Here is a 228,698-nt window from a genome sequence, read left to right on the forward strand (position 1 = left end):
TGCGAACGCTATACCGAGGCTCGCGACCAAGATGAGCCGCGCTGGGTGCGGTACAACCATTTGGCCGAAGCCCTGGCCGTGTCCCTGAAGCTTGTTTTTGACAGCGAAGGCCCTGGATGGCGGGTCGATCCGCGCGAGCAAGACGCTTTGCGACAGGAAGCGCGCCGGGTGCGCAGTTTCTACCTGTTTTTCGTGCTGAACCAGTTGCAAAAAGTCTACAAACAGCAACCCGACCAATGCGCGGAATATCGCGAAGCGAGGCAATGCTTCGTGCAGGACGATTTCGTAGGTAGCAGCAGACATGCGGCATCCACCGCAGCCGAGCGCCTGCTGGAAGTGCTGCAATTCGCCAATCCGGCCGATGGCCGGGTGCAGACAGGATCGCTTGTCGTTGCCAGGCCGCGCCGCGCCGTTCGGCGTGACGGCCGATGGCACATTGCTTTTGAGGTTCCCAATCGCAGCGTCCGCCCGCTGGTTGACCAGAAGTATGCCCCGCCGATCGATTGGGGTCAGCGTTGGAAAAAGGCTGTCGCTGAAAGCGGAGACCGGGCCCACATTTCCGGCCCGCTCATGCTCCTCGGCCTGCGCGACGGCGATCAGCAGCAGGAATACTGGCCGGCCAGTGCGAGAGGTTTCATGTCAGTGAACTCCGCCGACAAGACCACGCGTTTCACGATCTACCATGTGCGCAAGCTGCTCGACCTTTTCATGCCATTGGGCCCCAGGATTACCGATGCTGACGATCCGCAATGGATCGGTTCGGGCGGTTCGAATTCGATCATGGTCTACGGCGGCGATGAAGGTACGCTGCGTATTGCCCGCAGCGGAAAAGGCATCCTGATCGAAATGTTCCGTGAGCTCGCCCGGTTGCGGCGGGTCGCCGTCACGGGCTGGGGCGATGCACCAAGGCCTTCGGATGAATGGTTTGAACTGGAGGCCAAGGCTAACGACTTCGTTGTGTCGTTCTACTCACGATCAGACTTGCCGCCAAAGACTCCCCGGCAGGCGATGTTCATTCCCGTTTGGGACGACGAAATCGGCAACTTCAGGATGCGCACCAACCATCCAGACCGTGCCATACCGGCCGATGATCCGCGCGCCTTGCGCACCTTCAACAGCCTGTTCAAAAAAGCATTCTTCGACGAGACGCCAATCTACGATTTCGATTTTGACTGGGCCATGCGGAAGGAAGCGGGCGGGCAATCGGCATCCTAGTGGAGGCGGGCCTGCTGCAAATCGTCCTCAGAGCCTCTCGGTTCTGAGGCTATTATCAACGCGCCTCAATGCAGGGGCTAACGTTAGCGGTGGTGAAGTTATGCTGGCACGCGCGTTTCCCCGAGATTCGTCAAATTTTTCTTCGGAGCTGAGAATTTCTTGGGTTTTCGAGTGAAAGTCGACAGTCCGCTGTCGGCCCATCAACCGACATCACTGACGTCAAGCGAGCTCTATCGAAGGAAGTCTCATTATTGCTATTGCGAATTAATCGCAGAAAGGTTAGGCAGCGGCAAATCTCAAGGGAGCTTTGAATGTACCGCTATCTGGCCGGCGCGCTTGCGCTGGCACCGCTTTCGCCCGCCTTTGCCCAAACCACCGATCCTGCAAGAGCGACATCTTCCGACACAGATGGTGAGGATACGATTGTCGTCACCGCCGCTCGAACGCAGCTCCCAGCCAGCGCGCTACCATTGACCGTAGACATTATCGATCGCGAAGCGCTTGAAAGGCAGGTCCTAGTTTCTGGCTCGACGGTCGACGCAGTCTCCGCGCTGTTGCCGTCTTTTTCTCCGACGCGGGAGAAGCTGTCCGGTTCGGGGGAAAGTCTGCGTGGCCGTGCGCCGCTTTACGCGATCAACAGCATTCCACAGTCTACGCCTGTCCGAGATGGTTCGCGCGACGGCTACACGATTGACCCGTTCTTCATTGATCGCGTTGAGGTCATTTACGGTTCGAATGCACTTCAGGGGATCGGAGCGACAGGTGGCGTGGTGAACCAGATAACAGTCGGCGCTCCCCGCAAAGACGGTATCTCCTTCCGTACCCTCTCGCAGGTTACACTTCCCGATGGCTTCGATGGCGAAGGTATTGGCGCGAAAACAGGCGCGTTTGTCGGCTATCGTGCCGGACCGCTCGACGCCAGCTTTGGTGCCACGCTCGAGAAACGTGGAGCGTTCTTCGATGGCTCGGGAAATCGCATCGGGGTCGATGGCACACAGGGCGAGATTCAGGACAGCGACAGCTGGTCAGTCTTCGGTCGCCTCGGCTACGATCTCGCTAACGGTGCCCGTTTTGAGGTTGTCGCAAACAGGTTCGAACTCGAAGGCAATGCCAATTATGTTTCCGTTTCCGGCGATCGCTCGGCCAACCTTCCATCGACCAGTGAACGTGGCGAAACGCCGGGTGCGCCGCCCTCGAACACTGCCGAGCTTGTTTCTGCATCATTGACCGATCCCGACCTCGCCGGCGGCACCTTCGTGTTGCAGGGCTTCTATAGCCGCACCAGCGACGTCTTCGGTGGCGGGGTATTCGGGACATTTCAGGATCCAGCCATCGATCCCAGCGGCACCCTCTTCGATCAATCGGCCAACCGGTCGCGCAAACTCGGCGCGAAGGTAAGCTACGAACGTGCACTTCCGGGTTTTGAAGACCTAGTCCTGACAGCCGGTTTTGATGCGCTCTTTGACCGAACGGCACAGTCTCTCGTGCAAACCGACCGCGTTTGGGTGCCACAGAGTGATTTTCGGAGCCTGGCTCCCTTCCTTCAGGGCAATCTGGCCTTGGCTGATGGACTAGTGCGTCTGGCAGGCGGTCTTCGTTACGAGAATGTCGAACTCAATGTCGGTGATTTCACGACGCTCGCCAGCTACGGATCCGTGGATGTCGAAGGTGGCTCACCATCGTTCGACGATGTGCTCTTGAATGGCGGTGTTATCATCGAGCCAGTCGATGGACTCCGGGCCTACGGAAGTTACGCCGAAGGTTTCACCATTGCCGATGTCGGCCGCATCCTGCGAGGGATAACCCAGCCGGGCGTCGACGTCGACGCCTTCCTTTCCCTTGAGCCGGTGGTTTCGAACAACCGCGAGTTGGGACTCGAATGGGACGAGGGCGCCCTGAAGGCTTCGGCCAGTTACTTCTGGTCGTCGAGCGACTTCGGTTCGCTACTCGTCCTGCGCAACGATGTATTCGAAGTCGAGCGTCAGCCGATCGAGATCGAAGGCTTCGAAGCAAGTCTTGCATGGCAGACGCCGATTAGCGGCCTTTCCCTGAGCGGGGGCTACGCGACGCTTGAGGGGCAAACGGATGCGGACGCCGATGGCCTCGTCGACGAAGATCTCGACGGCGCGAACATGTCGCCCCACCGGGTGAGTTTGGCAGCCGATTACACCTCGGGACGCTTTAGCGCTCGGGCGCAGGCGCGTATGTATCTCGAGCGCGAGTTCAACGACGCTTCGACGGCTACCGATTTCGAAGGCTATACGCTGCTCGATGCATTCGTTTCGTATCGTGCGGACTTCGGAGAAATCTCGCTGGCCGCCCAGAACCTGACCGACGAATTCTACGTCACCTACGACAGCGATACGGTCCGGGTAACCGACAACAGCCGCTTCTACTCCGGTCGCGGGCGAACCTTGACCTTGAGCCTACGCAGCGAATTCTGATGCGGCTGCTGTCGCTTCTGCATCGCTGGACAGGCGGCCTGGTCGGCTTGGTTCTGGCTGTGATCGGCCTGTCCGGAACCGTTCTCCTGTGGGAAGACAGCTGGATCCTGCTGGACGGTGCCAACGACGCACCGGCCAGCAGCCCTACCGAACTGGGCAGGGCGATTGAAGTTGCCATTGAAACCGCGCCAGGCCTGTCCCGCGTTACCTTCGCCGGCGAAGAGATTGGATTACACCAGGCGATCTATTCCGACGGGAGCGGTGCGTACATCGCACAAGATGGGACCGTTATCGATCGCTGGTCAGGGAACTGGGAGCGACCGGAACTGTGGTTGTTCGACCTGCATCACTACCTACTGATGGGAGAAGTAGGAAAAACCATAACCGGAGTTTTGGGGCTGCTGATGTTGGCGTTTACTATCACCGGGGCGATCCTGTGGTGGCGTACCAGAAAGACGTTCCGACTCCGCCTATGGCCGGCGCGCTACACCGCTAGCGCAATCGTAAGGCATCATCGCGATCTGGGCGTGGTCACATCGCCTTTGCTGCTCATCGTCGCTGCCACTGGCACGATGATGGTGTTCCCGGCGATCTCTTCCGTGTTGCTCTTACCGATTGCGACTTCCGATGCCAAACGCGAGCTCCCGACTGACCTCGCATCAGGCAGCGAAAATACTGATTGGGCCGTTGTCATGGCCAACGCTCAATCGGCTTATCCTTCGGCCGCCGCCCGTCGATTGATGATGCCTGCAGCGCCTGGCGAACCGATTGCCATCCGTTTCCGGCAGGACTTCGAATGGACGCCGAACGGTCGAAGCTATGCATGGGTCGCGCCAGAGAGTGGAGCAATCGTTGCCAAAGATGATCCGGCGATGGGCAACACGGCTTCTGCAGTTGTCGAGAAATTCTACCCGATACACGCGGCGAAGGTTGGTGGTTTCCTTTGGCGAATTGCAATGACCTTCGCAGGCTTGGCTCTGGTGCTCCTCGGTCTCTTCGCGAGCTGGTCTTTCTGGATCGGTAAATTCACCAGTCGCTCGCCGAATGCCCTGAGCCCAAAGACGGCGAATTAGGTCGACCCGAAGCTCTGCAACTCCGATGTCCGCTTTGGGCATTTCTGGAGCCAATTCCGGTCAGTCCGATAACGGCCCAAATTCTGACATGAAAAAGGCGGTCCGTCCCAATTGGGACGGACCGCCCACCGAGCGACCTCGACCTGTCAGGAGGGGTCAGGCAGCCTGCTCGGCAATCTCGTCAGTCGCGTCGTCGCTGACCGTTTCGTCGGCTTCGTCATCAATCGACGCATCTTCCTCGAGATCGGCTAGAACGTCAGCATTGATGAACCGCATGATTGCCGGAACCCAGGCCTGCGCCCGTTCCTTGACATCGGGCTCGCCGATAAAGTTGCCGGAGAATATACGTTCGGCAGCGCTCGCCAGTTCGGCTTTCTTCGATGCAGCATAGCGACTGACCAGCTCCGGACCACCGGCCGCATCGAGCGCTTCGAGCGTGCGAGCCTTGGCCACCCGGTCGAAGTAATTCGCCGCCGTGGGACGCCACCAATGCGCGGTCTCGATTTCGAGGAGCGAGCCGAGCGCCTCGTGCATCGGCACCGAGCGCTCGCCTTCGCAGGCAAGGCTGGCAACAATCGTGCGCGAGACGACATGGCCGAGCCAAGCCGAACGCGCCTCGTCGGACAGCGCCCGGAACCTGGCGAACCGCTCGACGTCGCTTGTCCCAGCACGCCAGCTTTCATCGAGCGAACCGGCGAACTCCGCCAGAGCAGCACTTGCTGGTGCATCCTTGGCCTCGAACCCGTTGACCGGGCCGGATGCAACCGAACCGACCAGCGTCGAGGCCTTCTTGGCGCGCCAGTCATGGCCATCAGCATCGGCAAGCGTGAAGACCATGAAATCGAGCGCCAGTGCCGGATCGTTGGCGAGATGGATCGCCAGGATGTCGCGGCGCTGCATAGCGAGCTCATCGAGCAAGCGCTGCGACAACGTGCTGCCCTTAGGCTTCGCCGCGCCGCATTCCTCGACGGCCTCGACCACGCCTTCGTCGGCGATGACCTCGGTCTCGGTATAGAACTGCGGGACCAGGGTCGGCTCGCCATTGCGCGAGAGGACGAGGAAGGCGCCAGCTTCGGCCTTCAGCTCGTCAGCGAGTACCGGCGGCCGGTCATTGAGTGCGCGCATGGCGCGGTCAATCACCACGAGCTCCTGTTCGGCCTTGGCGACCTCGTCCTCGTCGCTGTTGTCGTCTTCGAGCACCGCGGCGACGCGGTCGTAGTCAGCCTCGAGTTCGCCGAGTTCCTGTGTTTCCTGTTCGGTCATCGGCGCAGGCTCGCAGGGCAGACGGCTCAGACCTTCAACAAGGTCATGGCTGACATAGGTGCCAAGGGTCGGGCGCACCCAGGCAAGGCCATATTCGATCGCGGCCTTTCCTGCGGCTTCTTCCATGGCCTTGTGCGCGAGATCCTCGAGCAGCGCGACATCGATCCAGCTTTCACTGGCGTCATCGTCGAACAGTTCGCGTTCGATCCGGCCGCCTGCGGCGAGGTAGGCATCGCGTCCGACGAGCACGGCTCGCGGATCCGAACCGCGCACCGTGGCATCAAGCACCATGCGGCGGATCGTGTCGGGCGTGCTCTGGTACCAGGCGTCCTGCAGTTCGGCATAGACATGCGCCTGGCGCTCGACATCTGAGATCGCGCCGTAGGCCTTGGCCATGTCGAGCGTGATCGTGCCTTCGGCGAGCGCTTCGAAGACGCAGGGCGCGAGACTTGCCAGGCGCAGACGTCCATCGACGAAACGGACGGTGAGGCCGAAGCGGCGCGCCACGTCTTCGGTGGTAGCCCCTGCCTCGATGATGGAAGCGAAGGCCTGCGCCTCGTCAGCCGGATTCATCGCGAGACGCTGGAAGTTCTCGGCAAGGCTGGCTTCGCGCACCTCGCTTTCCTCGCCTTCGATGACGAGGCAGGTAACTTCATGGCTTTCGGACAAGGTGCCCTCTTCAGCCAGCGCCTGTAGCGCGGCGAGACGGCGACCGCCGGCCTCGACCTCGAACTTGCCGCGCTTTCCTTTGCGCACGACGAGGTTTTGCAGCAGGCCGCGCGCGGCGATGTCTGCCCGCAGCTGGAGGTCGGCCAGCACGTCGCTCGACTTGCGAACGTTGCGCGGGCTCGGGACGAGCTTCTTCAAAGAAATCGACTGGATCATGGGTGTTCTCCTGATGGAATGAAGGCGCAGGTGAGGATCACGAGGCCCACAAGCCCACAGGGCTCCCTCCACTCTCATTCTGAGATTGGGGTCTGCCCGAGGGATCAGGCGGCGAGCGCGGGGAGGACCGACGAGGCTTTCGACGCCGGGACGAACAGGCGCGTGCGGTAGCGGATGATCTCGGTGAAGCAGCCCTTGTTCTTGTACCAGTCGAGCCGATCGGGGGAGAAGCCGATCAGTTCAAGGCGCTGTTCGCCGCCGACCAGCGAGCGCTTCACGGTAAGTGGATCGTGGCTCGCAAGGCCCAGCGGTTTGCCGCTTGTGAGGACGAGGTCGCCGATCTGGTCAGGTGCTGGTCCGCCGACCCCGGTCAGCCCGAAGGTCTCGGCGATTGCTGCGAGATCGATATCGAGGACTTCGCGGCCGATGATCGACTGGCCGTTTTCGGCCACGAGACGGGTAACGCGAACATGATCGCCAGGCAGGCGCTTCCAGACCGGAAGCAGCAGTCCGGTCGCGAGATGGACGCGCTCGGTCACCGGTGAAGCGGCGGCCTCCTCTTCCTCAGTAACCCAGGCGCTGGTGAACGCGGTGACGCCCACTTCTTCCCAGTGGCTCTCTGCGAGTGCTTCCAGTGTCCAGTTCGCGGATTTGAGCGGTCGCAGCAGACGCCGGCGTTCGATCACTGCCCCGTCGTCGGCGATGAGGCGTCGGGCTGGAACCGACAGCGCGACCTTGCCCGAGCGCGCATTGCGCAAGGGGATCGCGTGTGGGCTACCGATTTCGTGCATTCGTACGAGGCGCTGCAATCGCAGAGGCCGAAGGTGCCTGACCACCTCGAGCGAGACGAGGCGGGTTTCTGCTCCGGTCACGGGGTCGGTTCGCAGGAGTTCATCGGCCATGACCGTGAAGCGATCGACCCTGACAGTTTCCAGTCCCTGGTCGAGCGTCCCGGCCTCGCGCGCGGCTTCGATCCGCGCTTCGACGAGGCCGAGATACTCATCGAAGATCGCGTTCTGGAGCGCGATCGGCAGGGCGAGTATGCGGTTGAGCCAGCGCTGGATTGTCGGGAGATTATCGGTCAGCCCGCCATCGGGGTTTTCGAGCCGGAGGCCCGTGCGCTCCACGAAGTTCCCGAAGCTCGTGGCTTCGAGCTTGCCGTCATAGAGGAGCTGGAACCAGCGGCTGAGCGCGTCGCGCGCATAGTGGCTTTCGAGATTGTCGGCCGGGTCGAACAGGTTCTGTCCGCCGGTCTGGCGCTGGCCGCGCGTAAGCGCGCCCAGTGCATCGAGCCTGCGCGCAATGGTTGAGATGAAGCGACGCTCACCCTTCACGTCGGTCGTCACCGGCCGGAACAGCGGAGCCGAGGCCTGGTTGGTGCGGTTGGTACGGCCAAGACCCTGGATGGCGTTGTCGGCGCGCCAGCCCGGCTCGAGCAGGAAATGAACCCGGCGCTGCTGGTTTCTGCAGCCAAGGTCGGCATGGTAGGAACGCCCCGTGCCGCCGGCATCCGAGAAGACCAGGATGCGCTTGGTCCCTTCCATGAAGCTTTGCGCTTCGGCAACATTGGCACTCGGGCTACGCCGTTCGAGGCGTTGCTGACCATCGCGTCCCATCACCAACCTGCGGGTCCGGCCCGTAACCTCGGCGACGGCCTCGGTTCCGAAGTGCTCGATGATCGCGTCGAGCGCGGTAGCAATGGGCGGCAGCGCGCATAGCTGTTCGATCAACGTGTCGCGCGCCGCCACGGCGCGCGGGCAAAAGACGGGATTGCCCTCCCCGTCACTCATCGCCTCGGAGCGAAGATTGCCGTCCTCGTCGGCGAAGACCTGCATCAATCGTACCGGGAAGCTCTTGGAAAGGTAGTCGATGACATATTCTTTGCAGTCGCAGTTTATGTCGAGCGTCGCAGCCGGAGGCGCGGGATTGCGTCGGTTCGTCATGATTTTACTCCAGATAATTGTGCGGTTGGGGCAGCGTGGCCGAAGGCTATGCCCGCTTGCGGACGTCGTTGAGCATGGCGATCAGAGTGTCTGACGGCGGCTTGAAGCGTCCAGGGCTGATTTCCGGCCCGCCATGCGCAGCCAAAATCCGCAGCTTCTCCTCTGAATCGGCGCGCAGATATGTTTCGGTGCTCTGGATGCTGGCATGTCCAAGCCATAGTGCGACCTTGCGAATATCGCCTGTCGCTGCGAGCGTGTGCATCGCGCAGGAATGACGGCTGCTTCTTTGCTGCCGCGTTGACATGTTTGGCGAGACGGAATGCGAAGCCATCGCGGGTGATGGGCTGCCCGTTCGCGTTGAGAAATACCTCGGCGACCTCAGTCTCAGGACGGATGACAAGCCATGCGCGGAGTGCGGACTGGGTCTCTTTCCATAGCGGCAAGACCCGCTCGCGACGGCCTTTACCCATGATGTGGACCGTCGAGAGCGATCGATCCGGGAAATCGCGCAGTTGCAGCGACACGAGTTCCGATACCCGAAGCCCCGCTGCATAGGTCAAGTGCAGCATAGCGCGATCGCGCGTACCGAGCCGTGTCCGAGGATCGGGCGCGTCGAGTAATGCCTTGATCTCGGCCCGGTCGAGATAATCGATCAGCGTCTTGTTTGCCTTCTTGCTGGGGATCGATCGAACCCGAAGCGCCTGGTCAAGACACGCCGGAACCCGATACTCGATGTACCGGAAGAAGGATCTGATCGCAGCGAGCCTGCCATTGCGGGTCCGCACACAGCTGCCGCGCTCGACCTCGACATGGCCGAGAAAGGCCATGATCATGTCGGTGCCGAAATCCTCGATCTCGAGATCGGTCGGTCGACGCTTCAGCCGATCGGATGCGAACCGGACCAGCAGGACGAAGCAGTTGGCATAGGTCTTCACCGTATGCGGGCTTACGGCGCGTTCCCGCGGCAGATGTTCGCGCAGGAAGGCTGTGAGATGGGGAGCAAGCGCCGTCATGCCGCTTCTCCCAGATACAGATCCTCGCTCGCGGCAGCGATGTCGCGCAGCAGCACTGGCGTGGCTTCGAGATACCAGTAGGTGTTGGCGACCGAGGTGTGACCGAGATAGACACTGAGCGCGGCCATGTGATGCGTCACGGCGTCCCGGTCCGGCGAGCAGGACTCGAGCGAGCGTACGGCGAAGGTATGCCGCAAATCGTGAAGCCGCATACCTGCAGTCCCGGTTGGTCCACGATATCCGAGCTGTCGCGCCAGCCTGACGAACACGACGTGGGCGCGGACCTTATGGGGTGCTCTTCCCCGGATCGTCACGAACAGATCGTTGCCCGTGGCACCGAGCCTTGCCCGGGTTGCGAGATAGGCCTCGAGAGCCTGACGGATTGATGGCTGCAAGGCGATTAGGCGCTGCTTGCCGAACTTGCCGTCGCGGACGATCAGACCGTCTTCGACCAGATCGTCGCACTGTAGTGCTAGAGCTTCGGAAATCCTCAGACCGGTCGCCGCCAGCAGACCGAACAGGTAATGATAGGTGAAGGGACTGATCATGCCCTTGGGCGGAAGATCGAGCGCCGCCTTCATGATCGCCCGGACCTGTTCCGGTTGGATGATGTGCGGCGTTGGTCGCGGACGCTTCCCCCGGCCAAACACACCGGCGGGCGGAACCTGGTTGGCTGGATCCTCGGCATGGGCAAACAAGCAGAAGTTGCGCACGAAAGTGAAGCCGGTCCGCGCGGTGTTCTGCGAAGTCGTCGCTCGGCACCAGTCGTAGATGCGGTCGATACGGGTGTGGCTGTCTCCGAAGCCAGTCGCGTAGGTGCCGAACTTGCGAAGCAGGCGCTCCTGCTCGAAAAATTTGCGACCGAGGCTGCGATGCAAAGCGACGTACCGCGAAATCTGTGCGTTTATCATGACAGGTCTCCGGGCCAGGGTTGTGCGATCTTCAAGAGCATCGGCAGATCGGTCTTGGCGTAAATGGCGGTGGTCTCGGGCGAGCTGTGGCGCAGGATGGTCCCGATGGACTCCAGGCCTGCACCAGAGCGCAGCATGTTGGTTGCAAGCGAATGCCGGAATATGTGCGATCCGGTCGGCAGACCTTCGATCCCGCCGCGCTCGAGTGTGCGTGCAACGATGCCGGCGATCTCGGCTGACGAACTGAATGGCCGGAACGGGGCTTGCGAACGCAAGAACAGGTGCGCTTCGATGGCCGTCGGGCGGGCCGCAGCAAGATATGCCAGGATCGCGTCGCCAACACCCTGTGGCAATGGCAAACGATCCGGTCGACGCGTCTTGCCCTTGACCTTCAGATGGCCGGATCGCCAATCGATATCGTCGAGACGCATATCCCGAATATCTCCTGCTCGCAGGCCAAGTCTGGCAAGCAGGAGAATGATCGCCTTATCCCGAACTTCCACCGGCCGACCTGTCGGGCAGGCTGCAATGATCCTCTCGATCGTTGCCGGGTCGATGTAGCGCGGCAATGCCGAAAGCCGGTATCTCCGTACGGAAGGCATTGCGTGCAGCAGCGCTGGGCGGCATTGGCCTCGGCCAATAAGAAACCGAAGATAGCTCCTCATGATCGTGGCGAGCAGCGAAGCCGATCCCGGGATCTCTTTGCTGCGACGCTCGAACGCATCTCGCAGAGTGGCAGCATCCCATTGTGCCGGCGCGCCGAGCATGGGCATCAGCCGCTCAATCTCTGCCCGGTATCGCCGGATCGTCTCGTCGGTCACGCCTCGATCCTGCCTGAGCCAACCGACATATGCCGCGACCTGCGGATCTTCGACCACCTTCACCGCGACCGGAGCGATGGCGCGCCGATCACGAAGAAACTCAACGAAGTGCCGTGTGCAACGCCGCCGTCGCTTCCTGCCGGAAGTGGTCAGCTTGCCGCGCTTGCGGAAAACCGGGCACCGACAATCGTGATCGGCATACTGTTTGGTGACCGTGTCATCGACATCGGTCCATGGACATCGCGATACCCGCAGCCAGGCCGCGAAGTGCTCCGCCTCTGAACGGTAGGCTCGCGCCACCCCCTTCGCGAGTTGGAGGCCATCGATCATATGCGAATAGTCAGCAAGATGACGCCCGAGATCGTAAATCCCATCGGCTACGTCGATGTAACCCTGGTCTTCGAGAAACCGGACAAAGCGCCTGACACGCGCCGCAAGATCGGCCTTGTAGGCTGTCGCTTGCGCTGAATACCTTGGGCACCGGCATCGATGCTGCTCAAAACGGCGCACGATGCGATCATCAACCGTCCCGAGCGCAATCCCGCGTAGTCCCAGCCAACACAGAAAATGGCGGATCGCTGCGCTGTACAGGACCGCACAGGCGGTTCCCTCTTCAACCGACAGAGAGGAGAGGAATGCACTGAATAGGGCGTTAGTACTGGGCGGCTCTCCAACCCTGCTTGGTGCAGGCTGAAACGACACAAATGATCTTGTTGGCATGGTGGTTCCTTCGACATGTTGAGGTCGAAGGACCGGTAATTATCTGGAGTAAAATCATGACGAACCGACGCAATCCCGCGCCTCCGGCTGCGACGCTCGACATAAACTGCGACTGCAAAGAATATGTCTAATGCTGAGCTCAGCATTAGACGTATTCACGCGGGGACAGATCGATATCGAGCGCTTCGCGCTCTTCCACGGTAAGGTCGGCAAGGCGTCGGTCGAGCATGGCCTCGGCGGTCGAGACCAGCTGCACGACAACCGAATGCTCTTCGCCAAGCGCTACTTCCATCGCGGGGATCAGGCTCGGCAATTTCATCGAGAGCAGGAGCTGGGCAAAGAAGCGCTGCTTGGTGCCTTCGAAGATCGACAGCGCCGCAGCCTTGGCATTGCGATTGAGCGTATCGCCGCTGTCCTCGTCGACCACGCGGGTTGCTTCGAGCGCAGCTTCGAGGTTGCGGTGAATGATCGCCCAGGCATCAGCATAGGCATCGTAGGCTCGGACCTGCGCTTCGGTCAGGCTGTGTTCGAGGATTTCGTACTCGACCCCTGCAAAGGACAGCGCACGGGCAAGGTAGAGTCCTTGGGCCTTGAGGTCGCGGGCGACGAGCTCCATCGCCGCGACGCCGCCAGCGCGGATCTCGGTCATGAACGCCTCGTGGGTCGGGAATGCGGTCTCGGGTCCCCACAGACCAAGCCGGGAGGTGTAGCCGAGGTTGGCGATATCCGAGGCGCCGGTGGCCGAAGCATAAAGCACGCGGGCGCGCGGGAGATGGTTCTGCAGCCTGAGGCCCGCCATCCCTTGTTCGGAGCCCTTGACCTTGCCGCGGGTTGAAGAGCCCCCGAGCGCATTAGCCATCGCATGGGCTTCGTCGAAAGCGATCACGCCGTCGAAATCCTCGCCCGCCCAGGCAAGGATCTGGTCGAGCCGCGTATCCTCGGCGCGGCCCGAGCGCAGCGTCGGATAGGTGACGAAGAGAATACCTTCGGACATCGTTACGGGCTGGCCGAGTTTCCAGCGCGAGAGCGGCTGGAGATCGAGCGACAGCCCGCCAAGCGCTTCCCAGTCGCGGCGTGCATCTTCGAGCAGCGCCTCGTTCTTGGTGATCCAGACATGTCGGCGCTCGCCTGCGAGCCAGCGATCCATGATGACCGCGGCGATCTGCCGTCCTTTGCCCGCTCCGGTTCCGTCGCCGAGGAAGAAGCCTTGGCGGTAGGAGTGTCCGTCCTCGGAGAGTTCCAGCGAGGTGCCTTCCTGGCTCACCTTGAACTGACCCGGAAGATCGCGCGCAAATGCCTGGGTAGCATAGACCAGTGTCTCGCATTGCGCTTCGGACAGCAGGCCATCGGCCTGCCAACATGCGGGAATGCGCGGGCAAACATCGGGCTGCGGTGCCGCGACCGAACCCATGGCGACCGATTCCACGAGCGGGGTGGGATGGACCGGAGCATCTTCGAAGGCGATGCGGCTGGGCCGGTAAGGCAGGTAGATGCCTGCCTGTTCGGGCACAGGCGCGGGGTCGGCGAGGACCGAATAGGCAAGGTCGATCGCATTCGCCGTGGCTGCTGGTGTCGCGGCGAACGGCGCCACCGGCCGAACCGGCGCGCTTTGGGCCGAGGTCTTGCCAACGAGGCGCACTGGCTTGCCGAGCGGCAGGCGATGGATGTTGGCGGAGGTCTGTACGCGTGGCGGAAGCGCAGTGATAAGCTCGTGGAGCGAGATGAGGTCGGCAGTATCTCCGGTGATCGCAGGCGAGGACGCAGTCGGCGTCTTGTCGAACACAACCAGGCGAACAGCGATCCCCGTCCCTGTCCGGCGGAACATCTGCTGCAGGCGAACATCGAGGAGCAGCGATGCTTCGTCCTGTTCCTTGGCGAAGGCGGAGGCGTCGAAGCCTTCAGGCATAATGGCGACGATCCTCGCCCGATTAGCAGCGGCCCGGATTGCACCGCGTAGGTGACGCATAGCGGTCTCACCGTCCTTGCCGCGTTCCTGGCTTCGGGCGAACGGCGGGTTCATCAGCACGACCGAAGGAACAGGGCCGCGAATCAGGTCGGCGATTAGTTCCCCGTCATGCGCGGTAATCGCGGCCGAAGGGAAGATGTGACCCAAGCTGTCTCGTCTCACAGGATCTATCTCGTTGAGGACCAACAAGGCGTTCCGAACGTTGCCCCACAGCGCAAGGGCACCATTGCCTGCGGACGGATCGAGTAGGGTGTCTTGCGCAGAGACAGCTGCGGCCTTCGCCATCAGCCAGGCCAGCATCGGCGGGGTCGAGAACTGCTGCAATTCGACCTGTGCTTCGCTGCGCACATGCCGCGGCGGCAAGGCAGCTTCGAGCCAGTCGAAGCGCGCTTCTGCTTCATGAACGTTGCTCGCCAGATCGATGCGCGAAGCTTCACGAAGCCAGAGCAGTGCGCCGATCTCGACCGCGTTGTTGTAGACGTCGATGGTCCAGGCGCTTCCCCAATCCATGACGCCGGTTTCCTCGGCGAACAGGTCGGAAATGTCGGCACGGGTTAGATGGCGTCCCGAGGCAAGAAGCGCGGCAATCCTGGCGCCAACAGTGTAAGCCGATGGCACTGTCGGCAACTGCTCGCCGGCGGGAAACAGGTCTGATTGAAACATGGCAATTCGTCCTCCTGATGAAGGCATCGGGACACGCCCTCTGCCGGATCAGGAATTCGAGAAGCCCTCTCTCCTCTACGGCGCCGCCTTGCGGCGTAGCCATGCTGTGAGTTCATCGTTCCAGTCGGTGTCGCGTGAGGATGGTTTGCGAATGTGGATCGTCCGTCCATCGCGGGCATACGCGGCCAGGCCACGCGACCCAGCCAGCTCGCCGCCCGCATCGTGATCGACGAAGAGGTGGAGTTCGGTCACGCTCTCGGGCACGCTGACGAGGCCGAAGCGCTCATTGCCCAGGGTCGCCCAGACGGGAATGCCGGTGAGAGCATAGGCCGACATCGCGCTCTCGATTCCCTCAGCAAGGCCGAGCTTGCCGGAAGCCGGAGCGAAGAGGCGGACAGCAGCTTCGCCGAGCGCGCCGAGCGCGCGCTTCGGTTTGTCGAAGTCGGCCTTGGAGTTGCCCGAAAGGAATGTGCGATGGATGGCGATCGGCCCCTCGTCGAGACTGACCGCCGCAATCATGGCCGGCAAAAAGCGGGTGCTTCCCTTTGGACCAAGCGGCGTTCGTGGATGGAAGCGCAGCGCCGGAGATGCCGCGAGGATGCCGCGGCTTTCAAGATATGCCTTTGCCGGACTGGCACGCAGTGGCTGTGCATCGCGCCAGATCCTCAGCGCTGCCGCCGAGGGTTTGCGCGTTCTGGTCTGCTCGGGACCTTCGGTAGTCGCAGAAGCTGAAAAAAGCGCCGGTGCCTCGAAACCTTCACGCGCCAGAGCAGCCAGCACGCTCTGCTGATCGCATCCCGCAAAACAGTGGAAGAGGATGGCATGTCGACCGAGCGACACACTCAGGGACGGCGTGCGGTCATCATGCGCAGGGCAGCAGGCCATGCCCTTTGTGTCGGACCATTTGCCCCCTCGCGATTCGCAAATGCGACGGGCGGTCTCGGCAAGCGACCGGTTGGGATGAGTTTGGACAGACAGGGACATGCGAGCTCCTCAGCATGCAAAGTGGCCCCCTCATCAGCGTTCCTCTCTTCTCCCGAAGGCAGGCATTCGCGGCTTTCCTACAGGCACATGTTCTTTTTATGTTCTCTTTCGATTCGAATCAATGGAGCACCACTCGAGATGACCCGCCTCAATCGTCGGACCGCGCTAGCGGTCGCCTGTCTGGGGATGATCGCGACCTCCTCCCAGCAAGTTCGCGCCCAGGATTTCACCTTGTTCGAGCACGCGATCGTTCCGCCGAAGACGGACCAGCAGCCGGCAAGGGAATATCTTCCTGCAATCTACCAGGCCGAGCCAGCAAACGTATCCTACCGGGAAGGCTTGTATATGGCGGCGATAGCCGAGGCTGAGCGCCGTTACGGGCTTCCGACCAACCTGCTTCGTGCTCTTATCTGGGCTGAGTCCCGCTTCAATCCGATGGCTGTTAGTCCAGCCGGTGCTGCCGGGCTGGCTCAGCTTATGCCGGCCACGGCGAGAGAACTGGGCGTCCGGAACCGTCATGACCCTCTTGCATCGATCAACGGTGGCGCCAGGTACCTTCGCGATATGTTGGACCGGTTCGACGCAGTCCACCTGGCCTTGGCTGCTTACAATGCTGGCCCAGGTGCCGTCTCCCGATCACGCGGCATTCCCAACAATGGTGAAACGCCGCAATATGTCCGGTCTGTGTTGGGACGTTGGCAAGCAATTGGTACTTACAATTGACGAAACCACCTGATTTCCGGCTATTGTCTGAAATCATGTGCCGGAATGAAGACGGACAACGCCAGTGAATGAGACCCCCGGTGAGCCGTTCGACTTTCGCATGGCGTTGAAGGCACAGAAGCGCCGGAAGCTAAGAAAGGAGATCGCGTTGGGTTTGGGAGCATTCGCGATCGTATTCGCTGGAGGGATGCTGGCACTCACCTGGCAAGTCCATGATGCCAGCCTTGCTAACGACGATCAGCAGCCTCAGGCTTTATTCCAGCAAGCGAGCTCCCCACAATTCGACATCTGCGGATCCATCCGGCGCACATGCGTCGTGGATGGAGATACTTTCTGGCTCGATGGCGTGAAGATCCGCATTGCCGACATCGACACTCCCGAGATCAGCCAGCCACGTTGCGACTATGAATACCAACTCGGCATGCGCGCGACGCATCGCCTTGTCGAACTGCTCAATGGCGGACCCTTTGAACTCAGAACCATCGGTAGCAGAGATGAGGATCAGTACGGCCGTAAACTGCGGGTCGTAACGCGCGGCGGCCGCTCGCTCGGCGATCAGCTGGTCAGCGAAGGGCTGGCGCGGACCTGGACCGGGAGACGCGAACCATGGTGTTGAACCGCGACCAGGAATTGTGGGCCGTCGCGCTCTGGGTCGAAAAGAACCATGGCGAAGAGGGAACCGCGTATATCGCGCAGCAAATCCAGCGGCTATCCAACGAAGGGGACGAGGCAGGCATAGCAACTTGGAAAACTGTTGCTGAGCGCTTCGATCAGCTTGGCTGGCAAAGCTCGACGAACTGAGGCTCGGCACAATGCGGAATTGGCTTCGAATCTGGGGCATCAGAATTGAGTTCGCCTTGCTGGCGTCAGTGTCCGTGGTGGGGCTGATCTTGAGCATTCAGTCCTGCACTGGCTGAGAAGAAATTCGTTCTTCCGATCAACCCTTCGCAAATTTTCCCATGATGACCTTTCCTCCTGTCCGGAGCTCATCGAGGTAGTCGCTCCACCATTGAGCCATGCGCACGCGCTCTTCCCAATGTTTGCCGCGATGGTAGATGCCACGCACAACATTGCTGTCGCCATGTGCCAGGGCACGCTCGATCGCATCGGGATTCCAAAGGCCCGACTCGTTCAGGAATGTCGATGCTGTCGCCCGGAGTCCATGCGCGGTGACTTCTTCCTTCGAATATCCCATGCGACGAAATGCGGCATTGAGCGTGTTTTCACTCATGGGACGCTTGGAGCTGCGCGCAGACGGGAAGACATATCCTTCGCGGCCGAGCATCTCGGCCAGGTCTGTGAGATAACCTCTAACTTGCTTGGACAGCGGGACGGCATGCGCTCGGCGCGCTTTCATTTTACCGGCAGGGATCTTCCAGACCCCATCGACCAGGTCGATCTCATGCCATTCGGCGTGGCGGAGTTCGCCGGGACGTACGAACACATGCGGCGCGATCTGCAAAGCAAACTTGGTCACCATGTAGCCAGTGAAGTCGTCGATTGCGCGCAGCAGCCCGCCTAGCTCGGTGGGCTCGAGGATTGCTGCATAATGCGTGGCTCTCGGCGTTACGAGAGCGCCCTTCAGCATACTGGTCGGATCGGATTTGCAGCGGGTGGTAGCGACACCGTAACGAAACACGCGGCCTGCGAACGAGCGGCATTTCTTCGCAGTCTCGTGCTTACCAGTGGCTTCCAGTCGTTTCAGAGGAGCCAGGACTTCGAACGGCTCGATCTCGTGGATGGGTCGGTTACCGATGGCAGGCGCAAGCTTGTCGAGGAAATAATTGGCCTTGACGATCGTGCCATCGGCGCGGCCATTCTGGACCATCATCTGCTCGATATATTCACGCGCGACTGCCTCGAACGTCTGTGCAGAAAGGAACTCGGCGCGGATTTTCCGCTTCCGCTTCTCAAAGGCCGGGTCGCCCCCAGAAGCAACAGCTCGTCGTGCCTCGTAGGCTGCGTCTCGGGCTTGCTTGAGGCTGATGTCAGGATAGCTGCCGATGCAGAGCTTCTTTTGCGCACCACCGATCCGGTATCGGAATCGCCAAAGCTTGCTGCCGGTCGGCGTGACCTCGACATATAGGCCGCGCTCATCGGTTACCTTGTACGGTTTGTCCTTGGGCTTGAGAGCGCGGAGGCGAGTATCTGTCAGCGGCATGTGGGGGCCTTTTCATCTGGGCCTTTGCGAAACGGCCTCAAAAGGCCCACAAAAGTGTCTGGAACCCCCGAGAACAGGCGGGACGATCCGGAACGATCCAAGGGCCAAATCCCTAGGATTTCTGCGGGTTTTATAGATTATTTGGGAGAACGTGAGAAGAACAAATGGTGCCCAGAAGAGGACTCGAACCTCCATGCCCTTGCGAGCGCCGCCGCCACCTGAAGACTGTGCGTCTACCAATTCCGCCACTTGGGAGCTGCGGATCAGGAGTCCGCACTCGTGGTAGGCGCGGGCCACTAGAAAAGGGGTGCGGGGCTTGTCGACGCTATTCGCATGCTTCTTATGCGCGGAACGCTTGCGGGCGCTGGCCGGTTGTGGCTAGGGGCGCACCCGACGATTCCTCCCTTGATTATCGAGACGATTCAGATGGCAAAAAGCGGCGCATTGAACGGCAAGACGGTGGCCCTGATGGGCGGCACCGGCTTTCTCGGCAACTACGTGGCCCAGGCGCTGCTGTCGCGCGGGGCGCGCCTCAGGATCTGCGGCCGCAACCCGCAGGCAGCCTTCAAGCTGAAGCCGCTCGCCAATCTCGGACAGCTGCAGTTTGCTAGGATGGATGCAACCGACCGCCGCAGTGTCGAGCAATGCATCAAAGGCGCCGATGCCGTGGTGAATCTCGTCGGCAGCTTCGACGGCGACCTTGCCAGGCTAATGGGCGAGGCCCCCGGCTGGATGGCCGAGGCCGCCAAGAAGACCGGCGCGATGAGCTTCGTGCATGTCAGCGCCATCGCGGCCGAGCCGGAGGAAGACTGGTCCAACGAATATGCCAGCGCCAAGCATATGGGCGAGCGCCGGGTGACCGAGGCGTTCAAGAACGCGACCATCGTCCGTCCCTCGATCATCTTCGGCAAGGACGACAATTTCCTCAATATGTTCGGCGAGCTGATTTCCAAGCTGCCGGTCCTGCCCGTTTTCGGTCCCGAGGCCGAACTGCAGCTCGTCTATGTCGACGATGTCGCCGAAGCGATCGCGCAGAGCGTGGAGAACCCCGGCAAGCATGGCGGCAAGACCTACGAGCTTGGTGGCCCCGAAAAGCTCTCTATGATAGAGATCAACCGGCGTATCGCGGACGCACAGCGCCGCAAACGCACCTTCCTTCCGATGCCCGATGGCGTCTCCGCGACCTTCGCCGCGCTCCCCGGCACGCCGATGGGCAGCGACCAGTGGGACCTCCTGAAGCAGGGCAATGTCGCGAGCGGCGACTATCCCGGATTCGAGAAGTTCGGAATCGAGCCCAAGCCGCTCGGCCTGTTCCTCGACAAGTGGATGACGCGCTTCCGCAAGCACGGACGCTTCGCCGAGCGGCTTAGCGCCTGATACGTGCTCGCTAGAGTGGTTCGACGATCAGTACGGCCCCGTCGCTGCCGCTGATCCGCACGCGGTCGCCCACCGCCGCTTCGCAGCCCTTGGCGAGCCATTCGCTGTCGCCATGCTTCACCCGGCCCGTTCCGCCGTTGATGGGCGAGACGACGGTGGCGATCTCGCCAGCCAGCCGCATGCCGCGCCGGTTCATCTTCGGGTCGGCTTCGAGGATGGGGTTGCTGCGGAAGTAGTTGCGACCGATGAAGACCGCGACGATCGAGAGGATCGCGAACACCGTCACCTGCAGGGGGATGGCCCCGGGCATAAGGAAGGCGACGATGCCGGTCAGCAGCGCTGCGCCAGCCAGCCACATCAGGAAGAACCCGGGCACGAGGATTTCGGCACCCGCCAGGAACAGGCCGAGTGCCAGCCACACCCAGAAAGGGTCGAGCGAGTTCCACCACTCCATCACTGGCCTCCCATGCCGCCGCTACGCGGTACGCTGGGCGTGGCGCTGCGCGGCTGCGGACGCGGCGCGGGGTTGGGCGAGCGCGGCGGCTGCGGCCCCCGCGGAGGCGTACCGCCGTCCGAACTGTCGTCGGCAATACCCTTGACCAGTTCGCTGATACCGCCGAGCGAACCGATGAGCTGCGTCGCTTCGACCGGGAAAAGGATCGTCTTGGCGTTGGGGCTGGTGGCGAATTTGCCCACCGCCTTGGTGTATTCCTGCGCCACGAAGTAGTTGAGCGCCTGCCCGCCCGAACCGGCGATGGCTTCGTTCACCACTTGGGTCGCCTTGGCTTCGGCTTCGGCCTCGCGTTCGCGGGCCTCGGCATCACGGAAGGCGGATTCGCGGCGGCCTTCCGCCTCGAGGATGGCCGACTGCTTTTCACCTTCGGCGCGCAGGATCTTCGATGCACGGTCGCCCTCGGCCTCGAGGATCTCGGCGCGCTTCAGGCGCTCGGCCTTCATCTGGCGCGCCATGGCTTCGGAGATATCCATCGGCGGACGGATGTCCTTGATCTCGACGCGGGTGATCTTGACGCCCCACGGCGAGGTCGCGTGGTCGACGACCGAGAGCAGGCGCGCGTTTATCTCGTCACGCTTTGACAACGTTTCGTCGAGGTCCATAGAGCCCATGACCGTCCTGAGGTTGGTCGTGGTGAGCGCCATGATCGCGTTATAGAGGTTCGACACCTCGTAAGCGGCCTTGCCTGCGTCCAGCACCTGGAAGAAAACGACCGCATCGGTGCCGACCATGGCGTTGTCGGCTGTGATGATTTCCTGGCCTGGAATGTCGAGCACCTGCTCCATCATGTTCACCTTCTGCCCGACACGGTCGATGAAGGGAATAATCACATGCAGGCCAGGCTCGGCCGCGAGGGTGAACTTGCCCAGGCGCTCGATCGTGTAGACGTAGCCCTGTTTGACCACGCGCACACCCATCGCAAGAAACACCACCGCCAGACCGACGATGGCGACCAGAAACCCGAGCATATCCATTGCTAACCCCCGAAAACAATCCCGTCAGGCAAATGCTAGCGCGGGATGTGTTAACGGGGAAGCAAAACCGGTGTGCTTTTTCTATCGCGGGTCCGATTTTTTTACAGCGCTTCGGAATAGGTCGCGAGCAAACGCGTCCAAGCCTTCTCCGCTGCCTCGCGGTCATAGGCGGGACTGTCGGGGACGCACCAGCCGTGGTCACCGGCGTAGACTTCTATTTTTGCCGACGCGCCGACATCGGCGGCGGCTTCGCGCAGTTCGATCTTGGCCTGTGGCGCTTCGGCGTCGTCATCCTGCGCGATGGCGATGAGGTAATGCACGTCATCCTGCAGCATGCGATGCGGGCTGTGTTCGCCGTCGCGCACGAGGCCTCCGCCGTGGAAGCTGCAGGCTGCGCCGATGCGGTCTTCCGCCGCCGCGCTCCAGATCGTGAACGGGCCGCCCATGCAATAGCCCTGCGTGCCGATCCGCGCGCTTTGGTCGACCGCGCCTTGCGTCGCGAGCCAGGCGGCTGCGGACTTGGCATCGGCGCCGATAGCATCCGCATCCAGCTTTTCGCGCCAGGGGCGGACTTTCTGGAAGCCGCTTTTGGCAGCGAAGGTCGCGAAATCGGCGAATTGCTCGCCCGAAACGTCGCGGTAATATGGGTTCATCAGCAAGACGGCGTATCCCGAAGCGGCAAGCCTTCGGGCCATCTGGCGTTTGGAATCGCGAATGCCGGCAATATCGGGCCAGAAAATAACCGCAGGGTGCTTACCGCTCTCGGGATGAAAGAATTCGCCATCCATCGTGCCGGAGAAGGTCGAGAAGCTGACGTTTTGCCCGGCGATGGTCGTGCCTGCCGGATCGGGTTCGCCCATTTCGACGGGGGCACAGGCAGCAGCGGCTCCGGCCAAGGCGCCCGCGCCGAAGGTCCGGCGGCTCAGCGTCTGGCGTGCCCATCGTTCGAGATGCGTTTGATCGCACATGCAATTCTCTCCACTCGCCCGTCCGCCCCTACCCCTAGCAAGCTCGCGTGGATGGACAAGGGGGCGAAGGCGTTGCAGACTGCAACCCAGTCCGGTGGGACATGCGAGGGAGAGAGGCATGGGTTTTCGGGGGACCGGATCGATAAGGGCTGTGGCACTTGCCGCAACATTGCTGCTCGCCGCGTGTGGGAGCACGGGTGAGGAGATGCCCGAAGGCGGCATCGATGCCATGCGGCTGGTCAACGCCGACCAGGACAGCGCCAACTGGATCAGCCACGGGCGGACCTATTCCGAGCAACGCTTTTCTCCGCTCGACCAGGTGAACCGCGAGACCGTTTCCCGCCTCGGCCTGACATGGTTTGCCGACATGGACACCGCGCGCGGGCAGGAGGCGACGCCGCTGGTGATGGACGGCAAGCTCTATGTCACGAGCGCTTGGAGCAAGGTCTTTGCCTTCGACGCGGCCACGGGCGAGGCGCTGTGGAGCTACGATCCGCAGGTGCCCGGCGAAACGGGCGTGAAAGCCTGCTGCGACGTGGTGAACCGCGGCCTTGCCGCATGGGGCGATACGCTCTTCCTCGGCACGCTCGACGGGCGCCTAGTCGCGCTCGACCGGGACACAGGCGCGGTCGAATGGGAGAAGGTCACCGTCGACCAGTCGAAAAGCTACACCATCACCGGCGCGCCGCGCGTGATCGACGGCAAGGTGCTAATCGGCAACGGCGGGGCCGAGTTCGGCGTGCGCGGCTATATCGCCGCCTATGACGCGGCCAGCGGCGACGAGCTCTGGCGCTTCTACACCGTGCCGGGCGACGAGGGCGAGGACGCGCCCGAATACCTCAAGACAGCGGCCGAGACCTGGAGCGGCGATGTCCTGACGTCCGAAAGCGGCATCGGCGGTGGCGGCACGGTCTGGGATTCGATGGCCTACGATCCCGAACTCGACCTCCTCTATTTCGGGGTGGGCAATGGTTCGCCATGGAACCGCGCCTACCGCAGCCCGGGAGCCAACGGCACAGGCGAAGGCGACAACCTCTACCTTTCCAGCATCGTGGCCATCCGCCCCGACACAGGCGAATATGTCTGGCATTACCAGACCACGCCGGGCGAAACCTGGGACTACACCGCCACGCAGCACATCATCCTCGCCGACATGGAGATCGACGGGCGGACAAGGCAGGTGCTGATGCAGGCGCCCAAGAACGGCTATTTCTACGTGCTCGACCGCGCGACGGGCGAGTTCCTTTCCGCCAAGCCCTACATCCCGCTCAACTGGTCGACCGGCATGAGCGAAGACGGGCGCCCGCAGATGAACCCGGAAACGCGGATCGACGTGACCGGGAGCGCCGCGCTGGTCATGCCCGGCCCGCTCGGCGGCCATAATTGGCACCCGATGGCGTACCATCCGGGCGAAAACCTCGTCTACATTCCCGCCTTCGAAGCCGCGATGCTCTATGCGCCCGAAGCGAACTGGAAGCCCGACCGTGCGCGCGGGTTCAACGTCGGCTTCGACCTTGGCGCGGGCGACCTGCCGCCCGATCTTGGCATCCGCCGCGAGGTACAGGGCACGATCAAGGGCAAGCTCGTCGCATGGGATCCGGTCGCGCAAGAGCCACGCTGGGAGGTCGAACATCCCGGGCCGTGGAACGGGGGGCTTCTGGCCACCGGCGGCGGCCTCGTTTTCCAAGGCAATTCGGGCAGCGAGTTCAGCGCCTACGACGCGACCAACGGCAGCAAGCTGTGGAGCTTCCCTGCCCAGACCGGCATCGTCGCCCCGCCCGTGACCTACACCGTCGATGGCGAGCAATATGTTGCCGTTCTGGCCGGGTGGGGCGGCGCCTTCGCGCTTTCTGTCGACGGTGAGCTGATCGACAACATGCGCCCGGTGCGCAACATCAGCCGCCTGCTCGTCTTCAAGCTTGGAGGCTCGGCGGGGCTGCCAGCCGAGCCCGATTTCGCCCTTGCCCCGCTCGACCCGCCGCCGCTGCACGCCAGCGCGGCGACCGTCGAACTGGGACGGCAGAAATACGCGCGCTATTGCGCAGTCTGCCACGCGCCCGGCGCGGTCGGATCGACCGAACTGCCCGATTTGCGCCGCTCGGGCGCGCTGGAAAATCCGGCGGCATGGCTGCAGATAGTCCATGGCGGCGCGCTGAAGGACAACGGCATGGCGGGCTTCTCGCAGTCGCTTTCCGAAGAGGAAGTCGAGGCGATCCGCGCCTATGTCATCAAGCGCGCCAACGAGGACAAGGCGATGGAGGCGGAGCGCGCCAAGACGCGTCTCTTGCAGCGCTAATCAGCTGCGGAAGACGACTGTGCGCTGGCCGTTGAGGAGCACGCGCTCCTCGAGGTGAAGGCGCACGGCTTCGGCCAGCACGCGGCTTTCGATCTCGCGTCCCTTGCGGACCAGTTCGTCCGGGCTGTCCGCATGGCTGATCGGCTCGACCGCCTGATCGATGATAGGGCCTTCGTCGAGATCGGTGGTGACGTAATGCGGGCTTGCGCCGATCATCTTCACCCCGCGTTCGTAGGCCTCGTGATAGGGCTTGGCGCCCTTGAAGCCGGGCAGGAAAGAGTGGTGGATGTTGATGCACCGTCCGGCGAGAAACTCGGCCTGCTCATCGGACAGGACCTGCATGTAACGGACCAAGACTACGATTTCAGCGCCCGTCTCCTCCATCAGCTCGCGCAGCTTCGCCTCCTGCTCCGGCTTCGTCTCGCGCGTCACGGGAAGATGATGGAAAGGCAGGTCGGCCAGCAGCGTGTGGGTAATCGCCTCGCGCGGATGGTTGCAGACGATTGCGACCGGCTCCATCGGCATTTCGCCGATCCGCCAGCGATAGATGAGGTCGGCGAGGCAGTGGTCGAACTTCGACACCATGATCAGCACCTTGCGCGGTCGGTCGCGCTGGGCGATCTTGCCTTTCATGTCGAAGGTCTTCGCAAGCTTAGAAAAGCCGCGATAGATCGCTTCCACCGCGTGTCTCCCGGATCGAATTCTACCCGCATGAAGAAGCGGTCGCTCGCCCGGTCGTTGAATTGCTGCGCCTCGAGGATGTTGCCGCCCGCCTTGAACAGCCGGCCCGTCACATTGGCGGTGAGCCCCGGCTGGTCGGGGCAGGACATGGTGAGGATCAGGTGCTCGGACATGGCCCTACCTGTACTGCAACCGGCCGCGCCACAAGCCTTCGGCGGATCGAACACTTGGAAGGTCCCCTTAGCCCTCAACCTCGAAAATGACTTCGTGCATCCCGGTTTCGCGCAGGGCCGCGTCGATCAGGCGGCGGTCGGACACCGACAGCTTTCCTTCGCAGCCGACTACATGGACGATCGGTTCGCGCAGCGAGAACCCGCCGCCGCGCACGACCTGGCGGATGGCCCGCACCAGCGTATCCTCGAGATGGCGCGGGTGCGCGACCAGCGCGTCTTCGGACGAAAAGGGGAATTCGGCGCGCTGGTCGACGAAACTGTCGCTGCTGCGGTGCGTCACCTGCACCCGGTCGCGATAGATCGCGACATCGAGGTCGAGACGCCGAATGTCCACGTCACCGGCGCGTGAGCGCTTCCTCGCTCTGGACCATCAGCTTTTGCATGATGTCCGCCACCGGCTCTTCCGCCTTGAGCATGCCGACCGACTGGCCGGCCATCAGCCTGCCGTTCTCGACATCGCCATCGATCACGGCGCGGCGCAAGGCGCCGGCCCAGTACTGTTCGATCTGGAGCTGTGCTTCTTCCATGGCGATTTCCTCGCGGTCCAGAACGCCCGTAACCTCGATCTGTTTCCGGGTAAATTCCTCGGTGCCGTTGTTCTTGAGCGCGCGGACCGGGATTACCGGCAGGCGCGGGTCGACCTGCACGCTGGCAATCGCATCGCGCGCGTTGGCGCGGAAGAAGGCCTTCTTGAAATTTTCATGCGCGATACTCTCGGCGGCGCAGGCAAAGCGCGTGCCGAGCTGGACGCTCGCCGGGCTCATTTCGAGATAGCCTGCGATTGCGTTGCCGTGTCCCATACCGCCCGCCACGAAGATCAGGTGATTCTCGGAGAGTTCGGGCAGCATTTCCTGCGCCAGAACGCTGGTTGAGACCGGGCCGATATGCCCGCCCGCTTCCATACCCTCGATCACCAGCGCGTCGGCGCCCGAGCGCAGCAGCTTCTTGGCGAGCGCCAGCGTGGGCGCGAAATAGATGACCTTGGCCGGATTCTCGCCGCCCTTGATGGCTTCCACGCTACCCGTGGGCGGGATGCCGCCGGCGAGCACCACGTGGCTGACGCAGCCTTGTCGCAAACCGCGATCAGGTCGAACAGCTGCGGGTGCATGGTGATCAGATTCACGCCGAAGGGCTTGTTAGTCAGCTTTTGCGTCTCGGCAACCTCCGTTTCGAGAAGCTCGGGCGTCAAAGCCCCGCAGGCGATCACTCCGAAGCCGCCGACGTTGCAAATGGCGGAAACGAGGTTTCGCTCGGACACCCAGCTCATCGCACCGCACAGGATCGCGTGTATTGCGAGCCGAGGAAGTCTGCGCCGCGCTGCATCAGGCGGTCGGTCTTGGGCTAGGTGGTCATGCGTACGGCGCTTAGGGCCAGCCTGCCGCTACGGCAAGCAGGACCGATCCCGGCGCTGCGCGAAATCGCTATGCAAGCCAGCGATTTCAGATAGCTGTCGGCGGGAAATGCCAGCTTTGCTGCCCGATTCGCTTGCCGCCTTTCACCCGCAAATCGGGTTGGCTCTGCTCATCAGCCTGTTCGTCGGCTTCATGCACGAGCGCTTGCCACCGGTGGTCCTGGCCGCAGTGGGCGGGCTCGCCATGTACCTGCTCGGTTTCCTTTCGACCGACGAACTGCTTGGCGTCTTTTCCAACAGCGCGCCGATCACCATCGCCGCCATGTTCGTGCTGTCGGGCGCGCTTTTGCGGACCGGCACGCTCGAGGAGATCTCGGGCTGGATCATCCGGCGCACCCGGCGCAAGCCGCGGCTCGCGGTTGCCGAAATCGGAATCGGGACCATGGCGGCCTCGGCTTTCATGAACAACACGCCAGTCGTGCTGGTGATGATCCCCATCGTGAAGCGCTTGTCCAAGGCGCTGGGCATTGCGGCGACGAAACTGCTGATCCCGCTTTCTTACCTCACCATTCTCGGCGGCACGCTGACGCTGATCGGCACATCGACCAACCTGCTGGTGGACGGCGTGGCGCAGGAAAAGGGCCTTGCGCCTTTCGGGATGTTCGAGATCACCGGAGTGGGACTTGCGGCTGCAGCGGCCGGCCTTCTCTATCTCGCGCTGCTCGGTCCGCGGCTGCTACCCGAACGGCCTCCCCGCGCGCTGGACGAGGAAGAAACCGAGAGCGATGTCTACCTCTCCCACCTCGTCGTGATGCAGACGAGCCCCTTGGTGGGCCAGGCGATCGGCAATATCGCGCTTTCTCGCAGGCCGGGTGTGCGCATCATGGGCGTCAAACGCGGCGGCACCATCGCACGCAGCGACATTCACAAGCACGAACTTGCCGCCGGCGACCAATTGGTGGTCAGCGCCAGCCCCGCCGAGCTCGCGTCCCTAGCCGAGGCCTTCGACTTTCGCACCGGCCTCACCGGGGTTGGCGGCGGGGTGGAGACGGCGGGACCGGGAAGGCCGCGCGACCTTGCGCTGGTGGAGGCTGTCATCTCCTCCTCGCACCCCGTGATCGGACGGCGCCTTGCGGAAATACCCATGCTGTCCAAGCTGAAGGTGCGCGTGCTCGGCCTTTCCCGCCCCCGCCATATCGCCGGGCCCGAACTTGCCGAAGTGCGGGTCCGCGCAGGCGACCGGTTGCTGATTGCGGCCGGAACCGATGCCGCACAGGCGCTCAATTCCAACGCCGGTCTGGGAACGGTCAGCCAAGCACCCACCAAGGCCTTCCGCCGCCGCCGGGCGCCTTTGGCAATCGGTGCGCTGGTGGGCGTGGTCGTGCTCGCGGCGGTCTTCAACCTCCCGATCCAGGCGCTGGCGCTGGTCGGCGCAGGCTTCGTGCTGCTGACCCGCTGCCTTGAGCCGGAGGAAGCGTGGAGCGCCATCGACGGTAACACGCTGGTGCTGATCTTCGGCATGCTGGCTTTCGGTGTCGGGCTCGATAACGCCGGCACGGTCGAACTGCTGGTCGACTGGGCGCGGCCCGCGTTCGCCGACGCATCCCCGCTGCTGATGCTGCTGGCGGTCTACGCGCTGGCCAGCATCCTGACCGAGAGCGTAACCAACAACGCGGTCGCCGTAATCCTCACGCCGATCGCGATCGGGCTGGCGCAGGTGACCGGCGCCGACCCGCGCGAGTTGGTGGTGGCGGTGATGTTCGGTGCCAGCGCGAGCTTCGCCACGCCGATCGGCTACCAGACCAACACGCTGGTCTATGGCTCGGCCAATTACCGTTTCGCCGACTTCCTGAAAATCGGTTTGCCGATGAACATCGTGGTGGGTCTCGCGACCTGCGTCGCCATCGACAGCTTCTTCGGCTAGTCGCCGTAGCCGATCCGGACCTTGTGCGCGGCGTCGCGGGCCTTGCGGCGCGCTTCGTCGGTGTCGCCCGCCGTCGCCAGCGCCACGCCCATGCGGCGATAGGGGCGGCTCGTCGGCTTGGCGAAGATACGCAAGTCCGTGCCCGGTTCGGCCAGCGCCTCGGCGAGGCCTTCATAGGAAAGCTCCGCGCTGTCCCGCTCGGCGAGGATGACCGCGCTGGCTGAGGGACGGGCGCGCAACTCGGCGGGAACGGGAAGGCCGAGCACCGCGCGAGCGTGCAGGTCGAATTCGGTCAGGTTCTGGCTCACCAGCGTGACCATGCCGGTGTCGTGCGGTCGCGGCGAAAGTTCAGAGAAGATCACCTCTTCGCCCTTCACGAAGAATTCGACCCCGAACAGGCCGTATCCGCCAAGGTCGTCGACAACCTTGCGCGCCATGTCCTGCGCCTTGGCGATAGCCGTGTCGGTCATCGCGGTCGGCTGCCAGCTTTCCTGATAATCGCCGCGTTCCTGCCGGTGGCCGATAGGCGGGCAGAAAGTGACGCTGCCATTGTGGCGCACGGTCAGCAGCGTGATCTCGTAATCGAAATCGACGAACTGTTCGACGATGACGCGCTGGCGGTCGCCGCGCATGTTGGCGCAGGCATAGTCCCACGCCTCTTCCAGCTTCGCTTCCTCGCGCACCGTGCTCTGGCCCTTGCCGCTTGACGACATGACCGGCTTGATAACGCAGGGAAAGCCGGTGTGCTCGGCCGCCGCGCGCACCTCGTCGAGGTTCTTGGCGTAGCGGTATTTCGACGTCACTAGCCCCAGCTCGTTCGCCGCAAGGTCGCGGATCGCATCGCGGTTCATGGTGAGCTGCGCCGCGCGGGCCGAAGGTACGACGGTGAAGCCTTCTTCCTCCAGCTCGGCCAGCACCGAGGTACGGATCGCCTCGATTTCGGGGACGATGTAATCGGGCCGGTGCGCCTCGACCGCTTCGCGCAGCCGCTCGCCATCGAGCATCGAGAAGACCTCGCGCGCATCCGCCAGCTGCATCGCCGGCGCGTGGTCGTAGCTGTCGCAGGCCACGACATAAGCGCCCAGCCGCTTGGCAGAGATCACGAATTCGCGCCCCAGTTCGCCCGAACCCAGCAGCAGGATTTTCGCAGTGAAGCCCATCATCTTTTCCCTATAACCAGCCCGCATCCTTGAGCGTTTGTACGTTTGCCCGGCTGACCGGCGCCTCCAGGCCATTCGCCAGCACCAGCCGGACATTGCGCCCTTCGCGCCGTATGTCATCGACCGCGCCGCGCGCCACCCACCAGCTGCGATGCACCTGAAGCCCCTCGACTGCCTCCAGTTCCTCTACCGCATCGCGCAGGCGCAGCAGCACCAGCTCCGATCCGAGCGCCGTGTGCGCGCGGACATAATGGTCTTCCATTTCCAGCGCGAGCAAGTCAGTTCCAAGCGCGGGAGGGAGGCGCTCGATAAAGCGGGCGACGGGTTCGGGTTCAACCTCGTCCTCCGTCGCGCTTTCGCGACTATCAGTCGGAGGCCTCCGGTCGAGAACGTGGAACAGGACGGTTACGGCGGCACCGACCACCAGGACGTTGAGATAATGCGCCAGCGCTGTTTCCGCGCTTGGTGCGGAAAGGGGGCCGTACAGCCCGTTCAGCGACCACACGATCGTCGCCATGGGCACGGTCGCCACTAGCACGCCAGCAATCCACAGGCCGGCGCGTGGCAGGTCCAGCAGGCGATGGAACCTGTCGACCAGCACGCCGAGCGGCGCGTAGACCGCATACCCTGTGTAGGCTAGGCCCAGCCACACGGCGAGACGCGTGGCAAGCGGTTGTTCGAAGCTGCCGAAGGGGCCGACGATGGCCATCAGCACGCCGAGGACGGTCATCACCGAAAGGTCCACCGCGAGCTTGCGCGCGAGCGTACGTTTCCGGCCTGCGTCCCCTGTCATCATGCGGCCGGTTTGCCTCCCCATTCGCGCTTCGTAAAGTGGCAAAAGGCCGGATTTTCGTGCTTTTGGCGAAATAATCAGCCCGCCAGCGAAGCGCGCGTTGCGCGCGAACGGCAGGGCGGCAGAACGGGTCTCACCAGTTCCAAGTGGAGACCGTTTTCATGACCACCCTTGCCATCCAGACCCGCCCGAGCGCCATAACCAGCCATGGCTTCGACCTCTCGCCTCCGGTTCGCATATTCCTGAGCGTCGCCTGCTTCACCCTGAGCTTCTTCGCGCTGATTGCACTGTCGCGCGCAGCCTTTGGCCTGGTGCCCGACCTCCGCCACTACGACAAGCTGCCGGTCTGGATCCATGTCGCGAGCGTGCTGCCCGCCATCCCGCTGGGAGGCTATTTGCTGCTCGCCCGCAAGGGCACCCGGCGGCACAAGCAGCTAGGCAAGCTGTGGCTGGTGCTGATGCTGTCAACGGCGACTTCGGCCATCCTCATCACTTCGGGCGGCGGGTACAGCCCGATCCACCTGCTGATCCCCGCGACCTTTCACGCTGCATGGAAAACCGTCGCGACGGCGCGCCGCGGCGACATTGCGGGGCACAAGAAGCACCTCGTCATCACCTATATAGCTGCTCTGCTGGTCCCGGGCCTTATCGCCTTCGCAATCCCGGGACGGCTGATGAACCAGCTGGTCTTCGGTTAAGCCGCCTCGTCCGCCGCATCTAGTCCGTAAGCCGTGTGCAGCACGCGCACCGCGAGTTCGGTCTCGTCCTCGTCGATCATCACGCTGACCTTAATTTCGGACGTCGTGATGGCCTGGATGTTGATCCCGCGGTCGGCCAGCGCCTGGAACATGGTCGCCGCGACGCCCGCGTGGCTTTTCATGCCGACACCCACGACACTGATCTTGGCGATCTTGCTGTCGGTGATGAGGCGGTTGTAGCCGATGTCGTCGCGCTTGTCCTCGAGCAGTGCCTGCGCGCGGGCGAGGTCGGCCTGCGGCACGGTGAAGGTCACGTCGGTCTCGCCCTTGTCGCGGCCGACGTTCTGGATGATCATGTCGACATTGATGCTGGCCTTGGCGAGCGGCTCGAAGATATGCGCCACCGCGCCCGGCTTGTCGGGCACGCGGGTCAGGATCACCTTCGCTTCGTTCTTGTCATGCGCGATGCCGGTTACGTGCTGGCGTTCCACGAGGCCCTTCTCCACCAATTCGTTCATTTCCTCTTCCGACACGATCATCGTGCCCGGAAGCTCGTCTGCGGGGACAGCGTCGTCGCCCACGAAGCTGGAGAGGACCTGCACGCGCACGCCCTCCTTCATGGCGAGGCCGACGCTGCGGGTCTGCAGCACCTTGGCCCCCACGCTCGCCAGCTCGAGCATTTCCTCATAGGTCACCGCCTTCAGCTTGCGCGCCTTGGCGACGATCCGCGGGTCGGTCGTGTAGACGCCGTCGACGTCGGTGTAGATGTCGCAGCGGTCGGCACCCACCGCCGCGGCCACAGCCACGGCCGAGGTGTCCGAACCGCCGCGGCCCATGGTCGTGATGCGCCCCTCGTCCGACACGCCCTGAAAGCCGGGGATGACGGCGATCTCGCCCTCTGCCATCGACTTTCCCAGCGCTTCGCCATCGATGCTGTCGACGCGCGCCTTGGCGTGCGCTTCGATCGTGCGGACCGGAAGTTGCCAGCCGAGCCAACTGCGCGCTTTCGCGCCCAGCGATTGCAGGGTCAGCGCAAGAAGGCCCGAGGTGACCTGCTCGCCGCTCGCCACAACGACATCGTATTCGGCGGGGTCGTAGAGCGCGTTCGCCTCGCGGCAGAAATTGACCAGCCGGTCGGTCTCGCCCGCCATCGCGCTGACGACGACCGCGACCTCGTTGCCGCCTGCCGTCTGCTTGCGCACGATATTGGCGACGCGGCGAATGCGTTCGGTCCCCGCCATGGAGGTGCCGCCGAATTTCATCACGATACGGGCCAAGCGGGGAAGTCTCCGTGCTGGAATGCCTGAGGCTAGGCTGCTAGCCACGCGCAATGAGCGATGCAACCACGAGCCGTCAAAGCAATACTTACACCGGCCAAACGATCCGGCCAGACGAGGCCGCGCATTTCGGCAGGCTGGCGGCCGACTGGTGGGACCCGAAGGGCTCCAGCGCCATGCTGCACAAGCTCAACCCGGTGCGCCTTTCCTTCCTGCGCGATGCGATCGACCTGCACTGGGCGGGCGATGTGCGCGATGCGAAGCCGCTCGCAGGGAAGACCGCGCTCGATGTCGGTTGCGGCGCGGGGCTCCTGTGCGAACCGCTGGCTCGGCTTGGTGCCGATGTGACCGGCGTGGATGCCGCGCCCGAGAACACCGCCGCCGCCGCGATCCACGCGGAGCGCTCCGGCCTCGACATCCGCTACATGGCGGGCGAACTGGCCGCGCAGGACATCGGCACATTCGACCTCGTCACCGCGATGGAGGTGATCGAGCATGTCGCCGACAAGCAGGCTTTCGCGAGCGAACTTGCCGCGCGGCTTGCGCCCGGTGGCCTGATGGTCCTTTCCACCCCCAACCGCACCGTCCGCAGCCGCGCGCTGATGATCGGGGCGGCCGAGGGCTTCGGGCTGATCCCAAAGGGCACGCACCACTGGGACGACTTCATCACGCCCGAGGAACTGGGCGAGCTTCTCGAGGCAGCGGGACTTTCGATGGGAGAGCCCAAGGGTATCGCCTTCTCGCTGATGAAGGGGCTGCATCTTTCAGGCGATCTCTCGCTCAACTACATCGTCACTGCGCGAGCGCGTTGACCGCGATTGCCGGATCGTCGGTGAAGATACCGTCGAGCCCCGCAGCTTTTGCCACCAGCACCAGCGACGCCAGATTGCCGGTCGCCGCTTCGCCGCCGTCGGTGCGGAAGGCGGGCGGCAAGTAGGCGTTCTCCTTGCGCAGGGTCCAGCCATGGACCTGCAAGCCGGCCGCTTTTGCTGCCTCGATCACGCCGGTCGAACCGCCGTCCGCCGCCAGCAGCAAGCGCAGGTCCGCGCCGATCGCATCGGCATAGCCCGCCACTTCGGCAAGACCGCTTGGGGCAAGCATGTCCTCATAGCGCAGCCCCGGCTCGTCCGCCGGACCGCCCTCGGTCGCGGCAAGCAGGACGAGCCGCACATCGACCAGCCGGTCGAGCCGCTTGAGCGGAGCGACCTCGAAGCTTTGCACGAAAACAGCGTCTTCGGCGTCGTCGAGATCCGCCTCGCGCAGCGCGGTGACAAGCAGGTCGACGCTGTCGATGCCCGCTTCCTGCAGCAGAAAGGTCGGATGCTTGAGTTCAGGATAAAGGCCGATGCTCCGACCCGTCTCTGCCTGCTTGGCGCGCACCAGCTGCACGATCTCGGCAAAGGTCGGGATGGCGTAGAGCCCGTCGAAGCGGGCGTTGGAGGGGCGCAGGCCGGGCAGGCGCTCTTTCGCGCGCAGGGTGCGCAGTTCGGCGAGGGTGAAGTCCTCGGCGAACCAGCCGCTGACCAACCGCCCGTCGATCGTCTTTGACCGCCGGCGATCGGCAAACTCCTCATGGAAAGCCACATCGGTCGTATCGGAAAGCTCGTTCTCGTGCCGTGCCACCAGCACGAGGTCCTTCGTGACCACCAGGTCGGGCTCGACATAGTCCGCCCCCTGGTCGATTGCGCGTTCGTAAGCGACCAGCGTATGCTCGGGCCGCTCCCCGCTCGCGCCGCGATGGGCGATGACCAGCATGCCGCCATCCGTTGCACGCTCCTGCGCAGCCAGCGGCGGCGTGACAAGCAGGGCTAGGGCGGCAAGCAGCCGGATCAGCATAACGCGCTTTTCCAGGCCGCTTCGTCGAACCCGACGTGGATACCGCCAGCGTACTCCACAACAGGGCGCTTGATCATGCTGGGATGCTCCACCATCAACGCGATTGCCTTGGCTTGGTCGATAACCGTCTTTTCGGCATCGGACAGTTTGCGGAAGGTCGTCCCGCGCTTGTTGAGCAGGACTTCCCACCCGGCTTCATCGGCCCAGTTCGCCAGCCGCTCGGCATCGGCGCCCTCCTTCTTGTAGTCGTGGAACGTGTAGTCGATGGCCTGCGCCTCGAGCCACTTCCTCGCCTTCTTGACGGTGTCGCAATTGGGGATGCCGTAGAGGTGGATGGTCATGCTTCCCTTCCTACAGGGTGGAACAGATGGAACACGGTCCTGAGCGAAAAGGCTTCGGACCTGAAAACTCGCCTGCAACCGGCCCATTCGAGCGATTTGCCAGCGGTTCGGCTACCTGACTAACGCGGGCGCGGCGCGTAGGAAAGGTGCGCGTCGGCGATGGCCACGGCCAATGCATCGGCGGCGTCGGCCCCGGCGATTTTCACGCCCGGCAGCAGCACCTTGAGCATGGCCTGGACTTGGGTCTTGTCCGCCCCACCCGTGCCGACCACGGCCTTCTTCACCAGCCGTGCCGCGTGTTCGTTCACGTCCAGCCCCGCCGCGCCGCACGCTGCCAGAACCGCGCCGCGCGCCTGCGCCAGCTTGAGAGTCGACTGCGGGTTCTTGTTGACGAAGACTTCTTCGGCCGCCGCTCTGTCGGGCCGGTGCTCGGCAATCACGGCTTCCAAAGCGGTTTGTAAATGCGACAGGCGGCGCGCCATCGGCGCCTTGGCGTCGGTCGGCACCTGCCCGTTGGCGATATGCGCGATGCGCGAACCCTCGGCCCGGATCACGCCCCAGCCGGTGCAGCTGAGCGAGGGGTCGAGACCGAGGATGATCATCGGGCGACGCCGCTCATCCGAGCCCGACCAGCCAGCCGAGCCGCCACGCGATGGCCAGCAGGAACGCGCCGCCGAGCACGATTGCCAGAGCCCATTCGCGTAGCTTCAACGCCTGTCACGCCTCAGGCGCTGACCTTGTCCATGACCTCGTCGGAGATTTCGTAATTGCCCCAGACGGTCTGGACGTCGTCATCGTCTTCCAGCGCGTCGATCAGCTTGATCAGCGTGCCGGCGCCCTTCTCGTCCATGTCGACGGTGAGGTTGGGCTTCCACGCGAGCTTGACGTTTTCCGCCTCGCCCAGCGCCTTTTCCAGATCGCCCGCGACCTGGTGGAGATCGTCGGCCGCGGTCCAGATCGTGTGACCGTCCTCGCTGCTTTCGATGTCTTCCGCGCCCGCCTCCATCGCGGCTTCGAGGACCTTGTCCTCGTCGCCTGCGCTTGCCGGATATTCGATCAGGCCGAGACGTTCGAAACCGTGCTGCACGCTGCCTTCGGTGCCAAGGTTGCCGCCGTTCTTGCTGAAGGCGGTGCGCACGGCGGTGGCGGTGCGGTTGCGGTTGTCGGTAAGCGCTTCGACGATGATCGCGCTGCCGCCGGGGCCGTAACCTTCGTAACGCACTTCCTCGTAATTCTCGGCATCCGAGGCGGAGGCCTTGTCGATCGCGCGCTGGATGTTGTCCTTAGGCATCGACTGGCTCTTCGCCGCGTTGACGGCAAGGCGCAGGCGCGGGTTCATGTCCGGATCGGGCATGCCCATCTTCGCCGCCACGGTGATTTCGCGGCTCAATTTGGAGAAGAGGTTGGAACGCTTCTTGTCCTGCGCACCCTTGCGGTGCATGATGTTTTTGAACTTGGAATGGCCTGCCATGGTCTCTTTTGCCGCTTGTCTGGTGAAATGGATTGCTGCTGCCCTTAGCCGCTTCGCCCCTGCCCGCACAAGCCTCGGCGGCTGTGCATCATATGTGAATCCGCGCATTCAAAGCGTGTTCATGGCCAAGGGCTTAGACCCGTGATCATTCGCTGGCAGAATGCCTTGGGGAAATGGCACGCGGCGACAATACCCGACTTTTCGTGTAACAGGGTTTCGCAAGACTAGCGGTGCCGATGCACGATGTGAAAGGACCCGAGCTATGACTACCCGTACCAGGGGTTGGGGGCACACTCTCAAGCTGGCCTCCGTTCCGATGATCCTCGCAGGCCTTGCCGCCTGCGCCACGCCGTTCAAGGCCGATGTCTCGCGCTTCCAGACGCAGTTGCCCGCGCCCGAGGGCGAGAGCTTCTACGTCGTCGCCGAGGATCCGAGTCTGGCCGGCGGTCTCGAATTCTCGCAATATGCGGACCATGTCGAAGCGCAGATGGCGCGCCTCGGCTATGTCCAGGCCCCGTCGGCCGAAGACGCGACCCTGCTGGTCCGTTTCGACTACGGCGTTGACAACGGCCGCGAACGCGTTCGCACCACCGGGTTCCACGACCCGTTCTATTCGCCCTGGCGCGGCTATTACGGGGGCTTCGGCTATCGCCGTGCACCCTTCTATCGCCCGGCCTTCTACCGCACGCGCGACGGACGCCTGGTGCGCACCCGCTACCGCTCGAGCGCGTGGGGCTACGGTTTCTACGACCCGTGGTTCGGTGGCCCGGAAGTGCGCAGCTACACCGTCTACACCAGCGGCATCGACATGAAGATCGATCGCGCCGGTACGGGTGAGCGGTTATTCGAGGGCAAGGCGCAGGCCCTGTCGACCTCGAACCGCCTGCAGTACCTCGTGCCGAACCTGGTCGAGGCCATGTTCACCGATTTCCCGGGCAATTCGGGCGAGACGGTGCGCATCTCGGTCAAGCCGGAAGACGAGAATACGGTTCGCCGGATCGACTGATCGCGGCGCAACAAGATCGCTCCCCCGGACGGGAGCAACCGAGGAGGGCGACCATGGATCGGGTCGCCCTTTTTCATGCCCGATCCACTCGCCAGCGGAGGTTCGCGATCACGAGCGCCGAGGCGAAGACAGCGCCTTCGAGCATGGCGGTGCCGAATTGGGAGATCATGTAGAACCCGTCTTCGCGGAACAACGATGCCACACCCGCCATGTCGAGGCGAGATAGCGGGAATTCCTCCTCAAGCATCACCAGCGTCGAGCCGTAGAACCGACCGCCCCAGAATGCCGTCAGCCCTGCCACGAGCGCTCCGACAGCGCTTGCCAGAAGACCCGCCGCAAAGCGGTCGAGGTCGAGCTGCAAGGCCAGCACCAGCGCGCAACTTGCGGCAACGCCCAGCGCCAGTCCTTCGAACATACCGGTCACCGGAGGAGGGGTCGCGCCGGTGAGCGCCTGTAGCCCGTACACGGCCAGCGCCGAACCGAGGCCGCCGATTACGACGCCTCCGGCCCCACCTCCGGCTACCAGCGCCCAGCCACTCCGGATGCGCCATGACGCAGTGAGCGCCATCCCCGCTCCGATACCCGCGCCACCGAGGACGGCCAGAGCGATGGTCAGCAGAAGGATGGTCACGAAGCCGCCAGCACTGCCGTCGGTCCCCAAGATCCCGTAGAAAAACCCTCCGAGGATGCCTGCCGCAAGGCCGCCGAGCGTCGTAGCGCCCGCCAATCGGGCAGCATGCGATTGCGAGGGGGCGTGCGGTGGAGGCGAAGCCGGAGGGGCGTCGTCCAACTCCGCAATGAACCGATAGCCGTGCTTCGGCACGGTCTCGATATAGCGGGGGGCCGATGCCTCGTCGCCGAGCGCGCGGCGCAGGGTGCGGATGGCCTGAGTCAGTGCCTCGTCGGTCACGGGAATGCCGCGCCAGACATCGTCCATGAACCGCGTCTTGGAGATCAGCTCTCCGGGATGGGTCGCAAGCAGCACAAGCGCATCGAAATAGCGGCTCCCCAGCTCGACAGCCTCGCCGCCACGCAGCAGGCGCCGTCCGTGCAGGTCGAGCGTAAAGTCGCCGAAGCGCACGAGGCCGGTGGTTTCTCCCATCGGCTGCTGGTTAGGCGATGATGCGGCAGTGAGGAAGGGTTTCAGCCATTGCTCAGGAATTGCTCATGCCGCTCACGAGGGTGGTGGCTAGGTCAGGGGGCATCGCAACAGCCAGCACAAGGACACGACATGACCCGTTCAAGCACGCAAAGGATCAACGGATGGCGGATCGCCGGTTGGGGCGCTTTGCTCGCCCTCCTCGCCCTGCCCGCCATCGCGATGCAGTTCACACCCGACGTCGATTGGACTGGCAGCGACTTTCTGTTCGCTGCCATCCTCCTCGGCCTGTTGGGCGCAGGTATCGAGCTGGCGGTTCGAAGCGCACGCAACACGCCGCAGCGCCTCGGCATTGCGCTTGCAGTCCTCGGCGGTTTCCTGACCCTGTGGAGCAACGCAGCGGTCGGCATAATCGGTAGCGAGAGCGAGCCGACCAACCTGTTGTTTTTTGCGATGGTGGTCTTGGCGGTCGTCGCGAGCCTTGCCCTCAGGTTGCAGCCGGCTGGCATGCGGTGGTTGATGGCTGCTCTAAGTGCGGGTCAGTTCGTCGTCGGGATCGTGGCCGGTCTTTGGACGATGCCCGGACACGCCGTGGAGTGGGGCGTGCTGGCGTTCTTCGCGTTGATTTGGGGGGCATCCGCCGGCGCGTTTCACCGCGCCCGCCGACTCGTGGATAACTAGAAGCTCAGGCTAGCAATTCAGGCCAGCTTCGCGTGGCCGCCGGTCGAGCCGAAGCCGCCTTCGCCGCGGGTCGTTTCGTCGAGCTCGTCGACTTCCTGAAAAGCTGCCTGCGTAACGGGAGCGAGCACGAGCTGCGCCACGCGGTCGCCGCGGGCGATGGCGAAATCGTCGGCGCCGTGGTTGATCAGGATGACTTTCAACTCGCCGCGATAGTCGCTGTCGATCGTGCCCGGCGTGTTGGGCACGGAGATGCCGTGCTTCAATGCGAGGCCCGAACGCGGGCGGACCTGGAATTCATAACCATGCGGAATGGCCATGGCGAGGCCCGTGGCGACCGCATGGCGCTGGCCCGGCCTTAAAGTCACGCTTTCGGCGGAAAGAACATCCATGCCCGCCGCACCCTCGGTCGCATAGGCGGGCAGGTCGAGCCCGTGGCCATGCGGCAGGCGCTTGATCTGAACACCGACAGGATCAGTCACGCGGATCGACTTCCGGCTCGGCGAGCGCTTCGGCGGCGCGGCGGACGAGTTCGCGGGCGACCTCTTCCTTTGGCATTTCGGCCAAGCTTTCGACCCCACCCGAGGTGACGATGTGGACCTGGTTGAGGTCCCCGCCCATCACGCTCTCGCCTTCGGCACCGGCCACGTTGTTGGCGATGATCCAGTCCGCACCCTTGCGCTTGCGCTTGGACTTGGCGTTCTCGACCACGTTCTCGGTCTCGGCAGCAAAGCCGATGAGGAGGTGCGGACGCTTGCGCCCGGCGGCGACGGCAGCAAGGATATCGGGATTCTCGGCGAGGATGAGCGCCGGCGGGGCAGAGCCACGCTTCTTCATCTTCTCGGCGGCGACATGGCGGCTCTTCCAGTCGGCCACGGCGGCGACCATGAAGGCAGCGTCGGCGGGCAGCGCGTTGCGCACTTCCTCGGCCATGTCGTCGGCGGTTTCGACGTCGATACGGTCGACACCGACCGGCGTAGGCAAATGGACCGGCCCCGCGACCAGCGTTACGCGGGCACCGGCAGCAGCAGCCATGGCGGCAATCGCGAAGCCCTGCTTCCCGCTCGAGCGGTTGGCGATGTAGCGCACCGGGTCGATCGGCTCGCGCGTCGGGCCAGCGGTGACGAGCACGTGCTTGCCGTAGAGCGGGCGGTGTTCGGGATCTTCGTCGAAGATCGCCTGGCCATGAAGCGGATCGGCGGCGAGCGCCTGTTCCGGCTCGAGAGCTTCCATCTCTTCGGGGATCGGCTGCGCCTTGGCGCGCGTGTCCTGATTGCCGACCTGGTCGTTGATCGCTTTGGCATCGGTCGGCGGAGCGGCCGCCGCGCCGCCCTTCTTGGCGAGCAGCGGGCTGTTCATGTCGACTTCGAAGGGGCCGTCCTCGACCGGCTCTTCCTCGAAGTCCATCTCGACGTCCTCGAGCTCTTCCGCGTCGAAATCCTCTTCGATTTCCTGCTGGCTGCGCTTGGCGGTGGAGCGCGGGATGATCGCGTTGAGCAGGCTGCCGAGGCCGGAACCGGAGGAGAGATCCTCTTCCTCGCCGTCGACCTCCTCGAAATCCTCGTCCTCAAGGTCCTCTTCCTCGAGCACCTGCACGTCCTCGGCGGCGGCCTTCTTGGCGACCGGCGGGGCGAGCTGCGGCGCGGGCGCAGCCAGCTCGGGAAGGTCGATATCGAGATCGAGCGTCTCGGCGATCATCTGCAGGATGGCAGCCGGCTCGGGCAGGCGACCGGGGCCGAATTCGCCGCAGGCCATCGCGCCCTCGTCCGGGTCCATCACGGTGACACCGGCCTGGCGCAACCAGTCGGCGTTGCGCTGGGTGGCCGAATGCTCCCACATGCGCACATTCATGGCAGGCACGGTGACGACCGGCTTGTCGGTCGCGAGGATCAGCGTGGTGGCGAGATCGTCGGCAATGCCGGCGGCCATCTTGGCGAGGATATCCGCCGTCGCCGGGCACACGACCACGAGGTCCGCCTGCCGCGAAAGCTGGATATGGCCCATCTCGACCTCGTCCTTGAGATCGAACAGCGAGGTGTAGACCTTGTTTTCGCTAAGCGCGGCGAGTGCCATCGGCGTGACGAACTGCTGCCCGCCCTCGGTCAGGACGCAGGTCACGTCGCCGCCCGCCTTGCGGATCAGGCGCACGAGCTCGCAGCTCTTGTAAGCGGCGATACCGCCCCCGATCACGAGTAGGATCTTCGGCCCGCTCACGCCGGCCTTCCCGCTGTTGTCGTGGTGCGCAGCATGCGCCGCGCGGACCGGCTGGTGAATTCCCATAGCGTCATCGATGCGCTTGCTAGCGCCCCCTGTCCGTCATTGCCAGCGCGCAAAAGCGCACCTTTCAAGTGCAGCCTTGCCAGCCTATGGTGAAGAAATCGGTAACGACGGGGGAATTCGACATGCATTTCATTCTTGTGGGGCTGCTAGCGCTGGGAGCGCTGCTGAACCTGTTCCTGGGCCTGAGCTTCTTCTTCGACCCCGCAACGGCTGGTGCCGATTTCGGCCTCCAGTCGCCGAACGAGCAGGGCCTGTCCTCGATGCGCGCCGATTTCACCGCCTTCTTCCTCGTTGCGGCATTCTGCGAAGGATGGGCGGCATGGAAGCGCCGGGGCGATATATTGTGGCCCGCACTGATGCTGTTCGTCATCGCCTTTACCGGGCGGCTGGTGAACCTGATCGTGGTTGGCGATTACGAGCTTTGGTACGGTCCGATGGCGGTCGAGGCGCTGCACATCATCGTGATGGTGCTGGCCATCAAGACCTTCCCAGGCGGAAAAGTCAGCCCAGCAAACCCTGCGTAGACGCAGCCCAGACGGCTAGCCCGCCAAGGCCCATCGCGGCGAGATAGCCGAGCCAGCCACGGCGTTCGCGCTTGGGCGCGCCCGGGCCGAATTCGATCGGTATCTCGGGCAGCGGCGGCGGTTCGGGTGCGCCTCCCTTGGGCGGGAAGCGGTCCTCGATCCTTCGCACGAGGTCGGGGATGCGCAGCAGCGTCTCGGTGTCCTCGCGGATACGGTCGGCAATCGCGGCTTCCGGCCCCAGCTCGTCGCGGATCCAGCTGCGCACATAAGGGGCGGACACATCCCACATGTTGATGCTGGGATTGAGCTGGGTGGCGATGCCTTCGACCATCACCATTGTCTTTTGCAGCAACAGCAGGTGCGGCTGCGTCTGCATGTCGAAATCGCGCGTGATCGCGAACAGCCCGTCGAGCATCTGGCCGACCGACAATTCACTCACCGGCTTGCCGCGCATCGGCTCGCCCACCGCCCTCAGCGCCGTCGCGAACTCGTCGACATTGTGATAGCTCGGGACGTATTGCGCCTCGAAATGGATTTCGGCGACGCGGCGGTAATTGCCCGTCGTCAGGCCGTAGAGGATTTCCGCCAGCCACATGCGCGCCTGCCGGTCGATCCGGCCCATGATGCCGAAATCGATGGCCGCGATGGTGCCGTCCGCTTTCACGAACAGGTTCCCCTGGTGCATATCGGCGTGGAAGAACCCGGCGGCGATGGCCTGCTTCAGGAAGGCGAGCACGAGGCGGCTCGCCAGTTCGTCCATGTCATGGCCTGCAGCAATCAGCGCTTCGGTGTTGCTGATCTTGATGCCGTCGATCCAGTCGATGGTCATCACCCGGCCATTGGTGCGGTCCCAGTCGATCTGCGGAATTTCGTATTTTTCTGTGCCGACCATATGCTCGGCAAGTTCCGACGCGCTGGCGGCTTCGCGGCGCAGGTCGAGCTCGCGATTGGTCCAGCGCTTGAAATTGGCGATGGTGAGGCGCGGGCGCAGGCGCGCAGCCTCTCCGCCGAAGCTTTCGAGATGGGCGGCCGCCCATTCGTAAGTGTCGATATCGCGGGCGAATTGCTCGCGCACGCCGGGGCGCAGGACCTTGACGGCAACAGTCTTGCCTTCGGTCGTGACCGCGCGGTGGACCTGCGCAATGGAGGCAGCGCCTACCGGGACCGGGTCGAATTCGGCCCAGAGGTTTTCCAGCGGCTGCTCGAAACTCGCCTCGATGCTCGCCTTGATCTGCTCGAAGGGGACCGGGGGAAGATTGTCCTGCAGGCTCAGGAGATTGTGGGCCGCCTCCTCGCCCACGAGGTCGGGCCGCGTCGCCAGCGTCTGGCCGAGCTTGATAGCAGCAGGTCCGATTTCGCGGAACGCACCGGCATAGTCCGGCTCTTTCGGCTGCACCGTGCCGAAGCGGGCGATACGGGCAAGGCGCTTGACCGGCGGCGGCGTGTTGGGGTCGCGCTCGATCCCGCGCAGCGCGCCGTGCCTCGCCAGCGTGCGGCCCCATTTCAGGAGCCGGAAGATATGCGTTGCGGGGCGTGCCACCGGTTAGACTTTCCACCCCGAATGGATGTTGACCGCGCCGCCGAGGATTTTCTCGACCCGCGTGTTTTCGAAGCCCGCGTCGCGGATCATCGTTTCGAATTCGGGCGGCTTGGGGAAGCGGCGGATCGATTCGGCGAGGTAGCGATAGCTTTGCTCGTCATTCGCGATGGCCTTGCCGATCTTGGGCATGAGCTGGTGCGAATAGAGATCGTAGACCTCCTTGAAGCCGGGCCAGTCCGTCTGGCTGAACTCCATGCAGTAGAACCGCCCGCCGAATTTGAGCACGCGGTGCGCCTCGCGCAGGGCCTTGTCGATGAAGGTCACGTTCCGGATGCCGAAGACGATGGTGTAAGCATCGAAAGTGCGGCTGGAGAAAGTCAGTTCCTCGGCGTTCTGGCGGGACCATACCAGCCCGTCGATCCCGCGCTCCATTGCGCGTTCGATACCGACGTCGAGCATGTCCTGGTTGATGTCGGACACGGTAACGCTCGCGCCCTTTTCGGCCATGCGGAAGGCGATGTCGCCCGTGCCGCCGGCCATGTCGAGGATCTGCTCGCCCGGCTGCGGCTTCACGCGGCGGACGAAGCGGTCCTTCCACAGCCGATGCATCCCGCCGCTCATCGCGTCGTTCATGATGTCGTATTTGGCCGCGACATTGGAAAAGACCTCGCCCACGCGGCCGGTCTTTTCACTCGCATCGATGTCTTCGTAGCCGAAGGAAACGGTGTCACTCATGGGGAGAGGCCTTAGGGGGAATTGAGCGGGGCGCAAAGGGTGTTAGAGGGGATTTCATGCCAGAGCTTCCCGAAGTCGAAACAACGGTGCGCGGCCTTGCGCGGTTCCTTCAAGGCGAGACGATCACGCGGGTCACGGTCAACCGCCCCGATATGCGCCGCCCCTTCCCGCCCGATCTGGTGCAGGCGTTGACGGGCGCGAGTGTGACGCATCTCTCGCGCCGGGCGAAATACGGCCTCATCCACACCAGTCGCGACCACGCGATGGTGTTCCACCTCGGCATGAGCGGGCGCTGGCGGATCGACCCGGCTGAGGATGAAAAGCACGACCATCTGGTGATCGAAACCGCGGGCCACCGCTTCGCGCTCAACGACCCGCGCCGCTTCGGCTCGGTCGATTTGATGACGAGCGGCGAGCTGGTGACATGGAAACCCTTCGCCGCGCTGGGGCCCGAGCCGCTGGGTGACGACCTCACCCCCGAGCACCTGCGCGAGGCGACGCGCGGGCGCAAGCAGGCGATCAAGCTGCTGTTGCTCGACCAGAGCATCGTTGCAGGCTTAGGCAATATCTACGTGTGCGAGGCGCTGTGGCATGCGGGCATTCATCCGCGAAAGGCAGGCGGCAAGGTGACCATGCCGCAGCTTCGCCGGCTCGTCCCCGCGATCAAGGACGTGCTGGAGCGATCCATTCGCGACGGCGGCAGCACCCTACGCGATTTCGCCCAGCCCGACGGAAACCTGGGCTATTTCGCCACCCGCTTCCACGTCTACGGCCGCGAGGGCGAGCCCTGCCACCACGAGGACGGCGGCACGATCCGCCGCATCGTGCAGGGCGGGCGCAGCACGTGGTTCTGCCCGGTTTGTCAGAGGTAGAACTAATCCGGTTTACGCTCATTCTTTGCGAGCGTATGCGGTCAAACTCAGAGCGCGCGAGCGACGGTCTCCCGGAAAGTCGAGGCGCTCGATCTCCTCCTTTATCGTCCAAGGCTCATTGAAGTCGGAGATCACTTCCGATCCGACAATTCGCATGTCCTCAGCCCGATCTTCGGCGATCTCACCATCGAAAACAAAGCGAAGTCGAATTTCGAATTCTTCCCAGTCGCACGTAACCGACCGCAAGTTAGGTGGAACCACGCCGAGAAGCGCTCGCTGCACCGACAAAAGCAAGCGCCGACGGATTTCGGACCCGCTCAACGCACGATGCCAGTTAGGGCTGCTGGATGTGTCACCTTCTGTGCACCTCACAAATCCAGCGAAGCGTATTCCCGGGGCGGGGGCAGCCCGTCCATCTTCTCAGCTAGCAGCGGGCGGAAGCTGGGGCGGCTTTTCATGACCATGTACCAGCCCTGCGCCTGCTCGTGCCCACGCCAGTCGACCGCGCCGAGGTAATCCACCACCGAGAGATGCGCCGCGCAGGTGAGGTCGGCAAGGCTCAGCTGCGGCCCCGCGAGCCATTGCCGCGTGTCGACCAACCAGTCGATATAGTCCAAGTGGCCGTGCAGCATCCGGCCCATGCTCCGCAGCACCTGCCCGTCGGGCGGCTGCTTGGTGATCAGCCGCTTCTTCATCTTCTCGTGCAGCGCAGGCTCGGTCACGTCGGCGTAGAAATTCTCGTCGAACAGCGTGGTCAACCGGCGGATTTCCGCGCGCTGCATCGCGTTGCCCGAAATCATCGGGTTACGCTCCACCGTCTCTTCCATGAATTCGCAGATCGCCTGGCTGTCGCACAGCGTCACGCGGCGCGCAGGGTCGTGCAGCACCGGCGTCTTGCCCGCAGGGTTGAGTTGCCAGAAGGCGTCACGCCCGTCCCACGGGTTCTCGCGCACCAGCTCGTAGGCCACCGACTTCTCGCCGAGGAGAAGGCGCAGTTTCCGGCTGAAGGGACACAAGGGGAATTGGTGGAGCTGCCACATGCTGGCCCACCCCATGCCTCACCCGCGCGGCAAAATCCACATCATCGCGCTCTATTGGCGCAAGAAAATCGCTGCCGGGGTCAATCCGCCTGCGGCGCGGTTTCCTTCATGCGCTGCGCCATCTCGCGGCCCATCTGCCTTAGCGCGGGCATCATGGTGTCGAAGGCTTCGGCCATCGAGCCCATCGTGTCGAGCGCGCGCGGCAGGGTCTTCTCGATTTCTTCGGGCACGCGGCTGGAACCCGGCGCGAGCGACCGCAGGGTGGCGTCGGGATCGACTTGCGGCGCGTCCTCACCCGCGATCGCGCTCATCGAGTCCACCATCGGGGCGAGCGGCATGTCGAGCAGCACTTCGGTCATCGTGCGCAGCATGAGCGCCATCTGGCGCTGCTGCTCGGGGTCCTTCATCTTCTCGGCCATGCCGGAGAGCGGCGCGTCCGGTTCGGCCAGCGCAAGGGGCGCATCGCTCTCGGCGTCCTGCGCGAGCAGGGGAGCGGGCGCGAGCACGGCGGCGCCGGCAAAAGCGGTGAAAAGGAATTTACGCATTGGTCTACCCCGAATGGTTTCGGCTATCGGTACGCAATACCGAGGCGCCACTGAAACAGGGCTGAACGAGGATCAGACGCCCGATGCGTCAAGCAGCAGCAGGCACGCGGGCATGACGTCGCCAATCGCGTCCTCGTCCCATAACCGCTGCGCTTCGGCCGAAACCAGCGCTTGGATGCCATCGCGGTCGAGGCCCAGCTCGTCCATCAGGCGCGCGCCCGCTCGCACGAAGAATTCCTTTCCGCGCTCGTTGAGCGGAGGGTACTGCAAAGCAACCTCATCGCCATTCGCCTGGCCATGCGCGACGATACCAAACGCCGCCGAACACCGTAATGTTGCCGCTTGCTGCGCATTGAGTTCGGGCCTTTCAGTCTCGAAACCCATTACCGGCGGCACGACACGCGTATCTTGGCCGCTGGCAGAAGCGGCCATGGTGATCACCGGAAACGCAAGAAGGTATTTGAGCATGCATTCGTCCCTAGCCGAGCCTGCCTGAACCGCAAGCAACTTGCCCCTGCACACTCGCTTCCCTACGCCAAGCGCGAAGAGGAGATTCGTTTTAAATGAAGACCAGAGCCGCCGTCGCCTTCGAAGCCAAGAAACCGCTGGAGGTCGTCGAACTCGATCTCGAAGGTCCGAAAGAGGGCGAGGTGCTGGTCGAAATCAAGGCGACAGGCATCTGCCACACCGACGCCTATACGCTCGACGGGCTGGACAGCGAGGGGCTGTTCCCCAGCGTTCTGGGCCATGAAGGCGCAGGGATCGTGCGCGAGGTCGGCAAGGGCGTGACTTCGGTCAAGCCGGGCGACCATGTCATCCCGCTCTACACCCCCGAATGCCGCCAGTGCAAAATGTGCCTCTCGGGCAAGACGAACCTGTGCAGCGCGATCCGCGAAACGCAAGGCAAGGGCCTGATGCCTGATGGGACCACCCGGTTCAGTTACCAGGGCAAGCCGATCTACCATTACATGGGCTGCTCGACGTTCTCCAACTTCACCGTTCTTCCCGAAATCGCGGTCGCCAAGATCCGGGAGGACGCGCCGTTCCACACCAGCTGCTATATCGGCTGCGGCGTGACGACGGGCGTCGGCGCGGTGGTGAACACGGCGCAGGTCAAGCCGGGCGACAATGTGGTGGTCTTCGGCCTTGGCGGGATCGGCCTCAACGTGATTCAGGGCGCGCGCATGGCGGGCGCGGACCGGATCGTGGGCGTCGACATCAATCCCGACAAGAAGAGCTATGCGACACATTTCGGCATGACCGACTTCATCAACCCCAAGAACGAGAAGGATGTCGTCGCCACCATCGTCGAGATGCTCGACGGCGGGGCGGATTACAGCTTCGACTGCACCGGCAACACCGATGTGATGCGCCAGGCGCTCGAATGCTGTCACAAGGGCTGGGGCACGTCGATCATCATCGGCGTGGCGGAAGCGGGCAAGACCATCGAGACGCGTCCCTTCCAGCTGGTGACGGGCCGCAACTGGCGCGGCACGGCCTTCGGCGGAGCCAAGGGCCGCACCGACGTGCCCAAGATCGTCGACTGGTACATGGACGGCAAGATCCAGATCGACCCGATGATCACCCACGTCCTGAAGCTCGAAGAGATCAACAAGGGCTTCGACCTGATGCATGCGGGCGAGAGCATCCGCTCGGTCGTGGTGTTCGACTGATGCCGCAAAAGGTGAACCTGGCCGAGAAGTTCGGCGCATTCACCGAGCATTGGGCGCCGCGCATCGTCGCGCGCTACGAAGGGCACGAGGTCCGCATCGCCAAGCTTGACGGCGCGTTCGACTGGCACAGCCACACCCATGACGAGCTCTTCCTGTGCGTCGACGGCGAGCTCGACATCGAGTTCCGGGACCGGACCGAAACGCTCAACCAGGGCGACCTGCTGCTGATTGCGGCGGGCGAGGAACACAGGCCGGTGGCGCGCAAGGGCGAGGTGCAGGTCCTGCTGCTCGACCCGGCAGGTGCGCCAAATACCGGCGACGAGACAACCGCGACCGTGGCGGTCGAGGCATAAGGAGAGAGAATGATGTTCAGCCATGTCATGCTGGGGGCCGACGATATCGAGGCCTCGAAGAAGTTCTACGACGCCTGCTTCAAGGCGCTGGGCGGGCGCGAGGGCCAGATCGATCCCAAGGGCCGCGTGATCTACATGCACAACGGCGGGATTTTCCTGCTGACCAAGCCGATCGACGGGCAGCCCGCGAGCTGCGGCAACGGCTCGACCATCGGCTTTGCCGCCTCGAGCGAGGAAATGGCCGATGCCTGGCACAAGGCCGGCAGCGAAAACGGCGGCACCGAGATCGAAGACCCGCCGGGCCTGCGCGAAGGCGCCGGCATGAAGCTTTACCTTGCTTATCTGCGAGATCCGGCCGGCAACAAGGTCTGCGCGATGCACCGTCCGGGCTGAGCCTTGACGAAGCGCGGCGAAGCGGGATTGCGGGCGGACCTGAAAGCCCTCGCAATCCCCTTCGAGCATCACGAGCACGAGGCCGTCTTCACCGTGGAGGAAAGCCGCGGGGTGAAAGAGGCGATCCCCGGCGCGCACACGAAGAATCTGTTCCTCAAAGATGTGGGCGGCGTTTTCTGGCTGGTCACCGTGCCGGCCGAAATGGGCGTCGACCTCAAGGCCCTGCCCGAGGCTATCGGCTGCAAGCGGGTGAGCTTCGGCAAGCCCCACGACATGGAACGCCTGCTCGGCCTGACACCGGGGTCGGTCACGCCGCTGGGGGCAATCCACGCCGAGCCGGGGAATATCACCGTGGTCCTGGACCGCAGCCTCGCCGAAGCGGACCGGATCAACGTCCATCCGCTTCGTAACACCGCGACCATCGGCCTCTCCGGCGCGGACACCTTGCGGCTGATCGAGCATTGGGGTCATGCGCCCGTAATCGCAGACATACCCGCCCAAGACTGATCAGCTGGAAACCGCATGACGCTCGACTACCTTTCGCAGAACAAGGCTTTTGGAGGCGACCAGTTCGTCCTCTCGCACCAGTCGGAGGCGACGGGGACAGAGATGACCTTCTCGGTCTATGTCCCGCCGCACGAAGCGGGCGCGAAGCTGCCGGTGCTGTGGTATCTTTCGGGCCTCACCTGCACGCACGCCAATGTCACCGAGAAGGGCGAATACCGCGCGGCTTGCGCCGATCATGGCGTAATCTTCGTCGCGCCCGACACCTCCCCGCGGGGCGAAACCGTGCCCGACGCAGACGACGAATACGACTTCGGCAAGGGCGCGGGTTTTTATGTCGACGCGACGCAAGAACCGTGGGCGCAGCACTACCGCATGCGCAGCTATATCGAGGACGAACTGCCCGCGCTGATCGAAACGAATTTCCCCGCCGACATGGCACGGCAAGGCATCACCGGCCATTCGATGGGCGGCCATGGCGCACTCACCATTGCCCTGCGGAATCCCGAACGCTTCCGCTCGGTCAGCGCCTTCGCCCCCATCGTCGCACCGAGCAGGGTGCCTTGGGGCGAGAAAGCGCTGTCACATTATCTGGGAGAGGACCGCGAAGCCTGGGGCCAATACGATGCAGTCGCGCTAATCGAAGGCGGCGCGCGGGTGGACCACCTGCTGGTCGACCAGGGCACGGCGGACAATTTTCTCGAAGAACAGCTGAAGACCGGCCTCCTGTCGGTCGCCTGCGCCAAGGCCGGCATCCCTGCAGAAATCCGGATGCAGGAGGGTTACGACCACTCCTATTACTTCATCTCGACCTTCATGGCCGAGCATGTGGCGTGGCATGGGGCGCGGTTGGGCTAAAGCGCCAGCCATTCCTCCGCGACGTCGGCCTGGCCCGGTTCGAAGCTCCGAATTTCAATTCCGGGAAGCAGGGCCCCCTCGATCTCGGCGACCTTGCGGATCCAGCTTGCCTCGCTGACGACGGCGCATTTTTCAAACTTGCCGAGCAGGCCGAAAAGCCTGGGCAGGCGCCTCAGCTCGACGGCAAGCGCGCCCAGCGTCGGCATATGGAAATCGCCGATCCGGTAGAGCATGCGTCCGTTGCTGATGCCCTCGGACTTGGCAATCAGCTCATCGAGCGCCGTGCGCATGATGTCGGCATCGAGTTCTCCGTCGAGTTCGATGTCGAGCCGCCCGGGCTTCGGCTGGGTTATGGCGAGCATGGGTCCGGCCTCCTCTAGCGCTACTTATAGCACGAAAGGCCCGACTTCGCCTCACCCGTGCGCCGCGATGAATTCCTCCACCACCGGGGCAATCTTGCCGCGCCATTTGCTGCCATTGAAGATGCCGTAATGCCCGGCGCCCTCGGCCATGTAGTAGCGCTTTTTCGACGCATCGAGGTTCGGCGTCAGCTCCAGCGCGGCGCGCGTCTGGCCCAGCCCTGAGATGTCGTCGCGCTCGCCTTCGATGGCGAGGAGGGCCGTTTCCGTGATGTCGCCGAGGTCGATGCGCTTGCCGCGATGCATGAAGGTGCCGTTGGGGATGGAGTGGTCCTGGAACACCTCCTGCACGGTCTGCAGGTAGAATTCTGCGGTCATGTCGCAGACGCTGCGGTACTCGTCGTAGAAATCCTTGGTCGCCTGCGCCGATGCCTCGTCGCCAGCGGTGAGGTGTTTGAACATCTCGTAATGGCTCTGCATGTGATTGCCGAGGTTCATGCTCATGAAGCCGGCGAGCTGCATGAAGCCGGGATAGACCCGCCGCCCGGCGCCGCGATACTGCATCGGCACGGTGGCGATGACGTTGTGGCGGAACCACTCGATCGGGCGGTCCATGGCGAGATCGTTGACGCTGGTGGGCGAGCAGCGCGTGTCGATCGGGCCGCCCATCATGGTCAGCGTCTTCGGTGCGCATTCGTGGTTGTCGCGGTTCATGATCGCGGTCGCGGCGAAGACCGGCACGCTGGGCTGGCAGACCGCCATGACATGCCCCCCGGGCCCGATATGCTCTAGGAACCCGATCACGTAGTCCATGTAGTCGTCGAGGTCGAAATGCCCCTCGTGCAGCGGCACGTTGCGAGCGTCGGCCCAGTCGGTGACGTAGACGGTGTAATTCTCGAGCATCCGCTCGACCGTGCCGCGCAGGAGCGTGGCGTAGTGGCCGCTCATCGGCGCCACGATCAGGAGGCGCGGCGCGTCTTCGGGCAGACCCTCGCGGCGGAAGCGCTTGAGGTCGCCGAAGGGCCTGTTGACCACGGTCGCCTCGACCACGGGATGGTGTATGCCGCCTGCCTCGACCGTCTCGATGCCCCAGGCGGGCTTGCCATAGGTCGCCGTGGCGTGGGCGAAAACGTCGAGCGCGCTGGCGGCCACCGGGCCCATCCCCATATAGCCGAACGGCAGCGCCGGATTGGACAGCATTTCGGCCCCGATCGAGGCCCAGGTGCTGGCGCTCGACAGCCAGCTGCGTTGCAATTCGTAGGCGTGATACAGCATTCAAAGCGTCCCCTGCGACCCGCCTGTTGTGTTTCTGGCTACGGGCTTTGCTCAAGTGGAAAAGAGAGCGAGTGTGCCGTGCCAAACCTCATTGTGCAATGCACAAACGGGGTAAAAGTGCCGCTAAGGTCCCTCGCCTGTGGATTTTGCCCGGTGGATTTTGGGCTCGCGCCGCACTAGGTGAGCGGTAATGGACGAGACGGGCAGTATTCCCAAACCGAAGCGGGGCATCTTCCGCCGCAAGGGCGAGCGCGAGAAGCGCAGCCTCAAGCCGCTGCGCATGGTCTTCGACGAATTGCGCAAATATCCCGGCCATGTCGGGCTCGCGGTCGTCGCGCTGGTCATTACCGCGATGTCCACGCTCTCGATCCCCTATTTCCTGCGCTACGCCGTCGATGAAGGCATGGGCGGCGACGGATCGCAGCTCGCCTTCTGGTTCCGGATCCTGCTGATGATCGTGACCGTGCTCGCGTTTGGCACGGCGATGCGGTTCTATTTCGTCAGCTGGCTGGGCGAGCGCGTGGTGGCCGATGTGCGCAAGCGCGTGCAGGCGAATCTGCTGCGGCTCGCCCCCGGTTTCTTCGAGATCAACAGCCCCAAGGAAATCTCCAGCCGGATGACCTCGGACACGGCGATCATCGAGACCACCGTGGGCACCACCGTCTCGGTCGCCCTGCGGAACCTCCTCGTCGCCATCGGCGGGACCGCCTACCTGTTCTACCTCATCCCCGGCCTGACCGTGGGCATGCTGCTGATCATCCCGGCGATCGTCATTCCGATCACGCTTTTCGGAAGGCGCCTGCGCACCGTCAGCCGCACCAGCCAGGACCGCGTGGCCGACATCGGGGCGAGCGTGACCGAAGTGCTGTCGGCGATGAAGATCGTGCAGGGCTTCAACCAGGAGGGCCGCGAAGAGGCCCGCTTCGGCGACACGGTCGAGCGAACTTTCAGCGTCGCCAAGCGCCGCATCGCGCTGCGCGCCGCGCTCACCGCCTGCATCATCCTGTTCGTCTTCGGCGGGATCACCGTTCTCGTATGGCGCGGCGCGGAAGCCGCCAGCGAGGGCAGCATCACCTATGGCACAATCATCTCCTTCGTGTTTACCGCCGCGCTTGTGGCCGGCGCGTTCGGCGCGCTGACCGAGGTTTATGGCGACCTGCTGCGCGCCGCCGGTGCGGCCAGCCGCCTGTCGGAATTGCTGGATGAGCAACCCGAAATCGCGTCTCCGGCCAAGCCGCAAGCCCTGCCCGGCCCGCCGCGCGGCAGCCTCTCCTTCCGCAACGTGACCTTCCGCTATCCGACGCGGCTGGAAGTGCCGGCGCTCACAGATTTTACGCTCGAGGTGGAACCGGGCGAGACGGTGGCCATCGTCGGCCCCTCGGGCGCAGGCAAATCCACCATCTTCCAGCTGGCCGAGCGGTTCTACGACCCGCAGGCGGGCACGATCCGCCTCGACGGTATTCCGCTGACCAAGGCGGATCCTGCCGAGGTGCGCAAGCGGATAGCCTTCGTTCCGCAGGAAGGCGTGCTCTTCTCCGCCAGCGCGCGCGACAATCTGCGCTACGGCAATTGGGATGCGAGCGAAGAGGATATCTGGGCCGCCGCCCGCGCCGCCAACGCCGCCGAGTTCCTCGAGAACCTGCCGCAGGGTCTCGACACCTATCTTGGCGAGAACGGCACCCAGCTATCGGGCGGCCAGCGTCAGCGCGTGGCAATTGCCCGCGCGCTTTTGCGCGACGCCCCGATCCTCCTGCTCGACGAGGCAACCAGCGCGCTCGACGCCGAAAGCGAACGGCTGGTGCAGGGCGCCCTCGACCGGCTGATGGAGAACCGTACCACGCTGGTCATCGCCCACCGCCTCGCCACCGTGCGCGCGGCGGACCGGATCGTGGTGATGGAGGATGGCCAGCTGCTCGAACAGGGTACGCACGACCAGTTGGCGGGTAACGGCGGCCTCTATGCGCGCCTTGCCCAGCTGCAATTCGGCCACGCGCCTGCCTGATTCCCTCGATAAAGCCCGGTTGCGGTCCGACGAACGGAGTCTGTCGCTCCTTCATCCTGCTATCCAAACTCCATGCGGTCGTATGGGCACGGGGGAGTGCCGGCGGCCAGCAAAGACCGGGAGTATCCATATGAACACCAAGATTTTCGCACTCGGTGCCTCGGCGTTGGCCCTCGCGCTGAGCGCGCCCGCCTTCGCGGACGACGCCGCCACTGAAGAAGTGCCCACGCCCACCATGAGCTTCGGCGAATGGGGTTTCGATCCCACCACACTTTCGACCGACGTCGATCCGGGCGACGACTTTTTCGCCTACGCGAACCAGAAATGGCTGGATGCCAATCCGCTGCCGGCCGAATTCAGCCGCTTCGGCGCCTTCAACCTGCTGCGCGAAAAGTCGACCGCGGACGTGAAGGCGTTGGTCGACCGGCTCACCTCCAAGGATCCGGCCACGCTGAGCGCGGACGAGAAGCGCATCGTCGAGGCCTATAACACCTATCTCGACACCGCCGCGATCGAATCCGCCGGGCTCGCGCCCGCTCAGCCCCACCTCGACGCGATCAAGGGCGCCGATACGCTCGCCGCGCTGGCGGAAGTCTGGGGCACGCCGGGCTATTCCTCACCGCTCTATGCCTATGTCGAAGTCGATGCGAAGGAGCCGACCCGCTATTCGGTGCACGCCGGATCGGGCGGCCTCGGTCTGCCCGATCGCGACTACTACCTCGACCAAAGCGAAAAGGGTAAGGACATCCAGGCGAAGTATCGCGACTACCTCGCCTTCCTGCTCGGCGAAGCGGGCTATGCCGATGCCTCCGGCATGGCGGAGAAGGTCTACGACTTCGAGGATTCGCTGGCCCGCAAGGTCGCCTGGGACCGTGCCACGCGCCGCAACGACGATCTCACCTACAACGCGCTGACGCCCGAAGAGCTGAACGCGAAGGCCGGAGGCTTCCCGCTTGCAGCCATGCTGACCGCCAGCGGCTTCGAGGATATCGACCGCTTCATCGTCACCGACCTGCCGCCCAGCCCCGAGCGCGCCGAGGAACTCGGCCTCGATGCCGAAACGCTGGCCAAGATCGGCGGCGGCATGCCCGCCGCAATGCAACTGATCCTGGACACGCCGATGGACGTGTTGCAGGCGTGGACCGCCAAGGGCTTCCTGTCCTCCAACGCCGCGGTCCTTCCCAAGCGTTTCGATGACGCCCAGTTCGCCTTCTACGGCACCACGCTCAACGGGACGCCCGAACAGCGCCCGCGCTGGAAACGGGCGATCGGCGAGACCGAGGGCCTGCTCGGCGAACTTCTCGGCAAATCCTATGTCGCCGAATACTTCCCACCCGAGAACAAGGCCGCGATGGACGAACTGGTCGCGAATTTGCGCAAGGCCATGGCGCAGTCGATCGACGGGCTCGACTGGATGGGTGAAGCGACCAAGGAACAGGCCGTCGCCAAGCTCGACGCCTTCGACCCCAAGATCGGCTATCGCGAAAATCTCGAAACCTACGAGGGTCTCGCGATTGCCTCCGGCGCCCCCATCGCCAACCGCATGGCGGCGGCCGAATGGGGCTGGCAGGACATGCTGTCCAAGCTGGGCGGACCGATCGACCGGACCGAGTGGTACATGCTGCCGCAGACAGTCAACGCCTATTACAACCCGACCAAGAACGAGATCGTCTTCCCCGCAGCGATCCTGCAGCAGCCCTTCTTCGGCATCAGCGCCGACCCGGCCGTGAACTATGGCGGTATCGGCGGTGTCATAGGCCATGAAATGGGCCATGGGTTCGACGATCAGGGTTCGAAGTCGGACGGTACGGGCGCGCTGCGCAACTGGTGGACCGACGCCGACCGAAAGGCGTTCGACAAGCTGGGCGATGCGCTGGTCGAGCAGTACAACAGCTACTGCCCACTCGATGATGGCGAAACCTGCGTCAACGGCCGCCTTACGCTGGGCGAGAACATCGGCGACCTCGGCGGCCTCAGCCTTGCCTATCGCGCCTACAAGCTCTCGCTGAACGGTAAGGAAGACAAGGTTATCGACGGCCTGACCGGCGACCAGCGCTTCTTTCTTGCCTGGGCGCAGGTGTGGCGTTCGCAGCAGCGCGAAGCGGCCGCCCGCCAGCGCCTGACCACCGATCCGCACAGCCCGGAAGAATTCCGCGTGAATGGCATCGTGCGGAACATGGACGCCTGGTACGACGCGTTCGGCGTCACCTCCGACGACGACCTCTACCTGCCGCCGGAAGAGCGGATTACCATCTGGTAAAACAATCTCCACGAGAGAGGAGAGAACCCCGTCGGCCTCACGGTCGGCGGGGTTTTTGTTTGACTTGAAAGCGGCCTGTGCCATCGCTCGCCGCCATGACCTTCCTCCAAGAACTCCTCGTGGCGATCGTCCAGGGCATCACCGAATTCCTGCCGATATCCTCCTCGGGCCACCTCATCCTTATTCCGAAGCTGACCGACTTCCCCGACCAGGGGCCGCTGATCGACGTGGCGGTGCATGTCGGCTCGCTGCTCGCGATCATCCTGTATTTCAGGAAGGACGTGATCGGGCTTGCCCGCGGCGGTTTCGCCAGCGTGGGGCTGGGCAAAGACGACGAGCAGCGCCGCCTGTTCTGGTTCATCGCCATCGGCACGATTCCCGCCGTGCTCGCCGGCCTGTTCATCAAGCTGGGCGGCTATCTGGAAGGGTTCCGTTCCACCGACCTCGTCGCGATCAACCTGATCGTGTTCGGCATCCTTCTGGGCCTCGCCGACAGGTTCGGCAAGCAGACCAAGGCCTATGAGGACATGAGCCTGAAGGACGCGATCCTCGTCGGCATCGCGCAGGCCATGGCGCTGATTCCGGGCACCAGCCGCTCGGGCGCGACGATGACGGCGGCCCGTGCGCTCGGCTATGGGCGGGTCGAATCGGCGCGCTTTTCCTTCCTGCTGGCGATCCCGGCGGTGTTCGGGGCGGGCCTTCTCGCCGCCTTCGACCTGTCGGAAGCAACTGCGCAAATGCAGCAGGATGCCTTTGTATCGGGCGTGCTGACCTTCTTCACCGCGCTCGCCACGATGATGTTCCTGATGAACTTCCTCAAGAAGGCCTCGATGCTAGTTTTCGTGATCTATCGGGTCATCTTGGGAGCGGCACTGCTCATCCTGCTTTAAGGCGCATTTTCGCCGTGACGCCGCCTTATTCGCGTCACATTCGCGGAACCAAAAACCCCCGCCGCGGTTTGTTTGGGCAAGTACCAATCGCGAGGAACCCGAAATGGGCCTGATTATCCTGATCGTTACCGGTGCCCTCTTGGGCTGGCTGGCGACGATCGCCCTTCAGATCGAGGACGGCCGCAGCATTCGGCGTAATGTCGTGGTCGGTGTCATCGGTTCGCTTGGCGTGGGGCTGGCCACTTCGGGTGGCGTCTTCCTTGGCGCGATCCGCGGGACCACGCTCCTTTATGCGATGCTCGGCGCTATCGTGCTGATTGGTCTCTACAATGTGACTCAGCGTAAGGCCTTGCCTTAATTCCGCCACGCATTATCCATTCAAATCAGGGAACGGGTCTAGGAGCCCGACTTCCCGCAACCAAGGGGAAATACACATGAAGTTCACCAAAGCTACGCTCGTCGCATCAGCAGCAGCCATGAGCCTGGGTCTCGCCGCGTGCGACAGCGCTGCCGAAAACGAAGCGGAAGACAACATCGAGCAGATGGAAGATGACCGTGATGCCATGGTCAACGACATGGAAGCTTCGGGCGAAATCACCGACGAACAGGCAGACGCCATGGACGACGAGACTGATGCCATGGAAGAAAACATGGAAGACCAGGTCGACGAGACCATGTAAGGTCAACCGTTCTGACGAAATACTGACGGGCGCCGGAGCAATCCGGCGCCCGTTTCGATAGTTTATACCGGTTTGGCGCCGGATCCCCGCCCGCCGCGCAGCGTGTATTCCAGCGTGCCGCGATTAACTACATAGTCGACATCGATGACGGCGGTGTTGGCATAGGTAAATCCGGGGCCGAGGCTGCGGTAGAGCTTGTCGAAATCGCGCTCCACGGTCTGGCGGAAGAGATCCTCGAAGCTGGGAATGACGAAATAGGTCGGCTGCAGGTCGCTGATCACGTAATCGGTGCGCATGACTCGGTCGACATTGAGCATGATGCGGTTGGGGCTTTCCGCCTCCACCGAATAGACCACTTCCGTCGGCCCGGAGAGGATGCCCGCCCCATAGGCGCGGATATCGCCGGGCTTTTCCTCGATCAGGCCGAATTCGACCGTGTACCAGTAGAGCGAGCCCAGCGCCTTCAAGCGGTTGTAGCGCATCGCCTTCCAGCCGGCCTTGCCGTATTCCTGCATGTAATCGGCATAGACCGGGTCGGTCAGCATCGGCACGTGGCCGAAGACATCGTGGAAAACGTCAGGTTCCTGAATGTAGTCGAAGGTCTCGCGCGTGCGGATGAAATTGCCCGCCGGGAAACGGCGGTTGGCGAGGTGCCAGAAGAACACGTGATCGGGGATCAGCATGGGCACGGGCACCACGCTCCAGCCAGTGAGCTTGTCGAGCTCTTCCGAAAGCTTGCCGAATTCGGGCACGCCGCCGCGCCCCAAGTCGAGCTTTTCGGTGCCTTCCATGAAAGCGGTCGCCGCACGCCCTGGCAGCATTTCCATCTGGCGTTTGAACAGGTCGTTCCAGATCGCGTCGTCTTCGCTGTCGTAGACGGCCTGCTTGGGCTCCAGCCAGTCGTCGCCGACATGATCGGGCTTTTTCAGCGGGGCAGTGAAGACATCCGCCGGCATTTCGGGCAAGCGGGTAAAGTCGTGGGCGGGTTCTGCAAGAGTAGCCATGACCGGCTATTTAGGCGATTTGTCCGGCGCTTACAAATGGGGAGATGCACGCGATGAAACGCAAGCAATACGAAGCCGCTCTCGAACCCATGCGCGAGGAGCTGGTCGCGATGGCGCGCTGGGCGCGGGTGACGGGCCAGCGGATCGTGGTAATCTTCGAAGGGCGCGATACGGCGGGCAAGGGCGGCGCGATCCGCGCGGTCTCCGAAAAGCTCAATCCGCGCCAATGCCATGTCGTCGCGCTGGGCAAACCGACCGAGGACGAACAGGGCCAGTGGTATTTTCAGCGCTACGTCCCGCATTTGCCCACGACAGGCGAGATCGCCCTGTTCGACCGCAGCTGGTATAACCGCGCGGGCGTCGAGAAAGTGATGGGGTTCGCCAGCGACGAACAAGTCGAGCAGTTTCTCGACCAGGTCCCGACGTTCGAGAAGATGCTCGTCGATGACGGTATACTCCTGTTCAAATACTGGCTCGGCGCCGACCAGGACAAGCAGGAGGAACGGCTGCGCGAGCGGCTGGAGGATCCTCTGAAGCGCTGGAAGCTCTCCCCCATCGATCTCTCCGCGCGCGACAAATACGATGCCTACACCAAGGCGCGTGAGGAAATGCTGGAGCGTACGCACACCGGATGGGCACCGTGGACGCTGGTCGATTTCAACGACCAGAAGCGCGGGCGGCTAACGCTGGTGCGCGACCTGCTCGGCCGGCTGCCTGACACCCAGTGCGATCCGGCCGAACTGGACTTTCCCGATCTCGACCACAAACCGCTGGTCGAGACTTACGGCGTGCTCAAGCCAATTGCGGATTACCCGAAAGACTAGGCCGCGCGTTCGAACACGGCGGCCATGCCCTGTCCGCCGCCGATGCACATGGTCTCGAGCCCGTACCGCACTTCGCGCCGCTGCATCTCGTGCGCCATGTCGGCAAGGATGCGAATGCCGGTCGCGCCGATGGGATGGCCGAGCGATATGCCCGAGCCGTTGACGTTAACGATGTCGCGGCGGCTGTCGTCTTCGGCGAACCCCCAGCCCTTCATCACGGCCAGCGCCTGCGGTGCGAAGGCTTCGTTCAATTCAATGAGGCCGATGTCGTCCCAGCCGAGGCCGTTCTTCGCGAACAATCGCTCGACTGCGGGGACCGGGCCGATGCCCATGCGGCTGGGATCGCAGCCCGCCGCGCTCCACGAATGGAACCACAGGATGGGTTCGAGGCCCAGTTCCTCCACCTTGTCCTCGGCGACAACGAGGCAGGCCGCTGCCGCATCGTTCTGCTGGCTGGCATTTCCGGCGGTGACGATGGCGTCCGGATCGCGCTTGCCGTCAATGGGGCGTAGCTTCGAAAGGCTCTCCATGTCGGCATCCTCGCGAAAGCCCTCGTCCTTGGCGAAGACCACCGGATCCCCCCGGCGCTGGGGAATTTCGACCGGGACGAGCTGCTCGTCGAATTTGCCCTCTTCCCACGCCTTCGCTGCATTCTGGTGCGAGCGAACAGCAAATTCGTCGGAAGCCTCGCGGCTGATGGCGTAATCCTTGGCGAGGTTCTCCGCCGTTTCGATCATGCCGGTGATCACCCCGAAGCGCTCGATCGGCTGGCTCATCAGGCGGCCGCGCGTGAGGCGGTCCCACAGCACCATGTCGCCCAGCCGGGCGCCATGGCGGGCCTTGGTGGTGTAGTGCTCGACATTGGACATGCTTTCGACACCGCCCGCCAGCACGCAGTCAGCGACGCCGGTCTGGACCATCATCGCCGCCGTGGCGACCGCCTGCAGGCCCGAGCCGCAACGCCGGTCAAGCTGGAAGCCCGGCACTTCGATGGGATAGCCTGCGGCGAGCCAGCTCCAGCGCCCGATGGCCGGCGCTTCCCCGCTGCCATAGCCTTGGCTGAAGACCACATCGTCGACGCGCATCGGATCGACGCCCGAACGCTCGACCAGCGCCTTGATGATGACCGCGCCGAGCTCTCCCGCTTCGAGCGGTGCGAGGCTGCCGAGAAACTTGCCGACAGGCGTGCGGAGCGGCTTGCAGATGGAGACGCGGCGGAGTTCGGTCATTTTTCAATCCTCAATAACATCCGTTCATTCTGAGCTTGTCGGGCCGAAGGCGCCCGAAGGGCAACCATAGTCCGGGCTTTTCTCAAAGTGGCTGGCCTTCGACAGGCTCAGGCCGAACGGAGGTTGGGTCTATTTGTCGGATAAACTGGCAATATCCCTATCCACCAAATCGCCGATCGCGCCCGAAGACAAGCCGAGGCGTTCAGCAAGAACTTCCTCCGTATGCTGCCCGAGATAAGGCGCAGGCTCCGGGCCAGTGGCCTCACGCCCCGGGATATTGGCGAAGCTGCGGGTCGCCGGATATTCGAACCCCGAAGGGTTCTTGGCGCTGCGCGTGAAAAGCGGGTTGTTTCCCACCAGCGCCGGATCGTTGGCTGCCTCGTGCATGGTGCGGTAGCGCTCGAAGGTGCAGCCTTCCGCCGCCATGCGCGCTTCGAGCGCCTTCCAGTCGTGGCTCGACGCCACGTTCTGGAAGATGGCGAACAGCGCGTGGCGATGCTTGAAGCGCGGGTCGTCACCATCGGTGAAGCGCACCCCTTCCTGCGATTCCAGCCGGGCGATGGGCTGCTCCACACCGAAAGCGTCGACGAGGCCTTTCCATTGTTTCGCCGTGAGAGCGGCCACCATGAAGCGCACCCCGTCCTTGGTGCGGAAATCGCGTCCGAACGCGCCCCAGATCGCGTTGCCGAGCCGCTCACGATCCCCGCCGCGATAGAGCATTTCGGCCATCGCCCCGCTGTTGGCGACCGTGCCGATGGCGACATCGCCCAGCGGCACGCGCAGTTCGCTGCCCTCGCCCGTTTGATCGCGGTGGCGGATCGCGGCGATGAGCGCGAAAGCGCAATAGGCGCCGGTGATAAAGTCCCATGCGGGCAGGACTTGGTTGACCGGCGGGGCGGTCGCGTCGTCCCAGTCCTCCGGCCCGCACATCAGCGGATAGCCGCTGGCCGCGTTGACGGTGAAGTCCATCGCCTGGCGTCCGTCGTGCCAGCCCATGATCCGCACGCTGACAAGGTCGTGGCAGTTCGCCGCCACCGCTTCGTGCGAGAGGAAGCTCTTTTCCGGCAGGTTCGTGATGAGGTTGCCGGTCTTGGCCGACAGTGCGACCAGCAGCTCGCGCCCTTCACCACTGCGCAAATCCAGCGCGACCGATTTCTTGGCCCGGTTGAGGTTCTCCCAGCTTAAACTGCGACCCTCTTTCGTCAGCATGTAACGGTCGTAATCGAGACCGCCTTCCTTGTGATCGACGCGGATCACCTCCGCGCCCATCTGCGCGCAGTAGAGGCCAGCCGTGGGCGAGGCGACGAAGCTGGACGCTTCGATGATGCTCAGGTCATCGAGGAGCTTATACACCCCTCAGACACCCGCCGCGTGTTCGCGCAGCATCCGCTTGGCGATCTGCAGTTGCAGGATCTGCGTCGTGCCTTCGTAGATGCGGTAGATGCGCGCATCGCGGAAGAAACGCTCCGCATCGTATTCGGCGAGATAGCCCGCGCCGCCATAGATCTGCACCACGCGGTCGACCACGCGGCCGCACATTTCGGACGCGAAGACCTTGAAGGCGGCGGCGTGCTTGACCGTATCCTCGCCCCGATCGACGCGCGCGGTCACGTCGGCCATCATCGCCTCGGCGGCGTAGATCTCGGTCCAGCTTTCCGCGAGCATCTGCTGGATCAGCTGGAAATTGGCGATGGGTTCGCCGAAGGCCTGCCGCTCGGTCGCGTATTTGGTCGCGCTGTCGAGCGCGCGGCGCGCATAGCCCGCGCTTGCCGCGCCGACCGATATGCGGCCGTTGTCGAGGCTCATCATGGCGAAGCGAAAGCCCTGCCCCGTCTCGCCGCCGAGCAACGCCTCGCTCGGCACATGTACATCGTCGAGCATGACGTCGGAGATATGGCTGCCCGACTGGCCCATCTTCTTGTCCGGGCTACCGGTCGACACACCCGGCGTGTCCATCGGCACGATGAAGGCGCTGACATGGGCGTTCTTGGGGAGCGCGTCCTTTTCGGTGCGCGCCATGATCAGCGCGACATCCGCGTGGGGCGCGTTGGTGATGTAGCGCTTGGTGCCGTTGAGGATCCAGCCGTTGCCGTCCGGATCGGGCCGCGCCATGGTCTGCATCGCGGCGCTGTCGCTGCCGCTGCCCGGTTCGGTGAGGCCGAAGCAGGCGATCTCGCCGCCTGCAATGCGCGGCCACCACTCGGCCTTCTGCGCCTCGGTCCCGCCGTTCTTGATCGCGGAATTGAACATGCCGACGTTGATCGAGAAGATCGAACGATAGGCGGGCGCGGCATAGGCCATGGTCTGCACGACCTTGGCGTACTGCGTGATGTTGAGCCCCGCGCCGCCGTAGTCTTCCGGCACGGTCAGGCCGAAAAGCCCCATGTCCTTCATCTCGGCAAGGATGTCGTCGGGGACCTTGTCTTCCTCGATCACCTGCTTCTCTGCAGGGATCAGCCGTTCGCGGACATAGCGCTCGAGCTGGTCGAGAAACTGGTCGAAAGTGTCCCGGTCCATTCCGGGATTGGGCGTGCTCACTCGGTCTCTCCCCCTTGCGGTGTCGGCTCTGTTTCGGGCGCTGTTGTCTCGTCTGGCAGACGCTGCTCGTCGAGCATGGAGGCGGCGTCCTCCAGCGCCTCCGCCTCTTCCTGCGTCACGGCACCGGGATCGGCACCTTCGGTCGAGGAATTGCAGGCGGCGAGGACAAAAGCCGGGGCCAGCGTGGACAGCAGGACGAGTCGCTTCATGGCGCGATGCTATCTCCCAGAAGGGGTTGCGACAAAGCCGCTACGGAAAAGGGCGGGCGGAGCGCCAACTCCTGCCCGCCCCTGATGTCTCGGGTCCGCTTATTCGGGCGGATCTTCGCCCATCGCGTCCATCGCCGCTTCGGCGGTGGCGGCGGCGCTGTCGCCGGCAGCTTCGACCGAGGCGGCTTCGGCAGCGCTGGGCGCAGTTTCGACCGGCTCGATCGCGGCCGCCGGATCGGCGACCGGTTCTTCCTCGACCGGGGCCATCGCTTCGTCAGCGGCGACTTCGACGGTCTCGGCTTCGGCTTCGGTCGAAGCGTCGTCCGCGCTGCCACAGGCGGCAAGGGCGAGGCTGGTGGCTGCAACGGCAGCGATACGGAACTTCATTGATGTCTCCTTGAAAAAAACTCTGTACCGCGGTGGTTAATCGCTTGTTCGCCACTTCGCCAAGGGAAAATGCGAAGCCAGCGGTTGCGCGCGGCGCGCCGTGTGGCAACAGGGGCGAATGGTCGCCAGTATGGAAAACGCCCGCGAGGCCCTGCGCGCCACCTTCGGCTTCGACGATTTCCGTGGACGGCAGGCCGAGGTGGTCGAACGCACGCTGGCGAGGCAATCGAGTCTTGCCGTGATGCCGACGGGCGCGGGCAAGTCGCTGACCTACCAGCTTCCGGCCACGATGCTGCAAGGATGCTGTATCGTCATTAGCCCGCTCATCGCGCTGATGCACGACCAGTTGAGGAGCGCGCGGGTAAACGGCATTCGCGCCGCCACCCTGACCAGCGCCGATGCCGACTGGCGCGAGACGCAGGACGCCTATCGCGCGGGCAAACTCGACCTGCTCTATGTCGCGCCCGAACGTGCGAGCCAGCCGGCTTTCCGCGATTTCCTCGCCTTCTCGCCGATTGCGCTGTTCGCCGTGGACGAGGCGCATTGCGTGTCCGAATGGGGCCATGATTTCCGGCCCGACTACCGGATGCTGCGCCCGCTGATGGATGCCTTCCCCGACGTCCCGCGCCTTGCGTTGACCGCGACGGCGGACCGGCAAACGCGCGGCGACGTGCTCGCGCAGCTGGGCATTCCGGAGGAGGGCCTGGTGCTGGCGGGCTTCGACAGGCCCAACATCCGCTACGCCATCCGCCACCGCGACAATCCGGTGCGCCAGATCGCGAACCTCATGGCGGAGCGCCCGGGGCCTGGCATCGTCTACGCCCAGACCCGCCGCAAGGTGGAGGACCTCGCCGAAAAGCTGGCGCGCGAGACGGGCCGCACGGTGCTGCCCTATCACGCCGGCCTCGATCCCGAGACGCGCGCCGCCAACCAGGCCGCCTTCGTTGCGAGCGAGGACATGGTGATCGTCGCCACCGTCGCGTTCGGCATGGGCATCGACAAGCCCGACGTGCGCTTCGTCGCCCATGTCGGTGTGCCCAAGTCGATCGAGGCCTATTATCAGGAAACCGGCCGCGCGGGCCGCGACGGCGATCCCTCCGCTGCCACGATGTTCTGGGGCGCGGGCGATTTCGCCACTGCCCGCGCGCGACTGGCCGAGGTGGACGGAGACCGCCGCGGTGCCGAGCGCGCTCGGCTCGATGCGCTGGCAGGGCTCGTCGAGACCCCGCAATGCCGCCGCGCCGTTCTCCTCCGCCATTTTGGTGAGGATCCGCCCGAGACCTGCGGCAATTGCGACAATTGCCTCGACGCGCCCGATGTCACCGAAGTGACCGAACTGGCGCGCAAGCTGCTGTCCGCCGTCTATCGCACCGGCCAGAGCTTTGGCATGGGCCACTTGCAGAAGGTCCTCACCGGCACCGAAGACGAGCGCGTGCGCCAGCGAGGGCATGACCGGCTGAGCGTCTACGGCATCGTCGAAGGCGAGGAGGCGCGCCTGCTCCAGCCGCTCGGCCGAGCGTTGCAGGCGCGCGGCGATCTCGTCCCGACCGAACACGGCGGGCTGGCGCTGGGCGGCAGCGCACGCGAGATCCTCAAAGGCGAGCGCGAAGTGGCTATCGTCGTCCCGCCCAAGCGCCAGCGGCGGGGCAGACGCGGCGGCGACGAGGCCAACCCCGTCGGCGATCCGCTGTTCGAAGCCTTGCGCGAACTGCGGCGCGAGCTCGCCAGCGAGGCGCAGGTCCCGCCCTATGTCGTCTTCCACGACAGCACCCTGCGAGAAATGGCCGCGAGCCGCCCCGCGAGCATGGACGCCATGAGCCGCGTCGGCGGGGTCGGCGGCAAGAAGCTAGAAGCCTATGGCGCGCGCTTCCTGCGCTGCATCGCGGAGAACTGAGGCTCGGGCGCGGCGGCCCTACTCCTTGCCGAACTCGATGGTGGCGACAGGCCGCGTGTTGCCGCTCTGGTTGCGATCCGGCCCGCGCTGGAACGTAACGTCGACATCGACCAGCGCCGCTTCGGCCGAACTCCTGGCGAAGCCGCGCCACATTCGCACCAGCACATGGCCCGCGCCGTTGGGATTGATGCGGTCCGCCCGGAAACCGTTCGCGCGCACTTCGTAAGTGCCTTCCTGCGCCACCCGGTCGAGATATTCCTCCGGCCCGAAGCCTTGCGTCATGTCGTTCGAGATCGTCCCGCCGCCACTGCTCAGCCGGTTGCTGTACATCACCCGTTCGCCATTGGGCTCGTCCACCCACAAGTCGATATCGGCGTCGGGCGCAGTCCATTCGATCACCACGCGCATGTCGGTGTCGAGCAGCGCCACCAACTCTTCTTCGAGGACCCAGCTGCGACCGCGCGCCTCGATCAGTGGGATGAGCGCGTTAGCCTCCATCAGGGCAATGACCTCGATCCCGTCATAAGCCCCCTCGAAAGGCTTGAGCGCTACCTCGGTGAGCAGGGCGAAGGCGCGTTCGAGATCTGCCAGCCCGGCCTGCCCCTCGGTCGCCTGCCCACGCGCCGCCAAGGCCAGAGCCAGCTGCCGCTTTGGCTGCGGGCGATGCGGCGCCCGTGCCGCGTAGCGTTCGAGCAGCGCGATGGCGCGGTCGTACTGCCCGTCGCGTTCGAGCCGGAACGCGACGATCTGGAGCGTCTCGTCATTGGCATCGGGCGTGTCGAGCGCCGACAGGCTCAGCGCCGTCGCGGTTTGCGTGTCGCCTTTCAGGCGAAACCACTCGGCCGTGTCGAGATAGAAGGCGGGCAGCGCGCCGTATTCCGCCTCCAGCCGGTCCAGTTCGGCAAGCGGGTCCTGCGCCTTGTCGAGCAAGGTGAAATAGGGCTGGTCGGACAGCTGGCCTGCCATGGTGAGCGTGCTCTGCCGCTCGGCAGGCATCTCTTCGGCCGCTTGCACCGGCACCGCGGCCGGTGTGTCGAGGAAGCTGTTGCGGCTAATGCGCGCGCCCGTGACCACGATGGCCGATCCGGAATCCTCCATCGCCTCTGCGGCGACGGCTGCGGGCGGCGGCGGAGGGGGCGGCGGCGGGGCCGAAGTCGGCGGTGGTAGCGGGGCACCCTGCGCAGCTTCCTCGTTTGCGCTGCCCTGGTCGCCGCCGGAAGCCGGGGCGGACGCGCGCGCGGTAAAGGTCGTGTTCCACCATTCGACGCGGTCTTTCCATCGGATACGCACGGCGCTTCGATGACCCGCCGCGCGTTGCTTCTGGTCCGCGACATGCGCGTCGAGCTGCTGGCGATACTCGGCCTGCCACTCGGCCCCGAAGGCCTCGGGCGCAGCGATTTCGGCCTCGATATACTGGTCGGGGCTTTCCAGTACGAGAAAGGCGAGCCCCGATCCTGCGACCTTGTAACGGCGTGCCATGGCGAGCTTCTGCTCGTGCAGTTCGGGCCGCATGGCGAGGGCGGCGACCTGCTGCTGCGCCCAGAGCGCGGCCGGGCCGTCCGAGGCAACCGCCTCACCGCGCGGGCGGACGATGCGGCGCGTGGCACTTGTTCCGTCGCCGCTCCGATAGGTCACGTCCCAGAAACCGGACGCGCCGGCGGGGGCGATCAGCGTTAGCTCCCCTGCCGCGGCGGCAAGCTGGCGAAAGGATACTTCTTCGCCCCTGTCGCAGCGCAGAGCCGTGATCGAAGCCATCCCTTGCGCAAGGCGAGAGGCCAGCTGGTCTGCATTCTCGCGCGTCAACCGCACCACTTCTCCACCGGAGACGGCGGCAAGCGCATCGAGTCGCGCGCTGTCTGCGCTGCGCGAGGAGGAGACCAGCGCGGTCGGGCAATCGGGCGTGAAGGGACTGGCGAAATCGACCGTGGCCTCGCCATCGGTGAATAACAGGCACTGGCTCGTCTGCTCCAGTTCGAGATCGGCCAGACCGGCAAAGGAGGTCGCGCCGCGATAGGTCTGCGCCTCCAGAGCCTCGCGCAGCGCGCCTGCGTCGGTGATTGAGGTGTCGACCGGCTGGTCGGAGGCGAAGCTTACGATATCGATGGCAGCCGGGCGGGTCCGTTCGACCAGCGCTTCGATCATCGCGATTTCCTGTTCGAGCAAATCGTCGCGCCCCGAGAGCGAGCGGTCCCAGTAGATCCGCAAGCGCCCTTCCGGCGGGATGGCCAATGTTTCGGGTAGCTCGTCCAGCGTCAGCGCGAGGAAGGTCTCGCCCGTTTCGTGCTCGGCAAGCACCGCGTCCGCATGGCGGCCGGCGGCGATGTAGAACCCCTCGTCGAGGCGGAAGCCCTGCCGCTCGATCCGCGCGGTGTAACTGTTGCCCTCACGCCGGAAACGAAAGCTGTCGCCGTCGAACCGGGCCTCAGGCGCGTGCGCATAGCCGGCCGCCTCGATCCGCACGGTCGCCTGCCCGACCTCCTGCGTGGCGAGCAGCGGCAAGTGAAGCCCGCGTTCGGGATCGAGCGCGGTCGCGAAGCTGAGGCGGAAGCGCCGCGGCTTGCCCCTTGTCAGCGGATAGATGCGGGTATCGAACCGGTTGCCGGTGACTTCGGCAAGACCGGGATCGCTCCGCCCGCGCACCTCGTCCTCATAGACCTCGCGCGCCCGGGTCTATTCGAGCAGCGAGCCGGGGATCATCCGGCCATCGACCGACAGCGCGTATCCCGTCACGACCGCGCCCTCGGGCAAAAGCAGCGACAAGCGCGCCTCGTCTTCCTGCCGATTGTCGGTCGCCAATTCCAGTTCGAGCGTAACCTCCGCCGTCGGCCCCGCGCGGCGCACCGCCATGTCCATCGAGGCGATGCGAATGCGGCGGGTGTCAGCTACCTCGCCCGAATCGATACCGCCCTGATACGCCGTGAGCAGCGGATTGGCCTGCTGCTGCGACAGGGCCGGTTGCGCGGCCAAGAGCGCCGCTCCTGCCAGCCAGAATATACGCTTCCCCATGCACGACCCCCTTCGCAATCAAGTACTTAAGCCTAGTGGGCGAGCACGATGCGACAAGCCGCAACCGAACTCGCTTGACGGCAGCGCTCTGCGATATAAATATGATATCATAGTTATATTGCAGGGGGATCGATCGATGTCTGTAGAATTGACCGGAATGAAGACCAGCCGCGAAAGCGCGGCGGCCAGCTACAGCGGCTATGTCATGCTGCTTATCCTCGTGATCGTGGTGGCGGCACTCGCCTTCGTGCTCCCCGGCATGGCGCCCGTCGATGGCGCGACCAAGGCGATGAAACTCGGCTTCGTCGGAATGCTCGTGGTGTCCCTCATCGGCGTGCTTATCCTCGCCTCCGGCTTCTTCATGATCCAGCCGAACCAGGCGGCGGTGATCACGCTGTTCGGCGAATATCGCGGGTCGGAGCGTACCGAGGGCCTGCGCTGGGTGTGGCCGTGGATGGGCAAGAACAAGATCTCCGCCCGTGCGCACAACATCCATTCCGACCGCGTGAAGATCAACGATTTGCGCGGGAACCCGATCGAGATCGCCTGCAACGTGGTCTGGCGCGTGCGCGACACGGCGCAGGCCAGCTTCGACGTCGACGATTACAAGGAGTTCGTGAACATCCAGATCGAGGCGGGCCTTCGCACGGTGGGTTCGCGCCACCCCTACGACGATTTCGAGGGTGAGGAAGTAACGCTCCGCGAAAGCGCCGACGTCGTCAATCGCGAGCTGCTCGAGGAACTCAACGACAGGCTGAAGGCGGCAGGTGTCGTGGTCGACGAGGCCGGTCTCACCCACCTTGCCTATGCCAGCGAAATCGCCAGCGCCATGCTCAAGCGCCAGCAGGCCGATGCCATCATCGCGGCGCGCGCCAAGATCGTTCTGGGCGCCGTCGGCATGGTCGAGGACGCGCTGACCAAGCTGTCGCAGGACGGTATCGTCGAGATGGACGACGAACGCCGCGCCGCCATGGTTTCGAACCTGATGGTCGTATTGTGCGGCGAAAAGGACGCGCATCCGGTGGTGAACGCCGGATCGCTCTACTGAGCCGGAGCTCGCGCGGGATTATCCCATGCCGCAGAAAAAAGCCTTCGCCTTGCGTCTCGACCCGGCCGTCCACGCCGCGGTCGAGCGCCTGGCAGCGGACGAGTTGCGCAGCGCCAACGCCCAGATCGAAATGCTCCTGCGCGAAGCGCTGAAGGCACGCGGGATCGCGGTGAAGCACACCCCCGCACCGCGCCGCGGCCGACCGCCGAGCTCCGACTAGTCCGGTCTGCGCCGGAACGCTCCGCGCCCCCTGCCCGTTTAGCGGAAAAGGAGCATGACATGGCAGGCGGTTGGGCGCGCGATGGCGCCGTTCAGGACCAGATCGACGATACGGTCAGCGACGCGGTGAGCGCCGCGCGGGCGCGGATGCCCAAGGGCGAGAGCGCGAGATATTGCGACGAATGCGGCGAGGATATTCCCGAACGCCGACGCGAGGCGCTCCCCGGCGTGCGCACCTGCGTCCAGTGCCAGTCGGGCCGCGACGCCGCCACGCGCCAATCGGGTATCAACCGCCGCGGCAGCAAGGACAGCCAGTTGCGCTGAGGCGCGGCTCGGTCCAAGGCGCTTTCCCATGAGTTCACCCTTCATCTGGCTCCAGCACGCCCTGCCGCACCACGCCGTCTCGCGCGGGGCGGGCAAGATCGCCTCTTCCGAGGTGCCCTTCATCAAGAACACGCTCATCCGCCGTTTCATCGCGGCCTATAACGTGGACATGAGCGAGGCTGCGCGCGGGGTGGAAGAGTTCAGGAGCTTCAACGACTTCTTCACCCGCGAGCTGAGCCCCGGCATGCGCCCGCTGGCAGACAGCGCCACGCACATCCTCAGCCCCGCCGATGGCGCGGTGAGCCAGATCGGCAAGATCGAAGACGACCGCATCTTCCAGGCCAAGGGTCGGCATTTTACCGCGAGCCAGTTGCTCGGCGGTGATGCTGAGGCGGCCAAACGCTTCGAAGGCGGCAGTTTTGCCACCATCTACCTTTCTCCGCGCGACTATCACCGCGTCCACATGCCCGCCGCCGGATCGCTGCGCAGCACGACCTATGTGCCAGGCGAGCTATTCTCGGTGAACCAGGTGACGGCGGAGAATGTCGACGGTCTCTTCGCCCGCAACGAGAGGCTCTCCTGCCTCTTCGACGGGCCCGATGGCCTGTTCGCGAGCGTCATGGTCGGCGCGATGATCGTGGCAGGGATCGAGACCGTGTGGAACGGTCTCGTCGAAACACACAACCCCAGGCTGGTGCGCGAGGAGTTCTCCGCGGACAATCACGCCTTCAAGGCGGGCGACGAAATGGGCCGCTTCATCCTCGGCTCGACCGTGGTGCTGCTGTTCGAACCCGGCAGGGTCGAATGGGATGCAAGCCTCAAGGCCGGCGAAGCCGTCCGCATGGGACAGGCGATCGGCAAGCGGCTTCAGCCGAAGGCAGGGGCGTAAGTCACGGTCCCGCTGGGCGCATCGCCGTCCAGCACCAGCCTCTGGAAATACTCCGCCGCCGGGCCGGGATAGGCGAGCTTCGGGTCGTGCTCGAAGCCGAAGCGCGCGTAATAGGCCGGTTCGCCCAGCAGCACGATGCCGCGCGCGCCCTGGTTGCGCATGTCGGCGATGGCGCGCTGCATCAGGCGCAGCCCCACGCCTTCGCACTGGGAGGACGGGAGCACGCTGATCGGGCTGAGGCCGAACCAGCCTGTCGTCCCGTCCGAAATCGTCACCGGAGAGACTGCGACATGGCCGACGATCCGCTCGCCATCCTCGGCTACCAGCGAAAGCGCCAGATCGCCCTCGGCGCGCAGGCGGTCGACAATGGCGACCTCGCTCCCGTCGCTGTGCTCGACCTCGGCAAAGGCGGCTTCGGTGACGACCGCGATCTCGGCGTGGTCGGCGGGGTTTTCCGGGCGGATGGTCAGCGCGCTCATGGCAGAATGTGCCCCGCCCGGTCGCGCTTGGTGGCGAGATAGCGGGCGTTGTGCGGATTGTCGGGCAGCGAATGGGACACGCGTTCGGAGACGTGCACGCCCTCGGCAACGAGCGCCTCGACCTTGGCGGGGTTATTGGTCATCAGGCGGATATCCTTCACTACCAAAAGGTCGAGCATGCGCGCGGCGGTAGGAAAATCGCGCGCCTCGTCGGGCAGGCCGAGCCGCGTGTTCGCATCGACCGTGTCAAAGCCCTGGTCCTGCAATCGATAGGCGCGCAGCTTGTTCACGAGGCCGATGCCGCGCCCTTCCTGCCGCATGTAGAGCAGGACGCCCCAGCCGCCCCTGCCTGCTTCTTCCGCCATCGCGCGCAGCGCCGCGTCAAGCTGCGGGCCGCAATCGCATTTGAGGCTGCCGAGGATGTCGCCGGTGAGGCATTCGGAATGCAGCCGCACCAGCGGGGCGAGTTCGGCGCGCTGCTCGCCGATCACCAGTGCAACATGTTCGCGCGTGTCGTCGGGGCTGCGGAAGGCGACGATGCGCGCGTCCTCCGCGGCGGCGACAGGCAGCTTAGCGCGCGTGGCGATGCGCAGGCGCTGCGGGTCGGTGAAGGCGTCCACGTCGCTCGCGGCAAGGTGCGCGGCCTCGCCTGCCCCCTGCGGATCGACGAGAAAGGCGGGCAGGATGCCGGCAATCCGCGCCAGTTCGAGCGCGGCGCGCGCTTGTGCCTCCCATTCGAGCGCCAGCGCCTTGAAGGGACCCTTGAGCGGGCTTTGCAGATCGAGCGCGGGATCGGCCACCGCCAGCGCGGCAGGCAGGTCGAAGGCGTCCGCCCCGCGCATCAGCACGGGTGTGCGCGGCACGGCGGCTTCGCGCTGGTTGGCGAGTTTCAGCGTGGCGGCGCGGGTGGCCGAGAGCAGCATCGCCTCGCCCGATACATCGGAGAAAGCGGTCTCGACCGGCTGCAACAAAGGCGCGCCCTCGATCGCCAGCGGCCAGCCGTGACGCAGCGCGTCCACCGCAAGCGCCGCCCGGCGGGATGGAGAGGGCGCGGGCTCGCTCAGATGTCGAACTCCGTCACCAGCGGCACGTGGTCAGAGGGCTTTTCCCAGTCGCGGGCGTATTCATGGACCGAGTGCCCGCTCGCCTGCTTCGCCAGTTCGGGGCTCGCCCACATGTGGTCGAGACGGCGTCCGCGATCGTTCGCTTTCCAGTCCTTCGCGCGGTAGCTCCACCAGCTGTAATAGCGTTCGGGCGCCTTGATGTGCTCGCGCCCGATATCGGCCCAGCCATGCGCGTCCATGAAGCGCTGCAGGCTCTCGACCTCGATCGGCGTGTGGCTGACGACCTTCAGCAATTGCTTGTGGTTCCATACGTCGCTTTCAAGCGGCGCAATATTGAAATCGCCCACGATCAGCGTCGGGCGGTCGACCGCATCGGCCCAACGAGTCATACGTTCGAGGAAGTCGAGCTTCTGCCCGAATTTCACGTTGATCTCGCGGTCGGGCTCGTCGCCGCCGGCAGGAACATAGACGTTCTCGACGATCATGCCGTCATGTTCCGGCAATTCTACCCCCACATGGCGTGCCTCGCCATTGTCCTGCCAGTCGTGGCGCGAAAACTCGCGGATCGGCACGCGGCTGACCGTGGCGACGCCGTGATAGCCCTTCTGGCCATGCACCGCGATATGCTCGTATCCGAGCGCCTTGAACGCCTCGTAGGGGAACTGGTGCTCCTGGCACTTTATCTCCTGCAGGCAGAGCACGTCAGGCGCGGTCTCCTTCAGAAAGCGCTCGACGATGGGCATGCGGAGGCGGACGGAATTGATATTCCAGGTAGCGACAGAAACCATGGCGCGGGAGATAGGGCGCGCGGGCGCGGGGGTCCACCCGCAACCCACAACAAAAAACCCTCGAGCCGGGGGCATTGGCTCGAGGGTTCCTTGTGAGCGTTCGTCACGCTTGGACGAAGGGGCTTGTCGGGCGGGACAATCAACAGGGGGGAAATTGCCGCCCACCGCTTCGATGCCTCTATTTTTACGCCCATTTAAATTGCTGCTCAATGAACATTCGGCCTCGGCGAATCGCAATCGCGAAACGCTTCGTCGCCGAGCCGTTTATCCCGGACGACGAGATGAACGGCGCGGGTCACGGAAGGTGAACGCGCTGTCGGCCACCGACACGCCGTAACGGTTGTTCGAAAGGCGCACGGTGGTGCGGTGATTCTGCGAATCGAGCGCCACCCAATGGGTCAGCCTGAGACCGCCCGGCGCCGAGGCGTCGCGGGCGAAAATCAGCGTGATCACGCCGAATTCCGGACGCTTGGGATCGCGCACCTCGATGCTGACCACATCGCTGTGGCTGGTCGGCACGAGGCGACCGTATTTCTTGACGTCGCGGCTGGGGTCGACAAGCGCGCCGAGCGGCGAGTTCTTGATCGGCCAGCGCTGGACCTGGTTCACCTCGTAGTCGATCATATACATCGACTTACCGTTCGAGACGACGAGGAGCGGCACGCCCTTTTCGTATTCGAAACGGATCTTGCCGGGGCGCTTCAACGTCATGACGCCCGAGACGGCTTGGCCGTTGCGGTCGGTCTGGACAAAATTGGCGCGCATGGTCGAAATACCGCGCAGGGCCTCGACCGCCTGGTCGAGATCGCCGGTGGCCGCTTCGACGGGGGCGGGGGCTGCGTAGAAAGACGCAGGGACGCCCACGGCCAGCGCAAGAGCGAGGGCCGAGGCAACGGGTCGATTCTTGAAGAGAGACAAGGTGTTCATGCTCCGTGGTGTACAGTCGGAGCATTGAACTGTCACTGAACTAAAGGCGTTCCCGCCGTTCAGCTTGGTTGGCGCCGGAACGAGCCGGCGCCCGGCCAGATCACTTGATCTTGGCTTCCTTGAATTCGACGTGCTTGCGCGCCACCGGGTCGTACTTCTTGAAGACGAACTTTTCCGTGTGGTTACGCGGATTCTTCTTCGTCACGTAGTAAAAGCCCGTGTCGGCGGTCGAGACGAGCTTGATCTTGACGGTTGCGGGCTTCGCCATGGCGTGTTCCTAAAGATCTTTCTGATGGGCCGGACCCGGTAGCGGGCGTGACCGAAATAATAAGGGCGGCGCGAGCTGCACCGCCGTGTGGCGCGCCCATTGGGTGATTCACGGGGAAAAGTCAAGCGCGAGGAGCGCCGCAAAGCTACCAATCGACCTTGCCCCGGGTCGCCTTAACCTCGCCGCGCGCTTTCTTGGCCTTCAGGCGCTTCACCTTGCCCACGCGATTGACCCGGCTTTTCTTGCGTTTCTTCGGCGGTCTCAGCGCCTCGCCCAGCAGCGCAACCAGCCGTTCGCGCGCCGCTTCGCGATTCTGTTCCTGCGTGCGGTACTCGTTGGCGGTGAGCACGATCTCGCCCGCCTTGGTGAACTTGCTGCCCGCGATGTCCTTCAGCCGTTCAAAGGCATCGGGAGGCATTCCGAGCTGGAACACGTCGACGCGCAACTGCACGGCGGTGGCGACCTTGTTGACGTTCTGCCCGCCCGGGCCGGAGGAGGCGATGAATTTCTCCTCGGCAATCTCCAGCGCCCGGTCGGCTATCCTACCCAATTCGGCCTACCCATCCGAAAAACCGAGCGCCGCAAAATCGCGCGGCAGCGGCGCGGCGGCCTCGATGGCGGGCTTGCTCTCGCGCGGGACCATCAGCCCGGCGGCGTGAAGCATGGTGCGCGGCGCCCCCTTACCTGTCCCGTAAACCGGGTCGCCGAGCAGCGGGAGGCCGAGGCCGGCCTCGCAATGGATGCGAATCTGGTGGGTGCGGCCCGTTTCGGGCCGGAATTCGAGCAGCGCCTTGCCGTCATGCTCCATCAGCTTGCGCCAGTGCGTGACCGAGGGCTTGCCCTTCTTCGCCGCGATCATGCGCCAGCCCTTGCCCGCGCTGCTGATCTTGGAGAGCGACAGCGCGATCGTGCCTTCCTCGCCGTCCGGAATGCCCGCAAGCACGCCGAGATAGCGCTTTTCGACCAGCCGGTCCTCGAAGGCTTTGGCAAAGCGTTTCAGCGCCTTGGGATTGCGCGCCAGCAGCAGGCAGCCGCTGGTGTCGGTGTCGAGCCGGTGCACGGCGGCGGGCGGGCGCTGGAAGCCCAGCTTCAACTGTTCGAAATGGTCTTCGAGGCAGGGGCCGCCGCGCTTGGGGCGATCGACCGAAAGGCCGGCGGGCTTGTCGATGACGAGCGCTTCGCCGTCTTCGAAGATAATGGGAATGTCGGTCATGCAGTCTTCAATTTAGCGCGCACCAGCTGGCGCAGCGCGTTTCCGAGGAAGAAACCGTCCTCGAGATCGGCAATGGTGAGTTCGGCCTCGCGCGCCTTGCCCTCGTCGAGAAGCGACTGGCGATACACGCCGGGCAAAAGGCCGAGCGTGGCGGGCGGAGTGAGCAATAGGCCATCGCGCTCCACAAAGATACTGGTCACGCAGCCTTCGGTGAGGAGGCCATCCTCGCGCACGAAGAGCGCCTCTTGCGCCCCGGCGCGATGGGCGACGCGCTGGCCGTCTTCGTAAAAGCCGCGGTTGCTGGTCTTATGGCGCAGCCGCCAGTCGCCCGGATCGACCGGGAGCGGGAGGATGATACACTGCGCCGGCTCGCCCCAGGCCTCGGGCATCGGTCCGGCTTCCAGCGCCACCGCGCCGCAGCGGCTGGCGAGTAGGCGCACGCGGCTGGGCCCTTCGAGGACGAAGCAGCACGCGTGCATCTGGTTGCGCGCCTCGTGCCGGTCGAAGCTGAATCCCAATTCGGCGGCGCTCTGTTTCATCCGCGCCAGATGGCGTTCGAGCAGCGGGATGCCTTCCTCGGGGGTAAAGCGCATTGTCTCGATGAGGTCGAATTGCGCCGCGCGGTGTTCGGCCGAGCTGGTGTTGGCAAAGGAGCCTTTCAGCAGCGCCTCGCGCCATTCGGTGCGCGGCTCGCTGTCGGCGACAATCGCGCCGCCGACGCCGAGCACAGCCTTGCCGCGCGCGTTCTCAATCTCGGTCAGGCGCAGCGTGCGGATCGCGACGTTGAAGGCCGCATCGCCATCCGCGCCAATCCGCCCGATCGCCCCGCAATAGGGCCCGCGCGGTTCTCCTTCGACCTCGTCGATCAGCTCCATCGCGCGGATCTTCGGCGCGCCGGTGATCGACCCGCAGGGAAAGAGCGCGCGCACGAGCTCGGTCGCGCCCAGCCCCGCGCGCAGCTGCGCCCCCACCACGCTCACCATCTGGTGGACGGTGGGGTAACTTTCGATCGCGAAGGGTTCATCCACCCGCACACTGCCCGCCTCGGCCACGCGGGCCAAATCGTTGCGCATGAGGTCGACGATCATGAGGTTTTCGGCCTTGTCCTTGACCGATCCGGCCAGTGCCTCGGCCAGCGCCTTGTCTTGGACCTCGTCGGCCGAACGCGGCCGCGTGCCCTTCATCGGCTTGGCCTTGGCCTCGCGTCCTTTCAGCGACACGAACAGTTCGGGCGAAAGGCTCAGGAGCCAGTGCGAGCCGTCGAAGATCGCCCCGCCATAGCCCGCCTGCGCCGCCGGTCGCAGCGCCGCGTAGAGACCGAGCGGGTCGCCGGTGAAATTGCCTGCCAAAGGGAAGGTCAAATTCGCTTGGTAGATATCGCCCGCGCGGATCGCCTCCTGCAGGCGCTCGAACGCCATTTCGTAGCCGCCGGGCGAAAGCTGCGGTTCGAGCGGGCCGACGCTGCCAGGCCCCTGCGCTCTCGCCGATAGCCATGCGGGCACGTCCTTTGCAGCAATCCGCTCCGGCGCATCGAACAGGCCGAGCCAGACCAGCGGCCCAGCCCCGCCCGTCTTCGCGTCCGCCAGCGCGGCGAGCCGGTCCTCCAGCGCAAGGCCGGCCTCGTAAGCGATGTAGCCGGCTAGCTCCCCTCCTTGCGTGCGCGCTGCTTCGGCCGCTTCGAGCGCGCCGCGCACATCTTCGGGCCTATGCGCGACGAAGACCTGCTTCGGATTTTCATAGAACAGCGCATCGGCCGCGCCGCTGCTGCGCGCATCGTCCAGCAAAACGAAGGGAGGTGTGCCCGCCATTGGCCCCAAGCATTTACAGCCCTTGTGGCTCAAGTCGAGCGATTGCTTGACCTTGGACCGCGTGACAGTCCAGATCGCAGCTCGATTAGGGCACACTAAAGACACGGGACGGGCGACGCATGAGCACAATATTCCTCGGGCTGGGAGCGGATGGCGAGAACCAGCATTTGCGGCTGGACCAGGCCAATCGCCACGGGCTGATCGCGGGCGCGACCGGCACCGGCAAGACGGTCACCCTGCAGGGCCTTGCGGAGAGCTTTTCAGCCAACGGCGTGCCCGTCTTCGTCGCCGATGTGAAGGGTGATCTTGCCGGCATTTCCATGGCCGGATCGCCGCAATTCAAGCATGCCGACAAGCTGGAGGGGCGTGCAAAGGAACTGGGCATGGAAGACTATGCCTATGCCGACAACGCGGCCGTTTTCTGGGACCTGTATGGCGAGAAAGGCTTCCCGATCCGCACCACGATTTCGGAAATGGGGCCCCTGCTGCTCGCCCGGCTGCTGGGCCTCAACGATACCCAGGAAGGCGTGCTCAACATCGTCTTCCGTTATGCCGACGAGAACAATCTCCTGCTCCTCGACCTCGGCGATCTGCAGGCCATGCTGACCTTCGCCTATGAGAACGCCAAGGACCTCTCGGGCAAATACGGCAATGTCTCGAAGGCGAGCGTCGGCGCGATCCAGCGGCAGCTGCTGAGTTTCGAAAGCCAGGGCGCGGACATGTTCTTCGGCGAGCCCGCGCTGGAGATTGACGATTTCCTTAGCGTGGACGAACAAGGGCGCGGCATAATCAACGTGCTCGCCGCCGACAGGCTGATGCGCAGCCCCAAGCTTTATGCGACCTTCCTGCTCTGGCTGCTCGCCGAACTGTTCGAGACGCTGCCCGAGGTGGGCGATCCGGACAAACCGAAGCTAGTGTTCTTCTTCGACGAGGCGCACCTCCTCTTCGACGAGGCGCCCGAGGCGCTGGAAGACAAGGTTGAACAAGTTGTACGCCTGATCCGCTCCAAGGGTGTGGGCGTTTTCTTCGTGACGCAGAACCCGATCGACATTCCCGAGAAGATCGCCGGCCAGCTTGGAAACCGGGTCCAGCACGCGCTGCGCGCCTTCACCCCGCGCGACCAGCGGGCCATTCGGGCGGCGGCGGAAACCTTCCGCATCAATCCCGATCTCGATGTCGAGGAGGCGATCACCCAGCTCAAGGTCGGCGAGGCTCTGGTCTCCACGCTCGACGAGGACGGCGCGCCCGGCGTGGTGCAGCGCACGCTGATCAAGCCGCCGCATTCGCGCCTTGGCCCGGTGACCGAGAAGGAGCTCAAGATCATCAATTCGGTGAGTGATCTGGATGGCAAGTATGACGAGGCCATCGACCGCGAGAGCGCGGAAGAGGTGCTCGCCGCCAAGACCGCCGATGCCGCCGCCACCGCAGCCGAGGTGGAGGAAAAGGGCCGCGAGGAAGTGGCCAGGCGCGAACGCAAGACGCCGAGCATGTGGACCAAGGCGGGCAAGGCCGCGGCCAAGGCTGCTGCCGGGTCGATGACCTCGGTCGCGGTGGCCGCCGTGCTGGGCAAGAAATCGCGCGCCGATCCGGTCCGCACCGGGCTCAATGCCTTCGTGCGCAATATCGTGGGCGGGTTGATGCGCTAGAGCGGGAGACGCAGTTCCGCGACGAGCCCGCCTTCGGGGCGGTTGGCGAGGACGAGCGAGCCGCCATGCTGTTCGGCTACCGCACGAGCAAGCGTGAGGCCGAGCCCCGCTCCGCCGGTCGCGCGGTTGCGGCTGGCCTCGCCGCGGGTGAAGGGCTCCATCATGTCGGCAATGCGGTGTTCTGGGATGCCGGGGCCGGTGTCCTCGACGCGCAGGACCGCTTCCTGCCCTTCCGTCGCGACGACCACCCGCGCATCGCCGCCATAGCGCAGCGCGTTGGAGACGAGGTTGCGCAAGCCGCGCTTGAGCCAGGTCAGGTGAACCGGCGCCACTACGCGCGCGGCCTCCAGCGCGACGCTATCGCCGGTGTCCTCGAATTCCTCGACCACCCCGGCGGCCAGCGCGGCAAGGTCGGTGCGCTCGGGCGACGCATCGGACTTGCCCACGCGGGCGAGCGCGAGGATCTCGTCGAGCGTCAGCGTGATGTCCTCAATACTGTCGACCATCCGGGCGCGGGCCACTTCGTCGGCCACACCCTCGACCCGCACACGCAACGCGGCCAGCGGTGTCTTGAGATCGTGCCCGATCGCGCCGAGCATGACGTCCTTCTCGTCGAGCATGGCACCGATCCGCGCTTCCATCGCGTTATGCGCCGCGATCAGCCGCCGCACGTCCTCGGGTCCGGCCTCCTCCATGGGGCGACCCTTGCCGGGATTGCGCGTGAAGTCCTCGGTCTGGCGAGTAAGCTGGGCGAGCGGACCGGTGATGCGGCGCAGGACCAGCCACAGCACGAAGGACAGGAGCAGCGTCAGCAAGGCCGCGCGCAGCAGCGGGAAAACGGGTCCGAAATGCTCGTGCGGGCGATAGACTGGCGCGCGAACCACGTCCCAGCCGTCACCTTGGCGGACACCGGCAATCGCGATCGTGCGCGGCAGGTCGCGCTCGGTCAGGCCGCGCCTGCGTGCGAGGCGCTCGAGGAAACGCTGGGCCACGGGATCATTGGCGACCGACCGTTCGACGAGCCTGATGTTCTCGAATTCGTGCCCGTTGTCGCGAAGCGTTTCGGCGAGGCGCTGCTGAAGTTCGGGTAGTGGACGATCGCCCGCAAGCGTCGCGAAGCTTTCGGCGCGGGTGAAGTCGGTCCCAGCGAAGCGCCGTCCGCCGCGCCGTGGGCCCCGTCTCGATTCCCGCCGCGACTCGTCGAGGGCGGGGTGCGGACCGGGCTGCAATTCCACAGTGAGCGGCCCCGCCTGGCGGACCCGTTGGGAGGCGACGAGGCGCAGGCTGAGCGTGTTGACGAGCGCCGTTTCGACGCGCTGCTTTTCAATCCGCCAGCCGAGATAGCCGTTGACACCCTGCACCAAGAACAGCGTCAGCGCGATCGCAAGCGTGACCTGGCCAAGCAGGCTTTTGGGGAGGAAGCGCCTCATGCTTCGTCTGTGGGCACGCGCGTGACATCGGCGCCGAAACGGTAGCCACCGCCGCGCACGGTCTGGATGAAGTGCGGGTCACGGCTGTCCGCCTCAATCTTGCGGCGCAGGCGGCTGACCTGGTTGTCGACCGCACGGTCGAAAAGTTGCGCCTCGCGGCCCTGCACCATGTCGAGCAACCGGTCGCGGTCGAGCACCTGCCGAGGATGGTCGCAAAAGGCGCGCAGCATGCGGAATTCGGCGGTCGAGATCGGCACCAAAGCGCCCTCGGGATCGGTCAGGCGGCGTTTGAGCGGGTCGAGCGTCCAGCCCTCGAAACGATAGGCCATGTCCTCCGCCGGGGCTTCGGGCGCACGGTCGGCCCGGCGCAGGACCGAGCGGATGCGCGCGACCAATTCGCGCGGTTCGAAGGGCTTGGTGACATAGTCATCGGCGCCGATCTCCAGCCCGATGATGCGGTCCATCGCCTCGCCTTTTGCGGTGAGGAGGATGACGGGCAGGTGCCGCGTCTCGACGAGGTGGCGGCAGAGAGAGAGGCCGTCCTCGCCCGGCATCATGATGTCGAGCAGGACGAGATCGGGCGCCTCGGATCCGAGCAGGCTGCGCGCCGCCGCCGCGCTCTCGGCCTCGCGCACGACGAACCCCTGGCCGGTGAGATACTCGGCCAGGGGTTCGCGCAGGCTCGGCTCGTCGTCGACGAGGACGAGGGTGGTGGGCGCGGTGTCGTTCATCGCGTCGCCGCGCCTACCGTTGCCGGGTCGCAAGGCAAGCGGCTTACTGGCCGCGCGCTTCGCGCTGCGCACGTATCTCGGCGCGCATTTGCTTGTGGCGGGCTTGCATTTCGGCCGTGGTCACCATGCCGTCGCCATCGGTGTCGGTCTTGGCGAACTGCTGGGCAACCGCTGCGTCGAACTCGGCGCGGGTTACGGCCTGGTCACCATCGGCATCTGCGTAGCGGAGCATGTGCATGCCGCCGCCGCGATGCCCGCGCTTGCCGCCGCGGCGACCTTCATGGCCGCGGCGGCCGCGATCGCCGCGCGCTTCGTGCATAGCCTGCATTTCGTCCTGGCTGAGGCCGCCGGAATTGTCGGTATCGGCGTTTGCGAGGCGCTCTGCCATGCGGGCTTCGCGCTGTTCGGCGCGCGCCTCGCGGCGTTCATCGCGGCGTTCCATGCTCGCTTCGCGCATGGCCTTCATCTCGGCCTGCGTGACTTCGCCATCGCCATCCGCATCGGCCTTGGCGAACATCGCCATGTGACGCGCGCCGCGGTCTTCGGCATTGACGACGCCATCGCCGTTGACGTCCATCTTCGTGAACATCTCGGCGGCGTGGGCGGTCATTTCCGTTGCGGTAATCACGCCGTCGCCATCGGCGTCGGGCGAATGCTTGCCGCCGTGGTTGTGCGCGAGGGCAACGGTGCCCGTCAGCGCCAGCGCGGCGGCGGAAAGGGTAAGGGCGGTCTTTTTCATCTCGGTATCTCCATGTGATCTGGAGAGCTGCGACGGTCCGTCGGGAGGGAGGGGGAAAACAGGATCGTCCCGCCGCAACTCATGAAACCGGTTCTACCGATCCCGTGTCGCAGCTTTATGCCGAAAACGCGGGGAATTGTAACGGATTGTCGCAAAGCGGGCGAACCGTTCATCCGCGTGCAAAGCTAGCGCGGGCGGTGCTGCGTCCCCTCGCCCGCCGTGACGAAGATTGCCGTCGCGCGGCTCGGGACATCGGCGATATGCCAGACGCCGGGCGGGTTGATTGCGTATTCACCGGCTGTCAGCGTGACGCTTTCGCGCCGGCCATCGGGAAATACCTGGTGGAGGAGCATCTCGCCCTCGGTGCAGATCACCAGTTCGTCGCCCAGTGGGTGCATCTCCCATGCCGGCCAGTCTTCCTCGAAAGTGTGCTGGCTGACCAGACGCCCCTCGCGCCCATCGGCCGCGTGCCGCGCGCCATAGGCTTCGTACCATTCCATTCCATCGAAGGGAGGCTGGGGTACGGCGGTCGCGCCGAGCCCCAGATGGACGAAGCTATCGGAAAGACGGCGCGGGCCGGTCACGAGAGGCAGCCCGGCATCAGTCCACCTTTTCCATCAGGAAGGCGTTGAGCTTGTTGCCATCGGGATCGCGGAAATAGGCCGCGTAGAACAGCACGCCGTTCGCATCCGGTTCGCCGCGGGGGCCAGGTGCGCCTTCGTCGCTCCCGCCATTGGCTAGCGCGATATCGTAGATCCGCTGGACCTGTTCGCGATCCTTCGCCTCGAGCGCGACCATCACTCCGTTGCCGACCGTCGCCGCATTGCCGTCGAACGGCTTGGTGAGGCCGATACCCGCCCCCCCGCTTGGCTCGCCCCAGGCGATAAATTCGTCGAATTCCATCATCCGGCCCACGCCCAGTTCGCCGCAGACGGCATCGTAGAATTTGGCCGACCGCTCGCGGTCGTTGGTGCCCAGTGTAACGTATCCGATCATGCGCCTTACTCCTTGAAAACGACTCGCGACCGAAAGAACATTACGTGAACAACGTAGCTCCTACAAGGGGCGGCACGCGTGCTCGAGCCAGGCGAGGTCTTCGCCTTCGAGCTGCGGCGCGAGGATTTCGTGGGTCTTCGCGTGATAGGTGTTCCACCACTCAATCTCGCGAGCCGTCAGGAGGTCCTTGTCGACCAGCCTGCGGTCGAGCGGGACGTGGGTGAGCGTTTCAAAGGTGAGGTACTTGCCCTCGCTGCCCTCGATCTTGGCGTCGACCACCAGCACGAGGTTCTCGATCCGGATGCCGAATTCGCCCGGCTTGTAATAGCCCGGCTCGTTCGAAAGGATCATGCCTTCGCGCAGCGGAGTCTCGGTTCCGGGGAATGCGCCGCCGGGCTTGGAAATGCGCTGCGGGCCTTCGTGGACGGAGAGATAGCTGCCGACGCCGTGGCCGGTGCCGTGGCCATAGTCCACGCCTGCCTGCCACAGGTGCATCCGCGCCAGGGCGTCGAGCGCACCGCCGCTGGTCTTGTCGGGGAAGCGGGCGAGGTCGAGCTCGATATGGCCCTTCAGTACCCGCGTGTTGCGGTCGATCATTTCGGCCGTCGGCTCGCCCGGCCCGACCCAGACGGTGCGGGTGATGTCGGTCGTGCCGTCTGGATACTGGCCACCCGAATCGCACAGATAGATGCTGGAGGGCGGGATCGGGATGTTGCTGTCCTCGTCCACCTTGTAATGCGGCAGCGCGGCATGGCCGGCGGCGGCGCTGATGGTGTCGAAGCTGGTGTCCTTCATGTCCGGGCTGAGACCGCGGAATTCGCGCAGCTTGGCCGCCGCGGTCAGTTCGTCGACCGTGCCGGAATGAGCGTTCTCCTCGATCCAGCGGAGGTATTTGACCACGGCCGCCCCGTCACGCGCCTGCGCATCGCGGTGGCCCTGCTGTTCGGCCGGGTTCTTGATCGCCTTGGGCAGGACTGCCGGATCGGCATCGCGCACGACCGTTGCCCCGCCCTGTTCGAGCGCGTGGAAGATGCCTGCCACCGCGTGCTCGGGATCGACCGCGATGGTCTTGCCCTTGAGATCCGCCAGCGCAGGTTCGAACTCGGCACGGTCGCGCACGCGCACGGCGTTGCCGAAATGCTTGGTGAGTTCGGGCGTGACCTTTTCCTGCGCGATGAAAAGCTCCGCCGTGCCGTCCGCATGGGCGAGCACGTAGGAGAGCGCGACAGGCGTGTTGTCGACGTCCTTGCCGCGCATGTTCAGCACCCATGCCACCGAATCGAGCGCGGTGATGACAGTGGCGTCATAGCCTTCCTGCTTCAGCCAGTCGGCGATCTCGGCGCGCTTGTCGGCGCTGGAGCGACCGGCGAATTTGTCGTCATGCGGCACGGCCTCGGCCAGCGAGGGTTGCGGACGGTCCGCCCAGACCGCGTCGATGGGATTGCCGTCGACCGGCACCAGTTCGATGCCCTTCTTGGCGAACAGCCTGGTCGCTTCCTCGGCCCAATCGACGCCGTGCAGCCATGCGTCGTAACCGATCTTCGCGCCCTTGGGCGCATGCTCGGCCAGCCACTTGGCGGGCGAGGTCGCGGGCACATCCTCATAGTAGAAAAGCTTGCCGTCAACCTGCTCGCGCACCTGCACGGTGTAGCGGCCATCGGTGAACATCGCCGCCTTGTCCTTCAACACCGCCGCGCTGCCCGCGCTGCCGCCGAAACCGGTCAGCCAGTTCAGGCGCTGGGCGTATGAGCCGACATATTCGCTCATGTGCTCGTCGGAAATGGGGATGACGAAGCCGTCGAGGCCGCGGTTGCCGAGTTCGGTGCGCAGGGCGTCGAGACGGGCTTCATGGGTCTGCATAAGCATGGGCGGAAAATCCTTTCATCGGGGCCGCTCGGCATTTGGGCGATGCGGCGCTTGCCGGGACGCCGGGTCCCGCATAATCACCCTTCCCCAATAGGAGCTTGCGGCCGCTCTTTCCAGCTTTGTGCCGCCCAAGAAGGGATCGCCCGTGACTTTCATTCGACTGGCCGCATGCCTATCTGCCGCATCGCTGGCGCTTGGCGCGCCTCTCCACGCCCAGGAAAACGAAGGGACATCCGTGACTGCACCGACCTCGCCGCCGACCGCCGAGAAGCGCGACTATTCCTATTCGCACCACGGAATCTCGATCGCCGATCCCTATCACTGGATGAAGGACCAGAGCTATCCGACCATCGACGATGAGGACGTGCTCGAGCACCTGAAGGCCGAGAACGCCTGGTTCGAAGCGCGCATGGAGCCGCAGCAGGCGCTGGTCGACGAGCTCTACGAAGAGATGAAGGCGCGGGTGAAGCAGGACGATTCCACTGTCCCGCAGAAGGATGGCGACTGGCTCTACTGGTCCGAATTCGAAGAGGGCAAGGAATACCGCAAATATTACCGCAAGCCTGTTGCAGGCGGAGAAGCGCAGCTGATCCTCGACGAGAACGAGCTCGCCGAGGGGCATGAGTATTTCCGCCTCGGCGCATTCTCCGTGTCGAAAAACGGGCGGTACCTCGCCTATTCCAGCGACACCAATGGGTCCGAGCGTTTCACAGCGCGGTTCAAGGATCTCGAGACGGGCGAAATGTTGCCCGACGAGATTCCCGGCACGCTGACCGGCCTCACCTGGGTGATGGACGACAAGGCGGTGGTCTACGGCCTCGCCAACGAGCAATGGCGCGTCCACGATGCGACGTTGCACGTCCTTGGCACACCTGTGGCCGAGGATGTCGAACTTTATCGCGAGACCGAAAACGACGGCTTCCGCGTCGGCGCAGGCCTCTCGGCGCAGGAAGACTGGCTCGTCATCGCGGTCGGCGACAGCGAAACGAGCGAAGTGCGCCTCGTGCGCGCCGACGATCCGACCGGCGAGCAGATCCTCGTCGCCACCCGCCAGACTGGACGCGAATACGATGTCGATCTGCGCGACGGCACGCTCTACATCCATACCAACGACAATCACCTGAACTTCCGTCTCGCCACGGCGAGCCTCGACAAACCGGGCGAATGGACCACGCTGATCGCCGGATCGGACGAATTCTACCTCTCCGATTTCGAGCTGTTCAAGGATTTCTACGTCACCGAAGGCCGCCTGCGCGGATTGGACCAGATCCAGCTGCGCAGCTACGCCGATCCCAATCTCGTGAAGCCCGTTGCCTTCACCGAAGCTAGCTTTTCGACCGGTCTTGCGAGCAATCCCGAATACGACACGCAGAAACTGCGTCTGGCCTATGAGAGCATGGTCACGCCAAATTCCGTTTATGACTACCATGTGGGAAGCGGCGAACTGGAATTGCTCAAGCAGCAGGAAATCCCGAGCGGCTACGACGCGAACCGCTACACGGTCGAACGTATCGAGATTGCCGCGCGCGACGGGACCATGGTCCCCGTCTCGATCGTGAGCCGCAAGGACCGCAAACAGGGCGGCCCGCTGCATCTCTACGCCTACGGCGCCTACGGTTTTGCCTATCCGCCGAATTTCTCGACCACGCGCCTCAGCCTCGTCGATCGCGGCTTCGCTTTCGCCATCGCCCATATCCGCGGCGGCGACGATCTGGGCCGCAACTGGTATCTGCAGGGCAAGCTCAACGAGCGCACCAACACCTTCAACGATTTCGTCGATGTCGCGAAGGGCCTGATTGCCAAGGGCTACACCGAGCAGGGCAAGATCAGCGCCAGCGGCGGGTCTGCCGGCGGCGAGTTGATGGGCGTCGTGCTCAACACCAATTCCGAACTCTGGGGCGCGGTGGTGGCGCACGTGCCCTTCGTCGACGTGCTTAACACGATGCTCGACAAGGACCTGCCGCTCACCCCGGGCGAGTGGCCGGAATGGGGCAACCCGATCGAGAGCAAGCAGGCTTTCGCCTATATCCTCTCCTACAGCCCCTACGACCAGGTGGTGGCGCAGGATTATCCGCCAATGCTGGTAACCGCCGGCCTCAACGATCCGCGCGTAACCTATTGGGAACCCGCAAAGTGGGTCGCCAAACTGCGCGAGCTGAAGACCGACGACCATGAGTTGCTGCTCAAGACAAACATGGGCGCAGGCCATGGCGGCAAGTCCGGCCGCTTCGCCTCGATCTACGAAGTCGCCGAGGAATATGCCTTCATTCTGTGGCAGATGGGCCTGACCGAGTGAGCGCACGCTTTACGCAAGAATTCACTGCGCTGCCCGAGCACATCGACGAGCTCGGGCACGTCAACAACACGGTCTGGGTCCGCTGGATCCAGGACCTTGCCACCGCGCATTGGGCGGACACGGCGCGGCCCGAAGATGCGGAGCAATTCTTCTGGGTCGTGTCCCGCCACGAGATCGATTATCGCGGCAATGTCTCCGAGGGCGAGACGGTCAGCGGCGAGACATGGATCGAAGGGGAGCCGCGCGGCGCCACCTCGATCCGGCGGGTCGATTTTAGCAACCAGGCAGGCAAAGTGATCGTTTCGGCGGCCACGACCTGGGCCATGCTCAACCGGGAAAGCCAGCGGCTGGTCCGCGTGCGCGAGGACGTGCTCGCGCCGTTTCGGGACTGACCGTCGCCCTCAGGCCGCGACGCGTTGGATCGACGAAGCCGGTTTGATCGGGTCGTCGAATTTGCCGAAATGGGCCTGGTTCCGCCCGGCGCATTTGGCGGCGTAGAGGAGGTGATCGGCCCGCGCGTAGAGCGTCGGGAAGTCGATCAGCTGGCCATCTTCCGTCTCGCTGAAATCGACGAAGCCCATGCTTGCCGTCACCGGACGCTGCAATTCGTCGACCTCTGCCATGATGCGCGCGGTCATGGCCTTGCGGCGAACATCCGCATGACCGGCCACATCGTCGCCGCGCAGCAAGAGAATGAACTCCTCGCCTCCGATGCGGAAGGCGGCAAGGTCGGCGTCGTCCCCGGGACTAAGCGCCCAAGCCGCACTGCGGATGACACGGTCGCCCACCGGATGGCCGTAAATATCGTTGATCGACTTGAAATGATCGAGGTCGACCACGGCCATGGCGTGGAAGCCCTGCCGCACCAGTTCGGGATAATGCGCCTCGAGGGCGCGGCGATTGCGCAATCCAGTCAGTTCGTCGAGCTCGCTAAGCATTTCGAGATCACGCGCCGCGCTGACGGCGCGGTCGCGTTCGCGGCGGATCATCATGAAGCGGTCCGCCACGGCCAGCGCGGTCGCTACCACTTCGAAGAGAAGCGCGAAGTTCTGCGGCCATGTTTCGTCGAAGGCCAGCAGCGATTCGAACAAGTAGACATTGATAGTCTGCGCCAGCACGATGAGGAAGAGCGGCGCGATTCCGTAGAAGAGATAGGGCGCCACACGGCTTCCTTGCCTGCGCGCGGTATGGAGCAGGAAGAAGTAGGCTGCGAAGATGCAAACCAGCACGCCGAAATAATAATGGTCGATCCACAGGTCGAACCATTCCATCTTGAACGTCGTAACGAGCCCGTTCGCCAGCGTGGCGGCGGACAACACCAGTAACCAGCGGCGGTAGCGACGCGGCAACCGTCCGTCTTCGATGAAGTGGTAGGCAAATAGGAACGTCGCCGCGATCATCACGTCAAGGCTGAGATAGGTGATGTTGAGTTCGGTCATGTATGAGACTGGCAGCAACATCGGCAGCAGCCCGGATACGGCCGCGGTCTGTACGACCGCCATCAGGCAGAAGAGTGCGTGGAACAGCGGGAAGGGTTCGCGCAACGCCTTGTAGTAGACGAGGTCGAAAATTACCGGGGCCAGCAGCAACCCGCACAGGATCGCGGCGAAGATGTGGAGATAGCCCGCTACAGGCGGCACCTTCGCCTTATGGGACAGCTTCGCGGCGACAAAGCTTTCCGGAAACCACCCGCCCTCGTGAATGAAGACCACTGCCTTCGTTTGGGCGGCAAGATCGGGCAATTCGACCATAGCCTTGAGGCTTGATGCGCCGAGCTTTAGCTCATCGAAGGCAAACTCGCGCGAGATCGTGCTGCCATCGACCCCCTCCAACAGCACGACAAGCCGCTTGAACTCGTAGCGGTCGAAATTGGCAAAACGCGGGTCGGCCGCCGTTCCGGTTGCCCCTGTGAGATCGTGCCGAATGATGTGGCGTTCGGCGTCCCAGTCGAATTCGGCCCCTTCGCAGGTCCACTTGGAGGGGTCCTGCGCCGCGTCCTTGTAAGACACGCTCGAAGTCACCGAAATGTGGCAAACCGATCCGGGCGCGAAACTTGCGTTTGGTTGCACCTGAGCTTGGACCCGATTGGGGACAAGCGAAAGCATCGCGCAAAGCACGATCAGGGTCGCAGCGCGCCAGATGGCGAACCGCGACACGAGATTGCTGACCCGTCCCATCGGACGCGACAATAGCGCCTAAAACGTAAAAGGCCCGTTAAAATTCATCCCGCCCGAAAACGGCGGGATTCAGCCGTTCAGCACGTCGGAAACCGGGCGATAGTCATAACCCAGTTCGCGCGCGACCGCTTCGTAGGTCACTTCGCCCCGATGGACATTGAGTCCTTCGGCCAAATGCGGGTCCGCGTCCAGCGCGTCCTTCCATCCCATGCGCGCGATGCGCAGCGCGTGAGGCAGGGTCACGTTGTTGAGCGCATAGGTACTGGTGCGCGCCACGGCGCCCGGCATGTTGGCGACGCAGTAATGCACGATGTCGTCGACCACATAGGTCGGCTCGGCGTGGGTGGTCGGACGCGAGGTCTCGAAGCAGCCGCCCTGGTCGATCGCGACGTCGACGAGCACGGCGCCGGTCTGCATGTCCCTGAGCATCTCACGCGTGACGAGCTTGGGCGCCGACGCACCCGGGATCAGCACCGCGCCGATCACGAGATCCGCGCCGCACACGGCATCATAGAGGTTCGCCTGGTTCGAGAAGCGCGTCGAGGCGCGGCTCTCGAAATGCGTGCCGACCTTTTCCAGCACTTCGGGATCACGGTCGAGGATGGTCACATCCGCGCCCAGCCCGGCGGCCATCTGGGCCGCGTTGAAACCGACGACACCGCCGCCGATCACCACGACCTTGCCCGGCATCACGCCCGGTACGCCGCCAAGCAGCACACCGCGGCCGCCATGCGCCTTTTCGAGCGCGGTCGCACCCGCCTGCACGCTCATGCGTCCTGCTACCTGGCTCATGGGCTTGAGCAGCGGCAGCTGGCCGCGCGGGCCGGTGACGGTCTCGTAAGCGATTGCCGTCACGCCGCTCTCGACGAGGTCCTTGGTCTGCGGGGCATCGGGTGCAAGGTGGAGGTAGGTGTAGAGGATCTGGCCTTCGCGCAACTTCTTGCGCTCGACTTCCTGCGGTTCCTTGACCTTCACCACCATCGCGCATTCGGCGAAAATCTCGTCCGGCGTATCGACGATTTTCGCGCCGGCCGCGACATACTGGTCGTCGGTCGCGTCGATGCCGCTTCCGGCCTGCGTTTCGATCCAGACCTCGTTGCCCTGGCTGATCAGTTCCTTCGCGCTCTCCGGCGTGAGGCCGACGCGATATTCGTGGTTCTTGATTTCCTTAGGGCAACCGATGCGCATGATGCGTAACTCCTTCTCTGGGGAAGGCCGTTACAAGTGAAACTTTTAGCTCGCAAGCACTGCAGGCCCATGCGCAAGCTTATTGCGGCAGACTGGCCCAGCCGATCACGATCCGATCTCCGCCGGCGCTCTCGACTTGCGAAATCGCTACTCCCGCTGCCTGAAGACGCGCTGCGAGAGCGGCTGTCGGCTCTTCCGGGCCGCGCAAGACCATTGGCAGGCCGATTCGCCGGGCCGCCCATGTCACAGTTGCTTCGGCCGCCTGGCCGGCTGCGTCCGGACCTTCCTCGTCCAGCGTGATCGCGGGAAGCGGTTGTGCTGGCGGGCGAAGGGCCACGGTCCAGCCGGGCGTCTTGCCGGCGACACGGCGTTCCAGTTCGCGATAGCCTTCGAGCGAGAGGCCCGGCAACGGCGTCGCATCGGCCGAGAGGCGGCGGGTGTCGCGGTCGAGCATGACATCGCCGCGTTCCACGCCTGCGGCCATGGCCATGCGCTGCACCATGTTGGCAATCTGCCGCTCGGTAGCCGCGGCTTGTTCGGCGGCACGGGCGCGCGCGAGCTCGGCCTGCTCCGCCGCTCCCGGATCGGCGCCGACGCGGAATTGCTCGACGCTAACCGTTACGTCGCGTCCCAGCCGCTCGCGGAGGGCGCGGGTGAGGTCGGCATTGGCCTCGGTGTCGAAATCGGGCGTGAACACGGTCGCTGTGATCGCCAGCGGTTCGCTGTCCCAGTCGATCGCCTGTTCGCTGATCCGCGCGCGCTCGCCGAATTCGGACTGGATGACGTTTTTCACGATACGCTGCGAATTCGATTCCCAAGCGATCTGGCGCAGCGAGAGACCGAGCGGGATCGCCAGAGCGATGAAGATGAAGAAGATGCCGACGTTCTGGAACCAGCCCTGTCTGCTGGAAAGCGTGGTGCGGAAGCCGTACAGGCGCGCCATGACCGTTGCGGTCAGCGCGATGGTCAGGAAGTTGGTGAAGAAAAGGCCTAAGGCGCCAAAGAAGACGGTCCAATTAAACGTGGCAAGGCCGAAGCCAACGACGGCCAGCGGCGGCATAAGGGCGGTTGCGATGGCGACGCCCACAATACTCCCCTCACGTCCGCGGATCATGGCGTAGGAACCGGCGATGGAGGAAAAGAGCGCGACCATCAGGTCGAACAGGTTCGGCCGCGTGCGCGCCGCGATTTCCTCGGTCACCGTCTGGAGCGGGGATACGAGTACGATAAGCGCGGCAAACAGCACGGCGGCCACGCTGCCCAGCGCGAGCGACTTGACGCTGATCTTGAGCCACTTCTGCTTGCCGGTCGCGAGTGCAAAGCCGACGCCGAGGATCGGGCTCATCAGCGGCGACAGGAGCATGGCCCCGATCACGACTGCCGGAGAGGACAGCAGCAGGCCGAGGATCGCAATCCCCGCCGACATCATGATCATCAAGATGTAGCGGGGTGTCGTGGGACACTCGGTTGCGATCTTGGCGACGACCTCCCTGTGATCGACCCCAGCTCGCACGTTATCGCGCCAGTAGCGGCGGAAAGGTGCAATTGCTCTGCCAATAGGCGAGAAGACCCAGCGCGCGGCGCGTTCGGCCTCTTCATCGGGGGGAAGGGTGGCGGTGCTTGCGTTCATGGCGCTCCCCTAGATGGGATTGCCGTCCTGGTCGCGGTATATTTCGCGGCGGCCCACATGGTTCGCAGGACCGACGAGGCCCTCGCTTTCCATGCGCTCGATCCACTTGGCGGCGGTGTTGTAGCCCACGCCCATCTGGCGCTGGAGCCAGCTTCCGCTCGCCTTCTGGTTCTCGATCACGATCTGGCAGGCCTGGCGGTACTTGCGCTCTTCGGGATTATCGGAGGCGGTGAACTCGTCCTCGAAATTGAAGCCGCCGTCTTCGGGTTCCTCCGTCACAGCGTCGACGTAATCGGGCTTGCCCTGTTCGCGCCAGTGATCGGCCACGCGCTCGACTTCCTCGTCGGCCACGAAGGGGCCGTGGACGCGGACCATGGCGCCGGTGTTCGGCTTGTAGAGCATGTCGCCCTTGCCCAGCAGCTGCTCGGCGCCCTGCTCGCCGAGAATCGTGCGGCTGTCGATGCGGCTCGTCACCTTAAAGCTGATGCGGGTGGGCAGGTTGGCCTTAATGACGCCGGTGATGACGTCGACCGAGGGGCGCTGCGTCGCCATGATCAGGTGAATGCCCGCGGCACGGCTCTTTTGCGACAGGCGCTGAATCAGAACCTCGATTTCCTTGCCGACGGTGACCATGAGGTCGGCCAGTTCATCGACGATCAGGACGATGAGCGGCAGCGGTTCGTAATCGAGCTGCTCTTCCTCGTACAATTCCTCGCCGGTCTCAGGGTCGAAGCCGGTCTGAACGCGGCGGCCGAGTGGTTTGCCCTTCTCGATCGCCTTTTTCACCTTCTCGTTGAAGCCCGCGATATTACGCGAGTTCACGCTCGACATCATGCGATAGCGCTTCTCCATCTCCTCGACCGCCCATTTCAGGGCGCGGACCGACTTGGCCGGTTCGGTCACCACGGGGCTGAGGAGATGCGGGATGTCGTCGTAGGTTTTCAGCTCGAGAACCTTGGGATCGATCAGGATCAGGCGGCACTCGTCCGGCGTGAAACGGTAGAGCAGCGACAACAGGATCGCGTTGAGGCCGACCGACTTGCCCGAACCGGTCGTACCGGCGACGAGCAAATGCGGCATGGCGGCCAGGTCGGCGATGATTGGCTCGCCCGCGATGTCCTTGCCGAGGATCATTGGCAGGCTGCCGCCATGGTCGACGAAGGCGCTGGAGGTCGCCAATTCCTTGTAACTGACCATCTGGCGATCGGCGTTGGGCAATTCGATGCCGATCACGGTCTTGCCGGGGATGGGCGAGACGCGCGCGCTGATCGCGCTCATGTTGCGGGCGATGTCTTCGGCAAGGCCAACCACACGGCTAGCCTTGATCCCGGGTGCGGGTTCCAGCTCGTACATGGTAACGACGGGGCCCGCGCGCACGGCGGTGATCTCGCCCTTCACGTTGAAATCGTCGAGCACGTTTTCGAGCAGGCGCGCGTTGCGTTCGAGCGCGATCTTGTCGAGCTTGGCCGCCTTCTGCTCGGGTTGGTCGTCAAGCAGGTCGGTGCTGGGCAGCTGGAAATTGGCGAACATGTCGCGTTGCTTGGCCTTGGCCGGGCTGGAGCGCACGGGCGCTGCCACCGGGTCGGCAATCTCGGGCGACCGACGCGCGGTGCGTGCAGGCGCGTCCTCGTCCTCGTCGTCTTCGGGCAGGGCGCGCTTGGCGCGCTTCTGCTTCTTGGGCGCTAGCGGTAGGTCGATGTCGGACAGCTGCGGTCGGCGTTTGAGTATCTCGGGAAACGTGAAGAACTGCGCCCAGTCGAGCGCGAAGACCTTGGTCACCAGCGCCAGCCCACCGCCGAGCGCGACAAGGCCGAGCGCGGCGATGATCCAGCCGGAGAAGTCGCCGCCAAAACGCGTCGCCACCGCCTCGACCCCGCCTGCGCCGAGCAGCCCGGCGGTTCCTCCGCCTCCAGCAGGAAAAGGCCCAGGGCTGCCAGCGAACAACAGGGATATTACTGTCCCGAGGAGGAGCATTGCCAACAACAGAAACGCGAACGGGCGCCACCATTTGCCGGGAGTTTCCTCTTCGTCCGGATCCTCGACGCCGGTCCAGAGTCGCCGCGCAGAAATCCAGAGCAATGGGAGCAGAAGCAGCGCGGGCAAGCCGAACCAGAGATAGGCCTGGTCCGAAATCCACGCACCGCTCGCCCCCATCCAATTGGAAATGTCGGTCCCGGCTGCGGCGGTCGAAGCGCTGGGGTCGGTCTGCGTATAGCTGGCCAGAGCGAGCGCGAGGAACAGCATGAGTGCAAAGAGCGCCCCAGCCCCCGCCATATGCGTCGCGCGCCGCAGCGAGCGGCGGAAAGCCGCCCGCCAATCGGGTTTGGCGCCTGCGCGCGTGGCCATTCGATAATTCCCTTCTACCGTCTTGAGGCCAGTATGAATCCTCGGGGAGTCTGCCGTCAAGCGACCTTCGTCGAAGCGAGTCCGTCGATCGCGCCCCAGCGGGGCCAGTCGAGTTCGTCTGCGCGGGCGCGGTTCATGCCGCCCAACGCGATCACAGGAACCGGCGATTGCTGCGCGAGGACACGGAAGCCCATGACACCGAGCATAGGCGCACCCGGATGCGAACGGGTGGGGAAGACCGGTGAGAGGAAGATACCGTCGGCTCCGGCGGCGAGCGCGGTGTCGATCTCGTCGCCGTTGTGGCCGGTTGCGAGTTTCAGCCCTGCACCCCAGCATTCCGGTGGTCCGTAGTGGCCATCCGCGCCCCAGTCGCCCGCTCCGGAAAGGATCACCACTTGATTGCAGGCGCGTGCAATGGCGGCCAGCGCCTCGAACCGTTCGCGCCGTGCGGCTTCGGACAGATGGTAGTGCCGGAAGACGAAGCCCGAACCCTGCGGCAGGTTGCGCAAGGCACTCTCCAGTCCCGCATCGTTGCGGTCGTCGGAGAGCAGCCACAGCAGGGGAAGGGTCTGGCGATTGGTCACGCTTGCGCTATAGCGCGCCGCCATGGAAAAGGCAGGCTCTCCGCTCGAACAGGTCCGCAGCTCTATCGCGCAGGCGTGCAATCGCGCCCGCCGCGATCCCGGTGACATTACGCTGGTGGCCATAAGTAAACGCCACACGGCCGCGACGATCGAACCCCTCCTGATCGAGGGCCACCGCCATTTCGGCGAGAACCGCGTGCAGGAAGCGGCGGAAAAATGGCCGGCGCTGCGCGAAGCCCATCCTGCAGTGCAGCTTCATCTCGTTGGCCAGCTGCAATCGAACAAGGCCGAGGAAGCCGCCGCGCTGTTCGATGTCATCCATTCGCTCGACCGGCCGAGCCTCGTGAAGGCCTTGGCCAAGGCCTTCGACAAGACCGGCCGCCTCGTGCCGTGTTTCGTGCAGGTCGATGTCGGCGACGAACCGCAGAAAGGCGGTTGCCCGGTGGGCGACCTGCCCGCCTTGCTCACGCAGGCACGCGATGCCGATATTCCACTGGCCGGACTGATGTGCCTGCCGCCTGCCGATATCGAACCGGCACCCTTCTTCGCTTTCCTCGACAAGCTTGCCCGCGATCACGGCCTCGAAGGTCGGAGTATGGGCATGAGCGGCGATTACGAGACCGCGATCATGCTGGGTGCGACGCATATCCGTGTCGGCACCGCGCTGTTCGGCGAACGTCCCGCCTGAACGCCACAGCCTTCAATCTGCTGACAGATCGCACAAAAAAGGGGCGCCCGAAGGCGCCCCTTATCTTTGTGCGCTGATGCGCGCGATCAGAACTCGGCGCGCACGGTGACGCCGTAAGTCCGCGGCTCGGCGAGGAAGGCCGAATAGGTCTGCTGCGGCGCGATGAAGGGCGTGTTGAAGGCCACCTGCGTGTAGTCGGTATCGAAGGCGTTCTGCACCCAGCCTTCAATGGCGAAACGATCGGCGATGTTGGTAAGGCCGATGCGGCCGTTCACGACCACGAAGCTGTCCTGTTCCTTGCCGTAGAGAAGGTCCGAACCGGTGTTGTAATCCCCGGTCATGCGGGCGTTGACGAACAGCAGGCCCTTCATGCCCGACCCGCCGATGTTCGGCGTCCAGGTAAAGGACGTTGTGCCGACCCAGGCCGGCGCGTTCGACAGATTGTCGCCTGGCAGCAGGCGCAGCGCCGGATCGAGCGGATCGCCCTGATCGCTGCCGACGAGATCGTCGGCATAACGCGTGTTGGCATGGGTGACACCCAGCGTCATGTTGACGTTTCGGGTCGGGCTCAGCGAAGCTTCGAACTCGAAGCCTTCAGAGACCACGCCTGGCGTTACATCGCCTGCATCGCAGGCGCCGGTGGTGGCGCTCGCATCGCGGTCGAGGTCATTCAGATCCGTACCGCAGCCGTTGATGTTTTGCACCAGGAAGACCGAACCGTTGAAGGTGTTCAACTGGAAATTGCTGAACTCCTGCCGGAACGCGGTCAGGCCGAGGCTCCACTGGCGGTTCGAATACTTCATGCCGATTTCGTAGGCGTCGACGGTTTCCTCATCGAACTGCAGCGATGCAGGGTCGATGTTGGCGACGTTGAAGGTCACCGGATTGCCCAGCGCCGAACGGTCGAGGTTGAAACCGCCCGCCTTGTAGCCGCGCGAGTAGGAGGTGTAGACCATCAGGTCATCGACCGGCTTCCAGCTAAGGATGGCCGTGCCGGTGAACTCGTCCTCGTCACGGCTGTCGGCAATCGTAACTCCGTCGAGTTCTGCGGTCGAGTTGCCCTGGCATGACAGCGCGATGATGCCGCCCGCCAGACCCGCCAGCGGCGTGGCCAGCAGGTCGCCAACGAGCGCCCGGTTGGTCGGACAGATCGTGTTGTCGTTCGAGAAGCTCGCATCGAAATCCTTGGTTTCGCTGGTGTAGCGAAGGCCCAGGGTGAGATCGAGGCGATCGGTGAGATGGACAATATTGTGCGTGAAAACCGCGAAGTTTTCGCTCGTCTGATTGTATTGGTCGCCCGTGCCTCCAACGTCGCTCACCATGGCGAGATTGTCGAGGCCTGCGAGGATCAGCGGCGTGGCTGGGCCGAACGCCGGATCGCCGACGGTCCCGTCGAGAAACGCGCGGGCCGGGCCAAGGCAATCGTCCGCACCAGGCGCGAGGAGCGCCGGGTTCACGGCAATGACGAGACGGCAATTCACGAAGCGTCCGTAATCCTCGCCGAAGCGCAGATTGTCACGGGTTTCGAGCTTCTCATTGGCGTAGTAGGCGCCGACGAGCCAGTCGAGGCGATCACCGAACGCTTCGCCGTTGAGGCGCAGTTCCTGCGTGAAGGTCTTGAACTCACGCGCGCCCGCATCATCGCCCGGCGCGCGGTAGAGGATGTCCACCTGCGTGTAGTCGGTGTCCGAAGCCTGCGTGTTGAAATACTCGCGATATCCCGTGATCGAGGTCAGGTTTGCACCGCCCAGATCCCAGTTCAGTTCGCCCGAGACACCGTAATCCTCGGTTTCACCGGCATAGCTGCGGCCTTGGGTGACATAGATGTCGCGATCATAGGTCGACTGGGTGAAAGCGCGCGGATCCTGGCCAAGGCCAAGCAGCACGTTGACGATGGGATTGCCGGTGCTGGCCAGCGCTGGCGAGCCCGTCTCGGGCCGTGCGAAGGGATCGAAGCCGGGCGACACACGCGCAAGCGGAGCCACCTCGGGCTGGACGAAGGTCGCGGCGCAGCACGCCTCATCCTTCTTCGAATAATCGCCGACAAGACGGAAGCTGATATCATCGTTCGGCTCGAACAGGGCCTGTGCGCGCACGAGATAGCGGTCGCGGTTGTTGACGTCGGTGTCGTTGACGACATCGTTGTAGAAACCGTCACGCTGGAACCAGACGCCATCGATACGCGCAGCGACAGTATCGCCCAACGGCGCGTTTACACCGCCTTCGATGCGCAAGGCGTCGAAATTGCCATAGGTAAAGTCGGCATATCCGCCGAAATCAAATTCCGGTTCCGCGGTATAGATCGAGATCATCCCGGCAGAGGAGTTACGGCCCCCCAGCGTACCCTGCGGGCCGCGCAGGATTTCGATGCGTTCAAGCGGGCCAAGCTCGCTCAGCGCGTTACCCGAACGCGAGCGGTAGACGCCGTCGACGAAGACCGCGACCGAGCTTTCGAGGCCGGGGTTGTCGCCAACCGTACCAATGCCGCGAATACGGGCCGAGCCGTTGGCTTCGTTGCCGGTCGAGGAGACGAGCAGCGATGGCGCGACCTGGTTCAGTTCGCGAATGTCGCTGGTGCCGGAGTTCTCGAGGGTTTCGGAGGAAACGGCCGAGATTGCGACCGGCACGTCGGCCAGGTTCTGCGCGCGGCCCTGCGCGGTCACGACGATGACCGGCGTAGTATCGTCGACATCGGCGTTGTCGACCATGTCGCCTTCATCAGCGACTTCTTGGGCCATGGCGGCCTGCGGAAGCATGGTGAAACCGGCGCCGAGAATGGCAAGCGTGCGCAACGAAAGCGTAGTTTTCCTCATGGGAAACCCTCTCCTCTGATTAACTCTCTCGAACGATTCGATTCCGGAATTGCGGTCAGGACGCAACAATCTTCCTACAAATGTATGCTAAGCGTCTTCCAACCGTGCCTGCATTGCATCACCTGCCGCATCGATCAGGCGCGCTTCGAGGCGGTCCTGTCGCTCGCCTCCGGCCAGCTTCCCGCCCGTAAGATCGGTCACGTAGAAGGTGTCGACCGCGCGTTCGCCGTAGTGGGTGATATGGGCGGAATGGACGACCAGCCGGCTTTCGAACAGAACCCGCGCAAGGCGGTTTAGTAGCGCCGGACGGTCGCGTGCGTTCACTTCGATCACTGTGAAGCGGTTGGAGGCTTTGTTGTCGAACAGCACGCGCGGGCTGACATCGAACGCCTTGGAACGGCTGTGCGGCAAGGGCCGCTGGGCCAGCTTCGGGGTTAGGTCGATGCGGTTGGCCAGCGCATCGGCAATGCTTTTCTTGAGCCGCTCCAATTGCTGCTCTTCGCGGAAGGGAGCGCCATGCGGGTCCTGCACGAGGAAGTTGTCGAGCGCCCAGCCGGTGCGTGAAGTGTGGATGCGCGCGTCTATGATATTGCCGCCGGCCAGATGGATGCCGCCCGCGATGCGGTAGAAAAGGCCGGGGTGATCCGAGGCGATGACCGTGACCAGCGTTGCCCCGCGCGCTTCGTAATATTCGCAGTGGACCGAGAGCTCGTGGCCCTTCTCTCGCGCGGAGGCGTAGTGCGCAAGGTTCAGCGCGATGATGTCGACCGGCTCGGCAATCCAGTAGGCGTCGCCGAAGCTTGCGCCGTGTTCCTCCACCAGCGGAGCCTTCTCGCCGAGGAGGTCCGCCACCTGCGCACGCTTGGCCGCGACCTTTTCCTTGCGACCATGCCGCACATGGCCAAGCCGCAGCCGCTCGGACGACACATCGTAAAGCTCGCCCAGCAGTTGCCCCTTCCAGCTGTTCCACGTGCCCGGCCCGACCGCGCGAATGTCCACGGCGGTGAGGATGGCAAGATGGCGCAGGCGCTCGAGCCCCTGCACCTGTCCGACGTAATCCTCGATTGTCTTTGGATCGGTGAGGTCGCGCTTCTGCGCGGTGTGGCTCATCAGCAGGTGATTGAGCACCAGCCAGGCGACGAGATCGGTCTCGCTTTCGGTAAGGCCGAAGCGGGGGCACAGTTCGTATGCGATCTCCGCCCCGAGCACCGAGTGATCGCCGCCGCGCCCTTTGGCGATATCGTGGAGCAGCGCCGCGACATAGGCGACCCTGCGCGAATTCACCTTGTGGATCAGCCGGGTCGCACGCGGATGGTCGTCCTTCAGCTCGCCCTTCTCGATCTTGTTGAGCAGGCCGATGGCGCGGATGGTGTGCTCGTCCACCGTATAATGGTGGTACATGTCGAACTGCATCTGCGCGTTGACCTTGCCGAAATCGGGCACGAAGCGGCCAAAGACGCCCGTCTCGTTCATCCAGCGCAGGACCATTTCGGGATCGTTGCGGCCGCACAGCAGGTCGAGGAAGAGCGCGTTCGCCCGCGCATCCTCGCGCACCTTGCTGTCGATCAGCTTCGCATCGCGCGCGGCCTGTCGCATGGTCTCGGGATGGATTTCCAGTTCCTTGCTCTCGGCGATTTGGAAAATCTCGACGAGGCGTACCGGATCCTTGGCGAACCAGTCGTCCGAAGGCGCAGCGATCCGTCCCCCGAAGACGCGGTAGCCCTTCACCATGCGCGGCTTTGGGCGGAAGCCAGCGAAAAACCCGCTGCGGGCCGAGCGCTGGGCGAGATCGTCCTCGATATGGGCAAGGAAGACCCCGGTCAGGCTGCCGACCCGCTTCGCCTGCAGGAAATAGAACTGCATGAAGCGTTCGACCGCGCTCTTGCCCGGCCGTTCGGCAAAATTCATCCGCTCGGCAACCTGGCGCTGCAGGTCGAAGGTGAGCCGGTCCTCAGCGCGTCCCGTCATGATGTGCATGTGGCAACGCACGGCGAGAAGAAAGCGTTCGGCGCGGCGGAAGTTGCGGTATTCGGCCTCGGTCATCAGCCCCGCGCCGACCAGTTCCGACGCGCTGGAAACGCGGTGGATGAACTTGCCGATCCAGTAGAGCGTCTGCAGGTCGCGCAGCCCGCCCTTGCCGTCTTTCACATTGGGTTCCACGACATAGCGGCTGTCGCCCATCCGCTTGTGGCGGATGTTCCGCTCTTCCAGCTTCTGCGTGAGGAAAGCGCGCTCGTTCCCCTTCACGACCTCGAGCGTGTAGCGGCGCTCGCCCTCCTCGTAGAGATCGCGGTCGCCCCAGACATAACGCCCTTCGAGCAGCGCGGTGCGAATGGTGAGATCGTCCTTCGCCAGCCGGATCGCCTCGTCCAGCGTGCGGGTGGAATGGCCGACCTTGAGGCCGAGGTCCCACATCAAATAGAGCATCGCCTCGACCACCTGCTCGCACCAGGCGTTGCGGCGTTCGCCGACGAGGAAGGCGATGTCGACATCCGAATGCGGCGCCATCTCGGCGCGCCCGTATCCGCCCACCGCCATCACGGCCAGCCGCTCGCCTGCGCTGCGGTTGGCGTTGGGGTAAGTGTGATGCGTCACATATTCATGGATGACGCGCACCAACTGGTCGACGAGGAAGGAATAGCCGCCCGCCACCGCGTGGCCGGCCGAGGGTCGCGCCTCCAGCCGCCGCTCCATTTCGGCGCGGCCGCTTTCGAGCGCGGCCTTGAGCAGGTCGACGACGCCTTGGCGCGAATTGCCGCCCTGATCCTCGACCAGCGCCTCGATCTGCGAGGCCATCTCGCGTCGGTCGAAGATCGCGCGCTGGTCGGGGATTACGGGCTCGGTCAAGCGGCCTTGATGCTTTCTGCGTAGGTCGCCTTCACGCTGCGCTTGTCGACCTTCTGCGTGCCGAGGCGCGGCAGGTGGTCGCTGGCGCGCCACAGGTGCGCAGGCACCTTGAAGGCGGCGATATGTTCGCGCAGGAACTCGGTCAGTTCCTCCGGGCTCAGGTCCTTCCCTTCATGGGTGAAATAGACCGCTGCCGGGATTTCGCCGAGCCGCTCGTCGGGAACGCCGAAGACGCTGCATTCGGCGACAGCAGGATGCGCGTAAATCGCTTCCTCCACCTCGATGCAGGAGATGTTCTCGCCGCCGCGGATGATGATGTCCTTCTTGCGATCGACGATGAAAAGATAATCGTCCTCGTCCAGATAGCCGATGTCGCCGGTGCGGAAATAGGCATCTTCCGTATAGGCAGCGTCGGTCGCTTCCTCGTTCTTCCAGTAACCGAGAAAATTGGCGACCGAGCGGATGCAGACTTCGCCCACTTCGCCTGTGGCAAGCTTGTTGCCGTCATCGTCGAGGATGGCCATGTCGACCAGCGGCCTCGACGGCATGCCAGTAGAGCCGGGCTTGTTGATGTAATTCTCGTTGAGATTGCCGCAACCGACCGCGTTCGTTTCGGTCAGGCCATAGCCCAGCAGCGGGAAGCCATCGGGGAAAGCCTCCTTGATCTTGGTCACATGCTCGGGCGGGCGCGGCGCGCCGCCGGCGGCGAAGCTCTTGCACTGCGACAGGTCGAACTGGTCGCGTTCGGGATGAGTCGCCATTTCGTAGCTCATCAGCGGGACGCCGACGAAATAGGTGATCTTTTCCTCGTCGAGGAGGCGCAGCGCCTCGCGCGCGTCCCACTTCGGCATCAGCACCAGCTTGCGGCCCAGCGCGAAGCTCTGGAGGAACAGCGGCACTTCCCCGGTCACGTGGAACAGCGGCACGGCGACCAGCGCGGACGGCTGCACCGTGGGCGCTTCGCCGCGCGCGGTCAGGATCTGCAGGATCATGGCGGTCTGCGCGACGTAGTTCATCGTGCCGGAGACCACGCCGAGATGATCGGAATAGGCGCCCTTGGGATTGCCGGTCGAACCCGAGGTATAAAGGATGGTGGCGAGATCTTCAGGACCGATCGCGCCGAGCATCTTCATCGCCGTGTCGCCCGGTTCCCAGATTTCGGCGAGCCCTTCGGAGGGAACGCCGTGGTCGAAGACGACGACCTTTGACTGGATGTCCTGCCCTTCGAAACGCTTGGCGCGCTGCGGGTCGGCCAGGACCAGCGAACATTCGCACAGGTCGATGCCGTAGGCCATTTCCTCGCCGGTCCACCAGCCGTTCAGCAGTGTCGCGCAGCCGCCGGCCATCAGCGTGCCCATATAGGCGAGGATCCAGTTGACCGAATTGCGCGCGGCGATGCCGACGCGGTCGCCCTTCTTAAGGCCATGCTTGGTCACCAGCCCGTGCGCCACGCAGGTCGCGGCGGCATAGACTTCGCCGAAGGTCATGCGCAGATCGCCATCGACGAGGAAGACCGCGTCCTTCTTTTCCGGATCGTTGCAGAAGTGGGCGAAATAATGCGCCAGGCTGGGTGGGGCGTTCTTGAAGGAAGGCATTTCGACCCCGCGGCGCGTCGTGGGGACGGTTTCGAACATCTGTCCGGGAGCCGTAACGGCGGCAGTGAAACGCTGGATGTCCTTGTCGAGTTCGGTCGGCATGGTGGTGTCAGGTCCTCTCCATTGTGCGTGCGCGGGCAAATCCGCAGCTCCCGGCAAATACCGGTGAGGGATGCGAGACAGGCTTTCCCCAAAAGGCCTGCTATGCCAAAAGCCGCCCCGAAACGGGTCGCGCCGATGCGGCTTTCGACATGTCTCTAAGGGGATAAGACCTTGCTGTCACTACTGGCCGCCACTGCGGCTGCTTCGGAACCGATCCAGTGGGCGGAGCTGGGCCTGCGACCCTATCTGTTCGAGATCGGCAGCTTCCAGCTGCGCTACTATTCGCTCGCATACCTCCTCGGCATCCTCTTCGCCTATTGGCACCTGTCGAGAATGATCAAGTCGCCCGGCGCCCCGCTGGCGCAGCGCCATGCGGACGATCTGTTCTTCTATTGCACACTCGGCGTGATCTTGGGCGGCCGGCTCGGCTATGCTGCTTTCTACCAGCCCGAACTTTTCGGAGGCATGGAGCTGTTCCAGCTGTGGAACGGCGGCATGAGCTTCCACGGCGGCGTGATCGGTGTTCTGGTTGCGATCAGCTGGGTTGCCTGGCGCGGCGGCCTCAACTGGCTGCGCGTGTGCGATTACATCGCGGTCAACGTGCCGATCGGCTACATGCTCGGCCGGATCGCCAATTTCATCAACGGCGAACTCTACGGCCGCCCGGTCGAAGGCGACGTGCCTTGGGCGATGGTCTTCCCCGGCGGCGGCGAACTCGCACGCCATCCGAGCCAGCTCTACCAGGCGGGTCTTGAAGGCCTGCTCCTTGGCGTGCTGCTGATCGCGCTCTTCTGGAAGACCCGTGCACGCTACCGCGCCGGCCTCCTCGTCGGCATATTCACCGTCGGCATGGGGCTGGGCCGTTTCGTCAACGAGTTCTTCCGCGAACCCGACGCGCATCTAGCCTATGTCGTCGCGGAAACCGGCCTCAGCCGCGGCCAGTGGCTCAGCCTGCCGATGATCGCGGTGGGCGTTGCGGTGATGATCTACGCGCTGATGAAGCCGCCTGTCGGGGGCAAGAAGGCGCCGTCGAAGCCGCTGGCGGCATGAGCGGGGGCGGGGCGAACACCGACCTCGCCGCCAGCTTCCGGCGCCTGATCGAGCGGCACGGGCCCATGCCAGTGTCGCGCTACATGGGCGAAAGCAACGCGCGCTATTACACCAGCCGCGATCCACTGGGTGCGGGCGGGGACTTCACCACCGCGCCCGAGATCAGCCAGATGTTCGGCGAGATGGTGGGCCTGTGGCTGGCGGACCTGTGGAGCCGCTCGGGCCATCCGCAAGCCATCTACGCCGAGCTTGGCCCCGGTCGCGGCACGCTGGCACGCGACGCGCTGCGGGCTATGGCGAGCCAGGGACTGCGCCCGCCTGTCCACCTCGTCGAAGGGTCTGCCGCGCTGCGCGAGGTCCAGGCCGATGCTCTGGCGGGGGCGCAGTTTCACGAGAGCATCGACACGCTCCCCGACGACCGTCCGCTGTACATAGTCGCCAACGAATTCCTCGACGCGCTGCCGATCCGCCAGCTGGTGATGACGACACGCGGCTGGCGCGAACGCTTGGTCGCTCTCGACGGCGATAGGTTCGTCTTCGCGGCCGGGCCAAACCCGATGGACGACGCTGTGCTCGAAGAGCGCCGCGCCCAAGATGTCGGCACGGTTATCGAAACCTGCCCCGGCGCCGCTGCGGTAATCGAGGACCTTGCCCGCAGGATCGACCGTCAGGGCGGCGCGGCGCTGTTCATCGACTATGGCTATCTCGAATCCCGGACGGGAGAAACACTGCAAGCCGTAAAGGCGCATGGAAAGGTCGGCGTGTTCGATGCGCCGGGGGAAATGGACCTGACCGCTCTGGTCGATTTTGCCGAGCTTGCGCAGATCGCCCGGCAGGAGGGTCTGGCGGTGGAGACCGCGACACAAGGCGCCTGGCTCGACGCCATGGGTCTTGGCCTGCGCGCCAAAGCGCTGAGCGAGCGGAGCCCCGCCCATGCAGAAGAAATCGCGCGCGCCTGCAACCGGCTTGCCGGAACCGGCGAAATGGGCGAATTGTTCAAGGTCATGGCGATCACGCCCGGGCAGGCTCCGCGCGGCGCGGGCTTCGGCTGAGGTTCATCGGGCGCGCGCCACACACGTATCCCGGCGCCTCCCGCCTACGGAGACTATTGAGATGAAGAAGTCCGTCCTCGCCTTTGCCGCCCTCTTGCTCGCATCGCCCTTGCTCGCGGCGCAGCCGGTCGAAGGGCGCTGGGTGACCGAAGAGCGCGATGCGGTCATCACCATTGGCGATTGCGGTAAATCTCTGTGCGGACGGATTACGAAATTCCTCGTCGCCCCGCCGCAGGGCGTGAACCAGCGCGACGTCAACAATCGCAACGCCAGCCTGCGGAACCGCAAGCTGCTCGGCATGCCGGTGCTGACCGGGTTGACCGAGGATGGCGATGAATGGCGCGGCCAGATCTACGATCCGAAGAGCGGCAAGACCTACCGCTCGATCATCCGCCGCCTGAACGCCTCGACGCTCCAAGTGAAGGGCTGCCTCGGCCCCTTCTGCCAGACCCAGACCTGGAAGCGCGCGCGCTGACCTAGAGCCCCGCGCGCTCCGCCAGCCGCCGCGCCGCTTCGTCGAAGGAAAGCTTGTCCTCCTCGCGATCAACCGAATAATTCGCCTCGCGCATCGCCTCGACATCGATGGCATCGACCAAAGGGGTGAGCGCGTCCACCAGCGCCGCGTCACGACCAGCCTCGGGGCTCAGCAACAGCACGGCGTCGTAATTGGGAAAAGCCCCGCGCGGATCCTTAAGGATGACCAGCCGGTCGGCCTCGATCCTTCCGTCGGATGTATAGGCCCCGATGACATCGGCCTCGCCCGATTGCAGCGCGTTGTACATGAAGGTCGGCGAGAAATTGCGCTTCTCGGCAAAGCGCAGGCCATAGGCATCGCGCACCGCAATCCATTCGGGACGCTCGAAGAATTCGGGATCGCCTCCGATTGTCATCGCCTGACCTCGCGCCGCGAGATCGGCGATGCTTTCGAATTGTCCTGAAGTCGCGACCTCCTGCCTCATGGCGAGGCCATAGGCGTTCTCGAAGCCGAGCCGCCCGAGCATTTTGATCCCCGTGTTCTCGGTTTCCCATTGCTCGATCGCGGCGTACATCTCGTCGCGCGCAAGAGTATCCTCGCGCTTCATCTGGTTGGTCCAGATCGTGCCCGTATAGTCGACATAGACGTCGATCTCGCCGCTCGCCGCTGCGCTGTGCGCAACCGCCGACCCCAGCCCGTCGCGATATTCGACCGCAAAGCCTTCCGCTTCGAGCCGCTGCCCGATCAGGCGTGCGAGGATATATTGCTCGGAAAAGCCCTTGGCCCCGATGACCACCCGGTCCTCGTCCTCGCCTCCGCCGAACTGCGCGAACAACGCCCCGCCGACGCCCAGCGCGACTGTCATTAGCCCGCCGATGACAAGGACGCGCCGCCGCTCGCGAAATCCGCGCTCGATCGTGCCGAGCAGCGTATCGGCCAGCAGCGCAAGACTCGCGCTGGCGATGCAACCTGCCAGCACCAGCACCCAGTTCTGCGTCTGTAGCCCGGCAAAGATCGGATCACCGAGGCTTTTCTGTCCGATAGTGGTGGCGAGTGTGGCCGCACCGATGGTCCAGACGGCGGCGGTGCGGATGCCTGCCATGATGTAAGGCGCGGCAAGGGGCGCCTCGACCAACAGCAAGCGCTGGCGGAAGCTCATCCCCACGCCCTCGGCCGCCTCGTTCACGCCGGGATCGAGATTGGCTTGCGCAGTGACCGCGTTTCTGAGGATCGGCAACAGCGCATAGAGTGCCAGCGCGAGTAGGGCGGGAAGGAATCCGAGCGTGGGCAGCCATTCGCCGAAAACCGCGCGCAGGCTCAGCAGGATCGGGAAGAACAGCGCGAGTAGGGCCAGCGCTGGGATGGTTTGTACGAGGCTGGCAAAGGTGAGCGCGGCCCGCGCGACCTTCTCCGAGCGGCTCGCCCAGACCGCGAGCGGCAGCGCCACCGCGATGCCAAGCGCGATGGCCGCCGCCGAGAGCAGCACATGAGCGGCCAGCTGGTCCCCGAGCCCCATGAGCGCGTCCCACAGTCCGTTCATCGGGAAAGCTCCGCCAGCCGCTGAGCCTGGTGACGCGGCACAGTGACCAGCGCCTGCGCCACCTCGCCACCCTTACCGGCCACCAGCGCTGCGGGCGTTTCGTCAGCCACGATCTGGCCCGCATCCATCACAAGAACGCGGTCGGCGAGCAGCAACGCCTCGGCCATGTCGTGGGTGACCATCACCGTGGTGAGGCCCAGTTCCTCGTGGAGCGCCCGCACGCGCTCGCCCAAGGCGTCTCGCGTTACCGGGTCGAGCGCACCGAAGGGCTCGTCCATCAGGAGAAGGTGCGGGTCAGCTGCAAGCGCGCGCGCCACGCCGACGCGCTGGCGCTGGCCGCCCGAAAGAGCGTCGGGCATGCGCATAGCAAGATCCGGATCGAGTTCTACCAGCCGCAGCAATTCCTCGATGCGCGAAGACGCGAGGCGTTCGCCCGCCAGCCGGGGGCCGATCGCGATATTCTCCGCCACGCTCATATGCGGAAAGAGGCCGATCGACTGGAAGACGTAACCGATCCGCCGACGCAGGGCGGGTAATGGCAGCGCGGCGACATCCTCGCCTTCGAACAGCACTTCGCCCGCGGAAGGATCGATCAGGCGGTTGACGGTCTTCAGCAGCGTCGACTTGCCCGAGCCCGAAGCGCCGACCAGCGCCACGAATTGCCCACGCGGAATTTCGAGCGCGACATGCTCCAGTGCACGAGTGTCGCCATAATGCTTGGCGACATCGCGAAAGGAAAGGGCGGGCGCGTCCTGCGCAGTCACTCCTGTGCGTCGCCCTCTTCGTCCGGAATCGCCTCGTAGGTCACCCGCTCCAGTTCGATCCTGCGTCCACCGGGGTCAGTGGCGATCATCAGGCCGTCCTTGATCCGGCCAGGCTGCCAGCACCGTTCGACACCGTCATCTTCGCCCGGATTGAAGCACAGCTGCTTGCCCTCGGGTCCGTCGGCGTAGCTCCACTGGCCGGTCTGCCACGGATCGCCGTTGCGCAGGTCCCGATAGATCCCGTCGCCATCGAACTGGGTGACGTAGCGCGCGCCATCCTCCGCCCGCGCCATCCAGGCGGTCTCGGCGAAACTGTCGGGCGCGGGGCGGCCGTCCGGGGTTGGCGAAGACTGTTCGTCGGGGCCTGCCGTCTCGCCCCCATCCTGCGCCTCTTCCTCCTGCGGCGCGCAGGCGGCGGCAAGGGTCAGGGCCAGCGCAAGACAGGGCAGGCGATACATCACTAGGCGTCTCCGGTTGATCCGATCGGGCGAACCCTAGCGAGGCTGTATCGCGATGGCGACCCCTGCCCCGCGGATGCGCTCAGCCGACGATGTTCTTGCGCGGGAAGACGATCCGGACGTCGAGACCGTCATCGGAGAAACTCCGCTCGAACGAACCGCCGAGCTGGCTTTCCACGGCTAGGCGCAGCAGGCGCGAACCGAAGCCCTCGCGCTCGCTGTTGCTGTCGACGCCGCAGGCGACGGCGCGCTCTTCCCAAGTGATGCAAACCGTTCCCTCGCCCTCGCATTCGTCCTCGACCGAGACGACGACCTTGCCCTCGGCGCAGGACAGCGCGCCGTATTTCGCCGCGTTGGTTGCCAGTTCGTGGAAGATGAGGGCCAGCGGGGTGGCGGCGCGTTCGCCGATTGGCACGCCCGGGCCGGAAATCTCAAACCGCCCGCCGCCCTGCTTGTCGTAAGGGGCGAGCAGGTCGTCAAGCAGGCCAGAAAGCGTTTCCCCGCGCTTGCCTTCATGGGGGCGGACATAGTCGTGTGCGGCGCCCAGCGCGCGGATCGTTTCGCTCAGCTCCATGGCGAAATCCGCGACCTCTTCGCGCCCGCGGGCACGGATCGCGATCAGGCCGGATACGACCGCGAAGATGTTCTTGATCCGGTGCGACAGTTCGCGGGCCAGGAGGTCACGCGATTCCGACAGGCGGTGGGTCTTGTCGATATCCACGACCGTGCCGAACCAGTGAGTCGCCTGATCGCCCACCTTGGTCGGCACGGCACGCGACTGGACCCAGCGATAGCTGCCGTCCGCGCGGCGGATGCGCCACTCGTCCTCGAAATATGTGCCCTCGTCCAGCGCCCTGCCGAACTTGGCCACCGCGCCCTCCCAGTCTTCGGGATGGATCGCGGCCTCCCAATCTGCGGTCTTCTGCGGGGCTTGAAGGCCTGTCACTTCGGCCCAGCGGGCGTTGATATAGGTGAAGTTGCCCTGCTCGTCGCCCCGCCAGGCGATGCCGGGCACGCTGTCGATCATGCGGCGCAGGTCGCGCTCGCGCTCCTCGACGGCGCGGGTGGCGCTTTCGCCGAGGCGGGCCTGCGACAGGCGGCGCATCACCGATTTGGCGAGCACGGCAAGTCCGTCGCGCTCGAGTTCGGTCAGCCCCTCGCGCGGCTCGGTATCGATCACACACAGCGCGCCCAGCGGAGCGCCCTCGGTCGAAACGAGGGGATAGCCTGCGTAGAATCGGACATGGGGAGAGCCGGTGACCAGCGCGTTCTCGGCAAAGCGCGGATCCTGCGTCGCATCGGGGATCACCATCGGCTCCGCTCCGAGCATGGCGTGGGCGCAGAAGCTTACATTGCGGGGCGTGCCATCGGCCTCGATGCCGGTGCGCGCGAGAAACGCCTGCCGGTCCTTCTCCACGATCGAGACCATCGCCATCGGTGCGCCGAACAGCTTTGCGGTGAATTCCGCGACCTGAGTCAGTTCGGGGTCTTCCGAAAGCGAGGCGGCGCCATAGGCGGCGAGCACCGAGAGACGATTGTCCTCGCTGCACAGCGCGGCGTCCGGCGCTTTGCCCTCCGGCCAAGGGATGGAATTTTTCTGATACATGCCCGGCGAAACCCCTAATCGATTTTGTCCATCGCGACAAAGGCTTTGCGCTTTCCCCGCGCAAAGCGGCACCATCGCGTTTGCCCCGCGCGCAAGCCTCGGCTACGGGCGGCTCCGCATACGAATTTTCGCGAAGCCCCTTAAGGAGAGAGCATGCGCGCGACACCCGATTTCGATTTCCAGCTTGGCGAAAGTGCCGAGATGATCCGTGAGAGCGTCGGCCGCTTCGCCGACGAACAGATCCAGCCGCTGGCCGAGAAGGTCGATCGCGAGGACTGGTTCCCGCGCGATCTGTGGCCCGCCATGGGCGAGCTGGGCCTGCACGGCATCACCGTTGCGGAAGAGGATAGCGGCCTCGGCCTAGGTTATCTCGAACACGTTATTGCCGTCGAGGAAGTCAGTCGCGCTAGCGCTTCGGTAGGCCTCAGCTACGGCGCGCATTCCAACCTCTGCGTCAACCAGATCGCGCGGTGGGGCAACGAGGCGCAGAAGGCGAAATACCTGCCCAAGCTCATCAGCGGCGAACACGTCGGCAGCCTTGCCATGAGCGAGGCGGGCGCCGGCTCGGACGTCGTCTCGATGAAGGCCAAGGCCGAGAAAGTCGATGGCGGATACATCCTCAACGGCACCAAGTTCTGGATCACCAACGCGCCCTATGCCGATACGCTGGTGGTCTATGCGAAAACCGCACCCGAAGCGGCCAGCCGCGGCATCACCACCTTCCTGATCGAGAAGGATTTCGACGGCTTTTCCATCGGCCAGAAGATCGAGAAGGTCGGCATGCGCGGCTCGCCCACGGCCGAGCTGGTATTCGACGATTGCTTCGTGCCGGAAGAGAACGTGATGGGCCCCGAGAACGGCGGCGTCGGCGTGCTGATGAGCGGCCTCGATTACGAGCGCGTGGTGCTCGCCGGCCTCCAGCTCGGCGTCATGCAGGCGTGTCTCGACACGGTCATCCCCTACCTTCGCGAGCGCAAGCAGTTCGGCAAGTTCATCGGATCCTTTCAGCTAATGCAGGCCAAGGTCGCCGACATGTATGTCGCGCTGCAATCGGCCCGCGCCTACACCTATGCGGTGGCGAAGAGCTGCGATGCGAACAAGACCACCCGTTTCGACGCAGCCGGCGCGATCCTTTTGGCGAGCGAAAACGCCTTCCGCGTGGCCGCTGAAAGCGTCCAGGCGCTGGGCGGCGCAGGCTACACGCTCGACTGGCCGGTGGAGCGCTACATGCGCGACGCCAAGCTGCTCGACATCGGTGCAGGCACGAACGAGATCAGGCGTATGCTGATCGGGCGCGAACTGATCGGCGCTGCCGGATGAGCAATGACGAAGACTACGTCTACGACGAGGAAAGCGGTGAATGGTTGCCTGCACCCGAGCTGGCAGAAAAGCAGGCGGCGGCAGAGCGCGTCGAGGTGCGCGATGCCGTCGGCAACCTGCTGGAGGATGGCGACCAGGTCACGCTGATCAAGGACCTTGAGGTCAAGGGCGCAGGCCAGACGCTCAAGCAGGGCACCCTGATCAAATCGATCCGGCTGACCGGCGACGCCCAAGAAATCGAATGCAAATATCCCGGCATCAAGGGCCTCGTCCTACGTGCCGAATTCGTGAAAAAGCGCTGAGGCCCGACCCATGACCGCACCCGTTCTCACATCCACGCTCGACCGTGAGGCGCCTGACGCCAAGGCGCGTTTTGAGCATAATAAGTCGCTTGCTGCAGACCTCCGTTCGACGGTGGCCGCAGCTGCACTCGGCGGCTCGGAAGGCAGCCGGGATCGGCATGTCGGGCGGGGCAAGCTCTTGCCCCGTGAACGGGTGGAGCGGTTGCTGGATCCGGGCAGCCCGTTCCTCGAGATCGGCCAGCTTGCCGCCAATGGTATGTATGGCAAGGACGAGATCAACGGTGCAGGGATGATAGCCGGGATCGGTCGCGTGTCGGGTCGTCAGGTCATGATCGTGTGCAATGACGCCACCGTTAAGGGCGGCACCTACTATCCGATGACGGTGAAGAAGCACCTTCGCGCGCAGGAAATCGCCGCTGAGAACCGCCTGCCGTGCATCTATCTGGTCGACAGCGGCGGGGCGAACCTCCCGCATCAGGCCGAGGTCTTCCCCGACCGCGACCATTTCGGGCGCATCTTCTTCAACCAGGCCAACATGAGCGCAGCTGGCATCCCGCAGATTGCTTGCGTGATGGGCAGTTGTACCGCGGGCGGGGCCTATGTGCCCGCCATGTCGGACGAGACGGTCATCGTGCGCAACCAGGGCACCATCTTCCTTGCTGGACCGCCGCTGGTGAAAGCCGCAACGGGCGAAGAAATCAGCGCCGAGGACCTTGGCGGCGGCGACCTCCACGCCAAGAAATCGGGCGTGGTCGATCACCTTGCCGAGAACGACGAGCACGCGCTCACCATCGTGCGCGATATCGTCAGCCACCTTGGCGACAATTACGCCGCCGCAACGGGCGTACAATTGGCTGAACCGCGAAGCCCCAAGTTCGACGCCGACGATTTGTACGCGATCGTGCCCGAAGATGTCCGCGCGCCTTACGATGTGAAGGAAATTATCGCGCGTTTGGTCGACGGGTCCGAGTTCCACGAATTCAAGGCCCAATACGGCAGCACGCTGGTCTGCGGTTTCGCGCACATCTGGGGCATGCCGGTGGCAATCCTCGCCAACAATGGCGTGCTGTTTTCCGAAAGCGCGCAAAAGGGCGCGCATTTCATCGAACTCGCCTGCCAGCGCCGGATCCCGCTGCTGTTCCTCCAGAACATCTCCGGCTTCATGGTCGGCGGGAAATACGAGGCGGAAGGCATCGCCAAGCATGGCGCGAAACTGGTGACGGCGGTCGCCACTGCCACCGTGCCCAAGGTCACTGTGGTCATCGGCGGCAGCTTCGGGGCGGGCAATTACGGCATGTGTGGCCGAGCCTATTCCCCGCGCTTCCTCTTCACCTGGCCCAATGCGCGCATTTCGGTGATGGGCGGCGAGCAGGCCGCCAGCGTTCTCGCCACGGTCCATCGCGATGCCGACTCATGGTCCGAGGAACAAGCTGAGGAATTCAAGGCCCCGATCCGCCAGAAATACGAGGACGAGGGCAATCCCTATTACGCCACCGCCCGCCTGTGGGACGACGGCGTCATCGACCCCGCCCAGACCCGCGATGTGCTGGGTCTCGCTTTCGCTGCAACGCTCGAAGCGCCAATCCCTGAAAAGCCGCAATTCGGCGTGTTCCGGATGTAGTTCGGGGAACTTCCAACCTTCTCCAACCATTGCCAAAATATACCGTGGGGTTGGACCGGGCTGAGGAGAATTCCCGTGGAAGGCCAAGAAGTCACCTTCGCCATCGTGCTCATCGTCGTCGTTGTCGGCGCGCTGCTTGCTTGGCTGTTCGTCCAGCGCAAACACACGCAGGAATTGCGCGACAAGTTCGGCGACGAATACGACCGCACAGTCGATGCGCGCGGCGGCCGCCGCGATGCCGAAGCCGACCTTGTCGAGCGTGAGGAGCGGGTGAAGAAGCTCGACATCCGTCCGCTGACCCGCGACGAGCAAGACCGCTACGCCGCCGACTGGAAAGACACCAAGGCCCTTTTCGTCGACAGCCCTGTCGAAGCCGTCGCCAAGGCCGACCGCCTGCTTACCGACATCATGAACACTCGCGGCTATCCCGTGGCCGATTTCGAGAAGCGCCACGCCGACCTGACCGTTGACCATGGCGACGTCGCCAGACACTACCTCACCGGCCACGAGATCGCCGACCGATCGAGCGAGGCGACCACCGAGGAACTGCGCCGCGCAATCAATCACTACGAAGCGCTGTTCGGCGAAATGACCAGCGACATCGCCGACCGTGACGGCGATAGCTTGCCTGATAGCGCCGACACCCACGTCGATGCCGACCATGACGGTGTCGATGATCGCGCGGAAGGCGCGCCGGTGCGCCCCGCGGCGGACCCCACGCTGAACGAACGCGACCGGGTCTAAACTCGCCTATCCCCTCGCTTTCCCGTCCGGACCTGCTACCCGGACGGGAGGAGAGAGAATGCCAAGACCGGACAACCGCAAGCCATCGCTGCTGAGCCGTATTGTGCGGCGTATCATCTGGTGGATCTACAAGCTGCAGGGCTGGCGCATCGAATCGCCTATGCCGCGGCTCGATAAATTCGTGATTGCGGGCGCGCCGCACACTTCCAACTGGGATTTCGTGTTCTTCACTGGCGCCACCGCCGAAGAAGGCGTGGAGCCCGGCTTCATAGGCAAGCACACGCTGTTCAAAGGCTGGATGAAGAACTTCTTGTTCGACATGGGCGGCGTGCCGGTCGACCGGACAAGGCGCGCCAATTATGTCGATCAGGTCGCCGAAGCCTTCGCCAAGGCCGATCGTCTGGCTCTGGTGATTGCGGCAGAGGGCTCGCGCAGCTCGAATGGCGAGTGGAAGAGCGGTTTCTACCATATCGCCCAGGCGGCCGAGGTGCCGGTAGTAGTCGCGTGGGTGAGCTGGAAGCGCCGTGTACTCGGTTTCAGCGAGCCCATCTGGCCAAGCGGCGATTATGGCCGCGACCTCAAGAAGATCTCGGATTACCTCCTGTCGAAGCGCCCGAATTACGATCGCTACCGCGTGCTGGGGGCTCAGGCCGATAGGCTCGTAACAGGAGGGAAGCAGGCATGATCGAATAGCTGCTGGTCAACGCAGGAATGCTGCTTGCGGTGGTCCTTCTGCTCTGGGCCATCTCGGTCCGGATCGATGATGTCTCCTTCATCGACAGTTTCTCGAGCGCGGGCATGGCGCTGATGGCTTTCACCAGTTGGCTCTGAATTTCGAACCTGCGGGGGTTTCACCATCCCCCTGATAAGCTAAAATGGAAGAAAGCCAGCGGCCGGCGGAGCGGGACGGGTGAGCGAAAAGGACATCGATCAAATGCGCAGCCGCTTCGCCCGCGAGGCGATGGCGCTTATGGAACGGACCGGCGAGGAAGTGACCCGGACCCGGCTCGCGGCCGAATTCAAGATCGCTCGCGCACGGATCGAGGCGGTGTTCCCCGAAGAAAGCGACCTGCTCGAGGCGATTACCGCCGAATGGTTCGCGCCCAAGATCGCGGTGATGGACGAGGTGATGGCCAGCGGCCTGCCGCCCCGCCGCAAGATGTATGAATTCTTTGCCCGCCGCTTCGTGCTGCTGCGCCAGAACTTCGAGGAGGATCCGGCGACTTTCCGCCTTTATGTCGAGATGGGCGAACGTTATTTCGAATACGCGCAGAGCTATATCGATCTTGGCGATCACTATCTGTGCGAGCTGATCGCCGAGGCGCAGGCGGACGGCCACCTTACCGGGATGGACGTGGACTTCGCCCGTTCGGTTATCAACCAGATGGTGCTGTGCTACATTCAGCCTTACCTCATCGCGATGATCGGGGAGCGCCTGTCCGAAGACAAGCTCGCGCATATCGTCGATGCGATCTTCGACGGGCTCGATGCAAAAGATGGCGGCGCGGGGGGGAGCAGCCAGCTTCAGGGCGTTTGACGAGAAAAGGGGATTAAATGCCCCTCCCGCTTGCCGCGCGCGCCCGCTTGTTCGATCCTGCGGGGCATGGCGATTCTCTCCGACAAATGGATCCGCTCCGCAGCTACCGAGCGCGGCATGATCGAACCCTTCGTCGAAAGCCAACGGCGCGACGGGACCATCAGCTATGGCCTGTCGTCCTATGGCTATGACGCGCGCGTGGCGGACGAATTCAAGATCTTCACCAATGTCGACAACGCGGTAGTCGACCCCAAGGATTTCGCCGCTACCAGTTTCGTCGACCGCCAGACCGATGTCTGCGTGATCCCGCCGAACAGCTTCGCGCTGGCCCGCACGGTCGAATACTTCCGTGTGCCGGAAGATGTGCTGGTGATCTGCCTCGGCAAGAGCACCTACGCGCGCTGCGGCATCATCGTGAACGTCACACCGCTGGAGCCGGGCTGGGAAGGCCATGTCACGCTCGAATTTTCGAACACCACGCCGCTGCCGGCCAAGATCTACGCCAACGAAGGCGCGTGCCAGTTCCTCTTCCTGCAGGGCAACGAACGCTGCGAGACGAGCTACGCCGACCGCGCGGGCAAATACATGGGCCAGCGCGGGGTCACACTGCCGCGCCTCTGATTACGAGGCTGCGGTGACGCAGCGTCTTTGACTCTCCGCGTCCTTGCGCGCACATCTCCCACTCACCTTTGGGAGAGCGTGCATGGCCGACAAAGAATTCGACATCATCATCTACGGCGCGACTGGATACACCGGCCGCCTCGTCGCCGAGCATTTCGTGCGCGAATACGGCAAAAGCGATGACGGGCCGAAATGGGCCATGGCCGGGCGCAGCGAGGACAAGCTCGCCGCTGTGCGCGAGGAAATCGGCGCGCCTTCGACCACCCCGATGATCGTGGCCGATGCCGAGGATCCGGCCAGCCTCGAAGCCATGTGCAAGCGCACAAAGGTCGTGCTGACCACCGTTGGGCCCTACCAGCTTTACGGCGACGCGCTGGTCGAAGCCTGCGTTAAGACCGGCACCGATTATGCCGATCTGTGCGGCGAACCGGCGTGGATGGCCGAGAAGATCGAACAGCATCACGAGGCCGCGAAAAAGAGCGGCGCGCGTATCTGCTTCTCCTCGGGTTTCGATTCGATCCCCTTCGATCTCGGTGTGCTGATGCTGGAGAAGGAGGCCAAAGCGCTCCATGGTTCGCCTGCCCCGCGCGTGAAGGGCCGCGTGCGCAAGATGCAGGGGACTTTCTCGGGCGGGACCGCCGCCAGCCTTGGCGCGACGATGAAGGCGGCGATGAAGAACCCGAAGATCATCGCCCAGCTGCGCGATCCTTTCGCGCTCACGCCCGGCTTCGAAGGGCCGGACCAGCCTTCGGGGATGGTCCCGCGCTACGAGGACGAGACCGGCAAATGGGCCGCCCCGTTCGTCATGGCGCCGATCAACACCAAGAACGTCCACCGCACCAATTTCCTGGGCGGCCATCCCTATGGCGAGGACTTCCGCTATGACGAGATGGTGCTGACCAGTCCCGGCGATGCGGGCAAGGCCGCGGCCAACGCGGCGGTCGAGCTGATGAAGAACCCCTTCGGAGCGAAGCCGCCCAAGCCGGGCGAAGGCCCGACCAGGGAAGAGCGCGAGAACGGCTTTTACGACGTGCTTTTCCTCGGCGAATGGCCCGACGGCAAGCAGATCAAATACGCGGTGAAGGGCAAGTTCGACCCCGGCTACGGATCGACAAGCCGCATGATCGGCGAAACCGGCATGGCCTTGCTCGAAAGCGATGCGGAAGGCGGTGTGGGCACGCCCGGCTCCTTCCTCGGCGAAGCGCTGGTCGAGCGGCTGCGCGACCATGCGCACCTGACCTTCGAAGTCGAGGAATAGGAAAAGGGGGTGCTCTCTGGCTCCGCCTCCCCTTAGCTTACATGCTCATCCGGACAGCGACGCTGAAGTTGCGTCCCGGAAGCGGCACGAAGTCTTTTGTGAAGCTGGAATGGCGGCGGCCTTCCTGGTCGAAAAGATTCTCCGCCTTGAGGATGACCGCCAGCGTCGGATCGCTCTCGAGCGGACGCCAGATCGCCGAGGCGTTGACGAAGGTGAAGCCTTCGGTCGCGGTCTCGAACGGGGCGACATCGTTCTGGTCATCGAACCATTCGACCTCGCCACGAACCGTGAAATTGCCCACATCCGCTTCCAGCGCGCCCAGCAGGCTGAGCGGCGGGATGCGCGGCACGTTGAAGCCATTGTCCAGATCGGCGTCGACATAGGAGCCGCGCAGATCAGCGGTCAGGTCGAAGCCGGGGGTGTCGACAAAGGTCCAGGCCAGCTGGCCCTCGATCCCGGTATAGGTCGCGTCCTGCTGCAGGTAGACGAAGACGGGAAGCTCGTCCTCTTCCTCGCCCGTCTCGCTGAGATAGACGTAATCGTCGAACCACTGGCAATAGGCGGCGACCGACAGGTCCACCGGCCCGAGGCTGCCGCGAGCGAAGACCTCGACGCCCCAAGCTCTCTCCAGCGCGAGGTCGGGATCGCCGATCTCGAATTGCTGGGTCGCGATATGCGGACCTTCGGAGAACAGCTCCTCCGCGCTGGGCGCGCGCGCCACGCGTGACAGGTTCACGCCGGTGCGGAAGGTGTCCGTAACGCCATAGGAGAGGCCCACGGCACCCGACACGGCGTCGAAATCGCGCTCGATCCCGAGCGGGGCCGAGCCCACATCGGTCATTTCGTAACGCAGCGCGCCTTCGACCTGCAGCGGGCCATTGCCGTATTCCTGCAGCGTGAAGAAGGAGAGCTGTTCGGTGGTGTTTGGCGGGACATAGGCTTCGGCACCCTCCGCCGCGAAATCGCGCAGGTAGAGCTGCACACCGGTCGCGCCGCGCAGCACCGAGTCCGGGTCCTGCAGGAATTCGGCGCGCGCCTCGATGCCCTCGACATCGAACACGGTGCCCACTTCCTCGCCTTCGAATTCGGTGTGGGTATAGTCGGAATAGCCGGCGCGCAGCTTGAGGCGCCGGATGAAGCCATCGCCCAGAGCAATGTCGCCGCGCATGTCGGCGCGGTACTGGCGCAGGCCGATGCTGACGGTCTCGGGGCCATCCTCTTCGAGTTCCTCACCGCCTTCTTCGCCTTCCTCATGGTGATGCGCGCCGGGGAGGATGGGAACGCCGTAGAAGGTGTCGTAAACGCCGACCGAGACGCCGAGGCCGGAATCGCCGCGGAAGAAGGCGAAACCGCCATTGGCCGCCCAGGTTTCGGTGGAGGTGTTGAAGACCGAGCCTTGCGCGATGGCCGCCTCGCGCAGCTCCTCGGCTTCCTCGAACTCGCCCTCGGCCTCTTCCTCGGCGGCATCGGCAAGAAGGTCGGCGCGCAGATCCTGTGAGAGAACGTAGGCGGGCACTTCGAGATCGTCGGTGGTGCGGTACATCCCGTCGGCATGGAGGACGAAGCCGCCACCGACCGGGATGTCGAACGAGGCCCCGCCTTCGCGCAAATCGGCAACGGTATCGGCGCGCACCAGCGCATCGACATGGAAATCCTCGTTCGGGATGCGGCGCGGGATGCGCTTGTCGATGACATTGACCGCACCGCCGATCGCCTGGCTGCCGTAGAGGAGTACGGCAGGACCGCGCAGGACCTCGATGCTTTCCGCCGTCAGCGGATCGATCGACACGGCGTGGTCGGCCGAGGTGTTGGATGCGTCGATTGCCCCGATGCCATCGACCAGCACCTTGACGCGCTCGCCGGAGAAGCCGCGCAGGATCGGACGCGAGGCGCCCGGGGTAAAGCCGGTCGCGGTGACGCCCGGCAGGTTCGCGAGCACTTCGCCGAGCTGGCCGTCCATATTCTGGTCGAGCTGCTCGCCCTCGACGACGCTGGTGCCCGCGAGAAGGTCGAACTGGCGCAGCCCTTCGGCGCTGACGATGATCGTGCCGTCGGCGGCGATGCGGCGGTTATGGAAATCGTCTTCGGGCAGATCGCCTTCCACTTCGATTTCCTGCGCGCCATCCTGCGCCACGGCAGGAGCCGCATAGGAGAGCGCGACAAGCGAAAGGGAGGCGGCAAAACTGCGGCGACGCGATGCGGTCTGATACAACATAACGCCCTAATAGGAACGCGCTGCGCAGCCGCAAGCCTTTTCGCGACAAATAGCAGATACACACGACGAATGGCATGGCCGCCGGGACCATGCATCTGTCGTTCTCATATGGGAGAAATGGAGCGGGCGAGGCGATTCGAACGCCCGACCCCAACCTTGGCAAGGTTGTGCTCTACCCCTGAGCTACGCCCGCTCACTGACGCTCGCCGAACCGTGTGGCCCGGTGGGGAGGCGCGCAACTAGCAACGGCTTTTGAGTCTCGCAAGCGAAAAAATGCACTTTTTTGACCCGCCGCGTTTCCGCGCCTAGGCCCCTTCACATTCGCCGGGCGAAACCCACATGGGCGCCCGAGAGTTACATCCAAGGAAAGGCGGTTTACGTGGCGAGCATGAGTTTGAGCATCGACGAGCAGAAGGCGGTCGACAAGTTCAAGAAGGACGTCGTCGAACCGTCGATGACGAAGCTCGTCATCCTCGATTTCTTCGCCGAGTGGTGCGGGCCGTGCAAGGCGCTGGCCCCGATGCTGGAGAAGGTCGCGGGCGAATACGCCGATAAGGGCGTGGCGCTGGTCAAGGTCGATGTCGACAAGGAACAGTTCATCGCCGCGCAGTTCCAGGTCCAGTCGATCCCGACCGTCTACGCCATGTTCCAAGGCCAGCCCGTGGCCGACCTCACCAGCGCGCGCAGCGAATCGCAGCTGAAGGAAGTGCTCGACCAGATCCTCGTCCAGCTGCCGATCGAAGGTGGTGACACTGGCGGTGCGCAGGCGCAGGCGCAGGCCGCCGAGCAGGTCGACCAGTTCGTGGCCACGGGCGAGCAGGTCCTGGCCGAAGGCGACGCTGCCCGTGCTGCGGGTATCTTCGCGCAGGTCACCGAGATGGCACCCGACAACGCCGCCGCGCACGCGGGCCTCATCCGCGCGCTGACGCAGGCCGACCAGGTGGAGGAGGCCAAGGCAGTCCTCGCCGCCGTGGAAGCCAACCCCGCACTTGCGGGCGACACGCTGATCGAGAACGCCAAGGCCGCGCTCGAACTGGCAGGCAACAGAGTCGACGACGGCGAACTTAGCGCCCTGCGCGAAAAGGCCGCCGCCGATCCCGCCGACATGGACACGCGCCTCGCCTATGCCGAAGCCGCCTTTGCCGCAGGTGACCGCGACGCCGCTGCCGACGAACTGCTCGCCATGGTCGAAGCCGACCGCGAGTGGAACGAGGGCGCCGCGCGCGCCAAGCTGATCGATATCTTCAACGCGGTGGGCCTCGAAGACCCATGGGTGGTGACAACCCGCCGCCGATTGTCCAAACTTCTTTTCGGATGAGCAAAACCGTCCGCCTCTCGATCTTCCCCCTGCCCGGCGCGATCCTGTTCCCCGGCCTGCAACTGCCGCTGCACATTTTCGAGCCGCGCTATCGCGACCTCGTCGGCAGTGCGCTCGCCAAGGACCGCCTGATCGGCATGGTCCAGCCGCAGCGCAGCTCCGATGGCTCGCCGCTCTATGCGATCGGCTGCCTCGGGCGGATCGGCGATGTCGAGGCGCTGGAGGACGGGCGCTACAATATCGTGCTGGAAGGCGAGGCGCGCTTTCGCATTTCCCGCGAACTCGACGTCACCACCTCCTTCCGGCAGGTCGAAGCCGAACTGATCGAAGATCCGGAAGGTGAAGTCCTCGCCAGCGTCGAGCGCGCCGGTTTCGAATTCGAAGCCAAGCGCTTCGCCGCGATGCAGGGCTATTCGGTCGACTGGGATTCGGTCGAGCGGCTGGACGATGAAACGCTGATCAACGGCGTTGCCCAGATCGCCCCCTTCGACAGTGCGGCCAAGCAGGCGCTGCTCGAAGCGGACACGCTATCGCAGCGCTGCGAACTCATGATCCAGCTGATGCAGTTCTTCGCTCTGCGCGACGACGGCGACGAGATCGTCACCTTGCAGTAAAGCCTTTCTCTTCGCTAACGGTAAGAACAAGCGGGTTCTAGGCTCGGAGGCCGGGACGACGCTGGTTCAGAGGTTGAACGAACCTCTCAGCCCGTCGATCACATATTGCGCCGCAAGTGCGGCGAGCAGCACGCCGAGCACGCGGGTGATGGCCGCTTCCACCTTGTCGCCGAACAGCCGCATGATCGGGCCGGCCGCCATCAACGCCAGCATGGTGATGATCAGCACCGAGGCCAGCGCGCCGAGAACCGTGACGGTTTGCGTAAGGTCCTGCGCCTCGTTCATCAACAGCATGATCGCCGCGATGGCACCGGGCCCGGCGAGCATGGGGATCGCCATGGGGAAGATCGACACGTCTTCCACTTCGGGCGTGGCGGCCACCTTTTCCGCGCGTTCCTCGCGGCGCTGGGTGCGCTTTTCGAAGACCATTTCGAAGGCGATCCAGAACAGCATCAGCCCGCCCGCGATACGGAAACTGTCGAGGTCGATATGGAGGGCGCCCAGCAATTGCTCGCCGAACAGCGCGAAGATCAGCAGGATCACGCCCGCGATCAAGGTTGCGCGGATCGCCATGTTGCGGCGCAGCGCCGTGGTCGCGCCCTTGGTCAGGCCTGCGTAGATCGGTGCGCAGCCGGGCGGGTCGATCACCACGAAGAGCGTGATGAAGGCGGACAGGAAAAGCTGGGTCATTCGCTGCGGTTCGCCGGCAGGTTCACGTCCACCACCTGTTCCCAGCCCTCGTCACCGGCCAGCCAGACATCGTAGCGCCGCTCGCCCTCGCCCACGAAGTGGAAGCTCCAGGCCAGCGTGCCATCGCGCGAGGTGGCGACGCTGGCACCCGGCTCCACGGAAGGCGCGGCAAGGCGCTCGTCGCAATCCGCCACGCGGGTCGCGATCATTTCCGGTTTTGCGGGCGCTTCAGCCTGCGGATAGCCGAAGTCGAAGACCCAGCGGTATTCGCCATCGGCCTGGCGTTGCCACACGGTGTTGAACGTGCCCACCGTGCCTTCGGGATCGACGAAGGCGCCCTGCGTCACCGCGAGCGAGCCGTCGCAGCTCGACCAGACACGGTGCGGTTCCCACTGGACCGCGGCGGGCGGGTTCTCCTGCGCTTTGAGCCAGGGCTTGGCCTCGATCGCGCCGTTACGCCCGAACAGGAGCCCGCCGTCGGCCGCAAATTCCGCAAACGCCGTCCACTGCCCGTCTTCCTGTGCCGCGCGGGCGAAGGCGAGTTCGGTCGCCACCACCTTGCCCGGGTTGGCGCGCGCTTCCATGAAGCGACCATAGGGCGTGCGCGGCCCCGTGCTGGTGCAGGCTGCGGTGGCCAGGCTGGCAATCGCCAGCATGATTGCAGCAGTAGTTCGCATCGTTCGCTCCCCCTTCGGGCTGGGCGTGTCGAAGCCCTGTACTTTGTTTCGAGCGCCGCACGTCAAGAAAAGTACGGCTCCCTAAAGCGTTTCCGGCACGTCGAGCCCCGCGTTGCGATAGGCCGCGACAAGCGTGTTCCTCAGCAGCACGGCGATGGTCATCGGGCCGACACCGCCGGGCACGGGCGTGATCGCGGCAGCGACACCCTCGGCGCCCGCGTAATCGACATCGCCGACCAGCCGGCCCTTCTGCTCGCCCTCGGCGGGCGGCAGGCGGTTGATGCCGACATCGATCACGGTCGCGCCGTCCTTGAGCCATTCGGCCTTGACCATTTCGGCGCGCCCGACGGCGGCGACGACAATGTCGGCGCGTTTCACAACGCTGGGCAAATCCTTGGTCCGACTATGCGCGATGGTCACGGTGGCGTTGGCGCCGAGCAGCAGCTGCGCCATCGGCTTGCCGACGATATTCGAGCGCCCGATCACCACCGCCTCAAGACCCGAAAGGTCGCCCAGCCGGTCGGTCAGCAGCATCATGCAGCCCAGCGGCGTGCATGGGACGAAACCGCTCTGCCCGACCGCAAGACGACCCGCATTGGTCACGTGGAAGCCGTCGACATCCTTGTCGGGGCTGATCGATGCAATTACCGCCTGGTCGTCAAGATGCTCGGGCAGGGGCAACTGGACGAGGATGCCGTCCACCGCGTCATCGCTGTTCAGCTGTTCGACCAGTGCAAGGAGGTCCGGCTCGCTCGTATCGGCGGGCAGGCGGTGCTCGAAGCTTTCCATGCCGGCGGCCACGGTCGCCTTGTGCTTGCTGCGCACATAGACCTGGCTGGCCGGGTCCTCGCCCACCAGCACCACGGCTAGACCCGCCTTGCGACCGGCCTTGGTCTCGAACTGCGCCGCCAGCGCGCCGACCCGCTCACGCAACAGCGCGGCAAAGGCTTTTCCGTCGATCCGTTCCGCGGTCATACGGACATGATGATGTTGCGCAGGACGAGAAGGATGATCTGCAGCACGATGATCACCACCAGCGGCGAGAAATCGATCGCGCCCGTATCGGGCATCCGTCGGCGGATCGGGCGCAGGACCGGTTCCAGCAGGCGGTTGATGCCGTCGTAGAAGCTCATCAGGAATTCGTTGCGGCCCACCACGTTGAAGGCGAACAGCAGGCCGATGATGAACTGGATGATGATCAGCATCACGAAGATGGAGGTGATCATCTCGATGATCTGGTAGAGGGTAAGCAGCACGTGCGAACGATCCCGTTGCTAAAAATTGGCAGTCCCGATGGCCTCAGCCTTTACAAGAGGGCGCTCGGCCCCGCCACCCCTAAGCTGCGCTTATCAGCGTCCCTGCGCCGCGAGCGGTGAAGAATTCGAGCAGCATGGCGTGCGGCACGCGCCCGTCGAGCACGACTGCCGCCTCGCAGCCCGCCTCGACCGCCGACACGCAGGTTTCGAGCTTGGGTATCATGCCGCCGCTGATTGTGCCGTCGGCGCGCAGATGCGCGATGTCCGAAGGGCTCAGGTCGGTGAGCAGCTTGCCTTCCTTGTCGAGCACACCGCTGACATCGGTCAGCAACAGCAGGCGCGCCGCGCCCAGAGCTGCCGCCAGCGCGCCCGCCATGGTGTCGGCGTTGATGTTGTAGGTATGGCCTTCCTCGTCCGAGCCGATGGGGGCGACGACGGGGATCATCCCGGCTGCCGTAGCCGTCTCGATGATGGTGGTGTCGACCGCACTGGGCTCGCCCACGAAGCCCAGGTCCAGCGCGCGCTCGATATTGCTTTCGGGATCCTTGGTCGTGCGCTCCACCTTGCGCGCGGTGACGAGACCGCCGTCCTTGCCCGAGATGCCGACCGCCTTGCCCCCGGCGCGCGCGATCGAGCCGACGATCGCCTTGTTGATCGCGCCAGAGAGCACCATTTCGGCGACTTCGGCGGTAGCCTTGTCGGTTACGCGAAGCCCGTCGATGAACTGCGTCTCGACGCCGAGCTTTTCCAGCATCGCGCCGATTTGCGGGCCGCCGCCATGCACTACTACCGGATTGATGCCGACCGCTTTCAGCAACACCACGTCCTCGGCAAATTCGCGCGCCGCGTCCTCGTCGCCCATCGCGTTGCCGCCGTATTTGACCACGAAGCTGCGTCCGGCATAGCGTTGGAAATAGGGCAGCGCCTCGATCAGCGTCTGCGCCTTGGCGCTGGCATCGCCGGCCGAGGGGTTCTGGGGCTGGGTCATCGAAGTGGAAACGCCTGCGTATCGACCGGGAAGGGATACGCAGGCGTTAGCGCGGCCCATTGCCGGGCGGCAAGCTCTTGTTGATTACTGCGCCTCAGCGGTTTCTGTGTCGGTCACAACTTCCACTTCGCCGCCTTCAGCCTCGATCATGGTATCAACTTCGGCGCCTCTGATCGCTGGCAAGTCCTCGTCGGTCGCCAGCGGCAGGTCTTGGTTGAGGCGCTCTTCCTGCGTTGTCACGGCGTAATCGGGAATGGTCTCGGGTGCATCGGCGCGCGAGCCGAACAGCAGGAAGCCGATGAAGACGACCGCGAGCAACACGATCACGGCGACCCACATCCAGCGGGTTCCGGGAGCCTTGGTGTCGGGTACGGGGGCGGTCATGGGTTCTGTCTCCTTGGAACGGGTTTCGCTATATCAATGACCCGCCCTGCCAGCCGTTCCGCCCCGCCCTGTGAGCCGCCCCTTCCCTCGCCGCTCCGAACCGCTACAAGATCGCGCATGAGATACGCCCTCACGCCCCTCGCCGCCCTGCTGCTCGCTTCCTGCGCCACCACGCCTCAGCCCACCCCGCAGGACCGGTTCTGGACCGCGCTGCAGAGCCATTGCGGCAAGGCCTATGACGGCGCGCTTGTCAGCACCGACGCGCGCGACGCCGATTTTCGCGGGCGGCCCATGATCGCGCACTGGTCCGAGTGCAGCGACGCCCGCACGGCCATAGCCTTCCATGTCCAAGATGCCGACAAGTCCGGCTGGGACCGTTCGCGCACCTGGGTCGTGACGCGCACTGCCGACGGCCTCCGGCTCAAGCACGACCACCGCCATGCGGACGGCGTGGAGGACGCGGTCACGCAATATGGCGGTGACACGCTCTCCGCCGGGACTGAACGAGTGCAGGATTTTCCCGTCGACGCCTTTTCGATCGCACTGTTCGAACGCGAAGGCCTCAACGCCTCGCTGACCAATGTCTGGCGGGTCGAGGTCGATCCCACGGGCACGCCGGGCGCGCGCTTCGCCTACCTGCTGACGCGCCGCAACGATCCCACCCGCCTGTTCCGCGTCGAGTTCGATCTGACCGAGCCTGTCGCCCCGCCGCCCCCGGCCTGGGGCTGGGAATAGGCCTCAGCCGGCGCCTGCTGGCGGGTACTGCGGCGCGGCCCCGTGGTCGAGGCTCAGGCTTTCGAGCAGGCGGAAGCGCCCTTCGCCCGGCATCCACTGCCAAATGTGGAGATAGCGTCCGCCTCCGGTCTGGACCCAGCCATCCTCCTCGCCGCGCCATTCGTGGAAGGTGTGATGCGCCTCTTCCAGCGCGCCCCATGTGCCCAGCTGCTTGATCGTCCGGCTGCCCGGTACGAGCAGGCGGCGGTTCCTGTACCCCTCTGCATCGCCGCCGGGAGCGCGGCGGGCGCATTGCTCGCGCGACTGTTCGATGATGTCTGCAGCGCTGTCGTGCGGAAGGCCGACCAGATCGTGCACCATGCGGTAGTCGGGATGGAGAAGATCGGCGACCATGTCGGGATCGCATCCCTCGAAGAAGCCCCAGAAGAGCTTGGCATCTTTGGTCTCGATCCGACTTGTCATGTCCTCGCCCACAGGCATGGGGGCCGGCGGGTCGGACGGCGCGGAGGCGGCGGCCTGCGCAAGCAGTATGGCGGCAAGCAGAGTCATCGATTTCCTTTCCCTTGGTGTATTGCACACATAATACACATGGGACGCGCGTCAAGCCTTGTCATGCCATGCGCCCTTCCAGCTCGGCCGCCAGCGCGGCGAAATCGGCGTGGCCCGTTACCGGTTCGATGCGCTCGGCCCAGAGGCGGTCAATCGCAGCAGCGGTTTCGGGCGGTAGCGTCTTCACATCGCTGCCCGCCGCCTGCACCTTGGTCGAATCGCTCGCGGCGGGAATGCCGAGATAGGTCTCCATCGCGGCGCATACCAGGGCGTCGTCGAAGCGGTCCTTATGCGCATGCATGAAGCTGCGCGAGGTGCATTCGACGACCTTGGCGACCTCGTCCTCGCTTACTTCGATCCCGAGCAGGGCCGCCATCCGCCGCACCATCTCCGGCTGGTTCTTCGCCGCCCAGCGATAGGTCACCAGCAGCGTATCTGGCTCGTCCCGCCGCGCCCACCAGCTCAGCAGGTGGGTCGCATAGTCGCACCCATTCGGTCCCCCGCCGAGCCACAGGGGCATGAAGTCCTCCAGCGCCAGCGCGCCGCGCTCGAGGTGCCAGCCATCGAAGAAACGGTGCATTGACACATAGGTCTCGTGCGGGTCGCGCAGCGTGACGATGTAGAGCGCGCCTTGCGGCAGCCGTTCGTATTCGCGGTGGCTCTTGAACCCGCGCGGGGCGGCGCGCTGGGGCGCGTTGACGTCGAGATCCACCATGGTCGCCGTGTCTTCCCACGGCGTCATCCGGCTGATGTCGTCGAAGTCCATGTCGGGCTGCCCCGTGGCGGCGACCATGCGCAGCTGGTGGAACATCTGCTGGGTCATGGTGGTGCCGCTCTTGGCCCAGCTGGTGATGAAGGTATCGCCCGGCTGCGGGTCGATCGTGTGGTGCGGCTTGGGCTCGCTCAGCGCGGCGAGCGCGCCCATGTTGATCCCGAATTCCTCGATCGTCCGCGCGCGGCGGCCAAGCCCTACAGTCATGCATCGCTCCCGGCAAAGGCGCGACCCGGCGCCGCGCATCCTAGCAAGTGGGGGCGAGGCGGCAAGATGGGCGGCGCATTTGGGCTTTTGCGCAAAGCGCGGTATCGTGGACGTCCTATCCACGGGAGGAGGGATGCATGATGGATGACAGGAACACCAACCTCGACGGCGATCGCGCGCAGATGGGCGAGGCCCCGCCCCGCAGCGACACGCCCAACCGGCCCACACGCAGCAGCCCGCGCCGCGAGGTGCAATCGAGCGAGTTCGACGCCAATCGCCCCACGGTGATCGCGCTGCTCTACCTCGCCAGCTTCGTCACCGGGATCACCGGCCTTGTCGGCGTGGTACTCGCCCACGTCTGGCAGGGCGAGCGGGCCGAGGGCTGGATGGCTTCGCATTACACCTATCTCATCCGCACCTTCTGGTTCGCCTTCCTCGCCGGGATCGTGGCCTTCCTGCTGAGCATGGTGCTGATCGGCTTCCTGCTGTTCCCGGTGATCGCGATCTGGTTCGGCGTGCGCAGCGTGATGAGCCTGATGAAGGCCCAGAGGCGCGAACCCATGCCCGATCCGCAGACGCTCCTGTTCTGACCTCGCTGTTGGAGCGGCCTGCGCGCCGCTCCGACAGGATGGAACAGATGGAACACGGTCCTGGCGGAAAAATCCGCGCCGGACGCAAGACGGCCCGCGTCCGGGGAGGATGCGGGCCGTTTTCGTGTGCGTCATGGCTGCGAGGATGGCGGAGCGGCGAAGGGTAGGAAAGTGGCTCCTGTGCCTCGCTACCGCTACGCCCCGTTCACACGCCCCGGTAAATTGTGAAAACCCAGAAACAAAGCAACGCGCCCTGACTGGCGAGGATCATCTTCAGATAGCTTGAGAACGGTTGCTTGCGGGTCTTGTGGCGAAACAGCGCGCGACCGGCGAAGGCCCCGGGTGTCCCGCCGACAGCCGCCCAGAACACCAGGGTATCTTCGCTGATCCGGCGCGAGCCCGTTTCGGCCAGGGCCTTGTCGATGCCGAAAATGGCGAAGGAGACGAGGTTCACGAGGATGAGGGCGTATGCGATTGTCTCGGGGGTAAGGGAGAACAGCCCCATGATCTCATAGGCGAGAAGCATTCAGAAATATGTCCGGACAAGTGCGACGCTCACGCCGACAAGGGGCGAGAGGACAAGGATGATCCAGGGCCAGCGCCCTCCCGAAAGCGAGCCGGCATCACAAGCGGCAATTTCGTGCGGCTTCCGGTGAAGACGGTTTCCGAGTTTCCGCGCGGCCGTGGGCTCATCCGCACGGCCTAGGCGCGAATTGTGCCGTAACGGTTAATTGTCCCGATGGCGCAGGCTGTTAGCGGCGGAAAATACCCCGACCCGAATTGCCTCCTTTGGGCATACCCCTATCGTCCCGCCCCATGGTGAAACCCGCCCGTTTCCGAAAAGGCCGATATCCTAGGACGAAGGTCTCGAGCGGGGCGAAATGGGTCGTCCTGCTTGCGCTGGTGCTGGCCGCATGGTTCGCGCTGCGCGAGCCCGTGGCCCCGCCCGAACGGGTGGACGAGGTGGCGATGACCTTCCGTCTCTGCGGCGAAGCGGGGCGCGGCCCTTGCGTGATCGACGGCGACACGCTCGCGATAGGCCAGCGCCGCGTGCGCCTGACCGGCTTCGACGCGCCCGAGATGGACGGCGCCTGCGAGGCCGAGCGCGCGAAAGCCGCCCGGGCCCGCGACGCGCTGCTAAGCTGGCTCGACCAGGGCCGCTTCCACTGGACCGGCGGGACGGAGCCTCCCTACGACCAATACGGCCGCGAACTGCGCGAAGCGCGGCGGGGGGATGACTTGCTGGCCGACCACATGATCGCCGCCGGGCTGGCCGAGGGCATGGGCTGGGGCGCGGAGCGGGTGGAGTGGTGTTGAGTGTTTGTTTTGCGAACCCGCCTCCGCGGGCCGGTGGCCTCTGGCCGTCTACGACTCCCTCGCTAGACGTGCGGCAAGCCGCACCCGCTGCGGGCGGGCGCTTGCCCTTGCGAACCTCGACTACGGCTCGCTCTATTTCTTCCCGACCTTATGGGCGGTCAATGTGCAGTGGGACGAAAAGCCGGAGCGGCGGGTGGATAGCTATGCGGTGCCGAAAGGGCGGTGGAGCCAAGATTTGGCTCCAAGCAAACCGTTGGACTTATAGTGGCCAGACAGTCGCTCTCCGCCTCTTAAACTGAAACTGAACTTCGCACCTCTCGTCCGCGACGGCTCTCTGTCCATCTGGTTGAGCGACGATGAAGCGATCACCTACCGGCATCAATACAACGCTCTCGCCGCAGGTTGGGTAGTGGCCAACGAGGTCTTCAAATTCATCATAGCGAAGCGAAAATCCATGGCTGAATCCAGTAGCCAGCAATATCCCAGTGAACATCATGAATGTCGCAACCGCATGGGTCACTCGAAGGTCGAGATCATTCTTTTCCGCAACCGATCGAGCGGCCTTAGCGTAAAAGGGTATTCCCGCTAGCAGCAGGAAAACGAAAACCACTGTATCGCGACTGAAATAAGCGATCACAAAGCCCAATAGGCATAGCCAAGGAAAGGCTTTGATCGGGAAGGATGCTATCGGGCCTTCCAAAGTCGGGTGTTGCTCGAATTCTTCACGACCTTTGATCTTAAGTGGATCATTGACCTGATAGAGATGCCCATAAACGTAGGCCCCGAACATCAAAAAATAGAAAGGGGCGACTTTCCCAAACGAGATCGAAAAGATGTCAGATGGAGAGGCGAATACGACGGATTGTCCGCCGAAGCCGAAGTGAACCAGATACAAATAGAGGTAGCAGACGCCGATGTATAATATCGGCGCTGCTACTAAGAGGCGGCCAATCACTCCGCCGCCACAGCCCCTTCGCCGTCTTCGAACAGGCCCGGGCCGTCGTCCGCGATCTCTTCCTCGTTCGCGGCCTTGGCGCTCTGGCGCTTGTCGAAGCTCGACCACACCGTGTTCCAGTCGCCCTTGGTCGCGCCCTTGGAATATTCGGTGGCGCGCTGTTCGAAGAAGTTGGCGTGCTCCACGCCGTTGATCAGCGGGGCGAGCCAGGGCAGCGGGTGATCGTCGACCATGTAGATCGGGTCGAGGTTCAGCTGTCCCAGGCGCCAGTCGGCGATGTAGCGGATGTACTTCTTGATGTCCTTGGGCGTCATGCCTGACACCGGACCCATCTCGAAGGCGAGGTCGATGAAGTTGTCCTCCAGCCGCACCGTCTTCTGGCAGATGTCGATGATGTCTTCCTTGACCGCCTTGGTCAGGCAATCCCGCTCGCGCACGAATTCGTGGAACATGCGGATGATGCCTTCGCAATGCAGGCTTTCGTCGCGGATCGACCAGCTGACGATCTGGCCCATGCCCTTCATCTTGTTGAAGCGCGGGAAGTTCATCAGCATGGCGAAGCTGGCGAACAGCTGCATGCCTTCGGTAAACGCGCCGAACATGGCGAGCGTGCGGGCGATGTCCTCGTCGTTATCGACCCCGAACTGCTGCATGTAATTGTGCTTGTCGGCCATTTCCTCGTAATCGAGGAAGGCGGAATATTCGCTTTCCGGCATGCCGATGGTGTCGAGCAGATGGCTGTAGGCCGCGATGTGCACCGTCTCCATGTTCGAAAACGCGGTGAGCATCATCTTCACTTCGGTTGGCTTGAACACGCGGCCGTATTTGTCGTGGTAGCAATCCTGCACCTCGACATCGGCCTGGGTGAAGAAGCGGAAAATCTGCGTGAGCAGGTTGCGCTCGTGCTCGGTCAGCTTCTGCGCCCAGTCGCGGCAGTCTTCGCCCAGCGGCACTTCTTCCGGCATCCAGTGGATCTGCTGCTGGCGTTTCCAGAATTCGTAGGCCCACGGGTATTCGAAGGGCTTGTAGGTCTTTCTGGCTTCGAGCAACGACATCTTGTGTCTCCGGCGTTTGTGTTCAGCGACTCATATAGGGAATCATGGAGCGGAATCGAAGGCAAGGGGGGATGATTCGGTGGGGATAAGAACTGGGTAACTTTTCCCGCGGGAAGCGCCCTTTGCATGCGACCAGTTGCGGAACGGCATCAGGTGGTAGTCCGTTGAGTGGGTGAAGGAGATTTCCCATGGGACAGTATGAACCGAACGACAGCCGCGATGTAACGCTTACCGACGGACACGAACCGGGCGGGATCAAGCGCACCGGCCCGCGCGAAGCAGAAACGCGCCAGCATGAAGAGCAGCAGCAAAACGAAGGCGCCCAGCCCGGCAACCAGCAACAGGCGCTCGACGCGCAGACCGGCGGCCCGCGTCCGGAATACGACCAGTACGAGGTCAACCAGGCCGGAAACATCAACAAGCAGGCCGAAGCGCAACAGGGCTATGGCAATGCGCGCGACGATGACGGCCAGATGGAGCAGGACGTCGCAACCGGCGATTTCGGCAGCGCTCCCATCGCACAGAGCGACAGCGCGCAGCCGGGCGAGATATCCGACCGGCCCGACGAACGCGCTGCGGCCGACGCCAACCGGCCTCTCGGCGAGAGCTGACACGAGTTTCACAGTACGGGGCTAAAGCGAACTTGTTCGGTTTTCCCCTTTTGCGGGCAAGTTCCGCAGAACCCCCGGCGCCCCGCCTTTCTTAGGCGGGGCGTCAACTTTTTTATGCTTCCTGTCCTCTTGCAGACAGCGTTGCCAGCTTGCTCCGTTCGTTGCTCCTACCCGTGCATCAGGCTCGACGAAACGTGGACCCCATCGGCCGTCCTTCCGTTGATTAGGTGTAACCAACTTATAACAAAAGGATTTAATATGTTTGAGAAGCTCCGCATTAAGGAACACATGGAAGTCGCCAACTCGGAAGGTCTCCACGTCGGGACCGTGGATGAAGTGAAGGACGACGCCATTAAGCTGACGAAGTCGGACAGTTCCGACGATATGCACCACTTCCTCTCGCTGGATGTTGTCGACAAGATTGACGACAACCGCATCTATCTTAAGGAAGGCGCACGCATTCCCGAAGGCCTCGGCAACAAGGCCGCCGTGGTAGACGCCTAACCAAAATTCGCCGGGCCTGTCCCGGTACGAACAAGACCCCGCTTGCCCTTCTAAATAGGGCAAGCGGGGTTTTTGCATGCGCAAATCTACGTAGTTCCCGACTGCTACTGTTGAAATACTGCTATGATATTGCCCCGCTCAAACCATGCGGATGCAATTAGCCAAGAGACCGGTCGAAGCCGGCATGATCGAATGGTGGCGGGGACGAAAAATCCACTGCCCGCCTCACTTGCGTGCGCCACTGGAGCGGGCGGTCGACGCAAGGCATCATAACGAATCGCGCTTTCTCTCGGTCGTGGCTCTCCTGTTTTCCGTCGCGTCTCTGATTCTCGATGTGGTTAGCATACCCGACCACGCAGCAGCGGTGGCCGCCTTACGCCTATCGTTCACGATTCCGGTATTTTGCTTCGTTCTTCTGACACCTTCGTCTCATCTGGCCCTTTCGAAGGTCCTGCTTGGAATGGGATTGTGCGGCCTGGCCGTTACGATGCTCTTGGCAAGCAGTTATGCCCATCCTCCCGAAAACGCGTTCATGGCGATCGGAGTGCTGGTCATGTTCGGCCTTGCCATTCCTCTACTTCCTTTCAGACGACGGGGGATGCTGTTCTTTATCGGCGGCACCGTAATCACGACGGGATCGCTTGTCCTGCACACCCATGGAAGCGGAGAGTTTGCCCGCACTTACCTGGTAATCCTTGTTCTGGTTGCGGTAGCAGCGGGCATCTTGTCGCGGCGCATTCGCTGGCTCGAAAAACGAACGATTCTGCTCACCCTGCAGGCGGAAGACCGGGCGGGTGATCTGGAGCAGAGCAATCGCCGGCTTACCGAGCTTTCGATGCAGGATCCCCTTACGGATCTCGCAAATCGCCGCTGGGCCGAGAAAGCGTTCGAGCGGCATTACGCGTTGTCACCAGCGGAAGCGCCGGGCCAGACGGCGATCTTGCTCATCGATATCGATCGCTTCAAGGAGATCAACGATCGGTGGGGGCACGATGTCGGGGATCGCGGTCTGCAGGCCGTCGCGGAAGTTCTGCGTCACGCCGCCAGCGGCACTTCCGGGCTTGCCGCGCGCTTCGGGGGCGAGGAATTCGTAATATTGCTGCGCGTTGATGGGCCGGGCGAAGCGCGTCGATTTGCAGAAGAAGTCCGGGCAAGCATCGAACGGATCGAGATCGAGGTCGATAGCCCCCCGAGGAAATTGGGATGTACGGTGAGCATCGGAGTGGTGGTGCACGCTGGCGAGGAAAAACCGAGCCTGTCAAAATTGCTAAAGCGCGCTGACAAGGTTCTTTATCAAGCAAAGAGCGACGGGCGGAACCGCAGCGTGCTCTCCGGCATCGCGGCCTAGGTCAGGGCGTTAGTCCCCTTCGGGAATGAAGCCGACGATGCGCAAGGGGCCGCCGCTGCCGTCGCGTATCTTGACCGGCAGGGCGACGATATGCGCGCCCGCTGCCGGAAGCGCGCCGAGATTGGCGACATTCTCGAAACCCGGGATATTCTCGCCCAGCAGGATACGGTGCGCGATGAAATCCTGCGACTTGCCGTAGTCGAGGCTGGGCGTGTCGAGACCGACCGCGGCCACCTCGCGCTCTTCGGCAAGGAACCGCGCCGCGTCTTCGGATAAGCCCGGGAAGCTCAGTTCGGCCACGCCCTCGGCCCCGCGCTTCGCTGTCCCCATGTAGCGGGTGCGGTCGGGCCAGTATTGGTCGAAACCGGTCCGGAATAGGACGATCGCGCCTTCGGGAAGGCGTCCGTGTGCTTGCTCCCAGCGCTCGACATCGGCGACGGTGAAGCGATAATCGCGATTCTCCTCGCATTGCTGGCGGACATCGATCACCGCGGTGGGGCCGATCAGCCGGTCGAGCGGGATCCGGTCGGTGGTCTGGCGCCCTTCGGCAAAATGCTCCGGCGCGTCGAGATGAGTGCCGCCGTGTTCGGACAGGCGCAGGTCGTAGGAACTGTAGAACCAGCCGCCCTCGGTTTCGCCATGCACGACTTCGACATGGGCGTATTCACTGGCGGTGGGCCAGAAGACGTTGTCCTCGTCGAGCGCGTGGGTGAGATCGACCCAGGTGCCGGCGAAGGGATCGGCCGGGGCCGTGGTTTCCGATGCCTTCCCCTGCTGGCACGCGGCGAGCGCGAGGGCGGCGGAAAGGGCGAAGTTGGCGTGGCGCATGGCAGGCTTCTCCTGCGCCCCAGCCTCGCACACCCCCGCGGCGGGAATGAGGCACGAAAAGGCCCCGCCCTCACTACCGGAGGACGGGGCTTTTCGAATTGCCGCCGCCGCTTACTGGCAGGCGAGGCATTCCTCGTAATCGGTCTGCTCGGCGCCTGCGGCGAGTTCGTATTTCGCTGCGTCGGCCGTGTTGTCGGCTTCAACGCCGCCGGCAAAGCCTGCGCGCTGCACCGACTTCGAGCGGAGGTAGTAGAGCGACTTGATGCCTTTCTCCCAGGCCTGGAAGTGCAGCATCATCAGGTCCCACTTGTCGACATCGGCAGGGATGAACAGGTTCAGCGACTGCGCCTGGTCGATATAGGGCGCGCGGTCGGCGGCGAATTCGAGCAGCCAGCGCTGGTCGATTTCGAAGCTGGTCTTGAAGGTCGCCTTTTCTTCCGGCGTCAGGAAGTCGAGGTGCTGGACGCTGCCGCCCTTCTCGAGGATCGAGTTCCAGATCGCCGTCGAGTTCTTGCTCTTCTTGTCGAGAAGTTTTTCCAGGTACGGGTTCTTCACGATGAAGCTGCCCGACAGGGTCTTGTGCGTGTAGATGTTCGCCGGGATCGGCTCGATGCAGGCGCTAGTCCCGCCGCAGATGATCGAGATCGACGCAGTAGGCGCGATCGCCATCTTGCAGCTGAATCGCTCCATCGCGCCCATGTCCTCGGCGTCGGGACAAGCGCCGCGTTCCTGCGCCAGGACCATGGACGCTTCCGAGGCCTTGCTCTGGATGTGCTTGAACATCTTCAGGTTCCAGACCTTGGCCATCGGACTTTCGAAGCCGATGCCCTTCTGCTGGAGGAAGGAGTGGAAGCCCATCACGCCGAGACCGACGCTCCGTTCGCGCATGGCGCTGTACTTGGCGCGGGCCATCTCGTCGGGCGCGCGGTCGATATAGTTCTGCAGCACGTTGTCGAGGAAACGCATGATGTCCTCGATGAATTGCTTGTCGGTGTTCCACTCGTCCCACTTCTCGATGTTGAGCGAGGACAGGCAGCAGACCGCCGTGCGATCGTTGCCGAGGTGGTCGATACCGGTCGGCAGGGTGATTTCGGCGCACAGGTTCGAGGTCGAGACCTTAAGGCCGAGATCGCGGTGATGCTTGGGCATCATCCGGTTCACCGTGTCGGAGAAGACGATATAGGGCTCGCCCGTGGCAAGGCGCGTTTCAACCAGCTTCTGGAACAGCGAACGCGCGTCCACCGTCTTGCGGACGCTGCCGTCCTTCGGACTGAGGAGGTCGAATTCCTCGCCGTTGCGGACCGCTTCCATGAAGGCATCGGTGACCAGCACGCCGTGGTGCAGGTTCAGCGCCTTGCGGTTGAAGTCGCCCGAAGGTTTGCGGATTTCAAGGAATTCCTCGATTTCCGGGTGGGTGACGTCGATGTAGCAGGCGGCCGAACCACGACGCAGGGACCCCTGCGAAATCGCGAGCGTGAGGCTGTCCATCACGCGGACGAAGGGGATGATGCCGCTGGTCTTGCCGTTGAGGCCGACCGGCTCGCCAATCCCGCGCACATTGCCCCAATAGGTGCCGATGCCGCCGCCCTTCGAGGCGAGCCAGACATTTTCGTTCCAGGTGTTTACGATCCCGTCGAGGCTGTCGCTAACCGAATTGAGATAGCAGGAAATCGGCAGGCCGCGCTGCGTGCCGCCATTCGACAGGACAGGCGTTGCCGGCATGAACCACAGGCGCGAGATATAGTCGTAGAGACGCTGCGCGTGGTCCTGATCGTCGGCAAAGGCATCAGCGACGCGAGCGAACAGGTCCTGATAGCTTTCGCCCGGAAGCAGGTAGCGGTCCTCAAGCGTCTCCTTGCCGAATTCGGTCAGGAGATCGTCGCGGCTTTCGTCCGTTTTCACGTCGAAGCGGCGGTCGAGAATCTTGTGGCTGTCTTCCTTCACGGTCGCGGCCTTGGCTATTTCGGTCATGGCGCCAGCCATCGCTTCGCCCGCTTTCGCGGCGACGAGATCTTCGCTGCTCTTGTCCTGGCCACCCATGCTTACTGCCTTTTCCGCCTGCTTAGGCTTTGCCGAGGCGGTATCCTCGATCGTGCTATCGGTATCCAGGTCCAGTGCCATCGCCGTTTCGTCTCCGCCTTTGAAATCCATGTTGCCCCACCGTCTGTGTCTATGCGGGCCGTGCGGGGCCTGCGCTTCCCCGTCGTGCCGCGTTCCTGTCGAGTCGACGGGAGCCCTCCCCGCCTATCATCGAATGCCTCTTCCGGGATGCGAAACTTCTCCCCGTTTTCTCCACAGACCAGGGCAAATTCGCCGTTTCCCCCATATGGGGAGCTTCGGACTAATCGCTAGGTCTTGTGGGTACCCCCAGGCAACCGACCACTAGATAGTGAATCAGACGCGATTCCGGCGCAAGAGGGTCAACGCAAATTTAACGCATCGCACGGGCTATCGGCGCAAGCCATCGGGATGATGCGACGCAGCGACGCGTGGACCAAGCTGGGTTTGCGAGATCGCAAGCCCAAAAATGCATTGGTTGAAAAAATTTTGCGGGCAAAAATTGTGCTGCCGGCTTGTGAATCATTCGACTCGGGCCGGGACATTTTCTTGCGGGGGGGGTGGCAAAAACGAACCCCGGCGGCACGCCGTTCCCGCAGAACAAGACGTGACGCCGGGGCATTCCCGGCCGATCATTGGGGGTCGCCGGGAAACGGTAGCGCGGTTCAGGAGGACGGACGGGCCGCTGCGCTACCGAGGGCAAGAACTTGCTTTTCTTCGCCCATTGCGAGTCTGACAGCCTCTTCTTGAGCCAGCTGGGCTGCCATCTTCGCGTGGCCGCGCACACTCGAAGCGAAGATAATGTTCGCTTGATAGACCTGATCCTGCCGAGCCCCGGCAGGGATACCTTCAGTCAGATCAAGCTTGTCGACAGCTCGCATAGCCGTACGGTCCAGATTATGTCCGCCCGACTTGCGGTAAAGCGAAATATTGTCCGGCCTACCTTCAGCAGTACGGGTGAAGCGGACTATCGCAATGCCGTCGCCATCGGCTTTCTCCCAGCGCGCCGCTCTTTCGAGCTGCCGATCCAGGTCTTTTGAGACCTTTTGAACGAAGGCCGTCCGGGATACCTCCGGCGTCACGGTAATGGGTTCGGCCAATACCGGTTCGGCAAGCAGAAGTGCCGAGCACACGGTCGCGAAAGTGAAAGAGTGCACCTTATTCATTTTGATCATCCTTTTTCCATACAAAAGCGATGATCGGCCGCAGAGGGTTACGCAGGGATCGCGGCAGTCCTTTCTGATCTGATAGCGAACGGTCATTGGTCGATCTTACAGGTCAGATTCAAAATCCAGCCTGGTAGAATTGATGCTACCACGAAATACAATTGTCAAACCACGCAGGAAAGCATGTCGCAAACCTGCTAATTCGCACGATTGCTGCTTAAATTTGCAACAAAACTTTCTTTTCGGCTTGCGAGGTTTCGGCGGGTGCTCAAGAAAGTTTGACGTCACGCAACGGACTCGCCGCTCCGGCTCAAAGACACGCTAGTCGTTCGTCGAGAGGCTTTGCCGTTTGTCGAACGCTCTCGCTACTTCGTCGCATCACCGGCATGCGCGGCGATCTCATCGGCGAGAGTCTCGACCAGTTCCACCGGAAGATCATGCCCCCAGCCAGGGATCGTCTTCAACCTTGCCTCCGGGATGCAGGACGCTGTGTCGCGCCCACCTTCGCAAGGTACGAGCGGATCGTCCTCGCCGTGAAGCACCAGGGTCGGCACGGTAATCTCGCGCAGCATGGCCCTGCGGTCACCATCCGCCACGATGGCGGAAAGATGCCGCGTGGGCCCCTCGGGATAGAAGCTGCGGCGTACGTTGGTAAGCGTGCGTTCGCGCAGCCTTTTATCGGGCGTGGGATAGCCGGGCGAGCCGATGGTTCGTGCCAGCATGATGCCGTGTTCGACCAGCGCATCCTCCTCGTCGCTCGAAGGACGCGTCACCAAAGCCTGCAGCGCCTCCTTGCGCGCCGGCGGCAGTTTGGGATTGCCCGTGGTCGAGAAGATCTGCGTGAAGCTGAGGCAGCGCTCGGGATATTTCGCGGCCACGTGCTGGGCGATCATCCCGCCCATGCTCGCGCCGACGATATGCGCCTTCTCAATTCCCAGCGCGTCGAGCAGCCCGATGCCATCGGCCGCCATGTCCGCCAGACCATAGGGCACCTGCGGCGTGATCCCGATTTTGGAGAGCAGGGTTATCTTTACGAGGCCCGGTGCCTTCACCCCGTCGAACTTTTGGCTGAGTCCGATGTCGCGATTGTCGTAACGGATTACGCGGTAACCGCGCATCGCCAGCGCCTCGACCAACTCGTCGGGCCAGAGGGTGAGTTGCGCCCCGAATCCCATGATGAGCAGCATGGCTGGATCATCAGCCTTGCCATGCTCTTCGTAATGGATGTCGATCCCGTTGGCGGTCACTTGCGGCACTGGTGCTTCCCTTCCCTGATGGCTGGCCTTCCTTCTGGCCCTTGCGCCTACATCACCCCAATAGCGCGGCAATGTCCATCGCTGCGTTTCAAATCGGGATTTGTATAGTAAACAGAGAGTAAATCTGCGGCTTTTCTGTCGCCTTTCTACAATTCAACATTCCCATATCTGATCTATAGTACGTACTTGGGCGGAGGGTTACATGAATACTGATCGGAGGAGCAGGGAGCGGAGCGATACGTCCGAGACGGTGCGCGTCGAAATCGGCGGGCGCGATATCTTCGGCACGATGCGCAACCTCTCACAGATGGGCTGCATGGTCGAAACCCTGTACGGCGCTGCCGATCTGGGGGAGCGGTGTGAAGTGTCGCTGATCCCCGGATATTCGGTGAGCGGCCGGATTGCCTGGCAGCTGGGCCGTGCGATGGGCATCGCCTTTTCGCATCCCGTCCCGCTTGCCCTGGTGCAGGAAATCGCACTCGACGACTGGCCGATGCGGGTGCAGGCTCGGACGGTGGTCCCGATCCACCGCTAAAACTAGAGCGCGCCTACAATTGCCGACGCGCCTCCTCTCCAAAAGTATTCTCTAATAAAGTATTCGCGAAAGCCTCCAGCATTTATAAAGCTTTTCCCGGCAGACCCCCCGTGTCGAGTGCGACGGGGAGGACATTATGGACCAGCGCAATGCGGAAAGGGTTGGGGTTACGGGCGTCGTCCGAAGCGACGTGGTGGCCGGGCTCACCTACGAGCTCGGCGACATTTCGCGCCGGGGCTGCCGGCTGCGGCACATCGCGCATCCGCCGCGCAAAGGAGAGGCGCTGAGCCTTTCGCTGCTCGGCGATGTCATCGTGGCGGGCACGGTGCGCTGGACGGCGGCGGGCGATGTGGGAATCGAATTCGACGAACCGATCAGCCCGGCGGCGGTGCGCTATTTCGCGCTTGCCGACAGCGGGATGACGCGCGACTGGCCGCAGGATTGCTTCGGCCGCGTGCTTCCGCCCCTGTCACACTTCGGGCCGTTCGAAGCGCTGTAGAGCGCTCAGGGGATCAGCACGGTGTCGCGCGCGAGGCTGTCGGTTTCCGGATAATCGAGGATGAAGTGCAGCCCGCGGCTCTCGTGCCGCCTGAGCGCGCTTTTCACGATCAGCGCCGCGCATTCGAGCAAATTGCGCAGTTCGATCAGATCGGTGGTGACGCGGAAGCTTCCGTAATAGTCCTCCACCTCCTGACGCAGCATCTCGATGCGGTTTCCCGCGCGTTCCAGCCGCTTGGTGGTGCGCACGATCCCGACATAGTTCCACATGAAGCGGCGGATCTCGGTCCAGTTCTGCTTGATGACCACTTCCTCGTCGGAATCGGTCACACGACTTTCGTCCCACGGCAGAATTTCGGGCGGATCGTCGAGCTTGTCCCAGCATTCGAGGATGTCCTTGGCCGCCGCCTCGCCGAAGACAAAGCATTCGAGCAAGGAATTGGACGCAAGGCGATTGGCGCCGTGAAGCCCGCTTTCGGTGCACTCGCCCGCGGCCCAGAGGCCGGGAAGGTCGGTCTTGGCGTCGAGGCCGATCTTCACCCCGCCGCAGGTGTAATGCTGCGCCGGCACGACAGGGATCGGCCCCTTGGTCATGTCGATGCCGAGGCCGATCAGCTTTTCGTGGATGGTCGGGAAATGCTCCATCACGAATTCGGGCGGCTGGTGGCTGATGTCCAAATGGACGTAGTCGAGCCCGTAGCGCTTGATCTGGTCGTCATTCGCGCGCGCCACGATGTCGCGCGGGGCCAGCTCCATGCGCTCGGGGTCGTATTTCTCCATGTAGCGTTCGCCCGTTACCGGGTTGAACAGCCGCCCGCCTTCGCCGCGCACCGCCTCGGTGATGAGGAAGTTCTTGACCTCGAGATTGTAGAGGCAGGTCGGGTGGAACTGCATCATCTCCATGTTGGAGACGCGCGCGCCCGCCCGCCAGGCCATGGCGATCCCGTCGCCGGTGGCCCCGCGCGGGGCCGTCGAGAAGAGGTAGACGCGGCCCGCACCGCCTGCCGCCAGCACGGTGGCGCGCGCGACATGGGTGACGACCTCGCCGCTCTCCTCGTCGAGCGCGTAGGCGCCCCAGACCCGGCCCGAACCGGAATATTCGGTCTGGTTGCGCCCCGTGATGAGGTCGATGCAGCTCTGGTGAGGGAGCAGGGTTATGTTCGGATTTTCCTCCGCCGCCTTGAGCAGTGCGGCCTGCACCGCCCAGCCGGTCGCGTCGTTCACATGGACGATCCGGCGATGCGAATGGCCGCCCTCGCGGGTAAGGTGGAGATCGCCCTCCGCGCGGTTGAAGGGCACGCCCAGTTCACACAAGCGGTCGATCGCCGCGGGCGCGCGTTCGATCACGAACTCGACGGTTTCGAGGTCGTTGAGGCCGGTGCCGGCCACCATCGTGTCGCGAATATGGTTCTCGAAAGTGTCGCCTGCGTCGAGCACGGCGGCGATACCGCCCTGCGCCCAGGCGGTGGAGCCGCTGGTCAGCTTGCCCTTGGCTAGCACCAGCACCTTCTTGGTCTGCGCAAGTTCGAGCGCGGCGGTAAGCCCTGCGGCGCCCGAGCCGATGACGAGGACATCATGCGTGTTGCTCATGCGCGTCCTCATGGCGAGGTAATCGGAACGCGGCAAGCAGAGAACGACTCACCGAAATGGCAGTTAAATTTTAACCATGAGCCGATAGACAGCGAATCGACAGGGTCGTGTGGGGGCGCATGGGATCTGGGAAGGGTCGTAAAATAATGAAGATGGGTTTGCTCTCGTGCGCCTTTGGGCGCCACTCGGTCGATTCTGCCAATATGCGCAAGACAGGCGGCATGCACGTCGGCAAATGCCGGTGCTGCCACACCCCCATGGAAGAAATCGAACCCCACGTCTGGGACGTCATGCGGGTCAAGGATGCCGGCCTGGGGCCGCGCAGCTTCAGCTAAGTCTTGACAGTTTCGGCGCGGGTCAGCCTGCGCCTGTCAACTGTACGAAGACATCTTCCAGATCGGCTTCGCGGGTGGTGACATCCTCGATGCCGTAGCCATGCGACTGCACCAGCGCCAGGACCTGTCCGGCGCTGGCCTTGTCGCGATCATAGGTGATGTCGAGCCGGCGCGGGTCGACCACTTCGGCCTTGAGGAAGGCCTCCTCCATGATCGGGCCTCCGAGGTCCTTGTCGACGCTCACCGAGACGATCTTTTCGCGCGCCATGCCGATGAGGTCGCGGGTCGGCTTGTTGGCGATCAGCTCCCCATGATTGATGATGGCGATGCGGTCGCACAACTGCTCCGCCTCCTCGAGGTAATGCGTGGTCAGCACCACGGTCACCCCTTCGGCGTTCAATTCCTGCACCAGTTCCCACAGCTGGCGGCGTAGCTCCACATCCACGCCCGCGGTCGGTTCATCGAGGACGAGGATGGGCGGCGAATGCACCATGGCCTTGGCGATCAGCAGGCGGCGCTTCATCCCACCCGAGAGCGTCCGGGCATAGGCGTTGCGCTTGTCGGAAAGGTGGACGGCCCCGAGCAGTTCCTCGCTACGCCGGTCCTTCTTCCCGATACCGTAAAAGCCGCCCTGGTTCTCCAGTACCTCGAAGGGCGTGAAGAAAGGATCGAAGACGATTTCCTGCGGCACGATCCCGATCGAACGCTTGGCGTTGCGCGGATTATCGTCGATGTCGAAACCCCAGATCTCGGCATGGCCCGAGGTCTTGCGCACGAGCCCTGCCAGGATGTTGATGATCGTCGACTTGCCCGCGCCATTGGGGCCGAGCAGGCCGAACACCCCGCCTTGCGGAACGTCGAAGCTCACACCCTTCAGCGCCAGCTTACCCTCATCCCCCGGTCCGCTCGGGGCATAGCGTTTGACGAGGTTGTCGATGCGGATCGCGGGAGGCGTGGTCATGCCGCGTCACCTATCCTCTTGAGCACTTCAATCAAACCCATTATCGGCCTCCCCCATGAGTCTGCCTCCTCCCGAAGTCTCCAAGGTCACCACCCCCCGCGTGTGGTGCGATGGCGCAACCGACATTCGTAGCGGTGAGAACTACAAGCCCATCGCGCTCGGCCATCCCAAGGTCTATCTGCAGATCGACGAGCACGGCTATGTCGACTGCGGCTATTGCGACCGGCGCTTTGTGCTCGAAGGCGGCCCGGCGGACGGTGTCGACCAGTCGCAGCTGATGGACATTTCCGAAGGCGCCGACCCGGGCCATCCGTAAGAGCGCGGGTAAGCTCTCGCCAAGCGGCGCGCCTCTTCCTACATAGGGCGCATGACCGCACCGATTTCCGACCCGCTTTCCCTCGTCTACGGCAACAAGCTGACGCCCGATGAGGCGCAAGCGCTGACTGCCAAGCTGCTTGCGCCCTGCGACGATGGCGAGCTCTACCTACAGTTCATCGCGTCCGAAGCCTTCGGCTTCGACGACGGACGGTTGAAGACCGCCGATTACAGCCGCGATTCGGGCTTCGGCCTGCGCGGCGTCTCGGGCGAGACCACCGGTTTTGCGCACGCCAACGAGATCAGCGCCGCCGCCATCTCTCGCGCGGGCGAGACGTTGAGACTGCTCGACGCGACCAGCCAGCCGCTTGCCGCACCGCCAGAGAGGACCAACCGCCACCTCTACACCGATCTGTGCCCGCTCGACCTCGTGCCGTTCGAGGAAAAGGTTGCGCTGCTCGAGAAGATCGACGCCGTGGCCCGCGCCAAGGACCCGCGCGTGGCGCAGGTATCCGCCAGCCTGCTCGCCAATTGGAGCGTGGTCGAGATCGTCCGGCCCGACGGCCACATCGCGCGCGACATCCGCCCGCTGGTACGGCTCAACATCCAGGTCGTCGCCGAACAGAACGGCCGCCGCGAAACCGGTTTTTACGGCATGGGCGGGCGCTATCTCTACGACCGCCTGTTCGATGAAGGCGCTTGGATGCGCGGGATCGACGAAGCGGTGCGCCAGGCGCTGGTCAATCTCGACAGCGTGGCCGCGCCGGCTGGCGAACAGACCGTCCTGCTCGGCCCCGGCTGGCCCGGTGTGCTGCTGCACGAAGCGGTGGGCCACGGGCTCGAGGGCGATTTCAACCGCAAGGGTACCAGCGCGTTTTCGGGCCGCATCGGCGAGCGCGTGGCCGCGCCCGGTGTTACCGTGGTCGACGACGGCAGCATGCCCGACCGCCGCGGCTCGCTCAGCATCGACGACGAAGGTACGCCGACGCGCGAAACGGTGCTGATCGAGGACGGGATCCTCAAGGGCTACATGCAGGACCGGCTCAACGCGCGGCTGATGGGCGTGGCGGCGACCGGCAACGGGCGGCGCGAAAGCTACCAGCACGCACCCATGCCGCGCATGACCAACACCTTCATGCGCAGCGGTACCGACGATCCGGAGGAACTTCTCAGCCGCGTCGACGACGGCATCTACGCCACCAGCTTCGGCGGCGGGCAGGTCGACATCACCAGCGGCAAGTTCGTCTTCGCCTGCACCGAGGCCTACAAGGTCGAGAAGGGCAAGATCGTCCATCCGATCAAGGGCGCCACGCTGATCGGCGACGGTCCCAGCGTGCTCACCCGCGTCACCGGCATCGGCAACGACATGGCCTTGGATGAGGGCGTCGGCATCTGCGGCAAGGGCGGCCAAAGCGTGCCTGCAGGGGTCGGACAGCCGACCTTGCTGATCGATGGCATCACCGTGGGCGGCACCGGCGCCTGAACGCCTCGGGGGGCCAGTCAGCGTGCATTCAGCGCGCGTTTGGTATATGTTCTAGCATCTTAGGAGACTCGCCATGCTCAAACGCCTAGCCCTTGCCACTGCCGCCATCGCCATGCTCGGTGCACCCGCCTTGCAGGCACAGGAACACGCCGAGCTGACCAAGGGCGAGATGAAGCTCGCCAAGATGCTCGACGGACGCGTTGCGGGCGAACCGGAACGCTGCATCCGCACAATCGGCTCACGCTCCATCACCAGCATCGACGACACCGCGCTGGTCTATCGCGACGGCGATACCATCTGGGTTAACTACACCCGCTCGCCAGGCGCCATCGACGACAGCGACTACATGGTGATCGACCGCTTCAGCGCCACTTCGCTGTGCCGGACCGACCACATCACGACCTACAGCCGCGCGGGCAATTTTTTCTCCGGCGTCATCTTCCTCGACGACTTCGTGCCCTATCGGGCTGCCGACGCCGAAGGCTGACCGCGAGAGTGAGACAGGCGGCCTGGCCGCGCGAACCTAGCCATGCTTCACGAGCGAGCCGGATAGGCCTCGCACAGGGAGCCCACCGGGCACGTCTGGCATTTGGGCGCGCGTGCAGTGCAGATGCGCTTGCCGAACTGGACCAGCCAGAAATGCCCGTCGCCTAGCGCCCATTCCGGCGAGCGCTCGTCCAGTTGGGCCGCGGTCTTTTCGGCCGTCTTCGCAGCCGTCAGCCCGATGCGGTTGCAGACGCGGTGGACATGGGTGTCGACCGCGATGACGTCCTTCCCGAAGGTGAAACTGAGCACGATATCGGCGCATTTGCGACCGATGCCGGGCAGGCGCATCAACCCTTCGCGCGTGTCAGGCACGACCCCGCCATGCTCGGCCAGCAGGGCCTCGCAGAAGCGCCGGATCGAACGGGTCTTGGTGTTGTAGAGCCCGCATGGCTTGATGGCTGCGGCAATCGCGCTGTCGTCGAGCTCCAGCATCGCCTCGGGCGTCGTTGCCAAGGCAAAAAGGGCGCGCGCAGCCCTGGCTGTGTTGCGGTCGAGCGACTGGGCCGAAAGTATGCAGGAAATGCAGGAGCGGAACGCGTCGGGCTGGCCCTTGGGTCCCTTCGCCCCGCGCGTGCGCCCCGGCATTTCGCGCGCCAATGTGCGGTAGACCTCCTCGACTTCGTCTGCGCTCAACATGATCTTTCAGCGGTCGCCGACCCGCGCAGTTCCGGACTTGCACAGCGGCAGGGCGAGGCACGCGGCGCAATCGGGTGCAGCGGGGCGGCAAGTGGTCTGGCCGAGCTTTTTCATCAGCAGGTGATGCTCGTCGAAATCTGCGCCATGCCACTCCTTGGGCATCACCGGCATGATCACCTCAAACGCACGGTCGGTGGACGCCTTGGGCGGCACCAGCCCCATGCGCTGCAGGATGCGCGTATGATGACCATCTAGGACGATCGCGGGCCGGTCCAGCGTAGAGGCGTTCATTACGCCTGCCGCGATCTTGCGCCCGATGCCCGGCAATTGCTCGAGCCAGCGCATGGCGGGCAGCGTTTCCATCTCGGCCAAGTGCGACAGATCGACCAAACCGCGCAGCTCGATGAGCGCGGTGAGGCTGGCCTTCAGCCGTTCCGCCGCGATGTTGGGATAGGTCTGGGTGGCAAGTTCCGCCTGCAATTCCTCTAGCGGCGCTTTGGCCACCCCCTCCCACGAACCGTAGCGCTTGAGCAACCGGTCGGTCGCCGCGTTCGACACTTCCGACTTGGTCCGCGCGCCGATGACGCCCTGCACCAGCACCCATTCGGGCCGCCGCCACTCCGCCGCCGCGCGCTCGACCCTTCCGAACCGCTGGACGAGCAGCGCCTGCAACCGGCGCAGCGTCTCGGTGCGCGGATCGGGACCGAGCGGGAGCTGGTCGGTCATGGGTTCGTAGAACGGGTTACTGGCGCAACTGGCCGCGGATCGCGCCCTTCGGATATTCGGCCGTGTGCACGTTGACGTAATAGTTCTGGAGCCCTTCGTCGAAAGCCTGCTGCACCCAGCTGGTGTCGGACGAGCAACCGCGCCAGCCGCCTTCGGTCGCCTGCTTGAGCGCGAGCACGACCGGACCATCCACACCGGCCCCGCCGCGGTGGATATGCGCGCCAGTGACGGGGCCAAGGCCTTCAAGGTCGTTGAGGTCCCAGCACACGCGGGTGAGTTCGTCGGCGAAGCTGATGTCGGCGGTTCCGGAGCCATCGGGGTCGCCCGGATGCACCTCGTTCGCGCCCGACAATTCTGCGGTGTAAGTCGAGGAGATCGCTTCGGTATAAGTCTGCTGAACGGTCTCGCAGCCAGTCAGGGCGAGAGCGGCGGTGGCGGTGAAGGCGGCAGTCGAGAGTTTCATGGCAATCCCTTCCGTATCGGGTGACACCTGCCGAACGGACCGCCTGCGCCGACGTTCCTAGTCGTTCGCGGCGTCACACGGAGCGATTGTTACATCCGTTTTCGCGATAGGCTGAATTCCTGGGCGAGCAATCCTCTACAGAACCCGGTGACGAAAAGGCCGGGTAGATTCACACGTCGGACGGAAGGTTAGCCCGCTCCGCCGATGTGCAGGCCGCACGGTGAACCGGACACTCACTCCCACTCGATGGTACCGGGCGGTTTCGACGTATAGTCGTAGACCACGCGGTTGATGCCCTTCACCTCGTTGATGATGCGCGTCGCCACGCGGCTGAGGAAGGCGGCGTCGAAGGGATAGATGTCGGCCGTCATGCCATCGGTGCTGGTCACGGCGCGCAGGCCGCAGACGCTGTCATAGGTCCGCCCGTCGCCCATAACCCCAACGGTCTTGACCGGCAGCAGCACGGCGAAGGCTTGCCAGATCGCGTCGTACAGTCCCGCGTTGCGGATCTCCTCGAGATAAATGGCGTCGGCCTTGCGCAGGATGTCGCAGCGCTCCTTGGTCACTTCGCCCGGGATGCGAATCGCGAGGCCGGGGCCGGGGAAAGGATGGCGACCGACGAAGACTTCGGGCAGGCCAAGTTCGCGGCCCAGGTCGCGCACTTCGTCCTTGAACAGTTCGCGCAAGGGCTCGACCAGTTCCATGTTCATGCGTTCGGGCAGGCCGCCGACATTGTGGTGGCTCTTGATCGTGACGCTCGGCCCGCCGGTGAAGCTGACGCTTTCGATCACGTCGGGATAGAGCGTGCCCTGCGCGAGGAAATCCGCGCCGCCGATTTTCTTCGCCTCGGCCTCGAACAGGTCGATGAAGGCGCCGCCGATGAACTTGCGCTTTTTCTCCGGGTCGGTCTGACCCTCGAGACCGCCGAGGAACATTTCCTCCGCGTTCACATGGACCAGCGGGATATTGTAATGGTCGCGGAACAGGGTGACGACCTGCTCGGCCTCGTTCATGCGCATCAGCCCGTGGTCGACGAAGACGCAGGTCAGCTGGTCGCCAATCGCCTCGTGGATGAGGACTGCGGCAACCGCGCTGTCGACGCCGCCCGACAGGCCGCAGATGACCTTGCCGTCACCCACCTGAGCGCGGATTTCCTCGATCTTGGTCTTGCGGAATTCGGCCATCGTCCAGTCGCTCGTGAGGCCACAGACATGGCGCACGAAATTGGCGAGCAGCTTGCCGCCGTCGGGCGTGTGGACGACCTCGGGGTGGAACTGCGTACCGTAATAGCGGCGCTCGTCGTCGGCGATGAGCGCGAAGGGCGCGCCGGGGCTGGTGGCGACGATGCGGAAACCCTCGGCGATGCGGGTGACCTTGTCGCCGTGGCTCATCCACACCTGGTGCGTTTCGCCCGGCTTCCAGAGGCCGTCGAACAGCACGCATTTCTCGGTCACTTCGCAGAACGCACGGCCGAATTCGCCGCCTTCACCGGTTTCGTGACCGGGACGGACTTCGCCGCCAAGCTGGTCGGTCATCACCTGCTGGCCGTAGCAAATGCCGAGGATCGGGACCTTGCTGTCGAAGATCACTTCGGGCGCGCGCGGGCTATCCGCATCGGGCACGCTCGCCGGGCTGCCAGAAAGGATCACGCCCCTGGGTTTCAGGCGATGGAACGCCTCCTCGGCCTGTGTGAAAGGCGCGATCTCGGAATAGACCCCCGCCTCGCGCACTCGGCGTGCGATCAGCTGGGTAACCTGGCTGCCGAAATCGACGATGAGGATGGAATCGGGGAGGTGCGCTTGGTCCATGCGCCGCGCGTTAAGGATGCACGAGCCGAAGGGCAAGAAGCACCGGCGAATTGCCGCCGGGAACCCAACCGAAAGGTACGTCAGGAAAGCCTGGTCGTCGCTCCGGGAATTCTAGCGCACCACCCGGTTGTTCCCGCGATTGGTGATCTTGGGATCGTCGACGAAGAATTCCCCTTCGCTTTTGTCCGGCTCCTCCTGTTCGGCGTAAAAAAGGCGTACAGCAATCGCGTATGTGTAGTGTTTCGTGTCGTCGTTTTTGTCGGTGACCTTCAGTTTGGTGGGGGACAATCGCTCGACGACGAATTGGCCTGTCCCCGGGGCCTTATCCGATAGTTTGGGTTTGCCGTTCCCCTTCACGACCCAGAAGTTGTCGTCAGGCTCCTTCCAAAACTCCGCTTTGAAAAGTTTTCCGCCATTCGCGACCCATGGCGACACCCAGTTGTAGATGATCTCCACCTCGTCGGTGATCTCAAGACTTTCGAGATTGAGGTTGCCCTTGGTGTCCATAAACTGCTGATCCTCCGGGCAAATCTGCTGGTAGACGAACTTGCCCGTAAAGTAATTGTGCGGACCCCCGTCTTTCCACTTGGGGTCGTAGCCGAACACATTGACTTCGATCTTCGTCATCGTTTTCTCCTCGTCGTTATCGGGGTTCAAATTGCGATCCTCCGGTCAAGCAGTGCGTTTATTCCCCGTGATGAAAGCCGCTGTCGCAATTCGCGTGCGAGCGCGGTCTGGCCGAGGCGGTCGGCAGCCACGGCCCGCAAGGCGATCATGTTTACATTGATACCCTCAGCCTCGTTCTCGAGCGCGATGGCTCTGGCATAGGCGGCGGCGGAAGCGGCGCGATCGCCCTTGCGGCGAAGGGCTGAACCCTCGACTAGATGCGCGGCGACCAGTTGCCAGGAGGGCGGTTGCCCCGATTGACCGAGCGCGGCGATCCACTTGCGCGCCAAGGCGAGCTGCGTGTCGATCGGCAGCGAAGCTTCGTCTGTCAGCGAACGCGAGAGCTGAAGCGACGAAAGCCGGTCGACGCTCCATTTGACGTTCTTGGGGTCCCGTTTGCGCAGGTCCGCAAGCAGGCTTTCCGCGCGATCGAAATCCCGCGTCGCTTCGGCATCGCGGCCCTCGGACCAGTTGAGGATGGCGCGCGTCGCGAGAGCGGAGATCGCCATCTCGATGCTCCAGGTGTGATCTTCATCCTGTTTCAACAGCCGGTCAGCGAGGCCTGTCGCCGCATCAAGCACCTTGCGAGCCTCGCGCGGCTCGCCGCTTGCCGCGAGTAGCCAGCCCTGCTGCTGGCGCGCGAACATCAGCGGGCGCGTCGCATCCGCATTGGCCGGATCGCTTTGCAGGACTTCTTCGTAGAGAGAGATTTCCCGATCGAGTGCGGTAGCGGCCTTGGCAAAATTTCCCATGCGATCATGCGTGTTGGCGATCCACGATATGCCTTCACCCCACTCGATCAGACGCGCGGCGGACCGGTCCTCCGCGCGTGCTACGCGCTCCACGATGGCGACGCTTTTCTCGAACAGGGGGAGCGCCTTGCCATAGTCTCCGTCATCCGAGGCGAGAGTGCCCAGATTCGAGAGCGCGTAGCTTTCCTCCATCTGCCAATCGCGGTTCGACGGATCCATCGCCGCCAGGCGCGTGGAAATGACTGCATAGCCTTCGAGCGATGTGCGCGCTTCGCCCATATCGCCGCGCTGCCAGGCGATATACCCGACCCAATAAAGGCTCTGGCCATGCGCAAACAACGCATCGGTATCGTCAGGATCGCGCTCCACGAGCTCTGCAGTCGTTCGGGCCACTTGCTGGAAGGCGGGCAGCGCTTTCTCGTTGTCCCCACGTAGGTTGTGCATCTCCGCGACAAGCTGCACCGCCCGGGCGCGGCGGGCCAGTTCCTCGGCGGTGAGATCGGCGACCTCCTGCGAGGCGTAATATTCCATCGCGCGCGCACCCACTCCGTCGAGGAGGTCGAGCCGGCCGACCGGCTCGAGTTCCTCCCGCAGGTCGGTCAGCATATATTCGATCAGCCCGTTGGCTTCGGCCCGCTCGGCCCGGGCGGTATCGCGTTGGTTGGTGGCGTATAGCGCCAGACCGAGCGCGAGGAGCATGCCGACGAACGATATTCCCGCCACCATTACCATGTGGCGATTGCGCTGGCGGGCCTGCCGATCGACCAGGTCATCGAGCGGGATTCCCGTGAGCCCTGCAACCAACTTCTGGACACCGAGCTTGCGGCCGTCGGCCTCGGGCCTCAGGTCGGCGGCGATCGGTTCGGCCAGCTGGTCGGTCGGGGTGCCGTCCTCGTAATGGACCAGCAGCGGAGGAGGCATGTTGTAAGGGGCCTCCCCGTCGATCACGGCCGGGAAGACCCGCGCATCGCCGTTGACCCGCTTGAACAGGTCGATCTCGCGCGCGATCCAGGGGGATATGGCCGCGTGCGGCGAGCACAGGACGATGAGGGCGTCGCTGTTCGTTATGGCGCTTTCCAGCGCGGCGCCGAGATCTTCGGAGGCAGGCAGTTCTTCGCGATCCTTGAAGATGGGTCGCAAGCCATCCTGAAGGCCGGGCGCTTCTATTCCGTCGGGGATCTTGAAGCGTTCCAGCTGCCCATGCAGCCAGTTCGCCACCCGCCTGTCGCGGTGCGAGTAGCTGATGAATGCCTTGTAGCGTCCTTTCGCCAAGCTGCTCCTCCGGAAGCGACCCCGGATACGACTCGGCAACCCACTGTTTTGCCGGAAGGATGTCGTAATCTTGCATTCAATGCAAACATGAGAGGCCAGGGCCCACGGACGCGGGCGGCGGATCGCCCTTGCGCAAAACGCAACATACCCTGACCTTTTCTCACTTTTGTTCGCGTGTCGGCAACATTATTTCGCGCCTCACACCCGGCCACGGACGTCCCTCCCAAGCAGTCCCGGCCGGTCCAGAGATGGCGGCAGTCCCTTCCCCAAGAGAAGCTGTCGTCGCCTTCCTCTCGGCCAGCGAGCCGGTTCGAAAGACCCTTGCGACTCCTAGCGCAAGTGCCGCTTTCCCGAGAGGCGATATGGCAGCGAGTAGAGACGCGGCCGCCCACACACTCCTCTCCCCCTCCCCCCGTGTCGGCGCCGCGTCTCGAACGCGCTGCGCCTAGTCCGGCAGGCCCCGGCGTTCCGCTTCTGCGCGCAGCTCCGTCTTGAGCAGTTTGCCGATATGGCTGCGGGGCATCTCGTCGATCGCATGCAGCTGCGCGAGCCGCTGGGTCTTGCCGAGCCGCGCGTTCACCGACTCCCGCACTGCTTCCGCTTCGCGCGCGTCTTCGGCGAGCCGGACAAAGCCGACGGGCGTCTCGCCCCATCGGCGCGACGGCACGCCGATTACCGCCGCTTCGAGGACGGTATCATCCTCGAGCAGCGCATTCTCAAGGTCGACGGGATAGATGTTGAACCCGCCCGAAATGATCATGTCCTTGGCGCGGCCGACGAGTTCGACGAAGCCTTGCGCATCGACGCGGCCGATATCGCCCATCCGCTGCCAGACCTCGCCCGTTTCGGGGTCGGTCCAGTAGCCTTCCTGCGTCTGCTCGGGCCGGTTCTTGTAGCCGCTCATCATGGTCTGGCTGCGGCCGACGAGGTTACCCGGCGTGCCGGGAGCGACCTCGCGATCCTGGTCGTCGAGCACTTTCAGCTCGCTGCCCGGCGCAGGCCGGCCGACGGTGTGGAGCTTGTCGGGAAACTTGTGCGCTTCGAGCAGGCAGACGACCCCGCCCTCGGTCATCGAATAGATTTCGATCAGCGCGCCCGGCATGCGCTCCAGCACCTCGCGCTTGAGTTGGGGCGAGAATGGCGCGGAAGTGCAGTATTTGAGCTGGAGCGACGAAAGGTCGAAATCGCCAAATCGCGGCTCATCCATCATGCGCTGGTATTGCACCGGGACCAGCATCGTGATCGTGGTGCGATCGGCCTCTGCATGGGCGAGCCACCGCTCGGTTGCGAACTTGCCCATGACCCGGACGGTTCCCCCCGCTAGCAGCGCGGGCAGGAAGGCGACCATGGTGGTGTTCGAATAGAGCGGCGTCGTAGCCAGGCTGCGCACATCGAAGCCGTTCTCCAGCCAGCTTGCCGCCGTCGCCGCGAACTGCCGCCAGCGCATCTGATGCGAGTGGACGATCCCCTTGGGGGTGCCCGTGGTGCCGCTTGAATAGATGATGTTGAACGGGTCCGAGGACTGGTGGTCGACCGGCGGGGCAACGGTGCCTTCGGGCGCCATCCACTCGTCCAACTCCTCGTCGAGCACGATGCATCGCATCCTGCGGGAGAACATGCTCCCCAACTCGCTCATCTTCGCGCGGTCGATGAAGATGTGGGTCGCGCCCGAATCGCTCGCCATGCCTTCGAGCTGCTCCGCGCTGGCGCTGGTGGTGAGCGGCGCCGCGACGCCGCCCGCCCGTACGGCAGCGAGGAAAACGAGCGCGTAGTTCACACTCGAAAGCCCGAGGATGGCGACCGACTGGCCGCGCTGCAGCCCCTCCTCGAGGAGCCTCGCCGCGATGCGCTCGACCCGGTCGCCAAGCTCTGCCCAGCTGAGGTCGCCCTTTTCGTCCTTCAGCGCGACCGTGTCGCCCAGCGCCTGCGCATTGGCGGAAATGATGTCGCTGAAATTGCCGAAGGGCTCGGCCAGTGGCTGATTCTCTCCCATGCGTTTACCCTAGGGGGACGGCGGCATGTGTCGAGTCAGCATTCGATGACGTTCACCGCGAGCCCGCCCTGGCTGGTTTCCTTGTACTTGTTGCTCATGTCGAGACCGGTCTGGCGCATAGTCTCGATCACCTGGTCGAGGCTGACTAACGTTTCCGCGCCCGTGCGGTGGAGCGCGAGGCGTGCGGCGTTGACCGCTTTCACCGCCCCGATCGCGTTGCGCTCGATACAGGGCACCTGCACCAGCCCGCCGACCGGATCGCAGGTGAGTCCGAGGTTGTGCTCCATGCCGATCTCGGCGGCGCTGGCGATCTGCACGGGTGAGGCACCCCATAGCGCGGCGAGGCCGCCCGCTGCCATGGAGCAGGCAACCCCTACCTCGCCCTGGCAGCCCATCTCCGCACCCGAGATGCTGGCGCGCTGCTTGTAAAGGAGGCCGATTGCGCCCGCCGTCAGCAGGAAGGTCCGGCGGCTGTCGCGGCACGGGTCCTCGCCTGCGGTCACGCAATAAAAGCGGATCACGGCGGGGATGATGCCCGCCGCGCCATTGGTGGGCGCGGTCACGACACGGCCTCCCGCCGCGTTCTCCTCGTTCACCGCCATGGCGTAACAATTAAGCCAGTCGAACAGTTGCTCGCGCTCGTTCGATTGCGGATTGGCGGAGAGATTGTCCCACAGGTCCGGCGCGCGGCGTTCGACCTTGAGGCCGCCCGGCAGGATGCCGCGCTGGGTCAGCCCGCGCTCGATACATTGATCCATCGCGCGCGTCACGCGGTCGATCCCCTCCAGCGTCTGCTCGCGAGGCCGGAAGACGTCCTCATTGGCCAGCACGAGGTCCGCAATCGTCATGCCGGTCGCCTTGCAGCTGGCGAGCAGTTCGGCGGCGCTGGTGAAGTCGAAGGGCGCCAAGGTGCCGGTGTTGATCCGGTCGTCCTTGGGCTTACGCTTCAATTGCGCCTCGGAAGCCACGAAGCCGCCACCAGTCGAATAATAGGTCCGCTCCATCAGCACCGCGCCCGATGCATCTTCGGCGCGGATCGTCATGCCGTTAGGATGGAGGTCGGGGATGATGTGGCCGGCCAGCTCGATATCGGCCTTGGGATCGAACGCGATCTCGCGCTTGCCACCCAGCGAAAGGCGCCCTGCCTCGCGCATACGGGCGAGCGCGGCAGCCGCCTCGTCGGGGCAGGTGCGATCGGGGGCGAAGCCCATCAGGCCGAGGATCGAGGCATCGAGGGTCCCATGACCCACGCCGGTCAGCGCCAGCGAGCCCTGCAACTGGGTGTGCACCCGAGCCGTCCGCTCCAGCTTTTCCGCCTTGGCCAGCGCCTTCACGAAGGTCCGCGCGATCCGCATCGGACCCACGGTGTGCGAGGAGGAAGGACCGATCCCGATCCGGAAGATGTCGAGCACCGAAAGCATGAGCCATGGATGCGCCCTGACGCGACTTAAATCAACCGGTTTCAGTTGAAACTTGTCCGCCTTTTGCCTGTGGGTAAAATGCGGCCAAATCCTTTGGTTTTTGCCCCTGCGGAGCCTATATACTCGGCATGGACGAGAACACTCCCGAAAGCGGCGAAAACGCCCCCAAGAAGAACGCATACGATTCCGATTCCATCAAGGTCCTCAAGGGCCTGGATGCGGTGCGCAAACGCCCCGGCATGTATATCGGCGATACCGACGACGGATCGGGTCTCCACCACATGGTGTTCGAAGTTTCGGACAACGCCATCGACGAAGCGCTGGCCGGTCACTGCGATCTCGTCCTGATCGAACTCAACGCCGACGGATCGGTAAGCGTGGAAGACAATGGCCGCGGCATTCCGGTCGACATGCACAAGGAAGAAGGCGTCTCCGCAGCCGAGGTCATCATGACCCAGCTGCACGCGGGCGGTAAGTTCGAGAACACCAGCGACGACAACGCCTACAAGGTGTCGGGCGGCCTGCACGGCGTGGGCGTCTCGGTGGTCAACGCCCTCTCCGAATGGCTCGAACTCGTGATCTGGCGTGATGGTAAGGAGCACTGGATGCGCTTCGAGCACGGCGATGCGGTCGAGAGCCTGCGCGTTGTGGGCGATGCCCCGCCGGTTGCGTCCAATGGCGACGAAAATGGTCTCAAGAAGGGCACGCGCGTCACTTTCAAGGCTTCGGAAGAGACGTTCAAGAACGTCATCGAGTACGATTTCGACAAACTGGAGCACCGTTACCGCGAGCTTGCCTTCCTCAATTCGGGCGTGCGCATTCTCCTGCGCGACAACCGTCCCGAAGAACCGCTGGAGCACGACCTGTTCTATGAAGGCGGCATCGCGGCCTTCGTGAAGTATCTCGATCGCAACAAGCAGGCGCTGGTGGCCGAACCCATTTCGGTAAGTGCCGAGAAGGAAGGCATCGGTATCGATGTCGCGCTCGAATGGAACGACAGCTATTACGAGAACGTCCTGTGCTTCACCAACAACATCCCGCAGCGTGATGGCGGCACCCATCTGGCTGCCTTCCGTGCCGCACTGACGCGGACGCTGAACAATTACGCCACCGCGTCGGGGCTGATGAAGAAGGAAAAGGTCAGCCTTTCGGGCGAAGACATGCGCGAAGGCCTCACCGCCATCGTGTCGGTCAAGCTGCCCGATCCCAAGTTCGGCTCGCAGACCAAGGACAAGCTGGTCTCCTCTGAGGTGCGCCAGCCGCTGGAATCGCTCATGGGCGAGAAGATGACCGAATGGCTCGAGGAGAATCCCAACGACGCCAAGCAGATCATCCAGAAGGTCATCGACGCCGCAGCAGCCCGCGAAGCCGCACGCCGCGCGCGCGAGATGAGCCGCAAGGGCGCGATGAGCATCGCCTCGCTGCCGGGCAAGCTTTCCGACTGCCGCGAGCGCGATGCCTCCAAGGCCGAACTCTTCCTGGTCGAGGGCGATTCCGCAGGCGGATCGGCCAAGAACGGCCGTGACAGCCAGTACCAGGCGATCCTTCCGCTGAAGGGCAAGATCCTCAACGTCGAGCGTGCGCGCTTCGACCGGATCATCTCGTCCAAGGAAGTCGGCACGCTGATCCAGGCGATGGGCACGGGCCTGCGCGACGAGTTCAACCTCGAGAAGCTGCGCTATCACAAGATCGTCATCATGACCGACGCCGACGTCGACGGCGCGCATATCCGCACGCTGCTGCTGACCTTCTTCCATCGCCAGATGCCCGAGATCGTCAAGGCCGGGCATCTCTTCATCGCGCAGCCGCCGCTCTACAAGGTCACGCGCGGCAAGTCGGAAGTCTACCTCAAGGACCAGCCGGCCTTCGACCGCTACCTGATCGAGGCGGGGCTGAGCGGCCGTATTCTCGAAACCGGCAGCGGCCCGCGTGCCTCGGGCGATCTCGAGGCGTTGGTTCAGCACGCGCTGCGGGTGCGCAACCACATGAATTTCGTGCCGCGCAAGTACAACGCCGAAATCGTCGAGGCGATGGCCATCGCCGGCGCGCTAGACCCGGAAGGCACAGATCGAGAGGCTGCACTCTCCAAGGCCGCCGCGCATCTCCAGATGGGCGACACCGAAGCCAAATGGTCCGCCGAACTGGGCGAAGACGGCCATGTGCGCTTCCACCGCGTCTGGCGCGGCGTGACCGATGTGCACGAGATCGAGGGCCGCTTCCTCGACAGCGCGGAGGCGCGCAAGCTCCACCGCGTCGCGCAGGAAAACGCCGAAGTCTACGCCTCGCCCGTCCGCCTTATTCGCGGCAGCGAAGAAGAGGCCGAAGCCGAGGTCGAAAGCGACGATGTCGAGGAAGCCGCCATGCAGGTGTCCGGCGACGACGCGCTGATCCTGCCGAGCCAGCTGGTCGACGCGGTCATGGCCGCTGGCCGCAAGGGCCTCAAGGTCAGCCGCTTCAAGGGTCTTGGCGAAATGGACGCCGAGCAACTGTGGGAAACCACGCTCGATCCCGAGAACCGCGCCCTGCTGCAGGTGAAGGTCGAGGACGCCGACGTGACCGACGAGATCTTCACCCGCCTGATGGGCGATGTCGTCGAACCGCGCCGCGAATTCATACAGGCCAACGCATTGAACGTCGCCAATCTCGACGTCTGATCGCGGCTCGAAGGGGGCAGGGATGAGCGAAGGCGCGGCAACGAACCGTCTCGAACAGGGGGGCTTCCTCCTGTTCCTCGCCGCGATCTCGCTGGCCTTGCTGGCGGTGGTCCTGCCCTTCTTCCAGCCGCTGCTCTGGGCGGTGCTGGCGGCGATCCTGTTCCAGCCGCTCTACCGCTGGTTCCTCACCCGAAGGAAGGGGCGCGAGACGCAGGCCGCGCTGCTCACGCTCTTGGTGATCCTACTTGCGGTGGTCCTGCCTGCGCTGTGGATCGGCTCGGCGGTCGTCGCCGAGGCAACCCGGCTCTTCCTCGCCTTCCGCGACGGGCAGATCGATGTCGCCATGTATTTCGAGCAGGTGTTCTCCGCCCTCCCCGCCAATATCCAGGCCTCGCTCGACAGGGCAGGCCTCGGCGATCTGGGCGAGGTTCAGGCGCAGGCGACCGAATTCGTGCAGGCCAGCCTTGGCCTCATCGCGCAGCAGGCGCTTGCCATCGGCGGGAGCGTCTTCGGCTTCGTTCTTGGCTTTGCCATCGCGCTCTATGTCGGCTTCTTCCTCCTGCGCGATGGCCGCGCAATCAGTGAACAGATGCTGGCCGCCCTGCCCTTCGAACGCGGCATTGCCGACCGGCTGGCCGAGCGCTTCCTCGTCCTCGTGCGCGCGACGATCAAGGGCTCGGTGGTGGTCGGCCTCGTGCAGGGCGCGCTCGGCGCGTTCACTTTCTGGATCGTCGGCATCCCATCGGTCCTGCTCTTGGGCGTGATTATGGCCATCGCCTCGCTGTTGCCTGCTGTCGGCCCCGCCATCGTCTGGGTACCCGCCGCGATCTATCTGCTGGCGACCGGCGCCATCTGGCAAGGCGTCGTGGTGATCGTCTCGGGAGTGGCCGTAATCGGCATGATCGACAACGTCTTGCGCCCGATCCTCGTCGGCCGCGACACCGGCATCCCTGACTGGTTGATCCTTATCACGACCTTGGGCGGCATCGCGCTGTTCGGCCTGTCGGGCATCGTCATCGGCCCGCTGGTCGCCGGCCTCTTCCTTGCCGGCTGGAGCATCCTCGGCGAGCAGCGCGCGAGGCCCGCCGCCACCTAGTCGATCGGCGAGGGCCCCAGCGCAGGGTTGAGCATCATAATGTGATTGAGCCAGCTCTTGGGCTTGCGCAGCAGCTTCCTGGGATATTCTATTTCGAGCCCCATGATCCGCCCGATCTCGCCCACAAAATGGATGCAGTTGCGCGTGTCGAGATCGTAATACTTGCCGGGAGCGTTCCGCCAGGCTTCTACCATCGCGCGGACCTCGCGATATTGCGCATCGGTCATGGCGAGCGTGAAGTGGCGATTGGTCCGCGTCAGCCACTTTTCCTTTTCGGTCATTACGATGTGCTTCACCGGGCCGGCAAGCACCGCAGGGCCGGCGCTTTTGGCCGAAAAGCCGAAGTTCTGCTTCACCGGGGTGCCGTCCTCCAGCGTTCCTTCCATCGACACGAAAGTGTGCGGGTATCGACCGGCAAGGATCGAACCGTTGAAGGAATGGAAGGTGATATCGACCGCCGCAGCCGCCATGGACGACCAGGCGAAAGCCAGCAGCAACAAGGCAGAGCGGAGAATGCGAACCATGAGGCGGACTTAAAGCACCCACCCCATGGATTCGCAATGACTTACCCGGTCAGCTCGCCAGCAGGGTCGCGTTACCGCCCGCCGCCGTGGTGTCGATGCACACAACCCGTTCGGTGGCAAAGCGCGCGACGTAATGCGGGCCGCCGGCCTTGGGCCCGGTGCCCGACAGGCCCTCTCCGCCGAAGGGCTGGCTTTCCACCACCGCCCCGATCTGGTTGCGGTTGACGTAGAAATTGCCGACCCGGGCGCGCGCTTCGATGAAGGCGCGCATGTCGTCGTTACGCGAATGCAGGCCCAGCGTGAGGCCGTATCCGGTGGCGTTGATCTCCTCCATCACGCGCGCGATATCGGCCGCCTTGTATTTCACAACGTGGAGCACCGGCCCGAAGTTCTCGCGCTTGAGGTCGAGGATGGAATCGAGCTCGATGATCGTCGGCGCAACGTAGCAGCCTTTGGACGACCCGCGGTGCAGTTTGCGGCGCCAGACCTGTGATCCCCCGGTCTTCCGGCGGGCGATATGGCGTTCGAGCGAGGTCTTCGCATCGGGGTCGATCACAGGGCCGACATCAGTGGCGAGGTTCTCGGGATTGCCGATTACCAGCGCCTCGAACGCCCCGCGGATCATCGCCAGCATCTCGTCGTAGACATCCTCCTGAATATGGAGGACGCGCAGCGCCGAGCAGCGCTGGCCTGCGCTCTGGAAGGCCGAAGCGACCACGTCGCGCGTCACCTGTTCGGGCAGCGCGGTGGAATCGACGATCATCGCGTTCTGGCCGCCGGTCTCGGCGATGAAGGTGGCGATCGGACCGTCGCGCCCGGCAAGGCTGCGGTTGATCGCCTGCGCGGTCTGAGTCGAACCGGTAAAGGCCACGCCGGCAATGCGCGGGTCGGAGGTGATCATCTCGCCGACGTCGCCCGCGCCCGGCAGCAGCTGGAAGGCTTCTTCGGGAATGCCCGCCTCATGGCACAGCTCGACCGCGAGCGCGGCGATCAGCGGAGTCTGCTCGGCCGGCTTGGCAACGACCGTGTTGCCCGACGCCAACGCAGCAGCGGGAGGACCGATGAAGATGGCTAGCGGGAAGTTCCACGGGGAGATGCAGGCGAAGACGCCGCGGCCCGCCATGGACAGGCGGTTTTCCTCACCCGTGGGTCCGGGCAGCGGGATGGGTCCGGCGAACAGGCGCCGCGCCTCGGTGGCGTAGTAGCGCAGGAAGTCGACCGCCTCGCGCAGTTCGAGCACAGCGTCCTGAAGCGTCTTGCCCGCCTCGCGCTGGCACAGCGAAAGGAACTCGTCGGTGTGGTCTTCGAAGAGATCGGCCGCCGCTTCCAGCAGCAGGGCGCGTTTTTCGCCGCCAAGCGCGTTCCAGCCGGGCTGGATCGCCTCGGCGCGCGCAATCGCTTCCTCGACCTCGAAATCGAGCGCATCGCGGCGCGTGCCGACCTGCGCGGTGAGATCGTGCGGCTTGTTGATCGGCGCCATCTCGCCTTCCGCCGAAGACATGAAGGTGGGCTCGGCCACCCACTGCTTCGCGTCCAGCTTTTCGAGCCGCGCCAGTAGCGGGTCGCGCACCAGCGGATCCGACAGGTCGATCCCGGCGGAGTTCGGCCGGTTCGGGAAAATGTCGGCCGGAAGCGGGATCGACGGATTGCGGTAGGGTTCGAGCGCGCGCATGTCCGCCACCGGGCAGGTGACGAGGTCCGCCACCGGTACTTCGGCATCGGCCATTCGGTTGACGAAGCTGGAGTTGGCGCCGTTTTCCAGCAGGCGGCGCACGAGATAGGCGAGCAGGTCCTTGTGCGTTCCGGTCGGTGCGTAGATGCGCACGTTGGTCTTCCGGTTTCCTTCGGCCTGCGCAAGCGCGCCATAGACGTCTTCGCCCATGCCGTGCAGGCGCTGGAACTCGAACTCCTTACCGTTCGCCAGCGCCTTCACCGCGCCGATCGTATAGGCGTTATGCGTCGCAAAGGCGGCGTAGATCACGTCGTCGCACGCGAGCAGCTTTTCCGCGCAGGCAAGGTAGCTGACATCGGTGCCGAGCTTGCGGGTGAAGACGGGGAAATCGGTGAACCCGCCCACCTGGCTGAGCTTGATTTCGGTATCCCAATAGGCACCCTTTACCAGCCGTACGAAGAATTTGCGGTCGTATTTGCGTCCCAGCCGCGCGATCCAGTCGCACATTGGCAACCCGCGCTTCTGATAGGCCTGGATGGCAAGGCCGAAGCCCTCCCACCGGCTGCCGTCAGGGCGGATGAAGAGGCTGTCATCGCGGGCCAGCGCCTCGATGATGTCCATCGACAGCTCCAGCCGGTCGGCCTCCTCGGCGTCGATGGTGAAGTGGATATTCGCATCGCGCGCCTTGGTCATCAGGTGGCGGACGATGGGCAAGAGATCACCCACGGCCTTGTCGGCGTGAAGGAATGTGTATTTCGGACTCAGGGCGGAGAGCTTCACTGAAATGCCGGGGCTGGTCGAGACCTTGCCCGATGCCTCGCGCACCAGCCGGTCGATCGCGCGCTCGTATGCGGTGGCGTAGCGTTCGGCATCGGCATAGGTCATTGCCGCTTCGCCGAGCATGTCGAAGCTATGCGTCAGCCCCTTGGCGCGTTCGGGCGCGGCGCGCTTGAGGCTTTCGTTGATGGTTCGCCCATAGACGAATTGGCCGCCGAGGATGCGCATGGCGGTGTGCGTGGCCTTGCGGATGACCGGCTCGCCCAGCCGGTTCATGGCGCGCTTCAGCGTCGTACCCATGCCCTTTTGCGCCTCTTCGGGCTTTTCGAGCACTTCGCCGGTCAACATCAGCGAGAAAGTCGCCGCGTTAACGAAGGTGGAGGAGCTTTCGCCGACATGTTCGGACCAGTCGATATCGCCGATCTTGTCGCGGATCAGCGCGTCGGCGCTCGCCGCATCGGGCACGCGCAGCAGCGCCTCGGCGAGGCACATGAGCGCAACGCCTTCTTCGGTCGCGAGGCCGTATTGGTGGAGGAAAGCGTCGATGCCGGAGGCTTTGCGGCGGCGTGCGCCTTCGATCAGCTTCCCAGCCAGCGCTGCCGCTTCCTCATGCTTCGCCTCGGCGCCTGCCGCCTGCGCCATGCGCTGGGCGACACAGGCGTTCTCTTCCGCGCGATAGGCCTCGCGCAGATCCTGGCGAGAGATAGGGGTAAGGCGAACGGGATCGTGCAGGGCCATGCGACTCCAAGGCTTGGGGTTCAATCAGGGGCACTTGGACCCGACCCCACCTGCTTTCAAGCTTTGTGAGCGGGCGCGTGCCTATCACCCGCGCTCTTCGAACCAGCGCGTCACAGCCTCTTGCGCCTCTTGCGAGAGGTGCAGCGCGAGTTTGCTGCGTCGCCACAGCACGTCCTCAGCCGTGCGAGTGAATTCGTGGGCGACGAGATAGGCAAGTTCCGCCTCGTAGAGATCGCCACCGAAATGCGTGCCGAGATTGTCCAGCGAGGCGGCGTCCCCGATCAGCGTGTCGATCCGCGTGCCATAGGCGCGGGCGAGGCGCAGCAGCATTTCGGGCGGTATCCAGTCCAGCCGCTCGCTCGCTTCCCAGAGGAAATTGGCGAAGTCGGCGTCTTTCATCTCGCCGCCGGGAAGCGGGGCGCCGCGGGTCCAGGCCTCGCCCGGGATCTCCATATGGCGCGACAGCTTGGCGAGCGCGTGTTCGGCGAGCTTGCGATAGGTGGTGATCTTGCCACCATAGACCGAGAGGATGGGCGCTCCGCCACTTGCCTCGACTTCGAAAACGTAGTCGCGCGTGACCGTGCTGTTGCTGGCCGCCTTGTCTTCGTAGAGCGGGCGCACGCCAGCGTAGGTATGGACGATGTCCTCCTCGGTCACCCCGCTCTTGAAATAATGCGTCACCGCCTCGCGCAGGTAGCGGCGCTCTTCCGCGCTGATCTCCACATGGTCGAGATCGCCGTCATAGAGCATGTCGGTCGTCCCGATCAGTGTGTAGTCGCGCTCGTAGGGAATGGCGAAGACGATACGCTTGTCGGCATGCTGGAAGATATAGGCGTGTTCACCCGGATAGGCGCGGGGGACCACGATATGACTGCCCTTCACCAGCCTGAGATGCGCCGGCGTGCCCTGCCCCAATGCAGCCTTGGCAATGCGGTCAACGAAAGGGCCTCCGGCGTTGACCACCGCCTTTGCCCGCGCCACGCGCTCGCCCTTCGCGTCATGCAGGGTGGCAAGCCAGTGATCTTCGTGCCGCGCGAGGGCGGTGCAGCGGGTGCGCGTGGCGATGGTTGCGCCGCGCGCTTCGGCATCCATGGCGCTGAGCACGACAAGGCGCGAATCCTCCACCCAGCAGTCGGAATATTCGAAACCGGCGGTCAGCCGGTCCTGCAGGATGGCGCGGTGCGGCGCGGTCTTGAGGCTGACCTTCTTCGATCGCGGCAAGCGCCCGCGCCCGCCAAGCCGGTCGTAGAGCGCGAGACCCGCGAGCAGCATCCATTTGGGGCGCATTTTCGGCTCGTGCGGCAGGACGAAACGCAGCGGCCAGATGATATGCGGTGCGGCCTCCAGCAGCACTTCGCGCTCGCGCAGGGATTCCGCCACCAGCCGGAATTCGAAATGTTCGAGATAGCGTAAGCCCCCATGGACCAGCTTGGTGCTGGCCGAGGACGTGTGCGAGGCAAGGTCGTCCTTCTCCACCAGCAGCACGGACAGTCCCCGGCCCGCGGCATCGCGCGCGATGCCGGCGCCGTTGATACCGCCGCCGATGACGAGCAGATCGACCGTTTCGCTCATCCTGCGCGGAAGAGACGCCCGGCCACCGCGTCGAGCTTGGTCATCAGCTCGCGGTCGTGCTTTTCGGGCGCGGTGATGACGCAATCGTCGAGCGCGCGGTCGATCGGCGAGGGCGTGCGCTTCTTGGGCAGGCCCTTGCAGAATTTCTCGACCGTCTTGACCGCGAGCTCGGCGTTCTTGCCCATCTGTTCGATGATCTCGGTGATGTCGACCGAGGCTTCGCCCTCGCGCCAGCTATCCCAGTCGGTGACCATGGCGAGCATGGCGTAAGGCAGCTCCGCCTCGCGGGCGAGCTTGGCCTCGGGCATGCCGGTCATGCCGATCACCTCGGCGCCCCAGTGGCGGTAGAGGCGGCTTTCGGCGCGGGTGGAGAATTGCGGGCCTTCCATGGCGAGATAGGTCGCGCCCATGGTCACCTCGCCGCCCGCCTTTTCGACCGCCTTGGCCGCGTGCTTGAACAGGCGCTCGCACACCGGTTCGGCCATGGAGACATGGGCGACGAAGCCGTTGTCGAAGAAGGTCGACGGGCGCCCCCTGGTGTTGTCGATGAATTGGTCGACTGCGACGAAGCGGCCCGGCGGCAGCTCTTCCGACAGCGATCCCACCGCGCTGATGGCGAGGATGTCGGTGCAGCCCGCGCGTTTCAGCGCATCGATATTGGCCCGCGCATCGACCCCGCTCGGGATATGACCATGCCCGCGGCCGTGGCGCGGCAGGAAGCGCACGCGAACATGGCCGATCGTCCCGCACAGGATCTTGTCCGAAGGCTTGCCCCAGGGAGAGGAGACCTCGATCCACTGGCGATCTTCGAGCGCCTCCATCGCATAGAGGCCCGAGCCCCCGATAATACCGATGGTCCATTCGCTCATGTAGTCTTGTTCCCTGTTGTCCCACGCGCCTTGCCTAAAAAGGCGTCACCGCGCGGTTGTCGCTTTGGGTTAACGAGCCTGAAGGGGTGGAGAAAGCGCAAGCGCAAGTAAAGCCTGCATTTGGCCCGCCACCCCGCAAACCTATTCATGCTGCAACGCAACAGGTTTCCTTGACAGTCCCGGCACAATTGCGCGCATTCTTGCGTATTGGAGAGACAAGAGGATTATTCGAGCATGCCGAGCCTGCAACCGCTGACCTTCGCCACACTGACGCACGAATTGCGCGAACTGCACAAGCGAACGCAGGAGACGCCGCTCTTCAATCCCGTCTTCCAGCTCGCCCACGACCTTTCGCGCAAACTGGAGGCGAGAGAGGTTTCGCTGGAGGATTTCTCGGACCTGATCGCGGAGCTCGAAACCCGCTCCCTGCAAGCGCGCGCCGACCGGTTGTGCAATCTGGTAACCCCGAAGAACACGTCTGCACGCATGACCGGCTTCTGCAGCGACAAAGGCGGCTTCGAGGCGTTTCGCGAACACTGGTCACACCCGCAGCTCCACGTCGTCTTCACCGCGCATCCCACCTTCCTGCTCACACCCCAGCAGACCGATGTCGTGGCCGAGGCCGCTGGTGGTGGCAAATCCGTCTCACCCGTCGCGCTCGAGCGGCCCGAGATCACGCTCCAATACGAACATTCGCGCGCCATGGCCGCCATGGCCAACGCGCAGGACGCGCGCGACGCGATCAACACCAGCCTGCTCCGATGCGCGGCGGGCGAGTGGCCCGACCGCTGGCGCGAACTCGAACCGCTGCCCTTCCGTTTTGCAAGCTGGGTCGGTTACGACATGGACGGGCGCACCGACATCAAGTGGTACACCTCCATCGCCTTCCGGCTTTCGGAAAAGGCGCAGCGGCTGAGCCGTTATGCCGACCGGCTCGAAGCGATCGACGCGGGCCACGCCGTGCTGGACGCCATGCGCAAGGCGCAGGCCCGCACCGAGGCGAGCGCTAAGGAATTCGCCAGCGACCTGTCCGATCACGCCGACCTTTCGGCCGCAGCCAACCGGCTGACCGAAGACAACGAGGACAAGCTGCTCAGCCTCGCACCCGTGATCTCGCAACTGGAAGAACAGGCGCTGGGCTGCGAGCAGGACAAGGCCGTCGCGCTGAAAGCGCTGGCCGCGGCCATGCGCGCCGATGGGCTCGGCATGGGCCTCATCCATTTCCGCGTGAACGCCAAACAGCTCCACAACGCCATCCGTTCGCGCATTCCGGGCGGCGCCGATCTTGATCTCGGCAGCCAGGGCGCGCTGAACGCGCTCCGGGTCCTGGTCAGCACCGCCGAACCGCTGACCGCCAATTTCGCCTCGCTCGCGGTCGAGAGCAGCACCGCCGTGCGCCAGTTCCTCGCCATGGCGCAGATCCTCAAGCACGTGGACGCCGACGCGCCGATCCGCATGCTGGTGGCCGAATGCGAACAGCCCGCCACCGTGCTCGCCGCGCTCTATTTCGCCAAGCTCTTCGGGATCGAGGACAAGGTCGATGTCTCGCCGCTGTTCGAGACCGAGACCGCGCTCGAACATGGGGGGCGCTTCCTCGACGCGCTGCTGAAGGAAGAGGCTTTCCAGAGCTACGCAAGGAAGCGCGGCCGCATCGCGATCCAGACCGGTTTTTCTGATGCGGGCCGTTTCGTCGGCCAGATCCCGGCCAGCCTCGCGATCGAGCGCCTGCAAGGCCGCCTGGCAAACGCCATGAGCGCCAATGGCCTTACCGATGTCGCCGCGCTGGTCTTCAACACGCATGGCGAAGGCATGGGCCGCGGCGCGCATCCGGGCAGCTTCAAGGATCGCCTCGAATGGCCGATGAGCCCCTGGGCCCGCCGCCGCTTTGCCCGCGCCGGTATCCGCCTCGAGCCCGAGGCCAGCTTCCAGGGCGGCGACGGCTACCTCTTCTTCGCCACGCCCGATCTGGCGCGCGCCACGCTCTCGACCATCGCCGAACTCGCGCCTGCCGACACAGATCCCGATGCGCCGACCGATCCCTTCTACCGCCGGACGGACCTGAGCCTCGATTTCTACCGCGCGATCAAGGACGAGCAGCAGGACCACCTCGAAAGCCGGACCTACAGCCGCGCGGTGACCGCCTTCGGGCTTGGCCTCCTCAACTCCACGGGCAGCCGTGTCTCGCGCCGCCAGTCGGACCTGTCCGCCGAGCGCGAGATGAGCCTGCGCCAGATCCGTGCCATCCCGCACAACGCCATCCTCCAGCAGCTAGGCTATCCGGTGAACATCATCGCCGGCGTCGGCAGCGCGGCGGAGGGCAATTACGAGGATATCGCAGAGCTGCTGCGCGAAAGCCCGCGCGGGCGGCAGATCATGCGGCTGGTGCGCGCCTCCAACGCGCTCGCCAGCATCAAGACGGTCGCCGCTTATGGCGAGCTATTCAATTCCGCCTATTGGGCCAGCCGCCCCTATCGCGGCACCGAGGAGCATCTGGCGCGCGCGTGCGAGAACCTGGCCGAATACCTCATCACGGATGATCGCAACGGCGTCTTCCGCCGCCTTGCCTCGCGGCTGCGGGTCGATGCGCTGAAGCTTCACCGCCTCTTCGACCTCGTGCCCGACGAAGCGCCGCACCCGCAGCGCGAGGAAGCGCGCCGTACCATCGGCGTGCTCCAGTCGCTCCGCCTCGCGCTGTTGCAGCACATGTTCCTCAAGGCGGTCTCGGTCCCGGCCTTCAGCCGCGCCAACGACATCAGCCGCCGCGACGTGCTGGAGATGGTCTTCACCCTGCGCGTCGACGAGGCGCTCTCCCAGATGCGCCGTGCCTTCCCGGCCAGCTATCCCGTGACCGACGATTTCGCGATGGCCGAGACCAGCCAGTATCCGCGCGAAGGCGGCGAGGGCTATGACGCGATCCGGCGCGACTTCATCGATCCGATCGAGGAAGCGCACGGCCTCAACCTGCGCATCTCCACGGCCATCGCCAACATGTTCGGCGCGCACGGCTGAGGGGCGCGCGGGGGCGCTATTCGCTCTGCAGGCCCCAGTGTTCGAGCGCGGGCGAGATAAAGGTCTTCGTGTTCGCGCCAAGGATTGCCTTGCGCGCGGCGCGATAGGCCTCGACCGCCGCATCGCCATATTGCCGGCGGATCGCGGCAGCGTTCACCTGCGCGTCCTTGCCCCAGTGCATCGCAAAGGAAATGCCCGCCTTGTCGAGCAAATGCTGCAAATGCGCGGCGGCTGCCGGAGCATCGCTGCCGAGCAGGAAGTTGGCAGGTAGCCCGTCGATATTGATAATGGCGTTGTCGTCGAAGCGCAGGAAGCCCATCCCCGCCTCGCTTTTCTTGGCAAAGCGCACGGTGTAGACGAAATCCTTGGCGAACATGCGGATGTTGTTCTCGCCGCAGGCCATTGTTTGCGCGATCTGCATCACCTCGGCCAGCCGCTCGCGCGGGACGGCGAAGGCGGCGTTGTAGACATCGACCCGGAACCCCATCAGCACATGCGGCTTCCACACGGCGGTCAGCTGAGAGAGCGTGCGCGGCACATCGGCATCGTCGCACACGGCGTTTTCGCGGAAGTCTTCCAGGATCCGCTCGGGCACATCGATGAGATCGCGAATGCGCCCTTCGAAATCCTCGGCAGGCAGCGGATTGTCGGTCACCAGCTCGGACTGCGGTACCTCGTGCAGGCCCTTGGCGCCGACCTTCGCGATGGCGTCGAGCGTATGGTGCTCGACTTGCGGTCCAAGATCGTGCCGCTTGCCCGCGCTGTCGATGTCGAGCCAGATGGTCTCGCAGACCTCCTGCCCCTCGCCGCCGAAGGGGTCGAAGGTCAGCTCATAGTAACGCGGAGTGCGTCCGGCGGCGACTTCGCCCAACGCACCTGCGAAATCGCCGGTCGTTATACGATCGTACCAGTCCGATGGCAGGACGCGCACACGTTTGACGAGGCCGCAATAGAACTCGTCGACAACCTCGATGAGGTAGGCGGAGACGAAGCCCATTCCTCCAAGATGCACCCGCACCGAGTGGAAATGCTGAGGGTCGCCGATGCTGGCGAACTGGGCCACCCATTCCTCGCGCAGCACCGGCTTTTCCGGATCGGCGAGCCAGACCGCTTCCTCGCGCCCGGTCGAAAGGACCATGCCGCGTACATGCGTTTCCGCCCCGCTTTCCGCCATGGTCGAGCCATGCGATCCGGTGCCCACCAGCCCGGCGAGCGACTGTCCCTTGTGCGAGCCCGCCGTGCGCAGCGACAGGTCACGGCCCGCCTCGTGAAGATGCTCCATCAGCCGGTGGATCTTGGTTCCGCCGCTCACCAGCAGGTAGCGATGGCGGCCCTCCACACCGGGCAGGAAAGCCTCCTCCGGCAGTTCCCAGATGCCTTCGTCCCGGTCCGTTTTGAGATGCGTGGAAAGGTTGTGATAGAGATCGCTCTGCGACCAGCCCGAACCGGTCACGCACAGCTCGCGGTCCTTCGCCGCCTCGTCGCCGATCAGCGCGCCCAGCACCGTGCGGCGGGCGCGCAATGCCTCGACGACATCCTCCCCGCCTCCCTCGACGATTGCGGCCTCGCGCCGGTGAAACTTCATCAGCGAGCGGTGTTCGTTGCGCCACATCCCGCCGAATTCGCGCTCGATCGTCGTCATGCCTTCCCCCAACCTGGCGGCCACCCCTTGCCGCAGCTCGACAATATCGCTGTCCATCGGCAATGCTATAGGCCAGAACCGTCACAGGCGATTTTTCGGGGGGAGGATCGATGTTCAAGGGAATACTGATCGCGATTGCGATCCTGTTCGCAGCCGGACTGCTGGTCTGGTGGCTGCGCAAGAAGCTCAACTGGGGTCCGCAGGCGATCCATTCGCCGCATTTTGCCGACCATGTCCATGTCGCGCCGGCCAGCAAGTTCATCGCCGACATCCAGCGCGACGCGAAGGTCAGCCAGCTCGGCCCGCATCGCAACCCGATGGCGTGGGAACTGCGCAAGATGGTCGCCCGCGCCGCCGCGCCCGGCGGGCACGCGGTGCTCAAGAGCAGCGCGCCCCGAGCGGCGGTCTCGGACAACGAGAAAGTGCTGATGCTTTCGGGCGGCGGTCAATGGGGCGCTTACGGCGCAGGACTGTTCCGGGCGCTCCACGATGCCAGCGGCAACGGCCTTGCCATGAAGAACGTGAAGGTCATTACCGGCATTTCGACCGGCTCCTTGCAGACGCTGCTGCTGATGGTCGCGCTCGACGGGAACGCGAAGCGGCAGACGCGCGACTACGCCATGCGCCAGCTCGAATGGGGCTATTCCCCGGAGGACGAGGGCGAGGTGGTCGACAACAAGGGCATGTTCCAGATGTTGCTGCGCGGCGCGCAAGCCGGCACCGCGCCGCTGCGCAAACGCATCCGCCACGCGATCTACGAGAACGGCAGCGCCGAGTTCCTCGACGCTATCCGTAACAGCTCCATCGAGGGCTATGTCGGCTTCGTCGAGGCCAATTGCGGCCATTTCCATTACGCCGACGTGCGCGAGCTGGTGCGCAAGGCACCCAACAACGAATCCGCCGTCGAAGCGCTTACCGCGGCGGCCATGGCCTCTTCCGCCATGCCGGTGTTCCACCAGCAATTGCGCGTGACCGGCCTCGCGAGTGGGGACCGCTCGCTTTACGATGGCGGCGTGCGGCGTTCGGTCTTTTTCGAACGCGCGATCGAGGAAATGCAGGAGGAGATCAAGCAGCGCGCCGGGGATCCCGCCGATCCCGAGCCGCCGGGGGCCGACCAAGCTCTGGTGACCCCCGATTTCTTCGTGGTCCGCAACGGGCCGACCGTGCGCGATCTTGCCCCGCATCTCGACGCCAGCGACGATCCGCTGGGCAACGGGAGGCGGGGGTACGACTTGCTGGTGAACGAAAGCGAGATCGGCGCGATCGCGAGCCTGCGCCTGCTCAACCCGCACGGCACGATCTGGGTCACAACCGCCGATGGGTGGGAGGACATGATCTGCCCGGCCACCGGACAAAAGTGCAAGAAGGGCGACAAAATGTTCGACCCCGACTTCATGACCTGCCTGCGTGACCTGGGACGCCACAAGGTCATGCGCAACGACGGCCCCTGGTGGGAAATGCGCCGGCTCTAGGGTGGCCGCTCAGCGCCCGATGGTGAGGGTGGCCAGCACGCCCGAGGCCCGCCTGTCGCCCGCGATCCTTTGCCGTGCCTGCACGTCGAAATCGATGAAGCCGCGATAGGCGGTCGTCTCGGTCTCGTCGAACCAGTGGCGCAGCGACAGGCCGACGCCTGCACCCAGCGCCTCTTCGTCCAGACGCCCGGTGTCGAGACCCAGACGCGCGACCGCATAAGGCGTCAGGATGGTGGCGCGCTGGTCGAGCAGGACGGAGTAGCCGACCCGCCCTTCGGCGAGTCCGAACACGACATCTGCCTCGGTCAGGTAGGAGATATCGCCGTAATAGTGCGCATAGATCCAGTTGCGCTTGCCGACTTCGGGTTCGAGGCCCTGCCCGCCCGAAATGGCGCTGCGCAGTGACCAGTCGTCGATCCCGTCGCTGTCGAGGGCAATCAAGCGGCTCGCCTCCAGGTTGAGGTTCACCTGCGACAGCGGCTTGTAGCGCACGCCGACCCAGCCTTGGGTCGCGTTGCCGGTTACGGCGTCGTCGGACAGGAATTCCGAATGGTAGACGCGCGCGAAGAGGTTGAAGGGTTGTCCGTTGCGCCAGCCGCCGATCCGGCGCGAAACCTCGGCGCCGAATTGCGGGGCGCGCTCGACGCCGAGCGGGGTGTTGGCGGGGCCGATGGGGCGGCCCGCGCTTGAAAAGCTACCCTGCGCGATGAAGGACCAATCGCGCGTCAGTTCGCGGTTCTCGCGCCGGAAGGCCTCGCGCTGGGCAGGAGAGAGCTTCTCGTCCTCCTCGGCGTCCAGCCTGAGGCCGGTTTCGAAGAACCGCACCGCGCGCCGGTCCAGCCCGCGGCGCTTGGCGCTGTAGCCCGCATCGAGCGCGCTCTGGCGGGAGAACCCGGCATAAAGCGCCACGTTATCGAGAATATCCTGAGCCGAAGCGTCGTCGCGCGCGGCAATCGCCACCATCGCCCAGTCGAGCGACTGGCGGGTCTCAAGTGCCGGATCGTCCATCGCGGCGCGAACCACCTCGCGTGCCTCGGCGTAGCGCTCGGCATAGGCTAGCTGCAGCGCCTGCGCGCGGTGGAAATAGCTGCGCTGGGCCGGATCGCCCTCTTCCTCGGCCGCGCGCGCAAAGGCCCCGGCGGCCGACTGGTGCTGTCCCATCTGCGAGCGCGCCTCGGCGAGCAGCGCCCACCAGACCGGATTGTCGGGATCCTGCGCCAGCGCGGCTTCCGCGCCCTTCGCGGCATCGAAATAGCGTCCTTGGTCGTAATGCCCGAAGGGCGTCGCTTCCGACTGTGCCGCGACGGCAACGGGCATGGTCGTAAGGAACGCGGCGAGGATTATGGCACTACGCATGAACCCGCTCCTGCCTGCGGCTCTCGATCAACGATGTGCGCAATTCCAGCGTTTTATCCAGCGTAGCCTGCGTAATAGTGCCTTTGGCGACAAGGAACTGCCCGATGGTGCCGTGCCGAGCGACGTTGTAATCCTTTAGTAGATTCTGCAGTTCCTTTTTCTTCAGTTGCTTTTGACTTAGCAGCAATTCGTGGACGCGCGGAACTGACGGGACAGGAAAGTTCCTTTCAGGGATGTTCGTCAACGCCGCGAGAATTTCCTTTATCCTGCTTTGCGGGACGATGTGCTCACGATAGCCCTTGCTCATCCTCGACCAAATTAATCTCGTTTGTTCGCAGGCGAGTGGCTTGGCGACGGCGAGCAGCGCTTCGCCTTTGCTGGAAATTCCAAAAGGCAAGATCTGCAGTTGCGTCATTGTCGCCCTATCGAGCAGATCGAGGTGCTCGCAGACCATATCAAGGTTCAACTCGGCCCGCGGAAGCTGGTTTTGCGTCGAGATGGCTTCCGTCAAAACGTCTTCGTCGATCACGCCGTCACGGACAAGCAGATCACCCAGCATACCCCCCTCGCGCTTCTGGTAGAGAAGCGCTTTTTCGAGCATGGGCGAGGATACGACATCCCACCCACGAAGAATCTCGCCCAAGCGACGCTTCTCCTTTCCAAGAGCCTCATCCGACGGAAACCGGTGGTTCGTTTTGTCCCAGGCTATAGGATTGCCACTGAACTTGCTGCCGACGAAAATGCGAATTGCTCGCACCGAAGCGGCAAAGTTGATGAAGCTCAACACGACCATGCGGGGGACAGCCAAAAATGCGTGCGTCCAGCAATAGATTTTCGCGACGAAATAAACACGCTGCACGACCCGAGCGGCAAGCGCGAAGAGGTTGAATGAAAAGAGATAAGACGCGATCGGATGATTAGAGAAGATTGGTATGGCAGCCCCACCGCTGGCGAATGACCAGATGGTTGCGCCAAGATACATCGCGGTCAGCACGTAAGCCAAAACCGCTAACGTAGGCGTGATCAGGGCTTTTCGATCACGACATAGAAAGTAATTCGAGACTATCGAGCGGTCCCACCCCAATTGCGCCCAGCCCTGTAGGGCGATCCCGAGTATCCATCGCGCCTTCTGACGATAGCTGGCCCGAAATGTATTGGGAAAGTGCTCGCGCACGCACAGCGGCTTGGAAGTGGTTCCGACCCGCTCCGGCCCCCTACCGAAATGTCCAAACTGGCGAGACCTGAACTCGACCGGATAAAGTTCGATTGAGGCGTTCAAACCCCGCTTCGCCAGACGGCTGCCAACGTCGTAGTCCTCGGTCAGGGTTTGGGTGTTGAAGGGTTCACCCGCCTCGAGCATTACCTCGATGGCTCGTCGCGAGAAACAGGTCCCTACCCCTGCCGACGGCACCGATTTGGCCAGCATCTGTCTAACCACGAGGTCTTTTGCGTGGGATTCGGCGAAATCGTCCATATATGTGCCAGCAACAAAATCAGTGAACCTTTGCTCAAGGCTCACGACCGGAAGCTGGATCATATCTCTGGACGGCAAGAGGTAATTGAAGAGGTGCAATTCGAGCGGGTGCAACACATCTTCGCTGTCGTGGAGCACCAATCCGGCGAACTCTATATCCACCTCCTTCTCCAGACGGAGGATATCGGCGACGATGTGGTTTAGGCAGTCGGCTTTGCAGGTTGGCCCATAGTGAGGAACTCGCACATGACGCACCCTGCCATACCGTGCGGCAAGTTTCTCTACTTCGAGTATCGTTTCAGGGTCATTGGCGTAACTGCCAATGAATATGAAGTAATTGCGATAGACAAGAGTGTGTATGGCATTCTCGACCATGCTCGCAATTACATCGGCCTCCTGCCAAGCCGGCAGCATGATAGCGATAGGAGCTTCGGGTCTCTCGATCAGCGTCTCGGGCGAGACAGTCCTAGGTTCGCCTTTGCCAAGAAATCTTCGCTTAGCCATCGCGATCCAGAAAACCGAATCGACGAAAAGGTCATCTAGCGAAGATATTGCGATCAGAGTCGCGACGACAAGCGCTGCACACTCAAAGGCTACGATGTAACTTTCCACCAACAGACCCCCCGAAAAGCTGCTTGCTTTCCAGCCTGTTAAAGACGAAAATTATTAAGGAAAGTACGTCTCGAGCAGCCAACGCGACCCAATTGGCTTATGCTCCATTTTGGGACAACCTGAGTAGGGACTGTTGGTGCGGTCGAGAAGACTCGAACTTCCACGGCCTTGCGGCCACAACGACCTCAACGTTGCGCGTCTACCAGTTCCGCCACGACCGCACACAGTCTGCATCGGAAGCGAATCTCACGTGTGAGACCACCTGCTCCCGCCGGTAGGAGCGCGCCACTAGCAGCGGCCCGCAGAACCGGCAAGCACCTATTTCGCGAATTACGAACTAGATGGGGGCCCAGCCGACATCGGCATAGACGGCGCCGCGCGGAACATCGGTGCGCGCCTCGTCGATGGTGACGGTTTCGCCTGGCGCAAGCGTGGGCTGCGGGGGCGAGACGATCCAGCTGTAGATCTGATCCTCGCGCTCGTTCAGCATGACGATCAGCACCGGCGGCAGGCGGCGCGGTTCGCGCGCGGTGTTGGTCACCTCGATCTTGGCGGTGAACATCCAGGTCTTGTTTTCTAGCTCGCGCCAGCGCTGCTCGTCGGGCGGGAAGGACAAGGTAAGGTCGGGCTGCGCCTCGCCGAAGAGCGGCTTTTCGACCGGCCACCAGTCGGGCGTGCCGTAGCGCGACATGGCGAAGATCGCGCCCGCCGCCAGCAGGGCGAAGATCGCCGCCGCCCAGGTCCACAGCTTCAGCGTGTTGCGTCGCGGGCCGAAGGGCGGCGAGCGGTCGAAGCGCGAGACGAGGTCGTCCTCGTACACCGGCTCGTGTGCGGGCGCATCGAAATCGGGTTCGGTTTCCTCGTTGCGCCCCTCGCCGAAGGACGGGGGCGGGGTCTCGTCGAAATCGGCGGCCCGCGCGCGGCGGGGAGCCTGTGGCTCGGCCTCCGCCTCGGGCTCCAACGAACGGAGGAAAGAGCGGCGGCGAGAGGTAGGCGCATCCTCGACAGGTGCAGCCTCGGCTTCGGGTTCAGGATCCGGTTCGCTCGACGCGACCGGCTCGCGCGCTTCGTGTTCCGGAGCAGGGGGAGGAGGAGGGGGAGGCGGTGTTTCGCGCGCGGCCGGAGCAACGGGAGCAGCGGCCGCATCGTCGCTCGCCGTCACGGCCTCGGCGCTTGCGCCTTCCTGAAACCAGGAGTGCTTGCACTTCGCGCAGCGCACGGTCCGCCCATCGACGCCGATGGCGTTGTCGGGCACGACATAGCGGGTGCTGCAGGCCGGACAGGCAATAATCATGGTGAAGAAGGCTCTATAGAGCACGGCGAATCGCGACAAGCCGCGTAGCTGTGCGCGAAAGCCCCAGAACACTTTTTTCCCCAGCGAAGGCCCGTTATAGGCTCCGAATTGTACAATGGCGGCATTAATCCCCTTCCAGACTGGCCCGGAATTCTTCCGATGAGCGCGCGTGAAAGCGAAATCGTGCAGTTCGACAACGTCGGTTTGCGCTACGGCACCGAGCGCGAGGTGCTGTCGAATATTTCCTTCACCCTGTTTTCCAGCCGCTTCTATTTCCTCACCGGGGCAAGCGGCGCGGGCAAGACTTCGCTCCTGAAGCTGCTTTATCTCGCGCAGCGCCCCTCGCGCGGCGGCATCCGCATGTTCGGGCGCGATGTGATCACCCTGCCGCGGGACAGGCTCCCGGCCTTCCGCCGCCGCATGGGTGTGGTGTTCCAGGACTTCCGCCTCGTCGATCATCTGTCGGCCTTCGACAATGTCGCGCTCCCCTTGCGCGTTTCCGGCGTGCGCGAGGCGGACTTGCGCGAACCGGTCGCCGATATGCTCGAATGGGTCGGCCTCGCCCACCGCGCCGAGGCGCGCCCCGCCACGCTGTCGGGCGGCGAACAGCAGCGTGTAGCCATCGCCCGCGCGGTGATCGGACGGCCCGAAATCCTCATCGCCGACGAACCGACCGGCAATGTCGATCCCGAAATGGCGGTGAAGCTGCTGCGCCTGTTCGAAGCGCTCAACCGCCTTGGCACGACCGTGGTGGTCGCCACGCATGATGTGCAATTGCTGCGCAAGGTGCCCGACAGCATGATCATGCGGCTGTCCAAGGGCACGCTGTCGGATCCCACCGGTGCGCTGCGCTATCCCCCGCGCCGCGAGAACGCCGTCGGAGCGCCCACGTGAAGCGCCCTCCCGCCATCGACAAGGCGGTCGAGAGCGGCCTCGCCCCGTTCCGCGGGCGGCGGGCTTCGGGCCTTCTGCCGCAGGCACGCCTTGGCGGACCGATGCCCTGGGTCATCGCGATCATGGTCGCGCTGACCGTTGTTGCGGCAAGCGGGGCGCTCGCGCTGTCCAACATGGTGTCGACTGCCAGCGGCGATGTCGCGGGGCGTGCCACGGTGCAGGTAATCGAACCCGACCCGGCACGCCGCGCCGCGCAGGTCGAACGGATCGAGACCGTGCTGGCCCAGGACCCCGCCGTCGCCGGTTTCCGCGTCATCCCCGACGCCGACATCGCCGAATTGCTCGAACCATGGCTGGGTACGGATGAGGAGATGGAAGCCGTCCCGCTACCCGCGCTGATCGACCTCGAATTGCGGGGACGCAGCGACCGGCGGGTCTACGAACGTCTCGAGGCCGCTCTTCAAGAAGTTGCGCCGCAAGCGCGGATCGATGCGCAGGCCGACTGGCTCGCCCCGGTTCTCTCGGCGCTGTCGGCGCTCAAATGGATGGCGCTCGCGCTCATCGCCATGCTCGGCTTCGTTGCCGCCGCCGCCGTCTGGCTCGCCGCGCGCAACGCGCTGGGCGGCAATCGCGACACGATCGAGATCGTCCACCTCCTGGGCGGCAGCGACGACCAGATTGCGCGCATCTTCCAGCGCTCCATCCTGCTCGACGCGATCGCGGGCGGCACACTGGGCCTGATTGCCGGCGGAGCCGCAGTCCTGCTGCTGGGTCGGCAGTTTTCGGCGCTGCAATCGGGAATGGTTGCAGGAGGGTCACTCTCCACGCTGGATTGGATAGCGATTGCCTTCGTCCCGCTTTTCGCCATCGCAATTGCGGTCTACACGGCACGCATGACCGTGCTTTCATCCTTACGGAAAACGCTGTGATCCTGCGCTTGCTTGCCGCCATTTTCCTCGTTTACGCCTTCGGCTTCCTCGGCTTTGCGATGACCTTGCCGGCACCCGCTGCCAAGACCGAGACCGATGCCGTGATCGTCCTCACCGGCGGCCCGGGCCGGATCGCGCGTGGCCTCGAAGTCGTGGAGCAGAACATGGCGAAGGAAATGTTTGTCTCCGGCGTCGATCCCGAAGTGAAGCCGAACGAATTTGCCGAGCAGTTCGAAGTGTCCTCGCGCCTGATGGATTGCTGTGTGACGCTGGGTTACCTCGCTGTCGACACGCGCAGCAATGCGGGCGAAGTGGCGCAGTGGATGAAGGAGAAGGAGTTCACCTCCGCCCGCCTCGTCACGACGAACTGGCACATGGCGCGCGCCTATTCCGAAGTAGCCGGTACGCTTCCGGCAGGGATCAGCATCGTGAAGGACGCGGTGGTCTCGCACCCCGACCTTGCGACACTGTTCCTCGAATACAACAAGCTGCTCGCCTCCGAAGTCTCGCAGGGCCTGCCCGAAGGCGATGCGGAGGAAGAGGCCGGAGCAGACGAAGCCAGCGAAGGGGAGCCGGACGCGAGCGATGCTCCTGCTTCGTAACCTCTTCTTCTACCCTCTTTTCTACCTCGGCAGCTTCCTCGTAACGGCGGCCTCGCTGGCGAGCGCGCCCTTCTCGCTGGCAGCGTTCCGGCGGCGGGTGCGGAATTGGGGCCAGTGGCAGCGCTGGTGCCTCAAGCACATCATCGGCGCCGAAGTGGTGATCGAGGGAACACCGGCGGACAAGCCGGTGCTCTACGCCATCAAGCACGAAAGTTTTTTCGAGGCGATCGACGCGCCCAATTTGCTCGAATGCCCTTCGGTCTTCGCCAAGCAGGAGCTGTTCGCGATTCCCGGCTGGGGCCGCGCAGCGCTTGCCTACGGCCTCATTCCCGTGGCGCGAGACAAGGGCGCGAAGATGCTGATGGGCATGATCCGAAGCGCGAAGAAAATGGTCGCCGACGGTCGCCCGCTGGTGATCTTTCCCGAGGGCACACGCATACCGCACGGCGAACGCCGGCAGCTTCAGGCGGGCTTTGCCGGCCTCTACAAGATGCTCGGTCTCGAAGTCGTGCCGGTCGCGGTGAGCAGCGGCGAGGTCTATCACCGCTGGCTGAAAAAGCCGGGCACCATCACTTACCGCTTCGGCGAACCGATCCCGCCGGGCCTCCCCCGCGAAGAAATCGAAGCGCGCGTGCTGGACGCGATCAACGCGCTCAACGACTAGGCCGCTTCGGCAGCGTTCCTCAGGATTGCCGCGATATCGTCCATCTGATGCGGCGTGCCTATGGTGATGCGCAGCCCATGCGGCAGGCCTTGGCCCGGCAAGTGGCGCACGGCGTAACCGCCTCCGGCCAACGCAGCGAGCGCGGCCTCGGCGGTGAGCTTGCCTTCGAACAGGACGAGCAAGAAATTCGCCTTGCTCGGCACGGCGCGCAAGCCATGGTTACCCAGCCGATCAATCGCGTCCGAGAAGCGCGCAAGCTCCCGGTTGTTTGCCTCCCGCGAGGCGGCAACGAATTGCTGATCGCCCAGCCCGGCGATAGCCGCCTTCTGGCCCGAATTGGTAACATTGAACGGCCCACGGATGCGGTTGAGAGCGTCGACGAGATGCGGCGCGCCGGTGGCCCAGCCGATCCGCTCGCCTGCTAGCCCGTAGATCTTGGAGAAGGTGCGCGTGACCAGCACGTTGTTATGTTCGGCGGCCAACTCCATTCCGCCATCGTCCTCGCCGGCTTCGAGATATTCGCCATAGGCCTGGTCGACCACCAGCAGCACGTCCTTGGGCAACCCTGCGTGCAATCGTTCGATCTCGGCGCGGGGCAGGAAAGTACCGGTGGGATTGTTCGGATTTGCTAGGAATACCACGCGTGTCGCGTCGGTCACCGCGCCAAGCAGCTGATCGACATCGGTCGCGTAATCGACATCGGGCGCTTCGACCGGCGTAGCCCCGCACCGCCGCGCCGCGATCTCGTAGACCACGAAGGAAAACCGCGCGTAGAGCACCTCGTCGCCCGGCCCTGCGAACCCTTGCGCAGCAAGGTTGAGCAGTTCGTCCGAACCGGTGCCGCAGACGATCCGCGCCGGATCGATCCCGTGCAACTCCCCGATCCCTGCGCGAAGGGCGTTGGCATCGGGATCCGGATAGCGCGCGGGCCCGGCGGGCTCTGCCAGCGCCGCAAGCGCCTTCTCGCTACATCCCAGCGGGTTCTCATTTGCCGAGAGCTTGACCAGCTCGCGCCCGTCCGCCCCCTTGCTCTTGCCGGGAACATAGGCATGGATCTTTTCGATCCAGGGTTTCATCTGCGGTTTGTCTGTCATTGCGGCTTCGGCGCATGAAAGAAAATCCGCCCTTCGACAAGCCGCTTCGCTGCGGTTACAGGCGGTCCCATGGCCGGGGCATCCCAATCGCTGCGTTTGAACGATCCACTGCCGCTCGATGGCGGCGGAGAGCTGGTGAACGCGTGCATCGCTTACGAGACCTACGGCGCGCCGAACGAGGACCGATCCAACGCCATCCTCCTGTGCCACGCGCTCACCGGCGACCAGTATGTCGCGAGCGAGCATCCGGTTACAGGCAAGCCCGGCTGGTGGGAGCGCATGGTCGGCCCCGGCAAGCCGATCGACACCAACCGTTACCACGTCATCTGCGCCAACGTCATCGGCAGCTGCATGGGCTCATCCGGACCCGCGAGCGAGGCGAGCGATGGCAAGCCCTATGCGATGCGCTTTCCGGTCATCACTATTCGCGACATGGTTCGCGCACTGGTCGCGCTGCTCGACGAGCTGGGCATCGACCAGCTTCACGCCGTAGTGGGCGGATCGATGGGCGGGATGCAGGCGCTGAGCCTCGCCGCCAACTGGCCGGAGCGGGCGGCGCGCGTGCTGGTGATCGCCTCGACCAGCCGCCATTCGGCGCAGAACATCGCCTTTCACGAACTGGGCCGGCAGGCGGTGATGGCCGATCCGCGGTGGAATGGCGGCGACTATTACCAGGGCGAAGCACCCGACGCCGGCCTCGCGGTGGCGCGCATGGCGGCGCATATCACCTACCTTTCCGAAGAGGCGCTGACCGAGAAGTTCGGGCGCAACCTTCAGGACCGGGACGCGAAGAGCTTCGGCTTCGACGCCGATTTCCAGGTCGAAAGCTATCTGCGCTACCAGGGCAGCGGCTTCACCCGCCGATTCGATGCGAACAGCTATCTCTACATCACTCGCGCGATGGATTATTTCGACTTGGCCGAAGAGCATGGCGGCAAGTTGGCCAACGCCTTTGCGGGAACAGCTGCGCGCTTCTGCCTCGTCAGCTTCGACAGCGACTGGCTATACCCGACCAGCGAAAGCCGCCACGTCGTCCGGGCGCTCAACGCGGCGGGCGCGGCGGTGAGCTTCGTCGAACTGTCCGCCCCGCACGGGCACGACAGCTTCCTGCTCGACGTGCCTGCGCTCGACCGCGTGGTGAAGGGGTTCATCGGATGAACCTGCGCCCGGACCTTGCGGCGATTGCCGACGCTATTTCAGAGAATGCGCGCGTGCTCGATATCGGCTGCGGCGATGGCGCGCTGCTCGCCAATCTGCGCCACACGAAACAGGTCGATGCGCGCGGCATGGAGATCGACGGAGCCTGCGTCGAACGCTGCGTGGCGCAAGGACTTTCGGTGGTGCAGGGCGACGCCAATCGCGACCTTGCCGACTATCCCGAAAAGGGGTTCGACTACACGGTCCTCAGCCAGACCTTGCAGACCGCCACGCGGCCCGATCGCATGCTCGACCAGCTCCTGCGTGTCGGGCGGCAGGCCTTCGTGTCCTTCCCGAACTTCGCGCATTGGCGCACCCGTTCGGCGCTCATGCTCGGGGGCCGGATGCCAGTCACGCGCGCCATTCCGGTGAGCTGGTACGAAACGCCCAACATCCACCACGTCACGGTGAAGGATTTCCGCGAGCTTGCGGATGAGAAGAACGCCAAGGTCGAACGGGAGTGGTTCTTTGCCGACGGAAAGCCGGTCACCAGCGGCACAAACTGGCGTGCGGAATTTGCAGTCTTCCAGCTCAGCCGCGACTAGGCGCTAGGTCGGCGGCGGATCGGCAGGCTTGCGCCGGAAGAGGCTACGAACGATCTTGCGCGCCATCCAGATCAGCCAGACCACCAGCACCAGCAGCACCAGCGCGATCCCGCCGGCAAGATAGGGATATTCATAGGCGAGATAGAGCAGCCCGACGGTTGCCACGTCCTCGACGGTCGAGACCGCCATATTGCTCACCGGTTCGGGGCTGGCGTTCACGACCCCGCGCACGCCCGCCTTGCCCGCATGCGCCGTCAGCGCCGCCCCGCCGCCGAGAAGGAAAGCCACCACCTGTGTCGCCGGGTCCGAAGGATCGACGATGGCCAGCGCCAGCAGCGCACCGCCGACCGGCCGCACGAAGGTGTGAATCGCGTCCCACGCGCTGTCGAGCCACATGACCTTGTCAGCGAAAAATTCGGCAATCGCAGCAATCGCGGCCACGCCCATCACCCAGGGGTTTGCCAGCGCGTCGAGGCTTTGCAGGTGCTCGGGCAGTGGTATCGCGTCGAGCCGCATGGCGAGACCGGTTGCGAAGATGCTCAAGTACAGCCGCCAGCCCGCAAGCAGGCTGACGCTTCCGGCGATGCCGATGATTTCCATGATGCCCATGGGCCTGACTATGCGCCTCTTTCTCAGGCTCGTCCAACCGCTTGCCAGTTTCGGCAAAAGCCGATTGCTCGATGGGGCGATCACTGGCTATGAGGTGTGTGAGGCAACTAATACGGAGAGGCAGATGCCGTTTTCTTTCAAACCCCTGCTTGCCGCCTGCGCCGCGAGCATCGCCTTGGCGGGCTGCAGCCACACCTACAACTCGCACGATGTCAATTGGGTGGGCGAGCGCACGGTCGGCTCCGGCACCTTCGCGCAGGAGAAACGCGAGGTGGGTGCGGCCGATACGCTCGTGCTCTCCGCGCCGGTGAATGTGGTGTTCACGATGGGCGAGCCCTCTTTGACGGTCGAGGCCGATGACAATTTGCTCGATTCCATCGTGGTCGAACAGGACGGCGGCAGGCTGACGATCCAAGCAGAAGGCACCTACACCACCCGCAATCCCTTCAACGTCTATCTCTCGCTGCCGTCCCTTGCCCGGATCGAGAGCCCTTCTGCGGGCGATATCGCCATTCAGGGCTGGGCTGCCGAAGGGCTCGATGTCGAAAGCAGCGGCTCGGGTGACATCACCTTCGAAGGCGCGCTCGGCACGCTTAAAGCGCTCGCCCGCGGTTCGGGAGATATCGACTTCTCGAATTCCGCCATCGGCAGCGTCGATGCCGATGCGAACGGATCGGGCGACATTGCCTTAGGTCCGGTGGGAAATCTCGATGCGCGCGTGAGCGGCTCGGGTGACATCATCGTATCCGAGGTCGGCAATCTCATCGCGTGGAACAACGGTTCGGGAGACATTCTCTATCTCTCGGCCAAGAACGTCGAGATAGTGAACCACACAGGCTCGGGCGAAATCAAGGAGCGCTAGGCCTCAACCCTCTCGCAGGGACTCGACATCATACGGATGGCCGAATGCGCCGCGCGGGATTTCGAGTGTCTCGCGCGGCCAGTCGCCAGTGTCGGCGACAGCGGCGTAAGTGGTTTCGAGAAATGCCGTGAGCATCCCTCCGGGCTCCTCGCAACTGCGGACTTCCTCGTAGGGGAGAACGAATTCACCCAGCTCTTGATGCCAGTAGGCTGCATCCGGCTTGATCGCGCTATCGCCCAAACCGTCCGGCGTAGGGTAGCCATAGGCATAGAAAGCCGCCTCGTCGACGCCTCCGCCGCCTAGCCAGAATCCCGCGCTGGCGACTTCATGGCTATAGGCCTCGCGTGTCACCCGATCGGGCAGGTTGGGAAAGCCGCCGGGATGAAGCGGCGCCTCGCGGCCCGAGAAACGCGTTACGGCAAGGTCGAAACTGCCCCAGAAGAGGTGGCTGGGCGAAGACTTGCCGACGAAGCCGGTGCGGAAGGCCTCGAAGACACGGTTCGCATCGGAAAAGGCGCGGTGGATGCGAGCGAGCGTGGCCACGTCCCATTCTCGCTCGCGGTGGTCGCGGGCGAAAGGCACGGCCTCCTCCACCTCGTTCGGCGCGCCGTCGATCGAGGTTTCGACCCCGGCGAGCGAGAGGAGCTCGCCTAGCTGCTCGTGGAATTTCGCGACCGTCTGGCCCTCGACCTTGAAACCATCGGCAAAGCCGGTCGAGGTCTCGACCGCCACCGCGCTCGACAGGCAGTCGAAGGTGATCTCCGCTTCGCCGCCGGGTGTTTCGACCGGATAGCTGCGAAAGCCGCGTGGCACCACGCGCAGGGCGAGGTGCCAGCTGTGGTTGCACCAGCGAATGCCGCGCGTGGGCAGCTTGCCCACGACTTGGAGATAGGCGTGGAGGCTTTCGATGACCGGGCGGTCGCCCTCGTAATCGAGTTTGGGCCACCGCTCGGTCATCGTGTCACCTCGTTTGCTTAGAAAATTTCAAACAATCCCGCTGCGCCCATGCCGCCGCCCACGCACATGGTGACGACGCCGTACTTCGCCTTGCGGCGCTGGCCTTCGCGCAGGATGTGGCCGACGCAGCGGGCGCCGGTCATGCCGTAGGGGTGGCCGATGGAGATCGAGCCGCCGTTGACGTTGAGCTTGTCGTTATCGATGCCCAGCTTGTCGCGGCAGTAGAGGACCTGCACAGCGAAGGCTTCGTTCAGCTCCCACAGGTCGATGTCCTCGACCTTCATGTCGAAGCGTTCGAGCAGCTTGGGGATGGCGAAGATCGGGCCGATGCCCATTTCGTCGGGCTCTGTGCCGGCAACCGCCATGCCGATGTACCGGCCGAGCGGACTGAGGCCGCGCTTCTCGGCTTCCTTGGCTTCCATGACGACGACCGCGGCCGAACCGTCCGACAGCTGGCTGGCGTTACCTGCCGTGATCGTCGTGCCCGGGCCCATGACCGGCTGGAGCGAGGAAAGACCTTCCAGCGTGGTCGAAGGGCGGTTGCCCTCGTCCTTGGCGATAGTCACGTCCTCGTCGGTGATCTCGCCCGTCTCCTTGTTCTGCACCTTGTGCTTGGTGCTGACCGAAACGATTTCGTCGTCGAAAATACCGGCTTCCTGAGCGGCGGCCGTGCGCTGCTGGCTCTGAAGCGCGTATTCGTCCTGCGCTTCGCGGCTGATGCCATAGCGCTGGGCAACCGTTTCGGCGGTCTGCAGCATCGGCATGTAGATCGCGCCGTGCATACCCATCAATTCGGGATCGGGCATCACGCGCATTTCCTTGGTTTGGACCAGCGAAATGCTTTCCTGCCCGCCTGCGCCGACGATCTGCATGCGGTCGGTGATGACCTGCTTGGCTGCCGTGGCGATGGTCATCAGGCCCGAGGAGCACTGGCGGTCGATGGTCATGCCCGACACGCCGATCGGGCAACCGGCGCGCAGCGCGACCTGGCGACCGAGATTGCCGGCCTGCGCACCCTGCTGGAGCGCGGCGCCCCACAGCACGTCGTCAAGCTCGCCGGCGTCGATACCGGCACGCTCGATCGCGGGCTTCAGCGCATAGGCGCCGAGCGTCGCGCCGGGGGTGGAGTTGAAGGCGCCCTTGTAGGCCTTGCCCATACCGGTACGGGCGGTGGAAACGATGACTGCGTCACGCATGGGATATTCCTTGGCTTAATTTGAATGTCTGGTTTCTTCCGGGGAGGAGAGGGGAAATCAGACGAAATACATGGTCATCCATTCGCAGATCAGCGCAGGCTTGTCCTCGCCTTCGATCTCGATGGTGATTTCCATGATCTGCTGCCACTGGCCGGGACGCTTTTCGGTCATTTCGAGCATCTTCCAGTGGCCGCGAATACGCTTGCCCGAACGAACCGGGTTGATGAAACGCGTCTTGTTGCCGCCATAGTTCACGGCCATCTTGATCCCGTCGACCCGCGGCACGTCGCTGTTCGCGGTGAGGTAGGGGATCATCGAAAGCGTCAGGAAGCCGTGCGCGATGGTGCCGCCGAAGGGCGTCATCTTGGCCGCTTCCTCGTTCACATGGATAAACTGGTGGTCGCCGGTCGCTTCAGCGAACTGGTTGATGCGCTCCTGCGTCATCTCGACCCAATCACTGGTGCCGACCTGTTCACCGACCTTGGCTGCTACGTCCTGGGGGCTCATTCATCGCTCTCCTTGGCAAACTTGTGCGGTGTCGCGCGACTCTGGATCGCGCGGTGTGCGGGAACCTCATGGCGGAAGGATCAAAGGGGTGCAACTGCCCGAAATCTGCCGTTACGGCATTGCGGAGCAGAGCGTTTCGCCGATTGCACAAGCTGCCGGGAACAGGCATCGTTAGGTCAAAGTTAACCAAGCGAGCCTAGCGCGAAGGGCGAAGACAGGCATGACCAAGCGCCAGACAGGAACCGAATGAGCGACAGCTTCGACAACACCGGTCTCATGGGCCGGACATGGTTCAAACCGGCTATCGGGGCGTGGTTCGCGCTGCTCCTGGGCGGCGGGCTGTGGCTCATGCCGCCCCATGTCCACGCGCTGATTGCCCAGAGCACCGGCCTTGCCGGCCTCGACCCGATGTTCGCGCCGCCGGTCAGCCCGGCGGGCGTCGCGGTGATCTGCGGCGTGGTCGCGCTTTTTGGCCTGTTCCTCGGCATAGCGGTTGCCGCGCGCGTCGCGGCCGCCACCGCACCGCGCGCCTTTGCGCCCGGTTTCGAAGTGCATGACGAAAGCGCCTGGAGCGACGAGCCGGACGTCGAGGACCTCGAACAGCCGCGACGTCGCCGCGTCTTCTCCGCACGCGAGGATATCGGCGAGGAAGGCATCGCCATCAGCGCTCCGCCCCGCGAGGCCCGGGATAGCGACGAGGAAGGCGACGGCTACGAGCAGGAGTTCACTGTCGAATACGAACCCGTCGCAACGCCCGAAGAGGATTTCGACGCAGTCTATGCCGGGATGAACGGCGACTACGTACCGGCCGAGGACATGCCCGAGGAGGGTGCGCCCGTTTCCCAGACGATCGAAACCGCAGTCGAGGACGACAGCGAGGACGAAGCCGAAACCGGTTATGAATTCGCCGAGTTCGAGGAGCTCCCCGAAGAGGCAGCCGAATACGTTAGCGTCGCGGACCCCGGCGAAACCAAACCCGATGCCACGCAAGCGCCGCTCGACGACGAGGTCGTGGCCGAAGCCGAGGTCGCTCCGGCGATGGGCGACATGAGCCTCGAGGCCCTGCTCGGCCGTCTCGAGGGTGCGCTCGACGCGCATAAGGCCATGGTCGCCGAGAGCGAGGAGGCGGCGCGCCGCCCCGCGCCCCAGCCAATCCCCATGACACGCGAAACCGCCCCGGAGGGCGAGTGGGACGGGGACGAGCCGGGTGGCGACGACAACCTGCCCGAAGCCTCCGACGACGATCCCGTGATTGCCTTCCTGCGCCGCGAAGCCAGCCGCCGGATGCCGCAGCCGCCCGGCGCCGCTATTGCCGCCGCCGACGACGATGAAGAGGTTTCGGACGAGGAGGCTGAAAATGAAGGCCCCGCCTCCTCCCAAACCGACGCGCAGGCCGCCTTGCGGAGCGCGCTCGACCGCTTGGGCCAGGTCAACCGCCGCGACTAGGTCACGCTCCGCCGCAGCGGATACCTATTCGCCATGCTGCCCAATGCTGCAATGCGGCAGGAATCGGCAATTCTTGGGCCTCGTGAAATTTTCCTAAACCTTCCGCCGGTTGCAAAACCGCTTTGTTACCTCCAATAGGAAGCCTCGCGACATTTTGGCGGGCGCCGTCGTGCGGCGTTGCACAATTTCCGCGTTCCTTCCGGACCGCCAAGGTTCGTACGGGGAACGCCGGTCAGGAGGACGCTTTAAGCGAATGCAGGTTTCGGCCCATCATAACCCCGGCGAAGGCCCCCTTTCCCAGGGGCTTTACGATCCGCGCAACGAACACGATGCCTGCGGCGTCGGCATGGTCGCGCATATCAAGGGCGAGAAGAGCCACGCGATCATCGAACAGGCGCTCACCATCCTCGCCAATCTCGACCATCGCGGGGCGGTGGGCGCGGACCCGCTGCTGGGCGATGGAGCCGGCATCCTCATCCAGACGCCCGACCCGCTGATCCGCAAATGGGCCGAAGCGCATGAATACGACCTGCCGGCGGAAGGCGATTACGCGCTCGCCATGTGCTTCCTCCCGCAGGAAGAAGAAGCGCGGCAGTTTGTCGAGAGCCAGCTTGAACGCTTCGCCGAGAAAGAAGGCCAGCGCGTCGTCGGCTGGCGCGATGTGCCCACCACTCTGGACGGGCTGGGAGATGCGGTCATCGCCTCCATGCCGGTCATCCGCCAATGCGTGATCGCCCGCGGCATGAACTGCGCCAGCCGCGAGGCCTTCGAGCGCAAGCTGGTGGTGATCCGCAAGCAGACGCTGAACCCGCTCGCGGCGCTGGAAGCGAAGCACAATATCCCCGGCCTCAGCCAGGCCTATATCCCGAGCTTTAACAGCCGCACCGTGGTCTACAAGGGGCTGCTGCTCGCAAATCAGGTCGGCAGTTTCTACGACGATCTGCGCGATCCCGATTGCGTCTCCGCGCTCGGCCTCGTGCACCAGCGGTTCAGCACCAACACCTTCCCCAGTTGGCGCCTCGCCCACCCCTATCGCTTCATGGCGCATAATGGCGAGATCAATACGGTTCGCGGCAATGTGAACTGGATGGAAGCGCGCCGCCGGACGATGGAAAGCGAACTTCTGGGCGCCGACCTCGACAAGATGTGGCCGCTTATCCCACATGGACAATCGGACACCGCCTGCCTCGACAACGCGCTCGAGCTGCTGCTGACGGGCGGGTACAGCCTCGCGCATTCGATGATGATGCTCATGCCCGAAGCCTGGGCGAAGAACGAGCTGATGGATCCCGCGCGCCGCGCGTTCTACGAATATCACGCCGCACTGATGGAGCCATGGGACGGGCCCGCTGCCGTCTGCTTTACCGACGGCAAGCAGATCGGCGCCTGCCTCGACCGTAACGGCCTGCGGCCTGCGCGCTGGTGCACGACCAAGGACGACCTCGTCGTGCTCGCTTCGGAAAGCGGCGTCCTGCCGTTCGAGGAAGACGAGATCACCCGCAAGTGGCGCCTCCAGCCGGGCAAGATGCTGCTGATCGATCTCGAGGAAGGCCGCATCGTCACCGACGAGGAGCTTAAGGCCGACCTCGCCGCTGCCGAGCCTTACGAGGCGTGGCTGGAGAAGGCGCAGTACAAGCTCGCCGACCTCGACCATATCGAGCCCGACCTTTCCGAAATCGCCGAGAGCACCATCCCGCTGCTCAACCGCCAGCAGGCCTTCGGTTACACGCAGGAAGACATCAGCCGCTTCCTCGAACCGATGGCCGCCAATGGCGAGGACCCCATCGGCTCGATGGGCACCGATACGCCGATTGCGGTGCTCTCCGAAAAGAGCCGCCTGCTTTACGACTACTTCAAACAGAATTTCGCGCAGGTCACCAACCCGCCCATCGACCCGATCCGCGAAGAACTGGTGATGAGCCTGCTCTCCATGATCGGCCCGCGCCCGAACCTTCTGGGCCGGGACGGCGGTACGCACAAGCGCCTAGAAGTATCGCAGCCGATCCTCACCAACACCGACCTTGCCAAGATCCGCTCGGTCGAAGTGGCGCTGGACGGGGCGTTCCGCACCGCGACCATCGACATCACCTGGGACGCCAGCACGGGCGCGGATGGTCTCGCCATGGCGCTGAAGGAGATGTGCTGGGCCGCGACCGAGGCGGTGTTGGGCGATGCCAACATCCTCATCCTGTCCGACCGCAATCAGGGGCCGGACCGCATCGCCATGCCCGCCTTGCTGGCGACGGCGGCGGTGCACCACCAGCTGGTGCGGCAGGGGCTGCGCATGCAGACCGGCCTCGTCATCGAAACCGGCGAAGCGCGCGAGGTGCATCATTTCTGCGCGCTGGCGGGCTATGGCGCGGAAGGCATCAATCCCTATCTTGCCTTCGAAACGCTGGAAGACCTGCGCGCGCGCAAGCTGCCCGATCTCGATCCCGAGGTGGTGCAGACGAACTTCGTCAAGGCGGTTGGCAAGGGCATTCTCAAGGTCATGTCCAAGATGGGCATCTCAACCTATCAGTCCTATTGCGGCGCGCAGATCTTCGACGCGGTCGGCCTGTCGAGCGATTTTATCGACACCTATTTCACGGGTACTGCGACCACCATCGAGGGCATTGGGCTCAAGGAAGTGGCCGAGGAAACTGTGCGCCGCCATGCGCAAGCCTTCGGCGACAGTCCGCTTTACAAGGGCATGCTCGATGTCGGCGGCATCTACCAATACCGCATCCGGGGCGAGGACCACGCCTGGACCCCGCAGAACATCGCCAACCTCCAGCACGCGGTGCGCGGGTCGGACCCGAAGAATTACGAGGAATTCGCCAAAAGCGTGAACGAGCAGTCCGAACGGCTGCTGACGATCCGCGGCCTGATGGAACTGAAAAAGGCCGAACGTCCGCTCGACATCGATGAAGTCGAACCGGCAGCCGAGATCGTCAAACGGTTCAGCACCGGCGCGATGAGCTTCGGCTCGATCAGTCACGAAGCGCATTCGACGCTCGCCATCGCAATGAACCGCATCGGCGGGCGTTCCAACACGGGCGAAGGCGGCGAAGAACCCGAACGCTTCCAGCCGCTCGACAATGGCGATTCCATGCGAAGCCGGATCAAGCAGGTCGCCAGCGGGCGTTTCGGCGTGACGGCGGAATATCTCGTCAATTCGGACGATATCCAGATCAAGATGGCGCAGGGCGCAAAGCCCGGCGAAGGCGGCCAGCTGCCCGGACACAAGGTCGACAAGCGCATCGGCAAGGTGCGCCATTCGACCCCCGGTGTGGGCCTCATCTCGCCGCCGCCGCATCACGACATCTACTCGATCGAGGATCTGGCGCAGCTGATCCACGACCTGAAGAACGTCCAGCCGGACAGCCGCATTTCGGTGAAGCTGGTGAGTGAGGTGGGCGTGGGCACGGTGGCGGCGGGCGTCTCCAAGTCCAAGGCCGACCACATCACCATCTCGGGCTATGAGGGCGGCACGGGTGCAAGCCCGCTGACCAGTCTGACGCACGCAGGATCCCCGTGGGAAATCGGCCTTGCCGAAACGCAGCAGACGCTGCTCCTCAATGACCTTCGCAGCCGCATCGCGGTGCAGGTCGACGGCGGCCTGCGCACGGGCCGCGATGTCGCCATCGGCGCGCTGCTGGGCGCGGACGAGTTCGGTTTCGCCACCGCCCCGCTGATCGCTGCGGGCTGCATCATGATGAGGAAGTGCCACCTCAACACCTGTCCCGTCGGCGTCGCCACGCAGGATCCGGTGCTGCGCAAGCGTTTTACCGGCACGCCCGAGCACGTAATCAACTACTTCTTCTTCGTCGCCGAAGAGCTCCGCCAGATCATGGGCGAGATGGGCTTCCGCACCGTCGAGGAAATGGTCGGCCGCGTCGACAAGCTCGACATGCGCCGGGTGCGCCGCCACTGGAAGGCGCATGGCGTCGACCTTGGTCGCATCCTCCACGAGGTGCCGCTGAAGGAAGGCCAGCCGCTCCATCACACCGAAACGCAGGACCACGGTCTTGCCGCCGCGATGGATGTCGAGCTGATCGAGGCCTGCAAGCCGGCCATCGAAAGCGGGCAGGCGGTGCAGCTGACGCGCTCCATCCGCAATGTGAACCGCACCGTCGGCACGATGCTCTCGGGCCGGATTGCGGAAGCCTATGGCCATCACGGCCTGCCGCAGGACACCATTCGCATCGACCTCACCGGCGTGGCCGGGCAGAGCTTCGGCGCCTGGCTCGCCCATGGCGTGACCATGAGCCTGACCGGCGATGCCAACGACTATGTCGGCAAGGGGCTGTCGGGCGGGCGGATCGTGGTGAAACCGCCGCAGGGCGTGGGCCGCGAGCCGACCGACAACATAATCGTCGGCAACACCGTGCTCTACGGCGCGATTGCGGGCGAAGCCTATTTCGCCGGCGTTGCGGGCGAACGCTTCGCCGTGCGCAATTCGGGCGCGGTCACCGTGGTCGAGGGCACGGGCGACCATGCGCTGGAATACATGACCGGCGGCGTCGTCTGCGTGCTCGGCAAGACCGGGCGCAACGTGGCAGCCGGCATGAGCGGCGGCATTGCCTATGTCTATGACCCCGACGGCGAATTCGACCGCCTCGTCAACCACGCGCAGGTCGATATTCTCGACGTGAAACCGGGCGACGGGGAAGGCGCGGAGAAAAGCTGGGGCAAGCCGCAGCAACGCGCTGTTTCGGTCGAGAACCCCGGCATGGGCGACCCGCTCTACCACGATGCCGAACGCCTCAAGGTGTTGGTCGAACGCCACCACCTCCACACCGGTTCAGGCCACGCCAAGGCGCTGCTCGACGAATGGGGGAACGAACTGAAGAACTTCCGCAAGGTGATGCCGCGCGACTACGCGCGCGCGCTCAAGACGCTCGAGGACGAGCGCGAGGACGCAGCAATGGAGGCTGCAGAATAATGGGCAAGGAAACCGGCTTTCTCGAATACGAGCGCGAGGATCGCACCTATCTCGACCCCGCGGAGCGGCTGAAGAACTACAAGGAATTCACCGTTCCGCACGATAAGGACGCGCTGCAGAAGCAGGCCGCGCGCTGCATGAATTGCGGCATTCCCTATTGTCACAACGGCTGTCCGGTGAACAACATCATCCCGGACTGGAACCACCTCGTCTACGAGGACGACTGGAAGAACGCGCTCGAAGTCCTGCACTCGACCAACAACTTCCCCGAGTTCACCGGCCGCGTCTGTCCCGCCCCCTGCGAGGCTGCCTGCACGCTGAATATCGTCGATGCACCGGTGACCATCAAGAGCATCGAATGTGCCATCATCGACCGCGGCTTCAAGGAAGGCTGGGTCAAGCCGCAGGTCCCCGAGAAGCAGACCGGCAAGTCGGTCGCGGTTATCGGCTCCGGCCCCGCAGGCCTTGCCGCCGCGCAGCAACTGGCGCGCGGGGGCCATGCCGTCACCGTGTTCGAAAAGTCCGACCGGCTCGGCGGATTGCTTCGCTACGGCATTCCCGACTTCAAGATGGAAAAGCACCTCATCAACCGCCGCGCGGTGCAGATGGAGGCCGAGGGTGTGCAGTTCCGCACCTCCAGCGAGGTCGGCGTGGAAGTCAGCTTCGAGGCGCTGAAGGAGAATTTCGACGCGGTGGTGCTGGCAGGCGGCGCGGAAGAGGCGCGCATGCTGCACATCCCCGGCGCGGAGCTTCCCGGTGTGCGCTTCGCGATGGAATTCCTCACCCAGCAGAACAAGCGCAACGCGGGCGACGACGAAGTGCGCGCCGCCCCGCGCGGCTCGCTCACCGCGACCGACAAGCACGTGATCGTGATCGGCGGCGGCGACACCGGCAGCGATTGCGTGGGCACCAGCAACCGTCAGGGCGCGGCCAGCGTCACCCAGCTCGAAATCATGCCCAAGCCGCCCGAACACGAGGACAAGGCGCTGACCTGGCCCGACTGGCCGGTGAAGCTGCGCACCTCCTCCAGCCACGAGGAAGGGGTCGACCGCGACTGGGCGGTGTTGACCAAGCGTGTGGTCGAGGAAGGCGGCCAGGTCGCCGGCCTCGAATGCGTCCGCGTGGAATGGCAGGGCGGCAAGCTGGTCGAAGTGGAAGGCAGCGAGTTCACGCTGAAAGCCGACCTCATCCTCCTCGCCATGGGCTTCACCGGCCCCAAGCGGCGCGGCCTGCTCGACCGGGCGGGCGTCGAACTGGACGGGCGCGGCAATGTAAAGGCCGACACCAACCGCTACGCCACCAGCGAACCGCACGTCTATGCCTGCGGCGACATGCGGCGCGGGCAGAGCCTCGTCGTCTGGGCCATCCGCGAGGGACGCCAATGCGCCCGCGCTGTGGACGAGGCGCTGATGGGGGTTAGCGAGTTGCCGCGTTAGACCCGTTGTTTCGCACAAAGGTCAGCCCGCATAGCTCGATGGTCGGATCCATTGTCAGGCATGATCTCAAAGCCGCGCAGGCCCATGTTTCCCTTCAACATGATCTGATCCAGCGGCCAGCCGAGTAGCAGCAGGTTCGAGGGAAAGGTGGGATAGGTCCCCCGTCCGATACGCGGGTCCATCCAGTTGCCACCCTCGCGAAACTTCGTGGTCGTGCGTGACCAAGGCACATCGTTGAAATCGCCCATCGTTACCGCATTGGGTAGATTGTCGGGTGTTTTCGCACCGGCATCGACGATGTTCCGGTCACGCTCCCCGGTATCCCAGCCTGGCAGGGGTGGTTTGGGGTGAAGGCCGATGAATTCGAAAGCCGAACTACCGGGGATCTCGATTGTGGCGTAAAGCGTGGGCGTGTCGCGATGCGTATTTTCGAGCATTTGCGAACTGCGCACCGGCAAGCGCGAGGCGAAGATCATGCCAAACGCCTTTGGCTGGATTTCCGAGAGGGTTTGCCGATATCGGCCCACGACAGGGGCAAGCGCATCGGCCCATTTCTGATCGGTCTCCATCAGGAGCAAGACATCGGGATCGACCGCGTCGATCTGGTCGATCACGCTCTGGAAATCGGTATTCTTGACCTTCACGTTCACCGCCAGCGCGGTGAAGCACCGGTCATTACCTTTGGGCTCGTAGAAGGCGATTTCGTTTCCGGCGAGAGGATTATAAGGCCAGATGCGCCATGCGTGGATCAGCGCCACGACCAAGAAGGTGCCCGCAATCAGCCAGCGCAGCTGCCGCACGAAGAGCGCGGCTAACACGGCAAGCAGAATACCGACATAAGCGAAGGGTTCGCGCACCAGATCGACTGCACGAATGAACCATTGATCGCTAGGTATGAGCGAAATCAGCGTTGTGATAAGTGCCGTCGCCGCAACCGCGGCGAAGATGATGCGGACTGCCTTGTCCATGAATTCCCCTTTTATTTCTCGACAAGTGAGCGCTTGGAGACCCGTGAAAGTTCCGATTGTTTGCCATAGGATTAGCGGGCGGTGCCCGAGCGCCGACTACCCCGCGCAGTCGACGCATCGGGCGACGCTGGGATCGTGCGCCAACCGTTTCCCGGCAATCTCATTCCCGCAAGCGCTGCACCAGCCCCATTCCCCCTCGTCGAGCCGCGCAAGCGCCGCTACGATGCGCGCGCGTTCGGCGACGCGGCGGCGCGCGGTGGCCTGAGCCATGGCCTGCTGCTGAATCGCGTCCATCCGACTGAGGCGGCCGACACTGTCCTGTTGCAGCTCGACCGTGTCGCGTGAATCCGCATTGGCCGCGTCCTCGGCATCGAGTGCCTCGCGGCGGGCGATCAGTCGGATACGAGCTTCTTCCTCGGTCATGAAAGCGTTTTCCTACAGAGCCTTGGCAATGGCAAGTTCGCGCCATGCAGCCATTCGGGAATCCTACAAATGCGCGTATTTCAGGGAGCGCACGCACAGGCCGCGGATTTTCCGCCAAGACCGTGTTCCAGCCTGTAGCGTTGCGCCCGGCCAGTCCAACATCCGTCCTACACGCGCCAGTCCACCGCCCCGCGCCCATGCTCGACAAGGAAGCTGTTGGACCGGCTGAACGGCTTCGAGCCGAAGAAGCCGCGGTGCGCCGAAAGCGGGCTGGGGTGCGGGCTCTCGATGACTAGGTGGCGCCCGTCGCGCAGCCCGTCGATCCGTTTCGCCTGGGCCTGCGCGTGGCTGCCCCAGAGGATGAAGACGCTGGGCGCGTCGCGCGCCGCCACCGCCGCAACGCAGGCATCGGTCACCGCGTCCCAGCCGCGTCCGGCATGACTGCCCGCCTTGCCGTCCTCCACGGTTAGCGTGTTGTTGAGCAGCAGCACGCCCTGCCGCGACCAGTGCGAGAGGTCGCCGCTAATCGGAGTCTCCCCGCCCAGATCGCTCGCCAGCTCCTTGTAGATGTTGCGCAGGGACGGAGGCAGCTTCACACCCTCTGGCACGGAGAATGCAAGGCCCATCGCCTGGCCCGGCCCATGATAGGGATCCTGCCCGAGGATCACGACCTTCACCGCGTCGAGCGGGGTCAGTTCGAGCGCCTTCAACCGCTGTCCGCGCGGCGGATAGACGGTCTTGCCTGCCGCCTCCTCCGCCCGCAGCCAAGCGCCCAGCGCACGTGCCTCGTCGCGGGCAAGGACCGGTTCCAGCACGGGACGCCAGCTTTCGGGGATGCTCTCCTTCATGACCGTCTTTCTGGACCCGGAGCGAGCGTCGGACCAGTGGCCCCTTCCCTCCTATCCCCGATGCGCCTAAGGCCCTTGGCCATGGCAGTGCATTTCCACGAAGAAGACCTTCCCGAAGACGTCCTCGCCGATGGCCCCGTGGCCGTCGATACCGAAACCATGGGCCTCGTCACGATCCGCGACCGGCTGTGCGTCGTCCAGATCAGCGACGGGAACGGCGACGAGCACCTCGTGCGCTTCGGGCCCGACAGCGATTACGACGCGCCGAATCTGAAGGCGGTGCTGGGCGATCCGGAAAGGCTGAAGCTCTTCCACTTCGCGCGCTTCGACCTGGCCGCCATCGAGTACTACCTCGGTGTCACGGCCGCGCCGTGCTATTGCACCAAGATTGCCAGCAAGATGGTGCGCACCTTCACCGATCGCCACGGCCTCAAGAATCTGGTCGAAGAACTGCTCGGCGAAAGCATGAGCAAGGCGCAGCAGAGCAGCGACTGGGGCGGCCCGGTCCTGAACGACGCGCAGCGCGACTACGCGGCGAGCGATGTGCGCTTCCTCCACCGGATGAAGGAAGAGCTCGACCGCAGGCTCGAACGTGAAGGCCGGACGGAACTTGCACAGGCCTGTTTCGATTTCCTTCCTGCACGCGCGCATCTCGATATTCTCGGCTGGGACGATCACGACATCTTCAGCCACGCTTCAGCCTAGGAAGGATAGAACCAGCCCATGGTGCTCCGCAAGCGCAGGATGGAAACGCAGGAGGCGAAGCAATTGCGCTCGCGCCGCCAGCATTTCGCCGCGCCCGGCGGCAGCCATGACCGGCTGGTCCGCTTCCTCTCCCGAGCGCTGCCGATGGGCGTTGGCGCGCTGGCGGCGATGATGATCATCACCCCGCTGTCCCCGCGCGGGGAAATCAGCTTCCTCCTCGATCGCAACGAGGTGGCGGTGATCACCGAACGCCTGCGGGTCGACAACGCGCTTTACCGCGGACAGGACGATGAGGGACGCCCGTTCTCGCTCACGGCTGGCGAAGCGGTCCAGAAATCAAGCGCGGAAGGCATTGTCCGGATGGACGATCTCGTCGCCCGCATGCTGATGGCCGACGGCCCGGCACGCGTCGAAGCGCAAGGCGGGCAATACGATATCGATGAAGAGATCGTCGCCGTGAACGGCACCATGCGCATGGAAGCGGCGGATGGCTACTCGATGCGCGCGAGCGGCGTGGTGCTGGATCTCGAAGACAAGACACTGGTCGGTGCCGGCGGGGTCGAGGGCGCAATTCCCGCCGGGACCTTCCGCGCCAACCGGCTCGACGCCGATCTCAACCAACGCCGGATCACCCTGTCGGGCAACGCGCGGCTGCGCATGGTACCCGGAAAGCTGAGGATGCCGTGATGAAAAAGCACCTGCCCGCCATGGCAAAAAGCGCCCTTTTCGGTTTCGCGCTCACTGCCGCCGCGCTCGGCGGCATCCAGTTGAGCGCGCAGGCGATCGCCGCGCACAATTCCAACGCGCCCGTTTCCTATGCGGCGGACCGGATCGAGCTGCAGGACCGCCAAAATCGCGTCGTGCTCTCGGGCAACGTCCAGATCACGCAGGCCGAGCTCAATCTCAACGCGGCGCGCACCATCGTGAACTATTCCGACGCGGGCAGCCTCAGGATACAGCGGATCATAGCGACCGGCGGGGTCGACGTCTCGCGCGGCAACGAGCGCGCACGCGGCGATACGGCGGTCTATGACTTCAACCGCCGCGTCATCACCATGGCCGGCAATGTCCGCCTCAACCGCGGCGGCGACACGCTGAACGGGGGCCGATTGGTGATCGATCTAGCGAGCGGCGTGTCCAGCATCGACGGGCAGGCGAGCGGGTCCTCGGGCGTGACCGGCAACAGCACCAATTCGGGCGGCCGCGTGACCGGCACTTTCTCCGTTCCGGAGGACTGATGCGAAAACCGCGGGATCACTTCTTGCGCCTCGTTGCCGCGCGGCTGCAGAAATGGATGGAAGGCTAGCGGCGACCCGCGCCCGCGACTCGCGCAATTCCGGTCAGGCCTTGGGCCAGCAGCAATTCCGAAGACTGGCTGTTGGTCAGCAATTCGCGATGCAGTTCGGTCAGGCGCAGTGTGAGGCGATCAAGCTTGGGGCCGCGCCAGCGCTGAACCTGTTCGGCGATGTCGCGCTCTTCCTTCCAGAAAATGCCGAGCCGCGCCTTCTCGCCCTTGTCGAGATCCTGATAGCGGCGATTGCCCAGCGCCGCCGAAATCCGCGCCAGCTGCGCCGCACGCCGTTCGATGGCCAGCAGCGTGCCGACCGGGTTTAGCCCGATCTGCTTCATCCGCGCGATCTCGGTGGCGACCTTCGGCCCCTGCCCCGCCAAAACGGCGTTGACGAGGCTGGCGAAACCGTCTTCCTCGCTGGCCGCACCGATGGCATCCAAATGCTCCATCGCCGCCGGTCGCGGTGATTGCGGGGTTGCGTCGAGATAGGTGGCGAGCTTGGTCACCTCGCTCTGCGCCAGCCGCACGTCGAGATTGGCAGCGCGCGCGATCCGCTCGGCCACTGCGCTGTCCAGCTTCAGCCCCGCCGCATCGCCCATGCCGCGCACGCTTTGTGTCACCGAACGCAAGTCGGGCGGATAGAACATCGCCACCACCGCATCCTTGCGCTTTTCGAGTAGCTTGGCGGTGCGCGACTTGTCGGTGGCCGAGGTGGCGACGACGATCACCGGCCAGGCCTCGCCCGCGCCCATGTCGCCCGTTTCGAGCAGCGTCTTGAGCGCCTCATGCGCTTCATCCCCTGCCACGCGCGACCAAATGTGGCGCTTGTCGCCGAAGAGCGATGTGGAACGCGCCTCGTCGCCCAGCTTTGCCGGATCGGCGCGCAATTCGGCGCCCGGTATCTCGACCCGTTCGCCGGGTTCGGGGAGCATCGCGGCAATGTCGTTGGCCGCCGCGCTCGCACCCGCTTCGTCCTGGCCGCAGAAAAAGAAAACCAAGCAGTTAGCCGCGACATCGCGCGACTTGGCGGCAAAATCGCGGCTGGTGAGCTTCACTGGTCGCCCGAATTCCGATCGCGCAGCGTCAGTGCGACGCGCGTCACGATCCGGTCCGCGATCTCGCGGCTGAGGTTTTCGAGCGCGGTGTTTTCGGCTGCGATGGTGGCGTATTCGCTCGACACAACATCGATCCCGGCGTCGGTTCCCTCGGTCGCGTCAAGCAGGATTTCGCCCGTGCCCGCATCGACCAGCTGGTAGCGCGCGCGAAGCGTACGCCGCTCGCGGCTTACCGTATCGTCGGCCAGCACGGCGAGGCCTTCGAGGCTGTCGTCCAGGCGCACGTCGAGCCGGTAGCGAAAGCTGGTCACGCCGGCCGCGCCCAGCTTGTCGTTCAGCGCGTTGCGCACCAGCCAACCGGCCTTGCCCGGGATCGGCGGCACGTCGACCGCCGCCAGCCCCTGCGCCACCGCCCCGCTGCCGCCGCCCGCATACATGGGGCGGAGCGAACAGCCGGTCAGCGCCAGCGCGGCAAGCAGGAGGACGAGAATGCGCATCAGGTGACGATATTCACCAATCTATCGGGCACCACAATGACCTTGCGCACTTCTGCACCATCGAGTGACCGCTGGACCTTCTCCGATGCCAGCGCCATCGCCTCGAGATCTTCCTTCGAAGCGCCCTTGGGTGCGGTCAGCGTGTCGCGCAGTTTGCCCTTGTGCTGGACGGCAATCGTCACCTCGTCCTCGACCAGCAGGGCCGGATCGGCTTCAGGCCATGCCGCGTCGGCGACCATCCCGGTTTCGCCAAGGCCGGCCCATGCCTCTTCGGCAAGGTGCGGCATCATCGGCGCGACGAGCTGGACCAGCGTGCGAATTGCCTGACTGCGGCTTGCCGAGGGTGCGGCCTTCTCGACCGCGCCGGTGAGTTCGTAAATGCGCGCGACGGCCTTGTTGAAGCCCAGCGCCTCGATATCCTCGGCCACCGCGGCCACGGTCTGGTGGGTCTTGCGCAGCAGGGCCTTGTCCTCGCCCGACGCGCCTGCGTCATAGGCCGCGAAGAGGCGCCAAAGGCGATGGACGAAACGCGAGCAACCCTCGATCCCGGCTTCCGACCAGGGAAGGTCGCGCTCGGGCGGGCTGTCGGAGAGCATGAACCAGCGCACCGCGTCGGCGCCGTAAGTGTCGATGATTGTATCGGGGTCGACGACGTTTTTCTTCGACTTCGACATCTTGATGACGCGGCCGATTTCGACCTCGCCGCCATCGTCCTTGAGCACCGCCCGCTCGGCTTCGCGGCTGATTTCGTCGGGCGCGTAATAGACGGTCTTGCCGCCGGTCTTTCGGCTGTAGGTCTCATGCGTGACCATGCCTTGCGTGAACAGCGAAGCGAAGGGTTCCTTCACCTCGATCTGGCCCATGTGGGCGAGTGCCCGGGTCCAGAAGCGCGCGTAAAGCAAATGCAGGATCGCGTGCTCGATGCCGCCGATATACTGTTCGACCGGGAGCCACCTGGCCACTTCTTCCGCATCGAAGGCCTTGTCGGCAGGCTGGCTCGCAAAGCGCAGGAAATACCAGCTCGAATCGACGAAGGTGTCGAGCGTATCGGTCTCGCGTTCCGCCTTGCCGCCGCACTTGGGGCAATCGAGATGTTTCCATGCTTCGTGGCGAAGGAGCGGGTTGCCGGGTGTCTGGAAGTCGACATCCTCGGGCAGCGTGATCGGCAGGCTGTCCTTGGGCGCGGGCACAACGCCGCAGCTATCGCAATGGATGAAGGGAATCGGTGTCCCCCAATAGCGCTGGCGCGAAACGCCCCAATCGCGCAGGCGCCAGACGGTCTTGCCCTCGCCCCGGCCCTGTTGCTCGATGCGGCGGATGATTTCGCGCTTGGCGTCTTCGACTTCCATTCCGTCGAGGAAGGCCGAATTGACGATCACGCCGTCGCCCGCCTCGGCCTCGCCATCGAAGCCCTTGCCCGCCTCTTCCACGCTCGGCGCAACGACGCGCGGTATGGGGAGGCCGTATTTGGTGGCGAATTCGAAGTCGCGCTGGTCGTGGCCGGGCACCGCCATGATCGCACCGGTGCCGTAATCCATCAGCACGAAGTTCGCGATGTAGACGGGCAGGTCCGCGCCGGTGAACGGATGCTTCGCGGTAACGTCGGTGTCGAAGCCAAGCTTCTCGGCGGTTTCGAGTTCGGCAGCGGTGGTTCCGCCCTTCTTGCACTCGGCGATGAAAGTGCGTGCCTCGTCGCTGTCGAGCGCTTGCGCGACCGGATGGTCAGCGGCGACCGCAACGAAGCTCGCCCCAAAGATCGTATCGGGGCGCGTGGTGTAGACCGGCAGTTTTTCGCCGTTGGAAAGATCGAAGGTGAACTCGAGACCCTTCGACTTGCCGATCCAGTTTTCCTGCATCAGCCGGACCTTGTCGGGCCAGTTCTCGAGGCTTCCCAGCCCTTCGAGCAGTTCCTCGGCGAAGGCGGTGATCTTGAGGAACCACTGGTTGAGCTTGCGCTTCTCGACTTCCGCGCCCGATCGCCAGCCCTTGCCGTCGATGACCTGCTCGTTGGCGAGCACGGTCATGTCGACCGGGTCCCAGTTGACCTCGCTTTCCTTGCGATAGACCAGACCCGCTTCGTAGAGATCGATGAAGAGCGCCTGCTCGTGGCCGTAATAATCGGGCTCGCAGGTCGCCAGCTCACGTGACCAGTCGAGCGCGAAGCCGAGGCGCTTCAATTGCGCCTTCATGTGTTCGATATTGTCGCGGGTCCAGGCGCCCGGATGCACGCCCTTTTCCATCGCGGCGTTTTCCGCCGGCATGCCGAAAGCGTCCCAGCCCATCGGGTGCAACACCTCATGTCCGGTCGCCTTCTTGTAGCGCGCAAGGACGTCGCCCATCGTATAGTTGCGCACGTGGCCGATATGGATGCGCCCCGAAGGATAGGGGAACATCTCGAGCACGTAGCTCTTGGGCTTGTCGGAATTGCTGTCGGCGCGGAAAGTCTGCGCCTCGTCCCACGCGGACTGCCAGCGAGCATCGGCCGAAGCCGGATCGAAACGGGTATCACTCATGTGGTTGCCTGTAAGGATTTCAGGCGCGAATGGAACCCGCTTTGCTCAGTCCGAAATGACCCGGGCTCAGTTCGAAATGGCCTGGCGGCGCAGTTCGCGGGCCTTGGTAAGAATGATGTCTTCGAGCTTCTGGACCGTGACGGCCTGCACCGGGGCATCGACCCAGCTGCCGCCCTGGTCGACCTGGCGGCTGGCAGACACGCGCAGAGCATCGGCGCGCAGGTCCGTGTCGAGGATCGAAACGGTCATCTTGACGCGTTCGGCCGGATTGCTCGGGTTGGCATACCAGTCGGTCACGATCACGCCGCCATTGCTGTCGGCCTGCAGGAGCGGTGCGAAGCTGACGGCTTCGAGCGCGGCGCGCCAGAGGTAGGAATTGACGCCGATGGTCGAAACCTGGGCCGCGGCGAGATCGGCCTTCGGGCGTTCGCTGCTGCTGCAAGCCGCAAGGCCGATGCTGGCCACGCCCAGCAGGGCGATGGCGGCGGGACGGCGGAAAGTGCGGAATGCGGTCATGAACGGTCCTTGGCAAACTGGGCGTATCGAAAGAATGTCTTGCGGCTCTATAATGGCTGCGCAGACGGGGGCAAGCGCTGCCTTCTCGCCGTCACCGGCCGGGCGCATAGACGCTCTTGCCCGGTGAATGCGCGCTTAATGCCTCCCGCGCTGTGGACGCAGGGCAACACCTGATCCCGTATTGGTACGGGCCCCTGTGGAAAAGCTGGCCAAGCCGCCGAGGGAGGCCTAGGTTGGCTTTCGTTTCGGAGTCGGACTGCGAGTCCATTCGGGAACGGTTAAGCGGACGGCCCCATTATCGGGGTGATAGTTTCGCGGCACTTGAGAGGCGTTGGAATGGACAAGCGGTTCGACAGCAAGAGCAAGGGACGGTTCTCGCCGGCCATGCTGGCTGTCGCGGGTCTTGCGCTGGCCGTGCCCGGTGCCGGCCTCGCCGTCGCCTCGCCCGGGATCACCGAAGCCGCGCAGCCGGTCGAATTCCTTCCTTTCACGCCGGCCGGAGCCGATCCGGAACTGGCGCAGAAGGTGGCCCGGCTCGTCGGCGAGGACGCCCTGCGTTTCACGCCCGCGAGCAAGCCGGTTCCGCAGCGCGACCGCACGGTCAACTTTGCGGTCCGCGTTGACGATGCGACGGCACGCACGCTGTCGGGCCGCACCTCGCTCGAGCCCCTGGCAGCGACCAGCGCGGTCCAGACCGCCCTGCCGGTTGCGCCCACGCGCTACAACCTCGGCATTGCCCGCGGTTACCAAAGTTTCGCCCAGCCCACGCGGAGCGTGACCGCTGCCGCGGTTGCGGAAGGGCTGAAGGACATCGCGATGCCGGACCTCGGCACGTTCGACAGCAAGGAACAGGACGGGAAGCCGAGCCGCTTCCAGTCGCGCATCGCACTGGAGCAGGAAGGTCTCGCCGGCAGCACCCCGCGCACGCTTGAAGGTGCCGGTCGCCAGCGCGTCGATCTCGGCGGTTCCTATCGCCTGAGCCGCAATCTCGACGTGACCGCCGGCGTTCGTATCAAGCAGGACCGCGATCGCCTCGGCCCGCTGACCGACGGAATGGAAGACGACCAGGCCGTTTATGTCGGAACGCAGATTCGCTTCTGATCCCGCGCCAGCGCGCCGGACACTTCGTACAAATTGCAAGGAAAACGATTGAGCGCGCTCCTCCCGCGCCGGTTTGTCTTTACGCCTGCGCTTCGCCATGCCTAAGACAGCTTAACGCCACGGAATAGCTGGGGAGAGAAGTGATATGGGACGTGTTGCCATCGTAACCGGAGGCACTCGCGGAATCGGCCGCGCCATCTGCGAACGCCTGCGCGAAGAGCGCGACTGCACCGTTGTTGCCAATTACGCCGGCAATGACGAGGCCGCGCGCAAGTTCACCGAAGAAACCGGTATCGCTACCGTCAAGTTCGACGTGGGCGATTACGAAGCGGTGCAGAACGCATGCAAACAGGTCGAGGACGATCACGGCCCGATCGAGATCGTCGTCAACAACGCCGGCATTACGCGCGACGGCACTCTCCTGAGAATGAGCTACGACGACTGGGATGCGGTCATGCGCACTAATCTGGGCGGCTGCTTCAACATGGCCAAGGCGACCTTCGCCGGCATGAAGGACCGCGGCTGGGGCCGGATCGTAAACATCGGCTCGATCAACGGGCAAGCGGGTCAATACGGCCAGGTCAACTATGCCGCCGCCAAGAGCGGCATCCACGGCTTCACCAAGGCGTTGGCGCAGGAAGGTGCACGCTTCGGCATCACCGTCAACGCGATTGCGCCGGGCTATATCGACACTGACATGGTGGCCGCGGTCCCCGAACCCGTGCTCGAGAAGATCGTCGCCAAGATCCCCGTCGGCCGTCTCGGCAAGGCCAGCGAGATCGCCCGCGGCGTAAGCTTCCTCGTGTCCGATCAGGCCGAATTCGTGACCGGCTCGACCATGAGCATCAACGGCGGCCAGCACATGTACTGACCAGATACTATTCGGGTCCGCGGGGATCCTTGCGCCATTTGCCCCTGGTTCCGATGCGGCACCATTGGGTCGAGGGGGAGCTTGCCTGCCCCGCCTCAAGGAAACGGGTGTAGCTGATCTGGCGGCATTCCCGGGACCCGTAGGCCACCGCGTTGCTGACCAGTACGTAACCACGCTGGCCGCGCTCCTTCCAGAGCTGCGTCTGGCCCGTACGCAGGGCGCGGGCTGTCTCGCGATCGACCGTGCCCGCCGGCGGGCCAGAGAAGGTCATGGGAGCGGGCCCCACCGGCACCGGTGGCGGCGGAAGGTCGAGTTCCAGGTCCGCTAGCTCGTTTTCCTGCTCTTCCTGTGGCGCGCGGCGCGGGCTCCCCCTGCGGGTTTCGGTGCGCGGGAGTTCGTCCGCCTGCGCTGCCTCCGTATCCTCGGGTCGGGGCTCGCCCCAGACGAAGGGTATTTCCTCCTGCGGGACCTCTTCGCCCGGATCGTTCCGGACGAAGACGTCGCCCATCTGGAGATCGTCAGGCAACGTCCGGTAGAGAAGTATTGCCGCGACGACGGCGGCGCCCGCGAGAACCAGCATCAGCCAGCCGCCCATCCGGTCTCGGCGTTCGAGCGCAGCCAGTTCGCGCGGACTGTAGATTCGGCGCGAAAGCGGGACGCGCTTTTCCTTCGGCGGGTCGAGTTCCGCCGGGTCCACCTTGTCGGGCGGGCTTTTGTCCGAGTTCACATTCACCGCGCAGTCCACCGTCCAAAATACACGTTGCAGCGACGCGTGATTGTTTCACTCTCGGGCACAGGATGCAAGAAGGGACCGATGACGACGCCATATCACCCGCCGGTCAAGCATTCGGTTCGTATTGACGGACACCGCACTTCTATCAGTCTCGAGCCGGTTTTCTGGGACTTGCTGCGCCATGCAGCTGCGCGACGCGGCTTGGCCGTAAACACGCTGGTGGCGAGTATCGATACCGAGCGTATCGGCAGCGAAACGCCCCCGGGCCTTGCCGGGGCGATTCGAATCTGGCTGGCAACGCACGAACTGGCGCCGCGCGCGCAAAAGGGCGACGGAATCGCTTCCGCCGCCCTAAGCAAAGGTGGGAGCGACTCGCCTTAGTATTTGGCGGTCGCGTCGCTCGCCGGATAAGTTTCGTCGAGCGCTTCGTCGGTCGAGCTCATAGCATCGTGCGAAGCGGTCGCGTCGGCTCCGGCGTTGCGGAACCTACCTTCGGGCTCGCCTCCGGCAAAGGCGACGCCATTCTGGTCAACGCGGTTCTTTTCATAGGTGCGATAGCCGAGATAGCCGAGGGCACCGAGTGCTGCGAGCTTGAGGATCATGTCTGCTTCCCTTTCGAATAAGTGACTTAATCCTTCAACGTTCTACCACGACGAAAGGTCCCTAAGACGCCGCTAATCGTCGCCCACCCGTTCGATATCTGCGCCGACAAGCTGCAATTTCTCTTCCAGCCGCTCATATCCGCGGTCAAGGTGGTAGAGGCGGCGAACCGTAGTCTCGCCCTTGGCAGCTAGGCCGGCGATGACGAGGCTCATCGAAGCGCGCAGATCGGTCGCCATCACTTCAGCGCCGGTAAGGTCCACCGGACCTTTAACAATGGCGGTGCGGCCCGTGGTCTCGATATCGGCGCCCATGCGGGTGAGTTCGGGCACGTGCATGAAACGGTTCTCAAAGATCGTTTCTTTGAGAATGCTGGTCCCTTCCGCCTTGCAAAGCAGGCTCATCAGCTGCGCCTGCATGTCGGTGGCGAGGCCCGGGAAAGGCGCTGTAGTGAGATTGTAGGCCTTGAGCCCACCGTCAGCGCAGACACGCACACCTTCCTTCATCGTCTCAACCGTCACGCCGATGTTGCGCAGCGCATGGAGAGTAGAGCCCATGTCGCCCGCATCGGCGCCACCGAGAAGCACGTCGCCCCCCGTGATAGCCGCCGCACAGGCATAGGAACCGGCCTCGATACGGTCGGGCATGACACGGTAAGTCGCACCGTGTAGTTTCTTCACCCCGTGGATGGTGAGTTCGGACGTCCCCACACCCTCGATCTCCGCGCCCATGGCGAGGAGCAGGTTGCACAGGTCGACGATCTCTGGCTCGCGCGCGGCGTTGCGCAAGATCGAGGTGCCGTTGCACAGCACCGCAGCCATGACCGCGTTTTCCGTCGCGCCGACCGAAACCACGGGAAAGTCGAATTCGCCGCCGGGCAGGCCGCCGTCGGGCGCGCTTGCCTTCACGTAGCCCTGTGCCAGTTCGATGTTTGCGCCAAAGGCTTCGAGCGCCTTCAGGTGCAAGTCGATCGGACGGTTGCCGATGGCGCAGCCGCCGGGCAGCGAAACGGTCGCTTCGCCGGTGCGCGCCAGCAGCGGGCCGAGCACGAGGATCGAGGCGCGCATCTTGCGTACGAGATCGTAGGGCGCGACCGAACTGGTGATGCGCATCGCTTCCAGGGTGACGTTACGGCCGAATTCTTCCGGGCGCTTGCCGGGGATCGTATGGCTAACCCCGAACTGCGTCATCAGGTGCTGGAATCCGTCGATATCGGCGAGCCGCGGCAAATTGCGCAGCGTCACGGCCTCTTCGGTCAGGAGCGCACAGGGAATGAGCGTGAGGGCCGCATTCTTCGCGCCAGAAATGGGAAGGGTGCCGGAAAGGCGATTGCCGCCGCGTACGAGTAGTTTGTCCATGGGCCCCTGCTTTAGTTGTCACGGGGGCTGTGGCAAGCGTCATGCGCCTGTCATGGTCCCCTTCCATTGCGGCCCTCAACCCGCCAGCAATTGACCTGTTCCCCCCGCAGACCTAACCCGCACTTCCATGAGCACCCATAACCCCATCAAGAAAGCCGTTTTTCCCGTTGCGGGACTCGGCACGCGTTTCCTTCCGGCGACCAAGGCGATCCCGAAGGAACTGCTTCCGATCGTCGACCGTCCGCTGATCCAGTACGCGGTGGACGAGGCACGCGAGGCAGGAATCGAGCAGATCATCTTCGTCACCGGCCGCGGCAAGACGGCCATCGTCGAGCATTTCGACATGGCGTTCGAACTCGAGACCACGATGGAAGAGCGCGGCAAGGACATGAGCGTCCTCGAACCGACCCGCGCGACGCCCGGCGACATCATCACCGTGCGCCAGCAGGTCCCCATGGGTCTCGGCCACGCGATCTGGTGCGCGCGTGCGATCGTGGGCGACGAGCCTTTCGCTATCCTGCTGCCCGACGAGCTGATGGTCGCCAACAAGGGCGGCACCGGCTGCATGAAGCAGATGGTCGAGGCCTATAACGAGGTCGGCGGCAATCTCATCTCGGTGCTCGAAGTGCCGCAGGAAGAGGTGTCGAGCTACGGCGTGATCGCGCCAGGCGGACAGGTTTCCGACACGCTGACAGAGGTTACCGGCCTCGTCGAAAAGCCACCTGTTGCCGAAGCGCCGTCGAACAAGATCATTTCGGGCCGCTATATCTTGCAGCCCGAAGTCATGCGGACGCTGGAGAACCAAGGCAAGGGCGCGGGCGGCGAGATCCAGCTGACCGACGCCATGGCGCGCATGATCGGCAACCAACCGTTCCACGCGGTGACCTTTGCCGGAAACCGTTACGACTGTGGAAGCAAGGCCGGTTTCGTCGAGGCCACCCTTGCGCTCGCGCTCGAACGCGAGGACATGGGCAAGGAAGTTCGCGCGATGGCCGAGAGGCTGCTTGCGCGATAGAACATAAACTTCGAAAACTATCGCAAAGGGCCGGTCCGCCATGTGGCGAACCGGCCCTTTCCATTTGGCTTTCACAATTGGTTCAACCCGCCGTTGCAGCCGCGCCGCAAGCGGCTCCCTCGCCCGAACAGGTTTCGTCGCGGGTGGCCTTGAACTCGTCGCCCTCGTTCCAGTTGGGCCAGCTGGTGCTCATGCCGAGCATTCGGCCGAGGCGATAGAACAGCTGGAGGTCGGCCATCACGCCCGACCAGTCCCAGTTCGGATCGTATTCGTCCTTGGGCCCGTGATAGCGATTGTCGCGATAGTCCTGGGCGACCTTTGCGCCCGCTTCGGTGCCGCCTTCGACGAGGTCTTCACCGCCGTCGACATAGAGCATCGGCACGCCGCGCTTGGCGAAGGCGAAGTGGTCGCTGCGGTAATAGTAGCCAGCTTCCGGGTTGGGGTTGGGCGTCGAGACGCGGCCATCGGCCTCGAGCGCGGCTTTGAGGAACTGGTCGAGCTGCGATTTGCCCGGACCGACCACGGTGACATCCTTGCTCGGCCCGGCGATCAAGAAGGCGTCCATGTTGATGCCGCCGACCGTCTTGTCGAGCGGGAAGACCGGGTTGGCGGCGTAGTAATCCGCACCCAAGAGGCCCGATTCCTCGGCCGTCACGGCAAGGAAGACCTGGCTGCGGCGGGTCGGACCGGCCTCCGCGTGCGCTTCGGCCAGAGCGACGAGCGCGGCGGTCCCGGTCGCGTTATCGACTGCACCGTTGCAGATATCGTCGCTGTCGGGAGCTGGAGTGCAGCGCCCGAGGTGATCCCAATGCGCGGTGTGGAGGACGTATTCCTCCGGCGCCTCGCTACCGCGCAGCACGCCGATAACGTTCTGCGATTCGAATTTGCGAATGTCGTTTGCAAAGCTGGTCGACGCCGTAAGGCCCAGCGGCACCGGCTTGAAGCCCTTCTTCTTGGCATCGGCCATCAGCTTGTCGGCATCCTTGCCGGCCGCTTCGAGAATCCGGCGACCGACCTCGTTCTGCACCCAGCCGTTGACCTGGGTAAGCGGCGGCGCGTTCTCGCCGCGCTGGGCATAGGCCTGCGGGCCCGACCAGCTGCTTTCGACGACGTTCCAGCCATAGGAGGCCGGCTCGGTATCGTGGATGATCAGCGCACCGGCAGCGCCCTGTGCGGCGGCCTCTTCATATTTGTAGGTCCAGCGGCCGTAATAGGTCATCGCCTTGCCGTTGAACGGGCCTTCGAGGCTTTCGGTGCCAAAATCGGCATCGTTAACGAGGATGACGGCGGTCTTGCCCGCCATGTCGATGCCTTCGTAATCATTCCAGCCGCGTTCGGGGGCGTTGATGCCGTAGCCGACGAAGACCAGCTCGCTGTCATCAAGGCTAGTCTTCGCGTCTTCGCGATAGGTCACGCCGACCCATTCGCTGGCGTAATCGAAGCTCAGATCCTCGTCGCCGCCCGAAATGGTCAGCGGAGCGAAGTTTTTGCCGGTGATCTCGACCAGCGGAACGCGCTGGGTCCAGCTGCCGTTGTTGCCCGGTTCGAGACCGGCGGCCTCGAACCGCTCGGTGAGCAGCGCGACGGTCAGTTCTTCGCCCTTCGTGCCGGGCATGCGGCCTTCGAATTCGTCCGAAGACAGCCGTTCGGTGACCGACTTCATCGTCTCTTCGGAAATATCGCCGCTGGCGACATCGGGAATGTCGAGACCGGCCTGCGAGCTGCTCTCTTCTATATCGGCGTTGCAGGCGGCGAGCATCAGGGCCGTCGCGGCAAGCAGTGTGGTGCGGATCATGTGGGGGGCAACCTCTCGTTTGCTGTAAGTCCGTGGCGGCGCTTGTTGCACCCCTCGCGGCCAACACGCAAGCTTGCGCGGGCATGCGCGGTTCGGCACAGCCGCCGCTATGGAGGCCGACTGGACCCACGCCCTGACACGCGCCCGCGACCACGCGCCCTTCCTCGAACGGGGGCTGGAGCGGCTCGGCGAAATCACAGTGCTGCTTGAGGCGGGCGATGGCGAGGCGGCGCTGGCGCTCGTCAAGGCGGCGGGCAAGGGTATCGATGACATCGGCCTTGCCCTCAGGCGAGAGAAGCGCGCCTTGGGCCTTGTGCTGGCGATCGGCGATCTTGCCGGAGCATTCGACCTCGACAAAGTGATGCGCGAACTCTCGCTCTTTGCAGACCGCGCTCTGCACCGCGCGATTGCGGCGGCAATCTCGCGGCGGGTGGAGGGTGCTTCGCCCGACGGGATGATCGGCCTTGCGCTCGGAAAGCACGGCGCGGGCGAACTCAACTATTCTTCGGATATCGACCCGATCCTGCTCTACGATCCCGAAACGCTGCCCCGCCGCGAGCGCGACGAGCCCGGCGAGGCGGCGCAGCGCTATGCCCGTGAGATCGTGCGCCTGCTGTCCCAAGTCACCAGCGAGGGCTATGTCTTCCGCGTCGACCTGCGGCTGCGTCCGGCCAGCGAGGTCAGCCCGCTTGCCATCCCGCTTGATGCGGCGATCACCCATTACGAAAGCTCTGCCCTCGCCTGGGAGCGGGCCGCCTTCATCCGCGCGCGCGCCTGCGCCGGCGACATCGCGGCGGGCGAGGCCTTTCTCGACCATATCCGCCCCTTCGTCTGGCGCCGTAGCCTCGACTTCGGAGCGATCGACGAGGTCCGCCGCCTCACCCGCCGAATTCGCGAAAAGCAGAGCGGGCCGCGCGAACCCGCCCCCGGCTACAATGTGAAGCTGGGGCGCGGCGGCATTCGCGAGATCGAGTTCTTCGCCCAGACGCACCAGCTGATCCACGGTGGACGCGATCCCTCGCTGCGAAACAAGCGCACCCGCGCCGCGCTCGACGCGCTGGCCGCAACGGGGCGTATCGGGGCCGACGACGCCGCGGAACTGGGCAAAAGCTACGACGGGTTGCGGCGGATCGAGCACCGGTTGCAGATGATCGCCGACCAGCAGACGCATACGCTTCCTTCGGGCGAGGCGCTCGACAACGCCGCACGGCTCGACGGTTTTGCCGATGGCGCGGCATGGCTGGGCCATATCACCAAGCTGACCGCGCCGGTGGCGACCTGTTATGACGCGCTGCTCGCGGAAGACGAGATATCCGTCCCCGCCGACAGCCCGCATCTCGAGGCCTCGGCAAAGAAGGCGCAGCTCGACCCAGAACTCGCCGAGCGCGTGAGCCAGTGGACCGACGGGCGCTATCCCCCGCTTCGCAGCACCGCCGCGCTCTCCGCCTTTGAAGCGATCCGCCCCAAGCTGCAGCGCTCGCTCGCCGTCTCGCCCGAACCGGCCCGCGCGGTGGCGCGCTGGGAAAGCCTGCTCGAGCGGATGACCAGCGCGATCAATCTCTTCCGCCTGCTCGAGGCGCGGCCCGGCCTGCTGCAATTGGTGGCCGACTGCCTCACGCTCGCGCCCCCGCTCGCCGACGCTATCGCCCGGCGGCCGGACCTGCTCGATACGCTGATCGACCGCAGCGCGCTCGACCTGCCGGGTAGCCGCGAGGACCTTGCCGCAGGCATGCGCCGGGGCGAGCGCGGCGACACCTATGAAGACCGGCTCGACCGCATCCGCATCGTGACCGGCGAGACGCGTTTCGCGCTGGGTGTGCAGGTGATCGAAGCCGCGCAGGACCCGCTCGATATCGCCGCTGCCTTGTCACGGGTGGCCGAGGCGGCGCTGGAGACCGCGCAATCCGCCGCCGAGGAGGAATTCGCGCTGCGGCATGGGCGGATCGAGAGCTCCGAATTGGTCGTGCTGGGCCTCGGGCGGCTGGGCGGAGGCATGCTGACCTACGCTTCCGATCTCGACATCGTCTATCTCTTCACAGGCAGCCACGAAGCGACCAGCGACGGCGAACGCCCGCTCGGCGCGACGCTCTATTTCAACCGGCTCGCCCAGAGGGTCAGCGCCGCGCTCTCGGTGCCGACAGCCGAAGGCGCGCTCTACGAAGTCGACACGCGGTTGAGGCCGCAGGGCGCGCAGGGGCCGCTCGCGGTGAGCCTCGAGAGCTTCGAGCGCTACCAGCTGGAGGACGCCTGGACCTGGGAGCACATGGCGCTGACCCGCGCGCGCGCGCTGACGGGCAGCGAGGAAGCGCGGCAGGCGATCGACTCGGTGCTCGCCAAGGTGCTGTGCCGGACGCGCGAAGAGGGGGATCTGCGTGCGGCCCTGCTCAAGATGCGCGGAGAAATGGCGGCGCACAAACCGGCCAAGGGGCCGCTCGACGCCAAGCTCCTGCGCGGCGGGCTGGTCGATCTCGAATTCCTAGTCCACTTCCTGCAGCTGCGCGACCGCATGGGGCTGGCCCCGCGTATCGAGGAAGCGCTGGAGGAACTTCACGAACTGGAAGGCCTTGCCGAAGCGCACGACTTGATGACCCGCCTGCTGGTGGGTACGCGCCTCCTTGCCCCCGATCTTGCCATTCCGGGCGAGGCCCCGCAGGCGATCCTTGCGCGGCTGTGCGAGGAAACGGACTTCGCATCGCTGCTAGGCCGCTTCGCCGATGCGCGGCGGCAGGTGGCACAACGCTGGCAGGCCCTTTTCGGCGAAACACTGGAGCTGGACTGATGACGACCTATTCCGAAGGCGATGCCTTCCCCGATTTCACCATGGAAACCCCCGATGGCGGTACGCTGACGAAAGCCGACCTCGCGGGCCGCAAGGCGGTGATCTTCTTCTACCCCAAGGACAACACGCCCGGCTGCACCACCGAGGCGAAGGACTTCACCGCCCTGAAGCCCGAGTTCGAGAAAGCGGGCACGCGCCTCATCGGCGTCAGCAAGGATGCGGCGAAGAAACACCAGAACTTCATCGCCAAGCACGACCTCACCGTGGAACTTGCCACCGATGCCGAAGAAAACGGCCTGTCGGACACGCTCGGCGTCTGGGGCGAGAAGAAGAACTACGGGCGCACCTATATGGGCATGATCCGCTCGACCTACCTGCTCGGCGAGGACGGCACGATCCTGCGCGTCTGGCCCAAGGTGCGCGTGAAGGGCCATGCCGAGGAGGTGCTCGAGGCGGCGCGCGGCGCATGACCTCGATCTCCTGCGCCATTCGCGAGTGCCTGTTGACCAGCGACAAGAGAGCCAAGGTCTTCGCCACCCGCGAGCTCGCGCGTGACTGGCGCATGGGACGCCTCGCTTTCGCCTTCGACTGCGCCATGCCGGATCGTCCCGCCTGGCCCGAGGAACTCGACCTGCGGTTGCCGCGCGACATGTCGCGGCGCGGCAAGGGCGGGAGCAAGAAGGGACGTATCGCCCTGTGGCACGCGCTCGCCCATATCGAGTTCGTCGCCATCGATCTCGCGCTCGACATGGCCGGGCGATTCGGCGAATCGATGGGCCAAGTCTTTGTTTCCGATTTTCTTTCCGTCGCCGCAGACGAGGCGATGCACTTCGCCTTGCTCGAGCGGAAACTCGATTCGCTGGGGTCGCACTACGGAGCGTTGCCTGCGCACGACGGGCTGTGGAGCGCGGCAAAAGACACCGCTCACGACGTCGCCGCGCGGCTTGCGATCGTTCCCATGGTGCTGGAAGCGCGCGGTCTCGACGTCACGCCCTCCACGCTCGAGCGGGTTCGCTCGCAAGGTGATGAAAACGGGGCGAAAATTCTCAAACGAATCCTTGACGACGAAATTCGTCACGTCGCCTTCGGCGCAAGGCATTTCCGGGCAATCTGCGCGGCGCGCGGCGAGAACCCGCCGGAATCATGGCAGAAATTGGTGAAACTGTATTTTTCCGGGACTCTGAAGCCACCGTTCAACGACTCGGCGCGTTCGGCAGCCGGTCTGTCGCGGGACTTCTACGCTGGTATTGCCTGATTAACCTTTTCGGTCATAACCCATACTCACGAATTGCCGGGGGGTTCCGGCGGAGATGAAATAAAGACCGTACGGGCCGGGACGCCCATGTCGGTCTAGGGACAAAGGTCCGGGAAACCGGGCCGGATGGACGGGTTTAGCATGATCACCAAGCGCATTACGCTTGCTTTCACCATGGCTGTCGCAGGCATGAGCATCGCCGCCGCTCCGGCGCAGGCGGAGACCAACGCTGCCGCGGCCGTGGGCGCAATCGACATGTCGAAAGTGACGGCGCAGGGTTCGGAAGAGGGCGACGCCCAGTTCACCGAGCTCTTCGCGAAATGGGAAAACCCCAGCCAGCCCGTCGCCGCGGTCCGCCCGCAGGTCTCGGTCCCCTCGCGCATGCCGCTTGAAGACGCCCGCCTGACCAGCGATTACGGCGACCGCACCCACCCGGTGCTCAAGCGCCGCATGGGTCACAAGGGTGTCGACCTTGCAGCCACCACCGGCACGCCGATCTACGCGACCGCCGATGGTTATGTCTCCAAGGCCGAACGCTTCTCCAGCTACGGCAACTACGTTGCGATCGAGCATGGCGCCCGTATCCAGACCCGCTACGCGCACATGTCGCGCATCGCCGTGTCCGACGGCACCTGGGTCAAGAAGGGCGACATCGTCGGTTACGTCGGTTCGACCGGCCGTTCGACCGGTCCGCACCTTCATTACGAAGTCCGCATCGACGGGCAGGCCGTGAACCCGGTTCCCTACATGGTCGAATCGGAAGCGCAGCGCGCCTTCGCTCTCGCCATGGGCGAAGGTGGCCAGGGCGGCCACGACGAAGAATAAGCCGAAGGGGCCATTGGCCTTTCGGGATCGAGAAAAAGGCGGCGGGTCTGACCCGGCCGCCTTTTTTCGTGCGCGCTGGTTGGCCGCTTCCCCTTTTCCCTTGCCCATGCGGCCCTGACAGGTAGGTTTCTCCCTGCAACCGGACGAGTCCCGCAAACGAGGGCCGCCGGGAGGAGAGAGGAGCTGCAATGCATCCGATTACGCACGCTGAGGCGCGCCCCGACCATCCTGCCATTATCATGTCCGGCAGCGGCGAAACGCTGACCTATGGGGAGATGGACGCCTACGCCAACCGCTTCGCCCAATTGCTGCGTGCGCGAGGGCTGAGGCGGGGCGACCATTTCGGCGTTCTCCTTGAAAACTCGATCCATTATCTTCCCATCGTCTGGGGTTCGCAGCGCGCGGGCACGATGATGGTCCCCGTCTCCACCCGCCTGACGGCGCCGGAGATTTGCTACATCCTCAAGGATGCCGGGGTGAAACTGCTGATCACCAGCATCTATTTTGCCGACCGGATCGACGCGATCCGCGCGCACTGCCCGGACATGGAGTTGCTCATCCTTGGCGGCGAGGCCATGGAAGATTACGAGGCGGCGCTTGCCGGGCAGAGCGCGGAGCCGATCGCGGACCAGGCGCCGGGCCAGTACATGCTCTATTCCTCCGGCACGACGGGCAGCCCCAAGGGCGTGCGCCCGGCCCCTCCCGAGAGCGAGGATATCGATGCCCCGATCCCGCTGGTCGGCCTCGCGGTGATGGGCGCTGGCATGCCCGCTGACGGCAGCATGGTCTATCTCTCCCCTGCGCCGCTCTATCACGCCGCGCCGCTCGGCTGGTGCACCACCGCGCATCGCCTCGGCGGGACGGTCGTGGTGATGGAGAAGTTCGATCCGGTCCATGCGCTCGAGACGATCGAGCGATACCGCGTGACCGACAGCCAGTGGGTGCCGACCCATTTCGTGCGCATGCTCAAGCTCAAACCCGAAGAGCGCGAGGGCTACGACCTTTCGAGCCACCAGCGCGCGCTCCACGCCGCCGCGCCCTGCCCCGTCCCGATCAAGCGCGAAATGATCGAATGGTGGGGGCCGATCATCAACGAGTATTACGCCGGTTCGGAAGGTATCGGCATGACGCTGATCAAGGCCGAAGATTGGCTCGAGCGCCCCGGCAGCGTGGGTAAGGCGATCTACGGCACGATCCATGTCTGCGGGCCCGAGGGCGAGGAACTGCCGGCCGGGCAGGACGGCCTTCTCTATTTCGAGAACGCCATGATCCCGACCTATCACAACGATCCGGCCAAGACCGCCGAGGCCATGCATGAGAGAGGCTGGATGACGCTGGGCGATATCGGGCATCTGGACGAGGACGGCTATCTCTACCTCACCGATCGCAAGAGCCACATGATCATTTCGGGCGGGGTCAACATCTACCCGCAGGAGATCGAGAACCTGCTCGTCACGCATGACAAGGTGATGGACGCTGCGGTGATCGGTGCGCCGTGCGAGGACTTCGGCGAGAAAGTCGTCGCGGTTGTCCAGCCGATGGACATGAGAGAGGCGGGCGATAGTCTTGAGAGCGAGCTGCGGGATTTCCTCGCACCCAGGCTTTCAAGCGTGAAGATGCCGAGGCTGTTCGACTTCCGTCCCGAACTCCCGCGCGAAGCCAACGGCAAGCTCTACAAGCGCGAGTTGCGTGACGAATATGCCAAGCGCGCGGAGAATGCGTGATGGCGAGCGGGGCGAAACCGCGGCTCGATCCGGAAACCGCCTATGAGGTAATTTCGCCCGAAAGCTACGCCGCCTGGGACCCGTTGCTCGACACATTCGACCGGCTGCGCGAGGAAGCGCCGGTCGCGTGGGTTGAGGACCCCGAAAGCCGCCACCCGCCGTTCTGGCTCGTCACGCGCTATGACGACGTGATGCGCATTTCGAAGGACAACGCGACCTTCCTCAACAACCCCCAGACGGTCGTCTTCAGCCTGACCGAGGGGATCGAGTTCGCCAAAAATCTGACCGGCGGCAGCCCGCATATGGTCGCCAGCCTCGTGACCTTCGATGCGCCGATCCACATGAAGTATCGCAAGCTGACCCAGGAATGGTTCATGCCCAAGAATCTGCGGAGGCTGGAGGACGAGATCCGGGCGCTCGCCGTCAAGACAGTCGAGCGGCTGATCGAAGCAGGGGGCACGGCCGACTTCTGTAAGCTCGTCTCGCAGCCCTATCCGCTCCACGTCGTCATGCAGATCCTCGGCGTGCCCGAGGAGGACGAGCCGCGGATGCTGATGCTGACCCAGCAGATGTTCGGCGGACAGGACGAGGACCTTAACCAGTCGGGGATGAAGGATTTGCCGCCCGAGGCGATTACCCAGCTCGTTGCGGGCGCCGTGAAGGATTTCGAGGCATATTTCGCCGGGCTGACAGCCGAAAAACGCGCGAACCCGACCGATGACGTCGCCAGCACTATTGCGAACGCCACCGTCGACGGCGAACCGCTCAACGATCGCGACATGATGGGCTATTACATCATCGTCGCCGCCGCAGGGCACGACACGACCAGCGCGAGCACGGCGGGTGCGATGCTGGCGCTCGCGCGCGATCCGGAACAGTGGGCGCGGGTGCGCGAGGACCGCACGCTACTCCCCGGCATCGTCGAGGAAGCCATTCGCTGGACGAGCCCGGTGCAGCACTTCATGCGCACGGCGGCCGAGGACACCGAGGTCGGCGGCCAGCCGATCGCGAAGGGCGACTGGCTGATGATCAACTACGTCGCGGCCAACCACGACCCGGCGCAATTCGACAACCCCCGCACCTTCGACGCCAGCCGCAGCCCCAACCGCCACCTCGCTTTCGGGGCAGGCGCGCACCAGTGCCTCGGGCTCCACCTCGCACGGCTGGAAATGCGTATCCTGTTCGAAGTGCTGCTCGACCGAATCGTGACGGTCGAACTTGCGGGCGAGCCCAAGCGCGCCAAATCGACCTTTGTCGGCGGCCTCAAGACGCTGCCGCTGCGCATCACGCCTGCCTGAAGTCGAAAGCACGCCTTCCCAAGTCAAACCCGCGTAATTGCGGGAAAAATCGAACTCGGTTCGTCGCATATTCCTACGGAAGATCCCAGCTTTCTGCTAGGTGAATGACATGGATACAACAGTAGGGGGATCCACTTTCGGCTAGAGCCGGGAGCGGGACTTTCTGCGCATAAGGAAGGGGGAGATCATGACATTGCTGGAGCCGCACAACATGCCGTTTGCGGCCGCGCTTGGCCTTATGCTGGTCCTCGCTGTCATCCAACTCATCGGGGTCGCCGATTTCGGCGATGCGGATGTGAGCCTGGACGCCGATGGCGACGGATTGCCCGATGCGGGAATGTTCGACGGGCTGCTGACGCTGCTCGGTATCGGACGCGTTCCGCTCACGATCTGGCTGGCGCTGTTCCTGTTCCTGTTCGCGGGCATCGGCCTGTCGATCCAGGAGCTTGCGACAAGCCTGACCGGCAGCCCGCTCTACAGCTGGCTCGCCGCACTGATCGCCGGAGTGGCCGCGTTGCCCGTGACCGGCGGCTTCGCCCGCCCGCTGGGACGCATCCTGCCCAAGGACCATACGACCGCTGTCAGCACCGAAAGCCTTGTCGGCCGCCGGGCAACGATCAGCATCGGGGTGGCCCGTACAGGATCGCCCGCCCGGGCACGGGTGAAGGACGTGCACGGCCAGACCCACCGGGTGATGGTCGAACCGCACGAGGCAGCATCCGAACTCCACGAAGGCGACGAGGTCCTCCTCGTCCGCCGCGAGGGAAATCAATTCTATGCGACCGCGCTCGCCGAGCGCCGCCTGTCGCCAACACCAGTCAAGCAATAAGGAGGAGCAATGGAAGGGTTATTAGATATGTCGATCGTGATGGTCGGGGGCCTGATCCTAATAGGGCTCATCATCATTACGTTTTTCCTGAAAATGTACCGACGGGCCTCAAAGGAAACCGCTTTTGTGCGGACCGGCGTGGGCGGCGAAAAGGTCGTGATGAACGGGGGCGCGCTGGTGTTTCCGATCTTCCACGAAACCATGCCGGTCAATATGAACACGCTGGTGCTTTCGGTCATCCGCCGCGATGGCGAAGCGCTCATCACGCTCGACCGCTTGCGGATCGACGTGAAGGCCGAGTTCTACGTCCGCGTGAAGCCCGATAGCGAAGCCATCGCCATGGCCGCGCAGACTCTGGGCCAGCGCACGATGCAGCCGGAAATGCTGAAGGACCTCGTCGAAGGCAAGTTCGTCGACGCGCTGCGCAGCGTGGCTGCCGGCATGACGATGAACGAGCTGCACGAACAGCGTGCCGACTTCGTCCAGAAGGTGCAGCAGGTGTCGTCGAACGACCTCGCCATGAACGGCCTGGAATTGGAATCGGTCTCGCTGACCGGTCTCGACCAGACGAGCATCGAGCACTTCAACGCCAACAACGCCTTCGACGCCGAAGGTCTGACCAAGCTGACCGAGCAGATCGAGGCGCGCAAGAAGTTGCGCAACGACATCGAGCAGGACACGCGCGTGCAGATGGAAACGAAGAACCTCGAGGCCGATGCCAAGAGCTTCGAGATCGGGCGCGACAAGGAATACGCTCGCCTCCAGCAGGAGCGCGAGGTAGAAATCCGCCGCGCCGCGCAGTCCTCTGAAATCGCTCGCGAACAGGCAGAGCGCAGCCGCGAGGCCGACGCTGCCCGGATCGAGGCGAAGAAGCAGGTCGACGCGCAGCAGATCGAAGCCGACCGTCTCGTCGAAGAGGCGCGGATCGACCAGCAGCGTGCGCTCGAAATCGCCCGCCAGGAGCAGCAGATCGCGGTCCAGAACAAGAGCCGCGAGGAAAGCCAGGCCAAGGCGGAAGCCGACGAAGCCCGCGCCAAGGCCGTCGCTGCCGAGGAGCAGGTTTCCACTAGCCGCGAAACCGAGATCGCCGAGCGTCAGAAGCGCATCGAGCTGATCGAGGCTTCGAAGCAGGCCGAGCGCGATGCGATCAGCGTCCGTGTGGAAGCCGAGGCCGAGAAGGACGCTGCCACCAACCGCGCCGAGGCTTTGCGTCTCGAAGCGCAGGGTGAGGCCGAGGCCGAGAAGCTGCGTGCCGAAGCGGCCCGCGTGCGCTTCGAAGTCGAGGCGGCCGGTCAAAAGGCGATCAACGAGGCGGCGAATATCCTGTCCTCGGACCAGATCAGCCTGCAGACCAAGATGGCCCTGCTCAAGGTCCTGCCGGACCTCGTCAAGGAAAGCGCCAAGCCGATGGAAGCGATCGAGAGCATCAAGATCGTCCAGGTCGACGGGCTTACCAATGGCGGCGGCAAGGGTGCCGGAAACGGCGTCGCTGCAACTGGCGGATCGGGCAATCTCGCGACCGACGCGGTCAGCGCAGCCCTCGCCTACCGCGCGCAGGCTCCGGTGCTGGACGGGCTGATGAAGGAACTGGGCCTCGACGGCTCGAGCCTCAACAGCCTCGTCAAGGGCCCGGCCGAGCAGACCGGCGGGTTCGCAGTCGAAGAGGAAGCGAACGCAAAGGAAGAGCCGAAGGCACTTTCGGCGAGTGCCAAGTCCAGGGGCGCGGAGAAGGATCGGGGCGAAAGCGCCGACGCCTGATAGCGGCCAACCGCAAACAGAAAGGGGGCACTTCGGTGTCCCCTTTTTTGTTGCCTAGCCTCGGCTCCCCGGCCTAACCGCACCCCATGAACGACACGCCCCGATGGACCATGCCTCCCGAATGGGCTCCGCAGGACTGGCTGTGGATCGGCTTCCCGCACGATGCGGATGAGTGGCCCGAAGTCCTGCCCCGCGCGCAGGAGCAGATTGCCGCCTTCGCCAACGCCGTGGCCGAGAGCGGGCAGGAGGTCCGCCTGTTGGTCCGCGACGCCGCCAACGAACAGCGTGCGCGCGACCTCGTCAGCGGATCCGTCACGCTGGAGCGGCGCGAATATGGCGACGTGTGGCTGCGCGACACCGGCCCGCTGGTGCTGACCGATGCGACCGGCCACCGCATGGCGCAGCGCTTCGGCTTCAACGGCTGGGGCGGCAAGTATCTAATGGAGGGCGACCATACCATCGGCGCCGAACTGGCCGAGGATGCCGGCCTTCCGCTCGAAGTCGCCGACTGGGTTCTCGAAGGCGGGGCGATCGACGGCGATGGCACCGGCCTCGTCGCCACGACGGAGCAATGCCTGCTCAATCCCAACCGCAACCCGCAGCTTACCCGCGAGGAAATCGAGGAGCGGCTGAAATCCGACCTCGGCTTTACCCGTGTGCTGTGGCTGGGCGACGGCCTTATCAACGACCACACCGACGGCCATGTCGACAATCTCGCGCGCTTCGTCGGAGCGAACACGCTGGCCCTGCCGCGCGCGACCGGGAAGGACGACCCGAACGCCGCGATCTACGAGGACGCCAAGGCCCGCGCCGAGGAGGCAGGGGTGGTGGTGCAGAGCATCCCCTCGCCCGGCCTCATCACCAGCGGCGACCGCGTCGAACCAGCAAGCTACGCCAATTTCGCCATCACCAGCCATCTCGTGGTCGTGCCGACCTTCGGCAGCCCCTATGACGAGGAAGGCGTGGCGGCGATCGCCGACCTGTTCCCCGACCGCGCGACTATCGGGATTAGCGGCGATGCAGTGCTTGCCGGCGGCGGCGGATTCCATTGCGCCAGCCAGCAAATGCCCGCCGCCCGCGCGCGCATTTAACGGTTCGTTAGGGATTGGAGCGGAGAATAGGGGGATGGCAAAGGCTATCGCTCTCGCACGCACACACGCTCCGGCGCTTCCGCTGGGCGAGACGCTGCGCGTCGTCATGGTGACGGGTTGCGGGCTCGCGCTGGTTCTCGCCGGCCCCGCGCTTCCTTTCTAAGGACGCCCTTCTCTACATTTCGCGCGCGCTGTCCTGGTTCACCCGAGCGAACACGCTTGCGCGCAGTTCCTGCCACTTCACGGCCGCCCAAAGCACCAGCGCACTAAAGCCCAGCAGAGCAAGGCCGCTTGCACCGAACCCCTCGAACACGTCGCCCAGCGTCCAGGCGAGGAAGGGCAGACCGACGATGAGCCCCGCGCGCCGGTTCACCGTGAGAGCGAACATCGCGATACCGAGGAAAATCACTAACGCGCCGGCCAGAGCGAACTCGCCGTTGGCTGCCAAGTGGAAGAGGTTCGGGACCAGTAGCAGGCTGCCGAGCATGTGGAGCCAGAAGGCCGTGTCAGAGCCTTGCGTGCGCCGTTCGCGGTCCGACAGGTCGAGCCAGACACCCACCGCCGCAGCGCAGGCCCCGGCCAGCAACAGGCGGATGCGGATGCCGGTCTCGGTCGGTTCGGGAAGCGCGCTCGCCGGATCGGCGCCCGCCAGATAGTCGATAAAAGACAAGGGCAGCAGCGATCCCGCCGCCATCGCCAGCGCATAGGGCACGCGGTGCCGCCAGGCGAACAGCACGTTGAGCAGCGCCGCGACGCAGCAGGCGATGATCGTTCCCGAGGGGTCGATCCCGTCGCGGAAACCGGACATATCGCGGCCTTCGGGATTGATGGCGAGATAGCCGAGCAGCACGCCGGCGGTGAAGGCAACGGTCGCGAATTGTCCGGCCAGCACGATGGCGGGGAAGGCCATGCGGCGGATACGCACGAAGAACTCGGCCACCGCCCAGACGACCACGCCGGGAATGAGCAGCGCGGCGAGCGACTTGGGCAGCCAGTCGGCGGCGGAACCTCCCTCCACGATGATGCCAGAGCTGTAGAGCCAGACACCGGCAAGGATCCATGCGCCGAAGCAGACGGGCAGCGTGCCCATTACCACGAAGATGTCGTTGAAGCCGGATACGAGCCGCACCGGCTCTTCTTCCGCCGGCGTTTCCTCTGCCACCGGCTTGGGCGGCGGTACGACTGCCCCGGCGCTGGGCAGCTTCTCCTTCAGCAAGGCGGGCACCAGCACCAGCGCAGCACGCCGCAGCGGCGACCATAGCGCGGCCAGCGCAAGGATGCCGAAGCCCAGCGTCAGGCTGACTGCGATCAGCCGCGTTTCGATTGCCAATCCCTCGCCCAGCGAGGCCCGCGCGAAGGCGACAAAACCAAGGCTGGACGCGAGCAGCGGACGACGGTCGATCACCAGCGCGACCAGCGGCGCTGCGCCGCGATATCCATTGTGCTGTCCATCGACCCCGTACCCCTCGATTGCGAGCAGAGTGTCGCGAGATTGCCTTGCGAAAACCCTACCCTTGCAAGAGCTTCCACACCGCTCCTGCCGCCGCACCGCCCAGAACCAGCGCCACGCTGGCCTGCCATTGGCGCGCGCTTACCTTGCCGAAGGCGGCGTGGCCGAAAAGGTCGCCCACCAGCACGGCGGGGAAGAGCAATAGCGCGAGCAGGACTTCGCGCATTCCGCCCACGCCGAGCGCCACGAAGAGCACCGCGCTGAGCGGGGTCAGGGCGAGGAAGATTGCCATCATCGAGGCACGCGCCACCTGCGGCTCCAGCCGGCCGCGCAGGTAGAACGGCGCCATGCCCGGCCCCGGCATGCCGGAAAAGCCCCCGAAGAAGCCGGTGAAGAAGCCCGAAAAACCCATCGCGGGCTGGCGCGGCATGGCGACCTTGCCCAGCGGCACGACCACCAGCACAAAGGCACCAAGCGATACCAGAGCGATCAGCAGCCGCGCCCAATCGGCGCTGAGCGTCACCAGCGCCCAAAGGCCGAGCGGCATGCAGGCAATCGCCAGCAGCAGGATCGGAATCGCCGACCCGTCCGCCTCGCGGCGAATGCGGCCGATGTCGGTCAGGCCGATGAGGAAGAGCGAGATATTTCCGACCAGCACCGCGTCTTTGGGCGCGATGGTCAGCGCGAGTACGGGGACGATCACGACCGAGAGGCCGAAGCCCGCCAACCCGCGCACGAAGCCAGCTGCAAGCGCGGTGAGGAGCGCGATGCCGATCGCCTCGTAGGTCAACCCCAGCATCTAGCCGAACGCCTTCCACAGCGCCGCGAGTGCCGCGCCGCCGAGCACCGCGCCGACCCAGATCCGCCAAGTCCGATCCTCGATGCTTCCCGAAGCCCTGTTCCCCAGCCAGTTCCCGAAGAGCACGGCGGGAAAGAGCAGGAGCGCCAGCAAGGCCAGCCTCCAGTCGAGCACGCCCAGCGCCGTTCCGCTGGCAAGGCCCACGCTGGAGGCGCAGGTAAAGATCAGCAGCATCGAGGCCTTGGCCATCTCGCGCGGGATATCGCGCCCGACATAATAGGGCACGACCGGCGGGCCGGGCATTCCGGCATATCCGGTCATCAGGCCCGAAAGCACGCCAACCCCGCCGGTGGTTGCCGGGTGATGCTCGAGAGCCTCGCGGCGCGGCAGGAGGATGGCGAGGAAGGCCGACAGGGCGATGATGGCCCAGGCCGATTTCTCGGCTCCGCGCAGCAGGCGGCGGATTTCGGACAGGCCGATGAAGACCGAGAGGAAGTTCGTTAGCAAGACCGCGTCGACGGGCGACAGGGCCAGCGCCAATACCGGCACGATGAGAATGGCCATGCCGAACCCCGTCAGCCCGCGCACGAAGGCCGAACCGAAGGCGGCTAGCAATGCAGCGGCGACCTGCACAAGCGAGTATTCCAGACCCATCATCGGGGCGGACCCAACGTCACCAGCCACACATCGGGCGGCGTGCCGTAGCGCAGCGGCAGGATGCTGGTGCCGAGCCCTGCCCCCACAAACACCGTCTGCCCGCCATCGCGTATCATGCCGCAGGCGAAGCGGTCGCCATAGCTCGAGAGCGTCGAAATAGGGCCGATAACGGGCAGGCTGATTTGCCCGCAATGTGTGTGACCGGCGAAGACTGCCGAAACTACGCGCGGGAGGTCGGGCACGATGTCGGGCGTGTGGCTGACCACAACGACCGGCCCCTCGCCGAGCGCGTCGAGCGCGGCGAAGGTCGCGGGCACATCGTCATGGCCGGTGTAGTCGTCATCGACTGCGCCGATAAGCAGGGGTCCCCGCTTCACCGCCTCGTTTCTCAGGACCGTGATGCCGTGCCCCTCCAGCGCGGTGACCATCGCGTCCAGATCGACCCAGTGGACGTGATTGCCGGGGGCGACCACCATGCCCAAACGCGCTTCGAAAGTTGCGAAGGGTGCGGCGACTTCTTCCTCGGTATAGAGCTTCGTCGCGGTGCGTTTCTCGCTGATGAGGTCGCCCGCGACGAGTATGAGGTCGGGCGAAAGCGCGTTCAATTGCTCCGCTATACGCTCCACCCGTGAAGGCGGCATGTCGGGCCCTGCCACATGCACATCCGACAGGGCGAGCACCTTGAGCGGTCTTTCGCCCTCCGGCCAGCCAGCCACCGGCACAGAAGCCTCGCGCACGATCGGGTCTGCGCGTGCGTTGGAATAGCCGAGCGCGAGGACGAGCAGGCCAGCCAGCACGGCGACCAGCGCCGCAAGTCCCAATCGCCGGAGCACGGAAGACTAGTCCCGCAAATCCGGCGGGGTCGCTTCGGCCTTCAGCATCGCGATGGCTTCCTCGAGCGGCATAACCTTCTGGTGTTGCTGGCCGAGTGTGCGGACGGCGACGGTGCCTTCCTCGGCCTCGCGATTGCCGACTACCAACAGGTGCGGGACCTTCGCGTGGCTGTGCTCGCGCACCTTGTAGTTGATCTTCTCGTTACGAAGGTCGCTCGCCACGCGGATCCCGGCGGCTTCGAGCTTGGCGACCGCTTCCTTCGCATAGTCATCGGCATCCGAGACGATGGTCGCAACCACCGCCTGCGTCGGGGCGAGCCACACGGGCATGCGGCCGGCGTAGTGCTCGATGAGGATGCCAATAAAGCGTTCGTAGCTGCCGAAGATCGCACGGTGCAGCATGACCGGGCGGTGCTTCTCGCCATCCTCACCGACATAGCTCGCATCGAGGCGCTCGGGCAGAACGCGGTCGCCCTGGATCGTGCCGACCTGCCAGGTGCGGCCAATTGCATCGGTGAGGTGCCACTCGAGCTTGGGCGCATAAAAAGCGCCTTCGCCGGGCAGTTCTTCCCAGCCGAACTCCTCGTTCATCATGCCGGCTTCTTCGACCGCATCGCGCAATTCCTGCTCGGCCTTGTCCCAGTCCGCATCCGAGCCGAGCCGCTTTTCGGGGCGCAGCGCGAGCTTGATCGCGAAGGTGAAGCCGAAGTCCTTGTAGACGCTTTCGGCCAGCTTGCAGAAGGCGCGGACCTCTTCGACCACCTGGCTTTCGCTGCAAAAGATATGCGCGTCGTCCTGCGTGAACTGGCGCACGCGCATGAGGCCATGGAGCGCGCCATGCGGTTCGTTGCGGTGGCAGCAGCCCATCTCGCCGAGGCGGATGGGGAGGTCGCGATAGGAGGTGATCCCCTGCTTGAAGACCAACACGTGGGCCGGGCAGTTCATCGGCTTGATCGCCATCCAGTCGGCATCGTCCGCCACCTTGGGATGCGCCGAAGCCGCGCCGCTATCGTCCACATCGGGCACGATGTCGGGGACCGCGAACATGTTCTCGGCATATTTGCCCCAGTGCCCCGAAGCGGTCCACTGGCGCACGTCCATCAGCTGCGGCGTCTTGATCTCGCGGTAGCCCGCGCCGTCCATCTTGCGGCGCATATAAGCTTCGAGTTCGCGCCAGATGCGATAGCCGTTGGGATGCCAGAAGACGCTGCCATGCGCCTCTTCCTGCAGGTGGAAGAGATCCATTTCGCGGCCCAGCTTGCGGTGGTCGCGCTTGGCGGCTTCTTCCAGCCGCGTGAGGTGGGCGTTGAGCTGCTTCTTGTTGAGCCAGCCCGTGCCGTAGATGCGCGTCAATTGTGCGTTCTTCTGGTCGCCGCGCCAATAGGCCCCGGCGACGCGCATCAGCTTGAAGGCCTGCGGGTCGAGCTTGCCGGTCGAGGCAAGGTGCGGACCGCGGCACATGTCGAGCCAGTCTTCACCCGACCAGTAGACCGTGAGCTCTTCGTCCTCGGGCAGTTCCTTGGCCCATTCGGCCTTGAAGACCTCGCCCTCGGCCTCCCACTTGTCGATCAGCTGCTGGCGGCTCCAGACTTCGCGGCGCAGCGGCTTGTCGGCCTTAATGATGCGGCGCATTTCCTCCTCGATAGCGGGGAGGTCGTCCATCGAGAACGGCTCGCGCGTGTCGGATGCCTTCACGTCGTAATAGAAGCCGTCGTCCGTCGCCGGGCCGAAGGTAATCTGCGTGCCGGGGAAGAGCGACTGGACGGCCTCGGCCAGCACATGGGCGAAATCGTGGCGCGCGAGTTCGAGCGCGTCTTTTTCGTCGCGGCCCGTCACCAGCGCGAGCTCGGCATCGCCTTCGAAGGGGCGGTTGATATCGCGCAATTCGCCGTCCACGCGCGCAGCAATGGCGGCCTTGGCAAGGCCCGGGCCGATCGCGGCGGCGACATCGGCGGGCGTGCTGCCGGGTTCCATTTCGCGCACCGAACCATCGGGCAGGCTGATCTT

Annotated in this window: 207 protein-coding genes, 3 tRNA genes and 4 pseudogenes (2 of these 214 cut by a window edge); 91 read left to right on the forward strand and 123 right to left on the reverse strand. The window is 64.2% G+C overall.

What is annotated here, in order from left to right; translation table 11 throughout:
* The 3 genes from ED21_RS03660 to ED21_RS03670 form a co-directional block, all read left to right on the forward strand.
* Positions 1-1,215 carry the end of a hypothetical protein gene (locus ED21_RS03660; RefSeq protein ID WP_006832481.1) on the forward strand. 2,715 nt of this gene lie to the left of the window's left edge, so 1,215 of the gene's 3,930 nt are visible here — the last part of the coding sequence; its start codon lies beyond the left edge, outside the window; it ends in the stop codon at positions 1,213-1,215.
* A gap of 311 nt (positions 1,216-1,526) precedes the next feature.
* Positions 1,527-3,659 (forward strand): TonB-dependent receptor, encoded by a 2,133-nt coding sequence (locus ED21_RS03665; protein ID WP_006832482.1) that lies wholly within the window; start codon positions 1,527-1,529, stop codon positions 3,657-3,659.
* On the forward strand, positions 3,659-4,732 hold the full coding sequence (locus tag ED21_RS03670; protein ID WP_006832483.1) for a PepSY domain-containing protein: 1,074 nt from the start codon (positions 3,659-3,661) through the stop codon (positions 4,730-4,732). Before ED21_RS03665 ends, ED21_RS03670 begins: the two co-directional genes overlap by 1 nt.
* Positions 4,733-4,888: 156 nt before the next feature.
* Here the strand turns inward: ED21_RS03670 and ED21_RS03675 are convergent, their stop codons facing one another.
* The 7 genes and pseudogenes from ED21_RS03675 to ED21_RS15015 all read right to left on the reverse strand — a co-directional run bounded on the left by ED21_RS03675 (position 4,889) and on the right by ED21_RS15015 (position 15,901).
* Positions 4,889-6,880 (reverse strand): ParB/RepB/Spo0J family partition protein, encoded by a 1,992-nt coding sequence (locus ED21_RS03675; RefSeq protein ID WP_006832484.1) that lies wholly within the window; start codon positions 6,878-6,880, stop codon positions 4,889-4,891.
* Positions 6,881-6,984: 104 nt separating this feature from the next.
* Positions 6,985-8,784 (reverse strand): annotated as a pseudogene (locus tag ED21_RS03680) (strawberry notch C-terminal domain-containing protein); the annotation flags it as partial.
* Positions 8,785-8,869: 85 nt separating this feature from the next.
* Positions 8,870-9,836 (reverse strand): annotated as a pseudogene (locus ED21_RS03685) (tyrosine-type recombinase/integrase).
* Positions 9,833-10,747 (reverse strand): tyrosine-type recombinase/integrase, encoded by a 915-nt coding sequence (locus tag ED21_RS03690; RefSeq protein ID WP_006832488.1) that lies wholly within the window; start codon positions 10,745-10,747, stop codon positions 9,833-9,835. The pseudogene ED21_RS03685 and the gene ED21_RS03690 overlap by 4 nt, the downstream one beginning before the upstream one ends.
* Positions 10,744-12,288: a tyrosine-type recombinase/integrase gene (locus ED21_RS03695; RefSeq protein ID WP_034921381.1), complete on the reverse strand. Its 1,545-nt coding sequence runs from the start codon at positions 12,286-12,288 to the stop codon at positions 10,744-10,746. The genes ED21_RS03690 and ED21_RS03695 overlap by 4 nt, the downstream gene beginning before the upstream one ends.
* Positions 12,289-12,433: 145 nt before the next feature.
* On the reverse strand, positions 12,434-14,917 hold the full coding sequence (locus tag ED21_RS03700) for a strawberry notch-like NTP hydrolase domain-containing protein (protein WP_006832491.1): 2,484 nt from the start codon (positions 14,915-14,917) through the stop codon (positions 12,434-12,436).
* Between the two features lie 75 nt (positions 14,918-14,992).
* Positions 14,993-15,901 (reverse strand): toprim domain-containing protein, encoded by a 909-nt coding sequence (locus ED21_RS15015; protein ID WP_156787280.1) that lies wholly within the window; start codon positions 15,899-15,901, stop codon positions 14,993-14,995.
* A gap of 138 nt (positions 15,902-16,039) precedes the next feature.
* Between ED21_RS15015 and ED21_RS03710 the strand changes: the two genes are divergently transcribed.
* The 3 genes from ED21_RS03710 (at position 16,040) to ED21_RS03720 (ending at position 17,425) form a co-directional block, all read left to right on the forward strand.
* Positions 16,040-16,624 carry a lytic transglycosylase domain-containing protein gene (locus tag ED21_RS03710; RefSeq protein WP_006832493.1) on the forward strand — a complete coding sequence of 195 codons (585 nt, stop codon included), beginning with the start codon at positions 16,040-16,042 and terminating at the stop codon, positions 16,622-16,624.
* A 64-nt stretch (positions 16,625-16,688) separates the two neighbouring features.
* The gene (locus tag ED21_RS15750; protein ID WP_006832494.1) at positions 16,689-17,240 is read left to right on the forward strand and encodes a thermonuclease family protein; all 552 of its coding nucleotides are present in this window, start codon (positions 16,689-16,691) and stop codon (positions 17,238-17,240) included.
* Complete coding sequence (locus ED21_RS03720) at positions 17,231-17,425, forward strand: hypothetical protein (protein ID WP_006832495.1); 195 nt, start codon at positions 17,231-17,233, stop codon at positions 17,423-17,425. The genes ED21_RS15750 and ED21_RS03720 overlap by 10 nt, the downstream gene beginning before the upstream one ends.
* A gap of 136 nt (positions 17,426-17,561) precedes the next feature.
* Here ED21_RS03720 and ED21_RS03725 read toward each other — a convergent pair whose 3' ends face one another.
* Complete coding sequence (locus ED21_RS03725; protein ID WP_006832496.1) at positions 17,562-18,785, reverse strand: integrase arm-type DNA-binding domain-containing protein; 1,224 nt, start codon at positions 18,783-18,785, stop codon at positions 17,562-17,564.
* Positions 18,786-18,950: 165 nt separating this feature from the next.
* Positions 18,951-19,034 (reverse strand) — tRNA-Leu (locus ED21_RS15320).
* A gap of 177 nt (positions 19,035-19,211) precedes the next feature.
* Between ED21_RS15320 and ED21_RS03730 the strand changes: the two genes are divergently transcribed.
* Positions 19,212-20,162, forward strand: coding sequence for a complex I NDUFA9 subunit family protein (locus ED21_RS03730; RefSeq protein WP_034921526.1), 951 nt, complete (start codon positions 19,212-19,214; stop codon positions 20,160-20,162).
* 10 nt (positions 20,163-20,172) lie between these two features.
* Here ED21_RS03730 and ED21_RS03735 read toward each other — a convergent pair whose 3' ends face one another.
* The 3 genes from ED21_RS03735 to ED21_RS03745 form a co-directional block, all read right to left on the reverse strand.
* Positions 20,173-20,616, reverse strand: coding sequence for an NfeD family protein (locus ED21_RS03735; RefSeq protein ID WP_006832498.1), 444 nt, complete (start codon positions 20,614-20,616; stop codon positions 20,173-20,175).
* Positions 20,616-21,650 carry an SPFH domain-containing protein gene (locus ED21_RS03740; RefSeq protein WP_006832499.1) on the reverse strand — a complete coding sequence of 345 codons (1,035 nt, stop codon included), beginning with the start codon at positions 21,648-21,650 and terminating at the stop codon, positions 20,616-20,618. The genes ED21_RS03735 and ED21_RS03740 overlap by 1 nt, the downstream gene beginning before the upstream one ends.
* A 101-nt stretch (positions 21,651-21,751) precedes the next feature.
* A complete protein-coding gene (locus tag ED21_RS03745; protein WP_006832500.1) occupies positions 21,752-22,618 on the reverse strand; it encodes a dienelactone hydrolase family protein in 867 nt (288 codons plus the stop codon).
* Between the two features lie 118 nt (positions 22,619-22,736).
* On the opposite strand from ED21_RS03745, the gene ED21_RS03750 reads away from it, so the two are divergent.
* Positions 22,737-24,914: a PQQ-dependent dehydrogenase, methanol/ethanol family gene (locus ED21_RS03750; protein ID WP_050784709.1), complete on the forward strand. Its 2,178-nt coding sequence runs from the start codon at positions 22,737-22,739 to the stop codon at positions 24,912-24,914.
* On the opposite strand, the pseudogene purU reads toward ED21_RS03750, so the two are convergent.
* The 3 genes and pseudogenes from purU to ED21_RS03765 all read right to left on the reverse strand — a co-directional run bounded on the left by purU (position 24,915) and on the right by ED21_RS03765 (position 27,151).
* Positions 24,915-25,768 (reverse strand): annotated as a pseudogene (gene purU, locus ED21_RS03755) (formyltetrahydrofolate deformylase).
* Between the two features lie 67 nt (positions 25,769-25,835).
* Positions 25,836-26,162, reverse strand: coding sequence for a hypothetical protein (locus ED21_RS03760; RefSeq protein ID WP_006832504.1), 327 nt, complete (start codon positions 26,160-26,162; stop codon positions 25,836-25,838).
* A gap of 1 nt (position 26,163) precedes the next feature.
* Positions 26,164-27,151, reverse strand: a pseudogene (locus ED21_RS03765) (NAD(P)H-dependent flavin oxidoreductase).
* A gap of 137 nt (positions 27,152-27,288) precedes the next feature.
* On the opposite strand from ED21_RS03765, the gene ED21_RS03770 reads away from it, so the two are divergent.
* Positions 27,289-29,103: an SLC13 family permease gene (locus ED21_RS03770; protein WP_006832506.1), complete on the forward strand. Its 1,815-nt coding sequence runs from the start codon at positions 27,289-27,291 to the stop codon at positions 29,101-29,103.
* Here ED21_RS03770 and purT read toward each other — a convergent pair.
* Positions 29,100-30,263 (reverse strand): formate-dependent phosphoribosylglycinamide formyltransferase, encoded by a 1,164-nt coding sequence (purT, locus tag ED21_RS03775; protein WP_034921529.1) that lies wholly within the window; start codon positions 30,261-30,263, stop codon positions 29,100-29,102. The genes ED21_RS03770 and purT overlap by 4 nt on opposite strands.
* Positions 30,264-30,273: 10 nt before the next feature.
* A complete protein-coding gene (locus ED21_RS03780) occupies positions 30,274-31,059 on the reverse strand; it encodes a LytTR family DNA-binding domain-containing protein (protein ID WP_006832508.1) in 786 nt (261 codons plus the stop codon).
* A 158-nt stretch (positions 31,060-31,217) separates the two neighbouring features.
* Here ED21_RS03780 and ED21_RS03785 point away from each other — a divergent pair, with 158 nt between their 5' ends.
* Positions 31,218-31,754, forward strand: coding sequence for a DUF2306 domain-containing protein (locus ED21_RS03785; RefSeq protein WP_034921385.1), 537 nt, complete (start codon positions 31,218-31,220; stop codon positions 31,752-31,754).
* Here the strand turns inward: ED21_RS03785 and ED21_RS03790 are convergent.
* Complete coding sequence (locus ED21_RS03790) at positions 31,751-33,016, reverse strand: aspartate kinase (RefSeq protein ID WP_006832510.1); 1,266 nt, start codon at positions 33,014-33,016, stop codon at positions 31,751-31,753. The genes ED21_RS03785 and ED21_RS03790 overlap by 4 nt on opposite strands.
* Positions 33,017-33,084: 68 nt before the next feature.
* On the opposite strand from ED21_RS03790, the gene ubiG reads away from it, so the two are divergent.
* Positions 33,085-33,843 carry a bifunctional 2-polyprenyl-6-hydroxyphenol methylase/3-demethylubiquinol 3-O-methyltransferase UbiG gene (gene ubiG, locus ED21_RS03795; protein WP_006832511.1) on the forward strand — a complete coding sequence of 253 codons (759 nt, stop codon included), beginning with the start codon at positions 33,085-33,087 and terminating at the stop codon, positions 33,841-33,843.
* Here the strand turns inward: ubiG and ED21_RS03800 are convergent.
* The 4 genes from ED21_RS03800 to ED21_RS03815 form a co-directional block, all read right to left on the reverse strand.
* Complete coding sequence (locus tag ED21_RS03800) at positions 33,824-34,867, reverse strand: glycerophosphodiester phosphodiesterase family protein (RefSeq protein WP_006832512.1); 1,044 nt, start codon at positions 34,865-34,867, stop codon at positions 33,824-33,826. The two genes, ubiG and ED21_RS03800, sit on opposite strands and share 20 nt — an antisense overlap.
* Positions 34,861-35,208, reverse strand: a complete 348-nt coding sequence (locus ED21_RS03805) for an ArsC family reductase (RefSeq protein ID WP_006832513.1) — start codon at positions 35,206-35,208, stop codon at positions 34,861-34,863. Before ED21_RS03805 ends, ED21_RS03800 begins: the two co-directional genes overlap by 7 nt.
* Before the next feature lie 119 nt (positions 35,209-35,327).
* Complete coding sequence (ruvC, locus tag ED21_RS03810; RefSeq protein WP_006832514.1) at positions 35,328-35,810, reverse strand: crossover junction endodeoxyribonuclease RuvC; 483 nt, start codon at positions 35,808-35,810, stop codon at positions 35,328-35,330.
* Positions 35,811-35,932: 122 nt separating this feature from the next.
* Positions 35,933-36,679 carry a YebC/PmpR family DNA-binding transcriptional regulator gene (locus ED21_RS03815; RefSeq protein ID WP_006832516.1) on the reverse strand — a complete coding sequence of 249 codons (747 nt, stop codon included), beginning with the start codon at positions 36,677-36,679 and terminating at the stop codon, positions 35,933-35,935.
* A gap of 262 nt (positions 36,680-36,941) precedes the next feature.
* Between ED21_RS03815 and ED21_RS03820 the strand changes: the two genes are divergently transcribed.
* Positions 36,942-37,685 (forward strand): DUF4136 domain-containing protein, encoded by a 744-nt coding sequence (locus tag ED21_RS03820; RefSeq protein ID WP_034921391.1) that lies wholly within the window; start codon positions 36,942-36,944, stop codon positions 37,683-37,685.
* Between the two features lie 73 nt (positions 37,686-37,758).
* Here the strand turns inward: ED21_RS03820 and ED21_RS03825 are convergent, their stop codons facing one another.
* Positions 37,759-38,787, reverse strand: coding sequence for a transcriptional regulator (locus tag ED21_RS03825; RefSeq protein ID WP_006832518.1), 1,029 nt, complete (start codon positions 38,785-38,787; stop codon positions 37,759-37,761).
* Positions 38,788-38,916: 129 nt separating this feature from the next.
* Between ED21_RS03825 and ED21_RS03830 the strand changes: the two genes are divergently transcribed.
* On the forward strand, positions 38,917-39,465 hold the full coding sequence (locus ED21_RS03830) for a hypothetical protein (protein WP_006832519.1): 549 nt from the start codon (positions 38,917-38,919) through the stop codon (positions 39,463-39,465).
* A 17-nt stretch (positions 39,466-39,482) separates the two neighbouring features.
* Here the strand turns inward: ED21_RS03830 and dut are convergent, their stop codons facing one another.
* Positions 39,483-39,944, reverse strand: coding sequence for a dUTP diphosphatase (gene dut / locus ED21_RS03835; protein ID WP_006832520.1), 462 nt, complete (start codon positions 39,942-39,944; stop codon positions 39,483-39,485).
* Positions 39,937-41,742 (reverse strand): phosphopantothenate--cysteine ligase family flavoprotein, encoded by a 1,806-nt coding sequence (locus ED21_RS03840; RefSeq protein WP_006832521.1) that lies wholly within the window; start codon positions 41,740-41,742, stop codon positions 39,937-39,939. Before ED21_RS03840 ends, dut begins: the two co-directional genes overlap by 8 nt.
* A gap of 122 nt (positions 41,743-41,864) precedes the next feature.
* On the opposite strand from ED21_RS03840, the gene ED21_RS03845 reads away from it, so the two are divergent.
* Positions 41,865-42,266: a hypothetical protein gene (locus ED21_RS03845; protein WP_156787282.1), complete on the forward strand. Its 402-nt coding sequence runs from the start codon at positions 41,865-41,867 to the stop codon at positions 42,264-42,266.
* Here ED21_RS03845 and ubiB read toward each other — a convergent pair.
* Together ubiB and ED21_RS03855 are read right to left on the reverse strand one after the other, a co-directional pair.
* The gene (ubiB, locus tag ED21_RS03850) at positions 42,244-43,806 is read right to left on the reverse strand and encodes a 2-polyprenylphenol 6-hydroxylase (RefSeq protein ID WP_006832523.1); all 1,563 of its coding nucleotides are present in this window, start codon (positions 43,804-43,806) and stop codon (positions 42,244-42,246) included. The two genes, ED21_RS03845 and ubiB, sit on opposite strands and share 23 nt — an antisense overlap.
* 3 nt (positions 43,807-43,809) lie before the next feature.
* Complete coding sequence (locus tag ED21_RS03855) at positions 43,810-44,541, reverse strand: class I SAM-dependent methyltransferase (protein ID WP_006832524.1); 732 nt, start codon at positions 44,539-44,541, stop codon at positions 43,810-43,812.
* A gap of 56 nt (positions 44,542-44,597) precedes the next feature.
* On the opposite strand from ED21_RS03855, the gene mutM reads away from it, so the two are divergent.
* Positions 44,598-45,413, forward strand: a complete 816-nt coding sequence (gene mutM, locus ED21_RS03860; protein WP_006832525.1) for a bifunctional DNA-formamidopyrimidine glycosylase/DNA-(apurinic or apyrimidinic site) lyase — start codon at positions 44,598-44,600, stop codon at positions 45,411-45,413.
* A gap of 368 nt (positions 45,414-45,781) precedes the next feature.
* On the opposite strand, the gene ED21_RS03870 is transcribed toward mutM, so the two are convergent.
* The 3 genes from ED21_RS03870 to ED21_RS03880 all read right to left on the reverse strand — a co-directional run bounded on the left by ED21_RS03870 (position 45,782) and on the right by ED21_RS03880 (position 47,466).
* Complete coding sequence (locus ED21_RS03870; protein WP_006832527.1) at positions 45,782-46,453, reverse strand: glutathione S-transferase family protein; 672 nt, start codon at positions 46,451-46,453, stop codon at positions 45,782-45,784.
* Between the two features lie 80 nt (positions 46,454-46,533).
* A complete protein-coding gene (locus ED21_RS03875; RefSeq protein ID WP_006832528.1) occupies positions 46,534-46,998 on the reverse strand; it encodes a hypothetical protein in 465 nt (154 codons plus the stop codon).
* A 72-nt stretch (positions 46,999-47,070) separates the two neighbouring features.
* Positions 47,071-47,466, reverse strand: coding sequence for a hypothetical protein (locus tag ED21_RS03880; RefSeq protein WP_006832529.1), 396 nt, complete (start codon positions 47,464-47,466; stop codon positions 47,071-47,073).
* Positions 47,467-47,561: 95 nt separating this feature from the next.
* Here ED21_RS03880 and ED21_RS03885 point away from each other — a divergent pair, with 95 nt between their 5' ends.
* From ED21_RS03885 to fghA, 5 genes are read left to right on the forward strand one after another with little or no spacing between them, the layout of a single operon-like run.
* Positions 47,562-48,671, forward strand: coding sequence for an S-(hydroxymethyl)glutathione dehydrogenase/class III alcohol dehydrogenase (locus tag ED21_RS03885; RefSeq protein WP_006832530.1), 1,110 nt, complete (start codon positions 47,562-47,564; stop codon positions 48,669-48,671).
* A complete protein-coding gene (locus ED21_RS03890; RefSeq protein WP_006832531.1) occupies positions 48,671-49,024 on the forward strand; it encodes a cupin domain-containing protein in 354 nt (117 codons plus the stop codon). Before ED21_RS03885 ends, ED21_RS03890 begins: the two co-directional genes overlap by 1 nt.
* 12 nt (positions 49,025-49,036) lie before the next feature.
* On the forward strand, positions 49,037-49,417 hold the full coding sequence (locus ED21_RS03895) for a VOC family protein (protein ID WP_034921534.1): 381 nt from the start codon (positions 49,037-49,039) through the stop codon (positions 49,415-49,417).
* A gap of 3 nt (positions 49,418-49,420) precedes the next feature.
* The gene (locus ED21_RS03900; RefSeq protein ID WP_006832533.1) at positions 49,421-49,924 is read left to right on the forward strand and encodes a prolyl-tRNA synthetase associated domain-containing protein; all 504 of its coding nucleotides are present in this window, start codon (positions 49,421-49,423) and stop codon (positions 49,922-49,924) included.
* Between the two features lie 15 nt (positions 49,925-49,939).
* Complete coding sequence (gene fghA / locus ED21_RS03905) at positions 49,940-50,779, forward strand: S-formylglutathione hydrolase (RefSeq protein WP_006832534.1); 840 nt, start codon at positions 49,940-49,942, stop codon at positions 50,777-50,779.
* Here fghA and ED21_RS03910 read toward each other — a convergent pair.
* Together ED21_RS03910 and ED21_RS03915 are read right to left on the reverse strand one after the other, a co-directional pair.
* Positions 50,776-51,141 (reverse strand): STAS/SEC14 domain-containing protein, encoded by a 366-nt coding sequence (locus ED21_RS03910; protein ID WP_006832535.1) that lies wholly within the window; start codon positions 51,139-51,141, stop codon positions 50,776-50,778. The genes fghA and ED21_RS03910 overlap by 4 nt on opposite strands.
* A gap of 51 nt (positions 51,142-51,192) precedes the next feature.
* Positions 51,193-52,413: a polyhydroxyalkanoate depolymerase gene (locus tag ED21_RS03915; RefSeq protein ID WP_006832536.1), complete on the reverse strand. Its 1,221-nt coding sequence runs from the start codon at positions 52,411-52,413 to the stop codon at positions 51,193-51,195.
* Between the two features lie 190 nt (positions 52,414-52,603).
* Here ED21_RS03915 and ED21_RS03920 point away from each other — a divergent pair, with 190 nt between their 5' ends.
* The 5 genes from ED21_RS03920 to ED21_RS03940 all read left to right on the forward strand — a co-directional run bounded on the left by ED21_RS03920 (position 52,604) and on the right by ED21_RS03940 (position 58,245).
* Entirely contained in the window at positions 52,604-54,415 is a 1,812-nt protein-coding gene (locus ED21_RS03920; protein ID WP_006832537.1) for an ABC transporter transmembrane domain-containing protein, read from the forward strand.
* Positions 54,416-54,545: 130 nt separating this feature from the next.
* A complete protein-coding gene (locus tag ED21_RS03925) occupies positions 54,546-56,675 on the forward strand; it encodes a M13 family metallopeptidase (protein WP_006832538.1) in 2,130 nt (709 codons plus the stop codon).
* 95 nt (positions 56,676-56,770) lie between these two features.
* Positions 56,771-57,565: an undecaprenyl-diphosphate phosphatase gene (locus ED21_RS03930; RefSeq protein WP_006832539.1), complete on the forward strand. Its 795-nt coding sequence runs from the start codon at positions 56,771-56,773 to the stop codon at positions 57,563-57,565.
* Between the two features lie 103 nt (positions 57,566-57,668).
* Positions 57,669-57,923 carry a GlsB/YeaQ/YmgE family stress response membrane protein gene (locus tag ED21_RS03935; RefSeq protein ID WP_006832540.1) on the forward strand — a complete coding sequence of 85 codons (255 nt, stop codon included), beginning with the start codon at positions 57,669-57,671 and terminating at the stop codon, positions 57,921-57,923.
* A gap of 76 nt (positions 57,924-57,999) precedes the next feature.
* The gene (locus ED21_RS03940) at positions 58,000-58,245 is read left to right on the forward strand and encodes a hypothetical protein (RefSeq protein WP_006832541.1); all 246 of its coding nucleotides are present in this window, start codon (positions 58,000-58,002) and stop codon (positions 58,243-58,245) included.
* Positions 58,246-58,307: 62 nt separating this feature from the next.
* Here the strand turns inward: ED21_RS03940 and phhA are convergent, their stop codons facing one another.
* Complete coding sequence (gene phhA, locus ED21_RS03945; RefSeq protein ID WP_006832542.1) at positions 58,308-59,249, reverse strand: phenylalanine 4-monooxygenase; 942 nt, start codon at positions 59,247-59,249, stop codon at positions 58,308-58,310.
* A gap of 44 nt (positions 59,250-59,293) precedes the next feature.
* On the opposite strand from phhA, the gene ppk2 reads away from it, so the two are divergent.
* Positions 59,294-60,073, forward strand: a complete 780-nt coding sequence (gene ppk2 / locus ED21_RS03950; RefSeq protein ID WP_006832543.1) for a polyphosphate kinase 2 — start codon at positions 59,294-59,296, stop codon at positions 60,071-60,073.
* Here the strand turns inward: ppk2 and ED21_RS03955 are convergent.
* From ED21_RS03955 to ED21_RS03975, 5 genes are all read right to left on the reverse strand, one after another.
* The gene (locus tag ED21_RS03955; protein WP_006832544.1) at positions 60,070-61,302 is read right to left on the reverse strand and encodes an acetyl-CoA C-acetyltransferase; all 1,233 of its coding nucleotides are present in this window, start codon (positions 61,300-61,302) and stop codon (positions 60,070-60,072) included. The two genes, ppk2 and ED21_RS03955, sit on opposite strands and share 4 nt — an antisense overlap.
* Before the next feature lie 129 nt (positions 61,303-61,431).
* Positions 61,432-62,655 carry a CoA transferase gene (locus ED21_RS03960; protein WP_006832545.1) on the reverse strand — a complete coding sequence of 408 codons (1,224 nt, stop codon included), beginning with the start codon at positions 62,653-62,655 and terminating at the stop codon, positions 61,432-61,434.
* Positions 62,656-62,658: 3 nt separating this feature from the next.
* Positions 62,659-63,819, reverse strand: coding sequence for an acyl-CoA dehydrogenase family protein (locus tag ED21_RS03965; RefSeq protein ID WP_006832547.1), 1,161 nt, complete (start codon positions 63,817-63,819; stop codon positions 62,659-62,661).
* Between the two features lie 17 nt (positions 63,820-63,836).
* Positions 63,837-64,049, reverse strand: a complete 213-nt coding sequence (locus ED21_RS03970) for a hypothetical protein (RefSeq protein ID WP_006832548.1) — start codon at positions 64,047-64,049, stop codon at positions 63,837-63,839.
* Positions 64,050-64,148: 99 nt separating this feature from the next.
* Entirely contained in the window at positions 64,149-64,436 is a 288-nt protein-coding gene (locus tag ED21_RS03975) for a hypothetical protein (protein WP_006832549.1), read from the reverse strand.
* A gap of 118 nt (positions 64,437-64,554) precedes the next feature.
* Between ED21_RS03975 and recQ the strand changes: the two genes are divergently transcribed.
* The gene (gene recQ / locus ED21_RS03980) at positions 64,555-66,330 is read left to right on the forward strand and encodes a DNA helicase RecQ (protein ID WP_006832550.1); all 1,776 of its coding nucleotides are present in this window, start codon (positions 64,555-64,557) and stop codon (positions 66,328-66,330) included.
* 18 nt (positions 66,331-66,348) lie between these two features.
* On the opposite strand, the gene ED21_RS03985 is transcribed toward recQ, so the two are convergent.
* A complete protein-coding gene (locus ED21_RS03985) occupies positions 66,349-68,970 on the reverse strand; it encodes a hypothetical protein (protein ID WP_006832551.1) in 2,622 nt (873 codons plus the stop codon).
* Positions 68,971-69,000: 30 nt separating this feature from the next.
* Entirely contained in the window at positions 69,001-69,336 is a 336-nt protein-coding gene (locus ED21_RS03990; RefSeq protein WP_006832552.1) for a VIT domain-containing protein, read from the reverse strand.
* 136 nt (positions 69,337-69,472) lie between these two features.
* Between ED21_RS03990 and ED21_RS03995 the strand changes: the two genes are divergently transcribed.
* From ED21_RS03995 to asd, 4 genes are read left to right on the forward strand one after another with little or no spacing between them, the layout of a single operon-like run.
* Positions 69,473-70,384, forward strand: a complete 912-nt coding sequence (locus ED21_RS03995; protein WP_034921398.1) for an SPFH domain-containing protein — start codon at positions 69,473-69,475, stop codon at positions 70,382-70,384.
* Between the two features lie 25 nt (positions 70,385-70,409).
* Positions 70,410-70,604 carry a hypothetical protein gene (locus ED21_RS04000; RefSeq protein ID WP_006832554.1) on the forward strand — a complete coding sequence of 65 codons (195 nt, stop codon included), beginning with the start codon at positions 70,410-70,412 and terminating at the stop codon, positions 70,602-70,604.
* A gap of 59 nt (positions 70,605-70,663) precedes the next feature.
* Positions 70,664-70,927 (forward strand): DksA/TraR family C4-type zinc finger protein, encoded by a 264-nt coding sequence (locus ED21_RS04005; protein WP_006832555.1) that lies wholly within the window; start codon positions 70,664-70,666, stop codon positions 70,925-70,927.
* Between the two features lie 28 nt (positions 70,928-70,955).
* Positions 70,956-71,816: an archaetidylserine decarboxylase gene (gene asd, locus ED21_RS04010; RefSeq protein ID WP_006832556.1), complete on the forward strand. Its 861-nt coding sequence runs from the start codon at positions 70,956-70,958 to the stop codon at positions 71,814-71,816.
* On the opposite strand, the gene ED21_RS04015 is transcribed toward asd, so the two are convergent.
* The 8 genes from ED21_RS04015 to pabB form a co-directional block, all read right to left on the reverse strand.
* The gene (locus ED21_RS04015) at positions 71,795-72,295 is read right to left on the reverse strand and encodes a GNAT family N-acetyltransferase (protein ID WP_006832557.1); all 501 of its coding nucleotides are present in this window, start codon (positions 72,293-72,295) and stop codon (positions 71,795-71,797) included. The genes asd and ED21_RS04015 overlap by 22 nt on opposite strands.
* On the reverse strand, positions 72,292-73,314 hold the full coding sequence (gene ribA, locus ED21_RS04020; RefSeq protein ID WP_006832558.1) for a GTP cyclohydrolase II: 1,023 nt from the start codon (positions 73,312-73,314) through the stop codon (positions 72,292-72,294). Before ribA ends, ED21_RS04015 begins: the two co-directional genes overlap by 4 nt.
* A gap of 41 nt (positions 73,315-73,355) precedes the next feature.
* On the reverse strand, positions 73,356-74,147 hold the full coding sequence (gene xth / locus ED21_RS04025) for an exodeoxyribonuclease III (protein ID WP_006832559.1): 792 nt from the start codon (positions 74,145-74,147) through the stop codon (positions 73,356-73,358).
* Between the two features lie 264 nt (positions 74,148-74,411).
* A complete protein-coding gene (locus tag ED21_RS04030) occupies positions 74,412-75,074 on the reverse strand; it encodes an outer membrane lipoprotein carrier protein LolA (RefSeq protein ID WP_006832560.1) in 663 nt (220 codons plus the stop codon).
* 100 nt (positions 75,075-75,174) lie between these two features.
* Positions 75,175-75,342 (reverse strand): 50S ribosomal protein L33, encoded by a 168-nt coding sequence (rpmG, locus tag ED21_RS04035; RefSeq protein ID WP_006832561.1) that lies wholly within the window; start codon positions 75,340-75,342, stop codon positions 75,175-75,177.
* A 145-nt stretch (positions 75,343-75,487) separates the two neighbouring features.
* On the reverse strand, positions 75,488-75,892 hold the full coding sequence (gene arfB / locus ED21_RS04040; protein ID WP_006832562.1) for an alternative ribosome rescue aminoacyl-tRNA hydrolase ArfB: 405 nt from the start codon (positions 75,890-75,892) through the stop codon (positions 75,488-75,490).
* A 6-nt stretch (positions 75,893-75,898) separates the two neighbouring features.
* Positions 75,899-76,555: an RluA family pseudouridine synthase gene (locus ED21_RS04045; protein WP_006832563.1), complete on the reverse strand. Its 657-nt coding sequence runs from the start codon at positions 76,553-76,555 to the stop codon at positions 75,899-75,901.
* A complete protein-coding gene (pabB, locus tag ED21_RS04050; RefSeq protein WP_006832564.1) occupies positions 76,552-78,363 on the reverse strand; it encodes an aminodeoxychorismate synthase component I in 1,812 nt (603 codons plus the stop codon). Before pabB ends, ED21_RS04045 begins: the two co-directional genes overlap by 4 nt.
* Positions 78,364-78,482: 119 nt before the next feature.
* Here pabB and ED21_RS04055 point away from each other — a divergent pair, with 119 nt between their 5' ends.
* A complete protein-coding gene (locus ED21_RS04055) occupies positions 78,483-80,009 on the forward strand; it encodes a helicase HerA-like domain-containing protein (RefSeq protein ID WP_006832565.1) in 1,527 nt (508 codons plus the stop codon).
* Here the strand turns inward: ED21_RS04055 and ED21_RS04060 are convergent.
* The 6 genes from ED21_RS04060 to ED21_RS04085 all read right to left on the reverse strand — a co-directional run bounded on the left by ED21_RS04060 (position 80,006) and on the right by ED21_RS04085 (position 85,771).
* A complete protein-coding gene (locus ED21_RS04060; protein WP_006832566.1) occupies positions 80,006-81,439 on the reverse strand; it encodes a HAMP domain-containing sensor histidine kinase in 1,434 nt (477 codons plus the stop codon). The genes ED21_RS04055 and ED21_RS04060 overlap by 4 nt on opposite strands.
* On the reverse strand, positions 81,436-82,170 hold the full coding sequence (locus ED21_RS04065; protein ID WP_034921537.1) for a response regulator: 735 nt from the start codon (positions 82,168-82,170) through the stop codon (positions 81,436-81,438). The genes ED21_RS04060 and ED21_RS04065 overlap by 4 nt, the downstream gene beginning before the upstream one ends.
* 43 nt (positions 82,171-82,213) lie before the next feature.
* On the reverse strand, positions 82,214-82,909 hold the full coding sequence (locus tag ED21_RS14625; protein WP_006832568.1) for an EF-hand domain-containing protein: 696 nt from the start codon (positions 82,907-82,909) through the stop codon (positions 82,214-82,216).
* Between the two features lie 185 nt (positions 82,910-83,094).
* Positions 83,095-83,493, reverse strand: a complete 399-nt coding sequence (locus ED21_RS04075; RefSeq protein WP_006832569.1) for a cupin domain-containing protein — start codon at positions 83,491-83,493, stop codon at positions 83,095-83,097.
* Between the two features lie 16 nt (positions 83,494-83,509).
* Positions 83,510-83,905 (reverse strand): VOC family protein, encoded by a 396-nt coding sequence (locus ED21_RS04080; protein WP_006832570.1) that lies wholly within the window; start codon positions 83,903-83,905, stop codon positions 83,510-83,512.
* Positions 83,906-83,965: 60 nt separating this feature from the next.
* Complete coding sequence (locus ED21_RS04085; protein WP_006832571.1) at positions 83,966-85,771, reverse strand: aminopeptidase P family protein; 1,806 nt, start codon at positions 85,769-85,771, stop codon at positions 83,966-83,968.
* 121 nt (positions 85,772-85,892) lie between these two features.
* Between ED21_RS04085 and ED21_RS04090 the strand changes: the two genes are divergently transcribed.
* Positions 85,893-88,067: a S9 family peptidase gene (locus ED21_RS04090; protein WP_006832572.1), complete on the forward strand. Its 2,175-nt coding sequence runs from the start codon at positions 85,893-85,895 to the stop codon at positions 88,065-88,067.
* Entirely contained in the window at positions 88,064-88,459 is a 396-nt protein-coding gene (locus tag ED21_RS04095; RefSeq protein WP_006832573.1) for a thioesterase family protein, read from the forward strand. Before ED21_RS04090 ends, ED21_RS04095 begins: the two co-directional genes overlap by 4 nt.
* 9 nt (positions 88,460-88,468) lie before the next feature.
* Here ED21_RS04095 and ED21_RS04100 read toward each other — a convergent pair whose 3' ends face one another.
* From ED21_RS04100 to ED21_RS04120, 5 genes are all read right to left on the reverse strand, one after another.
* Complete coding sequence (locus ED21_RS04100; RefSeq protein WP_198005811.1) at positions 88,469-90,076, reverse strand: diguanylate cyclase; 1,608 nt, start codon at positions 90,074-90,076, stop codon at positions 88,469-88,471.
* 237 nt (positions 90,077-90,313) lie between these two features.
* A complete protein-coding gene (ald, locus tag ED21_RS04105; protein WP_006832575.1) occupies positions 90,314-91,432 on the reverse strand; it encodes an alanine dehydrogenase in 1,119 nt (372 codons plus the stop codon).
* A gap of 79 nt (positions 91,433-91,511) precedes the next feature.
* On the reverse strand, positions 91,512-93,062 hold the full coding sequence (locus tag ED21_RS04110) for a TIGR00341 family protein (RefSeq protein WP_006832576.1): 1,551 nt from the start codon (positions 93,060-93,062) through the stop codon (positions 91,512-91,514).
* Between the two features lie 9 nt (positions 93,063-93,071).
* Positions 93,072-95,408: a DNA translocase FtsK 4TM domain-containing protein gene (locus tag ED21_RS04115; RefSeq protein ID WP_006832577.1), complete on the reverse strand. Its 2,337-nt coding sequence runs from the start codon at positions 95,406-95,408 to the stop codon at positions 93,072-93,074.
* Positions 95,409-95,464: 56 nt separating this feature from the next.
* Complete coding sequence (locus ED21_RS04120; protein ID WP_006832578.1) at positions 95,465-96,016, reverse strand: thiamine phosphate synthase; 552 nt, start codon at positions 96,014-96,016, stop codon at positions 95,465-95,467.
* On the opposite strand from ED21_RS04120, the gene ED21_RS04125 reads away from it, so the two are divergent.
* A complete protein-coding gene (locus ED21_RS04125; RefSeq protein ID WP_006832579.1) occupies positions 96,015-96,680 on the forward strand; it encodes a YggS family pyridoxal phosphate-dependent enzyme in 666 nt (221 codons plus the stop codon). The two genes, ED21_RS04120 and ED21_RS04125, sit on opposite strands and share 2 nt — an antisense overlap.
* 86 nt (positions 96,681-96,766) lie before the next feature.
* Here ED21_RS04125 and ED21_RS04130 read toward each other — a convergent pair whose 3' ends face one another.
* From ED21_RS04130 to ED21_RS04140, 3 genes are all read right to left on the reverse strand, one after another.
* Positions 96,767-99,493, reverse strand: a complete 2,727-nt coding sequence (locus ED21_RS04130) for a TonB-dependent receptor domain-containing protein (protein ID WP_083800363.1) — start codon at positions 99,491-99,493, stop codon at positions 96,767-96,769.
* Positions 99,494-99,580: 87 nt separating this feature from the next.
* On the reverse strand, positions 99,581-102,289 hold the full coding sequence (locus ED21_RS04135) for a [protein-PII] uridylyltransferase (RefSeq protein ID WP_369765628.1): 2,709 nt from the start codon (positions 102,287-102,289) through the stop codon (positions 99,581-99,583).
* Positions 102,290-102,336: 47 nt separating this feature from the next.
* A complete protein-coding gene (locus ED21_RS04140) occupies positions 102,337-104,037 on the reverse strand; it encodes a class I adenylate-forming enzyme family protein (protein WP_006832582.1) in 1,701 nt (566 codons plus the stop codon).
* Between the two features lie 171 nt (positions 104,038-104,208).
* Here ED21_RS04140 and lgt point away from each other — a divergent pair, with 171 nt between their 5' ends.
* From lgt to ED21_RS04155, 3 genes are all read left to right on the forward strand, one after another.
* Positions 104,209-105,087 carry a prolipoprotein diacylglyceryl transferase gene (gene lgt, locus ED21_RS04145; RefSeq protein WP_006832583.1) on the forward strand — a complete coding sequence of 293 codons (879 nt, stop codon included), beginning with the start codon at positions 104,209-104,211 and terminating at the stop codon, positions 105,085-105,087.
* On the forward strand, positions 105,084-106,139 hold the full coding sequence (locus ED21_RS04150) for a class I SAM-dependent methyltransferase (RefSeq protein WP_006832584.1): 1,056 nt from the start codon (positions 105,084-105,086) through the stop codon (positions 106,137-106,139). Before lgt ends, ED21_RS04150 begins: the two co-directional genes overlap by 4 nt.
* A 61-nt stretch (positions 106,140-106,200) precedes the next feature.
* A complete protein-coding gene (locus ED21_RS04155) occupies positions 106,201-106,614 on the forward strand; it encodes a DUF2147 domain-containing protein (protein WP_006832585.1) in 414 nt (137 codons plus the stop codon).
* Position 106,615: 1 nt separating this feature from the next.
* Here ED21_RS04155 and ED21_RS04160 read toward each other — a convergent pair whose 3' ends face one another.
* The 4 genes from ED21_RS04160 to ED21_RS04175 form a co-directional block, all read right to left on the reverse strand.
* Positions 106,616-108,154 (reverse strand): ABC transporter permease/substrate-binding protein, encoded by a 1,539-nt coding sequence (locus ED21_RS04160; protein ID WP_006832586.1) that lies wholly within the window; start codon positions 108,152-108,154, stop codon positions 106,616-106,618.
* A complete protein-coding gene (locus tag ED21_RS04165; RefSeq protein WP_006832587.1) occupies positions 108,151-108,918 on the reverse strand; it encodes an ATP-binding cassette domain-containing protein in 768 nt (255 codons plus the stop codon). The genes ED21_RS04160 and ED21_RS04165 overlap by 4 nt, the downstream gene beginning before the upstream one ends.
* Positions 108,915-109,379, reverse strand: coding sequence for a hypothetical protein (locus ED21_RS04170; protein WP_198005812.1), 465 nt, complete (start codon positions 109,377-109,379; stop codon positions 108,915-108,917). Before ED21_RS04170 ends, ED21_RS04165 begins: the two co-directional genes overlap by 4 nt.
* Before the next feature lie 79 nt (positions 109,380-109,458).
* Positions 109,459-110,982 (reverse strand): sensor histidine kinase, encoded by a 1,524-nt coding sequence (locus tag ED21_RS04175; protein ID WP_006832589.1) that lies wholly within the window; start codon positions 110,980-110,982, stop codon positions 109,459-109,461.
* 153 nt (positions 110,983-111,135) lie between these two features.
* Here ED21_RS04175 and ED21_RS04180 point away from each other — a divergent pair, with 153 nt between their 5' ends.
* From ED21_RS04180 to ED21_RS04215, 8 genes are all read left to right on the forward strand, one after another.
* A complete protein-coding gene (locus ED21_RS04180; RefSeq protein WP_006832590.1) occupies positions 111,136-112,302 on the forward strand; it encodes an isovaleryl-CoA dehydrogenase in 1,167 nt (388 codons plus the stop codon).
* The gene (locus ED21_RS04185; RefSeq protein WP_006832591.1) at positions 112,299-112,604 is read left to right on the forward strand and encodes an alkylphosphonate utilization protein; all 306 of its coding nucleotides are present in this window, start codon (positions 112,299-112,301) and stop codon (positions 112,602-112,604) included. Before ED21_RS04180 ends, ED21_RS04185 begins: the two co-directional genes overlap by 4 nt.
* Before the next feature lie 10 nt (positions 112,605-112,614).
* On the forward strand, positions 112,615-114,225 hold the full coding sequence (locus ED21_RS04190) for a carboxyl transferase domain-containing protein (protein WP_006832592.1): 1,611 nt from the start codon (positions 112,615-112,617) through the stop codon (positions 114,223-114,225).
* Positions 114,226-114,300: 75 nt separating this feature from the next.
* Positions 114,301-114,969, forward strand: coding sequence for a hypothetical protein (locus ED21_RS04195; RefSeq protein ID WP_006832593.1), 669 nt, complete (start codon positions 114,301-114,303; stop codon positions 114,967-114,969).
* 58 nt (positions 114,970-115,027) lie between these two features.
* Positions 115,028-115,654 (forward strand): 1-acyl-sn-glycerol-3-phosphate acyltransferase, encoded by a 627-nt coding sequence (locus ED21_RS04200; RefSeq protein ID WP_006832594.1) that lies wholly within the window; start codon positions 115,028-115,030, stop codon positions 115,652-115,654.
* Positions 115,655-115,879: 225 nt separating this feature from the next.
* Positions 115,880-116,506, forward strand: a complete 627-nt coding sequence (locus tag ED21_RS04205; protein WP_006832596.1) for a hypothetical protein — start codon at positions 115,880-115,882, stop codon at positions 116,504-116,506.
* 66 nt (positions 116,507-116,572) lie between these two features.
* Positions 116,573-117,127 carry a dCTP deaminase gene (gene dcd, locus ED21_RS04210; RefSeq protein ID WP_006832597.1) on the forward strand — a complete coding sequence of 185 codons (555 nt, stop codon included), beginning with the start codon at positions 116,573-116,575 and terminating at the stop codon, positions 117,125-117,127.
* Positions 117,128-117,209: 82 nt separating this feature from the next.
* Entirely contained in the window at positions 117,210-118,385 is a 1,176-nt protein-coding gene (locus ED21_RS04215; protein WP_006832598.1) for a trans-acting enoyl reductase family protein, read from the forward strand.
* A gap of 37 nt (positions 118,386-118,422) precedes the next feature.
* On the opposite strand, the gene ED21_RS04220 is transcribed toward ED21_RS04215, so the two are convergent.
* Both ED21_RS04220 and ED21_RS04225 read right to left on the reverse strand, forming a co-directional pair.
* Positions 118,423-120,600, reverse strand: a complete 2,178-nt coding sequence (locus ED21_RS04220; protein ID WP_006832599.1) for a TonB-dependent receptor — start codon at positions 120,598-120,600, stop codon at positions 118,423-118,425.
* Positions 120,601-120,718: 118 nt separating this feature from the next.
* A tRNA-Gly gene (locus tag ED21_RS04225) sits at positions 120,719-120,793 on the reverse strand.
* A 195-nt stretch (positions 120,794-120,988) separates the two neighbouring features.
* On the opposite strand from ED21_RS04225, the gene ED21_RS04230 reads away from it, so the two are divergent.
* Both ED21_RS04230 and ED21_RS04235 read left to right on the forward strand, forming a co-directional pair.
* Positions 120,989-121,918: a tetratricopeptide repeat protein gene (locus ED21_RS04230; RefSeq protein ID WP_006832600.1), complete on the forward strand. Its 930-nt coding sequence runs from the start codon at positions 120,989-120,991 to the stop codon at positions 121,916-121,918.
* Complete coding sequence (locus ED21_RS04235; RefSeq protein WP_006832601.1) at positions 121,915-122,532, forward strand: LON peptidase substrate-binding domain-containing protein; 618 nt, start codon at positions 121,915-121,917, stop codon at positions 122,530-122,532. The genes ED21_RS04230 and ED21_RS04235 overlap by 4 nt, the downstream gene beginning before the upstream one ends.
* Positions 122,533-122,598: 66 nt before the next feature.
* Here the strand turns inward: ED21_RS04235 and ED21_RS04240 are convergent, their stop codons facing one another.
* From ED21_RS04240 to ED21_RS04265, 6 genes are all read right to left on the reverse strand, one after another.
* Entirely contained in the window at positions 122,599-123,222 is a 624-nt protein-coding gene (locus tag ED21_RS04240; RefSeq protein WP_006832602.1) for a MarC family protein, read from the reverse strand.
* Positions 123,219-123,899: a hypothetical protein gene (locus tag ED21_RS04245; protein WP_034921402.1), complete on the reverse strand. Its 681-nt coding sequence runs from the start codon at positions 123,897-123,899 to the stop codon at positions 123,219-123,221. Before ED21_RS04245 ends, ED21_RS04240 begins: the two co-directional genes overlap by 4 nt.
* A gap of 81 nt (positions 123,900-123,980) precedes the next feature.
* Positions 123,981-124,874: a bifunctional methylenetetrahydrofolate dehydrogenase/methenyltetrahydrofolate cyclohydrolase FolD gene (gene folD / locus ED21_RS04250; RefSeq protein WP_006832604.1), complete on the reverse strand. Its 894-nt coding sequence runs from the start codon at positions 124,872-124,874 to the stop codon at positions 123,981-123,983.
* Positions 124,871-125,155, reverse strand: a complete 285-nt coding sequence (locus tag ED21_RS04255) for a YggT family protein (RefSeq protein ID WP_006832605.1) — start codon at positions 125,153-125,155, stop codon at positions 124,871-124,873. The genes folD and ED21_RS04255 overlap by 4 nt, the downstream gene beginning before the upstream one ends.
* Before the next feature lie 79 nt (positions 125,156-125,234).
* The gene (argB, locus tag ED21_RS04260; RefSeq protein ID WP_006832606.1) at positions 125,235-126,143 is read right to left on the reverse strand and encodes an acetylglutamate kinase; all 909 of its coding nucleotides are present in this window, start codon (positions 126,141-126,143) and stop codon (positions 125,235-125,237) included.
* A gap of 84 nt (positions 126,144-126,227) precedes the next feature.
* Positions 126,228-126,527 (reverse strand): hypothetical protein, encoded by a 300-nt coding sequence (locus ED21_RS04265; RefSeq protein ID WP_006832607.1) that lies wholly within the window; start codon positions 126,525-126,527, stop codon positions 126,228-126,230.
* A gap of 117 nt (positions 126,528-126,644) precedes the next feature.
* Here ED21_RS04265 and ED21_RS04270 point away from each other — a divergent pair, with 117 nt between their 5' ends.
* Positions 126,645-127,262 (forward strand): hypothetical protein, encoded by a 618-nt coding sequence (locus tag ED21_RS04270; RefSeq protein ID WP_006832608.1) that lies wholly within the window; start codon positions 126,645-126,647, stop codon positions 127,260-127,262.
* A gap of 3 nt (positions 127,263-127,265) precedes the next feature.
* Here the strand turns inward: ED21_RS04270 and ED21_RS04275 are convergent, their stop codons facing one another.
* Both ED21_RS04275 and ED21_RS04280 read right to left on the reverse strand, forming a co-directional pair.
* Positions 127,266-127,811 carry a DUF4440 domain-containing protein gene (locus ED21_RS04275; protein WP_006832609.1) on the reverse strand — a complete coding sequence of 182 codons (546 nt, stop codon included), beginning with the start codon at positions 127,809-127,811 and terminating at the stop codon, positions 127,266-127,268.
* A 61-nt stretch (positions 127,812-127,872) separates the two neighbouring features.
* Positions 127,873-128,790: a sulfotransferase domain-containing protein gene (locus tag ED21_RS04280; RefSeq protein ID WP_006832610.1), complete on the reverse strand. Its 918-nt coding sequence runs from the start codon at positions 128,788-128,790 to the stop codon at positions 127,873-127,875.
* 137 nt (positions 128,791-128,927) lie between these two features.
* Here ED21_RS04280 and ED21_RS04285 point away from each other — a divergent pair, with 137 nt between their 5' ends.
* A complete protein-coding gene (locus ED21_RS04285) occupies positions 128,928-129,380 on the forward strand; it encodes a hypothetical protein (RefSeq protein WP_233995703.1) in 453 nt (150 codons plus the stop codon).
* Between the two features lie 205 nt (positions 129,381-129,585).
* Here the strand turns inward: ED21_RS04285 and ED21_RS04290 are convergent, their stop codons facing one another.
* The gene (locus ED21_RS04290; protein ID WP_006832612.1) at positions 129,586-129,906 is read right to left on the reverse strand and encodes a DUF1294 domain-containing protein; all 321 of its coding nucleotides are present in this window, start codon (positions 129,904-129,906) and stop codon (positions 129,586-129,588) included.
* Between the two features lie 290 nt (positions 129,907-130,196).
* Between ED21_RS04290 and ED21_RS04295 the strand changes: the two genes are divergently transcribed.
* On the forward strand, positions 130,197-130,697 hold the full coding sequence (locus tag ED21_RS04295) for a thermonuclease family protein (RefSeq protein ID WP_006832613.1): 501 nt from the start codon (positions 130,197-130,199) through the stop codon (positions 130,695-130,697).
* A 259-nt stretch (positions 130,698-130,956) separates the two neighbouring features.
* Here ED21_RS04295 and ED21_RS04300 read toward each other — a convergent pair whose 3' ends face one another.
* Both ED21_RS04300 and ED21_RS04305 read right to left on the reverse strand, forming a co-directional pair.
* Positions 130,957-131,652 (reverse strand): hypothetical protein, encoded by a 696-nt coding sequence (locus ED21_RS04300; RefSeq protein WP_006832614.1) that lies wholly within the window; start codon positions 131,650-131,652, stop codon positions 130,957-130,959.
* Positions 131,649-132,707, reverse strand: a complete 1,059-nt coding sequence (locus ED21_RS04305) for a ribonucleotide-diphosphate reductase subunit beta (RefSeq protein WP_006832615.1) — start codon at positions 132,705-132,707, stop codon at positions 131,649-131,651. Before ED21_RS04305 ends, ED21_RS04300 begins: the two co-directional genes overlap by 4 nt.
* A gap of 188 nt (positions 132,708-132,895) precedes the next feature.
* Between ED21_RS04305 and ED21_RS04310 the strand changes: the two genes are divergently transcribed.
* From ED21_RS04310 to ED21_RS15020, 3 genes are all read left to right on the forward strand, one after another.
* Positions 132,896-133,318 (forward strand): hypothetical protein, encoded by a 423-nt coding sequence (locus tag ED21_RS04310; RefSeq protein ID WP_006832616.1) that lies wholly within the window; start codon positions 132,896-132,898, stop codon positions 133,316-133,318.
* A 258-nt stretch (positions 133,319-133,576) separates the two neighbouring features.
* A complete protein-coding gene (locus tag ED21_RS04315) occupies positions 133,577-133,822 on the forward strand; it encodes a DUF2171 domain-containing protein (protein WP_006832617.1) in 246 nt (81 codons plus the stop codon).
* Positions 133,823-133,973: 151 nt separating this feature from the next.
* A complete protein-coding gene (locus ED21_RS15020; protein WP_198005813.1) occupies positions 133,974-135,170 on the forward strand; it encodes a diguanylate cyclase in 1,197 nt (398 codons plus the stop codon).
* Between the two features lie 9 nt (positions 135,171-135,179).
* Here the strand turns inward: ED21_RS15020 and ED21_RS04325 are convergent, their stop codons facing one another.
* The 4 genes from ED21_RS04325 to ED21_RS04340 all read right to left on the reverse strand — a co-directional run bounded on the left by ED21_RS04325 (position 135,180) and on the right by ED21_RS04340 (position 140,478).
* Positions 135,180-135,998, reverse strand: coding sequence for a cyclase family protein (locus tag ED21_RS04325; RefSeq protein ID WP_006832619.1), 819 nt, complete (start codon positions 135,996-135,998; stop codon positions 135,180-135,182).
* 111 nt (positions 135,999-136,109) lie between these two features.
* Positions 136,110-138,119 carry a ribonucleoside-diphosphate reductase subunit alpha gene (locus ED21_RS04330; protein ID WP_369765544.1) on the reverse strand — a complete coding sequence of 670 codons (2,010 nt, stop codon included), beginning with the start codon at positions 138,117-138,119 and terminating at the stop codon, positions 136,110-136,112.
* A 602-nt stretch (positions 138,120-138,721) separates the two neighbouring features.
* The gene (locus ED21_RS04335; RefSeq protein ID WP_006832621.1) at positions 138,722-139,231 is read right to left on the reverse strand and encodes an energy transducer TonB; all 510 of its coding nucleotides are present in this window, start codon (positions 139,229-139,231) and stop codon (positions 138,722-138,724) included.
* A 356-nt stretch (positions 139,232-139,587) separates the two neighbouring features.
* Complete coding sequence (locus ED21_RS04340) at positions 139,588-140,478, reverse strand: alpha/beta fold hydrolase (protein ID WP_034921406.1); 891 nt, start codon at positions 140,476-140,478, stop codon at positions 139,588-139,590.
* Positions 140,479-140,680: 202 nt separating this feature from the next.
* On the opposite strand from ED21_RS04340, the gene ED21_RS04345 reads away from it, so the two are divergent.
* Positions 140,681-141,013 carry a PilZ domain-containing protein gene (locus ED21_RS04345; protein WP_083800366.1) on the forward strand — a complete coding sequence of 111 codons (333 nt, stop codon included), beginning with the start codon at positions 140,681-140,683 and terminating at the stop codon, positions 141,011-141,013.
* A gap of 136 nt (positions 141,014-141,149) precedes the next feature.
* Positions 141,150-141,512 (forward strand): PilZ domain-containing protein, encoded by a 363-nt coding sequence (locus ED21_RS04350; RefSeq protein ID WP_006832624.1) that lies wholly within the window; start codon positions 141,150-141,152, stop codon positions 141,510-141,512.
* Positions 141,513-141,517: 5 nt separating this feature from the next.
* On the opposite strand, the gene nadB is transcribed toward ED21_RS04350, so the two are convergent.
* Positions 141,518-143,101, reverse strand: coding sequence for an L-aspartate oxidase (nadB, locus tag ED21_RS04355; protein ID WP_083800367.1), 1,584 nt, complete (start codon positions 143,099-143,101; stop codon positions 141,518-141,520).
* Between the two features lie 152 nt (positions 143,102-143,253).
* Here nadB and ED21_RS04360 point away from each other — a divergent pair, with 152 nt between their 5' ends.
* A complete protein-coding gene (locus ED21_RS04360) occupies positions 143,254-143,436 on the forward strand; it encodes a hypothetical protein (RefSeq protein WP_156787284.1) in 183 nt (60 codons plus the stop codon).
* A 22-nt stretch (positions 143,437-143,458) separates the two neighbouring features.
* On the opposite strand, the gene ED21_RS04365 is transcribed toward ED21_RS04360, so the two are convergent.
* Entirely contained in the window at positions 143,459-144,397 is a 939-nt protein-coding gene (locus ED21_RS04365) for an ABC transporter ATP-binding protein (protein ID WP_006832627.1), read from the reverse strand.
* Positions 144,398-144,452: 55 nt separating this feature from the next.
* Here ED21_RS04365 and ED21_RS04370 point away from each other — a divergent pair, with 55 nt between their 5' ends.
* From ED21_RS04370 to ED21_RS04380, 3 genes are all read left to right on the forward strand, one after another.
* Positions 144,453-144,713: a zinc-finger domain-containing protein gene (locus ED21_RS04370; protein WP_006832628.1), complete on the forward strand. Its 261-nt coding sequence runs from the start codon at positions 144,453-144,455 to the stop codon at positions 144,711-144,713.
* A 51-nt stretch (positions 144,714-144,764) separates the two neighbouring features.
* The gene (gene tldD, locus ED21_RS04375) at positions 144,765-146,195 is read left to right on the forward strand and encodes a metalloprotease TldD (protein ID WP_006832629.1); all 1,431 of its coding nucleotides are present in this window, start codon (positions 144,765-144,767) and stop codon (positions 146,193-146,195) included.
* 73 nt (positions 146,196-146,268) lie between these two features.
* Complete coding sequence (locus ED21_RS04380; RefSeq protein ID WP_006832630.1) at positions 146,269-146,682, forward strand: hypothetical protein; 414 nt, start codon at positions 146,269-146,271, stop codon at positions 146,680-146,682.
* Positions 146,683-146,729: 47 nt separating this feature from the next.
* Here the strand turns inward: ED21_RS04380 and nth (ED21_RS04385) are convergent, their stop codons facing one another.
* The 8 genes from nth (ED21_RS04385) to ED21_RS04420 all read right to left on the reverse strand — a co-directional run bounded on the left by nth (ED21_RS04385) (position 146,730) and on the right by ED21_RS04420 (position 156,478).
* Complete coding sequence (gene nth, locus ED21_RS04385) at positions 146,730-147,377, reverse strand: endonuclease III (protein ID WP_006832631.1); 648 nt, start codon at positions 147,375-147,377, stop codon at positions 146,730-146,732.
* Positions 147,378-147,383: 6 nt separating this feature from the next.
* The gene (nth, locus tag ED21_RS04390) at positions 147,384-148,103 is read right to left on the reverse strand and encodes an endonuclease III (protein ID WP_006832632.1); all 720 of its coding nucleotides are present in this window, start codon (positions 148,101-148,103) and stop codon (positions 147,384-147,386) included.
* A gap of 16 nt (positions 148,104-148,119) precedes the next feature.
* A complete protein-coding gene (locus ED21_RS04395) occupies positions 148,120-148,566 on the reverse strand; it encodes a CHRD domain-containing protein (protein ID WP_006832633.1) in 447 nt (148 codons plus the stop codon).
* A 233-nt stretch (positions 148,567-148,799) separates the two neighbouring features.
* The gene (guaA, locus tag ED21_RS04400) at positions 148,800-150,374 is read right to left on the reverse strand and encodes a glutamine-hydrolyzing GMP synthase (RefSeq protein WP_006832634.1); all 1,575 of its coding nucleotides are present in this window, start codon (positions 150,372-150,374) and stop codon (positions 148,800-148,802) included.
* A gap of 111 nt (positions 150,375-150,485) precedes the next feature.
* Complete coding sequence (locus ED21_RS04405; RefSeq protein WP_034921415.1) at positions 150,486-151,001, reverse strand: hypothetical protein; 516 nt, start codon at positions 150,999-151,001, stop codon at positions 150,486-150,488.
* Between the two features lie 26 nt (positions 151,002-151,027).
* Positions 151,028-153,064 carry a TIR domain-containing protein gene (locus ED21_RS14630; RefSeq protein ID WP_006832636.1) on the reverse strand — a complete coding sequence of 679 codons (2,037 nt, stop codon included), beginning with the start codon at positions 153,062-153,064 and terminating at the stop codon, positions 151,028-151,030.
* A 445-nt stretch (positions 153,065-153,509) separates the two neighbouring features.
* Positions 153,510-155,057 carry a class I adenylate-forming enzyme family protein gene (locus ED21_RS04415; RefSeq protein ID WP_006832637.1) on the reverse strand — a complete coding sequence of 516 codons (1,548 nt, stop codon included), beginning with the start codon at positions 155,055-155,057 and terminating at the stop codon, positions 153,510-153,512.
* Between the two features lie 35 nt (positions 155,058-155,092).
* Positions 155,093-156,478 (reverse strand): L-serine ammonia-lyase, encoded by a 1,386-nt coding sequence (locus tag ED21_RS04420; protein ID WP_006832638.1) that lies wholly within the window; start codon positions 156,476-156,478, stop codon positions 155,093-155,095.
* Between the two features lie 128 nt (positions 156,479-156,606).
* Here ED21_RS04420 and gyrB point away from each other — a divergent pair, with 128 nt between their 5' ends.
* A complete protein-coding gene (gene gyrB / locus ED21_RS04425) occupies positions 156,607-159,132 on the forward strand; it encodes a DNA topoisomerase (ATP-hydrolyzing) subunit B (RefSeq protein ID WP_006832639.1) in 2,526 nt (841 codons plus the stop codon).
* 22 nt (positions 159,133-159,154) lie between these two features.
* Positions 159,155-160,228, forward strand: a complete 1,074-nt coding sequence (locus ED21_RS04430) for an AI-2E family transporter (RefSeq protein WP_006832640.1) — start codon at positions 159,155-159,157, stop codon at positions 160,226-160,228.
* Here the strand turns inward: ED21_RS04430 and ED21_RS04435 are convergent.
* The 4 genes from ED21_RS04435 to mtnP form a co-directional block, all read right to left on the reverse strand.
* Positions 160,225-160,752 carry a hypothetical protein gene (locus tag ED21_RS04435; protein WP_006832641.1) on the reverse strand — a complete coding sequence of 176 codons (528 nt, stop codon included), beginning with the start codon at positions 160,750-160,752 and terminating at the stop codon, positions 160,225-160,227. The genes ED21_RS04430 and ED21_RS04435 overlap by 4 nt on opposite strands.
* A 49-nt stretch (positions 160,753-160,801) precedes the next feature.
* The gene (gene putA, locus ED21_RS04440) at positions 160,802-163,939 is read right to left on the reverse strand and encodes a bifunctional proline dehydrogenase/L-glutamate gamma-semialdehyde dehydrogenase PutA (protein ID WP_006832642.1); all 3,138 of its coding nucleotides are present in this window, start codon (positions 163,937-163,939) and stop codon (positions 160,802-160,804) included.
* A gap of 84 nt (positions 163,940-164,023) precedes the next feature.
* Positions 164,024-165,511, reverse strand: a complete 1,488-nt coding sequence (gene glpD, locus ED21_RS04445; RefSeq protein ID WP_006832643.1) for a glycerol-3-phosphate dehydrogenase — start codon at positions 165,509-165,511, stop codon at positions 164,024-164,026.
* Positions 165,508-166,380, reverse strand: a complete 873-nt coding sequence (gene mtnP, locus ED21_RS04450; RefSeq protein ID WP_006832644.1) for an S-methyl-5'-thioadenosine phosphorylase — start codon at positions 166,378-166,380, stop codon at positions 165,508-165,510. Before mtnP ends, glpD begins: the two co-directional genes overlap by 4 nt.
* A 234-nt stretch (positions 166,381-166,614) precedes the next feature.
* Here mtnP and ED21_RS04455 point away from each other — a divergent pair, with 234 nt between their 5' ends.
* A complete protein-coding gene (locus tag ED21_RS04455) occupies positions 166,615-169,389 on the forward strand; it encodes a phosphoenolpyruvate carboxylase (RefSeq protein ID WP_006832645.1) in 2,775 nt (924 codons plus the stop codon).
* 16 nt (positions 169,390-169,405) lie between these two features.
* Here the strand turns inward: ED21_RS04455 and ED21_RS04460 are convergent, their stop codons facing one another.
* A complete protein-coding gene (locus ED21_RS04460; protein ID WP_006832646.1) occupies positions 169,406-171,088 on the reverse strand; it encodes a hypothetical protein in 1,683 nt (560 codons plus the stop codon).
* 53 nt (positions 171,089-171,141) lie between these two features.
* On the opposite strand from ED21_RS04460, the gene ED21_RS04465 reads away from it, so the two are divergent.
* Positions 171,142-172,503, forward strand: coding sequence for a patatin-like phospholipase family protein (locus tag ED21_RS04465; protein ID WP_006832647.1), 1,362 nt, complete (start codon positions 171,142-171,144; stop codon positions 172,501-172,503).
* Between the two features lie 9 nt (positions 172,504-172,512).
* Here ED21_RS04465 and ED21_RS04470 read toward each other — a convergent pair whose 3' ends face one another.
* From ED21_RS04470 to ED21_RS04485, 4 genes are all read right to left on the reverse strand, one after another.
* Positions 172,513-173,859, reverse strand: a complete 1,347-nt coding sequence (locus ED21_RS04470; protein WP_006832648.1) for a tetratricopeptide repeat protein — start codon at positions 173,857-173,859, stop codon at positions 172,513-172,515.
* Positions 173,852-175,945, reverse strand: a complete 2,094-nt coding sequence (locus ED21_RS04475; protein ID WP_050784712.1) for a glycosyl transferase family protein — start codon at positions 175,943-175,945, stop codon at positions 173,852-173,854. Before ED21_RS04475 ends, ED21_RS04470 begins: the two co-directional genes overlap by 8 nt.
* Positions 175,946-176,079: 134 nt before the next feature.
* Positions 176,080-176,166 (reverse strand) — tRNA-Leu (locus ED21_RS04480).
* A 116-nt stretch (positions 176,167-176,282) separates the two neighbouring features.
* The gene (locus ED21_RS04485) at positions 176,283-177,263 is read right to left on the reverse strand and encodes a zinc-ribbon domain-containing protein (protein ID WP_233995704.1); all 981 of its coding nucleotides are present in this window, start codon (positions 177,261-177,263) and stop codon (positions 176,283-176,285) included.
* Between the two features lie 135 nt (positions 177,264-177,398).
* On the opposite strand from ED21_RS04485, the gene ftsE reads away from it, so the two are divergent.
* From ftsE to ED21_RS04505, 4 genes are read left to right on the forward strand one after another with little or no spacing between them, the layout of a single operon-like run.
* Positions 177,399-178,133 (forward strand): cell division ATP-binding protein FtsE, encoded by a 735-nt coding sequence (gene ftsE, locus ED21_RS04490; RefSeq protein ID WP_006832651.1) that lies wholly within the window; start codon positions 177,399-177,401, stop codon positions 178,131-178,133.
* Complete coding sequence (locus tag ED21_RS04495; RefSeq protein WP_006832652.1) at positions 178,130-179,062, forward strand: ABC transporter permease; 933 nt, start codon at positions 178,130-178,132, stop codon at positions 179,060-179,062. The genes ftsE and ED21_RS04495 overlap by 4 nt, the downstream gene beginning before the upstream one ends.
* Positions 179,059-179,664, forward strand: a complete 606-nt coding sequence (locus tag ED21_RS04500; protein ID WP_006832653.1) for a YdcF family protein — start codon at positions 179,059-179,061, stop codon at positions 179,662-179,664. Before ED21_RS04495 ends, ED21_RS04500 begins: the two co-directional genes overlap by 4 nt.
* The gene (locus ED21_RS04505) at positions 179,648-180,328 is read left to right on the forward strand and encodes a 1-acyl-sn-glycerol-3-phosphate acyltransferase (protein ID WP_006832654.1); all 681 of its coding nucleotides are present in this window, start codon (positions 179,648-179,650) and stop codon (positions 180,326-180,328) included. Before ED21_RS04500 ends, ED21_RS04505 begins: the two co-directional genes overlap by 17 nt.
* On the opposite strand, the gene hisC is transcribed toward ED21_RS04505, so the two are convergent.
* Entirely contained in the window at positions 180,325-181,422 is a 1,098-nt protein-coding gene (gene hisC, locus ED21_RS04510) for a histidinol-phosphate transaminase (RefSeq protein WP_006832655.1), read from the reverse strand. The genes ED21_RS04505 and hisC overlap by 4 nt on opposite strands.
* Positions 181,423-181,491: 69 nt before the next feature.
* On the opposite strand from hisC, the gene ED21_RS04515 reads away from it, so the two are divergent.
* Both ED21_RS04515 and metW read left to right on the forward strand, forming a co-directional pair.
* Positions 181,492-182,580, forward strand: a complete 1,089-nt coding sequence (locus tag ED21_RS04515; protein WP_006832656.1) for a homoserine O-acetyltransferase — start codon at positions 181,492-181,494, stop codon at positions 182,578-182,580.
* Entirely contained in the window at positions 182,577-183,164 is a 588-nt protein-coding gene (metW, locus tag ED21_RS04520; RefSeq protein ID WP_006832657.1) for a methionine biosynthesis protein MetW, read from the forward strand. The genes ED21_RS04515 and metW overlap by 4 nt, the downstream gene beginning before the upstream one ends.
* A 3-nt stretch (positions 183,165-183,167) precedes the next feature.
* Here the strand turns inward: metW and ED21_RS04525 are convergent, their stop codons facing one another.
* A complete protein-coding gene (locus ED21_RS04525) occupies positions 183,168-183,773 on the reverse strand; it encodes a DUF4126 domain-containing protein (RefSeq protein ID WP_006832658.1) in 606 nt (201 codons plus the stop codon).
* A gap of 124 nt (positions 183,774-183,897) precedes the next feature.
* Here ED21_RS04525 and ED21_RS14635 point away from each other — a divergent pair, with 124 nt between their 5' ends.
* On the forward strand, positions 183,898-184,635 hold the full coding sequence (locus ED21_RS14635) for a head GIN domain-containing protein (RefSeq protein WP_198005814.1): 738 nt from the start codon (positions 183,898-183,900) through the stop codon (positions 184,633-184,635).
* 3 nt (positions 184,636-184,638) lie between these two features.
* Here ED21_RS14635 and ED21_RS04535 read toward each other — a convergent pair whose 3' ends face one another.
* Genes ED21_RS04535 through ED21_RS04545 form a run of 3 tightly spaced genes read right to left on the reverse strand, consistent with a single transcriptional unit; the run spans position 184,639 to position 187,295 of the window.
* Complete coding sequence (locus ED21_RS04535; protein WP_006832660.1) at positions 184,639-185,592, reverse strand: DUF5996 family protein; 954 nt, start codon at positions 185,590-185,592, stop codon at positions 184,639-184,641.
* Positions 185,593-185,609: 17 nt separating this feature from the next.
* Positions 185,610-186,788 carry an acetyl-CoA C-acyltransferase gene (locus tag ED21_RS04540; RefSeq protein WP_034921422.1) on the reverse strand — a complete coding sequence of 393 codons (1,179 nt, stop codon included), beginning with the start codon at positions 186,786-186,788 and terminating at the stop codon, positions 185,610-185,612.
* Between the two features lie 57 nt (positions 186,789-186,845).
* A complete protein-coding gene (locus ED21_RS04545) occupies positions 186,846-187,295 on the reverse strand; it encodes a MaoC family dehydratase (protein WP_006832662.1) in 450 nt (149 codons plus the stop codon).
* 246 nt (positions 187,296-187,541) lie between these two features.
* Between ED21_RS04545 and ED21_RS04550 the strand changes: the two genes are divergently transcribed.
* The 3 genes from ED21_RS04550 (at position 187,542) to ED21_RS04560 (ending at position 195,104) form a co-directional block, all read left to right on the forward strand.
* Positions 187,542-188,741 (forward strand): hypothetical protein, encoded by a 1,200-nt coding sequence (locus ED21_RS04550; RefSeq protein ID WP_006832663.1) that lies wholly within the window; start codon positions 187,542-187,544, stop codon positions 188,739-188,741.
* A gap of 253 nt (positions 188,742-188,994) precedes the next feature.
* Positions 188,995-193,668, forward strand: a complete 4,674-nt coding sequence (gene gltB / locus ED21_RS04555) for a glutamate synthase large subunit (RefSeq protein WP_006832664.1) — start codon at positions 188,995-188,997, stop codon at positions 193,666-193,668.
* The gene (locus ED21_RS04560) at positions 193,668-195,104 is read left to right on the forward strand and encodes a glutamate synthase subunit beta (protein WP_006832665.1); all 1,437 of its coding nucleotides are present in this window, start codon (positions 193,668-193,670) and stop codon (positions 195,102-195,104) included. Before gltB ends, ED21_RS04560 begins: the two co-directional genes overlap by 1 nt.
* On the opposite strand, the gene ED21_RS04565 is transcribed toward ED21_RS04560, so the two are convergent.
* The 3 genes from ED21_RS04565 to ED21_RS04575 all read right to left on the reverse strand — a co-directional run bounded on the left by ED21_RS04565 (position 195,101) and on the right by ED21_RS04575 (position 197,343).
* Complete coding sequence (locus ED21_RS04565) at positions 195,101-196,072, reverse strand: endonuclease/exonuclease/phosphatase family protein (protein WP_006832666.1); 972 nt, start codon at positions 196,070-196,072, stop codon at positions 195,101-195,103. The genes ED21_RS04560 and ED21_RS04565 overlap by 4 nt on opposite strands.
* Before the next feature lie 96 nt (positions 196,073-196,168).
* The gene (locus tag ED21_RS04570; protein WP_006832667.1) at positions 196,169-196,495 is read right to left on the reverse strand and encodes a TraR/DksA C4-type zinc finger protein; all 327 of its coding nucleotides are present in this window, start codon (positions 196,493-196,495) and stop codon (positions 196,169-196,171) included.
* A gap of 167 nt (positions 196,496-196,662) precedes the next feature.
* Positions 196,663-197,343, reverse strand: a complete 681-nt coding sequence (locus ED21_RS04575) for a uracil-DNA glycosylase (RefSeq protein WP_006832668.1) — start codon at positions 197,341-197,343, stop codon at positions 196,663-196,665.
* An 81-nt stretch (positions 197,344-197,424) separates the two neighbouring features.
* Here ED21_RS04575 and ED21_RS04580 point away from each other — a divergent pair, with 81 nt between their 5' ends.
* The 3 genes from ED21_RS04580 to ED21_RS04590 are packed head-to-tail and all read left to right on the forward strand — an operon-like array spanning position 197,425 to position 199,286.
* Entirely contained in the window at positions 197,425-198,048 is a 624-nt protein-coding gene (locus ED21_RS04580; RefSeq protein WP_006832669.1) for a ribonuclease D, read from the forward strand.
* A gap of 18 nt (positions 198,049-198,066) precedes the next feature.
* Positions 198,067-198,735, forward strand: a complete 669-nt coding sequence (lptC, locus tag ED21_RS04585) for an LPS export ABC transporter periplasmic protein LptC (protein WP_006832670.1) — start codon at positions 198,067-198,069, stop codon at positions 198,733-198,735.
* On the forward strand, positions 198,735-199,286 hold the full coding sequence (locus ED21_RS04590) for an LptA/OstA family protein (RefSeq protein WP_006832671.1): 552 nt from the start codon (positions 198,735-198,737) through the stop codon (positions 199,284-199,286). Before lptC ends, ED21_RS04590 begins: the two co-directional genes overlap by 1 nt.
* 64 nt (positions 199,287-199,350) lie before the next feature.
* Here the strand turns inward: ED21_RS04590 and holA are convergent, their stop codons facing one another.
* From holA to ED21_RS04610, 4 genes are all read right to left on the reverse strand, one after another.
* Complete coding sequence (holA, locus tag ED21_RS04595; RefSeq protein ID WP_006832672.1) at positions 199,351-200,394, reverse strand: DNA polymerase III subunit delta; 1,044 nt, start codon at positions 200,392-200,394, stop codon at positions 199,351-199,353.
* Complete coding sequence (lptE, locus tag ED21_RS04600) at positions 200,391-200,891, reverse strand: LPS assembly lipoprotein LptE (RefSeq protein ID WP_006832673.1); 501 nt, start codon at positions 200,889-200,891, stop codon at positions 200,391-200,393. The genes holA and lptE overlap by 4 nt, the downstream gene beginning before the upstream one ends.
* Positions 200,891-203,404 carry a leucine--tRNA ligase gene (leuS, locus tag ED21_RS04605; protein ID WP_006832674.1) on the reverse strand — a complete coding sequence of 838 codons (2,514 nt, stop codon included), beginning with the start codon at positions 203,402-203,404 and terminating at the stop codon, positions 200,891-200,893. The genes lptE and leuS overlap by 1 nt, the downstream gene beginning before the upstream one ends.
* A 66-nt stretch (positions 203,405-203,470) precedes the next feature.
* A complete protein-coding gene (locus tag ED21_RS04610; RefSeq protein WP_006832675.1) occupies positions 203,471-203,920 on the reverse strand; it encodes a DUF3576 domain-containing protein in 450 nt (149 codons plus the stop codon).
* 336 nt (positions 203,921-204,256) lie between these two features.
* Between ED21_RS04610 and ED21_RS04615 the strand changes: the two genes are divergently transcribed.
* Both ED21_RS04615 and phbB read left to right on the forward strand, forming a co-directional pair.
* Entirely contained in the window at positions 204,257-205,021 is a 765-nt protein-coding gene (locus tag ED21_RS04615; protein ID WP_006832676.1) for a hypothetical protein, read from the forward strand.
* A gap of 145 nt (positions 205,022-205,166) precedes the next feature.
* The gene (gene phbB / locus ED21_RS04620) at positions 205,167-205,892 is read left to right on the forward strand and encodes an acetoacetyl-CoA reductase (RefSeq protein ID WP_006832677.1); all 726 of its coding nucleotides are present in this window, start codon (positions 205,167-205,169) and stop codon (positions 205,890-205,892) included.
* Positions 205,893-205,899: 7 nt separating this feature from the next.
* On the opposite strand, the gene ED21_RS04625 is transcribed toward phbB, so the two are convergent.
* Entirely contained in the window at positions 205,900-206,619 is a 720-nt protein-coding gene (locus tag ED21_RS04625; protein ID WP_156787286.1) for a hypothetical protein, read from the reverse strand.
* Positions 206,620-206,706: 87 nt separating this feature from the next.
* On the opposite strand from ED21_RS04625, the gene ED21_RS04630 reads away from it, so the two are divergent.
* Positions 206,707-207,006, forward strand: coding sequence for a ribbon-helix-helix domain-containing protein (locus ED21_RS04630; RefSeq protein WP_006832679.1), 300 nt, complete (start codon positions 206,707-206,709; stop codon positions 207,004-207,006).
* Here the strand turns inward: ED21_RS04630 and ED21_RS04635 are convergent.
* Positions 207,003-207,227 (reverse strand): hypothetical protein, encoded by a 225-nt coding sequence (locus tag ED21_RS04635; RefSeq protein ID WP_006832680.1) that lies wholly within the window; start codon positions 207,225-207,227, stop codon positions 207,003-207,005. The genes ED21_RS04630 and ED21_RS04635 overlap by 4 nt on opposite strands.
* A gap of 72 nt (positions 207,228-207,299) precedes the next feature.
* The gene (gene murA / locus ED21_RS04640; RefSeq protein ID WP_006832681.1) at positions 207,300-208,583 is read right to left on the reverse strand and encodes a UDP-N-acetylglucosamine 1-carboxyvinyltransferase; all 1,284 of its coding nucleotides are present in this window, start codon (positions 208,581-208,583) and stop codon (positions 207,300-207,302) included.
* Positions 208,584-208,710: 127 nt separating this feature from the next.
* On the opposite strand from murA, the gene galU reads away from it, so the two are divergent.
* Positions 208,711-209,598 (forward strand): UTP--glucose-1-phosphate uridylyltransferase GalU, encoded by an 888-nt coding sequence (gene galU, locus ED21_RS04645; RefSeq protein ID WP_006832682.1) that lies wholly within the window; start codon positions 208,711-208,713, stop codon positions 209,596-209,598.
* 82 nt (positions 209,599-209,680) lie between these two features.
* On the opposite strand, the gene ED21_RS04650 is transcribed toward galU, so the two are convergent.
* Positions 209,681-211,393 carry a M28 family metallopeptidase gene (locus tag ED21_RS04650; RefSeq protein ID WP_006832683.1) on the reverse strand — a complete coding sequence of 571 codons (1,713 nt, stop codon included), beginning with the start codon at positions 211,391-211,393 and terminating at the stop codon, positions 209,681-209,683.
* A 109-nt stretch (positions 211,394-211,502) separates the two neighbouring features.
* Between ED21_RS04650 and glnE the strand changes: the two genes are divergently transcribed.
* From glnE to ED21_RS15900, 10 genes are all read left to right on the forward strand, one after another.
* Positions 211,503-214,172, forward strand: a complete 2,670-nt coding sequence (gene glnE, locus ED21_RS04655) for a bifunctional [glutamate--ammonia ligase]-adenylyl-L-tyrosine phosphorylase/[glutamate--ammonia-ligase] adenylyltransferase (protein WP_006832684.1) — start codon at positions 211,503-211,505, stop codon at positions 214,170-214,172.
* Positions 214,172-214,642, forward strand: coding sequence for a peroxiredoxin (locus ED21_RS04660; RefSeq protein WP_006832685.1), 471 nt, complete (start codon positions 214,172-214,174; stop codon positions 214,640-214,642). The genes glnE and ED21_RS04660 overlap by 1 nt, the downstream gene beginning before the upstream one ends.
* Positions 214,639-215,427 (forward strand): ferritin-like domain-containing protein, encoded by a 789-nt coding sequence (locus ED21_RS04665; protein ID WP_006832686.1) that lies wholly within the window; start codon positions 214,639-214,641, stop codon positions 215,425-215,427. The genes ED21_RS04660 and ED21_RS04665 overlap by 4 nt, the downstream gene beginning before the upstream one ends.
* 126 nt (positions 215,428-215,553) lie before the next feature.
* Complete coding sequence (locus ED21_RS04670) at positions 215,554-216,252, forward strand: M23 family metallopeptidase (RefSeq protein ID WP_006832687.1); 699 nt, start codon at positions 215,554-215,556, stop codon at positions 216,250-216,252.
* A 188-nt stretch (positions 216,253-216,440) separates the two neighbouring features.
* Entirely contained in the window at positions 216,441-217,976 is a 1,536-nt protein-coding gene (locus tag ED21_RS04675; protein ID WP_006832688.1) for an acyl-CoA synthetase, read from the forward strand.
* A complete protein-coding gene (locus ED21_RS04680; RefSeq protein ID WP_006832689.1) occupies positions 217,976-219,274 on the forward strand; it encodes a cytochrome P450 in 1,299 nt (432 codons plus the stop codon). Before ED21_RS04675 ends, ED21_RS04680 begins: the two co-directional genes overlap by 1 nt.
* A 187-nt stretch (positions 219,275-219,461) precedes the next feature.
* Complete coding sequence (locus ED21_RS04685; RefSeq protein WP_006832690.1) at positions 219,462-220,103, forward strand: YqiJ family protein; 642 nt, start codon at positions 219,462-219,464, stop codon at positions 220,101-220,103.
* 39 nt (positions 220,104-220,142) lie between these two features.
* The gene (locus tag ED21_RS04690; protein ID WP_369765631.1) at positions 220,143-221,861 is read left to right on the forward strand and encodes a flotillin family protein; all 1,719 of its coding nucleotides are present in this window, start codon (positions 220,143-220,145) and stop codon (positions 221,859-221,861) included.
* Between the two features lie 86 nt (positions 221,862-221,947).
* Entirely contained in the window at positions 221,948-222,952 is a 1,005-nt protein-coding gene (locus ED21_RS04695; RefSeq protein ID WP_006832692.1) for an agmatine deiminase family protein, read from the forward strand.
* Positions 222,953-222,986: 34 nt separating this feature from the next.
* Positions 222,987-223,115 carry a hypothetical protein gene (locus tag ED21_RS15900; RefSeq protein ID WP_006832693.1) on the forward strand — a complete coding sequence of 43 codons (129 nt, stop codon included), beginning with the start codon at positions 222,987-222,989 and terminating at the stop codon, positions 223,113-223,115.
* Between the two features lie 12 nt (positions 223,116-223,127).
* Here the strand turns inward: ED21_RS15900 and ED21_RS04700 are convergent, their stop codons facing one another.
* The 5 genes from ED21_RS04700 to thrS all read right to left on the reverse strand — a co-directional run.
* Positions 223,128-224,357 (reverse strand): hypothetical protein, encoded by a 1,230-nt coding sequence (locus ED21_RS04700; RefSeq protein ID WP_006832694.1) that lies wholly within the window; start codon positions 224,355-224,357, stop codon positions 223,128-223,130.
* 103 nt (positions 224,358-224,460) lie between these two features.
* Entirely contained in the window at positions 224,461-225,201 is a 741-nt protein-coding gene (locus ED21_RS04705; RefSeq protein WP_006832695.1) for a sulfite exporter TauE/SafE family protein, read from the reverse strand.
* Entirely contained in the window at positions 225,202-225,858 is a 657-nt protein-coding gene (locus ED21_RS04710; protein ID WP_006832696.1) for a sulfite exporter TauE/SafE family protein, read from the reverse strand.
* The gene (locus tag ED21_RS04715; protein ID WP_034921429.1) at positions 225,855-226,691 is read right to left on the reverse strand and encodes a metallophosphoesterase; all 837 of its coding nucleotides are present in this window, start codon (positions 226,689-226,691) and stop codon (positions 225,855-225,857) included. Before ED21_RS04715 ends, ED21_RS04710 begins: the two co-directional genes overlap by 4 nt.
* A 6-nt stretch (positions 226,692-226,697) precedes the next feature.
* Positions 226,698-228,698 carry the 3' portion of a threonine--tRNA ligase gene (gene thrS / locus ED21_RS04720; RefSeq protein ID WP_006832698.1) on the reverse strand. It continues 15 nt past the right edge of the window, so 2,001 of the gene's 2,016 nt are visible here — the last part of the coding sequence; its start codon lies beyond the right edge, outside the window; its stop codon occupies positions 226,698-226,700.

It is taken from the genome of Erythrobacter sp. SD-21 (assembly GCF_000181515.1).
Taxonomy (GTDB): domain Bacteria; phylum Pseudomonadota; class Alphaproteobacteria; order Sphingomonadales; family Sphingomonadaceae; genus Qipengyuania.

Coding starts and splice junctions, on each gene's coding strand:
- ED21_RS03665 (WP_006832482.1), top strand. CDS start 1,527: ATGTACCGCTATCTGGCCGGCGCGCTTGCGCTGGCACCGCTTTCGCCC.
- ED21_RS03670 (WP_006832483.1), top strand. CDS start 3,659: ATGCGGCTGCTGTCGCTTCTGCATCGCTGGACAGGCGGCCTGGTCGGC.
- ED21_RS03675 (WP_006832484.1), bottom strand. CDS start 6,880: ATGATCCAGTCGATTTCTTTGAAGAAGCTCGTCCCGAGCCCGCGCAAC.
- ED21_RS03690 (WP_006832488.1), bottom strand. CDS start 10,747: ATGATAAACGCACAGATTTCGCGGTACGTCGCTTTGCATCGCAGCCTC.
- ED21_RS03695 (WP_034921381.1), bottom strand. CDS start 12,288: ATGCCAACAAGATCATTTGTGTCGTTTCAGCCTGCACCAAGCAGGGTT.
- ED21_RS03700 (WP_006832491.1), bottom strand. CDS start 14,917: ATGTTTCAATCAGACCTGTTTCCCGCCGGCGAGCAGTTGCCGACAGTG.
- ED21_RS15015 (WP_156787280.1), bottom strand. CDS start 15,901: ATGTCCCTGTCTGTCCAAACTCATCCCAACCGGTCGCTTGCCGAGACC.
- ED21_RS03710 (WP_006832493.1), top strand. CDS start 16,040: ATGACCCGCCTCAATCGTCGGACCGCGCTAGCGGTCGCCTGTCTGGGG.
- ED21_RS03720 (WP_006832495.1), top strand. CDS start 17,231: ATGGTGTTGAACCGCGACCAGGAATTGTGGGCCGTCGCGCTCTGGGTC.
- ED21_RS03725 (WP_006832496.1), bottom strand. CDS start 18,785: ATGCCGCTGACAGATACTCGCCTCCGCGCTCTCAAGCCCAAGGACAAA.
- ED21_RS03730 (WP_034921526.1), top strand. CDS start 19,212: ATGGCAAAAAGCGGCGCATTGAACGGCAAGACGGTGGCCCTGATGGGC.
- ED21_RS03735 (WP_006832498.1), bottom strand. CDS start 20,616: ATGGAGTGGTGGAACTCGCTCGACCCTTTCTGGGTGTGGCTGGCACTC.
- ED21_RS03740 (WP_006832499.1), bottom strand. CDS start 21,650: ATGGATATGCTCGGGTTTCTGGTCGCCATCGTCGGTCTGGCGGTGGTG.
- ED21_RS03745 (WP_006832500.1), bottom strand. CDS start 22,618: ATGTGCGATCAAACGCATCTCGAACGATGGGCACGCCAGACGCTGAGC.
- ED21_RS03750 (WP_050784709.1), top strand. CDS start 22,737: ATGGGTTTTCGGGGGACCGGATCGATAAGGGCTGTGGCACTTGCCGCA.
- ED21_RS03770 (WP_006832506.1), top strand. CDS start 27,289: ATGCCAGCTTTGCTGCCCGATTCGCTTGCCGCCTTTCACCCGCAAATC.
- purT (WP_034921529.1), bottom strand. CDS start 30,263: ATGGGCTTCACTGCGAAAATCCTGCTGCTGGGTTCGGGCGAACTGGGG.
- ED21_RS03780 (WP_006832508.1), bottom strand. CDS start 31,059: ATGATGACAGGGGACGCAGGCCGGAAACGTACGCTCGCGCGCAAGCTC.
- ED21_RS03785 (WP_034921385.1), top strand. CDS start 31,218: ATGACCACCCTTGCCATCCAGACCCGCCCGAGCGCCATAACCAGCCAT.
- ED21_RS03790 (WP_006832510.1), bottom strand. CDS start 33,016: ATGAAATTCGGCGGCACCTCCATGGCGGGGACCGAACGCATTCGCCGC.
- ubiG (WP_006832511.1), top strand. CDS start 33,085: ATGAGCGATGCAACCACGAGCCGTCAAAGCAATACTTACACCGGCCAA.
- ED21_RS03800 (WP_006832512.1), bottom strand. CDS start 34,867: ATGCTGATCCGGCTGCTTGCCGCCCTAGCCCTGCTTGTCACGCCGCCG.
- ED21_RS03805 (WP_006832513.1), bottom strand. CDS start 35,208: ATGACCATCCACCTCTACGGCATCCCCAATTGCGACACCGTCAAGAAG.
- ruvC (WP_006832514.1), bottom strand. CDS start 35,810: ATGATCATCCTCGGTCTCGACCCCTCGCTCAGCTGCACCGGCTGGGGC.
- ED21_RS03815 (WP_006832516.1), bottom strand. CDS start 36,679: ATGGCAGGCCATTCCAAGTTCAAAAACATCATGCACCGCAAGGGTGCG.
- ED21_RS03820 (WP_034921391.1), top strand. CDS start 36,942: ATGACTACCCGTACCAGGGGTTGGGGGCACACTCTCAAGCTGGCCTCC.
- ED21_RS03825 (WP_006832518.1), bottom strand. CDS start 38,787: ATGGGAGAAACCACCGGCCTCGTGCGCTTCGGCGACTTTACGCTCGAC.
- ED21_RS03830 (WP_006832519.1), top strand. CDS start 38,917: ATGACCCGTTCAAGCACGCAAAGGATCAACGGATGGCGGATCGCCGGT.
- ED21_RS03840 (WP_006832521.1), bottom strand. CDS start 41,742: ATGGGAATTCACCAGCCGGTCCGCGCGGCGCATGCTGCGCACCACGAC.
- ED21_RS03845 (WP_156787282.1), top strand. CDS start 41,865: ATGCATTTCATTCTTGTGGGGCTGCTAGCGCTGGGAGCGCTGCTGAAC.
- ED21_RS03855 (WP_006832524.1), bottom strand. CDS start 44,541: ATGAGTGACACCGTTTCCTTCGGCTACGAAGACATCGATGCGAGTGAA.
- mutM (WP_006832525.1), top strand. CDS start 44,598: ATGCCAGAGCTTCCCGAAGTCGAAACAACGGTGCGCGGCCTTGCGCGG.
- ED21_RS03870 (WP_006832527.1), bottom strand. CDS start 46,453: ATGTGGCAGCTCCACCAATTCCCCTTGTGTCCCTTCAGCCGGAAACTG.
- ED21_RS03875 (WP_006832528.1), bottom strand. CDS start 46,998: ATGCGTAAATTCCTTTTCACCGCTTTTGCCGGCGCCGCCGTGCTCGCG.
- ED21_RS03880 (WP_006832529.1), bottom strand. CDS start 47,466: ATGCTCAAATACCTTCTTGCGTTTCCGGTGATCACCATGGCCGCTTCT.
- ED21_RS03885 (WP_006832530.1), top strand. CDS start 47,562: ATGAAGACCAGAGCCGCCGTCGCCTTCGAAGCCAAGAAACCGCTGGAG.
- ED21_RS03890 (WP_006832531.1), top strand. CDS start 48,671: ATGCCGCAAAAGGTGAACCTGGCCGAGAAGTTCGGCGCATTCACCGAG.
- ED21_RS03895 (WP_034921534.1), top strand. CDS start 49,037: ATGTTCAGCCATGTCATGCTGGGGGCCGACGATATCGAGGCCTCGAAG.
- fghA (WP_006832534.1), top strand. CDS start 49,940: ATGACGCTCGACTACCTTTCGCAGAACAAGGCTTTTGGAGGCGACCAG.
- ED21_RS03910 (WP_006832535.1), bottom strand. CDS start 51,141: ATGCTCGCCATAACCCAGCCGAAGCCCGGGCGGCTCGACATCGAACTC.
- ED21_RS03915 (WP_006832536.1), bottom strand. CDS start 52,413: ATGCTGTATCACGCCTACGAATTGCAACGCAGCTGGCTGTCGAGCGCC.
- ED21_RS03920 (WP_006832537.1), top strand. CDS start 52,604: ATGGACGAGACGGGCAGTATTCCCAAACCGAAGCGGGGCATCTTCCGC.
- ED21_RS03925 (WP_006832538.1), top strand. CDS start 54,546: ATGAACACCAAGATTTTCGCACTCGGTGCCTCGGCGTTGGCCCTCGCG.
- ED21_RS03930 (WP_006832539.1), top strand. CDS start 56,771: ATGACCTTCCTCCAAGAACTCCTCGTGGCGATCGTCCAGGGCATCACC.
- ED21_RS03935 (WP_006832540.1), top strand. CDS start 57,669: ATGGGCCTGATTATCCTGATCGTTACCGGTGCCCTCTTGGGCTGGCTG.
- ED21_RS03940 (WP_006832541.1), top strand. CDS start 58,000: ATGAAGTTCACCAAAGCTACGCTCGTCGCATCAGCAGCAGCCATGAGC.
- phhA (WP_006832542.1), bottom strand. CDS start 59,249: ATGGCTACTCTTGCAGAACCCGCCCACGACTTTACCCGCTTGCCCGAA.
- ppk2 (WP_006832543.1), top strand. CDS start 59,294: ATGCACGCGATGAAACGCAAGCAATACGAAGCCGCTCTCGAACCCATG.
- ED21_RS03955 (WP_006832544.1), bottom strand. CDS start 61,302: ATGACCGAACTCCGCCGCGTCTCCATCTGCAAGCCGCTCCGCACGCCT.
- ED21_RS03965 (WP_006832547.1), bottom strand. CDS start 63,819: ATGGACCGGGACACTTTCGACCAGTTTCTCGACCAGCTCGAGCGCTAT.
- ED21_RS03970 (WP_006832548.1), bottom strand. CDS start 64,049: ATGAAGCGACTCGTCCTGCTGTCCACGCTGGCCCCGGCTTTTGTCCTC.
- ED21_RS03975 (WP_006832549.1), bottom strand. CDS start 64,436: ATGAAGTTCCGTATCGCTGCCGTTGCAGCCACCAGCCTCGCCCTTGCC.
- recQ (WP_006832550.1), top strand. CDS start 64,555: ATGGTCGCCAGTATGGAAAACGCCCGCGAGGCCCTGCGCGCCACCTTC.
- ED21_RS03990 (WP_006832552.1), bottom strand. CDS start 69,336: ATGGGGAAGCGTATATTCTGGCTGGCAGGAGCGGCGCTCTTGGCCGCG.
- ED21_RS03995 (WP_034921398.1), top strand. CDS start 69,473: ATGTCTGTAGAATTGACCGGAATGAAGACCAGCCGCGAAAGCGCGGCG.
- ED21_RS04000 (WP_006832554.1), top strand. CDS start 70,410: ATGCCGCAGAAAAAAGCCTTCGCCTTGCGTCTCGACCCGGCCGTCCAC.
- ED21_RS04005 (WP_006832555.1), top strand. CDS start 70,664: ATGGCAGGCGGTTGGGCGCGCGATGGCGCCGTTCAGGACCAGATCGAC.
- asd (WP_006832556.1), top strand. CDS start 70,956: ATGAGTTCACCCTTCATCTGGCTCCAGCACGCCCTGCCGCACCACGCC.
- ED21_RS04015 (WP_006832557.1), bottom strand. CDS start 72,295: ATGAGCGCGCTGACCATCCGCCCGGAAAACCCCGCCGACCACGCCGAG.
- xth (WP_006832559.1), bottom strand. CDS start 74,147: ATGGTTTCTGTCGCTACCTGGAATATCAATTCCGTCCGCCTCCGCATG.
- ED21_RS04030 (WP_006832560.1), bottom strand. CDS start 75,074: ATGAACACCTTGTCTCTCTTCAAGAATCGACCCGTTGCCTCGGCCCTC.
- rpmG (WP_006832561.1), bottom strand. CDS start 75,342: ATGGCGAAGCCCGCAACCGTCAAGATCAAGCTCGTCTCGACCGCCGAC.
- ED21_RS04045 (WP_006832563.1), bottom strand. CDS start 76,555: ATGACCGACATTCCCATTATCTTCGAAGACGGCGAAGCGCTCGTCATC.
- pabB (WP_006832564.1), bottom strand. CDS start 78,363: ATGGCGGGCACACCTCCCTTCGTTTTGCTGGACGATGCGCGCAGCAGC.
- ED21_RS04055 (WP_006832565.1), top strand. CDS start 78,483: ATGAGCACAATATTCCTCGGGCTGGGAGCGGATGGCGAGAACCAGCAT.
- ED21_RS04060 (WP_006832566.1), bottom strand. CDS start 81,439: ATGAGGCGCTTCCTCCCCAAAAGCCTGCTTGGCCAGGTCACGCTTGCG.
- ED21_RS04065 (WP_034921537.1), bottom strand. CDS start 82,170: ATGAACGACACCGCGCCCACCACCCTCGTCCTCGTCGACGACGAGCCG.
- ED21_RS14625 (WP_006832568.1), bottom strand. CDS start 82,909: ATGAAAAAGACCGCCCTTACCCTTTCCGCCGCCGCGCTGGCGCTGACG.
- ED21_RS04080 (WP_006832570.1), bottom strand. CDS start 83,905: ATGATCGGATACGTTACACTGGGCACCAACGACCGCGAGCGGTCGGCC.
- ED21_RS04085 (WP_006832571.1), bottom strand. CDS start 85,771: ATGCTTATGCAGACCCATGAAGCCCGTCTCGACGCCCTGCGCACCGAA.
- ald (WP_006832575.1), bottom strand. CDS start 91,432: ATGCGCATCGGTTGCCCTAAGGAAATCAAGAACCACGAATATCGCGTC.
- ED21_RS04110 (WP_006832576.1), bottom strand. CDS start 93,062: ATGAACGCAAGCACCGCCACCCTTCCCCCCGATGAAGAGGCCGAACGC.
- ED21_RS04115 (WP_006832577.1), bottom strand. CDS start 95,408: ATGGCCACGCGCGCAGGCGCCAAACCCGATTGGCGGGCGGCTTTCCGC.
- ED21_RS04125 (WP_006832579.1), top strand. CDS start 96,015: ATGGAAAAGGCAGGCTCTCCGCTCGAACAGGTCCGCAGCTCTATCGCG.
- ED21_RS04120 (WP_006832578.1), bottom strand. CDS start 96,016: ATGGCGGCGCGCTATAGCGCAAGCGTGACCAATCGCCAGACCCTTCCC.
- ED21_RS04130 (WP_083800363.1), bottom strand. CDS start 99,493: ATGAGGAAAACTACGCTTTCGTTGCGCACGCTTGCCATTCTCGGCGCC.
- ED21_RS04135 (WP_369765628.1), bottom strand. CDS start 102,289: ATGGCCTCGCAGATCGAGGCGCTGGTCGAGGATCAGGGCGGCAATTCG.
- ED21_RS04140 (WP_006832582.1), bottom strand. CDS start 104,037: ATGCCGACCGAACTCGACAAGGACATCCAGCGTTTCACTGCCGCCGTT.
- ED21_RS04150 (WP_006832584.1), top strand. CDS start 105,084: ATGAGCGGGGGCGGGGCGAACACCGACCTCGCCGCCAGCTTCCGGCGC.
- ED21_RS04155 (WP_006832585.1), top strand. CDS start 106,201: ATGAAGAAGTCCGTCCTCGCCTTTGCCGCCCTCTTGCTCGCATCGCCC.
- ED21_RS04160 (WP_006832586.1), bottom strand. CDS start 108,154: ATGAACGGACTGTGGGACGCGCTCATGGGGCTCGGGGACCAGCTGGCC.
- ED21_RS04175 (WP_006832589.1), bottom strand. CDS start 110,982: ATGTATCAGAAAAATTCCATCCCTTGGCCGGAGGGCAAAGCGCCGGAC.
- ED21_RS04180 (WP_006832590.1), top strand. CDS start 111,136: ATGCGCGCGACACCCGATTTCGATTTCCAGCTTGGCGAAAGTGCCGAG.
- ED21_RS04185 (WP_006832591.1), top strand. CDS start 112,299: ATGAGCAATGACGAAGACTACGTCTACGACGAGGAAAGCGGTGAATGG.
- ED21_RS04190 (WP_006832592.1), top strand. CDS start 112,615: ATGACCGCACCCGTTCTCACATCCACGCTCGACCGTGAGGCGCCTGAC.
- ED21_RS04200 (WP_006832594.1), top strand. CDS start 115,028: ATGCCAAGACCGGACAACCGCAAGCCATCGCTGCTGAGCCGTATTGTG.
- dcd (WP_006832597.1), top strand. CDS start 116,573: ATGGCGATTCTCTCCGACAAATGGATCCGCTCCGCAGCTACCGAGCGC.
- ED21_RS04215 (WP_006832598.1), top strand. CDS start 117,210: ATGGCCGACAAAGAATTCGACATCATCATCTACGGCGCGACTGGATAC.
- ED21_RS04220 (WP_006832599.1), bottom strand. CDS start 120,600: ATGTTGTATCAGACCGCATCGCGTCGCCGCAGTTTTGCCGCCTCCCTT.
- ED21_RS04230 (WP_006832600.1), top strand. CDS start 120,989: ATGAGTTTGAGCATCGACGAGCAGAAGGCGGTCGACAAGTTCAAGAAG.
- ED21_RS04235 (WP_006832601.1), top strand. CDS start 121,915: ATGAGCAAAACCGTCCGCCTCTCGATCTTCCCCCTGCCCGGCGCGATC.
- ED21_RS04240 (WP_006832602.1), bottom strand. CDS start 123,222: ATGACCCAGCTTTTCCTGTCCGCCTTCATCACGCTCTTCGTGGTGATC.
- ED21_RS04245 (WP_034921402.1), bottom strand. CDS start 123,899: ATGCGAACTACTGCTGCAATCATGCTGGCGATTGCCAGCCTGGCCACC.
- folD (WP_006832604.1), bottom strand. CDS start 124,874: ATGACCGCGGAACGGATCGACGGAAAAGCCTTTGCCGCGCTGTTGCGT.
- argB (WP_006832606.1), bottom strand. CDS start 126,143: ATGACCCAGCCCCAGAACCCCTCGGCCGGCGATGCCAGCGCCAAGGCG.
- ED21_RS04265 (WP_006832607.1), bottom strand. CDS start 126,527: ATGACCGCCCCCGTACCCGACACCAAGGCTCCCGGAACCCGCTGGATG.
- ED21_RS04270 (WP_006832608.1), top strand. CDS start 126,645: ATGAGATACGCCCTCACGCCCCTCGCCGCCCTGCTGCTCGCTTCCTGC.
- ED21_RS04275 (WP_006832609.1), bottom strand. CDS start 127,811: ATGACTCTGCTTGCCGCCATACTGCTTGCGCAGGCCGCCGCCTCCGCG.
- ED21_RS04280 (WP_006832610.1), bottom strand. CDS start 128,790: ATGACTGTAGGGCTTGGCCGCCGCGCGCGGACGATCGAGGAATTCGGG.
- ED21_RS04285 (WP_233995703.1), top strand. CDS start 128,928: ATGATGGATGACAGGAACACCAACCTCGACGGCGATCGCGCGCAGATG.
- ED21_RS04290 (WP_006832612.1), bottom strand. CDS start 129,906: ATGCTTCTCGCCTATGAGATCATGGGGCTGTTCTCCCTTACCCCCGAG.
- ED21_RS04295 (WP_006832613.1), top strand. CDS start 130,197: ATGGTGAAACCCGCCCGTTTCCGAAAAGGCCGATATCCTAGGACGAAG.
- ED21_RS04305 (WP_006832615.1), bottom strand. CDS start 132,707: ATGTCGTTGCTCGAAGCCAGAAAGACCTACAAGCCCTTCGAATACCCG.
- ED21_RS04310 (WP_006832616.1), top strand. CDS start 132,896: ATGGGACAGTATGAACCGAACGACAGCCGCGATGTAACGCTTACCGAC.
- ED21_RS04315 (WP_006832617.1), top strand. CDS start 133,577: ATGTTTGAGAAGCTCCGCATTAAGGAACACATGGAAGTCGCCAACTCG.
- ED21_RS15020 (WP_198005813.1), top strand. CDS start 133,974: ATGCAATTAGCCAAGAGACCGGTCGAAGCCGGCATGATCGAATGGTGG.
- ED21_RS04325 (WP_006832619.1), bottom strand. CDS start 135,998: ATGCGCCACGCCAACTTCGCCCTTTCCGCCGCCCTCGCGCTCGCCGCG.
- ED21_RS04330 (WP_369765544.1), bottom strand. CDS start 138,119: ATGGCACTGGACCTGGATACCGATAGCACGATCGAGGATACCGCCTCG.
- ED21_RS04335 (WP_006832621.1), bottom strand. CDS start 139,231: ATGATCAAAATGAATAAGGTGCACTCTTTCACTTTCGCGACCGTGTGC.
- ED21_RS04345 (WP_083800366.1), top strand. CDS start 140,681: ATGAATACTGATCGGAGGAGCAGGGAGCGGAGCGATACGTCCGAGACG.
- ED21_RS04350 (WP_006832624.1), top strand. CDS start 141,150: ATGGACCAGCGCAATGCGGAAAGGGTTGGGGTTACGGGCGTCGTCCGA.
- nadB (WP_083800367.1), bottom strand. CDS start 143,101: ATGAGCAACACGCATGATGTCCTCGTCATCGGCTCGGGCGCCGCAGGG.
- ED21_RS04360 (WP_156787284.1), top strand. CDS start 143,254: ATGGGTTTGCTCTCGTGCGCCTTTGGGCGCCACTCGGTCGATTCTGCC.
- ED21_RS04365 (WP_006832627.1), bottom strand. CDS start 144,397: ATGACCACGCCTCCCGCGATCCGCATCGACAACCTCGTCAAACGCTAT.
- ED21_RS04370 (WP_006832628.1), top strand. CDS start 144,453: ATGAGTCTGCCTCCTCCCGAAGTCTCCAAGGTCACCACCCCCCGCGTG.
- tldD (WP_006832629.1), top strand. CDS start 144,765: ATGACCGCACCGATTTCCGACCCGCTTTCCCTCGTCTACGGCAACAAG.
- ED21_RS04380 (WP_006832630.1), top strand. CDS start 146,269: ATGCTCAAACGCCTAGCCCTTGCCACTGCCGCCATCGCCATGCTCGGT.
- nth (WP_006832631.1), bottom strand. CDS start 147,377: ATGTTGAGCGCAGACGAAGTCGAGGAGGTCTACCGCACATTGGCGCGC.
- nth (WP_006832632.1), bottom strand. CDS start 148,103: ATGACCGACCAGCTCCCGCTCGGTCCCGATCCGCGCACCGAGACGCTG.
- ED21_RS04395 (WP_006832633.1), bottom strand. CDS start 148,566: ATGAAACTCTCGACTGCCGCCTTCACCGCCACCGCCGCTCTCGCCCTG.
- guaA (WP_006832634.1), bottom strand. CDS start 150,374: ATGGACCAAGCGCACCTCCCCGATTCCATCCTCATCGTCGATTTCGGC.
- ED21_RS04405 (WP_034921415.1), bottom strand. CDS start 151,001: ATGACGAAGATCGAAGTCAATGTGTTCGGCTACGACCCCAAGTGGAAA.
- ED21_RS04415 (WP_006832637.1), bottom strand. CDS start 155,057: ATGGGAGAGAATCAGCCACTGGCCGAGCCCTTCGGCAATTTCAGCGAC.
- ED21_RS04420 (WP_006832638.1), bottom strand. CDS start 156,478: ATGCTTTCGGTGCTCGACATCTTCCGGATCGGGATCGGTCCTTCCTCC.
- gyrB (WP_006832639.1), top strand. CDS start 156,607: ATGGACGAGAACACTCCCGAAAGCGGCGAAAACGCCCCCAAGAAGAAC.
- ED21_RS04430 (WP_006832640.1), top strand. CDS start 159,155: ATGAGCGAAGGCGCGGCAACGAACCGTCTCGAACAGGGGGGCTTCCTC.
- ED21_RS04435 (WP_006832641.1), bottom strand. CDS start 160,752: ATGGTTCGCATTCTCCGCTCTGCCTTGTTGCTGCTGGCTTTCGCCTGG.
- putA (WP_006832642.1), bottom strand. CDS start 163,939: ATGGCCCTGCACGATCCCGTTCGCCTTACCCCTATCTCTCGCCAGGAT.
- glpD (WP_006832643.1), bottom strand. CDS start 165,511: ATGAGCGAAACGGTCGATCTGCTCGTCATCGGCGGCGGTATCAACGGC.
- mtnP (WP_006832644.1), bottom strand. CDS start 166,380: ATGAGCGAATGGACCATCGGTATTATCGGGGGCTCGGGCCTCTATGCG.
- ED21_RS04455 (WP_006832645.1), top strand. CDS start 166,615: ATGCCGAGCCTGCAACCGCTGACCTTCGCCACACTGACGCACGAATTG.
- ED21_RS04460 (WP_006832646.1), bottom strand. CDS start 171,088: ATGGACAGCGATATTGTCGAGCTGCGGCAAGGGGTGGCCGCCAGGTTG.
- ED21_RS04465 (WP_006832647.1), top strand. CDS start 171,142: ATGTTCAAGGGAATACTGATCGCGATTGCGATCCTGTTCGCAGCCGGA.
- ED21_RS04470 (WP_006832648.1), bottom strand. CDS start 173,859: ATGCGTAGTGCCATAATCCTCGCCGCGTTCCTTACGACCATGCCCGTT.
- ftsE (WP_006832651.1), top strand. CDS start 177,399: ATGAGCGCGCGTGAAAGCGAAATCGTGCAGTTCGACAACGTCGGTTTG.
- ED21_RS04505 (WP_006832654.1), top strand. CDS start 179,648: ATGCTCCTGCTTCGTAACCTCTTCTTCTACCCTCTTTTCTACCTCGGC.
- hisC (WP_006832655.1), bottom strand. CDS start 181,422: ATGACAGACAAACCGCAGATGAAACCCTGGATCGAAAAGATCCATGCC.
- ED21_RS04515 (WP_006832656.1), top strand. CDS start 181,492: ATGGCCGGGGCATCCCAATCGCTGCGTTTGAACGATCCACTGCCGCTC.
- metW (WP_006832657.1), top strand. CDS start 182,577: ATGAACCTGCGCCCGGACCTTGCGGCGATTGCCGACGCTATTTCAGAG.
- ED21_RS04525 (WP_006832658.1), bottom strand. CDS start 183,773: ATGGGCATCATGGAAATCATCGGCATCGCCGGAAGCGTCAGCCTGCTT.
- ED21_RS14635 (WP_198005814.1), top strand. CDS start 183,898: ATGCCGTTTTCTTTCAAACCCCTGCTTGCCGCCTGCGCCGCGAGCATC.
- ED21_RS04535 (WP_006832660.1), bottom strand. CDS start 185,592: ATGACCGAGCGGTGGCCCAAACTCGATTACGAGGGCGACCGCCCGGTC.
- ED21_RS04540 (WP_034921422.1), bottom strand. CDS start 186,788: ATGCGTGACGCAGTCATCGTTTCCACCGCCCGTACCGGTATGGGCAAG.
- ED21_RS04545 (WP_006832662.1), bottom strand. CDS start 187,295: ATGAGCCCCCAGGACGTAGCAGCCAAGGTCGGTGAACAGGTCGGCACC.
- ED21_RS04550 (WP_006832663.1), top strand. CDS start 187,542: ATGAGCGACAGCTTCGACAACACCGGTCTCATGGGCCGGACATGGTTC.
- gltB (WP_006832664.1), top strand. CDS start 188,995: ATGCAGGTTTCGGCCCATCATAACCCCGGCGAAGGCCCCCTTTCCCAG.
- ED21_RS04560 (WP_006832665.1), top strand. CDS start 193,668: ATGGGCAAGGAAACCGGCTTTCTCGAATACGAGCGCGAGGATCGCACC.
- ED21_RS04565 (WP_006832666.1), bottom strand. CDS start 196,072: ATGGACAAGGCAGTCCGCATCATCTTCGCCGCGGTTGCGGCGACGGCA.
- ED21_RS04570 (WP_006832667.1), bottom strand. CDS start 196,495: ATGACCGAGGAAGAAGCTCGTATCCGACTGATCGCCCGCCGCGAGGCA.
- ED21_RS04575 (WP_006832668.1), bottom strand. CDS start 197,343: ATGAAGGAGAGCATCCCCGAAAGCTGGCGTCCCGTGCTGGAACCGGTC.
- ED21_RS04580 (WP_006832669.1), top strand. CDS start 197,425: ATGGCAGTGCATTTCCACGAAGAAGACCTTCCCGAAGACGTCCTCGCC.
- lptC (WP_006832670.1), top strand. CDS start 198,067: ATGGTGCTCCGCAAGCGCAGGATGGAAACGCAGGAGGCGAAGCAATTG.
- ED21_RS04590 (WP_006832671.1), top strand. CDS start 198,735: ATGAAAAAGCACCTGCCCGCCATGGCAAAAAGCGCCCTTTTCGGTTTC.
- lptE (WP_006832673.1), bottom strand. CDS start 200,891: ATGCGCATTCTCGTCCTCCTGCTTGCCGCGCTGGCGCTGACCGGCTGT.
- leuS (WP_006832674.1), bottom strand. CDS start 203,404: ATGAGTGATACCCGTTTCGATCCGGCTTCGGCCGATGCTCGCTGGCAG.
- ED21_RS04610 (WP_006832675.1), bottom strand. CDS start 203,920: ATGACCGCATTCCGCACTTTCCGCCGTCCCGCCGCCATCGCCCTGCTG.
- ED21_RS04615 (WP_006832676.1), top strand. CDS start 204,257: ATGGACAAGCGGTTCGACAGCAAGAGCAAGGGACGGTTCTCGCCGGCC.
- phbB (WP_006832677.1), top strand. CDS start 205,167: ATGGGACGTGTTGCCATCGTAACCGGAGGCACTCGCGGAATCGGCCGC.
- ED21_RS04630 (WP_006832679.1), top strand. CDS start 206,707: ATGACGACGCCATATCACCCGCCGGTCAAGCATTCGGTTCGTATTGAC.
- ED21_RS04635 (WP_006832680.1), bottom strand. CDS start 207,227: ATGATCCTCAAGCTCGCAGCACTCGGTGCCCTCGGCTATCTCGGCTAT.
- murA (WP_006832681.1), bottom strand. CDS start 208,583: ATGGACAAACTACTCGTACGCGGCGGCAATCGCCTTTCCGGCACCCTT.
- galU (WP_006832682.1), top strand. CDS start 208,711: ATGAGCACCCATAACCCCATCAAGAAAGCCGTTTTTCCCGTTGCGGGA.
- ED21_RS04650 (WP_006832683.1), bottom strand. CDS start 211,393: ATGATCCGCACCACACTGCTTGCCGCGACGGCCCTGATGCTCGCCGCC.
- glnE (WP_006832684.1), top strand. CDS start 211,503: ATGGAGGCCGACTGGACCCACGCCCTGACACGCGCCCGCGACCACGCG.
- ED21_RS04660 (WP_006832685.1), top strand. CDS start 214,172: ATGACGACCTATTCCGAAGGCGATGCCTTCCCCGATTTCACCATGGAA.
- ED21_RS04665 (WP_006832686.1), top strand. CDS start 214,639: ATGACCTCGATCTCCTGCGCCATTCGCGAGTGCCTGTTGACCAGCGAC.
- ED21_RS04670 (WP_006832687.1), top strand. CDS start 215,554: ATGGACGGGTTTAGCATGATCACCAAGCGCATTACGCTTGCTTTCACC.
- ED21_RS04675 (WP_006832688.1), top strand. CDS start 216,441: ATGCATCCGATTACGCACGCTGAGGCGCGCCCCGACCATCCTGCCATT.
- ED21_RS04680 (WP_006832689.1), top strand. CDS start 217,976: ATGGCGAGCGGGGCGAAACCGCGGCTCGATCCGGAAACCGCCTATGAG.
- ED21_RS04685 (WP_006832690.1), top strand. CDS start 219,462: ATGACATTGCTGGAGCCGCACAACATGCCGTTTGCGGCCGCGCTTGGC.
- ED21_RS04690 (WP_369765631.1), top strand. CDS start 220,143: ATGGTCGGGGGCCTGATCCTAATAGGGCTCATCATCATTACGTTTTTC.
- ED21_RS04695 (WP_006832692.1), top strand. CDS start 221,948: ATGAACGACACGCCCCGATGGACCATGCCTCCCGAATGGGCTCCGCAG.
- ED21_RS15900 (WP_006832693.1), top strand. CDS start 222,987: ATGGCAAAGGCTATCGCTCTCGCACGCACACACGCTCCGGCGCTTCCG.
- ED21_RS04705 (WP_006832695.1), bottom strand. CDS start 225,201: ATGCTGGGGTTGACCTACGAGGCGATCGGCATCGCGCTCCTCACCGCG.
- ED21_RS04710 (WP_006832696.1), bottom strand. CDS start 225,858: ATGATGGGTCTGGAATACTCGCTTGTGCAGGTCGCCGCTGCATTGCTA.